Source organism: Hymenobacter endophyticus (assembly GCF_032464715.1).
Taxonomy (GTDB): Bacteria; Bacteroidota; Bacteroidia; order Cytophagales; family Hymenobacteraceae; genus Hymenobacter; species Hymenobacter endophyticus.
Genome location: NZ_JAWDJT010000015.1, coordinates 1 through 205,731, shown reverse-complemented (window position 1 = coordinate 205,731; position 205,731 = coordinate 1). Strand labels below are relative to the sequence as shown.

Annotated in this window: 191 protein-coding genes, 1 tRNA gene, 1 rRNA gene and 2 pseudogenes; 83 read left to right on the top strand and 112 right to left on the bottom strand. The window is 59.7% G+C overall.

The window, feature by feature from the left end; translation table 11 throughout:
- Window positions 1–136: 136 nt before the first annotated feature.
- From ROI90_RS19175 to ROI90_RS19145, 7 genes are all read left to right on the top strand, one after another.
- Window positions 137–3,047, top strand: a 23S ribosomal RNA gene (locus ROI90_RS19175).
- 690 nt (window positions 3,048–3,737) lie between these two features.
- A complete protein-coding gene (locus ROI90_RS19170; protein ID WP_315999897.1) occupies window positions 3,738–5,792 on the top strand; it encodes a BatA domain-containing protein in 2,055 nt (684 codons plus the stop codon).
- 55 nt (window positions 5,793–5,847) lie between these two features.
- Complete coding sequence (locus ROI90_RS19165) at window positions 5,848–6,420, top strand: DUF4199 domain-containing protein (protein WP_315999896.1); 573 nt, start codon at window positions 5,848–5,850, stop codon at window positions 6,418–6,420.
- 42 nt (window positions 6,421–6,462) lie between these two features.
- Window positions 6,463–6,999: a DUF4199 domain-containing protein gene (locus tag ROI90_RS19160; RefSeq protein WP_315999895.1), complete on the top strand. Its 537-nt coding sequence runs from the start codon at window positions 6,463–6,465 to the stop codon at window positions 6,997–6,999.
- Window positions 6,992–7,981 carry a glycosyltransferase family 2 protein gene (locus ROI90_RS19155; RefSeq protein ID WP_315999894.1) on the top strand — a complete coding sequence of 330 codons (990 nt, stop codon included), beginning with the start codon at window positions 6,992–6,994 and terminating at the stop codon, window positions 7,979–7,981. Before ROI90_RS19160 ends, ROI90_RS19155 begins: the two co-directional genes overlap by 8 nt.
- 134 nt (window positions 7,982–8,115) lie before the next feature.
- Complete coding sequence (locus tag ROI90_RS19150) at window positions 8,116–9,240, top strand: glycosyltransferase (RefSeq protein ID WP_315999893.1); 1,125 nt, start codon at window positions 8,116–8,118, stop codon at window positions 9,238–9,240.
- A gap of 93 nt (window positions 9,241–9,333) precedes the next feature.
- The gene (locus tag ROI90_RS19145) at window positions 9,334–9,618 is read left to right on the top strand and encodes a GIY-YIG nuclease family protein (RefSeq protein WP_315999892.1); all 285 of its coding nucleotides are present in this window, start codon (window positions 9,334–9,336) and stop codon (window positions 9,616–9,618) included.
- Window positions 9,619–9,721: 103 nt separating this feature from the next.
- Here the strand turns inward: ROI90_RS19145 and ROI90_RS19140 are convergent, their stop codons facing one another.
- Complete coding sequence (locus ROI90_RS19140; RefSeq protein ID WP_315999891.1) at window positions 9,722–10,828, bottom strand: glycosyltransferase family 9 protein; 1,107 nt, start codon at window positions 10,826–10,828, stop codon at window positions 9,722–9,724.
- A 232-nt stretch (window positions 10,829–11,060) separates the two neighbouring features.
- Complete coding sequence (gene purB / locus ROI90_RS19135) at window positions 11,061–12,425, bottom strand: adenylosuccinate lyase (RefSeq protein ID WP_315999890.1); 1,365 nt, start codon at window positions 12,423–12,425, stop codon at window positions 11,061–11,063.
- 162 nt (window positions 12,426–12,587) lie between these two features.
- Here purB and ROI90_RS19130 point away from each other — a divergent pair, with 162 nt between their 5' ends.
- Window positions 12,588–14,741 (top strand): biosynthetic peptidoglycan transglycosylase, encoded by a 2,154-nt coding sequence (locus ROI90_RS19130; RefSeq protein WP_315999889.1) that lies wholly within the window; start codon window positions 12,588–12,590, stop codon window positions 14,739–14,741.
- Between the two features lie 161 nt (window positions 14,742–14,902).
- Here ROI90_RS19130 and ROI90_RS19125 read toward each other — a convergent pair whose 3' ends face one another.
- From ROI90_RS19125 to hemG, 3 genes are all read right to left on the bottom strand, one after another.
- On the bottom strand, window positions 14,903–15,847 hold the full coding sequence (locus tag ROI90_RS19125) for a TerC family protein (protein WP_315999888.1): 945 nt from the start codon (window positions 15,845–15,847) through the stop codon (window positions 14,903–14,905).
- Between the two features lie 126 nt (window positions 15,848–15,973).
- Window positions 15,974–16,765, bottom strand: a complete 792-nt coding sequence (locus ROI90_RS19120) for a polyprenol monophosphomannose synthase (RefSeq protein ID WP_315999887.1) — start codon at window positions 16,763–16,765, stop codon at window positions 15,974–15,976.
- A 208-nt stretch (window positions 16,766–16,973) separates the two neighbouring features.
- Window positions 16,974–18,305, bottom strand: a complete 1,332-nt coding sequence (gene hemG, locus ROI90_RS19115) for a protoporphyrinogen oxidase (RefSeq protein WP_315999886.1) — start codon at window positions 18,303–18,305, stop codon at window positions 16,974–16,976.
- A gap of 167 nt (window positions 18,306–18,472) precedes the next feature.
- Here hemG and ROI90_RS19110 point away from each other — a divergent pair, with 167 nt between their 5' ends.
- Window positions 18,473–18,979: a D-glycero-alpha-D-manno-heptose-1,7-bisphosphate 7-phosphatase gene (locus ROI90_RS19110; protein ID WP_315999885.1), complete on the top strand. Its 507-nt coding sequence runs from the start codon at window positions 18,473–18,475 to the stop codon at window positions 18,977–18,979.
- A 79-nt stretch (window positions 18,980–19,058) separates the two neighbouring features.
- Here the strand turns inward: ROI90_RS19110 and ROI90_RS19105 are convergent, their stop codons facing one another.
- From ROI90_RS19105 to ROI90_RS19095, 3 genes are all read right to left on the bottom strand, one after another.
- A complete protein-coding gene (locus ROI90_RS19105; RefSeq protein ID WP_315999884.1) occupies window positions 19,059–19,208 on the bottom strand; it encodes a hypothetical protein in 150 nt (49 codons plus the stop codon).
- Window positions 19,209–19,408: 200 nt separating this feature from the next.
- Entirely contained in the window at window positions 19,409–19,564 is a 156-nt protein-coding gene (locus ROI90_RS19100; protein ID WP_315999883.1) for a hypothetical protein, read from the bottom strand.
- Between the two features lie 153 nt (window positions 19,565–19,717).
- A complete protein-coding gene (locus ROI90_RS19095) occupies window positions 19,718–21,121 on the bottom strand; it encodes a type III PLP-dependent enzyme domain-containing protein (RefSeq protein ID WP_315999882.1) in 1,404 nt (467 codons plus the stop codon).
- Between the two features lie 306 nt (window positions 21,122–21,427).
- On the opposite strand from ROI90_RS19095, the gene ROI90_RS19090 reads away from it, so the two are divergent.
- From ROI90_RS19090 to ROI90_RS19075, 4 genes are all read left to right on the top strand, one after another.
- Window positions 21,428–22,402 (top strand): arginase, encoded by a 975-nt coding sequence (locus tag ROI90_RS19090; protein WP_315999881.1) that lies wholly within the window; start codon window positions 21,428–21,430, stop codon window positions 22,400–22,402.
- Between the two features lie 66 nt (window positions 22,403–22,468).
- Entirely contained in the window at window positions 22,469–22,918 is a 450-nt protein-coding gene (locus ROI90_RS19085) for a YbaY family lipoprotein (protein WP_315999880.1), read from the top strand.
- Between the two features lie 423 nt (window positions 22,919–23,341).
- Window positions 23,342–25,135: an arginine--tRNA ligase gene (gene argS, locus ROI90_RS19080; protein ID WP_315999879.1), complete on the top strand. Its 1,794-nt coding sequence runs from the start codon at window positions 23,342–23,344 to the stop codon at window positions 25,133–25,135.
- A 105-nt stretch (window positions 25,136–25,240) separates the two neighbouring features.
- Entirely contained in the window at window positions 25,241–25,822 is a 582-nt protein-coding gene (locus ROI90_RS19075) for an LOG family protein (protein ID WP_315999878.1), read from the top strand.
- 98 nt (window positions 25,823–25,920) lie between these two features.
- On the opposite strand, the gene ROI90_RS19070 is transcribed toward ROI90_RS19075, so the two are convergent.
- Entirely contained in the window at window positions 25,921–27,000 is a 1,080-nt protein-coding gene (locus tag ROI90_RS19070; protein WP_315999877.1) for a 3-oxoacyl-ACP synthase III family protein, read from the bottom strand.
- A 187-nt stretch (window positions 27,001–27,187) separates the two neighbouring features.
- Here ROI90_RS19070 and ROI90_RS19065 point away from each other — a divergent pair, with 187 nt between their 5' ends.
- The 4 genes from ROI90_RS19065 (at window position 27,188) to ROI90_RS19050 (ending at window position 29,808) form a co-directional block, all read left to right on the top strand.
- Complete coding sequence (locus ROI90_RS19065) at window positions 27,188–27,766, top strand: glutathione peroxidase (protein WP_315999876.1); 579 nt, start codon at window positions 27,188–27,190, stop codon at window positions 27,764–27,766.
- 124 nt (window positions 27,767–27,890) lie between these two features.
- Window positions 27,891–28,559: an HAD family hydrolase gene (locus tag ROI90_RS19060; RefSeq protein WP_315999875.1), complete on the top strand. Its 669-nt coding sequence runs from the start codon at window positions 27,891–27,893 to the stop codon at window positions 28,557–28,559.
- A 68-nt stretch (window positions 28,560–28,627) separates the two neighbouring features.
- Window positions 28,628–29,554, top strand: a complete 927-nt coding sequence (locus tag ROI90_RS19055) for a 1,4-dihydroxy-2-naphthoate polyprenyltransferase (protein ID WP_315999874.1) — start codon at window positions 28,628–28,630, stop codon at window positions 29,552–29,554.
- 11 nt (window positions 29,555–29,565) lie between these two features.
- On the top strand, window positions 29,566–29,808 hold the full coding sequence (locus ROI90_RS19050; protein WP_315999873.1) for a hypothetical protein: 243 nt from the start codon (window positions 29,566–29,568) through the stop codon (window positions 29,806–29,808).
- 82 nt (window positions 29,809–29,890) lie between these two features.
- On the opposite strand, the gene ROI90_RS19045 is transcribed toward ROI90_RS19050, so the two are convergent.
- The gene (locus tag ROI90_RS19045; protein WP_315999898.1) at window positions 29,891–31,534 is read right to left on the bottom strand and encodes a DEAD/DEAH box helicase; all 1,644 of its coding nucleotides are present in this window, start codon (window positions 31,532–31,534) and stop codon (window positions 29,891–29,893) included.
- Between the two features lie 280 nt (window positions 31,535–31,814).
- Window positions 31,815–32,846: a Gfo/Idh/MocA family oxidoreductase gene (locus ROI90_RS19040; RefSeq protein WP_315999872.1), complete on the bottom strand. Its 1,032-nt coding sequence runs from the start codon at window positions 32,844–32,846 to the stop codon at window positions 31,815–31,817.
- Between the two features lie 109 nt (window positions 32,847–32,955).
- Between ROI90_RS19040 and ROI90_RS19035 the strand changes: the two genes are divergently transcribed.
- The 4 genes from ROI90_RS19035 to ROI90_RS19020 all read left to right on the top strand — a co-directional run bounded on the left by ROI90_RS19035 (window position 32,956) and on the right by ROI90_RS19020 (window position 36,784).
- Complete coding sequence (locus ROI90_RS19035; protein ID WP_315999871.1) at window positions 32,956–33,696, top strand: class I SAM-dependent methyltransferase; 741 nt, start codon at window positions 32,956–32,958, stop codon at window positions 33,694–33,696.
- 125 nt (window positions 33,697–33,821) lie between these two features.
- A complete protein-coding gene (locus tag ROI90_RS19030) occupies window positions 33,822–34,493 on the top strand; it encodes a GAF domain-containing protein (RefSeq protein WP_315999870.1) in 672 nt (223 codons plus the stop codon).
- Between the two features lie 89 nt (window positions 34,494–34,582).
- On the top strand, window positions 34,583–35,731 hold the full coding sequence (locus ROI90_RS19025) for a CaiB/BaiF CoA transferase family protein (protein WP_315999869.1): 1,149 nt from the start codon (window positions 34,583–34,585) through the stop codon (window positions 35,729–35,731).
- 186 nt (window positions 35,732–35,917) lie between these two features.
- Window positions 35,918–36,784 (top strand): hypothetical protein, encoded by an 867-nt coding sequence (locus tag ROI90_RS19020; protein WP_315999868.1) that lies wholly within the window; start codon window positions 35,918–35,920, stop codon window positions 36,782–36,784.
- A gap of 131 nt (window positions 36,785–36,915) precedes the next feature.
- Here ROI90_RS19020 and trpS read toward each other — a convergent pair whose 3' ends face one another.
- From trpS to ROI90_RS18975, 9 genes are all read right to left on the bottom strand, one after another.
- Window positions 36,916–37,893: a tryptophan--tRNA ligase gene (gene trpS, locus ROI90_RS19015; RefSeq protein ID WP_315999867.1), complete on the bottom strand. Its 978-nt coding sequence runs from the start codon at window positions 37,891–37,893 to the stop codon at window positions 36,916–36,918.
- A gap of 8 nt (window positions 37,894–37,901) precedes the next feature.
- Window positions 37,902–38,555 (bottom strand): hypothetical protein, encoded by a 654-nt coding sequence (locus ROI90_RS19010; RefSeq protein WP_315999866.1) that lies wholly within the window; start codon window positions 38,553–38,555, stop codon window positions 37,902–37,904.
- Window positions 38,556–38,579: 24 nt separating this feature from the next.
- Window positions 38,580–39,329 (bottom strand): queuosine precursor transporter, encoded by a 750-nt coding sequence (locus tag ROI90_RS19005; protein ID WP_315999865.1) that lies wholly within the window; start codon window positions 39,327–39,329, stop codon window positions 38,580–38,582.
- 110 nt (window positions 39,330–39,439) lie between these two features.
- Window positions 39,440–40,357, bottom strand: coding sequence for a ribonuclease Z (locus ROI90_RS19000; protein ID WP_315999864.1), 918 nt, complete (start codon window positions 40,355–40,357; stop codon window positions 39,440–39,442).
- A gap of 110 nt (window positions 40,358–40,467) precedes the next feature.
- A complete protein-coding gene (locus ROI90_RS18995) occupies window positions 40,468–40,842 on the bottom strand; it encodes an STAS domain-containing protein (protein ID WP_125431147.1) in 375 nt (124 codons plus the stop codon).
- A gap of 102 nt (window positions 40,843–40,944) precedes the next feature.
- Window positions 40,945–41,739 carry a DUF4198 domain-containing protein gene (locus tag ROI90_RS18990; protein WP_315999863.1) on the bottom strand — a complete coding sequence of 265 codons (795 nt, stop codon included), beginning with the start codon at window positions 41,737–41,739 and terminating at the stop codon, window positions 40,945–40,947.
- 43 nt (window positions 41,740–41,782) lie between these two features.
- The gene (locus ROI90_RS18985; RefSeq protein WP_315999862.1) at window positions 41,783–42,289 is read right to left on the bottom strand and encodes a hypothetical protein; all 507 of its coding nucleotides are present in this window, start codon (window positions 42,287–42,289) and stop codon (window positions 41,783–41,785) included.
- Window positions 42,290–42,459: 170 nt separating this feature from the next.
- On the bottom strand, window positions 42,460–44,298 hold the full coding sequence (locus ROI90_RS18980) for a glycosyltransferase (protein WP_315999861.1): 1,839 nt from the start codon (window positions 44,296–44,298) through the stop codon (window positions 42,460–42,462).
- Window positions 44,299–44,443: 145 nt separating this feature from the next.
- On the bottom strand, window positions 44,444–46,264 hold the full coding sequence (locus ROI90_RS18975; protein WP_315999860.1) for an alpha-amylase family glycosyl hydrolase: 1,821 nt from the start codon (window positions 46,262–46,264) through the stop codon (window positions 44,444–44,446).
- Between the two features lie 302 nt (window positions 46,265–46,566).
- On the opposite strand from ROI90_RS18975, the gene ROI90_RS18970 reads away from it, so the two are divergent.
- Window positions 46,567–46,968 carry a DUF6960 family protein gene (locus ROI90_RS18970; RefSeq protein WP_315999859.1) on the top strand — a complete coding sequence of 134 codons (402 nt, stop codon included), beginning with the start codon at window positions 46,567–46,569 and terminating at the stop codon, window positions 46,966–46,968.
- 96 nt (window positions 46,969–47,064) lie between these two features.
- Here ROI90_RS18970 and ROI90_RS18965 read toward each other — a convergent pair whose 3' ends face one another.
- On the bottom strand, window positions 47,065–48,411 hold the full coding sequence (locus ROI90_RS18965) for a YfcC family protein (RefSeq protein WP_315999858.1): 1,347 nt from the start codon (window positions 48,409–48,411) through the stop codon (window positions 47,065–47,067).
- Between the two features lie 102 nt (window positions 48,412–48,513).
- Between ROI90_RS18965 and ROI90_RS18960 the strand changes: the two genes are divergently transcribed.
- Together ROI90_RS18960 and ROI90_RS18955 are read left to right on the top strand one after the other, a co-directional pair.
- The gene (locus ROI90_RS18960) at window positions 48,514–48,759 is read left to right on the top strand and encodes a hypothetical protein (RefSeq protein ID WP_315999857.1); all 246 of its coding nucleotides are present in this window, start codon (window positions 48,514–48,516) and stop codon (window positions 48,757–48,759) included.
- Between the two features lie 33 nt (window positions 48,760–48,792).
- Window positions 48,793–50,331: a glycosyltransferase family 39 protein gene (locus ROI90_RS18955; RefSeq protein WP_315999856.1), complete on the top strand. Its 1,539-nt coding sequence runs from the start codon at window positions 48,793–48,795 to the stop codon at window positions 50,329–50,331.
- Window positions 50,332–50,342: 11 nt separating this feature from the next.
- On the opposite strand, the gene ROI90_RS18950 is transcribed toward ROI90_RS18955, so the two are convergent.
- From ROI90_RS18950 to ROI90_RS18925, 6 genes are all read right to left on the bottom strand, one after another.
- Window positions 50,343–51,065, bottom strand: coding sequence for a hypothetical protein (locus ROI90_RS18950; RefSeq protein WP_315999855.1), 723 nt, complete (start codon window positions 51,063–51,065; stop codon window positions 50,343–50,345).
- Between the two features lie 89 nt (window positions 51,066–51,154).
- Window positions 51,155–52,807 carry a M28 family peptidase gene (locus tag ROI90_RS18945; RefSeq protein ID WP_315999854.1) on the bottom strand — a complete coding sequence of 551 codons (1,653 nt, stop codon included), beginning with the start codon at window positions 52,805–52,807 and terminating at the stop codon, window positions 51,155–51,157.
- Window positions 52,808–52,837: 30 nt separating this feature from the next.
- Window positions 52,838–53,188 (bottom strand): hypothetical protein, encoded by a 351-nt coding sequence (locus ROI90_RS18940; protein WP_315999853.1) that lies wholly within the window; start codon window positions 53,186–53,188, stop codon window positions 52,838–52,840.
- Between the two features lie 48 nt (window positions 53,189–53,236).
- Window positions 53,237–54,535, bottom strand: coding sequence for a PAS domain-containing protein (locus ROI90_RS18935; RefSeq protein ID WP_315999852.1), 1,299 nt, complete (start codon window positions 54,533–54,535; stop codon window positions 53,237–53,239).
- 261 nt (window positions 54,536–54,796) lie between these two features.
- A complete protein-coding gene (locus ROI90_RS18930) occupies window positions 54,797–55,249 on the bottom strand; it encodes a GNAT family N-acetyltransferase (RefSeq protein ID WP_315999851.1) in 453 nt (150 codons plus the stop codon).
- 200 nt (window positions 55,250–55,449) lie between these two features.
- Window positions 55,450–55,839: a hypothetical protein gene (locus ROI90_RS18925; RefSeq protein WP_315999850.1), complete on the bottom strand. Its 390-nt coding sequence runs from the start codon at window positions 55,837–55,839 to the stop codon at window positions 55,450–55,452.
- A gap of 155 nt (window positions 55,840–55,994) precedes the next feature.
- Here ROI90_RS18925 and ROI90_RS18920 point away from each other — a divergent pair, with 155 nt between their 5' ends.
- Together ROI90_RS18920 and ROI90_RS18915 are read left to right on the top strand one after the other, a co-directional pair.
- Complete coding sequence (locus tag ROI90_RS18920) at window positions 55,995–57,986, top strand: ATP-binding protein (protein WP_315999849.1); 1,992 nt, start codon at window positions 55,995–55,997, stop codon at window positions 57,984–57,986.
- 17 nt (window positions 57,987–58,003) lie between these two features.
- Entirely contained in the window at window positions 58,004–58,744 is a 741-nt protein-coding gene (locus ROI90_RS18915; protein WP_315999848.1) for a phosphodiester glycosidase family protein, read from the top strand.
- Between the two features lie 12 nt (window positions 58,745–58,756).
- Here the strand turns inward: ROI90_RS18915 and ROI90_RS18910 are convergent, their stop codons facing one another.
- Entirely contained in the window at window positions 58,757–59,533 is a 777-nt protein-coding gene (locus ROI90_RS18910; RefSeq protein WP_315999847.1) for an HNH endonuclease, read from the bottom strand.
- Window positions 59,534–59,744: 211 nt separating this feature from the next.
- Here ROI90_RS18910 and ROI90_RS18905 point away from each other — a divergent pair, with 211 nt between their 5' ends.
- From ROI90_RS18905 to ROI90_RS18885, 5 genes are all read left to right on the top strand, one after another.
- A complete protein-coding gene (locus ROI90_RS18905) occupies window positions 59,745–61,946 on the top strand; it encodes a TonB-dependent receptor (RefSeq protein ID WP_315999846.1) in 2,202 nt (733 codons plus the stop codon).
- Between the two features lie 508 nt (window positions 61,947–62,454).
- Window positions 62,455–63,150: a hypothetical protein gene (locus tag ROI90_RS18900; protein WP_315999845.1), complete on the top strand. Its 696-nt coding sequence runs from the start codon at window positions 62,455–62,457 to the stop codon at window positions 63,148–63,150.
- A gap of 159 nt (window positions 63,151–63,309) precedes the next feature.
- A complete protein-coding gene (locus ROI90_RS18895; protein ID WP_315999844.1) occupies window positions 63,310–64,392 on the top strand; it encodes a sensor histidine kinase in 1,083 nt (360 codons plus the stop codon).
- Between the two features lie 202 nt (window positions 64,393–64,594).
- Window positions 64,595–65,389, top strand: a complete 795-nt coding sequence (locus ROI90_RS18890) for a LytR/AlgR family response regulator transcription factor (protein ID WP_315999843.1) — start codon at window positions 64,595–64,597, stop codon at window positions 65,387–65,389.
- Window positions 65,390–65,626: 237 nt separating this feature from the next.
- On the top strand, window positions 65,627–67,528 hold the full coding sequence (locus tag ROI90_RS18885; protein ID WP_315999842.1) for an ATP-binding protein: 1,902 nt from the start codon (window positions 65,627–65,629) through the stop codon (window positions 67,526–67,528).
- Here the strand turns inward: ROI90_RS18885 and ROI90_RS18880 are convergent.
- The 7 genes from ROI90_RS18880 to ROI90_RS18850 all read right to left on the bottom strand — a co-directional run bounded on the left by ROI90_RS18880 (window position 67,525) and on the right by ROI90_RS18850 (window position 75,670).
- On the bottom strand, window positions 67,525–68,304 hold the full coding sequence (locus tag ROI90_RS18880; RefSeq protein ID WP_315999841.1) for a LytR/AlgR family response regulator transcription factor: 780 nt from the start codon (window positions 68,302–68,304) through the stop codon (window positions 67,525–67,527). The two genes, ROI90_RS18885 and ROI90_RS18880, sit on opposite strands and share 4 nt — an antisense overlap.
- A gap of 157 nt (window positions 68,305–68,461) precedes the next feature.
- Window positions 68,462–69,514, bottom strand: coding sequence for a sensor histidine kinase (locus ROI90_RS18875; RefSeq protein WP_315999840.1), 1,053 nt, complete (start codon window positions 69,512–69,514; stop codon window positions 68,462–68,464).
- Window positions 69,515–69,520: 6 nt separating this feature from the next.
- Complete coding sequence (locus ROI90_RS18870; RefSeq protein WP_315999839.1) at window positions 69,521–70,468, bottom strand: alpha/beta fold hydrolase; 948 nt, start codon at window positions 70,466–70,468, stop codon at window positions 69,521–69,523.
- A 573-nt stretch (window positions 70,469–71,041) separates the two neighbouring features.
- A complete protein-coding gene (leuB, locus tag ROI90_RS18865; RefSeq protein ID WP_315999838.1) occupies window positions 71,042–72,166 on the bottom strand; it encodes a 3-isopropylmalate dehydrogenase in 1,125 nt (374 codons plus the stop codon).
- Complete coding sequence (gene leuD / locus ROI90_RS18860; RefSeq protein ID WP_315999837.1) at window positions 72,154–72,753, bottom strand: 3-isopropylmalate dehydratase small subunit; 600 nt, start codon at window positions 72,751–72,753, stop codon at window positions 72,154–72,156. The genes leuB and leuD overlap by 13 nt, the downstream gene beginning before the upstream one ends.
- 179 nt (window positions 72,754–72,932) lie before the next feature.
- Complete coding sequence (leuC, locus tag ROI90_RS18855) at window positions 72,933–74,324, bottom strand: 3-isopropylmalate dehydratase large subunit (protein ID WP_315999836.1); 1,392 nt, start codon at window positions 74,322–74,324, stop codon at window positions 72,933–72,935.
- A 179-nt stretch (window positions 74,325–74,503) separates the two neighbouring features.
- Window positions 74,504–75,670 (bottom strand): 2-isopropylmalate synthase, encoded by a 1,167-nt coding sequence (locus tag ROI90_RS18850; RefSeq protein ID WP_315999835.1) that lies wholly within the window; start codon window positions 75,668–75,670, stop codon window positions 74,504–74,506.
- A 345-nt stretch (window positions 75,671–76,015) separates the two neighbouring features.
- Between ROI90_RS18850 and ROI90_RS18845 the strand changes: the two genes are divergently transcribed.
- Window positions 76,016–76,408, top strand: a complete 393-nt coding sequence (locus ROI90_RS18845; RefSeq protein ID WP_315999834.1) for a hypothetical protein — start codon at window positions 76,016–76,018, stop codon at window positions 76,406–76,408.
- A gap of 20 nt (window positions 76,409–76,428) precedes the next feature.
- Here the strand turns inward: ROI90_RS18845 and ilvA are convergent, their stop codons facing one another.
- The 7 genes from ilvA to ROI90_RS18810 all read right to left on the bottom strand — a co-directional run bounded on the left by ilvA (window position 76,429) and on the right by ROI90_RS18810 (window position 84,742).
- Window positions 76,429–77,703: a threonine ammonia-lyase IlvA gene (gene ilvA / locus ROI90_RS18840; RefSeq protein ID WP_315999833.1), complete on the bottom strand. Its 1,275-nt coding sequence runs from the start codon at window positions 77,701–77,703 to the stop codon at window positions 76,429–76,431.
- A 132-nt stretch (window positions 77,704–77,835) separates the two neighbouring features.
- The gene (gene ilvC / locus ROI90_RS18835) at window positions 77,836–78,930 is read right to left on the bottom strand and encodes a ketol-acid reductoisomerase (protein WP_315999832.1); all 1,095 of its coding nucleotides are present in this window, start codon (window positions 78,928–78,930) and stop codon (window positions 77,836–77,838) included.
- Between the two features lie 204 nt (window positions 78,931–79,134).
- Window positions 79,135–79,740 carry an acetolactate synthase small subunit gene (gene ilvN / locus ROI90_RS18830; protein WP_315999831.1) on the bottom strand — a complete coding sequence of 202 codons (606 nt, stop codon included), beginning with the start codon at window positions 79,738–79,740 and terminating at the stop codon, window positions 79,135–79,137.
- 150 nt (window positions 79,741–79,890) lie between these two features.
- The gene (gene ilvB / locus ROI90_RS18825; RefSeq protein ID WP_315999830.1) at window positions 79,891–81,636 is read right to left on the bottom strand and encodes a biosynthetic-type acetolactate synthase large subunit; all 1,746 of its coding nucleotides are present in this window, start codon (window positions 81,634–81,636) and stop codon (window positions 79,891–79,893) included.
- Window positions 81,593–83,320 carry a dihydroxy-acid dehydratase gene (gene ilvD / locus ROI90_RS18820; protein WP_315999829.1) on the bottom strand — a complete coding sequence of 576 codons (1,728 nt, stop codon included), beginning with the start codon at window positions 83,318–83,320 and terminating at the stop codon, window positions 81,593–81,595. The genes ilvB and ilvD overlap by 44 nt, the downstream gene beginning before the upstream one ends.
- Window positions 83,321–83,611: 291 nt before the next feature.
- A complete protein-coding gene (locus ROI90_RS18815) occupies window positions 83,612–84,499 on the bottom strand; it encodes a branched-chain amino acid transaminase (RefSeq protein WP_315999828.1) in 888 nt (295 codons plus the stop codon).
- 45 nt (window positions 84,500–84,544) lie between these two features.
- The gene (locus ROI90_RS18810; RefSeq protein WP_315999827.1) at window positions 84,545–84,742 is read right to left on the bottom strand and encodes a hypothetical protein; all 198 of its coding nucleotides are present in this window, start codon (window positions 84,740–84,742) and stop codon (window positions 84,545–84,547) included.
- Between the two features lie 147 nt (window positions 84,743–84,889).
- On the opposite strand from ROI90_RS18810, the gene ROI90_RS18805 reads away from it, so the two are divergent.
- Complete coding sequence (locus ROI90_RS18805; protein ID WP_315999826.1) at window positions 84,890–86,434, top strand: hypothetical protein; 1,545 nt, start codon at window positions 84,890–84,892, stop codon at window positions 86,432–86,434.
- A gap of 14 nt (window positions 86,435–86,448) precedes the next feature.
- Here the strand turns inward: ROI90_RS18805 and ROI90_RS18800 are convergent, their stop codons facing one another.
- Window positions 86,449–87,282, bottom strand: a complete 834-nt coding sequence (locus ROI90_RS18800; RefSeq protein WP_315999825.1) for a hypothetical protein — start codon at window positions 87,280–87,282, stop codon at window positions 86,449–86,451.
- 11 nt (window positions 87,283–87,293) lie between these two features.
- Window positions 87,294–87,743 (bottom strand): ABA4-like family protein, encoded by a 450-nt coding sequence (locus ROI90_RS18795; protein ID WP_315999824.1) that lies wholly within the window; start codon window positions 87,741–87,743, stop codon window positions 87,294–87,296.
- 152 nt (window positions 87,744–87,895) lie between these two features.
- On the opposite strand from ROI90_RS18795, the gene ROI90_RS18790 reads away from it, so the two are divergent.
- Entirely contained in the window at window positions 87,896–88,603 is a 708-nt protein-coding gene (locus tag ROI90_RS18790; protein ID WP_315999823.1) for a hypothetical protein, read from the top strand.
- Between the two features lie 20 nt (window positions 88,604–88,623).
- Here the strand turns inward: ROI90_RS18790 and ROI90_RS18785 are convergent, their stop codons facing one another.
- The gene (locus tag ROI90_RS18785) at window positions 88,624–89,739 is read right to left on the bottom strand and encodes an AMP-binding protein (protein WP_315999822.1); all 1,116 of its coding nucleotides are present in this window, start codon (window positions 89,737–89,739) and stop codon (window positions 88,624–88,626) included.
- Window positions 89,740–89,890: 151 nt separating this feature from the next.
- On the opposite strand from ROI90_RS18785, the gene ROI90_RS18780 reads away from it, so the two are divergent.
- Entirely contained in the window at window positions 89,891–90,109 is a 219-nt protein-coding gene (locus ROI90_RS18780) for a hypothetical protein (RefSeq protein ID WP_315999821.1), read from the top strand.
- Window positions 90,110–90,148: 39 nt separating this feature from the next.
- Here the strand turns inward: ROI90_RS18780 and ROI90_RS18775 are convergent, their stop codons facing one another.
- From ROI90_RS18775 to ROI90_RS18740, 8 genes are all read right to left on the bottom strand, one after another.
- Window positions 90,149–90,871, bottom strand: a complete 723-nt coding sequence (locus ROI90_RS18775) for a DUF1266 domain-containing protein (RefSeq protein ID WP_315999820.1) — start codon at window positions 90,869–90,871, stop codon at window positions 90,149–90,151.
- Window positions 90,872–91,043: 172 nt separating this feature from the next.
- The gene (locus ROI90_RS18770) at window positions 91,044–91,421 is read right to left on the bottom strand and encodes a DUF6370 family protein (protein WP_315999819.1); all 378 of its coding nucleotides are present in this window, start codon (window positions 91,419–91,421) and stop codon (window positions 91,044–91,046) included.
- A gap of 143 nt (window positions 91,422–91,564) precedes the next feature.
- On the bottom strand, window positions 91,565–92,362 hold the full coding sequence (locus ROI90_RS18765) for an alpha/beta fold hydrolase (protein WP_315999818.1): 798 nt from the start codon (window positions 92,360–92,362) through the stop codon (window positions 91,565–91,567).
- A 301-nt stretch (window positions 92,363–92,663) separates the two neighbouring features.
- Entirely contained in the window at window positions 92,664–93,488 is an 825-nt protein-coding gene (gene menB / locus ROI90_RS18760; RefSeq protein ID WP_315999817.1) for a 1,4-dihydroxy-2-naphthoyl-CoA synthase, read from the bottom strand.
- An 11-nt stretch (window positions 93,489–93,499) separates the two neighbouring features.
- Complete coding sequence (gene menD / locus ROI90_RS18755) at window positions 93,500–95,431, bottom strand: 2-succinyl-5-enolpyruvyl-6-hydroxy-3-cyclohexene-1-carboxylic-acid synthase (protein WP_315999816.1); 1,932 nt, start codon at window positions 95,429–95,431, stop codon at window positions 93,500–93,502.
- 41 nt (window positions 95,432–95,472) lie between these two features.
- Window positions 95,473–95,799 (bottom strand): hypothetical protein, encoded by a 327-nt coding sequence (locus ROI90_RS18750; protein ID WP_315999815.1) that lies wholly within the window; start codon window positions 95,797–95,799, stop codon window positions 95,473–95,475.
- Between the two features lie 33 nt (window positions 95,800–95,832).
- Window positions 95,833–97,074, bottom strand: a complete 1,242-nt coding sequence (locus ROI90_RS18745; protein ID WP_315999814.1) for a chorismate-binding protein — start codon at window positions 97,072–97,074, stop codon at window positions 95,833–95,835.
- Window positions 97,071–97,502 (bottom strand): hotdog fold thioesterase, encoded by a 432-nt coding sequence (locus tag ROI90_RS18740; RefSeq protein WP_315999813.1) that lies wholly within the window; start codon window positions 97,500–97,502, stop codon window positions 97,071–97,073. Before ROI90_RS18740 ends, ROI90_RS18745 begins: the two co-directional genes overlap by 4 nt.
- 206 nt (window positions 97,503–97,708) lie before the next feature.
- Here ROI90_RS18740 and ROI90_RS18735 point away from each other — a divergent pair, with 206 nt between their 5' ends.
- The 7 genes and pseudogenes from ROI90_RS18735 (at window position 97,709) to ROI90_RS18705 (ending at window position 107,947) form a co-directional block, all read left to right on the top strand.
- Window positions 97,709–98,332, top strand: a complete 624-nt coding sequence (locus tag ROI90_RS18735) for a histidine phosphatase family protein (RefSeq protein WP_315999812.1) — start codon at window positions 97,709–97,711, stop codon at window positions 98,330–98,332.
- 107 nt (window positions 98,333–98,439) lie between these two features.
- Complete coding sequence (locus ROI90_RS18730; RefSeq protein WP_315999811.1) at window positions 98,440–100,209, top strand: pyruvate dehydrogenase complex dihydrolipoamide acetyltransferase; 1,770 nt, start codon at window positions 98,440–98,442, stop codon at window positions 100,207–100,209.
- Between the two features lie 202 nt (window positions 100,210–100,411).
- The gene (locus ROI90_RS18725; RefSeq protein ID WP_315999810.1) at window positions 100,412–102,964 is read left to right on the top strand and encodes a TonB-dependent receptor; all 2,553 of its coding nucleotides are present in this window, start codon (window positions 100,412–100,414) and stop codon (window positions 102,962–102,964) included.
- Between the two features lie 355 nt (window positions 102,965–103,319).
- A complete protein-coding gene (locus ROI90_RS18720; protein ID WP_315999809.1) occupies window positions 103,320–105,662 on the top strand; it encodes a S9 family peptidase in 2,343 nt (780 codons plus the stop codon).
- A 156-nt stretch (window positions 105,663–105,818) separates the two neighbouring features.
- A pseudogene (hslV, locus tag ROI90_RS18715) lies at window positions 105,819–106,314 on the top strand (ATP-dependent protease subunit HslV).
- Window positions 106,315–106,328: 14 nt separating this feature from the next.
- Window positions 106,329–106,826 (top strand): STM3941 family protein, encoded by a 498-nt coding sequence (locus tag ROI90_RS18710; protein ID WP_315999808.1) that lies wholly within the window; start codon window positions 106,329–106,331, stop codon window positions 106,824–106,826.
- 149 nt (window positions 106,827–106,975) lie between these two features.
- The gene (locus ROI90_RS18705) at window positions 106,976–107,947 is read left to right on the top strand and encodes a deoxyhypusine synthase family protein (RefSeq protein ID WP_315999807.1); all 972 of its coding nucleotides are present in this window, start codon (window positions 106,976–106,978) and stop codon (window positions 107,945–107,947) included.
- Window positions 107,948–108,023: 76 nt separating this feature from the next.
- On the opposite strand, the gene ROI90_RS18700 is transcribed toward ROI90_RS18705, so the two are convergent.
- The 4 genes and pseudogenes from ROI90_RS18700 to ROI90_RS18690 form a co-directional block, all read right to left on the bottom strand.
- Window positions 108,024–108,575, bottom strand: coding sequence for a hypothetical protein (locus tag ROI90_RS18700; protein ID WP_315999806.1), 552 nt, complete (start codon window positions 108,573–108,575; stop codon window positions 108,024–108,026).
- Between the two features lie 27 nt (window positions 108,576–108,602).
- Window positions 108,603–108,758 (bottom strand): annotated as a pseudogene (locus ROI90_RS21220) (DUF3667 domain-containing protein); the annotation flags it as partial.
- 348 nt (window positions 108,759–109,106) lie between these two features.
- Complete coding sequence (locus ROI90_RS18695) at window positions 109,107–109,457, bottom strand: hypothetical protein (RefSeq protein ID WP_315999805.1); 351 nt, start codon at window positions 109,455–109,457, stop codon at window positions 109,107–109,109.
- 55 nt (window positions 109,458–109,512) lie between these two features.
- The gene (locus tag ROI90_RS18690) at window positions 109,513–110,823 is read right to left on the bottom strand and encodes a cystathionine gamma-synthase family protein (RefSeq protein ID WP_315999804.1); all 1,311 of its coding nucleotides are present in this window, start codon (window positions 110,821–110,823) and stop codon (window positions 109,513–109,515) included.
- A gap of 121 nt (window positions 110,824–110,944) precedes the next feature.
- On the opposite strand from ROI90_RS18690, the gene ROI90_RS18685 reads away from it, so the two are divergent.
- Both ROI90_RS18685 and ROI90_RS18680 read left to right on the top strand, forming a co-directional pair.
- Window positions 110,945–111,274 (top strand): hypothetical protein, encoded by a 330-nt coding sequence (locus ROI90_RS18685; RefSeq protein WP_315999803.1) that lies wholly within the window; start codon window positions 110,945–110,947, stop codon window positions 111,272–111,274.
- A 234-nt stretch (window positions 111,275–111,508) separates the two neighbouring features.
- The gene (locus tag ROI90_RS18680) at window positions 111,509–112,819 is read left to right on the top strand and encodes a cryptochrome/photolyase family protein (protein WP_315999802.1); all 1,311 of its coding nucleotides are present in this window, start codon (window positions 111,509–111,511) and stop codon (window positions 112,817–112,819) included.
- Window positions 112,820–113,030: 211 nt separating this feature from the next.
- Here the strand turns inward: ROI90_RS18680 and ROI90_RS18675 are convergent, their stop codons facing one another.
- From ROI90_RS18675 to ROI90_RS18665, 3 genes are all read right to left on the bottom strand, one after another.
- Window positions 113,031–114,089, bottom strand: a complete 1,059-nt coding sequence (locus ROI90_RS18675; protein ID WP_315999801.1) for an N-acetylmuramoyl-L-alanine amidase family protein — start codon at window positions 114,087–114,089, stop codon at window positions 113,031–113,033.
- Between the two features lie 197 nt (window positions 114,090–114,286).
- Window positions 114,287–115,135, bottom strand: coding sequence for an SDR family oxidoreductase (locus ROI90_RS18670; RefSeq protein ID WP_315999800.1), 849 nt, complete (start codon window positions 115,133–115,135; stop codon window positions 114,287–114,289).
- Between the two features lie 383 nt (window positions 115,136–115,518).
- Entirely contained in the window at window positions 115,519–116,421 is a 903-nt protein-coding gene (locus tag ROI90_RS18665) for a helix-turn-helix domain-containing protein (protein ID WP_315999799.1), read from the bottom strand.
- 189 nt (window positions 116,422–116,610) lie between these two features.
- Here ROI90_RS18665 and ROI90_RS18660 point away from each other — a divergent pair, with 189 nt between their 5' ends.
- From ROI90_RS18660 to ROI90_RS18650, 3 genes are all read left to right on the top strand, one after another.
- On the top strand, window positions 116,611–117,009 hold the full coding sequence (locus tag ROI90_RS18660; protein WP_315999798.1) for a hypothetical protein: 399 nt from the start codon (window positions 116,611–116,613) through the stop codon (window positions 117,007–117,009).
- 17 nt (window positions 117,010–117,026) lie between these two features.
- Window positions 117,027–117,443 (top strand): helix-turn-helix domain-containing protein, encoded by a 417-nt coding sequence (locus ROI90_RS18655; RefSeq protein WP_315999797.1) that lies wholly within the window; start codon window positions 117,027–117,029, stop codon window positions 117,441–117,443.
- 70 nt (window positions 117,444–117,513) lie between these two features.
- A complete protein-coding gene (locus tag ROI90_RS18650; RefSeq protein WP_315999796.1) occupies window positions 117,514–118,275 on the top strand; it encodes an SDR family NAD(P)-dependent oxidoreductase in 762 nt (253 codons plus the stop codon).
- A 79-nt stretch (window positions 118,276–118,354) separates the two neighbouring features.
- Here ROI90_RS18650 and ROI90_RS18645 read toward each other — a convergent pair whose 3' ends face one another.
- The 3 genes from ROI90_RS18645 to ROI90_RS18635 all read right to left on the bottom strand — a co-directional run bounded on the left by ROI90_RS18645 (window position 118,355) and on the right by ROI90_RS18635 (window position 120,135).
- Window positions 118,355–118,822, bottom strand: a complete 468-nt coding sequence (locus ROI90_RS18645) for a hypothetical protein (RefSeq protein WP_315999795.1) — start codon at window positions 118,820–118,822, stop codon at window positions 118,355–118,357.
- A 143-nt stretch (window positions 118,823–118,965) separates the two neighbouring features.
- Window positions 118,966–119,427: a hypothetical protein gene (locus ROI90_RS18640; RefSeq protein ID WP_315999794.1), complete on the bottom strand. Its 462-nt coding sequence runs from the start codon at window positions 119,425–119,427 to the stop codon at window positions 118,966–118,968.
- 108 nt (window positions 119,428–119,535) lie between these two features.
- Complete coding sequence (locus ROI90_RS18635; RefSeq protein ID WP_315999793.1) at window positions 119,536–120,135, bottom strand: 2'-5' RNA ligase family protein; 600 nt, start codon at window positions 120,133–120,135, stop codon at window positions 119,536–119,538.
- A 331-nt stretch (window positions 120,136–120,466) separates the two neighbouring features.
- Between ROI90_RS18635 and ROI90_RS18630 the strand changes: the two genes are divergently transcribed.
- Window positions 120,467–122,617: a DUF748 domain-containing protein gene (locus ROI90_RS18630; RefSeq protein WP_315999792.1), complete on the top strand. Its 2,151-nt coding sequence runs from the start codon at window positions 120,467–120,469 to the stop codon at window positions 122,615–122,617.
- A gap of 88 nt (window positions 122,618–122,705) precedes the next feature.
- Here ROI90_RS18630 and ROI90_RS18625 read toward each other — a convergent pair whose 3' ends face one another.
- Together ROI90_RS18625 and ROI90_RS18620 are read right to left on the bottom strand one after the other, a co-directional pair.
- Window positions 122,706–123,713 carry a gluconolaconase gene (locus ROI90_RS18625; RefSeq protein ID WP_315999791.1) on the bottom strand — a complete coding sequence of 336 codons (1,008 nt, stop codon included), beginning with the start codon at window positions 123,711–123,713 and terminating at the stop codon, window positions 122,706–122,708.
- A gap of 83 nt (window positions 123,714–123,796) precedes the next feature.
- A complete protein-coding gene (locus tag ROI90_RS18620) occupies window positions 123,797–124,210 on the bottom strand; it encodes a hypothetical protein (RefSeq protein WP_315999790.1) in 414 nt (137 codons plus the stop codon).
- 231 nt (window positions 124,211–124,441) lie between these two features.
- Between ROI90_RS18620 and ROI90_RS18615 the strand changes: the two genes are divergently transcribed.
- Complete coding sequence (locus ROI90_RS18615; protein WP_315999789.1) at window positions 124,442–126,079, top strand: amidase; 1,638 nt, start codon at window positions 124,442–124,444, stop codon at window positions 126,077–126,079.
- 143 nt (window positions 126,080–126,222) lie between these two features.
- Here the strand turns inward: ROI90_RS18615 and ROI90_RS18610 are convergent, their stop codons facing one another.
- The 3 genes from ROI90_RS18610 to ROI90_RS18600 form a co-directional block, all read right to left on the bottom strand.
- On the bottom strand, window positions 126,223–126,456 hold the full coding sequence (locus tag ROI90_RS18610; RefSeq protein WP_315999788.1) for a hypothetical protein: 234 nt from the start codon (window positions 126,454–126,456) through the stop codon (window positions 126,223–126,225).
- 100 nt (window positions 126,457–126,556) lie between these two features.
- On the bottom strand, window positions 126,557–127,099 hold the full coding sequence (locus tag ROI90_RS18605; RefSeq protein WP_315999787.1) for a hypothetical protein: 543 nt from the start codon (window positions 127,097–127,099) through the stop codon (window positions 126,557–126,559).
- Window positions 127,100–127,262: 163 nt separating this feature from the next.
- On the bottom strand, window positions 127,263–127,673 hold the full coding sequence (locus ROI90_RS18600; protein WP_315999786.1) for a hypothetical protein: 411 nt from the start codon (window positions 127,671–127,673) through the stop codon (window positions 127,263–127,265).
- An 85-nt stretch (window positions 127,674–127,758) separates the two neighbouring features.
- Here ROI90_RS18600 and abc-f point away from each other — a divergent pair, with 85 nt between their 5' ends.
- Entirely contained in the window at window positions 127,759–129,669 is a 1,911-nt protein-coding gene (gene abc-f, locus ROI90_RS18595; protein WP_315999785.1) for a ribosomal protection-like ABC-F family protein, read from the top strand.
- Between the two features lie 206 nt (window positions 129,670–129,875).
- Here the strand turns inward: abc-f and ROI90_RS18590 are convergent, their stop codons facing one another.
- The gene (locus ROI90_RS18590; RefSeq protein ID WP_315999784.1) at window positions 129,876–130,538 is read right to left on the bottom strand and encodes a hypothetical protein; all 663 of its coding nucleotides are present in this window, start codon (window positions 130,536–130,538) and stop codon (window positions 129,876–129,878) included.
- Between the two features lie 297 nt (window positions 130,539–130,835).
- Between ROI90_RS18590 and ROI90_RS18585 the strand changes: the two genes are divergently transcribed.
- On the top strand, window positions 130,836–132,185 hold the full coding sequence (locus ROI90_RS18585; protein ID WP_315999783.1) for a type IX secretion system plug protein: 1,350 nt from the start codon (window positions 130,836–130,838) through the stop codon (window positions 132,183–132,185).
- Window positions 132,186–132,254: 69 nt separating this feature from the next.
- Here the strand turns inward: ROI90_RS18585 and ROI90_RS18580 are convergent, their stop codons facing one another.
- Window positions 132,255–133,205, bottom strand: coding sequence for a hypothetical protein (locus ROI90_RS18580; RefSeq protein WP_315999782.1), 951 nt, complete (start codon window positions 133,203–133,205; stop codon window positions 132,255–132,257).
- 203 nt (window positions 133,206–133,408) lie between these two features.
- Between ROI90_RS18580 and ROI90_RS18575 the strand changes: the two genes are divergently transcribed.
- Both ROI90_RS18575 and ROI90_RS18570 read left to right on the top strand, forming a co-directional pair.
- Complete coding sequence (locus ROI90_RS18575; protein WP_315999781.1) at window positions 133,409–134,716, top strand: cation:proton antiporter; 1,308 nt, start codon at window positions 133,409–133,411, stop codon at window positions 134,714–134,716.
- Between the two features lie 109 nt (window positions 134,717–134,825).
- Entirely contained in the window at window positions 134,826–136,271 is a 1,446-nt protein-coding gene (locus ROI90_RS18570) for a M48 family metalloprotease (RefSeq protein WP_315999780.1), read from the top strand.
- Window positions 136,272–136,314: 43 nt separating this feature from the next.
- On the opposite strand, the gene ROI90_RS18565 is transcribed toward ROI90_RS18570, so the two are convergent.
- From ROI90_RS18565 to ROI90_RS18550, 4 genes are all read right to left on the bottom strand, one after another.
- Window positions 136,315–136,875, bottom strand: a complete 561-nt coding sequence (locus tag ROI90_RS18565) for a hypothetical protein (protein ID WP_315999779.1) — start codon at window positions 136,873–136,875, stop codon at window positions 136,315–136,317.
- 81 nt (window positions 136,876–136,956) lie between these two features.
- Entirely contained in the window at window positions 136,957–137,166 is a 210-nt protein-coding gene (locus ROI90_RS18560; protein ID WP_315999778.1) for an alkylphosphonate utilization protein, read from the bottom strand.
- Between the two features lie 140 nt (window positions 137,167–137,306).
- A complete protein-coding gene (ychF, locus tag ROI90_RS18555; protein ID WP_315999777.1) occupies window positions 137,307–138,404 on the bottom strand; it encodes a redox-regulated ATPase YchF in 1,098 nt (365 codons plus the stop codon).
- A gap of 382 nt (window positions 138,405–138,786) precedes the next feature.
- A complete protein-coding gene (locus ROI90_RS18550; RefSeq protein ID WP_315999776.1) occupies window positions 138,787–139,131 on the bottom strand; it encodes a DUF3276 family protein in 345 nt (114 codons plus the stop codon).
- A 338-nt stretch (window positions 139,132–139,469) separates the two neighbouring features.
- On the opposite strand from ROI90_RS18550, the gene ROI90_RS18545 reads away from it, so the two are divergent.
- The 3 genes from ROI90_RS18545 (at window position 139,470) to ROI90_RS18535 (ending at window position 141,059) form a co-directional block, all read left to right on the top strand.
- Window positions 139,470–140,393 (top strand): DUF58 domain-containing protein, encoded by a 924-nt coding sequence (locus tag ROI90_RS18545; RefSeq protein WP_315999775.1) that lies wholly within the window; start codon window positions 139,470–139,472, stop codon window positions 140,391–140,393.
- Between the two features lie 186 nt (window positions 140,394–140,579).
- Window positions 140,580–140,837, top strand: a complete 258-nt coding sequence (locus tag ROI90_RS18540; protein ID WP_315999774.1) for a hypothetical protein — start codon at window positions 140,580–140,582, stop codon at window positions 140,835–140,837.
- A 12-nt stretch (window positions 140,838–140,849) separates the two neighbouring features.
- A complete protein-coding gene (locus ROI90_RS18535) occupies window positions 140,850–141,059 on the top strand; it encodes a hypothetical protein (RefSeq protein ID WP_315999773.1) in 210 nt (69 codons plus the stop codon).
- A 65-nt stretch (window positions 141,060–141,124) separates the two neighbouring features.
- Here ROI90_RS18535 and ROI90_RS18530 read toward each other — a convergent pair whose 3' ends face one another.
- The 3 genes from ROI90_RS18530 to ROI90_RS18520 all read right to left on the bottom strand — a co-directional run bounded on the left by ROI90_RS18530 (window position 141,125) and on the right by ROI90_RS18520 (window position 143,600).
- On the bottom strand, window positions 141,125–141,787 hold the full coding sequence (locus tag ROI90_RS18530) for a DNA-3-methyladenine glycosylase family protein (RefSeq protein ID WP_315999772.1): 663 nt from the start codon (window positions 141,785–141,787) through the stop codon (window positions 141,125–141,127).
- 28 nt (window positions 141,788–141,815) lie between these two features.
- A complete protein-coding gene (locus ROI90_RS18525; RefSeq protein ID WP_315999771.1) occupies window positions 141,816–142,475 on the bottom strand; it encodes a metallophosphoesterase in 660 nt (219 codons plus the stop codon).
- A gap of 99 nt (window positions 142,476–142,574) precedes the next feature.
- On the bottom strand, window positions 142,575–143,600 hold the full coding sequence (locus ROI90_RS18520) for a threonine aldolase family protein (RefSeq protein ID WP_315999770.1): 1,026 nt from the start codon (window positions 143,598–143,600) through the stop codon (window positions 142,575–142,577).
- A 99-nt stretch (window positions 143,601–143,699) separates the two neighbouring features.
- Between ROI90_RS18520 and ROI90_RS18515 the strand changes: the two genes are divergently transcribed.
- A complete protein-coding gene (locus tag ROI90_RS18515) occupies window positions 143,700–143,870 on the top strand; it encodes a hypothetical protein (RefSeq protein WP_315999769.1) in 171 nt (56 codons plus the stop codon).
- Between the two features lie 148 nt (window positions 143,871–144,018).
- On the opposite strand, the gene ROI90_RS18510 is transcribed toward ROI90_RS18515, so the two are convergent.
- Complete coding sequence (locus ROI90_RS18510) at window positions 144,019–144,513, bottom strand: metallophosphoesterase family protein (RefSeq protein ID WP_315999768.1); 495 nt, start codon at window positions 144,511–144,513, stop codon at window positions 144,019–144,021.
- 254 nt (window positions 144,514–144,767) lie between these two features.
- Here ROI90_RS18510 and ROI90_RS18505 point away from each other — a divergent pair, with 254 nt between their 5' ends.
- Together ROI90_RS18505 and ROI90_RS18500 are read left to right on the top strand one after the other, a co-directional pair.
- Entirely contained in the window at window positions 144,768–145,460 is a 693-nt protein-coding gene (locus ROI90_RS18505; RefSeq protein ID WP_315999767.1) for an NUDIX hydrolase, read from the top strand.
- 33 nt (window positions 145,461–145,493) lie between these two features.
- Window positions 145,494–145,976: a hypothetical protein gene (locus tag ROI90_RS18500; RefSeq protein WP_315999766.1), complete on the top strand. Its 483-nt coding sequence runs from the start codon at window positions 145,494–145,496 to the stop codon at window positions 145,974–145,976.
- An 89-nt stretch (window positions 145,977–146,065) separates the two neighbouring features.
- On the opposite strand, the gene coaD is transcribed toward ROI90_RS18500, so the two are convergent.
- The 4 genes from coaD to ROI90_RS18480 all read right to left on the bottom strand — a co-directional run bounded on the left by coaD (window position 146,066) and on the right by ROI90_RS18480 (window position 148,770).
- Window positions 146,066–146,533 (bottom strand): pantetheine-phosphate adenylyltransferase, encoded by a 468-nt coding sequence (coaD, locus tag ROI90_RS18495; RefSeq protein ID WP_315999765.1) that lies wholly within the window; start codon window positions 146,531–146,533, stop codon window positions 146,066–146,068.
- A 98-nt stretch (window positions 146,534–146,631) separates the two neighbouring features.
- Window positions 146,632–147,513 carry a DUF3822 family protein gene (locus ROI90_RS18490; protein ID WP_315999764.1) on the bottom strand — a complete coding sequence of 294 codons (882 nt, stop codon included), beginning with the start codon at window positions 147,511–147,513 and terminating at the stop codon, window positions 146,632–146,634.
- 84 nt (window positions 147,514–147,597) lie between these two features.
- Window positions 147,598–148,104: an NUDIX hydrolase gene (locus tag ROI90_RS18485; protein ID WP_315999763.1), complete on the bottom strand. Its 507-nt coding sequence runs from the start codon at window positions 148,102–148,104 to the stop codon at window positions 147,598–147,600.
- Between the two features lie 51 nt (window positions 148,105–148,155).
- A complete protein-coding gene (locus ROI90_RS18480; protein ID WP_315999762.1) occupies window positions 148,156–148,770 on the bottom strand; it encodes a DUF4126 domain-containing protein in 615 nt (204 codons plus the stop codon).
- Window positions 148,771–148,922: 152 nt separating this feature from the next.
- Here ROI90_RS18480 and ROI90_RS18475 point away from each other — a divergent pair, with 152 nt between their 5' ends.
- The 5 genes from ROI90_RS18475 (at window position 148,923) to ROI90_RS18455 (ending at window position 154,424) form a co-directional block, all read left to right on the top strand.
- Window positions 148,923–149,339 carry a PaaI family thioesterase gene (locus ROI90_RS18475; protein ID WP_315999761.1) on the top strand — a complete coding sequence of 139 codons (417 nt, stop codon included), beginning with the start codon at window positions 148,923–148,925 and terminating at the stop codon, window positions 149,337–149,339.
- Between the two features lie 86 nt (window positions 149,340–149,425).
- Entirely contained in the window at window positions 149,426–151,645 is a 2,220-nt protein-coding gene (locus ROI90_RS18470) for an ATP-binding protein (RefSeq protein ID WP_315999760.1), read from the top strand.
- Window positions 151,646–152,197, top strand: a complete 552-nt coding sequence (locus ROI90_RS18465) for a hypothetical protein (RefSeq protein ID WP_315999759.1) — start codon at window positions 151,646–151,648, stop codon at window positions 152,195–152,197.
- Between the two features lie 35 nt (window positions 152,198–152,232).
- Window positions 152,233–153,657: an ATP-dependent DNA helicase gene (locus ROI90_RS18460; protein WP_315999758.1), complete on the top strand. Its 1,425-nt coding sequence runs from the start codon at window positions 152,233–152,235 to the stop codon at window positions 153,655–153,657.
- Between the two features lie 227 nt (window positions 153,658–153,884).
- Window positions 153,885–154,424: a DUF1573 domain-containing protein gene (locus tag ROI90_RS18455; protein ID WP_315999757.1), complete on the top strand. Its 540-nt coding sequence runs from the start codon at window positions 153,885–153,887 to the stop codon at window positions 154,422–154,424.
- 87 nt (window positions 154,425–154,511) lie between these two features.
- On the opposite strand, the gene ROI90_RS18450 is transcribed toward ROI90_RS18455, so the two are convergent.
- The 5 genes from ROI90_RS18450 to ROI90_RS18430 all read right to left on the bottom strand — a co-directional run bounded on the left by ROI90_RS18450 (window position 154,512) and on the right by ROI90_RS18430 (window position 158,711).
- Window positions 154,512–154,889, bottom strand: a complete 378-nt coding sequence (locus tag ROI90_RS18450; protein WP_315999756.1) for a DUF423 domain-containing protein — start codon at window positions 154,887–154,889, stop codon at window positions 154,512–154,514.
- 104 nt (window positions 154,890–154,993) lie between these two features.
- On the bottom strand, window positions 154,994–155,656 hold the full coding sequence (locus ROI90_RS18445) for a YggS family pyridoxal phosphate-dependent enzyme (RefSeq protein ID WP_315999755.1): 663 nt from the start codon (window positions 155,654–155,656) through the stop codon (window positions 154,994–154,996).
- Window positions 155,657–155,660: 4 nt separating this feature from the next.
- Window positions 155,661–156,704 carry a vWA domain-containing protein gene (locus ROI90_RS18440; protein ID WP_315999754.1) on the bottom strand — a complete coding sequence of 348 codons (1,044 nt, stop codon included), beginning with the start codon at window positions 156,702–156,704 and terminating at the stop codon, window positions 155,661–155,663.
- Between the two features lie 185 nt (window positions 156,705–156,889).
- Complete coding sequence (locus ROI90_RS18435; protein WP_315999753.1) at window positions 156,890–157,819, bottom strand: hypothetical protein; 930 nt, start codon at window positions 157,817–157,819, stop codon at window positions 156,890–156,892.
- Window positions 157,812–158,711 carry a DUF58 domain-containing protein gene (locus ROI90_RS18430; protein WP_315999752.1) on the bottom strand — a complete coding sequence of 300 codons (900 nt, stop codon included), beginning with the start codon at window positions 158,709–158,711 and terminating at the stop codon, window positions 157,812–157,814. Before ROI90_RS18430 ends, ROI90_RS18435 begins: the two co-directional genes overlap by 8 nt.
- A gap of 37 nt (window positions 158,712–158,748) precedes the next feature.
- Here ROI90_RS18430 and ROI90_RS18425 point away from each other — a divergent pair, with 37 nt between their 5' ends.
- A complete protein-coding gene (locus ROI90_RS18425) occupies window positions 158,749–159,135 on the top strand; it encodes a DUF4296 domain-containing protein (protein WP_315999751.1) in 387 nt (128 codons plus the stop codon).
- Window positions 159,136–159,220: 85 nt separating this feature from the next.
- Here the strand turns inward: ROI90_RS18425 and ROI90_RS18420 are convergent, their stop codons facing one another.
- The 6 genes from ROI90_RS18420 to egtB all read right to left on the bottom strand — a co-directional run bounded on the left by ROI90_RS18420 (window position 159,221) and on the right by egtB (window position 165,377).
- On the bottom strand, window positions 159,221–159,553 hold the full coding sequence (locus tag ROI90_RS18420) for a tRNA-binding protein (protein WP_315999750.1): 333 nt from the start codon (window positions 159,551–159,553) through the stop codon (window positions 159,221–159,223).
- Between the two features lie 168 nt (window positions 159,554–159,721).
- Entirely contained in the window at window positions 159,722–160,285 is a 564-nt protein-coding gene (locus ROI90_RS18415; RefSeq protein WP_315999749.1) for a DUF922 domain-containing protein, read from the bottom strand.
- A gap of 84 nt (window positions 160,286–160,369) precedes the next feature.
- The gene (locus ROI90_RS18410; protein WP_315999748.1) at window positions 160,370–161,743 is read right to left on the bottom strand and encodes an MATE family efflux transporter; all 1,374 of its coding nucleotides are present in this window, start codon (window positions 161,741–161,743) and stop codon (window positions 160,370–160,372) included.
- A gap of 69 nt (window positions 161,744–161,812) precedes the next feature.
- Window positions 161,813–162,928, bottom strand: a complete 1,116-nt coding sequence (locus tag ROI90_RS18405) for a pyridoxal phosphate-dependent aminotransferase (RefSeq protein WP_315999747.1) — start codon at window positions 162,926–162,928, stop codon at window positions 161,813–161,815.
- Between the two features lie 79 nt (window positions 162,929–163,007).
- Window positions 163,008–164,027, bottom strand: a complete 1,020-nt coding sequence (gene egtD / locus ROI90_RS18400) for an L-histidine N(alpha)-methyltransferase (RefSeq protein WP_315999746.1) — start codon at window positions 164,025–164,027, stop codon at window positions 163,008–163,010.
- A 48-nt stretch (window positions 164,028–164,075) separates the two neighbouring features.
- Entirely contained in the window at window positions 164,076–165,377 is a 1,302-nt protein-coding gene (gene egtB / locus ROI90_RS18395; protein ID WP_315999745.1) for an ergothioneine biosynthesis protein EgtB, read from the bottom strand.
- 261 nt (window positions 165,378–165,638) lie between these two features.
- Here egtB and ROI90_RS18390 point away from each other — a divergent pair, with 261 nt between their 5' ends.
- The 8 genes from ROI90_RS18390 (at window position 165,639) to ROI90_RS18355 (ending at window position 174,656) form a co-directional block, all read left to right on the top strand.
- Window positions 165,639–165,872, top strand: coding sequence for a KGG domain-containing protein (locus ROI90_RS18390; RefSeq protein WP_315999744.1), 234 nt, complete (start codon window positions 165,639–165,641; stop codon window positions 165,870–165,872).
- Between the two features lie 152 nt (window positions 165,873–166,024).
- Entirely contained in the window at window positions 166,025–167,095 is a 1,071-nt protein-coding gene (locus ROI90_RS18385) for an o-succinylbenzoate synthase (RefSeq protein ID WP_315999743.1), read from the top strand.
- 111 nt (window positions 167,096–167,206) lie between these two features.
- Entirely contained in the window at window positions 167,207–168,487 is a 1,281-nt protein-coding gene (locus ROI90_RS18380) for an aspartyl protease family protein (RefSeq protein WP_315999742.1), read from the top strand.
- A gap of 107 nt (window positions 168,488–168,594) precedes the next feature.
- Window positions 168,595–169,752: a lysophospholipid acyltransferase family protein gene (locus ROI90_RS18375; protein ID WP_315999741.1), complete on the top strand. Its 1,158-nt coding sequence runs from the start codon at window positions 168,595–168,597 to the stop codon at window positions 169,750–169,752.
- Between the two features lie 84 nt (window positions 169,753–169,836).
- Window positions 169,837–170,772 carry an alpha/beta hydrolase gene (locus ROI90_RS18370; RefSeq protein ID WP_315999740.1) on the top strand — a complete coding sequence of 312 codons (936 nt, stop codon included), beginning with the start codon at window positions 169,837–169,839 and terminating at the stop codon, window positions 170,770–170,772.
- Between the two features lie 201 nt (window positions 170,773–170,973).
- Window positions 170,974–171,480 (top strand): phasin family protein, encoded by a 507-nt coding sequence (locus tag ROI90_RS18365; RefSeq protein WP_315999739.1) that lies wholly within the window; start codon window positions 170,974–170,976, stop codon window positions 171,478–171,480.
- A gap of 186 nt (window positions 171,481–171,666) precedes the next feature.
- Entirely contained in the window at window positions 171,667–173,355 is a 1,689-nt protein-coding gene (locus ROI90_RS18360; RefSeq protein WP_315999738.1) for an ABC1 kinase family protein, read from the top strand.
- A 221-nt stretch (window positions 173,356–173,576) separates the two neighbouring features.
- A complete protein-coding gene (locus tag ROI90_RS18355; protein WP_315999737.1) occupies window positions 173,577–174,656 on the top strand; it encodes a hypothetical protein in 1,080 nt (359 codons plus the stop codon).
- A 110-nt stretch (window positions 174,657–174,766) separates the two neighbouring features.
- Here ROI90_RS18355 and ROI90_RS18350 read toward each other — a convergent pair whose 3' ends face one another.
- Window positions 174,767–176,503, bottom strand: coding sequence for a phospho-sugar mutase (locus tag ROI90_RS18350; RefSeq protein ID WP_315999736.1), 1,737 nt, complete (start codon window positions 176,501–176,503; stop codon window positions 174,767–174,769).
- A 254-nt stretch (window positions 176,504–176,757) separates the two neighbouring features.
- Entirely contained in the window at window positions 176,758–177,891 is a 1,134-nt protein-coding gene (hppD, locus tag ROI90_RS18345) for a 4-hydroxyphenylpyruvate dioxygenase (RefSeq protein ID WP_315999735.1), read from the bottom strand.
- Window positions 177,892–178,091: 200 nt separating this feature from the next.
- Here hppD and ROI90_RS18340 point away from each other — a divergent pair, with 200 nt between their 5' ends.
- The 3 genes from ROI90_RS18340 (at window position 178,092) to ROI90_RS18330 (ending at window position 179,832) form a co-directional block, all read left to right on the top strand.
- Complete coding sequence (locus ROI90_RS18340; protein ID WP_315999734.1) at window positions 178,092–178,478, top strand: hypothetical protein; 387 nt, start codon at window positions 178,092–178,094, stop codon at window positions 178,476–178,478.
- An 89-nt stretch (window positions 178,479–178,567) separates the two neighbouring features.
- On the top strand, window positions 178,568–178,915 hold the full coding sequence (locus tag ROI90_RS18335) for a DUF952 domain-containing protein (protein WP_315999733.1): 348 nt from the start codon (window positions 178,568–178,570) through the stop codon (window positions 178,913–178,915).
- 98 nt (window positions 178,916–179,013) lie between these two features.
- Entirely contained in the window at window positions 179,014–179,832 is an 819-nt protein-coding gene (locus tag ROI90_RS18330) for an ATP synthase subunit B family protein (protein WP_315999732.1), read from the top strand.
- Between the two features lie 56 nt (window positions 179,833–179,888).
- Here the strand turns inward: ROI90_RS18330 and ROI90_RS18325 are convergent, their stop codons facing one another.
- From ROI90_RS18325 to ROI90_RS18270, 12 genes are all read right to left on the bottom strand, one after another.
- A complete protein-coding gene (locus tag ROI90_RS18325) occupies window positions 179,889–180,413 on the bottom strand; it encodes a DUF2911 domain-containing protein (protein WP_315999731.1) in 525 nt (174 codons plus the stop codon).
- Between the two features lie 103 nt (window positions 180,414–180,516).
- A complete protein-coding gene (locus ROI90_RS18320) occupies window positions 180,517–182,433 on the bottom strand; it encodes an ABC-F family ATP-binding cassette domain-containing protein (RefSeq protein ID WP_315999730.1) in 1,917 nt (638 codons plus the stop codon).
- 123 nt (window positions 182,434–182,556) lie between these two features.
- Window positions 182,557–182,790, bottom strand: a complete 234-nt coding sequence (locus tag ROI90_RS18315; protein ID WP_315999729.1) for a hypothetical protein — start codon at window positions 182,788–182,790, stop codon at window positions 182,557–182,559.
- Window positions 182,791–183,095: 305 nt separating this feature from the next.
- Complete coding sequence (locus ROI90_RS18310; protein ID WP_315999728.1) at window positions 183,096–183,776, bottom strand: type 1 glutamine amidotransferase domain-containing protein; 681 nt, start codon at window positions 183,774–183,776, stop codon at window positions 183,096–183,098.
- 46 nt (window positions 183,777–183,822) lie between these two features.
- On the bottom strand, window positions 183,823–184,131 hold the full coding sequence (locus ROI90_RS18305) for a putative quinol monooxygenase (protein ID WP_315999727.1): 309 nt from the start codon (window positions 184,129–184,131) through the stop codon (window positions 183,823–183,825).
- A 16-nt stretch (window positions 184,132–184,147) separates the two neighbouring features.
- Window positions 184,148–185,143, bottom strand: coding sequence for an NADP-dependent oxidoreductase (locus ROI90_RS18300; protein ID WP_315999726.1), 996 nt, complete (start codon window positions 185,141–185,143; stop codon window positions 184,148–184,150).
- A gap of 167 nt (window positions 185,144–185,310) precedes the next feature.
- Window positions 185,311–185,748 carry an organic hydroperoxide resistance protein gene (locus ROI90_RS18295; protein ID WP_315999725.1) on the bottom strand — a complete coding sequence of 146 codons (438 nt, stop codon included), beginning with the start codon at window positions 185,746–185,748 and terminating at the stop codon, window positions 185,311–185,313.
- Between the two features lie 43 nt (window positions 185,749–185,791).
- A complete protein-coding gene (locus ROI90_RS18290; RefSeq protein WP_315999724.1) occupies window positions 185,792–186,157 on the bottom strand; it encodes a MarR family winged helix-turn-helix transcriptional regulator in 366 nt (121 codons plus the stop codon).
- Window positions 186,158–186,409: 252 nt separating this feature from the next.
- On the bottom strand, window positions 186,410–186,709 hold the full coding sequence (locus ROI90_RS18285) for a rhodanese-like domain-containing protein (RefSeq protein ID WP_315999723.1): 300 nt from the start codon (window positions 186,707–186,709) through the stop codon (window positions 186,410–186,412).
- A gap of 86 nt (window positions 186,710–186,795) precedes the next feature.
- Entirely contained in the window at window positions 186,796–188,667 is a 1,872-nt protein-coding gene (locus tag ROI90_RS18280) for a T9SS type A sorting domain-containing protein (RefSeq protein ID WP_315999722.1), read from the bottom strand.
- Between the two features lie 120 nt (window positions 188,668–188,787).
- A complete protein-coding gene (locus tag ROI90_RS18275) occupies window positions 188,788–189,573 on the bottom strand; it encodes a PASTA domain-containing protein (RefSeq protein ID WP_315999721.1) in 786 nt (261 codons plus the stop codon).
- A 198-nt stretch (window positions 189,574–189,771) separates the two neighbouring features.
- On the bottom strand, window positions 189,772–192,537 hold the full coding sequence (locus tag ROI90_RS18270) for a D-alanine--D-alanine ligase family protein (protein WP_315999720.1): 2,766 nt from the start codon (window positions 192,535–192,537) through the stop codon (window positions 189,772–189,774).
- Window positions 192,538–192,856: 319 nt separating this feature from the next.
- On the opposite strand from ROI90_RS18270, the gene ROI90_RS18265 reads away from it, so the two are divergent.
- Window positions 192,857–194,041, top strand: coding sequence for a phosphoglycerate kinase (locus tag ROI90_RS18265; RefSeq protein WP_315999719.1), 1,185 nt, complete (start codon window positions 192,857–192,859; stop codon window positions 194,039–194,041).
- A gap of 434 nt (window positions 194,042–194,475) precedes the next feature.
- Here ROI90_RS18265 and ROI90_RS18260 read toward each other — a convergent pair whose 3' ends face one another.
- The 3 genes from ROI90_RS18260 to ROI90_RS18250 are packed head-to-tail and all read right to left on the bottom strand — an operon-like array spanning window position 194,476 to window position 197,045.
- A complete protein-coding gene (locus ROI90_RS18260; RefSeq protein WP_315999718.1) occupies window positions 194,476–195,117 on the bottom strand; it encodes a hypothetical protein in 642 nt (213 codons plus the stop codon).
- A gap of 46 nt (window positions 195,118–195,163) precedes the next feature.
- Window positions 195,164–196,387 carry a site-2 protease family protein gene (locus ROI90_RS18255; protein WP_315999717.1) on the bottom strand — a complete coding sequence of 408 codons (1,224 nt, stop codon included), beginning with the start codon at window positions 196,385–196,387 and terminating at the stop codon, window positions 195,164–195,166.
- Window positions 196,380–197,045: an HAD family hydrolase gene (locus ROI90_RS18250; RefSeq protein ID WP_315999716.1), complete on the bottom strand. Its 666-nt coding sequence runs from the start codon at window positions 197,043–197,045 to the stop codon at window positions 196,380–196,382. The genes ROI90_RS18255 and ROI90_RS18250 overlap by 8 nt, the downstream gene beginning before the upstream one ends.
- A gap of 125 nt (window positions 197,046–197,170) precedes the next feature.
- Between ROI90_RS18250 and ROI90_RS18245 the strand changes: the two genes are divergently transcribed.
- From ROI90_RS18245 to ROI90_RS18220, 6 genes are all read left to right on the top strand, one after another.
- A tRNA-Ile gene (locus ROI90_RS18245) sits at window positions 197,171–197,244 on the top strand.
- Between the two features lie 220 nt (window positions 197,245–197,464).
- Window positions 197,465–197,740 (top strand): hypothetical protein, encoded by a 276-nt coding sequence (locus ROI90_RS18240; RefSeq protein WP_315999715.1) that lies wholly within the window; start codon window positions 197,465–197,467, stop codon window positions 197,738–197,740.
- Window positions 197,741–197,758: 18 nt separating this feature from the next.
- Window positions 197,759–198,109 carry a hypothetical protein gene (locus ROI90_RS18235; protein ID WP_315999714.1) on the top strand — a complete coding sequence of 117 codons (351 nt, stop codon included), beginning with the start codon at window positions 197,759–197,761 and terminating at the stop codon, window positions 198,107–198,109.
- Window positions 198,110–198,181: 72 nt separating this feature from the next.
- The gene (locus tag ROI90_RS18230; protein WP_315999713.1) at window positions 198,182–199,771 is read left to right on the top strand and encodes a type I restriction-modification system subunit M; all 1,590 of its coding nucleotides are present in this window, start codon (window positions 198,182–198,184) and stop codon (window positions 199,769–199,771) included.
- Window positions 199,772–199,775: 4 nt separating this feature from the next.
- Complete coding sequence (locus tag ROI90_RS18225; protein WP_315999712.1) at window positions 199,776–201,068, top strand: restriction endonuclease subunit S; 1,293 nt, start codon at window positions 199,776–199,778, stop codon at window positions 201,066–201,068.
- A gap of 36 nt (window positions 201,069–201,104) precedes the next feature.
- Window positions 201,105–204,374 carry a type I restriction endonuclease subunit R gene (locus ROI90_RS18220; protein ID WP_315999711.1) on the top strand — a complete coding sequence of 1,090 codons (3,270 nt, stop codon included), beginning with the start codon at window positions 201,105–201,107 and terminating at the stop codon, window positions 204,372–204,374.
- Window positions 204,375–204,507: 133 nt separating this feature from the next.
- On the opposite strand, the gene ROI90_RS18215 is transcribed toward ROI90_RS18220, so the two are convergent.
- The gene (locus ROI90_RS18215) at window positions 204,508–205,578 is read right to left on the bottom strand and encodes a hypothetical protein (protein ID WP_315999710.1); all 1,071 of its coding nucleotides are present in this window, start codon (window positions 205,576–205,578) and stop codon (window positions 204,508–204,510) included.
- Between the two features lie 45 nt (window positions 205,579–205,623).
- On the bottom strand, window positions 205,624–205,728 hold the full coding sequence (locus tag ROI90_RS21215) for a hypothetical protein (RefSeq protein WP_380230173.1): 105 nt from the start codon (window positions 205,726–205,728) through the stop codon (window positions 205,624–205,626).
- Between the last annotated feature and the right edge of the window lie 3 nt (window positions 205,729–205,731).

Here is a 205,731-nt window from a genome sequence, read left to right as displayed (position 1 = left end):
CTGCACTACTCAAAAGGGGTAGTACACGTTCTTTGACATACAGGGTTAACAAAGAGAAACAAACGAGTAACAAAACGAGACGCTATGCCTTTGTGCGTAGCCCTTGTTGCCGGCTTTGTCTACGGGCAAAGCCTCTACAGAAGTAGAAAAGGGCACACGGGGGATGCCTAGGCTCTCAGAGGCGATGAAGGACGTGATAAGCTGCGAAAAGGCGAGGGGATGGGCACATACCAGGTGATCCTCGCATATCCGAATGGGGCAACCCCCTATCTTGAAGAGATAGGATCTTTTATCTATAGGATGAAAGAGGCAAACCCGGGGAACTGAAACATCTAAGTACCCGGAGGAACAGAAAATAACATATGATTCCCCCAGTAGTGGCGAGCGAACGGGGAGGAGCCCAAACCGGGTTGGTTACGGCCAGCGCGGGGTTGTAGGACCTCAGCATCTGATTATTCTACTTTAGCCGAACGACGTGGGAAAGTCGATCAAAGAGGGTGAGAATCCCGTAGGCGAGCTGGTAGAGTACGGTAGAGGATTCCTGAGTAGGGCGGGGCCGGAGAAACCCCGTCTGAATCCAGCGGCACCATCCGCTAAGGCTACATACTCCTGAGAGACCGATAGTGAACTAGTACCGTGAGGGAAAGGTGAAAAGAACCGGGAATACCGGAGTGAAAAGAACCTGAAACCGTGTGCTTACAAGCAGTTAGAGCCCTTTTGTGGGGTGATAGCGTGCCTTTTGCATAATGAGCCTACGAGTTACTCCTCTCTGGCAAGGTTAAAGGTGTGAACACCTGGAGCCGCAGCGAAAGCGAGTCTGAATAGGGCGCAGAGTCAGAGGGGGTAGACGCGAAACTTTGTGATCTACCCATGAGCAGGTTGAAGGTTGGGTAACACCAACTGGAGGACCGAACCAGTTTCCGTTGAAAAGGATTTGGATGACTTGTGGGTAGGGGTGAAAGGCCAATCAAACTGAGAAATAGCTCGTACTCCCCGAAATGTATTTAGGTACAGCGTCGAGGTGGAGTCAGCGGGAGGTAGAGCTACCGATAGGACTAGGGGGTGTCACAGCCTACCGAATCCTGACGAACTCCGAATGCCCGTTGATATACTCGGCAGTGAGGCTTGGGGTGCTAAGGTCCCAGGCCGAGAGGGAAAGAACCCAGACCATCCGCTAAGGTCCCTAAATTCGGACTAAGTTGAACAAAGGAGGTCCACTTGCTTTGACAGCCAGGAGGTTGGCTTGGAAGCAGCCATTCCTTTAAAGAGTGCGTAACAGCTCACTGGTCGAGCGAGAGGGCATCGATAATACACGGGCATCAAGTCCGGTACCGAAGCGATGGATTTAGCTTTAAGTAGCTAAGTGGTAGGGGAGCATTCTGGTCAGCGGTGAAGGTGCGTCGTCAGGCGAGCTGGAGCGGCCAGAAAAGCAAATGTAGGCATGAGTAACGATAAGGCGGGTGAGAAACCCGCCCCCCGATAGACTAAGGTTTCCTGCTCAACGCTAATCGGAGCAGGGTTAGTCGGGACCTAAGGCTACGCCGAGAGGCTACGTCGATGGACAGCTGGTTGATATTCCAGCACCTAGGATGTGGAGTGATGCAGTGACGCAGAAGTGAAAGCACCGCGGGCGGACGGAAGTGCCCGTTAAAGTGTGTAGGTATAAGGAGGGTAGTCAAGTACGCCCATCTTGCTGAAACATGATAGTACCTAGCGGCCTCGGCCAATGGGATAGTGTGCCTAATCAGACTGCCAAGAAAACCTGCTAAGCGTTTACTACATTCTAGCCCGTACCGCAAACCGACACAGGTAGTCAAGGAGAGTATCCTGAGGGGCTCGAGTGAATCATGGCCAAGGAACTCGGCAAAATGGTCCTGTAACTTCGGGAGAAGGGACGCTTCCTTGCAGCAATGTAAGAAGCCGCAGTGAAAAGGCCCAGGCGACTGTTTAACAAAAACACATGGCTTTGCGAACGCGTAAGCGGAAGTATAAGGCCTGACACCTGCCCGGTGCCGGAAGGTTAAGAGGGGAACTTAGTCGCAAGGCGAAGGTTTGAATCGAAGCCCCGGTAAACGGCGGCCGTAACTATAACGGTCCTAAGGTAGCGAAATTCCTTGTCGGGTAAGTTCCGACCTGCACGAATGGTGTAACGATCTGGGCGCTGTCTCAGCCATGAGCTCGGTGAAATTGTAGTCTCGGTGAAGATGCCGAGTACCCGCCACGGGACGGAAAGACCCCGTGCACCTTTACTATAGGTTGACATTGCTGCTGGACAACACATGTGTAGGATAGGTGGGAGACTGTGAACCCGGGCCGCTAGGTCTGGGGGAGTCAACGTTGAAATACCACCCTTGTGTTGTTTGGCACCTAATCTGGCAACGGAAACAGTGTCTGCTGGGTAGTTTGACTGGGGTGGTCGCCTCCAAAAAAGTATCGGAGGCTTTCAAAGGTCTGCTCAATCCGCTTGGTAACCGGATGTAGAGCGCAATAGCAGAAGCAGGCTTGACTGTGAGGCCTACAAGCCGAGCAGGGTCGAAAGACGGATATAGTGATCCGGTGGTTCCGCATGGAAGGGCCATCGCTCAAAGGATAAAAGGTACGCCGGGGATAACAGGCTGATCTCCCCCAAGAGCTCATATCGACGGGGAGGTTTGGCACCTCGATGTCGGCTCGTCACGTCCTGGGGCTGGAGAAGGTCCCAAGGGTTCGGCTGTTCGCCGATTAAAGTGGCACGCGAGCTGGGTTCAGAACGTCGTGAGACAGTTCGGTCCCTATCTGTGGTGGGCGTGGGATATTTGACAGGACCTGACTTTAGTACGAGAGGACCGAGTTGGACCAGCCGCTCGTGCACCGGTTGTGACGCCAGTTGCAGCGCCGGGTAGCGACGCTGGGATGAGATAAGCGCTGAAAGCATCTAAGTGCGAAACTCACCTGAAGATGAGATATCCGATTGAAGAGTCGTGGGAGACGACCACGTTGATAGGCGGTAGGTGTAGAGCGCGAAATCGCACAGCCGAGCCGTACTAAGGACTCGAACACTTCTGTTGGAAATAGGCACTACTGCTCGCTTGTTTTTCTTTGCCCTGTATGTCGGATACGACAGCCGCCCGGTGCGTGAGCACGCCCCGGATCCTCGGCTGACTTGATAATGGTGGCTTTAGCCCGGGTGTACTGCCTTCACCGGTGGGAGAGTCGGTCGCCGCCAACCTTATCAATCCACCAGCCCCGCTGCGTTCCTTGTGTCCCTGGTGACCGGAATGCGCGGGGCTGTTGTGCGTTTACCGGCCCCCGTGGGCCCCCGCCGATGGGCCGGGCCGCGCCCCGGGCCGGCTCTTTCCAGTGCTCACCGTTGATTGCTGCTGCTCCCGGGCCCCACCTTGCGTCTGTGCTGTGGCTCCTCCCCGCTGGGGGTGGGGCGGGGCACTACTGTATATCTGTGGGGTGCGTCGTTCCCTGCCTCTGCTGGGTAGCTTGAATAATTACTTCGTTAAATGAGATGCAAGTAAGTGCTTGTACTTCTGACTGAGGGGCGCTTTAGCTTCGATAGGTACTGTTTCTAAAGTCTTGAGAAATACTGCGTAATTCTCTAACTGCAAGCCAAGCTCTATTTCAGAGCTTGGCTTTTGTATTGTAATCTGATGAAGATATTGCTGCCAATTCTACTAAGAGGCTTCTACCTGACTTGCGCAACCTGTTAACTCCAATTTGTGTTTATCTTGACTTACTAAACAATTGGCATGGCATTCACGCATCCTGGGTTTCTAATTGGATTACTTGGCATAGGAATTCCTATCATTATTCATCTGTTTGAACTGCGCCGTCCGCAACGGGTATTATTTTCCAATGTGGAGTTCATTAAGCAGGTGCAGTTAGTAACGGCCCGGCAGCGTAAGCTGAAGCATCTTCTGATTCTGATTTGTCGGGTTTTTTTGGTTAGCTGCTTGGTGCTGGTTTTCGCACAGCCTTACATACCGGCACCGGAGTCAAGTGCAATGATGACTTCTTCTGTGCAGGTAGTAGTAGATGCTTCACCGAGTATGCAGCAGCAAGGTGAGAATGATCAGATCCTGCTGGAGCAAGCGGTTCTACAAGCTACTGAGCTTCCCTTAGCTTTTCCTCCTGCGGCCCGCTTCTGGTTATGGCCAGGTAACAAGGAACCGCTCAGCGGAGCAGCTTACCGGGAAGCAGTTGAGCAAGTGCAGATAGATGGACAATCAGAGCCAGTAGGGGTACTTTTACGGCAGGCACAAGCACAGCGGGGCGGGCAGTCAGGTCCTTTATTCGTGTTTTCCGATTTTCAGAAAAGTAATTTTTCGTCTAGCTCATTTGCCGCTTTGGACTCGGCGCAACGGATATTTCTAGTGCCATTAGCTGCCAAGTATCAAGCCAATGTGTTTGTGGATAGTGTATGGGTGGATGATGCATTTATCCGTCAGGGAGCAGATGTGACGTTGTATATCCGGTTGAAAAACGGAGGCCAGGAACCAGCTGTTACCTGCGGAGTTAAACTTCTACTTGGGAGTCAGCAGGCCGCGGCTTTTCAAGCAACAGTTCCGGCTGGACAAACTACGGTAACACAGGTGCGCATTCGACTGCAAAGTGCTGAAGCCCAATTGGCGCAGATACAGCTTGACGATTACCCGGTTGATTTTGACAATACCTATTATTTCACGCTGCAACCAGCGGCGCAAATCAGGGTAGTGGAGTTGAGCGAAACGGCCGTATTGGACCGTTTATATGCCAACGAGCCGCTATTTGCGTATCAGCACTTTACCAGCCGGCAAGTCAATTATCAGGATATAAATTCTGCTAACCTGCTGATAATGCGTGAGCTGACAAGCCTAAGTGCCGGCTTGCGTGATAATTTGCGAAGAGCAGTGCAGCAAGGTGCTACACTTGTAATAGTACCCCCGGCAGCAACAAACGAGCGAGAAGCGTATACGCAGTTCTTCCGGGCTTTGGGAGTAGGGCCTATGCAATGGCAGCCGGCGGTGCAGCAGGCACCAGTGCTGCAACAAGTAGCAGCACCAGATGCTCAAAATACTTTCTTTAAGGATGTGTTTGCTGGCATAAACGTACGGGCGGGTATGCCGAAAGCGGCGCCTGTGTTGCGGTGGTCCCGCTCGGGGACTGATGTGCTGCGCATGCGGGACGGGGATAACTACCTGTCAGGTTTTCCGAGTGGGGCGGGTAGCGTGTATGTTTTTGCAGCGCCATTTAGCGAGCAGTATTCCGATTTTGCCCGGCACCCCCTGTTTGTGCCAGTAATGTATCGGTTAGGGATGTTGAGTTACCAGCAAGAGCATCAGCCGGCCTACCGGCTTACCCAAGCAAGCATACGGTTGAAGTTGCCTAAGAGTACGAGCCGGCGTAGCACAGAAACCGTGTACCAGTTGGTGCAGGACAGCATACGGGTTATTCCGGGGCAGCAAGAGCAAGGCGGTAGCCTGCGGTTGGATGTGCCAGCAGCACTGCGGCTACCTGGTTTTTACCGGTTGGAGCGAGGGGGGGAAGTTGTGACTACTCTAGCTTTCAATGTCGACAAGCGCGAATCGGATTTGCGTAGCTACACGGCGGCAGAGTTGCGGCAGATGCTTGGAAATAAGTATCCTAATGTGCAGGTATACGAGGCCAATGCAGGACAAACAATAGCGGGTCGGTACAAGGCTACCCAAGTGGGTACGCCATTATGGCGCTACTTTGTGTGGGGTGCCTTGGCCTGTTTACTACTAGAAGGAATGCTGTTACGCTGGCCCCGGCGGCAGACTGTGCCGGCCGCAGCTGCGGCATAGGTTTGCTGCTCAGGTAAGTCTGGTAGCGCACCCGGAGCTAGGTTAGGCCCGTGGAATGAGCGGGGCGCGGCGTATCTTGTGGGCTCATTTGCTGCTTACCGTGGAATCAACTCTCTCTCATCCCAGACCTCTATTGCGCACCGCTGTCTTGTGCGGAACAGTGGCCGGCTTTATGTGCATCTGTTGGGTGCTATTCCTTTATCTGACGGATAACAACCCGTACGGACCAAAGCGTACTCTGGCAGACTTTTTTACGCCTATTGCGGCCGTAAGCGCCCAACTACTTCTGCGTAGGTATTATGTACCGGAGGGGCCGGGGCTATGGCGCTCTGTTGCAGCGGGAGTGCTCACAGCAGTGGTAACGGCGGCCGTAGCAGCGGCGGGCATGTATGTGTTTTCGCGCCTGACTGGTTCAGCATTAATTGCAGAGCACCTGGTAGAAGCCAAAAAAATGTTGGAGGCTTCTAAAGCCCTCTACACTAAAGAGGCCAATGGGCTGCAGCAGTATCAAGCCACGCTGCGCAACCTGGCTACCACGGCTGCTGAGTTTGCGCAGGATGAATTTGTTAAAAAACTGCTGCTGGGCGTTGTATTGAGCATTCCTGGGGGCGTGTTTCTGCGGAAATAGCATACCTTCCCGTATCCGTTCATCTAACCTCACTTCTGCGCTATGCAACCTACCGCTACCACTTCACCCGTCACTCCTGTATCAGCTGGTCTGCGTTATGGACTGCTAGTAGGCATTGTTACTAGTATTTACTCCTTTCTACTGAAGGTGGCAGACTTGGAGCAGAAGCCTATGATGGGCTTGCTCACGTTTGCTATCCTGATTGTTGGTATTATCCTAGCGCATAAATTCTACAAACAGCACAATGCGGGTTTCATGAGCTACGCCCAAGGTTTGGGTATTGCCACTATTGCTGGTGCGGTTATTGGCGCATTAAGTGGTGTCTTTAACTACCTCTACGTCAATTTTATTGACACTGAATACGTGCAGCGTACCCTGGATGCCAGCCGCGCTAAGTTAGAAGCCGATGGCAACATGAGTGAGGAGCAAATAGAGCAAGCAATACAATGGACGGAAAAGTTAATGCCTACGGGGCCACTCAGCATTGTGTGGGCCATTATTGCCACCGCTTTTTTTGGTTTCTTACTGTCGCTGGTTATTTCTGCCTTCACTAAACATACCCGTCCTGAGTTTGAGTAAGCGTCTTTCGCAGCATTTTCCGGTTGAGCTGTCCATTGTCATTCCCCTGCTCAACGAAGCCGAGTCGTTGCCGGAACTCACCCGTTGGATCAACCGCGTGCTGGCCCAGCATGGGCTGACGTATGAGGTTCTGTTGATTGACGATGGCTCGACGGATGACTCCTGGGAGGTAATTGAGCAGTTGGCCGCTGCCGATACGCATCTGCGCGGTATCCGCTTCAACCGTAACTACGGCAAGTCGGCGGCCCTGAACGTGGGGTTTAAGGAAACCACGGGCCGGGTGGTGTGCACCATGGATGCCGACTTGCAGGACTCGCCGGAGGAACTGCCAGAACTCTACCGCATGATCACCCACGACGGCCTCGACCTGGTAAGCGGCTGGAAGAAGAAGCGCTACGATCCGCTCAGTAAAACCATTCCTACCAAGTTATTCAACGGCGTTACGCGCTGGATTTCGGGCATTCACCTGCATGATTTCAACTGTGGCCTGAAAGCCTACGACAGCCGGGTGGTGAAAAGCATCGAGGTGTACGGGGAAATGCACCGCTACATCCCCGTTATTGCCAAGTGGGCCGGGTTCCGGCGCATCGGTGAGAAGGTGGTGCAGCATCAGGAGCGTAAGTATGGTACCACCAAGTTTGGGCTGGAGCGGTTCGTGTACGGCTTTCTGGATTTGATGAGCATTACGTTCGTGAGCCGGTTCCGGCGGCGGCCCATGCACTTCTTCGGGGCCTTGGGCTCGGTGTCGTTTCTGATTGGAATGCTGATTACGCTGTGGTTGGTGGGAGAGAAGGTGTGGCACTCCTGGATTATGAACCTCGCCACCCGCGACGTTACGGCTCAACCCCTGTTCTTCCTGGCTTTGGTGGCCGTGGTGGTAGGCGTGCAGCTGTTCCTGGCGGGTTTTCTGGCCGAAATGGTGCAGCTCAACGGTGCCCACCGCAACGACTACCTCGTGAAGGAGCGGCTGAACTTGAAGTAACCAATCAACGACAACAGAACGTCATGCTGAGCTTGCCGAAGCATCTCTACCAAGGCTAATCAAACAGTTAGCATTGCGGTAGAGATGCTTCGGCAAGCTCAGCATGACGTTCTTCTTTTGTAAGTTTCCACCCTATGAAAGTAGTTATCATCGGGCCGGCGTACCCGTTGCGGGGCGGGTTGGCCACCTATAACGAGCGGCTGGCCCGGGCTTTCCGCGAGGCCGGCGACGAGGTGCGCCTCGTCACGTTTTCCCTGCAATATCCCGATTTCCTATTTCCGGGGCAGACGCAGTTCAGCACCGAGCCGGGCCCCGATGATTTGAGCATTGAAGTTAGCCTGAATTCGGTGAACCCCCTGAACTGGTACCGGGTGGGGAACCGCCTGCGCCGGGAACGGCCCGATTTAGTGATTTTTCGGTTCTGGCTGCCGTTTATGGGGCCGGCTTTAGGCACGGTGGCCCGCTTGGTCCGGCGCAACCGCCATACCCGCGTGGTAGCCATTACCGATAACGTAATTCCGCACGAGAAACGACCTGGCGACCGGCCACTCACGCGCTACTTCCTGAGCGCCTGCCATGGCTTCGTGACCATGAGCCGCGCAGTGCTGGCCGATTTGCGTCGCCTGCACTTCCGGCAGCCAGCCCTCTACCGGCCGCACCCGCTCTACGATAATTTCGGTCCGCTTAAACCCAAAGCCGAGGCGCTGGCGGCCCTGGGCATCGACCCCGCGTTTGGTTACCTGCTGTTCTTCGGGTTCATTCGGGCTTACAAGGGGCTGGATATTCTGCTGGAAGCCTTTGCCGATCCCCGGCTGGCCCGGCTGTCGCTCAAGCTTATCATAGCCGGCGAGTATTACGAGGACGCCGCGCCCTATGAGGCCCTTATCAAGCAGCACAACCTGGAAAGCCGCCTAGTACGCGCCACTGACTTCATTCCCAACGAGCGGGTGGTGGACTACTTCTGCGCCGCCGATATGGTGGTGCAGCCCTACAAAAACGCCACCCAAAGCGGCGTTTCGCAGATTGCCTACCACTTCAGCCGCCCCATGCTGGTAACAGACGTAGGCGGCCTGGCCGAGCTGATTCCGAACGGCGAAGTCGGCTACGTGGTGCCGCCCACGCCTCAGGCCATTGCCGACGCGCTGGTCGATTTCTATGCGCACCAACGGGAGCAGGAGTTCACGGCCGGCGTGTGGGCCAGGAAAAAGGAGTTTTCCTGGGACGTGATGGTGAAGGCGTTGAAGGAAGTGGCCGGCTGACCGTCATTGCGAGCGGAGCGAAGCAATCCTTCCTTATCAGGGCGCAAAACGCAGACCTATTTAAAGCCTATTTAGTCTGTCAAGCCGCGCTTTATGAAAGCCTTCTACGTCTATCTGCTGACCAATCAGAACAGAACGGTCCTGTATGTCGGCGTAACGAATGACCTGAAACGACGGGTGGCGGAGCATAAAGCGGGCCTGCATCGGGGCTTCACCCGGAAATACAACGTGCACCAGTTGGTGTACTTTGAGACGTATCCGGATGCCAACGCCGCCATTGCCCGCGAGAAGCAGTTGAAAGCGGGCTCCCGGCAGAAAAAGCTGGAGTTGATCAACGCGGCGAACCGGGAATGGCGGGATTTAGCGGAGGATTTGTAGGTGCGCCAAATGATAAAGCCCCACCAGAACGCGTTGATGCGCTTTCTGGTAGGGCTTTGTGCCTTGAAAGGAAGGATTGCTTCGCTCCGCTCGCAATGACGGCCTAAATGGGCACACTCGCCCGCACGGCCTCGAACACCTTCTGCGCCGATAAATCTTCCATGCAGCTGCTGGGGCCCAGCTTACAGGAGCCCCGGTAGAAGCAGACGCACGGCTTATCCGGCTGCACGAGTTGGCCACGGCCGTAAAGGTCGAATTCGTAGGGGTTGAAGATGTTGTTCATCAGAATAGTAGGCTTGCGCAGGGCAATACTGATGTGCATGGCCATAGTCACCTGCGTCACAATGCCGTCCATCTGGTGCAGGAGGTTGATAAACTGGGGCAGGGGGAAGGTGCCTAAGTAGGCCGCGCCGGTAGCGGCATGCAGACGCCGGTTGCGTTCATCCTCCGCCTCGCCACCCAGTAGCACGGGCGCGTAACCGGCCTGTTGCAGCTGTCCAATAAGCGTAATCCACTTCTCATCCGACCACAGGCGCGTCGTCCACCGGTCGCCGCAGCCGGTGTTGAGGCCGATGCGGGGGCGGCCCTGGGGTAGCTGGCTCCAGTTGTAGCCCTTGTCCTCGTGGGTGTCGAACACGTACTCTTCACCCTGAAACTCGTAGCTGCAGAGCTCGAAAATCTCCTGCACGTAGGGCTTCTGGTTCTGCTGGCTTAGCTCGTCGAACACGCCGGTTAGGTACTTGTGGTTGGCCAGCTCGCCCACGGGCCAAGCTACGCCATACTGCGGGTGTAACTGGTAGCCAAACTTCTGCGTGGCTCGGATGCTGCCCAGCAGCGCGCAGGCTTCCTTGTCTTTATCGAGGTTGAACAGCACGTCGAACTCCCGCTGTTGCAGATGCAGCACGCTGGTGAGCTCCAGCTTCAGCACCTCGTCAATCCAGCCACCGCTTTGGGGTAGAATGGCGGGCGTGAGCGTAAGCCAGGTGATGCGGGCATCCGGGTACTCCTGGCGCAGCCGCCGTAACAGGGGCGTAGTACGGATAACATCCCCGATGGCCCCAAGCTTAATAATGAGAATACGCTGCTGGGTGGGCGCGTACACCGGGCAGTCCTGGCACTGGTAGCCGTGCTCTTTGTTGGGGCGGCAGGGAATATCACCACGGAAGTGGCGGCAGTCGGGGTGAACGGTTACGCCGTTGAGGTGGGGCATTGGGGGAAATCTTGACACAAGAAGAAAAGACCGTCATGCTGAGCGCAGCCGGAGGCGAAGTCGAAGCATCTCTACCGCTGGCTAGTGCAATCATTGCAACGCTGACCGCTCCATAGCCCAGGGTTTAAACCTTGGGCTAATAAGGCTGACTAAACGAAGCGGTAGAGATGCTTCGATTACGGCTGCGCCTTCACTCAGCATAACGTTCTATTGTACTATTGGAAATACAAATCTACACGCCCACGTAGCTGCTGGGCGTGATGGCGCGCAACTCCTGCTTCACCGAGTCGCTCACGTTCAGGCTATCCACAAACTCGCTGATGGTAGCTTGGCTGATGGCGGTGCCGGTGCGGGTGAGGGCTTTGAGGGCGTTGTAGGGGTCGGGGTAGTTCTCGCGGCGCAGGATGGTTTGCAGGGCCTCGGCCACCACTGCCCAGTTGTCGTCCAGGTCGCGGCGGAGGGCGGCTTCGTTGAGGGCTAGCTTGTCGAGGCCGCGCTGCAAAGCGGTGAGGGCAATGAGGGTGTGGCCCAGCGGCACGCCCAGGTTGCGCAGCACCGTAGAGTCGGTGAGGTCGCGCTGGAGGCGGCTGATGGGCAGCTTGGCCGAGAGGTGTTCCAGCACGGCGTTGGCCAGGCCCAGGTTGCCCTCGGCGTTTTCAAAATCAATGGGGTTCACCTTGTGGGGCATGGCCGAGGAGCCTACTTCGCCGGCCTTCACCGTCTGGCGGAAGTAGCCCAGGGAAATGTACTGCCACACGTCCCGCGCCAGGTCAATGAGGATGGTGTTCAGACGCTTCATCCCGTCGCAGAGGGCCGCCAGGTGGTCGTAGTGCTCAATTTGGGTGGTAGGGTGGCTGCGCTTGAGGCCCAAGCGGCCCTCCACAAACTGCTGGGCAAACTGGTGCCAGTCGGTGCCGGGATAGGCTACGTGGTGGGCGTTGAAGTTGCCAGTGGCTCCGCCAAATTTCGCCCCGAACGGCACCTGGCCCAGTAGCTCCACTTGGGCGTCGAGGCGGGCCACGAATACTTCTACTTCCTTACCCAAACGGGTGGGGGAGGCCGGCTGGCCGTGGGTGCGGGCCAGCATGGGCACGGCGGCCCAGCTCTGGGCGCGGGTGGCCAGCTGGTTGCGCACCTGCGCATAGGCGGGCAGCAGCGTATGAATGAGGGCGTGCTGGAGGCTGAGCGGAATGGCGGTGTTGTTGATGTCCTGCGACGTCAGGCCGAAGTGAATAAATTCCAGGTACTGCCCCAGGCCCAGGGCCGTAAACTGGTCACGCAGAAAATATTCCACGGCCTTCACGTCGTGGTTGGTCACCCGCTCATGGGCTTTCACGGCGTCGGCATCGGCGGTGCTGAAGCCGGTGTAGAGGGCGCGTAGCTGGCCGAAAACCTCCGGATTCACGCCCTGCAGTTGGGGTAGGGGCAGCTCGCAGAGGGCAATAAAGTACTCCACTTCCACCAGCACGCGGTACCGAATCAGGGCCAGCTCCGAGAAGTAGGCGGCCAGCGGAGTAACCTGGCGGCGGTAACGACCATCGAGGGGCGACACGGCGGTGAGGGGCGTAAGCACGGTATAGTCGAGAGCAGCGGACATGCGTAGAAGGAAAAAATGGCCTGGAACGGGCCAAAGGTAGCGGAAGCCGGGCCGCAAGCCAATCGGGGCGCGGGCCTTTTTCGTTACCTTTGCCCGCAGAGCGGCGGCAGGTTCGGCACGAACTTCGCTCGGTCCGGCCGCCCCTTCTTTCTCTCCCGAACTGTGCGCGTGACTCCAGCTACCAAGAAAAAAATCGGCATCGGCCTGGGCATCCTGGCGGTGCTTCTACTTACTGGCCTCGGCATCTTCCTCGCAAAGCGGCAGGAGTTGCTGGATTTAGCCCTGCGCAAGGTAAAAACCAAGGTGGAGGGCAAGTACCCCGTGGTGCTCACCCTGGGCCCGGCCCGCTTCACGGACCTGAATACCGTGCAGCTGGAGGGTGTGAGCCTGGTCCCAACTACGCTCAACGATACCCTGTTCACGGCCCGACAGGTGCGGGCATCCCTGAGTGTGCGCAGTCTGTTTGCCGGCCGACCGGTGTTCAGCAACCTCGAAATCGACAACGCCCGCCTCACCGCCCGCCAAACCCGCAGCGGTCAGGATAACTACTCCTTCCTCTACAAAAAGAAGAAAAACCAGCCCGTAGCGCCGGTTGACACTTCCAAGGGCACTAACTACGGCTTGCTGGCCAACCAGCTGCTGGAAGCCACCTTCGATAACATTCCCGACGAGGCCGATTTCCAGAACTTTCTCGTGACCTACCAGAGCCCCCGCCACCGGGCGCGCCTGGTAATGCCGCGTTTGGCTATTGAGGACGGCGACATTACCGGCCAGCTCACGGCCAACATCGACTCGGTGGAGAACCGCGTGGGGGTGCAGGGCCACATTGACGCGGGCGACTACGAGGTGGACGCCAACATCTTCGGGCTGGACAAGCGGCCCGTGGTGCTGCCCTACGTGCAGCGCCGCTACGGGGCCCGGGTGCAGTTTGATACGGTGCGCGTGAGCCTCTCCGAGAAAGATATGAGCGGGGACGATGAGCTGACCGTGAAGGGCACCGCTTCGGCTGCTAACTTCATCGTGAACCACCCCAAGCTCTCCGACAGTGACGTGCGCTTCCCGCGCGGGGGCATTGACTTCGTGATGAAGCTGGGCCAGGCTTCGTTTGCTCTGGAAAAAGGCACGCGGGTGCTGCTCAACAAAATGGAGCTATTTCCGGAGTTGAGTGTGCGCCGCCTACCCGTGCCAGAGCGCGTGATTGGCAAGGACATCAACGGCCTCACCAGCCGCAGCCAGCTGCTGGCCGGCGTGCAGGTGAAGCTGAACGTAGAATCGGCCGAAACCAAGGCCAACGACTTCTTTGCCTCCTTACCAGAAGGCATGTTTGAGACCCTGGAAGGCACTCAAGCCGAGGGCACGGTGCAGTACCACCTCATGGCCGACCTGGACATGAATAAGCTCGACAGCCTCAAGTTCGATTCGGGCTTGCGGGCTACCAAGTTCCGCATCACCCGCTTCGGGCGCGAGAACCTGAATCAGCTTAACGAGGAGTTTCTGCATACGGCGTACAACGACAAGGGCGACACGGTGAAAACCTTCCTGGTAGGCCCCTCCAACCCCGAATACACGCCCTATAACCAAGTGTCGGACTACCTGAAATACGCCATCATGACGGCCGAAGACCCGCGCTTTATGACGCACCGGGGCTTTATGGAAAAGGCTTTTGTGAAGTCGGCTATTCAGAACCTGAAGGAGCGGCGCTTTGCCCGGGGCGGTAGCACCATCAGCATGCAGCTGGTGAAAAACGTGTTCCTGACCCGCAAGAAAACCCTGGTGCGCAAGGCCGAGGAAGCCCTGATTGTGTGGATTATCGAAAACACCCGCCTGGCCACCAAGGAGCGGATGCTGGAGGTGTATCTGAACATTATTGAGTGGGGCCCGAAGATTTACGGCGTGCACGAGGCCGCCGAATTCTACTTCGATAAGCGCCCGGCCAACCTCAACCTCTCGGAAAGCCTGTTTCTGGCCAGCATCATTCCGCGGCCCAAATACTACCGCAACGGCTTCAACCAGTACGGCGAAATGCGCGTGAGCGGGCGCTACTTCCACCGGCTCATTGCCCAGCTAATGGCCCGCAAAGGCTACATTTCGCAGAGCGAGTACGAAAACGTGGGTACCTCCGTAAACTTCCAGGGCCCGGCCCGGCAGTTTATCGTGCGGGCCACTCGCGACACGGTGCGCACCGTAGTAGCCGCCGACTCCTCCCAATACGAGCCCCTGAACCTGATTGACCTGCTCGGCGGCGACACCGCCCCTGATGCCGGCGTGAACACCAACCAGCCCGCCCCGCCCGCTACCCCACCAGCGGGGAATTAGGGCCGGGAAGGCAGAGGTAAAAAGTAGAAAGTCAAAGCCCCTCCGTCATCCTGAGCGCAGCGAAGTACCTTATTACGGCAGAGCAAGTCGTTGTTACGACAAACGTTCTGCTGCTATAAGGTACTTCGCTGCGCTCAGGATGACGGAGGGGCTTTGACTTTCTACTTTTTCTCTTGGACTTCCTCTTCTTCCTCCTTCTTCGGAAACAGCAACGACAGCCCGATGGAACCGGCCAGAATCAGCCCGACGACACCCAGAGAAATACCCATCGGAATGTGCACAAACTCAGTAGCCAGCAGCTTGCCCCCAATAAAGACGAGGATGAGCGAGAGGCCGTAGTGCAGGTAGTGAAACAGGCGCATCAGGCTTTCCAAAGCGAAATACAGGGCCCGCAGACCCAGCAAAGCAAACACGTTGCTGGTGTATACGATGAACGTGTCGCGCGAAACGGCCAGGATGGCGGGAATAGAGTCGGCGGCGAATACTACGTCGGTGGTTTCCACCATTACCAGCACCACCAGCAAGGGCGTGGCGAACAGGGTGCCGTTCTGGCGCACAAAAAAGCGGCCCTCGTGCAAGCGGTTGGTGATGGGCAGATGGCGGCTCAGGAACTTGACTACCGGGTTGTTATCGGGGTCGATTTCCGGCTCCCCGCCGCTGGTGGCCATCTTCACGCCGGTGTACACCAGGAACGCGCCCAGCACATACAGCAGGAAGTGGAATTTGGCCAGCAGCGCCGCCCCGGCCAGAATAAACGCCGCCCGCAGCACCAACGCCCCAATGATACCCCAGAACAGGATTTTGTGCTGGTACTGCGGCGGAACTTTGAAGTAGGTGAAGATGAGCAGGAACACGAACAGATTGTCCACGCTCAGTGACTTCTCGATGAGGTAGCCGGTGAGAAACTCCAGGGCCGCCTGCTTGCCCATCCAGTGGTACACGCCATAGTTAAAGCTCAGCGACAGAGCCACCCAGAATGCACTCCAGCCCAGGGCTTCCCGCATGCGCACTACGTGGGCCTTGCGGTTGAATACCAGCAAATCGAGCAGCAGCAGGGCCAGCACGCCCACGTTAAAGCTAACCCAGAACAGCGGGGATATTTCCATCGGGGTAAGATACGCGCCTAACCCGATATGCCGCTACTGGAAATGAGCCGCCGCTAAAAGCAACCACCCACCATAGCTGAAGTGTAGCAGCTGGAGTGGGTAGTAGTTGGTTAAGATGCTGGTTGGCTAACGGGCCTCAGGAGCAGCTGGTAGGGCCGCTACGGCCGCGTCGGGGGAAGTTGCCGGAGTACGATCAAAACGGCGGAACCAGCTGGCAATCTTCATTTGCAGAACTCCAAAGAAAGCTTCCTGCACAATGCCCTTGCTCATTTTAGATGCTCCCCGCGTGCGGTCAGTGAAAATGATGGGCACTTCTTTAATGCGGAAGCCGTACTTGTGGGCCAGCCACTTCATTTCAATCTGGAAGGCATACCCCACAAACCGGATGCGGTTCTGCAGAATAGTACGCAGCACCTGCGCCGAGTAGCACTTAAAGCCGGCCGTAGCATCCCGGATGGGCATACCCGTTACAATACGCACGTAAGCTGAGGCAAAGTAGGACATCAGCACGCGGTCCATAGGCCAGTTCACCACATTCACACCCTGAATGTAGCGGGAGCCGATGGCTAAATCGTAGTTCTGGTGGGCGCAGGCATCGTAGAGGCGCACCAAATCATCGGGGTTATGGGAGAAGTCGGCGTCCATTTCGAACACATACTCGTAACCCCGCGCCAGAGCCCAGTGGAATCCGTGAATGTAGGCTGTGCCCAGGCCTAGCTTGCCGGTGCGCTCCTCCAGAAACAGCCGCTCCGGAAACTCCGGCATCAGCCCGCGCACAATAGCCGCCGTGCCGTCCGGCGAGCCATCATCAATGATGAGCACATCGAACGGTTGGGGCAAGGAGAAGACCTTGCGGATAATAAGCTCCGCATTTTCCTTCTCGTTGTAGGTCGGTATCAGGACGAGCCCGTTTATCATTGCCGCAAAGGTAGAAGTTTGTTCGGTGTGCCGCCGCATTGGGTAGTAGTGCCCCGCTGCAACTTGCCGCATCCCCAAACAGATGCCAAAAAAGGGCGAAAGTTGCCGCGGCCCCCACGGCGGCCATCTTATAACACGTGCCGGAGTATTTTGAGTTTAGCAGAACCCGCCTAAATAGCTGCCGAAGCCCGGCCGGCCGGTGGGCCAGCTACCGCGCGGCCAGCGTAGCGGCCAGCTGCCGGGCCTGGCGCACGCAGTCGGGCACGCCCACGCCAGAGCGCCAGTTGGCCGCCACATGCAGGCCCTGCGCCGCCAGCGCATCCGCGGCGGCGTGGGCCGGCCCAATGTGAGCGTCAAACTGCGGAATGGCCTTGTCCCAGTAGTAACGGTACTGCCACACCGGCTCGGCCCCGGCCCGTACCGCGTACAAGCGGCTCAACTCCTCGTGCACGGCGGCTTTCTGCGCGGCTTCGGGCTGGCGGGCCTGCTCCTCATACTGGCTGCCGCCCACAAAGGTGGTAAACAGCACCTGCCCGGCCGGGGCCCGACCGGGGAAGATGGAGCTGGTCCAGATGCTACCGGCCGCGTAGGGCTGCTCGGCTTTGGGATTGAGCGCCCCGAAACCATCCAACGGGTGCCCCACGTCGGCGCGGTGGTAGGCCGTATAAATGGCCGTCATGGGCGGGTGCTGCACCTGGTTGAGGGCTGCCGCCACCGCCGGAAACTGCTCCTGTAGCAGCGGAGCCGCCGCGTAAGCCGGCAGAGCCAGCACTACGTGGTGGTAGAGGCGAGGGGCGGGGCCGGCAGTGGTTTCTACCTCCCAGCGGCCATCATCGGCGCGGCGGTGCAGGTGCGTGGCCGCCTGCCCGAAGTGGGCCCGCCGCAGCTTACTGCCCAGCGTAGCCGTGAGAGTTTGCAGGCCCCCGGCCAGGGAAATAATGCGGCGGCGGCCGGCGGGGTTTTTCGTTTTCATCAGGCCCTTGACTACCGAGCCGTACTGCTGCTCCAGAGCAGCCAGCTGGGGAAAGGTTTTGTGCAGCAGTAAGCGGGCCGGGTCGCCGGCGTAAATACCCGAGATGAACGGATTAAGCGCATACTCCACCACCTCCGGCCCAAACCGCCGGCTGAAGAAGTGGGCCAGGGTTTCCTGCGGATCAATGGGCTGAGCTGGCCGGAACATTTCCCGCACAAAGTTCAAGCGCGTTTTCACACTGAAGAAGGAGCTGGTAAGCAGAGCCGGGGGCGAAGCGGGCAGCTTCTGGTAGCGGCCCTGGCGCAGCACGTAGCGGTTTTGGCTGACGGCCGCCGCCTCCTGCACCTGCCCGCTCAGGCCCAAGGCGTTGATCAGCTCCGCCAGTTCCTCGGAAAGCTGCAGGGAGTTGGGGCCGGTTTCTACCAGGTATCCGTCGCGCTGCTCTGAGCGGAGGTTGCCGCCGGGTCGGGCGCTGGCTTCAAACAAGTCGTAGTCGAGGCCGGCGCGCTGCAAGTACCAAGCCAGCGTAAGGCCCGAAATGCCGCCACCCAGAATTGCAATTGCCATTGGGGAGGAAAGATGATAGGAACAGGCAAAGGTACGGCCATTCGGGGCTTCTGAAGGTGCTGGGCTGATTTCCTGGCTCCGCAACGGGCGCCTGGCACCTGGGCGGGCTGGTAGCGCACCTATACTCCGCTACCTTTGCCCACCCACTGCTTCAACCCGCAACGCACATGAATAAAGCCGTATTTCTGGACCGCGACGGAGTACTCAACAAGGAAATAGGAGAATATGTATGGGAGCTAGAAAAATTTGTGGTGCTGGACGGCGTGCCCGAAAGCCTGGCCCGGCTGAAGGCAGCAGGTTTTTACCTGGTGGTAGTAACCAACCAGGCCGGCATTGCCAAGGGACTCTACACGGCGGCCCACGTGCAGGCCTGCCACCACAAGCTGCAGGCCGCAGTGGGGGGCTTGATTGATGCGTTCTACTTCGCACCCGGCCACCCCGACGTTTCGGAGTCTTTATCGCGCAAGCCTGGCTCCCTGATGCTGGAAAAAGCTATGGCTCGTTTCCGGCTGGATGCCAGCCACTGCTGGATGGTGGGCGACCGGCTGCGCGATATGGAAGCCGGGCACCGCGTGGGCGTGCGGGGCATACTGGTGGGCCCGGAGGCGCAAGCTGGCTACCAACCCCACGTTGCCGACTTACGCGCCGCCACCAACCTCATGCTGGCCGGGTAGCGCACCGGTACCAAACGCCACCGGCGCGGCCCCAAGTACTGGAGCCGCGCCGGGCGGGTGTGTGCAAACGGAAACCAAACTACTGGTGCTCTGCCACTGGGGCCGTGCTGGCCATAATCGGCGCCGCTACCCGATTAACTGGTTTCGTGGCGGAGTAGGCGGGGCATTGATTGCGGCAGGAGGAGGCACCTATCAGCAGGAAACCACCCCAGAGAAAAAGTTTTTTCATGGTAAAAGACAAAAAGTGTGGTTGGCATTCTAACACAAGTCCTTCAGAAGCAACCCTGTTTGCGTCTTAACGATTCCTTCGCCGCAAAATTGTTTTATTGACGAGTTAATTCGTTATTGAATAAATGCAAATGGCCTCTTCCTGTTAGAGGAAAAGGCCATTTGTGGCTAACCTGGTGTATACCAGCTTGTACTGTGTACTTATTGCCGCTCGGTGGCGGTAGTGTGCTGAGCAACGATGGTAGAGGAAACCCGCACGGCATCCTTGGTGCTGGAGTAAGCGGGGCACTGAGACTTTTTGTTGCAGGAGCTCAGCCCAAGGCCGGCCACACACGCCAGGAGTAGTACTTTTTTCATGCGGAGTAAAATGTGAGCGGGCCGGGCCCGGCTGTTTGGGTGTACGTGGGTAAAGGTACGGGAACTCCCGCCCGTGTGCAACCCGCTTCTAAAAGAACAAACTCCCCGAAGCACTGCTCCGGGGAGTTTGTTCTGGCTGAGTAGGAGCACGAACTAGGACTGGTAGCCCAGAATGCGCATCATGGAATCGGCGGTCTGCTCCTCGGCAAACACCCGGTCGGTGAGGTTGCCGTCGGCGTCCCGGTCCAGAATAACCATTTTGGGAGCCGGGATGAGGCAGTGCTTCACGCCACCGTAACCCGAGAGGCTTTCCTGGTAAGCGCCGGTGTGGAAGAAGCCCACATATAGCGGCTTGGCATCGGTGGCGGGCTTACGCTCTGGCAGAAACACCTGATAAATGTGCTTCTCGGCGTTGTAGTAGTCCTGGGAGTCGCAGGTGAGGCCGCCCAGCTGGATTTTCTTGTAGCTGCGGTTCCAGTTGTTGAGGGCCAGCATAATGAAGCGCTGGTTCAGGGCCCAGGTATCCGGCAGGTTGGTGATAAACGAGCCGTCAATCATATACCACAACTCCTTATCATTCTGCAACTTCTCATCCAGAATACTGTAGATGGTGGCGCCCGATTCGCCCACCGTGAAGATGCCAAACTCGGTGAAAATATCCGGCTCCGGCACGCCTTCTTCCTCGCAGATGCGCTTGATGGTGCGCAGTACCTCGGCAATCATGTAGGGGTAGTCGTACTCCTTCTGAATGCTGGTCTGGATGGGCAGGCCGCCGCCAATATCAATGGTAGTGAGGGTGGGGCACACCTTGCGCAGCTCGCAGTACTTGTGCACAAACCGGCTCAGCTCCGACCAGTAGTAGCTGGTATCCTTGATTCCGGTGTTGATGAAGTAATGCAGCATCGTCAGCTCGAAGCGCGGGTCATGCTTGATTTTCTGCTCGTAGAGCGGAATAGCGTCGGCGTAGCGGATGCCCAGGCGGGAGGTGTAGAACTGGAAGCGGGGCTCCTCATCGGAGGCCAAGCGCATGCCCACATTGCACTTCTCGCGCACGTTGTCGTGGTAGTAGTCCACTTCGTTGGGCGAGTCGAGGATGGGCATGCAGTTCACGAACCCGTCGTTGATGAGGCGCGTGATTTCGTACTTGTATTCCTCGGTTTTGAAGCCGTTGCAGATAATGAACGTATCCTTCTGTACCCGGCCCTTGGCATGCATGGCCCGGATGATGTTGGTATCAAACCAGGAGGAAGTTTCGATGTGGACGCCGTTTTTCAGGGCCTCTTCCACCACAAAGCTGAAGTGCGAGGCCTTGGTGCAGTAGGCGTAGGAGTATTTGCCCTGGTAGCCAGTTTGCTCGATGCCTGTCCGGAACCACTCCTGGGCCCGCTGAATCTGGGTGCTGATTTTAGGCAGGTAGGCGATGCGTAGCGGGGTGCCGTGCTTTTCCACCAGGGCCATCAGGTCGATGTCGTGGAAGCGCAGCTCGTCGTTCTCCACGTGAAACTCGTCCGTGGGGAAGTCAAACGTCTGGGAAATCAGGGAGTGGTAAGTATCCATGCGGGGAAGGGTAGAGGAAGAGTCAAAAGAACTGTCATCCTGAGCTTGCGAAGAACCTTATCACGCTTGAACAAGTGGGGCTCTAGCGTGATAAGGTCCTTCGCATGCTCAGGATGACAGGATATTTTCAACTGGTCGAGCTTTTGTCGAACTTAGTGCCCGCAAAGATACCCCGTACGCGGGGTTTTGGTTGTGCTTTGTTCGTTGGTTGCGCCGGAAGGACCGCGCGCGTCAAGCCTGAGAGGAACCCCACCCGCTCAATCGGCAAGCATCTAAACCACCTAACCCTTTTTCTGCCAATGTAATATGCGACGCATTAAGCTTCTGGAGGTCCGCTCCGAACTCGGAGCCGGCACCCGTGGCGCCAGCCTGGGCATTGATGCCCTCAAAGTAGCCTGCCTCAACAAAGGCTCCGACTACTTCCGCCGGTTCAACTCCGTGGCCATTCCGGACCAGAACCACGTGCTTTTCGAGAAAAACCACTTCCCGAAGGCTAAGCACATCGATTCTATTTATACGGTGCAGAAGGGCATTGCCAGCACCGTGGAGCAAACCCTGCGCTTCGGGGAGTTTCCGCTGGTATTGGCCGGCGACCATAGCAACGCCTCGGCCACCATTGCGGGCATTAAGGCGGCCTACCCGCACAAAACGTTGGGCGTAGTGTGGGTAGATGCTCACGCCGATATTCACTCGCCCTACACCACGCCCTCGGGCAACATGCACGGCATGCCGCTGGCCATCAGTCTGGGCGACGATAACCGCCCTTGCCAGCGCAACCACCCGGAGCCCGAAACCGAGTTTTTCTGGCAGAAGCTGAAAAACCTGGGTGAGCCCGGCCCGAAAATAGCCCCCGAGCACCTGGTGTACATTGTGGTGCGCGACACTGAGCACGAGGAAGATGCCATTATTGAGCGCCTGGGCATCAAAAACTACAAGCTGGACGAGGTAAAGGCCAAAGGCACCCGCCAGGTGGCCCGCGAGGTGTACGAGCGGCTTCGCTTCTGCGACCTGGTGTACGTGAGCTTCGATGTGGACTCCCTGGATTCGCGCTTTAGCAAGGGCACCGGTACGCCCGTGGTGGACGGCCTGAACGTGGAGGAAGCCATCAGCCTGTGCCGCGCCCTGCTGGATAACGACCGAGTGGTGTGCTTTGAGATGGTGGAAATCAACCCCACCCTCGACAACATGAATACCATGGCCACCAACGCCTTCGACATTCTGGAAGCTGCCACCGATGCCATCCAGAACCGGCTGCGGCTGGAAGAAGTGGTAAGCCGGTAGCCACCGCCCGAGCAAGGATGAATGCGCTATAGCCGTTTATTGCGCATTCATCCTTGATATTTCGCTATGAAAACGCTGCGCTACCTGGCCCTGAGCCTGCCTGCCTTGCTGGTTGCCTGCTCCACCGCTCCGTCTACCCCGGCGGTGCCGGACGCTTCGTCGGGTCCAGTTTCCGGGCCAGCCGCCACCGATTCTGTGACGGGTACCATCACCTACCGCAACCGCATGGCCTTGCCGCCCACAGCCCTGGTGCGCGTGGTGCTCCAGGATGTGGCCTTGCAGGATGTGGCCGCTACGGTTATTGACTCCATAACCATCCGGCCCAACGGGCGGCAGGTACCATTCGGCTTTGCGCTGCACTACGACCCCGCCCGAATTGCGGCGGGCAGCCGCTACACCGTGCAGGCTCGCATTACCGACGGCGGCCGGCTGCTCTACCTGCATGATGAGGCCTACCCCGTAGTGACGGACAAGCAGCCCAAGCGGGTTGACATTGTGGTGCGGCCGGTACAGTAGTCGGGAGAAAAGGCTAAGCCCAATCATCTTGCTGGATTGCAGCCTCACTAACGGTCGTTGGTGGGGCTGCCGCGTTTCGGGCCGGGCCAGTGGGGGAGGATATGGGCAACGCTCAGGTTGGAGGCTTGGCACTACCGGTTTGGGGGCCGCAACACTTTTTCGGGCGGCTTCCGGCGCAGGTTTTTACCTTTGCAAGAGTAGCCCGCCTTTCTAATGGCGGCGCAAGTGTTTATGGTATTGAGGTATTGGCTTCGGCAACGACGACTCCCGGCGTAACCATCGGCCGGAACTGGGCACTGGCACCTGGGTAACGGGTGCTACTGCCTGCCCTGGCCGCTGCTTACGCCCTGTTCGTCTGGCTACCCCACTATTTCCTTCTGAAGCCGCTGCCGTGGCTTCCCTTTTAAGCGTTTCGCTTTTCTCGTGCAACAACTCGAACAAACCCTCAAAGCGGCCCTTGGCGCCGCTATTCAGCAAGTATTCGGCGCGGAGGTGCCCGCCACCCAACTCGGCCTGCAGCCAACCCGCAAGGAGTTTGCCGGCCAGTTTACGCTCGTTACGTTCCCGTTCACCAAAACCCTGGGCAAAGGCCCCGAGCAGATTGGGCAGGCCCTGGGAGAGTGGCTGGTGGCTAACTCCCCCCTGGTGAGTGGCTACAACGTGGTAAAAGGCTTCCTGAACCTGGAAATTGCCGATGCCGAGTGGGTGAAGGCCTTCGAGCAGCTGGGCCAGACGCCGGCCGGCACGCCCGTGCCCACGGGCGGCCCCCAGAACGTGGTGGTGGAGTATTCCTCGCCCAACACCAATAAGCCCCTGCACCTGGGCCACCTGCGCAACAACTTCCTCGGCTACTCAGTGGCCGAAATTCTAAAAGCCACCGGCGCCACCGTCACCAAGGCTAACCTGGTTAATGACCGGGGCATCCACATCTGCAAATCCATGCTGGCCTACCAGCAGTACGGGCAGGGCGAAACCCCGCAGAGCGCTGGCATCAAAGGCGACCACCTGGCCGGCAAGTATTACGTGCTCTTCGAGAAGCACTACCGCGAGCAGGTGCGCCAGCTGGAAGCCGAAGGCGTGCTGCCCGACGTAGCCAAGCGCCAGGCCCCCATGATGCTGGAGGCTCAGGACATGCTGCGTGCCTGGGAAGCCGGCGACGAGGAAGTGGTAAGCCTCTGGAAGCAGATGAACGGCTGGGTGTACGAGGGCTTCGACGCTACCTACCAGAACATCGGCGTCGATTTCGACCAGTATTACCACGAATCGGGTACCTACCTGCTGGGCAAGGAGCGGGTAGAGGAAGGCCTGCAGAAGGGCGTGTTCTTCAAGAAGGAAGACGGCTCGGTGTGGGTGGACCTCAAGGAAGAAGGTCTCGACGAAAAGCTGTTGCTCCGCGCCGACGGTACCTCCGTGTACATCACCCAGGACCTGGGTACGGCCGAGCTGAAGTACCAGGATTTTGGCTACGACCTGAGCGTATACGTTATTGCCGACGAGCAAAACTACCATATGCAGGTGCTGCGGGCGGTGCTCCAGAAGCTGGGCAAGCCCTACGCCGACGCCATCTACCACCTCAGCTACGGCATGGTGGACCTGCCCTCGGGCAAGATGAAAAGCCGCGAAGGCACCGTGGTAGATGCCGACGAGCTAGTGCGTGAAGTGGTGGAAGCCGCCAAAGCCGCCACCCTCGAAAAAGGCAAAACCGAAGGCCTGAGCGAGGATGAGCTGGCCCAGCTCTACCACATGTTGGGCCTGGGCGCGCTCAAGTACTACCTGCTGAAGGTAGACCCCAAAAAGCGCATGCTCTTCAACCCCGAAGAGTCGGTGAAGCTGGAAGGCGACACGGGGCCGTTCATTCAGTACAGCCACGCCCGCATTGCCGCCATCCTGCGCAAGGCCGCCGAAATGAGCATCAGCCCGGACGCCGACCTGAGCACGTTGCCGGCCCTGCCCGCCGCCGCCCGCGAAATGGTGCAGGAGCTAGGCCGCTACGCCGCCGTGGTGCAGGAAGCCGCCCGCACGTTCTCGCCCGCCGTGGTGGCCCAGTACGCCTACGACGTGGCCCGCGCCTACAACCGTTTCTACACCGACATCAAAATCTTCACGGAGTCCAACGAAACCAGCCGCTCGTTCTACGTGGCGCTGTCGGCCCAAACCGGCCGCACCATCAAGGCTAGCCTGGGCCTGCTGGGTATTCAGGTGCCCGAGCGGATGTAACCCCGCGGCGCGAACTGCTTGTTTTGCGCCACTGCTCCCACATGCAGCAGCAACGCCAGCCGTGGTGTTGCTGCTGTTTTTCTTTTGCCAACAACTTACTTACCAATGAAAAGCGTAGCCGTGTATTGTGGTTCCAGCGCCGGAACCAACCCGTTGTATACCGAAATGGCGCAGGAAATGGGCCGCGTACTCGCCGAACAAAGCATGACCCTGGTGTATGGCGGGGGGCGCGTAGGGTTGATGGGTGCCGTGGCCGACAGCGTGCTAGCTCACGGGGGCCAGGTTATCGGCGTGATTCCCGATTTTCTGGTAGCCAAGGAAGTGGAGCACCGCGGCGTAACGGAGCTGCACATTGTGAAAAGTATGCACGAGCGGAAGCTGCTGATGGCCGACCTGGCCGACGGCTTCGTGGCTATGCCCGGCGGCTTTGGCACGCTGGAAGAGCTGTTCGAAGTGCTGACCTGGGGCCAGCTGGGCCTGCACAAAAAGCCTGTGGCCCTGCTCAACGTGGCTGGTTTCTACGACCATCTGCTTCGCGCCCTCGACCACATGGCCGACGAAGGCCTGTTGCGCCGCGAAAACCGCCACCAGCTGCTCAGCAACCCCGACCCCAGCAACCTGCTTACCGAAATGCTGGCCTATCAGCCCATAGCGCTGGAAAAATGGCTCACGCCCCGCACTACGTAAGCGGCGAATTTGTGAAGTGGTGAAATGGTGAAGGGCCGTTCTACATACGCACATAGTGCAAGTAGGACGGCCCTTCACCATTTCACTAACTGACTAAATCACATCTGGTACACCACGGCGTTGCAGTTCATGCCGGCGCCCACGGAGGCAAATACGATAATGTTGCCGGGTTGCAGGTCATTGTCAGGCAGCTGGCCTTTGAGCAGTAGGTCCAGCAGGGTAGGGAGGGTGGCTACCGAGGAGTTGCCCAGCCAGGAAATCGTCATGGGCATGACGCCGGCCGGAATGGGGGCGTCATTGTAAAGGGCGTAAAGGCGCTTTAGAATGGCCTCATCCATTTTGCCGTTGGCCTGGTGAATGAGCAGCTTGCGCATGGTCGTAATGGGCAGGCCCGCTTTATCAAGCGTGTCCTTGATGGCCTGGGGCACGGTTTTCAGCGCGTACTCGTACAGCTTGCGGCCTTCCATTTTCAGGAACAGCTCCGAGCCCTCATACGCTGGGTTGAACGACTTATCCATGCGCAGCAGGTGGGCTGCCTGCACAGTATCGGAGCGGGTGCCGTGGGCCAGAATACCCGTGGGCGCATCGGTTTCCCGGGCTTCCAGAATGATGGCCCCGGCTCCGTCGGCGTAGATCATGCTGTCCCGGTCGTGGGGGTCGCACACGCGGGAGAGGGTTTCGGCCCCAATAACCAGCACCCGTTTAGCATCCCCGGAGCGCAGGTAATAATCGGCCTGAATGACGCCCTGCAGCCAGCCGGGGCAGCCAAAGGGCAGGTCGTAGGCTACGCAGTTGGGGTTCTCGATGCCCAGTTTGTGCTTGACGCGGGCCGCCAGCGTGGGTACAAAGTCGGAGCGGCGGTTGTCCAGGGCTACGTCGCCGAAGTTGTGGGCTACCAGAATGTAGTCCAGCGTTTCGGGGTCGGTGTGGCTGGAGTGCAGGGCATCCTGGGCGGCCAGGAAAGCCAGGTCGGAAGCTACCTGATTGTCGGCGGCGTAGCGCCGCTCCTGAATATCGGTGATGTTGGAAAACTGCTGTACTATCTCACTGCCGGCCTTCACGAGTGGGGCACCGGCCGCGTCATAAAACGAGGAATTGATGAATACTTCGTTTTTAATGATTTGCGAGGGGAGGTAGCTGCCTGTTCCGGTAATGACCGAATGAAGAGTCTTACGCATGGGCAGATCAGCCGCGGAATGAGGACGCGGTAGGGGCAAATGTACAGATTTTTGGCATTGCCGAATTTAGCAGCGGTGCAGAAGCCCCTAGCGGACGTACCTTGTTGGACCGAAAGCCGCTGGCCCGAACATTGCGTATGTCTGTCGGTTTTCCACTGAAATTTCCCCTCTTTTTACGCTGACCTCCATGAAAGCTTTTGTGCTATTGGGCGCTCTGGTTGCCACCGGCTACGCCAATCTTCCCACCCACCCCTCCACTCCGGCCATGACCTCCGAAACTGCCGCCGCTACCGGCACCGTGTACGACTACACTGTGCAAACCATTGACGGTAAGAACGTGAAGCTGAGCCAGTACAAAGGCAAAAAGCTGCTCATCGTGAACACGGCCTCCGAGTGCGGCTATACCCCGCAGTACAAGGAGCTGGAAGAGCTCTACAAAAAGCACGGCGACAAGGTGACGGTGCTGGGCTTTCCTGCCAACAACTTCGGGGGCCAGGAGCCCGGTACCAACGAGCAGATTTCCTTGTTCTGCGAGAAAAACTACGGCGTTACGTTCCCGCTATTCAGCAAAGTGTCGGTAAAAGGCGACGACGCCGCCCCGCTGTACAAATTCTTGGCCGACAAGACCAAGAACGGAGCCGTGGGCGACGCCCCTTCTTGGAATTTCTGCAAATACCTGGTGGATGAGAAAGGTCAAGTAGTGGCCTTTTACCCTTCCAAGGTGAAGCCCATGAGCGAGGAGCTGGTGGCCGCTATTCTCAAGTAAGAAACAGATAGCCACCGCGTAGTTGCCAGTACCCAGTGCAGTAAGGTAAGTAGCGCGCAGCCCCGGTTGCGCGCTACTTGTGTGTAGGGCACTACCTTCGCACCCGAAATCAACTTCTGCCCGCATGGTTCGCACCGTAATATTTGACATGGATGGCGTTATCGTCGATACGGAGCCCGTGCACCGCTACGCCTACTACCGACATTTTGAGGAGCTGGGCATTGAAGTGCCGGCTGACGAGTACGCTACCTTCACGGGCCGCTCGACCAAAAATGTGTACCAGTTCCTCAAGGATAAGCATGGTCTGGGGCCGGAAGTGGAAGAGTTGGTGTTGGCCAAGCGGGACTTCTTCAACCGCGCCTTTGACGAGCAGCCCGACCTGGATTTGCTGGCCGGCGTGCGCACCCTCATCGAGGACTTGCACCAGCACCAGATGCAGCTGATTCTGGCTTCCTCCGCGTCCAAATCCACTATTGACCGGGTGATGCGGCGGTTTGCCCTGGGTCCCTACTTCTCGCACTTGGTAAGCGGAGAGGATTTCCCCCGCTCCAAGCCTGATCCGGCTATTTTCGAGCATGCCGCCAGCCTGTCGGAGGCTCCTAAGCAGCAGTGCGTGGTGATTGAAGACTCCAGCAACGGCGTTACGGCCGCCAAGGCCGCTGGCATTTTCTGCATCGGCTACAGCAGTGAGCATTCTCCGCTGCAGGATTTGAGCCACGCCGATTTGGTAGTGGCGCATTTCCGGGAGTTGACGGCGGCGCGCATTGCCACTTTGGAGCCATCGGTTGGCTAAGCAACAGATACTACACCATTCGTAATCGGTAGCGCGGGTAGGCGTTGCCACCGTTTTATAGTCCTCTCATGTCGTCTTCCGTTTCTGCCCCCGCTGGTCCCGCCAAAGCCTGGATTTCGGCCTTCCGGCCTCGCACGCTACCGTTGGCTTTGGCCAGCATCATGGCCGGGGGCTTTTTGGCGGCCAGCAATGGGCAGTTTCGGGGCAGTGTAGTAGGGTTGGCAGCCCTCACCACCGTTCTGCTGCAAATCCTGAGCAACCTGGCCAACGACTACGGTGACTCCCAGAACGGCGCCGACAGTGTGCACCGGGAGGGCCCCCAGCGGGCCGTGCAAAGCGGAGCTATCAGCCCCGAGCAGATGAAGCGGGGCATGGGCCTGTTCGGAGCGTTGTCGCTCGTGAGTGGGGTGGCCCTGCTGTGGGTAGCGCTGGGCGCGGTGGCCGTGTGGGTGACGGCCGCGTTTTTCGTGCTGGGGCTGTCAGCCATCTGGGCGGCAGTGAACTACACGGCCGGCTCCAAACCCTACGGCTACGCCGGCCTCGGCGACCTGTCGGTGTTTATTTTCTTTGGGATGGTGGGTGTGTGCGGCACCTATTTCCTGCAGGCCGGCAACCTGCCGCTGCCCGTGCTGCTGCCCGCTGCCGCGCTGGGCTGCTTTGCCACGGCCGTGCTGAACGTGAACAACATCCGCGACATCCGCTCCGATGAATTGGCCGGCAAAATCACCATTCCGGTGCGGCTGGGTCCTCGGCGGGCCCGCGTGTATCACGTGGTGCTGCTTACGGCCGGGCTGGTGTGCGCCGTGCTCTACGTGGTACTTACTTATCACTCGTTCTGGCAGTGGCTGTTCCTGCTCTCCGTCCCGCTGCTGGCCCGCAATGCCGCCGCCGTGTGGCAGCGCCAGAACAGTATGCAACTGGACCCGCTACTGAAGCAAATGGCCCTCACCACGCTGGTGTTTACGCTGCTGTTCGGATTGGGGCAGGTGCTGTAATCAAGAAGGTCATGTCAGGATTATCCGCTGCCAGTAATGTTCTTGCCCCAGCTTTCTATGTGCTGCAGGAAAAAGGATATCAGGTTTACTTTGATAAGAAGCAGGATTGGTGGGTTGCTATGAAGGGTGATGTACAGTTGATAGGTTATTCTACAATAGAATTGTGCGGACTCGCTTACATCCATGAAGCGAAAGGAGAGGAGTGGAGAGTGTCAGACGAACAGATTGATGCATACATGCAGCTAGAACAGTAAGTAATCAGCACAATACCATCTAATCAAGGAATAAAAAAGCCCCCGATACACCATGTAACGGGGGCTTTTCTATGCTTGAAACCTACTCCGCGCTGGGAGCGGCGGGGGCGGCAGTGGCTGCTGCTTCCAATGCGCTGCCTTCGGGGCGGGGGCCACGGCCGGAGCGGTTGCGGCCGCCCCGCTTGCGGCGGCGCTGACCTTCCGGCTGGTCGCCTTCGGCCCGGGGAGCAGCAGCTTCACCCTCGGGGCGTGGAGCACGGGGCTCCCGGGGCGGGCGGGCTTCGCCCTCGGGGCGCGGGGCGCGGGGTTCACGCGGCTCGCGGCGGGGGCGGCTTTCGCTGCCTTCGGGTCGGTCTTCGCGGGGTGGGCGCTGGTAGGGCTGGGCAGGGGCCTGGCCAGCATCCAGGGCCGCCAGGGCGGCGGCGGCGCGGGCAATACGGGCCTGCTGGTCGGCGTCGGGTTTGCCGTCGCCGCGGTTGGGGCGGGCTCCGTCGCGGCCACCGCCGCTGCGGCTGCCACCTTCGGGGCGGGGGCCCCGGTCACGGCCGCCACCGCCGCCGGAGCCACCGCTACGGCCGCCGCGCTCGGGCCGGCCGCCAATTTTGCCGCGCAGGCCGCTGAAGCGTTTGGGGTCAAACTCCGGGGCTTCGCCCAGGCCCATGGCCTCGGTGATGCTCTGCTTGTCAACTTCCCGCTCAATCAGCTTCTCAATCTTGAGTACCCGGTCCTGGTCCTGGTCACTGATGAAGGTAATGGCTGTGCCTTTGGTAGCGGCGCGGGCCGTGCGGCCGATGCGGTGCACGTAATCCTCGGCGGCGCGGGGAATATCGTAGTTCACCACGTGGCTGAGGCTGTCAATGTCGATGCCGCGGCTGAGTACGTCGGTGGCTACCAGAATGGGGAACTGCTTGTTTTTGAAGGCCCGCATGATTTCCTCCCGCTCCTCCTGGGTACGGTCGGATGAGATGCCCCGGGCTTCAATGCCGAGCTTGTTGATGGCCCGTACAATGCCGCCCACGGCCGCTTTCTGGCTGGTGAACAGTACCATGCTCTGCACATCCTGGGTTTTGATGATGTGCTCCAGCAGATAAATCTTCTGGCGGTCGAAGGCCATGTAGAACTGCTGGTCGATGCCGGCGGCGGGCTTGGACACGGCCAAGCGGATTTCCTCGGGGCTCTTGAGCAGCTGCTGGGAAAAGTCGCGGATTTTGCTGGGCATGGTGGCCGAGAACAGCAGCGTCTGACGCTCCTTGGGCAGCTGGCGCACAATGTTGAGGATGTCATCGGAGAAACCCATGTCCATCATCTTGTCGGCCTCGTCGAGCACCAGGTATTTCAGGTCCTCAAACTTCACGTAGCCCATTTGCATGTGGGCAATGAGGCGGCCGGGCGTGGCAATGATGATGTCGGCGCCGGAGGTGAGGGCACGCTTCTGCTGCTCCCAACCCTCCGATTTGCCCCCGCCGTAGATGGCAATGGAGCTGGCTTCTACGAAGTAGCCGAAACCAGTCACCTGCTCGTCAATTTGGGTGGCCAGCTCGCGGGTGGGCACCAGAATGAGGGTGGAAGTGGTGCCGTGCTTGGCGTGAGAAATTTTGTCGATGAGGGGCAGCAGGTAGGCGGCCGTTTTGCCGGTGCCGGTTTGGGCGCAGGCAATCAAATCTTTGCCTTCCAGAATACGGGGAATGGCTTGCTCCTGAATGGGGGTGGCATTCAGGTAATTCATGGCATCGATGCCCGCTAGCAGGTCATCGTGCAGGTTAAACTCGTGAAACGTCAAGGTGCAGCTGTGTTTTTAGATTGATTGATGGCTGACCTTGCTTTTCGGTCAGCAAACCGCTGTGTGAATAGCAACAAAGATAGAGGGATTTGCGTGCCGTGGAGGTTGGGAGAGTGAAACCAGAACGTCATTCCGAGCGGAGCGAGGAATCTCGCGTGCTGACGTTGTAATCCTGATTCAACATCAGCACGCGAGATTCCTCGCTCCGCTCGGAATGACGTTCTTTTTAGCCTCTATCTTCCAGAATCTCCAACTGCCAGCGCAACTCCTCCGCCCGGATAGGGTAGGGCTGCCCGTTGCGCAGCGTCTGGAACACGGCCTCAAACAGGCCCAGGTAATTGCCAGTGGGTGCGGGCCGGCTGGTTATCAGCGTCTGACCAGGGGCGGGCACCACGGTAAGCGTGCCGGCGGCGGCAGCCGTTTCCAAGCCATATTCGGGCGCCGTGGGCGGCAGGCCTTGGTCGAGCTGGGTTTCCTGCACGTCGGCGCGGCTTTTCTGGAAGGAGCCGAGGGTGCCGTGCAGCACATAGGCCGGCCCCGGGGCGGCCGTGAGCAGGCTGCCCGTTACAAATACGTTCAGGCCCCGGGGATACTGCAGATGGATATGGAAATAGTCATCGACGCGGGAGTTGGGCCGGTGACTGGCCCGGGTAAGGTGCGCCCGTTCCGGGCGGCCAAACAGGCTCAAGGCCTGATCCAATACATGTGGTCCCAAGTCGAAGCTGAGGCCGCTGCCGGGCACGGCCGGGTCTTCCTTGAAGGTTTTGACGTTAAGGGCCGCTTTGTACCTGTCGAAGCGGAAATGTACCTCCGTTAAGTTGCCTAGTTGCCCGCTTTCCACTACCTGCCGCACCAGCTGAAAGTCGGAGTCCCAGCGGCGGTTTTGGTAAGCCAGCACGTGCCGGTTTTGGGCGGCCGCCAGCTCCAGCAACTCATTCAGCTCGGTTACGGTGGTGGCTACCGGCTTTTCAATGAGGACGTGCTTGCCAGCCTGCAAGGCTTGTTTGGCCAGGGCAAAATGGGTGTCGTTGGGCGTATTGATGATGACCAGCTCTAGCTCCGCGTCAGCCAATAGCTCGGTCACGCTGTCGTAGCTGATGAGAGTGGGATAGTGCTGCTGGGCCTGTTTGCGGCTGCGTTCCACCACGGCCCGCAACTGGAAGCCGGCATGCGCCGCTAGAAACGGCGCGTGAAAAATGCGGCCCGACATGCCGAAGGCCAGCAAACCAGTTTGAACAGGGGCAGAAACGGAAGGCATAGGCAAAGGAAAAACAGTGAGTTCTAGCGGGCAGAAAGCTACTGCAACTCAGCCGAAACAACCCGCACCGCCAGTTTCACGAACAACAGACCACACTACGCAGGATATTATGGCCACTCTCGACCGATTTTCCACTCAGGCGGATTTGTACGCCCGCTACCGCATCGACTACCCCGCCGAGCTTTACCAGTGGCTGCTGCCTCAGGTAGCCGCCCGCGCCCGCGCCTGGGACTGCGCCACTGGCAACGGCCAGGTGGCCGCCGTGCTGGCCGAGCATTTCGCTCAAGTAGAAGCCACCGACATCAGCACCGCCCAACTAGCCCAGGCTCCGCAGCTGCCCAACATCCACTACCAGGTAGCCAGCGCCGAGCGTACCCCGTTTGCGGCGGCCAGCTTCGACCTCATAACCGTGGCTCAGGCCGTGCACTGGTTTGATATGGCAGCCTTCAACGCCGAGGTGCGCCGCGTGCTGCGGCCGGACGGCGTACTGGCCGAATGGGGCTACAACCTGCTCACCATCAACCCCGAAATTGACCCGCTGGTGCGGTACTTTCACGATGAAACCATGCGCCCTTACTGGGATGATAACCGCTGGCACATTGTGGATGAATATGCCCGCCTGCCGTTCCCGTTTGCCGGGGTGCAAACCGGCCGCTTTGCGGTGCGGCGGCAGTGGTCGGCGGAGTGGATGCTCAACTACCTGCGCACCTGGTCGAGTGTGGCCAGCTACCAGAAGCAGCACCAGCAGGACCCCGTGTTACTCATTGCCGACGAGTTGACGCAACTCTGGGGCCCGGGGGAGCGAGAGGTAATCTTTCCGGTATTTGCGCGAACCGGCCACCTGCAGTAGCAAGTGGCCCACGCCCGAGCCTGCCAGTGGCAGCGGGGTCCACTGCCGGGGGCTTGCCCCAGCCGTGCCGGCGTGTTATCTTCGCTGAGTGAGTGCCCGCCCGGGGCCTGCCCGCCCAACAGAATATGCTAGACACTACCGCTATATCAGCTAAAGAGCGTCAGCTGGCGCTGCAATCCTATGACATTCTTCATTCTGCCCAGGAGAAATTATTTGATGACCTGGCGGAGTTAGCCGCGTACATTTTTAGCGTGCCCGTAGCCCGAATTGCGTTTGTGGGCACGGTTGAGGTGTGGCACAAAGCCGGCGTGGGCATGCCCGCGCAGGAGCGCATGGCCCCCGAGCAAACTCTGTGCTCCCAGGCCGTACTGGCAGAGGCGCCCGTGTTGGTGTTTGAGGAGTTGAACACCATGCCGGCTACCGCTGCCACGCAGGAGCGAGCGGTTCGATTTTATGCCGGGGCGCCGGTACGCACGGCCCAGGGCCTGGCCATCGGTACGGTATGCCTGGCTGGCTACGAGCCCCGACAGTTTAGCGCGGCTGAACAGCAGGTGCTTACCCAGCTGGCCACCTTGGTAATGCGGGCCCTGGAGGCCCGGCAGCGGCTGCGCAAGGCGGGCGAAGCGGCCTGGGAGCAACTGCGCGAAACTGCCGAAGCCACGTTGCACAACCAAATGGCCGTAGTACGCTACCTCAAAGCCCGCAGTGAAGGGGAGGTACCTGTGCCCGCCGAACTGCTGGAGCCCATTGCTAAGCGCCTGGAGGAAGTAGCCGACGTGCTCCGCCAGGCAGAGTAGGAAGGAGCGTAGGCCCTCGCCCCCCAGGCTTAGCAGTAGAAAGCGCTTCAGGAAGGCTGGATTTCCGAAGCCTGCCTACCTTCGGCCGCATGAATGCTACTGCTGATCCTCGTCCTGAGCTGCCCCTTACCGGCCTGCGCGTGCTGGAGCTGGCTTCCGTGCTGGCTGGACCCCAGGTAGGACAATTTCTGGCGGAGCTGGGGGCCGAGGTGCTTAAGCTGGAACCGCCTTCCGGCGACGTAACCCGTACCTGGCGCACTGCCGCCGAGGACCCGGCTACCACCGTCACGGCCTATTTCAGCAGTGCCAACTGGGGCAAGCGCAGCCAGGTGCTCGACCTAACTACCGCTGCCGGCCGCGCCACGCTGCACCAGCTGGCCGCCACCGCCGACATCGTGCTGACTTCCTACAAGCCCGGCGACGCCGAGAAGCTGCAGGCCGATTACGCCACCCTCTCGGCCCTGAACTCCCGCCTGATTTACGGTCATATCACTGGCTACGGCCCCACTGCCAGCCGTGCCGGGTATGATGCCGTACTCCAGGCCGAAACCGGGTTTATGCACCTCAACGCAGCAGGCCCCGGCCAGGAGCCCCAGAAAATGCCCGTGGCCCTCATTGACCTGCTCACAGCCCACCAACTCAAGGAAGGGCTGCTAACGGCCCTGTTTCGGCGGGAGCGAACCGGCCAAGGTGCGCTTATTGAAGTGAGCCTGCTGGATAGTGCCTTGGCGTCTCTGGCCAACCAGGCGGCTACCTGCCTGGTTACGGGCCACAGTCCCCAACCCCTGGGCTCCGGCCACCCCAGCATTGTACCCTACGGCACGGTGTACCCCGCCCAGGATGGGACACAACTGCTCCTGGCCGTGGGTTCCGACCGGCAGTTTGAGCAACTATGCGCAGTGCTGGAGCGGCCCCAGTGGGCGGAAGACGCTCGTTTCCGTCACAACCCCAACCGGGTTGCGCACCGCACCCAGCTGGAGGAATTGCTGCGCCAGCGCATTGCGGAACTGCCCGCCTCCAGCCTGCTAGCGGCGCTGGAGCAGCGGGCCGTGCCGGCTGGGGCAGTGCGCACAGTGGGGGAGGCGCTGGCGCAACCTACGGCCCAGGCCATGTTGCTGCCTGCCACCGCTTCCGTTGCGTGGCCGGGACTGCGCACGGTGGCTTTTCGGAGTACTGCCTGGCCGGTTGCCGCGCACCTGCTAGCCCCACCAGAACTTCCAGCCCAGCCGGCAAACTAGCGCAGCTGAGCGCAACGAAGAGGCAAGCTGATGGCGTGTTGGGGTGGGTAGATGAGGGCAGGCCGAAACTATGGAACCGCTAGTTTGCGTAGGTACAGGATTCCGGAACTGTGCTACGGCATGGTATTTTGTTGAATCTGGGCTTGGTTCTGCACTCCAGATCAGGCCCACTTACTCCCATTGATAATGCCGCACACCTCGCCCGCTACTCTACCCCAAACCGACGACGGTACGCCCGGGGCTCCTTTGGCTGCCACTACTCCTGCCGCCAGCCCTGCTACGCCTGCCGCTACTACCGCCAGTTCCCCCAATACCGATAATCTGCCCCCCAACGCGCCCGGTGAGCCCGCCCCTTCCCCCGCCGACCGGCTGGACCTGATATTTGAGGGGCTGAAGCAGAAATCATCCGCCAAGCAGGCTATTTACCGTAACACGCTGGCCACTTTCGACCTGTTGCGCAAAGTGTCGCAGGAGTTGGTGGTGGAGCTGAGCCGCCGCATTACGCCCGTCGATTCCACGGTGGTGATTGAGTACCGGCCGATAAACGACATGGAGTTTCACATCCGCTTCAGTGGCGACCTGCTGGTGTTTGTGCTGCACTCCAACATCGTCACCTTCCCCGACGACTATGGCCCCATGGATACGAAATACGTGGAGAATGACTTTCGGCGGCGCTTTTTCGGGCACATCATGGCCTACAACTTCATGGCCGACAGCATCAAGTACCAGCGCATGAATGACCCCGGCTACCTAGTGGGCCGCCTGCTTATCAATATTGACAACCACTACTTCCTGGAAGGCGTGCAGCAACTGGAACTACCCGATAACGACATGTCGGACAACCCCGTGACGGAGGACAGCCTCAAGCTCTTTGTGGAAAGCGCCATGATTGCCGCCGTCAACAACGACCTGATTGCTCCCCCGCTTACCGATATTCAGAAGATTTCGGTGAAGCAGAAACTGGAAAATCAGCAAGTCAGCCGGGGCAGTAAAGTGGGCTTCAGCTTCTACCACGAGCAGCGCCACCAGTCCATCGACGGGCTACCGTATTGAGCAGTGAAATTGTGAGGTAGTACGGTCGTCCTGAGCAGAGCGAAAGACCTTATCACGTAGGCATGACAACCGTCGCAACGGCTTGCTCTTACGTAATAAGGTCCTTCGCTCTGCTCAGGATGACCGGTGTTTTACCGCTTCTGGTAACCTACTTTTTCCCGCACTTTGTTGAGTACGGTGCTACCGTAGGCCTGAGCTTTAGCGGCACCTTCGGCCAGCTTGCGGTCCACTTCGGGCAGGTTGTTCATGTAGAAGTTGAACTGCTCCCGCTCCTGGGCGAAGCGGCTACGGATAACTTCAAAGAGCGCCTGCTTGGCGTGGCCGTAGCCGTAGCCGCCATTCAGGTAGTTCTGGCGCATTTCGGCAGTTTGCTCGGGCGTGGCCAGCAGCGAGAACAGCTTGAAGGTGGTGTCGGTATCGGGGTTTTTGGGAGCTTCCAGCGGGGTGCTGTCCGATACAATGAGCTTGATATTTTTGAGCAACGCCTTATCGTCGAGGAAGATGTCGATGATGTTGCCGTAGCTCTTGCTCATCTTCTGCCCATCAAGGCCGGGAATGGTCTGGATTTGCTCGTCCACCCGCGACTGGGGCAGCACGAAGGTGTCGCCGTAGCGGTTATTGAAGGCCGAGGCAATGTCGCGGGCAATTTCCAGGTGCTGCACCTGGTCTTTGCCCACGGGCACGATTTCCGCGTCGTAGAGCAGAATATCGGCCGCCATCAGCACCGGATACGTGAACAGGCCCGCATTCACGTCGGCAAGCCGGTCGCTCTTGTCCTTGAACGAGTGGGCGTTGGCCAGCATGGGGAAGGGCGTGAAGCAGCTCAGGTACCAGGCTAGCTCGGTCACCTGTGGCACATCCGACTGCCGGTAGAACAGGTTCTTCTCCGTATCGAAGCCGCAGGCCAGCCAGGAGGCGGCCACGGCGTAGGTGTTCTGGCGCAGCAGCTCGGCGTCGCGCACGGTGGTAAGGGAGTGCAAATCGGCAATGAACAGCAGGCTTTCGTTAGCGCTGCTTTTAGAGAGTTCAATGGCCGGAAGGATGGCGCCGAGCAGGTTACCCAAGTGGGGGCGGCCGGTACTCTGAATGCCGGTAAGAATGCGGGACATGGAAGAAGCTAGTTGCGGGAAGAAGTTGACAGGCCGTATGCCTGTCCAGTATTAATGGCTTTTACAAGGGTTGGCAGATCACGCACAGTAATGGTACCGCTCTCAATCAGGTTAACCAAATCAGGACGTTGGTTAACGTACGGTAGTAATGCTTCTCGGAAACGGGTGCCGCCACCCGTCAGCCAACTGGCTTGGATGGCAGAAACCGAAGTGCCACGGCCCCAGCGTAACAGATACACGTCATTCTCCGATTGCCCTCCCGTCATCATACCTCCAGCTCTCATTGTAGCCGGTGAGCCGATGGTATAGGCATAACGCATGAGCACCACTTGGCCGCTGTCGAGTTGCTCAACAAAAGCCTGTTCGATCAAGGCATCAATGAGCCCCTGCCGAACCTCAAAATCGTAGGCTACGGTGTACTTGTTGCCTTCTATCTGAAAGGATTGTACATCTTCCGGGGTTAATTTTATTGTTTTGCTTGCCTCATCTTTCACTAGCAACAAAGTGCTGCTTCGTAGCTTCATTTGCCCGTTCAACCGCTTATTACGGTCGGAACGCAATACATAAGAGCCCGGTCTGAAAGAATTTAACAAGGAGGTTTGAGCCCTACCCGGTAGCTGGAAAAGTAACCCAATAAACGTTACTAGTAATAAAAAACGCATCAGAGTGCAAGAATGAGAAGGTAACTATACAGCCTCATCAGCCACAGCTTCCTGCTGCAGCTCGCGGGTAGCTTCGTCGCCCAGGTAACGGTCGATGAGGAAGTGGGCGAGGTAGAGCACGGGCGTGAGCAGGATGGCAGCGGCAAATTTATACCAGTAATTGGCATTGGCCACGCTCAACACTTGCCCCAGCGTCCAGTTGCCGAACACGTAAAACGCCACGAACAGCACCACAAATGAATCGACGAGTTGGGAAACCAGCGTGGAGCCCGTAGCGCGCAGCCACACGTAGCGGCCCCCGGTAGCCCGGCGTAGCAGCTGAAACACGGTAGCATCCAGCAGCTGCCCGATACCAAACGCCGTGATGGAGCCCATGATGATGCCCAGTCCCTGGCGGAAAATGCTGCGGTAGGCAAAATCCACGTCAAAGGGGCGGCCCTGGGCGTCGGTGTTATTAGCCTCCAGCCAGAAGGCGGCCGGGGGCAGCAGGGTAGTGGCATAAATCACGAGGAAGGCGAACAGAATCAGACCGACCGTGAGGTAGCTCACCCGCAACACGCCTTCCTTGCCGAAATACTCATTGATAATGTCGGTGGTGACGAACACCACCGGCCAGATAAGTACGCCCGCCGTCAGGTTGCCAGGCAGACCCATTAGCGCATCCACTGAGAAAATCTTCACCCCGATAATTTCGGCCAGCAGCGCATTCACGATGAAAATGCCGCTGAGCACCAGGTACAACTGCTGCTTTTTGTGGGATAAAGGTTGGGGCATAAACAGAGAGGGGAAGAGAACTATCCTTCCGAGCAGGGGGAAGGAGTGTGGAATTACCGCCCGAAGATTTACTCGAATTCCGGGTGCTGCTGGAAAGGAAAGTGGTATGATTACTCGGCCAGTGAAACCGTGAGGCCTTCCACCGCTAGCTCCGTCCACTCAAACTGGGTTTTGGCCTCAGCCAGTAGGGGCTGCAAGTCGCGGTAGCGGCTACTGAAGTGCCCAATGAGCAGGCGGTGCACCTCCGCCCGCCGGGCCAGCAAGGCCGCCTGCCGGGCCGTGGAGTGATGAGTAACGGCGGCCCGCTCCCGCATATCATCCAGGAAGGTGGCTTCGTGGTAGAGTAAATCCACGCCGCGTACCAAATCGGCCAGACTTTCGGTGTATAAGGTATCGGAGCAGAAGGCATAGCTACGGGCCCGCTTAGGCTCCGTGGTTACATCGGTATTGCGCACCAACGTTTGCCCATAATCATCAAGCAGGTCGTTGCCGAGGGTAAGGGCCGAGAGCTGAGCCGGGGTAAGGCCATCGGGCAGGCGCTCAGCCAGCAGGCGGCGGCGCTTGGGCTTCTCCCGGAACAGGTAGCCGCAGCACGGAATGCGGTGGCGCATGGGCAGCGTGTGCACGGTCAGGTTCTTGTCCTCAAAAATCTGGCGGTGCTGGGTAGTGTCTACCGGGGTGAAGTCCAGCTCGAAGCTGAGCTGGGTATGGGAGTGCCGAAACTGCATGGTGAGCACCTCATCCAGGCCGGGCGGGCCAAACAAGCGCAACGGCTCCGTGCGGCCATTCAGGTGCATGGTGCCCAGTAAGCCAAACAGGCCAAAAAAATGGTCACCGTGCAGGTGGCTGATGAAGATGGTATGGATGCGCTGATGCCGGATTTTGTGCTCCATCAGCCGGCGCTGAGTGCCTTCGCCGCAATCAATAAGGTATTGGGCGCCGCCTGCCGTGAGGACCTGCGCCGTGTGGTGGCGGTCCAGGAACGGGGTGGCCGAAGCACTGCCTAAAATTTTCAGCTCAAACTCCATAGGTAGAAAAGCCTACAAGCTATAAGCTGCAAGCTGCAAGCCTTTGTTCTGAGGCACCAACCAGCAGAACGAAAAACTTGCAGCTTGCAGCTTATAGCTTGTAGCGAAGATTACTCCTTGCTGGTCAGGTCCCGCTCGATGGCGTGCAGGAAAATCCGGTCAATACCTTCTTCTACCGTGGGCAGGATGTGCAACACCGATTCCAGCTTGCTGATGGTCACCAGTTTCATCACGTGGTCCTGGAGGCCCGTTAGCACCAGCAAGCCACCCGTGGAGTTGCAGAGACGGTTGGCAATCAGGATGGAGCTCAACCCCGATGAGTCGGTATACTTAACGTTGCTCAGGTCCAGAATCAGGTTATTGATGCCTTCAGCATTCAGCTTCACAAATTCCGATTTCAGATCCGGCGCGACAGTTGTGTCGAGCTTTTTCTCGTCAATCGTGATAATCGTGTAGGTTTCTTTTTTATCGATGGAGTACTTCATACCGCAGGTTATTCGGTGGTTACGGGAGTTGCGAAGGTAACAAAAAAACGATTGAGACGTGAGGCTTTGGTGAACGGCACAAAAGCAGCCAAAAACAGCTAACTACCGCTGTTTTTTGTCTGCCAGACCGAAACTTAACGTACTCCAGGTGCTTTGCCAGTCGGCGGGAATACCCTTGGGGGCGGGCTCCATGCGCACAGTGCCGGCAAGGTACTCACCCGCCCCCGATAAACGAAACAGAATTCGGCCGTTTTGGTTACTGCGCAGTCGGCCAACAACGGAAATTACCCCATTGCCGCGCTGCCAGAGTACCACCTGTTGCCCGGCCACCGGCTGGCCGGCCCGCAGCACCCGCACCGTAAAAGCTGCCCCTGGCAGCAGGGTATACGGGTTTTGCTCGGGCACCAGCTCCAGAGGCAGCCTCAGCACCCGCCCCCAGGCCCGGGCCGTATCACGTGGTAACGCCGGGCCGGCCTGTACCAGGGTTTTGGCGCAGCGGCGGTAGGCCTCCCGCACCGGCTGCACCGTGTCGCCGGCCAGGGCGCGGCGGGCCGCCACATAGTCAAGCCCCTCTTGTTGCAGGTAGGCCGCAAAATTGAAAGCAGAGAAGGTAACAAAGAGGTTGTCGGTAGCTAAAGCCAGCAGATGCGTGCCAGGCTGAGCCAGCTGAATGGTGGTTTGTAGTGTATCGGCGGCCGTAACGGCAGGCAGCAAATTGGCTACCGGTTGGCCCGGCGCGCAGTGCCAGAAACCCGTAACGCGGCGGCTGGTGCCCGACCAGACAGTACCCTGCAAATGTTCGCCCGTGAGCCGCCGGATATGTACGCTTTGGCCCGGCTGCACCCAAAACCGGGCTGGTTTCAGCCAGAATTGTCCAGCCAAGGCTGAAATGGCCACGGCAGACAGCGGTATGAGCAGCGCGTATCGGCGGAGCATCACGCTAACGTTTACGCCTGAGCTCAATAAGACTCACCAACTGGCGCTGCTTGTTGATGAACAGCAGCCCGATGATGATTTTAGCAACCGACAGTACCAGCGGCGTGATATCGGGGTCGGTGATATCGGCGCGGCGCTCCTGCGACAACCGCAGCAGCAACAGGCCAAGGTAGGGCACCTCGTGCATCAGCAGTAGGCCGCCCACCACTATAATGGCAATACTGAGCACGGTGGAGCGGTGCATGTTCAGCGGCATCATGTTTTGGTCAATATCTTCTGCCAGCCGGAGCTTGTCCACGAGCCAAGCAGCCCGAAACAGGCAGAAATAGGGCACCACCGCAAACAGTCCCACGGCTACCGAGGCCAGCAGCAGAACCAGCACTATTTCAGCCCCGCCCGACAAGTAAGAGAGGGAAGTAGAAACCAACTGGGCAAGGGCGACCAGTATTTCCTTGAGCGTGAGCAGGCCAATAACCTTGATAATAATGATGAACAGATTACGGGACGTCATAACAGCGGGTAACTGGCAACTTAGATGGATAACTGAATGATTTACACAATACTTTGGTGCTCTGCTGCGGTAATAGGAATGCGTGGCTCTGCGGCGCAGTATCAAAATCCTGCCGCAGAGCCACGCATTTTTATTATCAAGGGCTTGCCTCTATGTGGCGGGAACCAGTGTTAGTGCCGTTCCAGCGCCAGCTGGTAGGCCCGGTCGTAGTACACGCGCAGGTTTTTCCAGTCGTATATCTCGGCGGAACTTTCCACGTTGTTGCGCTGCATAATTCGCTCCCGGCGGTTCATCTGCACAAAGTCCCAGAGCATGTCGGTGAGTTCATCAGCGGCTTCGTCAAAGCTTTTTTCCTGGCGCTGTACCACAAAAATGCCTTTTTCCTCGTGATTGGGCACGTTTTGCATCACGTAGTCGCCAAAACCGGAAAGGTCGCTGGTGACGGCCGGCACGCCCCGGGCCACGCACTCCAGCGGGGTGTAGCCCCAGGGCTCATAGTAGCTCGGGAAAATGCCCAGATGGCAGCCGCGCACAAACTGCCCGTACTCCATGCCGAATAGGGGGGAGGTGGGAGCTACGAAATCGGGGTGGTAGACGATTTTTACCCGGTCGTGCTGGTTGTTGACGAGGTTGGAGCGGCGCAGGAAGTTGAGGATATCATCCTGGGCATCATCCACCAGGTTGTGGGTGATGACGGGGGGCAGGCTGGTGGTTTTCCAGGTCTGGAGCAGGCGGCGGTAGCGCAGCTTCCAGTAGTCGTCCACCATGCTGCTCAGGTCGGGCAGGCGGTGGTCGGTGCTGGCGGCGGCGGCATAGAACAGCCGCTCACCTACCTGCTGCTCAATGGCCTCGCAGGTGGCCTGCACTTCCTCCAGCACAGCCCGGCTTTGCAGCACCTGGGGGTTAATGCTGTGGAAGGGCCGCTTGGTGATAAAAAACATGACCACGTTGCCCTCCAGCCCACTTTGCTGCAGGCGGTAGTTGAGGCGGGCCAGGGCTTCCAAGGTAAGGTCGAAGCCTTTGTTGTGGTACTCGTAGCGGCCGGAGGTGAACAGGTAGAGCGTCTTATCCAGGTCGAAGGAATACGACTGGAAAAAGTGCGCCATTACAAACTCATGAATCTTGCTCTTGTACTGCTGGTGCAGGTTCTGGAACTCGTGCAGGGCCACAAACCGCTCAATGTTGAGGCCGTTGGGCAGCACCGCGTCCGGAATCCGGTCGAGCAGGTAAATGCACTCCCGCACCGTTAGCTCACTCACGGTAGTAAACACGTGGGAGCCGTGGGCCGCAGCGCGCTCCATGGTTACGGCCGGCTCAATGTTGAAGTGCCGGGCCTCCGTTTGCCAGTCCACCTGCATGAGGTGGTCGTAGAAGTTGGGGTCGTTCATGGCCAGGTAGCGGCCCAGCAGGGTGGCGTGGGTGGTAAACACCACGTGCACGGGCACCTGCTCACGGCGCAGGGCCGGAATGGCCACGCCCGTCATCCACTCGTGGAAGTGAGCAATAAGTTGCTGAGGTGGCGCTACTTCGGCGGCCAGAATCTGCAGAAATACCTTGGCCAGCTCCCCAAACGCCACTACCTGGTGCAGCAGGTCGTCGTTGTCGGGGGTAGGAATGTGGTGGTGCTGCCAGAGGTCGGTCTTAATCTGACCCAGGCGGGGGTAGGCCTGGTAAGGATTAATAAGCACCACCCGGGGCCGGCCCGTTACCAGCCAAATGCCCATGCACACGTCGTAGCCCTGGCGGCGCATTTGGCGCACGGCCCCAGCAAACGGGTCCGAGAGGTTGGCCAGCTGGTAATCGTCATAAGGCTCAAACTCGCCCTGGGCCTGGTGGGCGAAGTAGGGCCCCAGCAGGCAGTACCGCTCATCCCAGACCTGCACGGTGGCGGGCACTTTGCTGCGGATAACGGTGTAAATGCCGCCTACCTGGTTGCAGACTTCCCAGGCAGCTTCAACCAGTAGGGCATCAGGAGCCATGGGCTCGGGCGTGGGTAAGGGAACTTGCATGAGAAATGGGGTACGGATGGGAGTATCGGCAAGATATACGGCCTCCCGCAGTTTCCGACAGCGAAGGGCAAGAAAAAGCGGCGTTTCGCGGACGGCTCGAAGCTCCTCCGTGAAACGCCGCCAGATGCAGCCGAACGCTCGGTAGTTACTGCGGGTCCTGGGAAATAATGAGGACCGAATACGGCGCCAGGCCGAAGGTGCCGTGGAAAGGCTGGTCGTCGTACACGCCATCCTCCGCCTCCGAGTCCACGCTTTCAAAGTTGCCAAACTCATGGTCGTAGCCTTCCCAGTCGGAGTTGAAGCGCACGCGCCAGTTACCGCTGCGGGGCAGGCCAATGGTGTAGTTGGGGTGGGCCCGGTCGGCGAAGTTGCAGAGTACCACGGTGGTGTCGCCGGGGCCGCCCTGGTCGCGGCGGATGTAGGCCAGGATTTTGTCCTCGTTGTTGAGGTGGTGCACCTCCACGTACTGGCCCAGCAGCCCGCGCGTATTGCCATTAAGGTTGCGCCGCAGCCGGATCAAATCCTGGTACAAGCGGCCCAGACCAGCGTGTTCCTCGGCGCGGTTCCAGTCCAGGGGCTGGTCATCGGAGAAGGAGCCATCGGCCAGCATGGTCTGGCCCTGAAAAATCATGGGGATGCCGGGCACGGTGAATACCAGCGCCGCGCCCAGGGTGGAGCGTTTCTTGGGAAACCAGGAGGCCGCGTTGCCGGGCATAATTTCCTCGGTTACGCGGGCCTTGCCGTTGGCTACCTCATCGTGGCTTTCGGTGTACACCACGCGCTGGAAGGCGTCGCCGTTGTAGCGGGCCTCCACGGCGGCGGCCACGGCGTGCATGTTGCGGTCAGCATCTTCAGGCGTTACCAGGGCGTCGCGCACTGGGTACACAAAGCAGGCATCCCACTGGGTGGAGAAGCCCTGGCCGTCTTCCTCAGGGCTGCGGGTGATGTACTCATTGCCCATCAGGTCCTCGGCAATGGTAATTTTCCAGGGCATCCGCTCCCGGATTTCCTCGTTGATCCACTTCATCAGGCTCCAGCCGTCGGGCAGGTCGTGGTCGGCGGAGGTGGTGCCGTACACGTTGCGGATATGGGCAATGGCGTCGCAGCGCAGGCCATCAAGGCGGAAATCCTCCAGCCACATCAGGGCATTGTCGCGGATGTAGCGGCGCACGGCCTCGCGGCCGTAATCGGGGCGGTTGTGGCCCCAGGGCGTTTCGGCCCGCCAGTCGTTGTAGAAGTAGATGCCGCCGCCGTCGTTTTCCTGCCAGCCGTCAAACTGCCACAGGTCCAGGTCGCCGGGCCCGAAGTGGTTGTAGACCACATCCAGAATAACGGCAATACCGCGTTGGTGAGCCGCTTTGATGAACTCCTTGAAAGCAGTAGGCCCGCCGTAGTCGATTTCGATGGCGAAGGGATGAGCCGGGTTATAGCCCCAGCTCAGGCTGCCCGGAAACTCGGTAGCGGGCATGATTTCCACGGCGTTGATGCCCAGCTCCACCAAGTGGTCCAGCTTCTCAATGGCATCGTAAAAAGTGCCGGGGCGCTGCGGGTCGGGGGCGTGAAAAGTGCCAATATGCAGCTCGTACACCACCAGCTCATTCCAGGCCGGCATCTGAAACGGCTCCGCTTCCCAGTCGAAGTGCGGTTCGTGCACCACCGAGTTGCCGGCCGAGTGCGTCACCTCCCGGGCGTAAGGGTCGTTCTTGGTCAGCTCGCCGGTGGGCGTAGTCAGGTGAAATTTATATTCGGTACCGGGGCCGAGGTCAGCGAAGTCGGCCGCCCAGTAGCCATCAGCTTCGTGGGTAAGCGGGTGGGCAGTGGGGTTCCACTCGTTGAAGGGGCCTACCAGGGCCACTGCCGTGGCGGCCGGGGCCCACACCCGGAAAGTAGTGCCGTGCTCGTGCGGAATAGCACCCATTCCGCTGTGGAGCACTGCAGGCGCGGAAGTAGTCGTAATTTCAGGCATTCGTTGTGGAAGAAAGACAGTGCGAAAGGTCAACAGTCAGGGCTCTTTACTGTATCTAAATCAGTAAAGTTGTGCCCTGCTGCTTACCGTTAGCTCAGACGGCGGAAACGACTACCGCTACCTGGGCCGGAGCAGAGTCTCCATTTCCGGCCGCCGCGCCGTCGCATCAGTATCTTTCCATATTTCAATAATTCTGCACCTTCGGGGCGCTCAACTACGCTTGCAGGGTCCCGCGAAGGTGCGGAACCCTCCCCGGCCCCAGCCTGTTACTTTTCAACACAACCCGCTTACTTTTCTGCCGAGTGCCACGTCCCAAACCTGTTGTTTACGGCCTGTATTCCTGGACGCCCGAGTACGGGCTGCGCTACATTCACCCTGCCAACCGCCGCACCTTTGAGTGGCTGGAGCCCTTGGGCAAGGTGTTCGAGAAGATTGATGAAACCGACGACTGGATACTGCTTCGCTACGATGAGCAGCAGTTTAAAGTAAGCCGGGAGCTGTTCAAGGAGCTGTACGTAAAACCGCCCTTCAGCTTCGGCGACCTGGTGGTGGAAACGCACCCCGCCACTGCCCATCCCGCCCACGAAGGCCTGATTTCCGACGTGTACTACAACGAAGCTGCCGATACCTTTCAGTTTCAGCTGGTGGAGAAAAAACGCAAGATCAAGCGCGTATTTGAGGCCAACGAGCTGGGGTTTCAGTAAGGAGTAAACAAAGTCAAAGACAAAAAAGAAGAAGTCAACACTGCTCAGCATGACAGAGCAGTGTTGACTTCTTCTTTTTTGTCTTTAGGCGTACGCCTAAATTCCCACTGCAATACCTACTACCACGGCTGCGGCGCCCAGGGCCATCAGCAGCAGGTACAGGGGCAGCACAAACTTCCACCACTCATCAAAGCGCACTCCGCAGGCCGCCACAATGGCCATGAGGGCCCCGTTGGTGGGCGTTATCAGCTCGCAGAGGCCGGCTCCGTACTGGTAGGCCAGCACCGTAACCTGGCGGGAAAGGCCGATGAGGTCGGAGAGGGGCACCAGTAGGGGCATAGTCAGCACGGCCTGCCCGCTCACGCTGGGCACCGGCAGGTGCAGGGCGGTGTGCACGCCCATCATGCCCAAAGCAGCCGTCCAGGCGGGCAGCCCGGCCAGCGGCGCCGAGAGGCTGTTGACGATGGTATCCACAATCTGACCCTGCTCCAGCACCACGAAAATGGCGCGGGCAAACCCAATCAGCAGAGCAGAAAAGGCAATATCCCGGAAGCCGGCAATAAAGCCCTCGGCCGTACCGCTGAGGCCCAGCCCGCCCACGAGGCCGGCTACCACGCCCAAGCCGAAGAACAGCGCCGCCATCTGCTCAAACTCCCAGCCGAGCTTCAGCACTCCGTAGGCGAAAAAGGCAAACCCGCTGAATAGCAGCAGGAGCACCAGGCCGTGGTTGCGGCCCGGAGCCGCTGCGTCCGGGTCAGCGGCTTCGGCGGTTTCGGGTTGCACGCGGTGGCGCAGGGCGTAGCGCACAGTGCCCCCAATCCAGATGGTGAGAGCCAGCAGCAGGAACACCAGTCGGAAACCGCCGCCCGAAAGCAGCGGCAGCTGGGCCAGCTTTTGGGCAATGCCCACCTGAAACGGGTTAAGAGGACTGAACGCCGCGCCCACTGCCGCCGACCCAATGCTGACGGCCGCCGCCGTGAGGGTAGGGTAGCCGATGCGCCGCATCAAAATAAGTAATACAGGCACTAGCGGCACAATTTCCTCCTGCATGTTTTCAAGGGCCCCCATAGTGGCAAACAGCACCGAAATAATGGGAATAACCACGGCCTCTCGGCCCCGGAACTTGGCCAGCAGCCAGTCTACACCCTGGCGCAGGGCCCCGGTGAGGTCGACCACCGTAAATGCGCCACCGGCCAGAAACACCAGGAAAATCACGGAAGCAGCATCAATGAGTCCGCGCGGAATATCGACCAGGGCTTGCAGAGGGCTAACGGGCGTGGCAGCTACCCGGTGGTAGGAACCAGCCACCACCACGTCGCGGCCAGTAGCAGCATCGGGGTGGCGCTCAAACACCCCGGCCGGCAGCAGGTAGCTCAGCAGGCAGGCCAGCAGAATAAACCCTACCATGAGCACCAGCGGGTGCGGAAAGCGTATCGTTTTCATCCTGCGAAGGTAAGCGCCGGGCCAACGTGGCGCTTCATACCCCCGCCATACCTGTTCTGGGAAACCCGGCGGCGTATCTTGGGGTTGTGGGGAACCAGGAAGATGAAATACGCGGAGTTTAAGCAGCTACATATGCACCGGCAGGCCCGGCACCTACACCAGCACGGCCACCTACTGGCCGAGCGGCGGCAGGATAGTTTCCGGCTGCGGCTATTTGCCCTGGGCGACTTCTACGCCGAAGAATGGCGGGAATGGGAGCAAGAATCCATCCTGTTCATTCACTTGTTTCAGCACCCCGATGGGTTGCATGAGTACCTGAGCGCCATTCGGCTACCCGAAAAGCTGTAGGCGGTATATCAGGCAGCGGCTATATTGGGGGCTATGAAGCCGTCCCGCCTCCTGCCCCTGGTGCTGGCCTTGCTGAAGTTTAGCAGTAGCCTGCTGCTGGCCAGCTCCAGCTATGAGCTCCACCGCGACGAGTACCTCTACCTCGACTACGGCCGCCATCTGGCCTGGGGCTACCTGGAGGTGCCGCCGCTCACGGCCCTGCAAAGTTGGGTTACCCTGGCGCTGGGCGGCGGTTGGTTCTGGGTGAAATTCTGGCCTGTACTCTGGGGCAGCCTCACCATATACCTGGTGGGGCGCACCACCCAGCGCCTGGGAGGCGGCGCGTGGGCCGTGGCGCTGGCGGGCGCGTGCTATCTGGTGGGGGCCTATGCCCGGCTCAACTTCCTGTTTCAGCCCAATTCCTTTGAGGTTTTCGCCTTCACGCTGGTGTGCTACCTGCTCATCCGCTGCCAGCAGGATAACCGCCCGCGCTGGTGGGTTATTATGGGCGGGGTGCTGGGACTGGCGCTGCTCAACAAATACTCGGCGCTATTTTTTATTGCGGCTGTGGGCGTAGCCGTGCTGCTTACCCCCCTGCGGCGGGCCTTGGCTACCAAGGGCCTTTGGCTGGGCGCCGGGCTGGCGCTATTGCTGTGGCTGCCCAACCTGCTGTGGCAACTGTGGCACGGCCTCCCGTTTCTGCACCACATGGAGCTGCTTCGGGAAACCCAGCTGGTCAATGTATCGGTGGCCGATTTCTGGAAGGATCAGCTGGTGATGAACTTCCCCGGGGCCTGGGTGTGGCTGGCTGGGCTGCTGGCGTTGCTAGTGGGGCCGTTGCGCCCGTATCGGGTGGTGGGGCTGGTGTACTGTGGGGGGCTGCTGCTGCTCACGGTGCTGCACGGCAAAAGCTACTACGCATTGGGCTACTATCCCGTGCTGCTGGCGGCCGGGGCCGTGTGGTGGGAAGCTGCGCTGCGCAGCACCCGGCCCTGGGCGGGCCGGGTGCTGCGGCCAGTTTTGCTGCTGGCTACCCTCGCGCTGTGCCTGTCCGTGCTGCCGCTGCTGTTTACCCTGGAGCCCCCGGCCCGCATGCAGGTACTGAGAGGGCGCTACCAGAGTACGGGGGCATTCCGGTGGGAAGATGGCCGCGACCATGCCCTGCCCCAGGATTTTGCCGATATGCTGGGCTGGCAGGAACTGGCCGATAAAACCTGGACTGCCTACCAGGCCCTGCCGGCCGCCACCCGCGCCCGCACGCTTATTCTAGCTGCCAACTACGGGCAGGCCGGGGCACTCAACTACTACAACCGCCACCGGCCCATACCCGCCGCCCACAGCTTCAATGGCAGCTATCTGTTCTGGCAGAGCCAGATGCCCCCGCCGCCCTGGCACTACGTGCTGCTGATTGATGACGAGCCCGACAACCTGACGGCGCACTTTCGTTCCTTCTGCCGCGTAGGCGAGGTGCGCAACCCTTACGCCCGGGAGCGGGGCACGGCCATTCTGCTCGGTACCGCCCCCGACAGCGCCCTTGTACAGCGGATTCGGCGGGAACGGCAGGCAGGGTTGGCTGAGTGGGGTGATTTTTAGGCAGACGGTTTCTACCGCTTGACCACCGCGCCTGGTTCGGGGCGCTCTACGTCCACTATCTCCTGTTTCTCCAGCATGATTTTCAAATCATAGCGGGTAAGCTCTAAGGGGTCGGCGGCAAAATTCTCGGGCCGGTTCAGCTCCTGTACCTTGGTTTCGTTGTCGATTTCGTAGTTGTTGGCCAGTAGCCGCACGGCGTTGCCGGTCACGTCCTGCACCTTCCATAGGGAGTAGTGGCCGTTATCGGTGCGCACGTGGTACAGGTCGCCCCGGTGCGGCGTGCTCACAAATGCCTGGTTATCGCGCTGGTTGTTGCTGTTGTGTACCAGCAGCCAGCCAGCCAGCACCACCAATGCGCCCAGGCCGGCGAAGTGCCAGAGTGGGGCTTGCGCGCGGGCTTTCAGCTGCTGAAATGCCTGACGCAGGGAAGCACTCATTTCCTTGGGCTGAAGCACCTGCCGGCAATGCCCACATTCCGAGGCTCCCACTTTGCCAATGGCCATCAGCGGAATCCAGTACAGGTGGGCGTAGCGTCCGAATACACTCATGCGCAACGCGTTGGGCGCGGAGCAGGCGCTGCACTCGCCGGCTACGGGCTCAGTTAGCAGGTGGGAGGAACGGTAGCCGTAGATGATCATAGCAAAGCGGACCGGAAAATAAGGGCGCAAACGCGGCGCTGCCCAGGTAGGTAAGCACCACCGGCCGCTTTCGAGCGGCCGGTGGTGTTCAGGCATAATATTCGGGAAATTTGCGGGAAAACCGGCTATTAAAAATCGTATTTTCACTATTCATTCCTTTTTAGTGCAGGAATGGCAGTTTGGGGCTAGGGCTTAGCAAACCGCTGCCCAAAAAAGTCGCCGGGATTCCAGGTAGGGCGCTGGGGGTTCTGGGCCACCAGGTAGCCAATAAGGAAGTTGAGCCGCACGTACTGGCTGCCGGCTTCAAAATCGAAGATACCGTTGCTATCATCCTGGGGCTTGTGGTAGGTTGCGGCCCGCCACTTCTGCACCTGCTCAGCCAGGTTGTTTTTGCCGTCGGGGGTGCGGTTGCCGTACTTGATGTGCAGGGCCGGTATTCCCTGGGCCACGAAGCTGTACTGATCGGAGCGGATAAAGCGGTTTTGCTCGGGCTCGGGGTCTTCCTCCACGGTCAGGTTGAGGTAGCGGGCCGCTTCGGCCACGGGCTGGGCCAGGCTGGAGTGCTGGGCCCCCAGCGGCACCACCGACAGCAGCGGGGCAATAATGGTGGGCATGTCGGTGTTGATGTCGGCTACGAGGCTGGTTTTGGGCACCGGGGGCCGGGCCGCGAAATAGGCTGAGCCCAGCAGACCCAGCTCCTCGCCGGTTTGCAGCACCAGCAGAATGCTGCGCTTGGGTTTCTGCTTCAGGCGCGAGTACAGCCGGGCAATTTCCAGCACCGAAGCCACTCCCGACGCATTATCGTGGGCCCCGTTGTAAATAGAGTCGCCTTTTACCGGCGCGCCTACGCCCAAGTGGTCGAGGTGGGCGGAGTGCACCACGTACTCATTACGCAAAGTGGCATCGGAGCCTGTGATTTTGCCCACCACGTTGTAGGAGTCTATGTCCTGATACCCCGACTGCCAGCTAGCTGCCAGCGTGCCGCGCAGGGTGGTAGCAGCCGGCTGGCCCTGGCGCAGGCGGCTGAGTACGGCGGCCGTATCGGAGGCGGAGTTGAGCAACAGGGCCTGGAGTCCGGCGGCGGAAAGGGTGCCCGTGAGTTGCACCCCGGAGCCGCTGATAAAGCCCCGGGCCGCCGCCACGCGGCCATCGGGGCCCAGCACGCTGGTAGTGGACAGCGGCCGTGCCGCCGCACCTGAGGCCGAGGCCGGGGCTGGGCGCGGACTGGCAAACAATACGCCCACGGCCCCGTGCTGGGCGGCGGTTTGCACCAGCAGGGTCTGGTCTTGGCTGGCGGCGGCTACGGTGCTGGGAAACCGGCGGGGGGCGCCGCGCACAATCACCACTACTTTGCCCCGCACATCCAGGTTCTGGTAGTCGTCGTAGCCCTGGTCGGGAGCCGATATGCCGTAGCCGGCAAAAGCCAGGCCGCTGGGAGCCAGCTGCATCCGGGGTTGCTCGGGGTGGGGATATAAGTGCACTTCAGCGGGGGGCAGTACCAGGCTACCGCCGGCTGGCTGGTAGGTAACCGTAGCGCCCGGCTGCACGGTAGCGCGCCGCAGCCGTACCAACTGCGTAAACCCGCCGTTGTCGCCGGCCGGCTGCACCCCAAAGGCTCTTAGCTGAGTGGTTACGTAGTCGACGGCCAGTTGGTAGCCGGGGGTGCCGGGCTTGCGGCCCAGCAGCCGGTCATCGGCCAGGTATTGAATATGAGTCTTCAGGTCATCGGGGCGAACCTGGCGCAGGGCTCTGGTGACTTTCGTGGAAATTGTCTGGGCCGGAGCAGCCAGCGGCGCCAGCCCCAGGCTAAGGGCCAGCAGTAGGAAGGAGAGTTTCATGGCTCCAAAGTACAACGCCGTGCCCGAGCCCTATACCAGTTGTTCCAGATCCTGCAGTAAATTCTCAATGCGGGCGGCGTGGGCGTCCAGCCGCTCCAGGCCCGCCCTCGATTCTTCCAGATGCCCTTTCTGGTACTGCTGCACCAAGCCCTGCCCGGTGGTGAGCATGCGTTGCAACTCCTGCTCCAGCCGCTGATACGGAAGCGTGGTGCCGTAGTGGGGCTTCACCGTAGCCTTCAACCACACGCCCAGCGGGTTATCGGCCATGGAAAACAGGCTGGGGTCGGGCTCCCGCACACCGTACAGCACGGAGCGCAGCCGCGACTTGAACAGCACCTGCTTGATGCGGGCCTGCTGAAAATCAAGGCTGTTCAACTCCATGCCAAACGGGGTAAGGCCCGAAAGCCGGCTGTGGGAAAAGGGATAGGGCTACTGTGCATCCGGGCCAGGGGTTTCGAGCTTCTGCCGCGCTTGTAACAGGTCCGTGACGTCGTAAGCAAACACGTAAATACCGGGCGTTTGCCCACTTTCCTCGATCCGCTGATAGGTGAAATTGAAATACCGGGCTTGCAGCTGCCCAGCTTGGTTGTGCAAGTCGACGCGTATTTCTTCCCCAATGAAAGGCTGACCCGTGGAGTACACGTTGTCCAGCAAGTCCAGAATGCCCTGGTTCGCCAGTTCCGGCAAAGCATCCGCTACGGTGTGTCCCAGCAGCTGCCGGCCCGGAAACAGGCGTTGGTACTCGGGGTTGACGAACTCGTAGTGGTGCTCCGGCCCGCGCAGCATGCAAATCATGGCCGGCGTGTGCATGAACAGGCTGTAGAACGTTTCGCGCTGTTGCTGCACCCGCTGGAAGGCCTCGTAGGCCTGGTCGGAGAGGAGGGCCTGCTGCTCGTTCTGCTCCAGCAGCTCCTGCACCATCTGTTTCTGGTCGTGAATATCGGTGCCGCAGCCTACCCACATCAGCAAGTCGCCAGCGGCCGAGAGGCGGGGCAGGGCCCGCACCAGCACCCAGCGGTACTGCCCATCGTGGCGGCGCAGGCGGTACTCTACCTGGTAGGACTGGGCAGTATCCACGCTGGCTTGCCAGGTGGTGCGTACGCGCTGCTGGTCGTCGGGGTGCAGGTTGCTAAGCCAGTCCCAGCCCGTTTGCTCCTCCTGGGGGCGGCCCGTAAACTGCAGCCAGCGCGAGTTGAAAAAGTCCCGCTCACCGCTGGGGGTAGCCGTCCAAATCATCACCGGCAACGACTCCAGGATAAAACGGGTCCGCTCGTTCTGCTCATCCAGGGCCTGCTGCATTTGCTGGCTGCGCAGTTCGGCCAGGTGCCGCTCCGTTACATCCTGGGTGCGCTGCAGAATGAATTCTAGCTCCCCGCTCTCACTAAGAATAGGGTAGTGCGTAGCTTCCCAATACAGCTCCTGCAAACCGCCCTCAGCAGCCGGGTCCGGCAGGTCGTAGCGAATCAGGGGCATGGTGTGAGCCTCCCGGTGGCGGCGCACATGCTCGTGCGATTCGCGGATAATGCGGGCCGACTCCTCATCGGTAGCCGGAAATGCTTCAAAGAAAGGTTTCCCCACCGCTGCCTCCCGGCTCTTGAGCGATACTGTTACGTGGCTGTCCGTGTTGTCAACAATGGTGGCATCCGCGTCGGGAGCAATCAGCAGGAAATTATCCGGTAGCGCCCGAAACAGCCGTTGATAATCAACTGGGAAAGCGGAAAAGGACATAGCAACAGGGGGTAAACGTAAAAAGGAGTAAGGGGCCGGGCCGGAGCAGAGCGGCAAAAGTACGTATTGCCACGAGTACGCAAGCCTGCCAGTTGACGGTCAGCGGCGGTAATGCTTAGCCAGAAGCTGCGGTTCGGGTTGCAAACCTTGCCTATACGTGGCAAGCCCAGATAGGTTTTCATCCCGCCGGGTACCGCTAATGGTACACTTTCTGCCCGCGTCGAAAACCGCACAAAGCCGAACCAACGAGCCTGCAGGGCACTAGGGGCGCAGCATATGAATATGGGGAATTCCATCTTCCAGATAGCCAGGGCCCTCTTGCACAAACCCGAAGCTTTCGTAGAAGGTCTGCAAGTAGTGCTGAGCCCCAATCTGGATGGGCTGCGGGCCGAATAGCCGCTCCAGGGCCGCAATGGACTCGTGCAGCAGGGCCCGGCCAGCCCCACCCCGGCGGTGGCGGGGGCTGGTAACCACGCGCCCGATGCTGGCCTGGGGGTAGGTAACGCCCGCCCCAAACAACCGGGAATAGGCCGCCAGCTCCCCATTGGGAGAGTAACCCAGCAAGTGATACGCGGCCTGGTCCTGGCCGTCCATATCCTGAAACGGACAGGTTTGCTCCACCACAAACACTTCGGAGCGCAGCTGCAGCAGCGCGTACAGTTCCGTGGTGGTGAGGTCGGTGAAGGCCTTGAGGTGCCAGGTGAGAGTCGTCATAGTTAAGTGCGGAGGTAGCCATGGCCACCAGCTGACGGCCGCTGCAAAGCTACCGGAAGCCCGCCGGATTGTCGCCTTCCAGGTAGAAGTTAGGCCCGCAGCCAGCGGTGCATGTGCGGGAAGTCGGGGGTAGTGGTCAGGCCCATCCAAACCAGTAGCGGGAGGCCCAGGTAGTGGCCGGTTTCATACTGCTCAATCAGCTACTGGCTTTGGCTTTTGTAGCCATCCGGGTGAAACACCACGGCCGCTGGCAAGCCCAGGTGGCGGCAGGCGGCATAGGTGCAGGCCAACACGGCCAGCTCCTCGCCTTCCTTCTCCGGATGGTTTTCGGTGCTGTTGCCCCCTACCGTGGGGCGCTCAGCCGCGGCCGTAACGGCCAGGTGGCCCGCTTCGTGCAGAATGTCGCCGGGGTAAAGCAGCTGGTGGCGGTCTACCACCAGCTGGCCCTGGCGCAGGAGCAGCCCCGGCAGAAAGCAGGCTTGCTCAATAGGCTCCTCCTGCACCACGAGGCCGCTTTTCTCTACGAAATCAAGGAGGACAGTAGCCAGCGCGGCCGGTATTGGCGGAGAAGCCAGAGGGGAGGGACGCATGCGGGCAAACAAGGTGAGAGAGAGGCGAAACAACGGGGTAACCGGCCAGGCCGAAGCCCGCAGACAGGGCCATAAAGATTCAGGTTTTTTGATGGATATTTGTAGACTGCTCCGCTGCCGATTCCTACGAAGCGGGCATACCGAACACCCGCCCTGTGCCCTACACACCGCCTGCTACTTCCCGTCTGGTTTTCCACAAAAGCTGCCTGCTCCTGCTGCTGGTGTTGCTGCCGCTGCTGGCCTCGGCCCAGGCGCGCAAGCCGCAGTGGCACTCCACCCTCGACAGCCTTCAGGCCCTGGAGCAGCAGCCCCAGACCGACAGCAGCCGCATTCAGCTGCTGTGCCGCATCAGCGACCAACTGTGGGCCTCCGACACGGAAGCCGCGGCGCGCTACTCCCGCCGCGCCCTGGCCCTGGCCCGCCGCACCCACAACCGCCGGGGCGAAGGAGCCGCTTTGAACCGCCTGGGTGCGGCACTGCGGGAAAGCAATTTGGCCCGGGCTCTGGAGCTGTTTCAGACTTCCCTGCACCTGGCCGAGCAAGTGGGCGACACCGCCCTGCAGGCCCAGAATATGCGCAGCATCGGCATCATTTACGTGTACCTGCGTGACCGGCAACTGGGCTTGTCCTACTATTTTCGGGGCCTGCGGCTGGATAGTCTGCTCCAGGATGAGCGGCGCATCGTGGTGGATTTGAGCAATATCGGGCTGGCCTACGACTTGTATAATCAGGTAGATTCGGCGGCGTACTACCAGGAGCAGGCCTACGCCCTGGCCCAGCGCCTGCACGCTTCTACCAACTACATTCTGTACGGGCTGGGCAACGTGGCCCGCAAGCGGGCCCGCTTCCCGGAGGCCCTCAGCTACTACCGCCGCAGCGTGGCCGAGTCGAAGCGGCGGCGGCATTTGCGCAGCCTCAACTTCTCCTACTTGGGCATGGCCGCTTTGTACCAGCAGCTCCACCAACCCGATTCCAGCATTTACTACGCCCGCCTGGGTGAGCAGGCCGCCCGCGCCAATGGGTTTCTGCGGGGGGTGCTCAACGCCAGCGTGGTGCTTACTCAGGAGTTTGAGCAGCGCGGGCAGCTGGACAGCGCCTTCCGCTACCAGAAAATGCTGGTGGCCATGAAAGACACGCTGTTTGGGCAGGAAAAAGTAATGCGCCTGCAAAATGTGGACTACCAGCAGCGCCAGCGCGACCAGCAGGCCAACGCTGCTCAGCAAGCCCTGCGCAACCGCTACCAAACCTACGGCCTGCTGGCCGGGGTAGGGGGCTTGCTGCTGCTGCTGGGCCTGCTGGTGCGCCACGACCGGCAGCAGCAGCACACCAACGCCGCCCTGCAAACTTCCCTGGCCGAGTTGAAAGAAGCCCAGCTAATGTTGGTGCAGCGCGAGAAAATGGCGTTTCTGGGGGAACTGACGGCCGGCGTGGCCCACGAGCTGCAAAATCCCCTGAGCTTTGTAAAGCGCTTTGCCGAAGTGAGCACCACGCTGGTAGATGAAATCAACGGGGCCCAGCAACTGGCCCGCGACGGGCGGCTGGAGCGGGAAATCCTGGATGGCCTCAAGCAGAATCTGCAGAACATCAGTCAGCACGGGCAGCGAGCCACGGCTATTATCAAGGGCATGCTGGAGCACGCCCGCACCGGCCAGCAGCCCCGCCAGCTCACCAACCTCAACCAGTTAGCCCAGGAAAACCTGCATCTAGCCTACGGGGCCGTACAGCAGCAGTTCCCGGGGTTTGAGGCCGAGCTGCGTACCACTTTCGAGGCCAACTTGCCCGAGGTAGCAGTAGTAGCGGCCGACCTGAGCCGGGTGCTGCTCAACCTGTGCACCAACGCCCTGCACGCGGTGCGCCAGCGCCAGCTCACGGCCGCCGCCGATTACGTGCCTACGGTGAAAACCGGGAGCCGCCGCTTGCCTGGCGGGCAGCTCCAGCTCTGGGTGCAGGACAACGGCGCTGGCATGAGTGCCGAGGTGCAGCAGCGCATCTTCGAGCCCTTCTTCACCACCAAGCCCGTGGGCGAAGGCACCGGCCTGGGCCTCTCCCTGGCCCACGATATCGTGGTGAACGGCCACCAGGGCACGCTGCAAGTGGAGTCGAAACCAGGCGAGGGTACCGAGTTCCGGCTGACGCTGCCGGGGTAGAAACACCGGGAAGAAGTATGCTGAACAGGAAAGTCAGAACGGGTTGCGCCTGGGCAGTGCAAATGGTATTGGGAGGCCTGGGGGCTTGTGAGCCGGCAACTTCCACTGAATCGGCCGTTGCGGCCAGTTTCCTGACTTACACTGCCGACCCCGGTTGCCAAACCGTGGCCCTATACTGGCAGGATGAGGCCGGGCAGCCCTTGCGCAGCCTGGGCCGCCTGCGCGACTGGCTACAGCAGCGGGGGCAGGAACTGGAGTTTGCCTGCAACGGCGGTATGTTTCATGCCGGCAACGTGCCCGTGGGCCTGTTCATCGAGAACGGGCAGGTGCGCACGCCATTGGATACCAGCCGCGGCCGGGGCAACTTCTACCTCCGGCCCAACGGCGTGTTCTACCTCACCCGGCAGCGCCGCGCCGGCGTGTGCCCCACCGACTCATTCGCCCGCGTGCGGCAGGTGCAGTACGCCACGCAGTCGGGGCCGATGCTGATAACGAACGGGCATATGCATCCGGCATTTCAGCAGCGGTCCGGCAACCGCCACATCCGCAATGGGGTGGGCGTGCTGCCCGATGGCCGGGTGGTGTGGGTGATGTCGCGGCAGAAGGTCACGTTTTACGAGCTGGCGCAGCAGTTCCGGCAGCTGGGGTGCCGCAACGCGCTGTACCTGGATGGGTACGTGTCGCGCACCTACCTGCCGGCCCAGAACTGGCGGCAGACCGACGGGGATTTTGGGGTGATGATAGGTGTGACGGAATAAGACTTGGCGCAATCAATGAAGGGCCACGCTATAAGCTTGGTCATTGATAGTAATACGAATAAACCCGTTACCATCTTCCCGCTGAATCTGAGTTTTACCCAAATCGAATTCTTTATGGTGATTAGGGCACAGGATAAGAATATTATCAAGAGTAGCTCTACCACGAATATGATGCGGCTCGATGTGTGCGGCCTCTATGTAATAGCTGCCATCTGCTTTCAGAATCTGATGTCCACATATTTGACATTTATATTCTCTGTATTTTTTAATCAAAGCTACAACTACATTATTTCTTTTATAGGATGTGTGGGTGATTGTAATTTTTTCTGCGGTACTCGTTGCGTACGCTAAAATAGCGAGCTTAATGTCAGTTATTTGCGCTAATGCTTTTATTGCGTCGTGTTCCTCCTGTTCGTCAGACTGAGCTGTGGATATATGTGTCGGTAAATTGTTGTTGAAATCATTGTAAATGCGCTTCATTGCTGCTTGACTGACCGGCCGTCTTCCTGTAATAGCGTTGCCTTCTTCTCTGTAGAATATATGCTTATTTAACGCGCCCAAGGCTTTCTGTAAAGAAAGTATTCCATAGTCTCTTTGCACGCCAGCGATAAAGTGACGCATAGCGTACTCACTTAAAGCTCTCTTAAAAACAGAGCCCTCTAACAGATGGTGAAATACGCGTATGAAATCATTGGCGGTACCTTGATTGATGCCATATGTCTGATGAAGTTCTATAGCTACTTGACGTTTTGCTTTTTGTCTAGGATGATCATAAATAAACTTAGCCATATCGTATGCTATATGAACTTGCTCGTGAGTAACATTCTGCCTTGGCCGTATCATGATGTTGGTGAAATCAATGTGTTGGAATTAGAGTAAATATGATGGGAAGATACATGATATCTTACGCTTCATCCGGGTAATCCGACGCTTCGGTAACGGCGAGTTTCAGCAGCGGCGGCGGCGGCCCACTTTCGGGCATCACTTCGCTGCCGCTGCTATGAAACGCCTGCTCTACCTGTTCCTCTTTCTGCTGATCAGCCTCCCCGCGCAGGCCCAGACCACCACTACCACCACCCTCAGCGGTACCGTGCGCGACGCGGCGGGCCAGCCGCTGCCGGGCGTGAACGTATTCCTCAAAACCACCTTCGACGGGGCCAGCACCGATTCGGTGGGCCGGTTCCGGTTTGAAACCCCGGTGCGCGGCAGCTACGTGGTGCAGGCTAGTTTGCTGGGGTTTATTGCTGCGGAGCGGGCCGTGGAGCTGAGCGGGCTGCCGCTGCCGCTCACGCTCGTGCTCAAGAGTGAGCCCCACGCCCTGGGCTCGGTGGTCATTACGGCCGGGGCTTTCGAGGCCAGTGACGAGCACCGCAGCGCCGCCCTCAACACCCGCGACGTGCAAACCACCGCTGGGGCGCTGGCCGACGTGGCGGCGGCCTTCAACACCCTGCCTGGCACCACCCGCGTGGGGGAGGATGGCATGCTGTTCGTGCGGGGCGGGGCGGCTTCGGAAACTAAAACCTACTTGGATGGGCTACCCGTTCAGAACCCCTATAACGCCACCGTGGCGGCGGTGCCGGCCCGGGGGCGGTTTGCGCCCACGCTGTTCAAGGGCACCGTATTCAGCACCGGTGGCTACTCGGCGCTGTACGGGCAGGCGCTGTCGGGGGTGCTACTGCTGAACTCCACCGACCTCGCCCCCGAAACCCAGACCGGCCTTTCGGCTACCTCGGTGTTCCTGGGCGCCTCGCGCACCAAACGCTGGGAGCGGACCTCGCTGGCCGTTACGGCCGACTACACCAACCTGACACCCTACACCGGCCTGCTGCCCCAGAATGTGCGCTGGGACCAGGCCCCGCGCGGGCTGGCAACTTCCGTGGCCCTGCACCACCGCACCGGCCAGGCCGGTATGCTGAAAGTGTACGGCACCTGGACCAGCCAAAAATTCCAAATCGGGCAGCCCAGCCCCGAGCCGGCCGGCACCCAGACGGTGGGGTTGCGCAACGGTAACGGCTACCTCAACACCACCTTCCGGAGCCCATTGCGCCGGGGCTGGAGCCTGCAGACCGGCCTGGCCCTGAGCCGCGACAACCAGCAGCTGCGGCCCGATTCGGTGCGGCTGCGCACGCTGGAGCAGGCGGTGGTGGGCCGGGTGGTGCTCATTAATGATTCGGCGGCAACCCGCTGGAACATGAAGGTGGGGGCCGAGGTGCTGGCCCAGCAGGTGCGCCAGCAGGTGCAGCCCAACGTGGCCGAGGCCACCATGTACCGGCCGGCCTTCAGCGAAAAGCGGGCGGCGGGCTTCGCGGAATCGGATTTTCAGCTGACGGACCGGCTGGCGGGGCGGGTAGGCGCGCGCACCGAGTACTCGGCGGTGCTGCGCCGCTGGAACGCCGCGCCCCGGGTGGCCCTGGCGTATCAGACCTCCGAAAATAGCTCGGTATCGGGAGCCTACGGGCGGTTTTATCAGACCCCCGACAATGCCCTGCTGCTGGTGCAGCCCCGGCTGCGCTTCGAGCAGGCCACCCACGCGGTGCTCACCTACCAGTACACCCACGACCGGCAGCTGCTGCAAGTAGAAGCCTACCATAAAACCTACCGCCACCTCACCCGCTTCGACGGCCGCGCCCCGCGCAATCCGCTGGGCTACGACAACGGTGGCCGCGGCTACGCCCAGGGCCTGGACGTGCTGTGGCGCGACCGGAAAACGGTGAAAAACCTGGAGTACTACATCAGCTACGGCTTCCTAGATACCCGCCGCCAGTACCGCCAGGACCCGGTGGCGGCTGTGCCCACCTTCGCGGCCCGGCACAATGTGTCGGTGGTGGGCAAGTACTGGGTGGGCGGGCTGCATACGCTGCTGGGAGCCACGGCCAGCTACGGCAGCCCCCGCCGCTACCACGACCTCAACCACCCCGAGGCCGGCTATAACCAGGGCCGCCTGCCCAGCTACCAGGAGCTGAGCCTGAACGCCAGCTACATCACGCGCTTATTCGGGCAGTACACGGTGGTGCACGCGGCCGTGAACAACGTGCTGGGCCGCCCAAACGTGTTCGGCTACCGCTACGCCACCCAGCCCGCCGCCGACGGCCAGTTCAACCGCGTGGCCATCGGCCCCACCGCGCCGCGCATGGTGTTTCTGGGCGTGTTCATCTCCATCAATAAAAAGCAGCCGGGGGATGTGAACGAGCGGCCGGAATGAGTTGCCGGTTTTTGGTTGGCAGGTTCCGGTCCGGCAGCTGTAAGCTGTCGGGCCGGTTGTCGTATGATTCGTCGGCACGAGGCCAGTGCAACATCAGCTTGCGTCAACCGGCCCGAGCCGGTCCGGCGGCTGCAAGCCGTCGGGCCGGTTGTCGTGTGGTTCTTCGGCACGAGGCCGGCACAACATCAGCTTGCGTCAACCGGCCCGAGCCGGTCCGGCGGCTGCAAGCCGTCGGGCCGGTTGTCGTGTGGTTCGTTGGTACGAGGCCGGTGCAACATCAGCTTACGTCAACCGGCCCGACAGCTTGCAGCTGCCGGACCGGTGGTTCCGCCCGGTCACATGTGCGACAACCTCTGTCACTTGTGCAGGAGCCTTTGTCACCTGTGCGACAGATTCCCAACAACCGACGCTTCATCCGGGTAATCTGACGCTTCGGTAACGGCGAATTTCAGGGGCGGGGTGCAGGGTGCACCTTTGAAGCATCAACCACCACAAACCCCTTACCGCCATGAAAACTGCCTTCCTGACCCTCGCCCTGGTAGCCGCCGCCTGCACCGCCCAGGCCCAGACTCCGGCCACTGCCCCCGCGCCGGCCGCCGCTGTTTCCGCCGCCTACACCACCCAGCTGGCCGCCACCGTGCAGGAGCTCATGAGCACCGGCGAGCCAGCCCAGCTGAAACAGGCCGATGCCAAGCTGGAGCGCGCTGCCCTGGTGGCTCCCAAAGACTGGCTGCCTCGCTATTACCAGGCCTACGCCCGCGTTATCACCTGCTTCGTGAGCAAAGAAGACGGCGACGTGAAGGACAAGTACCTCGACCAGGCCGAAACCGCCCTAACCCAGGCCCGCCAGCTGGGCGGCGACGAATCGGAGCTGCTGGTGTTGCAGGCATACCTTTACCAGGCCCGGCTGGGCGTGTCACCCATGCTGCGCTCCATGAAGTACTCGGGTATGGTTACCGAAACCCTTGTCCAGGCTAAAAAGCTGAACCCCGCCAACCCCCGCATCTACCTGGTGCAGGCCAACAACGTGTACTATACGCCCGCCATGTTTGGGGGTGGGGCCGAGGTAGCCAAGCCGCTGTACCAGGAAGCTAAAGCCCGTTACGCGGCCTTCAAGCCCGCCTCGGTTGTGGCCCCTAACTGGGGTGAGCGGCAGCTGCTGGGCCGCCTGAAAGCCTACGAAACTGCCACGGCCGCCAAGTAACGGCTGCCCCGGTCCGGCAGCTGCAAGACTGTCGGGCCGGTTGTCGATAGCGCCGTTCGGATGCTGTTCAGGTGGCGCAGGCATACCCCGGCCCGACAGCTTGCAGCTGCCGGACCGGGGTACGGTCCAACGGCCACTGCGTATCTTTTCGCCTTCTCCATGTCCCTGCTCATGCCAGTTAATCAGTATTCCGCCGTTTTGGGCAAGCACTACTCCAAGCAGAACCACTGGGTGAAAATGCTGGCTATGATGCTGGCCTTGTCGGTGGGCCTGAGCTTTCTGTTCTGCCCCGGCTGCCCCATAGCCAGTGAGCAGTTTATGGTCACCTTTGGCTACAATTTCTGCTACACCACGGGCCTGTGGCTGGCCAACGGCCTGCCTTCAGATTTGCTTAACCGCTACGTTGACTGGACGCAGAATCCGCTGCGCCGCTTTCTGGTGACGGTGAGTACTTCGCTGCTGGCCTCCACGCTGGTTATTTTGGTGGTTACCACAGTCTTTCGGGTCGGGTATTTTCACAAGTCGTTCTGGAGTGTTAGTTGGCAGGCGTTTGTGGTGCCCCTGGGTATTACGCTCATCGTGTCGTTGTTTATGCACAGCCGCTCGTTTCTGCTGAGCTGGCGCGAAGTATCGGTGCAGGCCCAGCGCCTGGAGAAGGAAAACGCCCAGGCCCAGGCCGACAGCCTCCGCCGCCAGCTCGACCCGCACTTCCTGTTCAACTCCCTCAACGCCCTCACCTCCCTGGTAGAGGAAAACGACCCGGACCGGGCCACCCGCTTTATCCGCCAGCTCAGCCAGGTGTACCGCTATGTGCTCGAGTCCCAGGACCAGGAAGTAGTGCCTCTGGCGGAGGAAATCCGGTTCAGCGACGCCTACCTGTTTTTGCAGCGCACCCGCCTGGGCGAGGGCGTGCAGGTGGAGCGCCACCTGCCAGCCACGGCCCCGCTAGACCATTGGCAGGTGCCCCCGCTGGCTTTGCAGCTGCTGCTGGAAAATGCCCTCAAGCACAACGCCACTTCCCAGCGCAACCCCTTGCGCATCCGTATTACCCTGGACGAGGCAGCCGGTACGCTTACCGTGCGTAACACCCGCCACGCCCGCCGCCTCCCGGAGGGCGAATCGACGGGGTTGGGCCTGAAAAACCTCCAGGCCCGCTACGCTTTCCTCACCACCCGCCCAGTGCTCGTTGAGGCCTCGGAGGCGGAATTTGCGGTGGTGCTGCCGCTGCTGGAGCTGCAGTAGCGCCCCGGTCCGGCGGCTGCAAGCCGTCGGGCCGGTTGCCGCGTGCTGATGTTGTTCCGTCCTCGTGTGGGTATCAGCTGACGGCAACCGGCCCGACGGCTGAAAGCCTAACAGCCCGTCATGCTTCGACTTCGCTCAGCATGACGTTCCTATCTTGCTCCCCCTCTTCCAGAAAGCCCTTCCTGCGCCCTACATTCACCCCATGACCTTTACCGCTCCGCTCCGCGCCGTACTGATTGAAGATGAACCCTTGGCCGCTACCCGCCTGGCCGGGCTGCTGCAGAAGCAACCCCAGCCGGTGGAGGTAGTGGGCCAGGCCGAGTCGGTGGCGGAGGCCGTGGAGCTGCTCCAGCGCCTGCAGCATCACCCGCCCGATGTGCTGTTTCTGGATATTCACCTGGCCGACGGGCTGAGCTTTGAGCTATTTGAGCGGCTTACCATCACCAGCCCGGTCATCTTCACCACCGCCTACGACAAGTACGCCCTGCGCGCCTTCAAGGTGAACAGCGTAGATTATCTGCTCAAGCCCATCGACCCCGAGGAGCTGACGGCCGCCCTGGCCAAGCTGCGCCGCCAGCAGCAGCAGGCCGCGCCTCAGTTTGATGCCGCTTTACTCACGCGCATGTTGCAGCAGGCCCAACCGGCCAAGGAGTATAAAACCCGGTTTGTGGTGCGGGTGGGGGAGCACCTGAAGGCCGTGCCGGTGGAGCAGATTGCCTACTTCGCCAGTCTGGAGAAAGTAACCCTGCTGCACACCCGGGAAGGCCGCCGCTTCGTGGTCGACTACACCCTGGAGCAGCTGGAAAGCCTGCTCGATCCGCTGGAGTTCTTCCGCCTCAACCGCGCCTACCTGGCCCATGCCGAGGCCATCCACGACATCATTCACTACACCAACTCCCGCCTGCAAACCATCCTCAAGCCCACCGCCCCCGACAACGACACCGTGCTGGTGAGCCGGGAAAAGGTGGCGGCCTTCAAAGCGTGGCTGGATAGGTAGGGCCGGCGGTAAGCTGGGGGGAGCGGACCGGGGCAAGCGGGTACTGCCAGACCGGAGCAGCCGCCGGCCGGGACGGGCATTGTCTGTGCCCCCGATAGGTTGATTGGAAGGCAGTTGCGCGTAGGATATTGCGGTGAGTATTGGTATTTACTCGGGCGGGCGTATGATCTTTGCAGATGCGCTGAGCTTTTGGGGCCAGCGCACTACCCCGCCCGCTCCAGCAGAATACCTTTCCTTATGCCTACCGAATTGCCCACCACCTTAGCCGAAGCGCATGCCCGTATCCGTCACCTGGAGCAAACTCTGGTGGAGGAGAAGATGCTACTCCGGATGCCGGCCCAGAACCCCAACCCGGTGTATTGCCTGGCCCCCGATGGTGGGTTGCTGTACGCCAACCCGGCGGCCCTGCGCCTGCGCCAGGAGCTGGGCCCTGAGGCTATGGACGAACTGCGCCACCAAGCCGTGGGCTGGGTGCAGGAAGCGCTGGCTGTCGGGAGCGAGCAGCAACACGAAGTAAGTAGCCAGAACCGGTATTTTACGCTGTGCGCCGTGCCCGGGCCCGATAAGCTGTCGGCCACGCTCTACATTGTAGAGGTGACCGAGCGGGTGAAAGCCGAGCGGGAGCGGGCTGCCCAGCAGGCCTTTACCGAGCAGGTGCTCAACTCCCTGCCTAGCATGGTGTACGTGCGTGACCCGGCCGGTCGCTATGTGTATGCCAACCAGGCCACGCACGATGCCCTGGCCAAGCTCTCGGCCACCAAGCCCGTGCCGGCCGTCGCCGAGCAACAGGCGCTGAACATGGCCAGCTACGCCGCCACCGATGCTCAGGTGCTGAGCACGGGGCAGGAACTGGCGTTGGAACAGCAACTAATGCTGCCCTCGGGCGAAGAGCGGTGGGTGCACACGGTGAAGCGGCCCCTGACCTGGGCCAACGGCGTCCCCCACGTGCTGGGCGTCAGCACCGATATAACCGAGCTGAAACAGGCCCGCGAGCAAGCGGAAGCCGCCGCCCAGGCCCGGGCCAACTTTCTGGCCAACATGAGCCACGAAATTCGGACGCCCCTGAATGGGGTGTTGGGCATTGCCGGGCAGCTGGCCAAAACTGCCCTCAACCCCCGGCAGCAGGAGCTGGTGGGCATCATTCGTAGCTCGGGCAAGCACCTGCTGGAGATTATCAATGATGTGCTGGACATGGCCAAAATCACCTCCGGTAAGCTGGAAATGGCTCCTGAGCCATTTGATTTGTGCGAGTCCATGTTCCAGGCCTCACAGCCGCTGGCGCTGCAGGCTATTGAGAAGGGCTTGCACGTGGGCGGCAACCGCCTGCGCGAAACCTGCGCGCATCCGCAGGTTATCGGCGACTCGTTCCGCATCAACCAGATTATGCTGAACCTGATCAGCAACGCCATCAAATTTACGCCCGTGGGAGGCAGTATTCACGCCGGTGCCTACCAGGTGGCGGAAACCGACGACTACCTCACCATTGAGTTTCGGGTGAGTGATACCGGCGTGGGCATTGCCCCCGATAAGCAGGAACGCATTTTCGAGTCGTTCACCCAGGCCTACGCCGATACCACGCGGCAGTTTGGGGGCACCGGCCTCGGCCTGACCATCAGCCGCGCCCTGGTAGAGCAGATGGGCGGGCAACTGCAGCTGCAAAGTGAGCTGGGCAAGGGCAGCACTTTTTCCTTCCAGCTTACCCTGCCCCGCGCCGGCCACCTGCTGCCGGTTCCGGAGGAGCACGCGTTGGCGGCTACCCAGCAGCTGCAAGGCAAACGGGTGCTGCTGGTAGAAGACAACGACATTAACCGGCTGGTAGCCCGCATGCTGCTGGAGGAATGGGGCGTAGAGCTGGACGAAGCCGAAGATGGCCCGGCAGGAGTGGCCGCCGCCAGCCAGCACCGCTACGATGCCGTGCTCATGGACATTCAGCTGCCAGGCATGAACGGGGTGGAGGCCACCGCCGTCATCCGGGCTCTGCCCAACCCACAGCTGGCCCAGGTGCCCATTGTGGCCCTCACCGCCAATGCCTTTGAGGAGGACGCCCAGCAGTATCTGGCCGCCGGCATGAATGCGTGCATCTCAAAACCCTTCGAGGAGGAAGTTCTTTTCCGGACACTGATTTCTCTACTAGCCTAGCCTTCCAGCCAGCTTTTCACGGCCCCGGCTTTTTCCCGACTCACCAGTACTTCCTCGCTGGGGGCGGGTTGCAGGTCTACCAGCAGCTTGCCGTTGAAGTGGGGATGCAGGCGTTGCACAGCGGGCAGTTGAGCAATGAGCTGACGGTTGAGGCGGAAAAACTGCGCCGGGTCCAGCAGGCTTTCCAGCTGCTCCAGGGTGTACTCCACCACATGGCGGCGGCCGTCAAGGGTGCAGAGGGTGGTGGTTTCGTGGCGGCTCTGGAACCAGGCGGCCTGGGTGGCGGCTATGGGTAGCAGCTGCTCCCCACTGCGCACCAGAAACCGGGTTTTATACTGCCGCTCCGTCCGAGGCAATGCATCCAGCAGGCGTTCCAGGCGCTGGGCTGTGGCATCGGGCTGAGCGGCTGGGGCAGCCGGGGTGCGCCACTCCTGCAGCTTGGTGAGGGCGGTGGTCAGCTCGGCCAATTTCACCGGTTTCAGCAGATAATCCACGCTGTTGGCCTTGAAGGCGCGCAGGGCGTAGGCGTCGTAGGCGGTGGTAAAGATGACCGGGCTGCGCACCACCGTCTGCTCAAATACCTCCAAACTCAACCCATCCGCCAGTTGAATATCCGACAGAATCAGGTCGGGAGCGGAGTGAGTATCCAGCCACTGCAGCGCCCCGGCCACGCTATCCAGCACCGCCAGCACCTGGGCTTCGGGCGCGGCCTGGCGCAGCAGGCGCTGGAGCCGCTCGGCGGCCGGGTATTCATCTTCGAGCAGCAGTACAGTCATGGGAGCAGTTAGGCGCATGAAGTTATCAGGAACGTCATTCTGAGCGAAGCCGAAGAATCTCGCGTGCTGAGGTTGTGCCAGTAAACTTACAATGACAACCGAATGGAGTGGTAAGGATTCTTCGGCTCAACCTCCGGCTCCGCTCAGAATGACATACTTACTCACTACTGAGCAGCGGCAACTGCACCTGAAACCAACCCGCTTCCTGCGCCACCGCTACGGGCTGCTGGGCTTGCAGCAGCTCGTAGCGGTGGCGCACATTGCGCAGGCCGGTGCCGGTACCGGGCGCGAGGCCGGCGGTGCGGGGGCGCAGGGTGTTGCGCACGGTGAAGTAGCCAGTAGCCGGGTCGGCGGTGAGGTGCAGCTCCAGCGGGTACTCCCGGGAAGCTACGTTGTGCTTAAGGGCGTTTTCCACCAGCAGCTGCACGCTGAGCGGGGCTACGCGAGTTGCCAAAGCTACGGGAGGCACCTGCCACTGCACTTGCAGGTTGTCGCGGAAACGGGCTTTGTGCAGGGCCAGGTAGGTTTCCACGAAGGCTAGCTCCTCGCTCAGCGGCACGGTGGTTTGGTCGCGGGCCAGCAGCACGTAGCGGTACACATCGGAGAGTTGCTCCACGAAGTCCTGGGCCGCCTCGTTCTCGGGCTCAACGAGGGCCGACAGGGTGTTGAGCGAGTTGAACAGGAAGTGCGGGTCGAGCTGGTTTTGCAGGGCTTCCAGCTGACTACGGGTGCTGGCGCTCTGGAGCTGCTCGGTGCGGCGCAGGTTTTCGGCCCACTGCCGAAAGAAATTCCAGCTCTCATAAATCAGCTGAATCACCACCGTCGGCACCATGTTCAGCCCGAACTCAAACCAGTATCCGGGCCAGGTAAGGTGCCCATTTTGCATCCGGGCAGCCACCTGCCCGATGCCCAGGGTAGTAAGCGCCGCAATGCTGGTGTTACTGAAAGCCAGCCACCAGAGCCGCTGCCGGGTTTGCTCTACTCGTGGAAACCGCCGGAACAGGTAGCGCCACAACGAACGGCCCAGCAGCCAGAAAATGGCGGTAATCAACGTGGAGCAGGCCCAGGCTACCAGCAGGGCCTGCCAGGAGCGCACGTGCAGCACGCCACGGGGCAGCAATACCAGCGCGCCCAGCACTGGAATACCCAGCAACAGGAACCACTTGTCGTTGAGGTAAATCGGGGTCGGGCGCTGGGAGGTAACTGACATACGAAACTAGCGGGGAAGCTGCTGCACGAAGCTAACCACTGCCTGCCGGAACTGCGCGGGTTGCTCCAGAAACGAGTTGTGCTTGCCCGGCAGCGTAACCACCTGCTTGCGCGGAAACCGGTAGGTAGCGGCCGTGGCACCGGTGGTGCGGTCGTCCTGTCCCACAATCACCAGCGTGGGCATAGTGAGCTTGGCCGTGGCGGGGGCATAGTCCTGGCCGTAGTCAACCAACCGGCCGCTGAATACCTGCTGGGCAAACTCCGGGTTGCCGGGAACGGCGCGGCTGGCCCGCATGGCACGGACGGCCAAGGAATCATGGGAGAACTGCAGTTGACCGGCTAATTTCTGCTGCTGCAACGCGCCCATCACCATACCAAACCGCTGCATCTGGGGCAGGCTGGGCGTGGGGCGGGCGGTGGCTGGCAGCAGGCTGGTGCCATAGGTCAACATGCTGTCGAGGGAGGCCACCGGATTCAGTACAGCGTTGGTAAGAACCAGGGCCTGCACCCGCTGGGGGTACTTTTGGGCGTAGGCCGTGGCAATAGTGCCCCCGAAGGAGTGGGCCATTACCACCCATTTCTGCAGGCCCAATTGCTGGCGCAGTTCTTCCATATCCTGCACCATGCGGGCCATGGAGTAGTTGTTGGTGCGGGAACTGCCCGAGCGTCCACTGCCGCGCTGGTCCAGGTACACCATCTGCAGCTTGTCTTCCAGCCGGCTGCCGCCCAGCTTCTCGAAAGAGTAGCTACCTGCCCCAGGGCCTCCGTGCACAAACAAACAGGGCGTACCCTGGCCCGCCACCTGCACAAACAGTTTCACCGAGTCGGAAGTGAGGATGGTGCGGGAGCCAGCCGCCAGCATTGGTTGCTGCTGGGCGCGGGCGGTGCCGGCCAGCAGCAACAGCAGCAGGGCTAAAAGGTGGGCGCGGAAGGCGGAGGTGGAAAAGCGGAGCATGGGAGTAGCGGTGAAGAATGGGAGAATCAGGCGTTAGGCCGTTAACTGATTCAAACATCCGCCTCCGGCGGCATATTTCCGGGCGCAATCGGGGCGAAGCGGCCCGGGCAGCGGGGTGAAGCGTACCCGCCGCCCGGGTGAACCGGGAGACGAAGCCAACAAAAAAGGCCCGGATAGTCGGCTCCCTGAGCCGACTATCCGGGCCTTTCGCACCCCTCTCCGGTGCAGGCTAAACAGGTGATGCGGGAGGCTTCACGGGGCCTAAAACGGTTGCCGGCGGCCACTGCACCCAGCCCGGCGACTGTTGCGGCAGCCTTTGCCCGGTCAAGTAGCCAACCATTCCAAGCCCCGGAAGTGTGCCGGCCGGCCCTAACCAAAAGGCCGCCCAACATTCCCCCTCTCACCTGGGAATATGTAGTAGTGCGTGTTTGTAAACGGTAACCCGGTCAGGCGGCTGGAAGCCGTCGGGCCGGTTGATGTAAGCTGACACCCAAACGACAACGTAGCAACAGCAGCACGCGGCAACCGGCCCGACGGCTTCCAGCCGCCGGACCGGAACGGCAGCCCACCCATTCAAATAATCGTGCTCATGCCCAAGCGGATGTTGTTGCGGTGCATCTCGCAGTCGGCAATGTCCAGCACGGCGTAGGCAATGAAGCTGCCCACCTGCTCGGTGGTGTAGCGCGTGGCGGGGTTCAACTCGGGCGTTACCACTTGCTGGTCGAGGGCGTGCTCCACGGCGTCGCGCACGGTGCCGGCTTCCTCCGTGAGGCCGAAGTGGTCCAGTAGCATGGCCGCCGACAAAATGGTGGCAATGGGGTTGGCAATGCCTTTGCCCTTGGCCTGCGGATAGGAGCCGTGGATGGGCTCGAACAGCGCCGCCGTATCACCCACTGAGGCCGAGGGCAGCAGGCCCAAAGAGCCGGCAATAACCGAGGCTTCGTCGGAAATGATGTCTCCGAACATGTTCTCGGTCAGAATTACGTCGAACTGCTTGGGGTTGAGAATAATCTGCATGGCGGCGTTATCCACGAACAGAAAATCCAGGGCTACGCTTGGGTACTCGGGGGCAATGCTCTGCACGGTTTCGCGCCAGAGGCGGGAGGTTTCCAGCACGTTGGCCTTATCCACCAGCGTGAGCTTATGGCGGCGGGTTTCGGCGGCTTGAAAGGCGCGGTGCGCAATGCGCAGGATTTCTTCCCGGGAGTAGGTGCAGTTGTCGTAGGCCGAGTTGCCGTCGTTGAAGCGGCCCTTCTCCCCGAAATACACCCCGCCCGTCAGCTCCCGAAAAATCAGGATGTCGGCCCCCTGAATTCGCTCGGCTTTCAGTGGCGAATGTTCCAGCAGCTGGTCGTAGGCCGTTATGGGGCGAATGTTGGCGTACAGGCCCAGCTCCTTGCGCAGGCGCAGCAGACCCTGTTCGGGGCGCACCGGGGCGGTGGGGTCGTTGTCGTACTTCGGGTCGCCGATGGCGCCCAGCAGCACGGCGTCGGCCTGGTGGCAGGCGTCCAGGGTAAGCACGGGCAGGGGTGAGCCGGTGGCCTCAATGGCGCAGGCCCCCATCAGGTGGTAGTCGAACTGAAACTCGTGACCGAACCGGTCGGCCACGGCCCGCAGCACCCGCACGGCTTCCCCACATACCTCCGGCCCGATTCCGTCGCCCGGCAATACCACAATGCGTTTGTTTAGAATACCCATGTCCGTTGTTGTTCAAAAGCGGTAATTGCGTCCTCCTGGCTCAGCAGGAAATCAATGTCGTCGTAGCCGTTAATGAGGCATTCCTTTTTGTAAGCGTCCAGCTCGAAGCGAATCGGCTCCCGGCGGCCCGGCACCTGCAGCGTCTGGCTGGGCAGGTCCACTATCAGCTCGGCCTGCGCGTCTTGTTCTACCAGGACAAACAGCTCCTGCAGTTCTTCGGGCGTTACCTGCAGCGGCAGCAGACCGGTATTAAGGGCGTTACCTCGAAAAATATCGGCGAAATAGCTGCTGATAACCACCCGAAAACCGGCGTCGTACAGGGCCCAGGCGGCGTGTTCCCGGCTGGAGCCGCACCCGAAATTCTTCCCCGCCAACAGCACCTTATGACCCTGGTAACGCGCATCATTCAGCACGAAATCCGGCTTGGGCTGCCCGCCGGCAGTGTAGCGCCAGTCGGCAAACAGGTTTTGCCCAAATCCTTCGCGGGTAGTGGCTTTCAGAAAGCGCGCCGGGATAATTTGGTCCGTGTCCACGTTTTCGATGGGCAACGGAACCACACCGGAGCGCAGGGTAGTGAATTTTTCCATGTGGGTGGGGTGAGAGAGGGGTTGGTAAGCTGGTTTAGAACTAGCTCCCCTCCTTGGAAAGGAGGGGCTGGGGGTGGTTGATTTTTTAGAGCTAAGAAGTAGAAGTAGTTGTCGTTTAAGCGTGGGTCAACCACCCCCAACCCTTCCTTTCCAAGGAGGGGAGCTAGCTCTAGCTTGGTTCACACATACTCCGCCACATCTACCAACCGGCCTTCCACGGCGGTAATGGCGGCAACCAGCGGGGAGGCCAGCAGGGTGCGGGCCCCGGGGCCCTGGCGGCCTTCGAAGTTGCGGTTGGAGGTGGACACACAGTAGGCGCCGGCCGGAATCTTGTCCTCGTTCATGGCCAGGCAGGCGCTGCAGCCCGGTTCGCGCAGCTCGAAGCCGGCGGCGGCCAGCACTTGGTCGAGGCCCTCGGCAATGGCCTGCCGGGCCACCTGCTGGGAGCCGGGCACGATGATGGCCTCCACGTGGGGCGCTTTGCGCTTGCCCCGCACGTAGGCGGCCACCGTGCGCAAATCCTCAATGCGGGAGTTGGTGCAGCTGCCAATAAATACGTGGCTGATTTCCTTGCCCAGCAGCGTCTCACCCGCCTCAAATCCCATGTACCGCAGCGACTTTTCAAAGCTCGGCGCTTCGGCCGCGGCAGCCGGGGCCGGAATGCTGGCCGCCAGCGGCATACCCATGCCGGGGTTGGTGCCGAAGGTTATCATGGGCCGGATGGCCGAAGCCTCGAAGCGGTGCTCGGCATCAAACGGCGCGTCCTCGTCCGAAAACAGGGTTTGCCAGTAGGCCACCGCCCGGTCCCATGCCTCGCCCTGGGGCGCGAAGGGGCGGCCGTGCAGGTACGCGAAGGTGGTGGCATCGGGGGCAATGAGGCCGCCGCGGGCCCCCATTTCGATGCTCATGTTGCACACCGTCATGCGGCCTTCCATGCTCAGGCTCCGGATGGCGCTGCCGGCGTACTCCACGAAATAGCCCGTGGCCCCGCCCGTGCCCAGCTGGGCAATAACGTGCAGAATCACATCCTTGGCCGATACACCCGGCTGCAACTCGCCATCCACGGTAATGCGCATGCGCCGGGGCTTATCCAGCAACAAACACTGCGAGGCCATTACCTGCGCCACCTGGCTGGTGCCGATGCCAAACGCAATGGCCCCAAATGCGCCGTGGGTGGAAGTATGGGAGTCGCCGCACACGATGGTAAGGCCCGGCTGCGTCACGCCCAACTCCGGACCGATAACGTGCACAATGCCTTGGTATGGGTGGCCCAGCCCGTACAGTTCCACGCCGTGGCGGGCGCAGTTTTCGGTGAGCTTATCCACCTGAGAGCGGCTGAGTGGGTCCTGAATCGGCTGGTCCTGATGCCGGGTGGGCACGTTGTGGTCGGCGGTGGCCAGAATCTGCTGGGGGCGGCGTAGCGTCAGGCCCCGGGCCGTCAGCTCGTCGAAGGCTTGGGGGCTGGTCACCTCGTGAATCAGGTGCTTGTCAATGTAAAACACCGACAGCCCGCCGGCCACCGCGCGCACCACATGCGCATCCCAGATTTTATCGAATAAGGTGTGAGGCATGAGAGAAGGGTGGGGGTGGTTAGGATAGGAGAGTGTGAGGGTAGGAGGGTGAGTAATAAAAAGAACGTCATGCTGAGCGCAGCCGAAGCATCTCTACCTCTGACTAACTAATAGCATTTCAACGAAGCGGTAGAGATGCTTCGGCTGCGCTCAGCATGACGTTCTACTGCGCTGGCGAATCACCCCGCCGTTACCAGTTGTTGCTGCTCCACCATCACGCGCAAATCCTCGTCCACGACCTCCTTTTGACGGTCGGCCAGGACGAGGAAATGGGTGTAGGCTTTGTTGAGGGCCACGCGGTCAAAATCGTAGCCGATTTTCTGGAGGCGGTAGGCCAAAGCGGCGCGGCCCGAGCGGGCGGTGAGCACAATGCTGGAATCGGGCATGCCCACCTCGCGCGGGTCGATGATTTCGTAGGTTTCGCGGTGCTTAATCACGCCGTCCTGGTGAATGCCGCTGGAGTGAGCAAAGGCGTTGGCGCCCACAATGGCCTTGTTCGGCTGCACCGGCATGCTCATCAGGTGCGACACCATAGCCGAAGTTTCGGCCAGCAGCTTGGTGTTGATGCCGGTGCTGAAGTTGAGGTAGGGGTGCTGGCGGAGTACCATCACGGCTTCTTCGAGGGCCGTGTTGCCGGCCCGCTCGCCCACGCCGTTGATGGTGCATTCCACCTGCCGGGCTCCGCCGAGTACGCCCGCAATGGAGTTGGCGGTGGCCATGCCCAAATCGTTGTGGCAGTGGGTGGAGAGGCGCACCCGCTCAATGCCGCGCACGTTATCCACGAGGTACTTGATTTTGGCCCCGTACTCGGCCGGGAGGCAATAGCCGGTGGTGTCGGGGATGTTGAGCACGGTGGCCCCGGCCCGGATGGCGGCCTCGCACACGCGGGCCAGAAACTCGTTGTCGGTGCGGCCGGCGTCCTCGGCGTAAAACTCCACGTCCTCCACAAACGACTTAGCCAGCTTCACGGCCGCCACCGCCCGCTCCAGCACCTGCTCGGGCGTGCTCAGCAGCTTGTACCGAATGTGCGACTCCGAAGTGCCAATACCCGTGTGAATGCGCGGGTATCGGGCCGCTTTCAGGGCCTCGGCCGCCGTGCGAATGTCGTTTTCCACGGCCCGGGAAAGGCCGCAGACGGTAGCCTCGCGGGTTTGGGCCGCAATGGCCGCCACGGCCGCAAAGTCGCCGGGACTGGAAACCGGAAAACCGGCCTCAATCACGTCCACGCCGAGTAGCTCCAACTGCCGGGCAATGAGCAGTTTCTCGTCCCGGTTCAGTTTGCAGCCGGGCACTTGCTCCCCGTCGCGCAGGGTAGTATCGAAGATGTGGACTTTCTCGGTAGACATGGGCAATGACTTCGTGGCAGAAGGAAAGCCCCAAGTACACCCCCAGCCCCGGCCCCCCGAAACCGTTTTTCGGCACGCCTACTATTTCAAAAAGTTGATGATGTGGCTGTAAGTAGCTGATTGATAGTGTGTAGTTGCTAAGTGGCTTACAAAGGCCAACTGCCGTAGAGACGCGATACTTCGCGTCTCGGCGTTGAACGGGCGGCATTGCATAGACAAAGCAACGTCAGCAACGGGGAGACGCGAAGTGTCGCGTCTCTTCTCTATAATTGGATATTATTAAAACTGGTAGTAATATGGTGTTACGGGTAAGATGTGTGGCTTTCGATTAACACTTGTGCAATTATGAAAATGGATGAAAACCGCAGAGGGCCATTTATTTTATCAATTGGTATATTGATTGGGGTGGTAAGTGTTATTGCTTACACAAAATTTGTTAGTACGCCTCGCGTAGATAAGTATTTACAGTCCGAAATAGATGGTAATGTTCAGAAAATTGATAGCTATAATCGTAATTCTGTACGGGTAACTATCCGTAGCAAAAGTCACTATCTAGAATTGCCAGGTGATTCGTATTCTTATTTGCGAGTAGGTGACTCCATTATCAAGAGAAGAGGCACATCAGACTTAATTGTATACCGAAAATCAGGTGTTTTAGTTAAAGTCGTAGAGTGGAAATATGTTGATGGTGATGGAGCCAGACGGATTCAAAAAAAACAAACAGAATATAGACAATAACACATCAATTATATTCTACCTCACACCAGCAAACTCAGAAAATCCTGCTTCCCATTTAAATACTCGTACGAAAACCCCTCGGCCACCATGCGCTGCTGGATTTCGGCTATGTCGTGGGGGCGCTGCACTTCCAGGCCGACGAAAACGGGGCCTTTTTCCTTGTTGTTCTTCTTGATGTACTGAAACTGGATGATGTCGTCGTCCTCGCGCAGTACGTGGTTCACAAAGCGGCGCAGGGCCCCGGGCTTCTGGTTGAAGGTGACCAGGAAATAGTGCTTGCGGCCCTGGTGGCGCAGAGCCCGCTCCTTGATGTCCTCCATGCGGGTGATGTCGTTGTTGGAGCCGCTGAGGATGCACACCACCGTTTTGCCCCGGATTTGGGCGGCGTACTGGTGCAGCACCGAGAGACTGAGCGTGCCGGCCGGCTCCAGCACAATACCTTCCTCGTTGTACATGCGCAACAGGTCCTCGCACACCTGGCCCTCGGGCACCAGCGCCACTTCATCCAGCAGCTCCCGGCAGATGGCAAACGTCAGCTCACCCGGGCACTTCACCGCCGCCCCATCCACGAAGCTCTCGATGTGCTCCAGCGGCTGCCGCTGCCCCGTCTGGATGGCGCGGTGCATGGAGGGCGCGCCCAGGGGCTGCACGCCCACCAGCCGGGTGGCGGGGCTGAGCTGCCGGAACACGCTGCTCACGCCCGCTGCCAATCCGCCGCCCCCGATGGGCATAAACACGAAGTCGATGGGCGCGGAGGCGTCGCGGAGGATTTCCAGGCCCACGGTGGCCTGCCCGGCCACCACGGCCGCATCGTCAAACGGGTGCACGTACACGCCCTGGCGCTGCTGGCAAAACTCCTGCGCCGCCCTCGACGAATCATCGAACGTGGCCCCGGTCAGCACAATCTCCACCTGGTCGCGCCCGAACAGGCGCACTTTGTCCACCTTCTGGGCGGGGGTGGCGGCGGGCATGAAGATGTAACCCTGCCGCCCCAGCAGCTGGCAGGCGTAGGCCACGCCCTGGGCGTGGTTGCCGGCCGAGGCGCACACCACCGGCCGGGTGGCCTCATCAGCCGGCAGCCCCGCCATCTTGTTGTACGCCCCCCGGATCTTGTAGGAGCGCACCACCTGCAAATCCTCCCGCTTCAAATAAATAGTGGCCCCGTAGGCCGCCGAAAGTCCCAGATTGTGCTGCAACAGCGTGGGACTGATGACGCCCTGCAGCGTGCGGGCTGCCTGCTCCACGAGGGGCAGCGGTAGGGCAGGGGTGAGGGTGGCGGGTTGGGCAGAATTCATGCAGAGGGTGAAAACGTAGCGCGCAGCTCCGCTTCGCGCACGAGCCGCAGGCGAGTTCCCCGCGGAAGGAGCGGTACCGGGATACTCGCTTCGCTCGTGCGCGAAGCGGAGCTGCGCGCTACTGGGTTGTGCTTAGTTGCCGTTGGCGGTGAGGGCGTATGGTTCTTCCTGTTCTACTTTTTCGGTGGCTCTGGAGCGCAGCTCGCGCACGGTGGCACCGGTTTGCCAAAGCTCCGAGTCGCGCACTTCTTTTAGTTCGGCTTCCAGCTCCTGACGGTAGCCGGGCGTGGAGCCGCGCTGGATGGTGCGGGCGGCTTCCTGACCCGAGGCTACGCTGTCGTACAGCTCGTTGAGTACGGGCAGGGTAGCTTCGCGGAAGCGGCCTTTCCAGTCGAGGGCGCCGCGCTGGGCCGTGACGGAGCAGTTGCTGAACATCCAGTCCATGCCGTTTTCGCCCACCAGCGGCACTAGGCTCTGGGTGAGTTCTTCCACGGTTTCGTTGAAGGCCTCGGAGGGCGAGTGGCCGCGCTGGCGCAGCACCTGGTACTGGGCCTCGATGATGCCGGCCAAAGCCCCCATCAGCACGCCTCGCTCGCCGGTAAGGTCGGAGTACACTTCCTTGCGGAAATCGGTTTCGAACAGGTAGCCCGAGCCTACGCCGATGCCCAGGGCCACGGCCTTCTCGTAGGCGTGGCCGGTGGCATCCTGGTACACGGCAAACGACGAGTTCAATCCGCCCCCGGCCACAAACAGCCGGCGCAGACTGGTGCCGCTGCCCTTGGGCGCTACCAGCACCACGTCCACGTCGGCGGGCGGGATGATGCCCGTCTGGTCGTTGAAGGTGATGCCGAAGCCGTGGGAGAAGTACAGGGTTTTGCCGGCCGTGAGGTGGGGTTTGAGCGTGGGCCACACGGCAATCTGGCCGGCATCGGAGAGGAGGTTGGCCAGGATGGTACCCCGCTTGGCGGCTTCTTCCAGCCCGAACAGCGTTTCGCCGGCCACCCAGCCATCAGCCTCGGCCTTGCGCCACGAAGCCGAATCGGGCCGCTGCCCCACAATCACGCGGAAGCCGTTGTCGCGCAGGTTCAGGGCCTGGCCGGGACCCTGCACGCCGTAGCCCAGCACGGCAATCGTCTCGCTTTGCAGAATGGTGCGGGCCTTTTCCAGCGGAAATTCCTCGCGGGTTACAACGTGTTCTTCTACGCCGCCAAAGTTGATGGTTGCCATGATGGTTGGGGGTTATTAGTTGGTAGTTGTTCGTTGTTTGTTGTCAGTTCTGAAAGGACTGTCATGCTGAGCGAAGCCGAAGCATCTTTCCCGCTTCGTTCGGGTGATTCACTAGCCCAGGATTTAAACCCTGGGCTACGGAGCGGCTTTGCAACGTCAGCACGCGAGATTCCTCGCGTTGCTCGGAATGACGTTCTGGTGGGGTCACATCGAAAACACCTTGTCGCGGCGGTCGAGGAACTCGTTTTCGCTCACTTCCTCGCCGGGCTGCTGGCGCTCGAACTCGCGGAGCTTGTGGTGAAAGCCCTGGCTGTCCTTGATGATGGCAATGCGGGCCGAGCGCACAAATTCGATGAGGCCGTAGGGGTGCAGCACCTCCAGCAGCTTGTCGGTTTCCTCGCGGTGGCCGGTGGTTTCGAACACCGTGTAGTCCTTGCGAATTACTACCACGCGGGCCCCGTGCTCCCGCAGCAGCCGCTCCACCACGGCCCGCTCGGCAATGACGTCGGTGGGCACCTTGTAGAGGGCCATTTCCTGCCAGATGACTTCCTCGTTGGGGTTGAAGTACACTTTCAGCACCTCCACCTGCTTTTCCATCTGGCGGGCAATCTTGCGCACCACCTCCTCCGACTCGTGCACCACGATGTTGAAGCGGTGAATCCCCTCAATCTCCGAGGGCGAGGTGTTCAGGCTCTCGATGTTGATTTTGCGCCGGGAGAAGATGATGGCCAGCCGGTTGAGCAGTCCCACCTGGTTCTCGGTGTACGCCGTGATGTTGTATTCTTGTCGGTTGGAGGGTTGCTGATGCATGGCCGTCGTGTGGTGTAGAGACGCAATATTTTGCGTCTCCTCGTTGCTGATGTTGAGTGTCTAACCCGACCTCCGGCTGACGTTGTGTGTCCAAACTGCCCTCCGGTCGTTCAACGACGAGACGCAAAATGTTGCGTCTCTACAGCCGTTCTATTTCAGCCGGATTTCGCCCACGCCGCAGCCCTGGGGGACCATCGGGAAGATGTTGTTTTCGCGGGTCACGCGCACTTCCAGCAGGAAAGAGCCGGGATGTTCCAGCAGCTGGCGGAGGGCGGGTTGGAGGTCGGGGCGGTGCTCTACGCGGCGGGCGGCAATACCGTAGCCGTTGGCTACCGTCACGTAATCGGGGCTGGCAATTTCTACGGCGGAGTAGCGCCGCTCGTGGAACATCTCCTGCCACTGGCGCACCATGCCCAGAAACTGGTTGTTGAGCAGCAGAATCTTCACCTCGATGCCGGTTTGCATGATGGTGCCCAGCTCCTGAATCGTCATCTGAATGCCCCCGTCGCCGATGACGGCCACCACCGTGCGGTGCGGCGCACCGTACTTGGCCCCGATGGCGGCCGGCAAGGCAAAGCCCATGGTGCCTAGGCCGCCGCTGGTAATGCTCAGGCGCGGGTGGTTGAGGCGGGCGTAGCGGCAGGCCACCATCTGGTGCTGGCCCACGTCCGTCACAATGATGGCCTCGCCCTGGGTCAGCTCATTGAGTTGGTGAATCACCTCGCCCATGGTCAGCTCGTCCTGAGTCGGGAACAGCTCGTCCTGAATCACAGCGGCCACTTCCTCGGCGTCATGGTCGCGGAAGCGTTGGTGCCACTCTGGGTGCTGACGGGCTTCTATTAGCTGCGTGAGCAGGGGCAGGGTTTCCTTGCAGTCGCCCCACACCGGCACGGTGGCCGTCACGTTTTTGTCGATTTCAGTGGGGTCGATGTCGAGGTGAATCACCTGGGCCTGGCGGGCGTATTTGTCGAGGCGGCCCGTTACCCGGTCGTCGAAGCGCATGCCGATGGCCACGAGCACGTCGCATTCGTTGGTGAGGACGTTGGGGCCGTAGTTGCCGTGCATGCCCAGCATGCCCACGTTCAGCGGGTGGCCGGTGGGCAGCGCCCCGGCCCCCAGAATCGTCCAGGCCGCCGGAATGCCGCTTTTCTCGATGAATTCCCGGAACTCGGCTTCGGCCTGGCCCAGCAGTACACCCTGGCCCCAGAGTACCAACGGGCGCTGGGCCTGGTTGATAAGCTCGGCGGCGCGCTGCACGTACTCGGGGCGCACCACGGGCCGGGGCCGGTAGCTTCGGATGTGGGTGCAGGGCGCGTAGCCGGCGTGCTCGAACAGCTGCAGCTGAGCGTTTTTGGTGATGTCGAGCAGGACCGGGCCGGGCCGGCCGCTGCGGGCAATGTAGAAGGCTTTGGCCAGCGCGGCCGGAATATCCCGGGCGTCCGTTATCTGGTGGTTCCACTTGGTAACGGGCGTGGTGATGTTCAGAATGTCGGTTTCCTGGAAGGCATCGGTGCCCAGCAGATGCGCGAATACCTGCCCCGTGATGCACACCAGCGGGGTGGAGTCAATCTGGGCATCGGCCAGACCGGTGACTAGGTTGGTGGCCCCGGGGCCGCTGGTGGCAAACACCACGCCCACCCGCCCCGAGGCCCGGGCGTAGCCCTGGGCGGCGTGAATCCCCCCCTGCTCGTGGCGCACCAGCACGTGGTTGAGCTGCTCCTGAAAATCGTACAGGGCATCGTAAATGGGGATGATGGCCCCGCCGGGGTAGCCGAAAATCGTGTCCACGCCCTCGGCCACCAGGCCCTGCAACAGGGCCACGGCCCCGGATACCTGTGGGGCGGCCAGGGCCTCAGGCGAGGCTGGCGCGGACTGAAGCTGCGGATTCGGGAACATGGCGGTGGTCGGCTAAGTCGGTGATGCAGCCGTGGCTGGCGTCGCTCACGGTGCGGATGTATTTCAGCAGCACGCCCTGGCTAACCGGGGGCGCGGGTTGCTGCCACTGCTGGCGGCGCAGGGCCAGCTGCTCGTCGCTCAGGGCCACGTCCATGGTGTTGGCGGCGGCGTCCAGCGTAATCCAGTCGTCGTTTTCCACCAGGGCCAGCGGGCCGCCGTCGTAGGCCTCGGGGCTCACGTGGCCGATAACGAAGCCGTGAGTACCGCCCGAAAAGCGGCCGTCGGTGAGCAGGGCCACCTTGTCGCCCAGCCCGGCCCCGATGATGGCCGAGGTGGGCTTGAGCATCTCGGGCATGCCCGGCCCGCCCTTGGGCCCCACGTACCGGATGACGACGACGTGGCCCGGCTGAATCAGGCCCTGCACAATGCCCTCGTTCAGCTCCTCTTCCGAGTCGAACACAATGGCCGGGCCGGCGAAGCGGGTGCCTTCCTTACCGGTAATCTTGGCCACCGCGCCCCGGGGAGCCAGGTTGCCGTACAGAATCTGAATGTGGCCGTCGGGCTTGATGGGGTTATTGGCGGGGCGCAGAATGTCCTGCTCGGGGCCCAGCGGGGCTACGTCGGCCAGGTTTTCGGCCAGGGTGCGGCCCGTCACGGTCAGCAAATCCCCGTGGAGCAGGCCGGCGTTGAGCAGGGTTTTGAGCACGGCCGGCACCCCGCCCCGCTGTGAGAGGTCTTCCATCAGGTATTTGCCGCTGGGCTTGAGGTCGGCCAGCACCGGCGTCCGGTCGCTCACGGCCTGGAAGTCTTCGAGCGTGAGCCGGACGCCGGCGGCGTGGGCAATGGCCATGAGGTGGAGCACGGCGTTGGTGGAGCCGCCCAGCACGGTGGTCACCACCATGGCGTTTTCGAAGGCCTCGCGCACCAGAATGTCGCGGGGTTTGAGGTCCAGTTCCAGCAGGCGGCGCAGGTAGGCGCCGGTGCTGCGACATTCCTGCTGCTTCTCGGCACTTTCGGCAGGAGCTGATGAGGAGTAGGGCACGCTCAGACCCAGCGTTTCGATGGCGGCGGCCAGGGTGTTGGCCGTGTACATGCCCCCGCAGGCTCCCGGGCCCGGGCAGGCGTTGCGGATGATGCCGCGGTAGTCCTCGTCCGAAATCCGGCCCTGCAGTTTCTGCCCGTAGGCCTCAAAGCACGACACAATGTTGAGCTGCTGCCCCTTGAACGTGCCGCCCCGGATGGTGCCGCCGTACACCATCAGGCTGGGGCGGTTGAGGCGGGCCATGGCAATGAGGGCCCCAGGCATGTTTTTGTCGCAGCCCACCACGCAGGCCAGGGCGTCGTAGTTGTGGGCCCCGGCCATGGCCTCAATGGAATCGGCAATGATTTCCCGGGACACCAGCGAGTAGCGCATGCCCGGCGTGCCGTTGGTGATGCCGTCGGAGATGCCAATGGTGTTGAAGCGCAGCCCCACCAAATCCTGCTCCTGCACGCCCTGCTTCACCGCGTCGGCCAGCTGGTTGAGGTGCATGTTGCAGGTATTGCCCTCGAAGCCTGTGGAGCAAATGCCCACGAATGGCTTGCGCAAATCGGCCTCCGCAATGCCGGAGCCAATCAGCATGGCCTGCGAGGCCGGCAGACTGTCATCCTGGGTGTAAATGCGGCTGTATTTGTTGAGGACCATGTGTGGGAATGTGCGGAATGTGCTGATGTGGAAAATGTGCTAAATGTTTACAGCACGTCATACTGAGCCCCGCGAAGCATCTCTACCGCTTCGTTCAGGCGGGGTGCCTCACCCCCCGGCCCCCTCTCCTTCAGAGAGGGGGAGCCTGATAATTAGCGGGGTAGGCCGCCGGGGGTGGCGGTTGTAGAGACGCGACATTTCGCGTTTCGTCGTTGCTGACGTTGAGGGTGTTGGCTGTGGATATCGTGCAGCAGTGGTTGTTCTGACGCCGAGACGCGAAGTGTCGTGTCTCTACAGTGCAACGCCTACTGACTGTCCCGTGACCAGCGCCTGGTAGTGCTGGGCCAGCATCCCGCCGATGGTTTGCTGGAAGGGCCGCTCAAACGTCACCTCATCCACGGAGGCAATGCCGATAACTTCGGCGGCGGTGCCCGTCATGAAGGCAGCTTCGGCGGTACGCAGTTCCTCGGGGCCGAAAAACCGCTCCGTGACGGTGATGCCGGCTTCGCGGGCCAGGTCGATGATGGTGTTGCGGGTGATGCCGCGCAGGATGCTGCCGGCCGGGGGCGTGACCAGCTCGCCCTGGCGCTCAAAAAAGAAGTTGGCCCCCGGCCCCTCCGCCACGTTGCCGTGCATGTCCAGCAGCAGGGCCTCGTCGTAGCCCCGGCTTTTGGCCTCAGTGCTGGCAATGATGGAGTTGACGTAGTGCCCCGCCACCTTGGCCTCGATGGGCACGGCTTTGGGGTTGGGCCGCTCGTAGGGCGACACGGTGAGGCGCAGGCTTTGGTCGCCGAGGTACTTGCCCCATTCCCACACGGCCACCAGCACGTTGCTGGTGCTGGCCGCCTTCAGGCTCATGTTAGGCGCGCCGGCAAACACCAGCGGCCGGATGTATGCGTCCGTCAGGCCGTTGCGCTCCAGCACCTCGTAGCTGATGCGGGTGAGCTCCTCCACCGAGTACGCCAGCGGCAGGCCAATAACCCGGCAGGAATAATGTAGCCGTTCGAAGTGCTCCTCGGCCTTGAAAATGCGGGTGCCGGCGGGCGTGCTGTACGCCCGGATGCCTTCAAACACGGCGTAGCCATAGTGCAGCGACTGGGCATACACGCCGCAGGTAGCCTGGGCGGCCGGAACAAATTCGCCATCCAGGAAGGCAACGGTATCGGGGGAGTAGTACATGAGCGGAAGGCGGCACGCAACCGGGCAGATTGGGGCCGCGGCGGTTTAGCGGAGCAGAAAGGGAAAAGCCGGTGAGCTGGGCCGTGCAACCTGCGGGCCTTGGTTTGATTCTATTCGGAGCAGGGCGTAGGAGCCCACTACGGCCGGGCCGGCCGGAGCCGCCGTGAGCAGGGTGGCCCGCCAGCCGGCCCCGACAAATGCAGAAAATAGTGTGGCCAGGGAAGTGGAGAAGTGCGCTGACATAGCATCTTTGGGCTGAAATACAGTTGCGAAGTACTAGCCCAGGTATAGCCGCCTAAAACTTCTTTCTATGCGTCTTACTATTTCTAAAAAATGATATTTTGTTAGTAAGTATCATATTGTCAAGTAGTTGATTTTTGAAAACGTACAATGCCCAACGAAAGCACCGACCCGGTTTTTCAGCTGATAAAATCCCTGACCCGCACCGAAAAGCGGCACTTCCGCCTGTTCGCCAATCGCCAGGGCTCTACTGATGGGCTAAAGTTTCTGCAGCTTTTCGACGCTCTTGATGGGCAGGAACGCTACGACGAGGAGCGGGTGCTGGCGCAGGTGCCAGCCATCAAAAAAGTGCAAATGGCCAACCTCAAGGCTAACTTGTACAAGCAGCTGCTGGCTAGTTTGCGCATGTACCACGCCGGCCACAACCTCGATATTCAACTGCACGAGCAGCTTGATTACGCGCGGGTGCTCTACAACCGGGGCCTCTATCAGCACAGTCTGCGGATGCTGGAGAAAGTGAAGGCCGTGGCGCTCCAGGCGGAGCTGCGCCATATTGTGCTACTAGCCCTGGATTTCGAGAAGCTGATTGAAGGCCAGTACATCACGCGCAGCATTCGGGGGCGGGCCCGGCAGCTTTCCGACGAGGCTACCGATACGGTGCAGCACATTGGGCGGGAGCATGAGCTGTCGAACCTGGCGTTGCGCATGTACGGGCGCTACCTGAACATCGGGCACACCCGCAACCAGCAGGACTACGAGAAGATAACCGCCTATTTCCGCCAGGATTTACCGGAGCTGGACCCGCGCCAGGCCAGCTTTTTTGAGCAGCTGTACTTCTACCAGGCGCACGTGTGGTACTACACCATCACCCAAAACTTCCGGCAGTGCTACCGCTACGCCCAAAAGTGGGTGGATTTGTTTGCGCATAACGACTTGATGTGTGAGCAGCAGCCCATGCTCTACATAAAAGGGGTGCATAATGTGCTGGTAACCACCTACAACATGCTGTATTACAGTCGATTTGAGGAGGTGTTGGGCCAGTTGGAAGCCTATGCCGCCGACCCCGACCGGCGCAGCAACCCCAACATCGACGCCCTACTATTTCTCTACATCTACACCAACCGGCTCAACGGCTACTTCATGCGCGGCGAGTTTACGGCCGGCCTACAGTTGATTCCCGAGCTGCTGGAAAACCTGGAGCGGTTCCGCATGCAGCTGGATTCGCACCGCCGCCTGGTGTTCTACTACAAAATTGCCAGCCTGTATTTCGGCAGCGGGCAGCCTAACAAGGCCATTGAATACCTGGAAAAAGTCATCTACTTCAAAGAAGCTACCCTGCGCGAGGATATTCAGTGCTTTGCCCGTATCCTCAACCTGATTGCCCACTACGAGGCCGGCCGCGACGAAGCCCTGGAATATCAGATCCGCTCCGTATATCGGTTTTTGGGCAAAATGAACGACCAGCAGCAGATGCAGGAAGCCATTTTCCGGTTTCTGCGCAACCTGGGCAACGTGGCTCCCTCCCAGCTCAAGGAGGCCTTTATCAAGCTGAAAAACGAGCTGACTACCATTGCCGAAGACCCCTACGAGCGGCGGCCCTTCCTCTACCTTGACATCATTTCCTGGCTGGAAAGTAAGATTGAGAACGTGCCCGTGCAGGAGGTCATCAGGCGCAAGTTTGCCCACCTGAAGTAACCGGCAGCCGGTATTTAGCGCGCCAACAGCGGCTGGCCCTGCATGGCTCCGATGAAAAGCAGCGCTACCGCACCAGCGTAGAGGGTGGCCCCCAGCCAGGTGAGCAGGGTGGCCCTTGACGGAATGCGGCGGCTTAGCCACCAGCCCAGTAGCGGCAAGGCTTGCAAGGCGTGCATACCCAGGAAATGGGCAATGCGCAGGTCGCCGGCGCGGGTGCTCCAGCCCAGGCCCGGCAGGCCGGGGCCACCATCGGGGGCGCCCACGGTGTGGCGGTTCAGGCCAATCATGACGCCGCCCAGCACTGAGCCTACCAGAAACACCAGCAGTCCCAGCCGGATGCCCCATACGTAGCCGGCCGGGCCCTGGGGCCGATGCCGCCACACCAAGTACAGGGCCGCCAGGGTAAGCACGGTATTCGCCGCAATAAATACGCCCATCAACTGAAACACCACGATGTCGAAGACGGAGGCCACATTGTAGTGGGAGGTGGTGCCCCGGGCCGCCTGCAGAAAAACACAGCCAATTTCGACCACCATACTCGCGGCCACGCCCCAACTGATGCGGCGCACGGCCCGTTGGGCTACGGGAGGTAGAGCGGCCAGCAGCCAGCCCAGCGTCCAGGCGTAAGCTAACACGGACAAGGAGAATTTGAGCGGCTTCAGCCACACGGGTGTGCCCGTTACCACGCGCACATCCAGAGGCAACAGCACCAGGGCCACGCCAAACAGCAGAACATGCAGCCAGCCGGCAACGCTCAATACCGGGTTTGCACGGTGCAGCGTCCGTAGCCAGGTGCTAATTGGGTGCAGGGCCAGCGAATTGGTAGGCAGAGGTAGGGCAGTAGACATAACCAGCGAGATTAAGCGTGAGAAATCAACTCCGAACGACCCCAAAAGCGCCGTGCCACCGCGTACAGCAGCAGGCCCACCGGCCCCAGCAGAAATGTAAAAACCAGGCAGGGCACCAGCAGCAAGTGGGGCACCCCACGGCGGCGGGCATCCAGGCTTTCCCAAATGCCCAGGCACAGATCAAAGCACAGATAATGCACCCAACCCGCCAGTAGGGCCCAGGGGTTGCGGAATAGCGCGTCTACTTCGGCCAGAGAGCTAAACCCACCTTCCTGGGCGTGAGGCCCCAGATAATGGCTCCCAATGAGCAGCGCGTAGCTACCGGCCAGCACCAGCGGCAGAGCCCCACTGAGCACCAGCTTTTGGGTGAAGCGCCAGCGCGGAGCCAGCACCAACAGGGCCCAGCCTAGCATAGCCAGCGGGTTAGCCAGGGAAAACAGAAAATCGGGAGTGAAAGCCATGCGCCGCGTGGTTGGTTTGATGCTGTAAACATGCAGCAAAGCTTCCGTATCATCCCCCTGATTCTGGGTGAACTGCGCGTGGCTGGGGGTGAACCGGAATAGGGCTGGGGCGAACCGGTAACTCCTGCGGCGCTCCGTCGTACCTTTGCGCTGTGGAAGATGCTTGTTTGCGTAGCGTATTACTCGGGGCTGCCTTGGCTCTGGCTGGCGGTTCAGCCTGGGCCCGGCCCCTGGTTGGTGGTTCCGCCCCGGGGGCAGATGACAGTACGTTCGTGCGCCAGTCGCACCGCCGGGCCGTATTTCAGTTCGACCAGCGCTTTTCCATTCTGAACGGGAAAGTGGTGGGCATTAACGGGGTGAAGGGCGGAATTGAGTGGCGCGGGCGCTGGCGAGCGGGCCTGGGTATATACCGCCTCTCGGGTGGCGTGCCCACCCGCGTGCCCCAGCCGGTAGGCACCCCCGCCGGTACCCGCGACGAAGTGCGCTTCCGCTACGTGGCAGGCTACGGGGAGTACGTTTTCATTGGCAACCCGCGCTGGGAGCTGAGCCTGCCGCTGCAGGTGGGCGTTGGCAACTACTACACCAAATACACCTTTCCCGATGGGGGAGTGGAGCGCACTAACAACCAGATTCTGTATCTGGTGGAGCCCTCCGTGGCTGCGCACTACCGCATTTTCCGGTGGGTGGGGCTGGGGGCCGGTACCGGCTACCGGCAGGTGTTTGCCTCGGGCTCACTACCCGAAGACCAAATCAGCGGCTACATCTTTTTCGGCCGGGTCAAGCTTTTCCTCGGCGACTTCATCAAAGTAGTACGCGGGCACGAGCCCTTATTCACCCAAAAAGGGCTGAAAAGAGGATAGAGGTAGCTGCGTGCGCGCGTCTACTTTACTGTGCGGAGTGTGCTCAGGCGGTCTAGTTTGCCTGAGGCAGTGGTACGAAACTCGGGTACCGCCACCAGCTCCCGCGGTACTTCATACTTGTCAAGGCGTTGGCGGAGCAGCTGCAACAGGTGCTCCTGCTGAGCTGCTGCCAGCTTCGGGCCTTCCAGGAAAGCGGTTACCTGCTCACCCAGGCGCTTATCGGGCCGGCCGGCCACAAAGGCACGTCGGCCCAGGTTCAGCTCCGTCAGGGCCACTTCCAGCACCTGCTCCACCTTCTCGGCCTGCACTTTCACTCCCCCGGTATTGATGACGAAGTCGGCGCGGCCCAGCCACTCGAAGCTGCGGCCATCCGGAGCCAGGGCAATCCGGTCGTTGGTGGTAACCAAGTGGTTTTCGGTTACATCGGCGCGTACCGTGAGGCAGCCGCGCGTATCCTGGCTCACCTCAATGCCCGGCAGCACGCGGTAGCTGGGCTGCACATCGGGGCCGTTGAGGCGGCGCAAAGCTATGTGGGAGGCCGTTTCCGTCATACCATAGGTAACATATACCGGCACCCGCAACTGTTGAATTTCTTTCTCTAGACTTTTCTCCACGGCCGCGCCGCCTACCAGAATGCCCTTAAGGCGGTTGAGGCGCGAGGCCTGCCCGGCCGCCAGCACGGCCCGCAGCTGCAGAGGCACGAAGGAAGTAAAATCAAACTCAGCCGCCGCCGGCACCAAGGCAAACGGGTCGGCGTGGGGCTCTACAATGGTCAGGTGCATGCGCCGTTCCAGGCCGCGCACCAGCATCATCAGCCCGCCCACAAACTCGCAGTTTAAGCACACCAGCATCCGGTCGCCGGGGCCCAGGTCAAAGTAGTCGCCGGTGCGGCGGGCCGAGGCTTCCAGCTGCCGCCGCTTCATTTGAATCAGTTGGGGCTGGCCCGTGGAGCCCGAGGTGCGCAGCCCAAACTCCTGGGCTCCGTTCAGCCACTGCCGCACAAAATCCAGTACCCGCGCCTCGTACCCGTTTAGCTCCTGGGGGGCGCGGGCCGGGTATTGCTGAATATCCTGGTAGCGAAATTCGCGGCCATTAAGCAACAGGGAGTCGGGGAGTAGTGCGGTATCGGAAGTCATACGGGAAGTTGGTAAAGGCGCGGCAAGATAGATGCCGCTAGAACCACTTGTGCGTACGAAAATCCTGCCTCGGAGTAAACATATCAGCCTGCGCCTTGACTTTGAGGTAGTTAAAATGGTATATTACCTACGTCACCAACCGTCAGCCGCCATGCATACCACCGTATCCAGTCCGTTTGTTCTGGTCAGAACGTTTGTGTTCCGGCGCTACCTCACGCTCAAGAGCGAGGTATCCGCTCCGGTTCAGGACTCTGTCACTGCCGCGGCCCGGCGCGCCCGAAAACAGCTGAAGAAACAAGCCAAAAGTGAGCGGCTGCGTAACTTCTTCGGGTGGTGCGCCGGCTGCGAGGCCTACGGCTCCATATTCTAGTATCCAGGGTGCCCGGCGTCCCTATCGGCAACGGCTGGCTTACGGAGTGGCCGGGGCCGGATAATCGTGCCAGGCCACGTACTGCCACGGGCTGTCCGGCGACTTCACCAGGTACGCCACTATTTCGGCCAGCTCCGCGTGCGAGTCGCTTTCGGGTGACCACATAAGACGGCCCGCCAGAAAGCTTGCGGCAAAGCTTTCCCAGGAGGTAAAGTCGCGCAGGGCCCGGCGGGTGGCCACGTCAATGAAGGGCCACACTTGCTCCCACGAGAGGTACCCGTAATCGTGGCACCAGCGGGCCACGCATGCGGAGCGCACGTAATCCCAAGCAGCAATATTTTCAACACTCCGGACTGCCGGCAGCGGGTGCGCCGCAAACTGCCGGCGCCAGTGCAAGGACTGGTGTTTGAGCTGGGCTTTGAATTTCTGGCGGTGGCCTTCCCGTTGCAGCCAGTTCAGAATATCCAGTGCCTGCTCCGCGTTGGCAATACCCCACCATTCCTCCATCGACTCTTTGCGCTCCGCAAGCTCACCGGGCTTGAGCTGGGCCAGCAGGGCAATGGGCACATCGGACCAGTAAAACAGCGGCAGCCCCCCGGCCATTCCTCTGATTTGCACCGCGCTCAGGACCTTGGTAGGCTTGGTGAGGTCATAGAAATCCAGGCTGCGGGCCCCATATATCCGCAAGTTTGCTTTTTCGAGGGCTGCTGCCTGGCGCCGGGCTGGGGTCAGGTCCAGGAGAAACCCGATAACGCGCTTCATACGAGGGATTGGCTAGAGGATAAGGAAAGGAAATACGAATGCCCGGCCAGGATGCTGCCACCAGGTCAGGCCGATAGGTAGGCGTTGATTCTACGCTAAAAAGTAAAAAGAGTAGCCCAGGGAGGCCACTCTTTCTGCGGCAGAACTGTCTGCCAGAAGAACAACAAGGCCGCTACTTAGCCGGATCCGGCTTGGGTAGCACCCGGAAATAGGTGGCTACAAAACGGTTATTCACCACTTCGCCCTGCACCTCCGCCTGGCGAATGGCCTGGCAGAAGCCGTCCTTGGCATGGGCGTCGCCGTGGGAGTCGATGTTGGTGCCATCCACGAAGTAGGCTTGGCCATTGATGCGTACGGCTAGGTCGCAGCTTTTGCCGGGCAGGCCCAGGCGGCACTGCCCACAGGAAGCCTCAACTACCTGAACCGACTGCCCAGGGTTAGGAGTAGAGGGGCTGCCCGTTTGTTTAGCAGCGGCGGCAGGCGTAGTCTGGGCGTGAGCAGCAGCTCCCAAGAGCAGAGTTAGTAGCAGGGGCACGTAAGTAAGCTTCATCGGAGGCAATGGTGCAGGCATGGTTGGTAGCGGTAGGTGCAAGGTACATTACCAGAACATGCACGGCAACTGCGCCGAGTGCAGCAAGTGAGGCAAAAGCCTTCAATGGCCGGCCACCGGGAGCTCAACTGCTGGCCCTTCTCTCAAGCCGTACGCAAATAATGGTCTAGAGCGGCAATGGTTGCTACGGGAGCATTCAGGTGCGGGTAATGGCCCTCGGTATTCAGAATTTTCAGCGTGCTGCCGGCTAGGTTGGAATGCAGGTATTCTCCCACCACCGCCGGGGCCACGGTATCCTGGGCGCACTGCACAATGAGGGTGGGTACCTGCATAGAAGGCAGGGCCGAGCGGTAATCGGAGAGAAAGGTGGCGTAGGCAAACTGCCGGGCAATGGCGGGGTCAACCTGCATAAAGCTGGTGAGCAGCTCATCCAGCAACTCCGGCCGCATGTCCCCGCCAATCAGGGAGGGCACAATGGCCCGCGTCCAGGCGCGGTAGTCCCGGTCCAGAAAGCCCAGCAGCTCCTCTAAATCACTTGGGTCAAACCCACCGGCATACTCTCCATCATTTATGTAGCAGGGCGAGGCGGCCAGCAGCACCAGGCGCTCAAACAGCTCCGGCTCCCGAATAGCGGCCAGAATACCAATCATGCCGCTCACGGAGTGACCCACATACACCACCTTAGGTAGGTTCAGAGCCCGCAACAAGGCTATCAAATCAGTTACGTGGCCATCCAGTGTGCCATAGCGGGCAAAATCGTAGGCCGAGGAATCGGAGTTGCCGGCCCCCATCAGGTCGAAAAGCACTATCTGGTATTTCGAGGCGAAGGCCGGGGCCACGTAATTCCAGCTGTGTTGATCAGTGCCGAATCCGTGCGCGAATACCAGCGGCTGCGTTCCATGCCCGTACGTGGAAACGCAATGGCGTTGTAGGATATCCATAGTAAAAAACAGCAAATCAAAGGTACTGAACCCCGTAAAGGCCTGCTAAGCGAGAAGCCCCAGCACATCCATACGCCATAACCTCTGAAAATTGCCGCGTTCAGGCAAGCGTTTCCCGATATAGTTCTTTTTTTCAATGTGGGAAATGGTTTCATGGATAAGTCAAGGCATTTATAATACTGTTAGCCAACGTGATAGTACAATACATGGGCTGATCTATACACAGTGTATTCCCAGAATAGAATCAACGCAAAAAGGCCCGTGCAGGTAGCACGGGCCTTTTTTGCGGCTATTGGGGTGGTTACGGGAACTTGGGGTACTTCGAGAAATCGGGCTTGCGCTTCTCAATGAAGGCGTTTTTACCTTCTTTGGCTTCCTCGGAGAGGTAGTAGAGCAGGGTAGCGTTGCCGGCCAGCTCCTGAATACCGGCCTGGCCGTCCAGCTCGGCGTTGAAGCTGGATTTGAGCATGCGCAGAGCCAGGGGGCTTTTCTCCAGGATTTTGTGGCACCAGGCCACCGTGGTTTCCTCCAGCTTATCCAAGGGAGCTACCTTGTTTACCAGGCCCATGTCGAGGGCCTCCTGGGCGTCGTACTGGTCGCAGAGGAACCAGATTTCGCGGGCCTTCTTCTGGCCTACCACGCGGGCCAGGTAAGAAGCGCCAAACCCACCATCAAACGAGCCCACGTTGGGCCCGGTCTGCCCGAAGCGGGCGTTATCGGCGGCAATGCTCAGGTCGCAGACTACGTGCAGCACGTGGCCGCCCCCAATGGCCCAGCCGGCCACCATGGCTACCACGGGCTTGGGAATGGAGCGGATCATCTTTTGCAGGTCCAGCACGTTCAGGCGAGGCACGGTGTCTTCGCCCACGTAGCCGCCGTGGCCCCGCACGCTCTGGTCGCCGCCCGAGCAGAAGGCTTTGCCACCCTCGCCGGTGAGGATGATAACGCCGATATCGGTGCGGTTGCGGCAGATATCCATGGCCTCAATCATCTCCTGCACCGTGAGGGGCGTGAAGGCGTTGTGCACTTGCGGGCGGTTGATGCTGATTTTGGCGATACCGCCAGCCTGCGTGAAAAGAATTTCGCGGAACTCCTTGATGGGAGTCCAGGTAAGTTGTTCGGCCATGAGAGGGGCAGTTACCTTGGTGAATTAGAAAATGATGAACGTACCGCCGCGCGGTAGTGCTCAAAGAACTCGGCGTTGGTGGGGCTGTCGGTGGTTATTTCGAGCAGGGCCGCGCCGGATTCCGCTGCAAAGAAAACCGGTAGCGCCGACTCTAGTTCAGCAAATGTGGAAACGGGCAGGTAGCGCAGCTTAAAATCCCGGGCGGTATTCTCGGCCGTGAGGGGCTGGCGGGTTTCAAAAAACTCCTCCAGCTCCGGCTGCTGCCGGGGCCCGTCAATAAGCCGGAAAATGCCGCCCGCGTGATTATTCAGCAGAAGTACCTTCAGATTAGGCGTGGGGTAATTATGCCAGAACGCGTTTCGGTCGTAAAAAAACGCCACATCACCAGTGAGCAGCACTACGGGCCTATTAGGCTGGGCCAGAGCCGCGCCCACCGCTGTGCTGGTGCAACCATCAATACCACTGGTGCCCCGGTTGGCAAATACCTCTACCGAGCGGCCCGCAGGTAGGCCCAAGATATTGGCATAGCGCACGGCCATGCTATTGGCCAAGTGCAGGGCCGCCCCGTCGGGAAGCTGTTGCAGGGCCCGGTAAATGGCCGTAAACTCGTTGAATAACTGATTCGGCTGCTGCATAAAATTCCGCAGAAAACCAGTGGCCCAGTTCTCGGCCGCCTGCCAGGGCCGGAGGTAGGCGGCTTTGGTGGTAGCCTCCGCATCGGTAGCCGCCCACGTCAGACGCACCGGCTCCCCAATCGGCTGGGGGCGGGATGCTACGCGGGTGGCGTCCTGCGCTATGGCGTGGCCCCGATTGGGTTCGAATCCCTGCGGCTCCACAGAATCTGTGGGACCAGCTGGAACCGAACCAACAACTTGTTGTGGAGCAGACATAAGCTGGCCAGCGTTTAGCTCCGCAAAGAAGTCAGCCGGCTCCATCCGCACAATTTTGGTGAGCGACTGGAAGGTGTCGGCTACGGCTCCGGCGGGCTGGATGTGCCAGTGCTGAGCGGGTTTGGCGTTGCGCAGGTACAGCTTGAGGGCCTTGGAAATCAACGACTGACCGAAGGTGATGAGCAGCTCTGGTTTCAGGGCCTCTTTCAGACCTGCCTCCGGTACAGCCATAAACACGTCCTGCCGGCCCAGGGGGGCGTTGCGCTGGTCGTAACTAGCCGCAGCGGGCAGGTGCAAATTAGCAATCAAATCACCCACCACCGGCACCTGGTGAGCAGCCGCAAACTGCCGCACGGCCTGCAGCAAATCGGCGTCGTAGCGGTGCTGGCCGGCTACCACCAGCACGCGGCGGGAGTTTCGAATAGTCTCCCGCAGCTCCTGCAATTGGGCAGCCGGAAGTACCGGCCGACCGGGCAGCTCCCGGGTTATGCGCACCGGCCCAAACTGCAGCTCCTCGCCCTGCTTAGGGTAAAATGGCTCCCGCAATGGCACGTTTACCTGCACCGGGCCAGCCGGAAACTGTTCGGCCAGGCCAATGGCTTCCGACACTATGCGGGTGGCGTGCCAGAGGGCATCGGGGTGGGTAGTATCGGTGGGAAAAGTGAGGCAGCCCTTGGCGTGGGCCCCGTACAAATCAGCTTGGCGAATGGTCTGGCCGTCGAGTTGGTCAATCCATTCCGGCGGGCGGTCAGCGGTAAACACTATCAGTGGAATCTGCTGGAAATAAGCTTCTGCCACGGCCGGAGCGTAGTTCAGCCCCGCCGTGCCGGAGGTGCACACCAAGGCCACGGCCCGCCGCTGCGCCTGGGCCAGCCCCAGCCCAATGAAAGCAGCAGCCCGCTCATCGGGCACCGTGCGCACCTTGATATCCGGGTGGCGGGCAAAGGCAATAGTCAGGGGCGCGCACCGGCTGCCCGGCGACAACACCACATCGGTAACACCCAGCCGGGCGCAGATTTCGGGGATGTTATGAACGGCTTGCAGAGGAGACATAGAGCAAAAAGTAGCGGAACGCGGAAGCCACAACAGAGAGGTTAGAGTTGAATATGCTCAGGATTTATTCTCGCTTCGCGCATGATGTCGCAGGCCACATCATACAAGAATTCACGTTCCTCAGTATCAAACTCAACTATATCCCACTCGTCTAGAAATGACTGCACGGAGACTGTCAATTCCGGGCTGCCTGGCTCGGCCGTGGATATAGCCGCCTGCAGATGCCGCACAAAACCGGTAATAGCGCCCTGCATACCCTGTTGCACCTTATCAGGTGACGGATACAGGCCCCGCGCATCCCAGCGCTCCTCCGGGAAGTTGTTGTGGGTGACGTACATTTCGAGCTTCTGGTGAAGGGTAGTATCCATACGGGAAAGGCAGTAGGTTGATAGCACGTAATATCAAGCGGAAGCCGGGGCAGGTGTTGCCAAAATAGCCCCAATGGTGCGCAGCTTCAGCTCCGTTTCCTGCCACTCCCGGGCTGGCTCGGAGTCAATGGTCAGGCCGGTGCCCGCGTACAGAATGGCTTCCTGGGGCCGCAACTGCAGGCAGCGGAGGTTTACGTAGAGGCGGGCTACTCCGGCATCGGGCAGGTTCACGGGGCCGAGAAAACCGGCGTAGTAGGCCCGGTCATAGCCCTCGTGCTGGCGCAGGAAATCAAGGGCGGGCTGCTTGGGCACCCCGGCTACGGCCGGGGTGGGGTGCAGTAGCCGAAGCATATCGGTGCCGAGGGTGGGGAACGGAACCTCATTGAGCTGCACGGCAAAATCGGTGCGCAGGTGCAGGAGCTGGCCGGCCGTTACGGTGCGGGGGCCTTGTTCATCATACTCGCGCAGGCGCAGCTGCTTGAAGCAGTTCACGATGTAGCGGGCCACCATAGCGTGTTCCTCCAGGTCTTTGCCGGCCCAGCGGGCCGTGGCGGGCTTCATGCCTGGCAATAGGGGCTGGGTGCCAGCCAGTGCCATCGTCCGGAATACGTGGGTTTCATCTACCTCCGCCAGCACTTCGGGCGTAGCTCCCAGCCAAGTGCCCACGCCCGGCGCACTCACCAGCGAGATAAACGCATTGGGGTAGCGCGTCTGCAGGTCTTCAAACGCGGCCAGAGCATCAAACCCAGCTGGTAATGGCTGCCGCACGGCCCGGCTGGATACCACCTTGCGCACCGTGCCGGCCTCAATGGCGGTCACACCGGCGGCCACCAGCGCCTCATACTCCGGGCGCGAGGCGGTGGCGGGCACCGGCTGCCGGCTCACGTGCCAGGGCAGCTCGGCCGTATCGGAAAGGGCAGCAAACCGCTGGCGCAGCTCCGGTAACCGGGATGCGGCAGCGGGGCTTACCTGAATTTCCTCGGGCTTGGCTAGGTCAAAAAACAGGTCGGCGGGCAGAAACAGCGGCGGGTTATGGTCGGAGTCCCGGAAAGGAAAAAAAGCAAAACCGGCCGGGGCAGTGGGCTCCAGGGCCGGCGGCAAACCCGCGTAGGCCGAATCAACCTTCAGACACAGGCACAACCGGGCGTGCTGGGTGTTGGGCAGCCGCCACAGCGCCACCGGCCGGCCGCTGGTGAGGGCCAGGGCCACCAGCCGCCGCAGCCGGTCGGCTACGGGTAGCTCCGGCTGCCAGGAAATCCGCTGCAAAGAACTCATGCCTGGGGCTTGGCTTGCGGCAGGTCAATAACGGCCATGGTAATGCGGCTGATGCATACCAGCGCCCCGGTTTCCTCGTGCGTAATCCGGATTTCCCACACCTGCGTGCTGCGGCCTACGTGCAAAGCCGTGGCCCGGCCAATCACGTGGCCGTCGCGCACTCCTTTCAGGTGATTGGCGTTAATTTCCAGGCCCACGCAGGCTTGCTTGGTGGGGTCTATTTTGGTGGCGGCGCCCACGCTGCCCAGCGTTTCGGCCAGGGCCACTGAGGCTCCGCCATGCAGCAGGCCCATGGGCTGGTGGGTGCGCCCATCCACGGGCATGCGGCCCTCCAGGTACTCGTCGGTGAGGGCGGTGAGTTCAATGCCGAGGGCGTCGGCCAGGGTAGGGCGCTTACTTACCCAATTGTTAAGTTGCTCCAGCGTCATAGCGGGCGAAGAGTACGGGGGCACCGGCCGGTTGAGAGAAGTCGGTGACCTGATAAAAGGTCAGAAATGCAACAGGTATACAACCAAATCGAGGCGAAAAGGTACGGTGCCGGCCGCAGGTTGTTGGTGGCAGGAGGCATAACCGGAGCATCCGGATAGGAGAAAAGGCCGTACTTTAACCAACACAACAGCAAAAGCAGCGGGAAATGAGCGTCAAAAAAATCTACCTCATTCGCCACGGACAGACGGATTTCAACGTGCGCGGCATTGTGCAGGGCAGCGGCGTCGATTCTTCGCTGAACGAGGCCGGCCACCGGCAGGCGGCCCGCTTTTTTGCGGCCTACCGCCACGTGCCCTTCGATAAGGTGTACACCTCCACGCTGCAGCGTACCCACCAGTCGGTGCGGGGCTTCCTGGAGCTGGGCCTGCCGCATGAGCAGCACGCCGGCCTCAACGAGATTAGCTGGGGCACCCGGGAAGGCACCCGCATTACGCCCGAAGAAGACGAGGAATACCATACCGTGCTGCAGGATTGGCGCGCCGGCCGCACCACTTCCCGCCTGCAGGGTGGGGAAAGCCCCGAGGAAGTGGCCGCCCGCCAGCGCCCGGTAGTTGATCTGATTACCAGCCGGCCCCACGAAGAAACCGTGCTGGTGTGCATGCACGGCCGGGCCATGCGGGTGTTGCTCTGTCAGCTGCTGGGCTATCCGCTCAGCCAGATGGACAGCTTCGAGCACCACAACCTTTGCCTTTACCAACTCGACTACACCGGCTCCCTGTTCACAGTGCGCAGCTTCCTGGATGTGCGGCACTTGCAGGAAGTGGTATAAATAGGCGAAAATTCGCTGCGGGCGGCTGATTTTACCAACTACAGGTTTCGTTTGCAGCCCCGATTTTTCGGGCTAATTTTGACCCACTCAACCCAACGACGATACCGATGGCCGAACTCATAAAAATGCCCAAGATGAGCGACACAATGACCGAAGGGGTCATTGCTGCGTGGCTCAAAAAAGTAGGCGACAAAGTAAAATCCGGGGACATTCTGGCGGAGGTGGAAACCGACAAAGCCACGATGGAGCTCGAAAACTACGAGGACGGCACGCTTCTTCATATCGGCCCGAAAGAGGGCGACGCAGTACCCGTTGATGGCCTGCTGGCCATTGTGGGCAAGGAAGGCGAGGATATTTCGGCTCTGCTCAGCGGTGGCGCAGCCCCCGCGGCAGCTCCGGCTGAGGCTCCGGCTGAGGCGCCCAAAGCCGAAGCGGCAGCCGCCCCGGCTCCGGCTGCCCCAGCGCCCGCGCCGGCCGCTGCTCCAGCGCCGGCCCCGGCAGCACCTGCGGCTGCGGCACCTGCCGCCCCGGCTGGCAATGGCAAGAAAGCCACCATCATCCGGATGCCGAAAATGAGCGACACGATGACGGAAGGCACTATTGCTGCCTGGCTCAAGAAAGTCGGCGACAAAGTGAAATCCGGCGACATCCTGGCGGAAGTGGAAACCGATAAAGCCACCATGGAGCTGGATAACTACGAGGATGGCACCCTGCTCTACGTAGGCCCGAAAGAAGGCGAAGCTATTCCCGTGGATGGCATTCTGGCCATCATTGGGGAAGAAGGCGCCGACGTACAGGCCCTGCTCGGCGGTCAATCGGGCGGTAGCGCAGCCCCGGCCCCGGCCGCCGCTGAAGCTGCTCCGGCCGCTGCTACTACCTCGGCCCCCGCACCTGCCGAAGCTACCCCCGAGGCTGCTCCCGCCCAAAACGGCGGCCGCATCTTCGCCTCGCCGCTGGCCAAAAACATTGCCAAAGACAAGGGCATCGACCTGAGCACCATTAAAGGCTCCGGCGAAAACGGCCGCATCGTGTCCCGCGACCTGGAAGCCGCTCCGGCCGCCGCGGCACCAGCCCCAGCGGCCCCGGCTTCGCAGCCGACTCAACCGGCCAATGTGCAGTCGGAGTATATTCAGGCAGCCCTGCCGGAACAGCCGAAAGCCGCTCCTGCCGCCGCTCCCGCGGCTCAGCCCGCCGAGGGCACGTACACCGATACGCCGGTGTCGCAGATGCGCAAGGTTATTGCCCGCCGCCTCTCCGAAAGCCTGTTCACGGCCCCGCACTTCTACCTGACCATGGAAATCCTGATGGACCGGGCCATGGAAGTGCGCACCCAGCTCAACACCCTGTCGCCGGTGAAGCTCAGCTTCAACGATATGGTTATCAAAGCTGCCGCCGTTGCCCTGAAGCAGCACCCCGCCGTCAACTCCTCCTGGCTCGGTGACAAAATTCGTCAGAACAAGGTGGTGAATATAGGGGTAGCCGTAGCCGTGGACGAAGGCCTGCTAGTACCGGTGGTGCGCAATGCCGACGGCAAAGGCCTCAGCAGTATTGCTACCGAGGTGAAAGAGCTAGCTGGTAAAGCCAAGAGCAAGAAGCTGCAGCCCGCCGAGTGGGAGGGCAGCACCTTCACCATCTCGAACCTGGGCATGTTCGGCATTGAGGAATTCACGGCCATCATCAACCCCCCGGATGCCTGCATCCTGGCCGTGGGCGGTATCAAGCAAACGGCCGTGGTGAAGGACGGGCAGCTGGCCATCGGCAACGTGATGAAGGTAACCCTGAGCTGTGACCACCGCGTGGTGGACGGTGCCACCGGTGCCGCCTTCCTCCAGACGCTGAAAGCCCTGCTGGAAGACCCCATGCGCATGCTCATCTGAGCTGTGTAACACGGTAAATAGAGAAGCCAGCCCTTTGCCGGGGCTGGCTTTTTTATTGGGACGGCTCCAAAGTAAAGGATAACAGTAAGCGCTTCAGGCCCGGCAGATGCTGAAGTGTATCGTAAATGATCTATACTTACCGGCAGCGGAGCTTGCGCCGGCGACTCTGCGGTTTGTGTACGTTCACCAATCAGCAGATACTATGAAGCAGCCTCTATTGGCTCTGACGCTCGGCGTCGCAAGTGTAACCACCGCCTTTGGGCAGGGCCAGACTTTGACCGGGCAGGTGCTGGACAGCGCCGGTAAACCCGTTATCGGGGCCACAGTGGTGGAAAAAGGCACCAACAACGGTACCGCCACCGATAACGCGGGCCGCTTCACCCTGAAAACCCGCACGGCCAGCCCCCGCCTGCAGATCAGCTCCATTGGCTACGGCTCCCAGGAAGTGGCCGCTACCGGCGGGGAGGTGAGCGTGCGCCTCGCAGATTCCTCCACCAGCCTCGGCGACGTGCAGGTGGTGGGCTCGCGCAGCCAGAACCGCTCCGTCACCGATTCGCCTTCCCCGGTGGATATCATTGACCTGCGGGAGGTGACTACCAAAACCGGCCAGCTCGACGTGAACCAGTTGCTGCAGTTTGTGGCGCCCTCGTTCAACTCCAACCGCCAGACCGGCTCCGACGGTGCCGACCACGTAGACCCGGCCTCGTTGCGCGGCCTCGGCCCCGACCAGACCCTGGTGCTGGTGAACGGCAAGCGCCAGCATCAGTCGGCCCTGGTGAACCTGTTTGGCTCCCGGGGGCGCGGTAACACCGGCACCGACCTGAACGTGATACCCGCCGCCAGCATCGAGCGAATTGAGATTCTGCGCGACGGCGCGGCGGCCCAGTACGGCTCCGACGCCATTGCCGGCGTGATTAACATTGTGCTGAAAAGCTCCGTGAACGAGCTGACCGCCAGCGCCAATTACGGAGCCTACGAGGCCAAGTACCGCTTCGATGACCAGCTGTTCGACGGTGGCAACCTCAACGCCAACGTGAACTACGGCCTGGGGCTGGGCGAGCGGGGCAGCTTCGTGAATGCCACCCTCGACTTCAACCAGCGCCAGCATACCCAGCGGGCCAACGTGCCCAACCCCGACGGCTTGGCCCGCCGCGAGTACGGCGACCCGAAGGTGCAGAACCTCTCGGCCTACCTCAACTCCAAATTCGCTCTTTCGGAGCGCAGCCACATCTACGTGTTTGGCGGGGCCAACAAGCGCACCGGCGACGCCTACGCCTGGACGCGCTTCGCCGACGACGACCGGAACGTGCCCACCATCTACCCCAACGGCTTCGACCCCATCATCAGCAGCGACATTTGGGATGCCTCAGCAGTAGTGGGCCTGCGCACCAAGCTGGGCGAGTGGGACCTGGACCTGAGCAACAACTTTGGCTCCAACCGCTTCGAGTATGGGGTGAAGAACTCCCTGAACGCCTCGCTGGGCGCAGCTTCGCCCACGTCATTTAACGCCGGGGGATTCCAGCTGCAGCAGGATGTGGTGAGCCTGGGCCTCACGCGCAACTATACAACTGTGCTCAACGGCCTGAACCTGGCTGCCGGGGCCGAGTTCCGGCGGGAGTGGTACTCACTGTTTGCCGGCGAGGAAGCCTCCTACCGCAACTACGACCCCAGCAAGTCGGGGGGCTCGCAGGGCTTCCCGGGCTACCAGCCCAGCGACGCTATCAAGGCCGACCGGGACAACGTGGGGGCCTACGTAGATGCTGAACTGAGCGTGACGCCGCAGTGGTTGCTGGCCGCCGCTTTGCGCTACGAGCACTACACCGACTTCGGCAGCACGCTCAACTACAAGGCCTCCACGCGCTACAACCTCACGGAGTTTCTGACGCTGCGCGGTACCTACAGCACCGGGTTTCGGGCGCCCTCGCTGGCCCAGATCAACTTCAACTCCACCTTCACCAACTTCATCGGCGGCGACCCGGTGGAAGTACTGCTGGCCCGCAATAACAGCGCCGTTACCCAGAAGCTGGGTGTGCCCGCTCTCAAGCAGGAAACCTCCAACAGCGCCAACCTGGGCCTCACCAGCCGCATCGGCTCCTCGCTGAGTTTGACAGTGGACGGCTACTACATTAAGGTGAAGGACCGGGTGGTGCTCACCAGCCAGTTCTCGGCCGATGACCCGGTGATTGGCCCCGACCTGACGGCGCTGAATGTGGACCAGGCCCAGTTCTTTGCCAATGCCGTGGATACCCGCTCGCTGGGTCTGGATGTGGTGCTGAACCACACAGCTACGCTGGGGGAGGGGCGGCTGAACTCGTCGGTGGCGGCCAACATCAACCAGCTCAAAATCGACCGGGTGCAGACGTCCGGGCGGCTGGCGGGCCGGGAGGATGACTTCTTCGGGCCCCGGGAGCAGGCCTTCGTAAAAGCTTCAGCCCCGCCCTCCAAAATCAACCTGACTTTCGATTACGAGCTGGGCCGCTTCAGCACGCTGCTGCGGTTCGTGCGCTTCGATAAGGTGCGGCTGGTGGACTTCGACGGCAACGACATGAACTACGCGGCCCGCGTGACCACCGACCTCACCCTGAGCTACGCCCTGACGGACCACCTGCAGTTCTCGGTGGGCAGCACCAACCTGTTCAACCGCTACCCCACGTTCTTCAATCCCAACAACACCGAAACCGGCGGGGCCTGGGACCCCGTGCAGATGGGCTCGAACGGCCGTTTCTACTTCGCCAAGCTCCAGGCCCGGTTCTGATAGGTCGCAGAATGCTTTTCTAAATTGAGTTGGGTCTGAAAAGTTGTTCCAACCCACTGAACGTCATGCAGAGCCGGAGGCGAAGCATCTCGCGTGCTGATGTTGGATTACTATTGCAACATCAGCACGCGAGATGCTTCGCCTCCGGCTCTGCATGACGCTTTATCGACTTACTGTCCACCCTATTCAGCCCGTCATGCCGACCAAAGTCGAAGCCTGACGGGCTGAATGGTTATAGGGGCTGACCTGGATGCAGCCTTGCGCGCACAAACCCGACCCCTAGGCAGTGCGCGGAATGTGTGTTACCTTCCGCCTCCGCCGGAAATAGGCGGTTTTATCACCTTCTCTAAACCCTATGCACAAGTATCTACTGGCCCTTTCGGCCGCGGCAGTGCTGGCTCCGGCCGCAGCCTCGGCCCAGCAGCGGCCCGTTCTCACAGCCCAGGATTATGCCCGGGCCGAGCGTTTTCTCGGCTATAACACCTCGTCCCTGATTGACGGCAGCGCCGGCCAACCCAACTGGCTCGGTAATGACCGGTTCTGGTACCGGGTGCTCACGCCCAAGGGTAGCGAGTACGTGCTGGTGGATCCCGCCCGCAAAACCCGCTCCGCCGCTTTCGACCAAACCAAGCTAGCAGCCGCTTTATCTTCGGCCAGCGGCAAAACCTATGAGGCCAGTCGCCTGCCCATCCGCGGCCTGACGTACTCACCCGACGAAAAGAATATTGCCTTCTCTGCTGCTGGCAAGGCCTGGAAGTACGACGTGTTGAGCGGACAGCTGACGCCGGATGCAGCGCCGACAGCCCCGGCAGCTCCCGCCGCCAATGGGGGCAGGGAGGTGGAGTCGCCGGACGGAAAGTTGGCTGCTTTCATCAAGGACGACAACCTGTGGGTGCGCGATACTAAAACCAACCAGCTCACCCAGCTCACCACCGACGGCACCAAGGACTACGGCTACGCCACCGACAACGCCGGCTGGACCCACAGCGACGCCCCGGTGCTGCGCTGGTCGCCCGACTCGCGTAAGATTGCCACCTTCCGCCAGGACCAGCGCAACGTGGGCAGCATGTACCTGGTGAGCACCAATATCGGCCATCCGAAGCTGGAAAGCTGGAAATACCCCCTGCCCGGCGATAAGGATATTGCCATGATTGAGCGGGTGGTTATCGAAGTAAACACCCCGAAAGTGGTGCGTTTCCAGATGGCTCCCGACCCGCATCGGGGCACCCTCTCCGACGACATTTCCAGCAGCGGCACCTTCGACGACGTGGACTGGAGCCCCGACACCCGAGAGCTGGCCTTTGTTTCGACTTCCCGCGACCATAAGGAGGAGAAATTTCGCATTGCCGATGCCTCCACCGGCACCGTGCGCGAGGTGTTCACCGAAACCGTGGCCACGCAGTATGAGTCGGGCCAGGGCGCTATCAACTGGCGCTACCTGCCCAAGAGCAAGGAAATTATCTGGTACTCGGAGCGCGACAACTGGGGCCACCTCTACCTCTACGATGCCGGCACCGGCAAGGTGAAGCGCCAGATTACCAAGGGTAACTGGTTGGTGACGAAGCTGCTGCGCGTGGATGAGCAGAAGAGAGAGCTGTACTTCCTGGCCGACGGGCGGGAGCCGGGCAACCCCTACTTTACCCACCTCTACCGCATCGGGCTGGATGGCAAAAACCTGAAGCTGCTCACCCCCGAGCCCGGTAACCACCAGGTGACCCTCTCGCCCTCGGGCCAGTACTTCATCGACACCTACTCCCAGCCCGACAAGCCCGGCCAGACGGTGCTGCGCGCCGCCGACGGCAAGCTGGTTTCCACCCTAGAGAAAACCGATATTTCCCGCCTTACGGCCACCGGCTGGAAGGCTCCCACGCCCATCACCGTGAAAGCCGCCGATGGCCAGACCGACCTCTACGGGCTGATGTTCACGCCCACCACGCTGGACGCGGGCAAGAAATATCCGGTTATCGACTACATCTACCCCGGCCCGCAGGGTGGGGGCGTGGGCAGCTGGGCCTTCAGCGCCGCCCGCAACGACAACCAGGCATTGGCCGAACTGGGCTTTGTGGTGGTAGTAATTGAGGGCAGCTGCAACCCGCTGCGCTCCAAGAGCTACCACGATGCCTGCTACGGCAACATGGCCGAAAACACCCTGTCGGACCAGATTTCCGGCATTAAGCAGCTGGCCCGGCAGCACCCGTACATGGATGTGAACCGGGTGGGCATCTGGGGGCACTCGGGTGGGGGCTACGCCACGGCCGCCGCTATGTTCCGCTACCCCGAGTTCTTCAAAGTGGGCATCTCCGAATCTGGCAACCACGAGAACCGCAACTACGAGGACGATTGGGCGGAGCGCTATATCGGTCTGCTCAAAACCAACCCCGACGGCACCACCAACTACGATAACCAGGCCAATGCTCCTTACGCCAAAAACCTGCAGGGCAAGCTCATGCTGGCCCACGGCCTGATGGACGACAACGTGCCGCCCTACAACACCTGGCTGGTAGTAGATGCCCTCACCAAAGCCAACAAAAGCTACGACCTGGTCGTCTTCCCCCAGGCCCGCCACGGCTTCGGTGCGGCCTCGTCCTACATGATGCGCCGCCGCTGGGACTATTTCGTGCAAAACCTGGCCGGCGCCGAACCCCCGCAGAACTACGAGATGAAGCCCGTACCCGACCCTCGCAACGCAGTACAGTAAACAATTCAAAAGCTAGTTCCCCTCCTCATCTGAGGAGGGGAACTAGTTTTTAGCTTTACTAGCTACGGTGCTTGCTCCGGCTGGGCGTTGCGGCCGGATTCCCGTAGCTTTGCGCCTTCCTGTTGACAAACCACCCGTATCCTTTCTGATTTCGCCATGAGAATCCGTTCCACTACCGTGCTGGGCGTGCGCCACAACGGCCAGATTGCCCTCGGCGCCGACGGCCAGGCCACCATGGACAAGCACGTGGCCAAAAGCAACGTGCGCAAGGTGCGCAAGCTGCATGAGGGCCATGCTGCTCGATAAGTTTGAGGAGAAGCTGGGCGGCTACGGCGGACAGCTGCGCCGCGCGGCCATTGAGCTGGCCAAGGAGTGGCGCAAAGATCAGTACCTGCGCAAGCTGGAAGCCATGATGGTAGTGGCCGATAAGGACGAGCTGCTCATCATTGCCGGCACCGGCGACGTGCTGGAGCCCGACTCCGACGTGGCCGCCATTGGCTCGGGGGCCATGTACGCCCAGGCTGCCGCCTTGGCCCTCAAGAAGCACGCGCCCCATCTCACCGCCCGCCAGATGGTGGAAGAAGCCCTGCACATTGCCGCCGACATCTGCATCTATACCAACCACAACCTCATGATTGAGGAACCCAGCTAAGGCCGTTCAGCCTCATGACCGAAAACCTCATCTACCATAACTCGCGCTGGCGTTACGCCCTGCTCACGTTGGGCGGATTGGCGTTTGTGGCCATGGGCGTTTTCATGATTGTAACGGAAGGCAAGTGGGGCCTGGGACTGGTATCTATTGCCTTTTTCGGTACCGGCGTGCTGGTCGGAATCCGGCAGCTGCTGGATAGCCGCCCCCGCCTGCAAATCACCGATGAAGGTATTCTGGACCGCACTCTGGGCGTCGGCCTCATTCCCTGGGCAGACATTGCCGACGCCTACGTGCGCTCCATCAACCAGGAGAACTTCATCTGCCTGGCACTGCACAACGAGGATGAGTACGTGCAGCGTCTGTCGCCGCTGAAGCGCAAGCTGGCCGGCGCCAACTCTGCGCTGGGCTTCACCATGCTATCTGTGAATCTGAGCGGCGTGGACCTAAACCCCGAGCAGCTGCTGGAATACATCCTGAAGCAGAGCGCCGCCACGCAGATGCCCCGATCCTAGCTCAACCACCCGCCCAAACCCTGCTATGGTGAGCAACCCAGCCCCGATAGCACACTATTCAGAATCTTCGATATACTCTTTTCGTATTGAACGATTCCGGGGCTTTTTTTGATAGAACACCGACACCCATTTACTGAACCTACGATCTGATGAACGTAACCAACTTCCTCAAGCACCACTACCGCCACTTCAACGCCGCTGCCCTGATTGATGCCGCCGAAGGCTACAACAAGCACCTGGCCGAAGGCGGCAAGATGATGATTACCCTGGCCGGGGCCATGAGCACCGCCGAAATGGGCATCCAGCTGGCCGAGCTCATCCGGCAGGACAAAGTGCAGATCATTAGCTGCACCGGCGCCAACCTGGAAGAGGATATCTTCAACCTGGTAGCCCACGACTTCTACGAGCGGGTACCCAACTACCGCGACCTGACGCCCGCCGACGAGCAGGCCCTGCTGGAGCGCCACATGAACCGCGTAACCGATACCTGCATCCCTGAAGAGGAAGCCATGCGCCGCTTGGAACACTCGGTGCTGAAGTTCTGGGAGAAAGCCGACAAAGCCGGTGAGCAATATTTCCCCCACGAGTTCTTCTACCAGATTCTGAAGTCGGGCGAGCTGGAGCAGTACTACCAGATTGACCCCAAGGACAGCTGGATGCTGGCCGCCGCCGAGAAAAACCTGCCCATCATCTGCCCCGGTTGGGAAGACAGCACGCTGGGTAACATCTTCGCCGGCCACGTTATTTCGGGCGACATTAAGAACGTACACACCGTACGCACCGGCATTGAGTACATGATTTACTTGGCCGACTGGTATACCCAGCAGGCTACTGAGGAAAGCAAAGTAGGTTTCTTCCAGATTGGTGGCGGCATTGCCGGCGACTTCCCCATCTGCGTGGTGCCCATGCTGCACCAGGACCTGGGCCGCACCTCAGTGCCGCTGTGGGGCTACTTCTGCCAGATTTCGGACTCAACCACCTCGTATGGCTCGTATTCCGGCGCCGTGCCGAACGAGAAAATCACCTGGGGCAAGCTGGGCCAGGACACGCCCAAGTTCATCATCGAGTCGGACGCTACCATTGTAGCCCCGCTGGTGTTTGCCATGGTGCTGGGGCAGTAGTTTGGCCTACATCCAGCTAGTAAAAAGCCCGCCGCTGAACGTCAGCGGCGGGCTTTTGCGTTATAGAAGCAGTCAGCTAGTGTTGGCTTGGAACCGGTGTAAGCTCTTGTGCCGATTGCGCCTGTTGCGTATGCTGTTGATCCTGAATACTTCCTTTGAGAGTATCCCACTGCAGGGCCGCTACGAGCACCCCTATTAAGATGCTTGGCATCAAGATGCCTAATACGAAAGGGAAAAAGCCACGGATTAACCGCCCGACTAGGCCAAGACCGGTATGAGCCAGCAACGTGCTGTATGCCCACGTAGCGTACCCAAATGTTAGCAGGCTAACCCAGAGGCTTACTTGCTGAATTTGGGTGGTGCCGGAATAGAAATACATCAATGGCAGAGAGAGCAACGAGAGGGCGTTGCATGCGGCCGTGATGAAGGCCGTAATAACCAAGCACTCGGCGTAATTGTAACCGCCCCGGCGGAGGAAAAGGCGGGCAAACCCGGCAATAACTGGTATCATCGCCACGTACACCCAGTTGATGTATTTAGCCATAAACTCAGCCCCCGATTTCTGAACCTGGTACATCGCCTCAGGCACCGCTGGATCACGGGGTGGCACTATGTCGATATGAAGCATAGAAATAGTGAAGGCATACAACCCCGTTACCAGTAGCAGCAGCGACAGTGGGCGGAAGTGACTGGCGCGCTGGCCGGCCAAATAGGCACGAATGGTACTGCCAGGGCGAGTGGTGACTGTGCGCAACGAGTATAGTATGCCCTTATCCACGTGCCATACGGAGTGCGGAATATCATGGAGCATGTGCGCCATATTAAGCCGTTGGGTGTGGTGGGCATCCTGGCCGCAGCGCCCACAGAAACGGTCGGGCACAGAATAGCCGCAGTTGAGGCACTCTACCTCATGATGGGCCGCCTCCGCAGTAGTAGAGGCCGAAGTGGGAGCGAGAGTTGAGTTCATTGCAAGGTAGCAGGCAGTGACGGGCAGTTGAAACTAGCAAAAAAATCAAAAGCATAGAGTGTTGCGCAGAGCTTGGCTGGCTTCATGTCCATCGGCTTGTCAGCCTGCTATTCTCAAGCTGTGCAGGTGAATGGAGTATAAGAAAAAGCCCGCCGCTGACGTTCAGCGGCGGGCTTTCTTGTTTCAGAAATTTTACGGTTTCTCCTGCTGGTAATGTTCTCGCAGGAAGAAATGCGCCAGAGGGAGCAGTGCTAGGAATACGAAGGTGGGAGCGAAAACACTACCGTATTCATTCAACAACAAACTGTTGTCGTGGTCTGCCTCATACGAAGCATACCATAGCAGCGCAGCCAATGGAGCGACTAGCAGCAGGTATACGATGAAGACAACTACAGTGCCTGTATTGTGCTTCAGTGCGCTTCGAAGGAAAAACAAGACCAGCAGCCCCCATACTAGCTGCGGCGACCAGATAAGTACAGCAAAGAATATGGTCCAGGCCTGTGCGGAATCAGCACCATCTAAAAGCAGGATAAATTCAAGCATATCAGCTAGGTAAACAGCGTATGGCAGCGAGACGCTACTGGTAGTTTTTCCTCACTTACACCTCCGCTGCCTCCCGCACCGCCTGCCCCACGCCCACGGCCTCGAACGCCTGGCTCAAATCCAGCATCAAATCCTGCGGGTCTTCTACGCCGATGCTGAGGCGGATCATCTGGGGGGAGATGCCCATTTCGTGCTGCTCGGCGGGGGTGATGTCGGAGTGCGTCATGGTGGCGGGGTGCTCGGCCAGGCTTTCGGTGCCGCCCAGGCTCACGGCCAGCTTGATGAGGCGCAGCGCGTTGAGGAAGCGGAAGGCCTCGGCCTCGCCGCCCCGGATGTCGAACGAAATCATGGAGCCCGGCGCCAGGCAGTGGCGCTGGTAGATATCCTGCTGCACAGGGCAGTGCTCCAGGTGGGTGAGGTAGTAGGTGCGGGCCACCAGCGGGTGCTGCCGCAGCCAGTCCGCAATGAGCTGGGCCGAGGTAGCGGCACGCTCCATGCGCAGCTTCAGGGTTTCGAGGCTGCGCATGAGCATCCAGCCGGTGTTGGGGTCGCACATGGTACCCATGAAGGTGCGCATAGCCTTGATTTCCTTCATTAGGGCGTGGCTGCTGAGAGCGGCCCCGGCAATGAGGTCGGAGTGGCCGCCCAGGAACTTAGTGGCCGAGTACAGCACCACGTCGGCACCGTGCCGGAGCGGGTGCTGGAACACCGGGCCCAGGAAGGTATTATCCACCACCAGGCGCACGGGCTTCTCGGGGGTGCTGTGGCGGCGGGCCAGGGCGGCGCAGGCTTCCAGGTCCACAAGGTGGTTGGTGGGGTTGGCGGGCGTTTCCACGAATACCATAGCCAGGCGGCCGGGCGCCAGGCTGGCGGCCAACGCCTCCATTTCCTGGGGCGTGGCGGTGGGGCGGAAGCCCACGGCTTCAATACCAAACTTGCGCAGCACGTTTTTCAGGAAGAAATCGGAGCCTCCGTACACCGGCTCGGAGTGCAGCACCACGTCGCCGGGCTGCAGCAGGGCCAGCAGGGTGGTGCTGATGGCGGCCATGCCCGAGGCGAAAGAGGCAGCTTCCTCGGCTCCATCCCAAAGGCAGAGACGGTTTTCCAGGATTTCGAGGCTGGGGTTGTTAAGCCGGGAATAAATCAGGCCCATTTCCTCCTCGGGGCCCTGCTGGCGCAGACCGTAAGCCAGTTCGAAGAAGGCCTTGCCCTCTTCGGCGTTCTTGAACACGAAGGTGGAGGTCTGGAAAATGGGGGGCTTGATGGCGCCTTCGCTCCAGGCCGGCGTGTAGCCGTAGCTCATCATGAGGCTTTCGGGGCGCAGCGGCTGCCCGCCGATGTGGGCGTGGTCTTGCTGGTTCAGCATAACAGGGTGGGAGTGGGGTGGGTGGGAAAAATGGGTTCTGCGAAGGTAACTTTTCTGCCAGACCTGCGCCCGGCCCCCATGATGCCGTACCTTCGTCCCGTTCCACCCTCAGCCCCCCGCCATGCCCCTCGACCTCGCCAGCTTCCTGCACCATACCCCCGAGAGTGAGAAAACCACCGTGTATGTACATCTTGATGAGGATGAAATAGCTTCCTACGAAGCCCTGTTGGTGGCCCAAACGCGCTGGCGCAAGCTCTACATTACCCTGGAGCCCAAGCGCCGCTACCTCACCCACACCCAACAGCCCGACGGCGAAGAAGTGGAAATCGACTTTCTGCAGGACTATGAGGAGGTAGAAGCCATTATGGAAGATGCCGGCCTCGACGGTATCCACGACGGCGAACAGGGCATCCTCTACCACAACCTGCTGTATTTGCTGATGAATCCGTAGGTGAGTTGTTGGTTGCTGGTTGCTTGGAAATCGGACTGCTGAATAATCCCCTGTCATCCTGAGCGCAGCGAAGGACCTTATTACGTCAGCGCAAATCGGTGCAACGTGGTAAGGTCCTTCGCTGCGCTCAGGATGACAGGAGGCGAATGGCGCGCGGGCTAACTCTACCGTAGCCTCCACCGTTAGCAGTACCCAGCGGCCCGCCAACCGGCCCGTTTCACTGCTAGCGTATTTATGAAAATTAGTCTTTTCTGGCACCGCCGCGACCTGCGTTTCGAGGATAACGCGGGCCTGGCGGCGGCTTTGCAGGCCGAAGAGCCCGTGCTGCCCCTGTTCATCTACGATAAAACTATCCTCGATAAGCTGGAGCCCGAGGATGCCCGTCTCACCTTCATCTTCGACCAGGTGGAGCGGCTGGCTGATGAAGCCCACGCGGCCGATGGCGGTTTCGTGGCCCGTCACGGCAAGGTGCTGGATGTGTTTCGGCAGCTGCTGAAGGACTACGACGTGGCCGCCGTGTACACCAACGAGGACTACGAGCCCTACGCCACGGAGCGGGACGCCGCCGTAGCCGAGCTGCTGCAGAAGCACGGCGCGGAGCTGCGCAGCTTTAAAGACCAGGTCATTTTCGCCAAGGATGAGGTGCTGACCAAAAACGGCAAGCCGCACAAGGTGTTCGGGGCCTACTCCAAAACCTGGCAGGCCCAGATGAAGCCCGAAGACTTCAAGCCTCACCCGTCGGCCCGGCTGCTGAAAAAGGAAAACCTGGCCCAACCCATTGCCGCTGATAAAACCCGGCCCACGCTGCAAAAGATGGGCTTCAAGCGCCACGAGCAGTACACGGTGCCCGCCAAGCTGCCCCCGCCCGGGGTAGTAAAGGACTACGATAAAACCCGCGACACGCCCGCCCTGGAGCGGGGCACCACCCGCATGTCGGTGCATCTGCGCTTTGGCACCGTCAGCATCCGCAGCCTCATGCAGCAGGCCGATAAGCTCAACGAGAAGCTGCTGAACGAAATGATCTGGCGCGACTTCTTCATGATGCTGCTCTGGCACTTCCCCAACACCGCCACCGAGGCCTACGACCCCAAGATGCGCCACTTACCCTACCGCGACGCGCCCAAGGAATACAAAGCCTGGTGCGAGGGCCGCACCGGCCAGCCTTTCGTGGATGCGGGCATGCGCCAGCTCAACCAAACCGGCTACATCCACAACCGGGCCCGCATTGTGGCGGCCGGCTACCTGGTGAAGCACCTATTCATCGACTGGACGCTGGGGGAACATTATTTCTCCGAGAAGCTGCTCGACTACGACATGAGTAATAACGTGGGCAACTGGCAATGGATGGCCGGCACCGGGGCCGTAGCCGCGCCCTGGTTTCGGGTCTACAACCCTGAAACCCAGCAAAAGCAGTACGACCCCGACCTGGCCTATATTAAAGAGTGGGTGCCCGAGTACGGCACCGACAAATACCCCAAGCCGCTGGTGGATCTGAAAGAAGGACGGGACCGGGCCATCGAAGCCATTCGCAAGGGCCGGAAGTAGGAGACTGTTTAGTTGCTGGTTGTTAGTTGCTGGTTATCAGAGTTCGTCATGCTGAGCTTGCCGAAGCATCTCTACCGCTTCGTTGCAATAGCATCAGTTAGCCAGCGGTAGAGATGCTTCGACTAGGGCTGCGCACCCTGGCTTGATGCGCCACATACTCAGCATGACGATTTTTTCTGACAACTGACAACCAGCAACTAACAACTAAAAATCACCGCTTGGTATAGTCGGCCAGCAGACCCTCGTAAATCCAGTTGGCCAGAGCCTGGCGGTTATCGGGCACCACGAAGCGGCGCTGGTCTTTGGCGTTACGGATGTTGCCTAGCTCCATGAACACAGCCGGGGCGTGGCTGGTGCGTACCTCGTACAAGCTACCCCGCTCCGATACGTTGCCGGAATACGGCCGGTTGGGCTGGGCACGCTTGTAACGGTTGGTGAACACCTTATGGATGTTCTTGGCTAACCGCAGCCCTGCCTGGCTGTTGGCGTGGTGGTAGAAGAATACGTCGATGTTCTGGCCTTCGCTGCGGCTGTCCACGTGTAGGCTCAGCAGCCGCTGATAGGCCCCTTTGTGGTGAGCGTACAGCTTGTTTACCTGCGAAATGCGCTGGCGCAGGCGGCCCAGCTGGCTCAGCGGAATGGTTTGGCGCGGGTAAGTAACCTCATCGTAATCAATAGGTAGTACGTTCTGGTCCCGGATACCGTCGTTGGGGTCCTGCACCATTACGTACACCGTGGCCCCATGCTCCATCAGCACCCGAGCCAGGCGCACGGTCACATCGTAGGCGTACTCATCCTCGGCCAGCTTAAAGGAACCATACTTGCCAATGGCGCCGGGGTCGGGGCCGCCGTGGCCCGGCGAGAGGTAATATACTGCCCCGCGCAGGGCCCGGTCGCGCACTGGTACTGGGCTGTAATTGGGCCCGAACAGGTTAGCCGTGAGCATGGGCTGGGTGCTTTTGCCGCGGGAGGTAGGGTTGGTAGCGCGAAGATTGGCCGCTGCTTTCCGCTTGGGCGCGGTGGTTTTCGGCGTGGGAGCGGCTGCCGGCAGCACGTAGCTGCGGCCCACCACCAAGCCCCCGGCCGGAGTCAGGCGGCCCTTATTAAGCTGCCTGAATCGTTGCTGCTGCTGGCGGGTATTGAGGCCGTAGCGCTGCAGTAGCACCTGCACTCCGTCGCCGCGCCGGGCTACTGCTTTGCGGGCTTTAATCTGGCCGAAAGCGCCACCGGAAATCAGAAAGAGCAGAACGAGAAGGGCAGCGGTGCGCAATGACAGGAGGCGTAAATGAGTAAGCGAAACCCGAATTTGAGCCGGTTGGCCCGGTACTCAACGGCTGTAGGCCGGTAGGTTGGCTCACGCAGGAGGTGGTACCAGAATGCAAAAAAGGCAGTAAATCTTCGGATTACGAACAAAAAAGGCCCGCAGCTATGCCGCGGGCCTTTTTATATCCTGAAAATTCGATGTTACTAAGCTTCCCCGAAACCCGTAGCAGTGGCCAGATGCTGCCATTGCTGCAGTTGCTGCTGCACCAGCGCCGTTTTCTGCCCGGCCATCTGGTAAGCATCTGCCCCCAGAAAGAAATGAAGGGGCTGGCGCTCGGTTTCGCTGAGTTGAATGAGGGCGGCGGCGGCTTTTTCCGGGTCGCCGGGCTGGTTACCGTTGATTTGCTGCTCGTGGGCCGTTTGAGAGTCACGCACGGCTTGGTAGGCGGCCAAGGGCTGCTGGGGCGTGCCCAGGGAGCCGCTCGTCAGGAAGTCGGTGCGGAAATAACCGGGATACACCACACTGGCCTGCACTCCAAACTCCTGCACTTCCGCCGCGTACGATTCTGTGAGGCCGGCCACGGCAAACTTGGTGGCGCAGTAGATGCCCCAGCCCGGAAAGTTGCCCGTGAAGCCGCCCACCGAGGAAATGTTGAACACCCGCCCCGCGCCCTGCTGGCGCAGGTGGGGCGTGGCATGCCGCAGCACATGCAGTAGCCCAAACACATTCACGTCAAAATTGCGGCGCGCTTCCTCATCAGATAGTTCTTCCAGCGCGCCAACCTGGCCGAAGCCAGCATTATTTACCACTACGTGCAGGCCGCCCAGGGTACTGATGGTGGTGGCAATGGCCTGCCGCACGCTGTTCTCGTTGCCGAGGTCCATGTGCAGGGGCAGGAATCGGCCGCTACTAGGCGGCACGGCTTGTTGCAGCTCGGTCAGGTTGCGGGAGGTGGCCGCCACCGTGTAGCCGAGGGCCAGCAACTGCTTCACCAGCGTCAGGCCCAGGCCCTTCGAGGCTCCGGTCACAAACCAAATGTTGTTGGTAGTCATGTAATTGGTTGTTTTCGTGATAAGACAGCGAATCGCTCAGGGCGAGGCTTGCGAATTGATACAGCATAGGAAAAGCGGTTAAAGGCGAGGTAGCTACATGGGCAGACGCGCAAGCGCCCGTTTTATTGCAGCCGGCTACGAAATCGTACTATGTAAGTCCTTTTAACCGCCGCTTTCGGCCGCCGTTACTGCGCTAAGCGGCAAGGTGGCCAGGCAGCGGTTTTCGGGTGAAAAACTGGGTGCTGGAGGCCAGGCAGGGCCACGGACGGTGCGACACAAGCCAGCGTGGGTAGATGCTCATAGGTTGCGTGGTTAGTACACTGCAAAACTAGAGCGGGAGCAAGGCCGCCTGCTTGCCCATTTCAAACCAATACTTGCGAAAATCAAACAGCGCGTACGGCGGTGGGCGTGGTGCCCGCCCGCTTGCGGAAGAAATTGGTGAAGTGGGCCGGTTCCTCAAAGCCCAGGCAGTAGCTGATTTCCGCCACGTTCCAGGCCGTGTGCTTGAGCAGGGCGTGGGCTTCCTGCACCAGCCGGTCGGCAATAAGCTGGGTGGTAGTTTTGCCGGTCACTTCCTTCAGGGCGCGGTTGAGGTGGTTAACGTGTACCGCCAGCTGCCCGGCAAAAGCATGCGCGTTACGCAGACGCACCTGCTGGCCCGGCGTTTCGATGGGGAACTGGCGCTCCAATAGCTCCGTGAACAGGGAGGCAATGCGGGTGGCGGCGTTGCTTTCCTGGTAGAGCGTGGTGGCCGGCTGCAGCTTCAGGGCACTGTGCACCAGCTCAAACACGTAGTTGCGCAGCAAATCATACTTGAAGGCATAGTCCGAGTCCAGTTCGGCACTCATCTTCTCAAACAACTGGGTAGTGCTGGCCAGCTGGGCATCGGTGAGAGAATACAATGGCTGCCCACCCGGCCTGAACATGGGTAGTTCCAGCGCCCCAGCAGCTAAATAGCGTTGCAGAAAGGCCTCCGTGAAGATGCAGAAGTAACCCGATTGGTCGTCATCCAACGGCTCCCAATCGTAGGGAACCAGTGGGTTGGCAAACAGCAAGGCGTTGCCGCGGATTTCCACCGTTTTGTCGGCGAAGTGGTAATTGCTGCGGCCCCGTACCAGCGTAATTTTGTAGAAATCCTTGCGGCTATAGGGAAGGTGGCAGGCATTGGGCCCCACAAAATCATCGAGCCGAAATACGTTGAAGTGGCCGATATCCTGCTGCAGATTGTCGGGCAGCCAATGAATCTTCTGCCGGTAAAATTCTTCGAGCGTAGTGAGTTGGGCCATGGCGTGCAGTTACGAGAATCAAACCATTCGGTCCAGTATATGTTTCATGGCTAAATACTGGAAAAGCGCGTCTATGCCAAACAGGTATTACTTGTCTATTCTATCTTTCATATAATGTCCCATTTCAGAAACCTATGGCATCGGCTCTTCTGCCAGCCAGTGTACAAGCAGGATGAGAAATTTGGGCAAATGCGCTGGATTTCCACTGACCGGAAAGGCGGCGGATATTTTGAATGCAGAAGCCGGTTTCAGCCGACCGGGCACATGCTTGATATTGCGGTAGATGCACCCGCAGACGGACCAACAGTTGCTCAGCGAAACTTTTATAAGGATATAGAAACCAATTATTCATGGCTTGTCGGTGTAATGCAGCCCTTGATTGAGGCAGAGTTTCGTAACTGGCAACCTGGTTTTGCCATTCAGGATTTTTCGGCGGAATTATGGCCAGTTGGGTTAGATATACCGCAGCTTATTGACAACAAGCCAGTGAAATGGGAATTGTCATTTGAAACGGCCCACGACCTAAACCACATGGTTACGGTACTATACCAGAACTTCCAGCCGTATGCAGTCCGCGTCGACGGATAATTTCTTTTCCCGGTCCCATGCCTACTCCGCTACCCAAGAAAATACTGGCCCGCCAGCACGAAATAACGGCCGACTTCACTCGCCTCGTGCACGCCCACGTGGACGACCTAGCGGCCGGCCGGTCTACGGAGGCGTTGGAAATTCGGGATTTTGCCGGTCAGCTCTGCATTCATCCCACCCACCTCAGCAACACGCTCAAGCTTACCACCGGCGAGGCCCCCTGCGCCATATATGAGCGCAAACTGGTGGCCGTGTCCAAGGAGTTGCTGAGTAACCGGCAGCAGTCGGTGGCGGAAGTGGCGGCCCGGCTCACCTATGACCCCTCCAACTTCACCAAGTTCTTCAAGCGCTTCGTGGGCATCACGCCCCGGCAGTACCGGGAGCAACTTTGGGAGCAGCAGCGGGCCGAAACTTCGGAAACTGTTACCAGTTAATCTGAACTACTCACCAGAGCGGAGGGGATGCTAAGCGCCACCTTTGCCGTATCATTTAACCCTGATTGATATGAGGACTAGCAAAATAGCCCTGGTAACGGGCGGCAGCCGCGGCCTCGGCAAAAACATGGCCCAGAATCTGGCCCTAAAAGGCATCGACGTGCTGCTGACCTACCACAGCAAAAAAGAAGAGGCGGAAGCTGTAGTGGCCGAAATTCAAGCTCAGGGCCGTAAAGCCGCCGCCCTGCAGCTTGATGCCTCCGATAGTGCGTCGTTTGATGGGTTCTTTGGGCAGGTGCAAACCACCCTCCGCGACACCTTCGGCACCGACCGGTTCGATTACCTCATCAACAACGCCGGTACGGGGCTGTATGCGCCGTTTGCTGAAACCACCGAGCAACAGTTCGACGACATTCTGAACATCCACCTGAAAGGGCCGTTCTTCCTGACCCAAAAGGCGCTGCCCCTGCTCAACGACGGGGGCGGTATCGTCAATATTTCGTCGGGGCTGACGCGGATTGTTCTGCCAGGACCGTCCATTTACGCCAGTGCCAAAACCGCCGTTGAAACCCTAACGAAGTACCAAGCCAAGGAACTGGCCAGCCGCCGTATTCGCGTGAACGTGGTGGCGCCCGGTGCCATCGAAACCGACTTCGGCGGTGGCCGCACCCGCGACAACAAGGAAGTGAATACGCACATTGCCAGCCTGACGGCCCTGGGCCGCGTGGGCCTGCCCACTGATATCGGCCCTGTGGTAGCCTTCCTCTGCACCGAGGAGGCCGGCTGGATCAATGCCCAACGCATAGAGGTATCGGGCGGGCAGAGCATCTGATTGGCATACCTCGAAAGCCACAACGGCCGCTTCCCTACCCAGAGAAGCGGCCGTTGTGGTTGCCGGGCATATCTTGAGCTTAGTACACCTGCACCCTGAAGTGCAGGCCTCCATACTGGCCCATGTTCCGGTCGATGGCATACGCACCGTGCAGAATCTTGATGGCGCTGGCTCCGAGGGCATCCGTTTCGGGCTGATCAATGAAAAACTCCTCGGTTGGACGGATGGTAACGGCGCGCACGCTCGGATCGAAGGGCGTGAGGAATTGCACATCGAGGCGCTGCTGGCGCAGGGTGAGCCGCACGCGGGGAGTACGCAGGGAAGGCCCCTCAGTGCGGGCGGTCATGTCGGCTGAAGCGCCAACCGCGCAGGTTCCGTTGCCCCAGAGGCACTGGTCCATTTTAGAGTACCCCCGCATATAGGAGTCAGTGGAAGTCTCCTGCGCATACTGGTTGGCAGTGGTAGCCCGCGCCGCCGGAGTGCGGGCTGGCACTGCGGCCTGCTCGCAGCCGGCCAGCAGCAAGATAAGGGGTAAGAAGTGTTTCATGGTGAGCTGGTTGGGGTGGGAGGTAGAGAAGCAATATAGCTATTTGTTGATAAGCGCATCCCGGAAAAACAAAAAGGAGGAAACCAGTCGGCTCCCTCCTTTTTTTGGTTGGCTAAGCAGTCAGGAACAACTACCAGCAAACATTACACGTGAAAAAGCGGGCGGGCTGGATTCCAGATACCCCAGGGAATCATGATGAGCACCAGGATGAGTGCAATTAAAAACCAGGTAAAGGCCTTCTTGTGCTTCAGGACAGGGTCGGAGGCTTTTTTAGACAGCGTCCGGCCTACTTGTGCCGCAATTACGGCCAGCAGCATGCCTACCAAGTGCTCCACGGCAAAGAAACGGCTGCCGGCGTCCTTCATAACAGCGCTGCCGGCCGTTTCAAAGGCCTTTATGCCCACGGGGCTGATGAAATACAGGATAATACCCAGTAGCAGCTGCAGGTGCATGGAGCCTACAAAGGAGGCGCCCATGCCGTTATCGGCACCTACGTAGGGCTTGCGGCCCTGCCAGCCCGCAAAGGCCCGGAAAATGGCAATCAGGCCAAAAATAAGAACGAGCCAGCGCGTCCAGGAGTGCAGCAACAGTACGGTTTGGTACATGAACAGAAACGGTCAGAAGGTGAAACGGAGACGGTAAAGGTATTGGTTGGCGGCTGATTGTGCTGCACCATACCCCTACGGCAAGAGTGAGCCGGCGCTAACCTGCACTTAGCCAGCAGTTTCAAACAGAGAGGGAATAGCCTCGTGCTTATGGCCCTCAAAAGTGAAAATCTTCTCCGGAATAAACCGCTCCTCTTCCTGCCGCAGAATAGCCAGATTGGTTACGGCCAGCTTCAGATTGAACGTTTGCTGATTGAGGTACTGCATTACGGGACCCAGCAGCTCCGGAGTGGTATCATGCAGGGCCAGGGAAATATGCGGCAGCCAGCAGTCGGGCCCGCTGAATTTATCGGTGCGCAGGCACAATGGCGCCGTGGCCCGCAAAATGCGTTTGTGCAGGTGGTTAAGGGCATCGGAGCGCAGCACCGGAATGTAAATGACGGGGTTGGGCCCCGGAAATACGCCCAGGCCGGTGGTGTGCGCCACAAACGGCTGGGTATGCCGGGCTACATCGCGCAGTACCTGTTTCAGGGCCGAGAGCTTGCGCACCCCCGCCAGCTGATAGGTAATGTGGGGGTCGGGAGTGGCCTGCACATCATCCAGGCCAAACTCGGTTTCCAGACTCTTGATCAGCCGATTGATCCGGTCGGCGTTCTGGGTGTTCAGAAGAGAAGTTATAGCCAGCATCGGACGGTAAACGGGCAGCATGGCTTATTGGTTGGTAGCAGCCAGTACCGGCTCCCGGAAAACCGCCACCAGAGGTCAAGTACTGTTGAGCTTCAGGCCCACGAACTCACGCATTTCCGTGGGCAATGGCCGCAGTGCCACCAGGTAGCAGGTCCGTTGCGGTGCTTGTTGCTGCGTACTGAATAACAGGCAGCCAGGAAAAAAGCATGCAGGCATAGCGGGGTGGTAGGCAGGTGGGGCGGGGCGAAGGTAGATGGTTCCGGCTGCAAGGTGGTGGCATTGATGTATGCTGGAGGCCTGGGCAGGCCGAATCCGTATAACCCCGGCGGGCGGCTCTTGCGTAAGTCTCGCCGTGCCTGCTTTCGTTGCCTCATCCGTATCTGCTACACCTGTCCGGCGCCACCATTGGGGGCGGTGGCTAATTGGCCTGCTGGCTTTTGGGGCGCTCAGTCTGTGGGGGCTGCTCACCTTCTGGCTCGACCCCTGGCTGCAGCGCCAGGCCGAGCAGCGGGTGTATACAGCCAGCCAGGGCCGGTACCGGCTGCATATTGGCAAGCTGCGCACCCGTTTATGGCCGCTCGGGGCCGAAGCTCATGCCCTACACCTGCGTACCGTAGCTTCCACCCCCGACTCGGGCCGGCTGCCGCGCCTGGAGCTGGCCCTGGGCCGGGTGGCGGTAAGGGGGGTAAGCTGGGGCGCTTTGCTGCGCCGGGCGGAAGTACCGGTGGATAGTATCGTGCTCGACTCAGTTGCCGTGGGGCTACAGCATCTTCCTGCCGCCCGCAGTTCTTCGCCCCTGTATGCGCAGCTGCCGGTAGCCGGCCTCCGGGTGGGGCGGCTGGCGGTACGGCACCTGCATGGCAGCTTGGGCCCGGCCCACCGCCCCACCCTGCAAGCCGGTGAAACCAGCCTGATAGTGGCAGATGTGCGCCTCAGCGCCGCTGCCGCCGCTGATTCGGGCCGCATAGGGTACGCGGCGGCAGTAACCGGCCAAACGCGGGGCCTGGCGGTGCAGGTGCCGGGCCACACGGTGCGGGTAGGGCGGCTGCAGCTTTCTTCGGTACTTGGCCACTTGCTCCTGGATTCCCTGCTGCTGCACCCAGCCCAGCCCATCAACCATCGGCGCAGCCAGACCATGCGGGTTAGCCTGGTAGTGCCGCGCCTGCAGCTCATTGGCCTGGATGGACCCCGCTTAGCCCGGCAAGACTTTCGGGCCGATACCTTGCTGGTAAAAAGCCCCCGACTGGCCCTGACCCTGCCCGCCCAGAAGCCACCTAGTCTGCACACGGTGCTGGCAGCTTACCTGCGCAGTTGCCGGCTGGGGGCTTTGGTAGTCACGAACGGGCGCGTGCAGGTAGCGGGTACTGAGCTGGCTCCGGCGGTGGCGGGGGTGGAGCTGGTTGGGTCCGGCTTCCAGGTACTACCCCGGCTGGGGCCGCCCACCGACATGTACTACGCCCGCCGCTGGCATCTGCAAACGGGCAAGGCTACGGCCACGCTTGATGCGCCCTACTACCATATGTCCTGGCAGAACATGCAGGCGGATACCCGCGCTGGCTCCCTGCGCCTACATGCTGTGTCGGTACTGCCCACGTTGTCGGTGGAGGGCTTGGCCCGCCGCAAGGGCCACCAGGCGGCGCACGTAAGCGCCCGGTTCCCGGCTGTGTGGCTGAGCGGCTTCAGCTTCCCGGCTGCCGTAAACCAGGGGGAGCTGCGGGCCGCTGTGCTGGGCGTACAGGGTGCCCACATAACCACCCGCTCCGATGGGCGCTTTCCCGGTAACCCCCGGATTTCCAGCGTAACCCCCGAGGCGCTGGGGCGCTTGCCGTTCCGGTTTGCGGTAAACCAGCTACGCCTAAGGCAGGCCAGTCTGACCATGCTCTACCGGGCACCCCGGCACGCAGCCCCCGGTATTCTGCAGATTACCCGGTTTGCCAGCACACTGCGCAACCTCAGCAACGACCCCGCCCGCATGAGTGCTGCCCGTCCGCTCACGGGTGAGGCCAGCGGTTGGCTCCAGGGCCAGGGCAGAGCCCAACTCACTTTGCAGGCCAATCTGCTTGACCCGGCCGGCCGCCACGCGCTACGAGGTACCTTCTACAGCACGCCGCTGGCCATGCTCAACTCCATGACGGTTCCCACCCTGGGGCTGGACGTACGGAGTGGGCAAGTGCACCAAATCGACTTCCGGATGACGCTGGACCAGCAGGCGGCGCGGGGTACCATGTGGGGCCGCTACACCAACCTCAAGATGCAGCGCCTTAACCGCCAAAACCGCCCCGGTGTATTGCACCGGCTGCAAACTTCCGTCATAAACGGTGTGTTTATCCGCGACAATAACCCCCGCCGGCCGGGAGCGGAGCTGGAACCGGGCACCATCCTATCCAATAGGCAACGGCGGTTCTCGGTGTTTTCCCTGTGGCGGCAGGGCCTGGTGAGCGGCCTGCTCAATAGCGCCGGAGTGCCCAAAGGCCTCTCCAAGAAGCTCAGCGAAGGCCAATAGGTAATGTCAGCGGCTCCAACGGCCAAGCGCCGGGTACCTTGCTTCTGTAAGCAAAGTGTCCGGCGCTTGGCGGCTAATCCTTGTGCTGCTAAAACGTTACCCGCGCAATGGTAAACACCGAAACAGGCGGATTTTGGTTGGCCTGCAAGGCGTTGAGGTTGGAGTACAGTACGTAGCTGTCGGCTCCCTGGCGGCGGGCCAGGGTAGTGGGGTACTGGGGCGGTGTGCTGAAGGTGCCCGAAATGGTGGCCGTAGCCCAGTTATCAGTGGAAGCCAGGCGGTATACCTTGGCCTGGGCGTTGGTTACCACTTGCAGCGTGGTATTATCCTGGAGCAGCAGTCCGTCGGCTCCGGTGAGGGCCTGGGGCAGGGTTACTCGGGTGAGAGAGGCCGGGGCCGCCAGCGGTACTTTAAACAGCGCGCCTTCGTTGGATTTGGCTACCAACAGAAAGCCGCCGGGGTGATACGCAAGGCCGTTGAGCCCAAACGCCCCGGCCGGGGCCCCCAGCTGCGCATCTTCCAGAAACACCGTGGCCGTACCCTGCGCGTCTACCTTGTAAATGATGGGTGCAAAGCTGTCGGTGATGTAGGCGTTGCCCTGATCATCCACGGCAATATCGTTGGCGAAGTGGTTTTGGGTGGGCCGCAGGCCGCCCAGGTTTACGTAGGCGGTGCGCTGGCCGGAGGTAAGGTTGAAAATAGCCAGTCCGGCCAGCTTGCGCTGGGTGGCCGCCGAAGTGCGGGCGGGATTGTAGCCGGGGTCCGATACGGCCACCAGCAGGCGGTTCCGGCTTTCATCAACGCGCATGCCAATCGTAGAAACCAGCACGGCATCATCGGCAAACTGGGTGTACGTGCCATCGTCCTTCACCTGGCCCACTGCCCCCCGGGTTTGGGAGCTTACCAGAAAACGGTTGCCGGTAGCGTCGTACTGCACGCCCTCGGGGTAGAGGCCGGCCTGGGTGAAGGCCACTGTGCTGGGCAGCGCCGGCGAGGAGTCCTCCGCATCATCATCGGAGCAGGCAGTAAGTAGCAGGGCAGCGCCGAATACGGCGGCTAAGCGGCCGAAAAAAGCGCGGGAGTGAAGTTGAAGCATACACCAGGGGAATAAGTGAGGACGCTTCAGTTACGAGGCCGCTGCCTACTAAGGTTGGTACATAATTCGGTAGTGTTGAGCTGCTACTGGCGGGGTACCGTGCTGCTTTGTCGGCGCAGCCAGTTAAAAGCCGTGGCCACATCATCAAACGAGGCTACGGTCGGGCGTTCCAGGTACTGCACAATGGCTTCCGTGGAGTTTCGGCCGGGAAACACCGGCGCATAAATCCAGGCCAGGTAGCGCAGCCCCGCCTCATACATGTCCTGCAGCCAGCTCAGGCTCCATTCGGTGAGTTTGACGGTAGTGGAGGTAATATTGGAGTTGTCGTTCAGAATCTTGGCCGTCGGCCGCCGGCGCATCACCTCGAGCATGGCCAGGCAGCACTGCCGCGACGAAACCGGGTCATGGGCACCTTGCCAGTTCACGTATAGCCATTCATTATCATGGTCGTAGCTGATAGTCAGGCCCGGCTGATCCAGAATAAGTTCAAGTTGCATACCAGCGGATAGGGTGGGAGAAGGGTAGTAAAGCAGGCAGAATAGAGCAGAAAGCAAGAAAAAAGACGCGTAGTCGTCAGCGTGCGTTGCCTGGCTCAGCGGGAAAATATCTAAGAACGTAAAGTACTAAAGTAGCAATACAAGTGGCAAGGCTTTGCGGGGGGTAAATACGATGAACAGTCCTCGTTAGATTTATTTCCGCAGTATCTTGAGGGCATAAACCGCCACTCCATGAACCGCCGAATTTTCCTGCGTAACGGCTCCCTTGCCGGCCTTGCCCTCTCCACCGTTTCGCTGGCCGCCTGCTCCTCCGGCCCCGACAAAACCACCGCCCCGGCGGGCTCCGGCCCCGATGCCTCCGGTTTCGATACGGACTTTGAACTGGCCGAGACGACCGTGGCGGACCTTCAGGAGAAAATGAAAAACGGGCAGCTTACGGCCAGGCGCATCACGGAACTGTACCTAAAGCGCATCGAGACAATTGACAAAGCCGGCCCCAAGCTGAATGCCGTGCTCCTCACCAACCCCGATGCCCTCAAGCTAGCCGACCAACTGGATGCGGAGCGCAAGAGTGGCAAGCTGCGCGGCCCTCTGCACGGCATTCCGGTGCTCGTCAAGGATAATATTGATACCGCCGACCAGCAGCCAACCACCGCCGGCTCCCTGGCTCTGGCCGGCCACAAGGCCCAGCAAGACGCTTTTATTGTGCAGAAGCTGCGGGCCGCCGGGGCTATTGTGCTCGGCAAAACCAACTTAAGTGAATGGGCCAACTTCCGCTCCACCCGCAGCACCAGCGGCTGGAGCAGCCAGGGTGGCCAAACCAAAAACCCCTACATCCTCGACCGTACCCCCAGTGGCTCCAGCTCCGGCTCGGGGGCGGCCGCGGCGGCTAACCTCTGCGCCCTGGCCATTGGCACCGAAACCGACGGCTCCATTGTGTCGCCGGCCTCGTGCTGCGGCTTGGTGGGCCTGAAGCCGACGGTGGGCCTGTGGAGCCGCGCCGGCATCATACCCATATCGGCCACCCAGGACACGGCCGGCCCCATGACCCGCACCGTCCGCGACGCGGCTATTCTGCTGGGCGCGCTGGCTGGTGAGGATGCCCGGGATGCCGTGACCAAGGAAAGCGCCGGCAAAATCCAGCCTGATTATACCACGTTTCTGGATGCCAATGGCCTGAAGGGCAAACGGCTGGGCGTGGAAAAAAACCACCTCAAAGGCTCCTCGGATGCCGTTGCGCTGCTCCAGCAGGCCCTGGAAGTGCTACGGGTCCAGGGCGCTACCATTGTGGAGGTGGAAGTAGAAAAGCAGACAGATCCGCTGGGGGAGGACGAGTATAACGTGCTGCTCTACGAGTTCAAGGATGGGGTGAACAACTACCTGGCTGCGGCCGGGGCCGGTGTCAAAACCCTTACCGATGTTATTCGCTTCAACACCGAGAACAAGGCCAAGGCCATGCCCTTCTTCCAGCAGGAAATTCTGGAAAGTTCCGACAAGCTGGATGGCCTCAGCAGCCCCAAATACCAGGCCGCCCTACGCAAGTCGCAGCAAGGGGCCCGCGCCGCCCTGAATGCCGCATTGCGCAGCAATAAGCTTGATGGTATTGTGGCCGTAACCAACGCCCCCGCCCGCTGCATCGACCTAATCAACGGTGACGGGGGCGGCGGCCCTGGTTTCTCCTCCCCAGCGGCTATGGCGGGCTACCCCCATATTACGGTACCCATGGGCCAGGCACATGGCCTGCCAGTGGGCCTCTCTTTTGTGGGCGGCGCCTACCAGGAAGGAACGTTGCTGACGCTGGCATACGCCTACGAGCAGGCCTCCAAAAAGCGCCAGGCTCCGGAGTTTAAGGCCCCGTTTGTAGGCTAAATTCCCCGGGCCTGAAAAGCCCATTGCGGCCAGCAAAACGAACCACCCGGCACCCTGGAGAAACTAATCAGCTCCAGGGTGCCGGGTGGTTCGTTTTGCTGGCCGCAGCCGTAGGGTAATGCAGGGCCTGGCGGCGTTGCTTGCTATTCTTCGTCGTTAGCGGCTGTGCTGCTGGTTCTCTCGTTGGATGATGAAGCGCTGCCGGAGCCGCCTTCCGCGCCATCTTCGGCGTCCAGATTCAGCTCGTAGCCGCCGCTGCCGTAGGTGGGGCGGCCGGCGGTTTGGCCTACGGCGCTACCGGCTTGGGTGCCTTGGGCTGCCTCAGCAGACCGGTCGTTGGTTTCGTCGGGAGTTACGGAGGGAGGGGTGGTTGCCATAGCTAGGAAAAGTAAGTTTGTACAACAGATGCTTCCCTATACGGCCCATCTGCGCCCGGCAGCTAGTTTTGGCGGCAAAATACGCCCGTGGCTGCGTGGCCTAGGGTACGTACTGCTCCGTGAGACTCACAATTTCACCCTGTTGGGTAACCACCACAAATGGCGCGTACTTAAGCGCGGCGGGCGGAGTAGCCGCTACCTGTGCCGCCGACTGGGGCCGCTGCGCTAGCCCATTTCCGCCGTTCTGCCAGAACCGGAAGGTGGCTCCGGCCCGCAGGGGTAGAGTCCGCTCCTTGGTGTTCTCGTTTACGATATAGTAGTCGTTAGGCACGGAGTACACCGTGTCACCGTTTTGTACTTCCGTCATGGCGTCGCCCCGGCGCTGGGCGGCGGCCACGGCATCGGGGCCTTTCAAGAATTGTACAAAGTCCACCACGGCGTAGTAGCGGCCTTTCTGCTCGTACACGCGCCGCACGTACGCGTGGCCCCGGCCCGTATTGCCCACTTTCTCGGTGGTCGACTGCTCGCCCTCCAGTTCCGTCGGTACCACGTCCCGGGATTCGGCCACGGCACCCTCTTGCTCAGTGGAGCGGCAGGCGGCAACAGTCAAGAGCAAGGCAACGGGGAGCAGGCGGCGGTTCATGCGGCAGGAGTAAAATAGAGAAGTTCAGGCCGCAAGATACAGGCTGAATCGGCCGCTACCAGTTGCGCGGCGAGTACTACACGCCTGGCCTGGTACCGGTAGCTACCCTGCCGGAGCTGCAGATTGAATGGGCAGAGGTGTTTGAGGGGGGTAGAATGCGGCACTACATACATTGAATGTTCCAGCTCTCTGCTACACACTCGAATGTCATATCTCTCAGGAAAAAGATAAAGTGGTGAAGCTGAGTAGAGCCAGCGGCTCGTTCAAGGATAAAGGCCCCTTGCGGAAAATCAACTTCCCAATCAGTAAGTAACTCATAAAAGTATCCCCAAGGCAATTGATGGTTTTTATAGCGGTGCTGACCGTTATAATATCCCTCGTCATTTAGGGAAGTAAAGGAATATTTGTGGCAATTTCGAAACGCCAAACAAGCTTTATCTCCTTCCTGAAATTGCTCAAACTGGAAGGCATTCAGATAAAATTCAAGCTGCACAATTTGTCCTGAAACGGTCAGGTGGGGGCTTGGTGCATTTGGGTCAGCGTTCCAGTTGTGGTTGAGTTGTTGGTAGCGCATAGAATATAGAGCATCTTGTTGTGGAGTAGTCGAAATTGCATCGTCTCAAACCCGTACCTTTGCGGCTTCAAGCCCCGCAAAGTAGATGATTTCCATTACTGACCTCGATTTCCATTTCGGCTCGCGTACCCTCTACGATAAGGCCAGCCTGCACATCAAACCCAAGGATAAAATCGGCCTGATTGGGCTGAACGGCCGGGGTAAATCCACGCTGCTCCGCATTCTGGTGGGGGAGTATAAGCCCGATGGCGGCAGCATCTCCATGAGCAAGGACGTGAGCCTGGGCTTCCTAAACCAGGACTTGCTGAGCTACGATTCCCACGAGTCTATCCTGGTGGTGGCCATGCAGGCGTTTGGGGAGGCCCTGGACATCCAGAAGAAGATTGATGAGGTGCTGCTGGAGTTCGAAAACAACTACACCGACGACTTGGTGGAGAAGCTGGCCGATTTGCAGGAACGCTTCGAGGCCCTGGGCGGCTACACCATGCAGGCCCGCACCGAGGAAATTCTGGAAGGGTTGGGCTTCACCACCGAGGAGCTGCAGCGCCCCCTGAAGCTGTTTTCGGGCGGCTGGCGCATGCGCGTAATGCTGGCCAAAATCCTGCTGCAACAGCCTTCTTTGCTGCTCCTTGACGAACCCACCAACCACTTGGACTTGCCCTCCATCAAGTGGATTGAAAACTACCTGGCCGGCTACGAAGGCGCCGTTATCATCGTGAGTCACGACCGGGAGTTCCTGGACCGTACCACCAACACCACCGTGGAGGTAACCGGCGGCAAGCTGGTGCCCTACGCCGGCAACTACTCCTTCTACCTCGAAGAAAAAGAGGAGCGCAACGCCATTCAGAAGGGCGCGTTTGAAAACCAGCAGGCCCAGATTCGGCAGGCTGAGCGCTTTATTGAGCGGTTTAAGGCCAAGGCCAGCAAAGCCAAGCAGGCTCAGAGCCGCGTGAAGGCCCTGGATAAGCTGGAGCGCATTGAAGATGTAGCCGCCGACGATGCCCGCGTGAACATCAAGTTCAACTTCACCGTCACGCCCGGCCGCCACATCCTGCGTATGGAGCACGTGGGCAAGAAGTACGGCGAGAAAATCATCTTCCGCGACACGCACGTGCACATTGAGCGGGGCGACAAAATCGCCCTCATCGGGGCCAACGGCAAGGGTAAATCCACGCTGATGCGCCTGGTGGCGGGGCAGGAGGCCCCCACCAATGGTAACCACCAGTTGGGCCACAACGTCATCATGTCGTTCTACGCCCAGCATCAGCTGGAAAGCCTGCGCATCGAAAACGAGATTTTGCAGGAGATGGTGGAGGCCGGCTCCAAGCGCACCGAAATGGAGCTGCGCTCCGTGCTGGGTTCCTTCCTGTTCACCGGCGACGAGGTGTACAAGAAAATTAAGGTACTGAGCGGGGGCGAGAAAAGCCGGGTAGCCCTGGCCAAAACCCTGATTTCGGAGGCCAACTTCCTGCTGCTCGACGAACCGACCAACCACTTGGACATGCAGTCGGTGAACATCCTGATTCAGGCCCTCGACCAGTACCAGGGTACCTACATCGTAATTAGCCACGACCGGTTCTTCGTGGAGAATGTGGCCAACAAAATATGGTACATTGAGGACTACCAGCTGAAGGAGTACCCCGGCACCTACGCTGAGTACGAGCAGTGGCAGGAAGACCGGGAAAAGGCCGCCAAGAAGGCCGGCCTTCCTTCCCCCTCGGCCCCTAAGCCCCTGCCCAAGGAGGAGAAGAAAGTAGACGCCTCCCCCGCCAAAACGCCTTCGCCCGATCAGAAGAAGGCTCTGAAAGAGCTGGCCGAGGTAGAGAAGAAGATTGACGAGCGGGAAAAGGAGCTGGCCCAGTACGAAGCCCAGCTAGCCGACCCCCAGATCTACCAGAACGCCGCCCAACTCAAAGATGCTACCCTCAAATTCGAGCAGGTGAAAAAGGAGCTGGCCCAGCTGAATGACCGGTGGGAAATGCTGGCCGAGATGTAAACCGCCTGGTTTCCTGAATTGCAAAGGCCCCCGGAAGTTGCTTCCGGCGGGCCTTTTTTATTATGCGCGACGTTCGTAAGGGGGGCGTTGCGGGGAAAGTGTAGGTAAAATCCGGTATTGCCACCAAAGCCGAGTAATAGTGAGCTATTATACTCTGTGTCTTATTTTATATGGTGTGAAAATATTGTGATGCACTGTACGTGTATTTAGTTACGTGGAATAAGTTGATGCAAATTAATATTGCCGCAGGTAATTTCCTTATCGTTGATTTTGTAAAACAGCTGTTGCTCTTTTATGCGTAGTCCGGTGCGCAAGGTGCCATTTACTCCGTGGGTAGCAAGTGTGACAACGTAAAAGCCACTTGCTTCTTTAGGATTGATAGTTCTTCTCAACGAAGAGGATTTATGAATACCAGCGTCTAAAAAAGGTTTTACGGCTAAACCGTAATTAAACAAGGGCACCTTGGCAAGTGTCAAAGTATCGGCGGGAAGGAGTAGCTCAGTATAGTTACCTGATGAAGGTGGAAGCTCAAATGAGTCGGAGGGGAAGTCAATTGCTAATTCAAAGGGCTTAGCTGTTTCATTGAGTATGCGGGTCCAGAACACCGCATAGATGTATCTTTTTCCAGTAGAGTCAATATAATTGAGTCCGCCTTTTGGAAGGCTGTTTTGTATAGTAATTCTTGCGCCCATTGAATCAACATACTCGTATTCAGTATGAATATACCTTTTCAGTGTGTTAGTGCTTTCGGTGTTTTTGATTGAAGCAGAATTTTTCATGCCAGCAGCCCCTGGCGTTGGTTTGCTGTTCTGCTCACAGGAAAAAAGCCCTGCTGCCGCTATAAGCAGTGTTATGGTGGAGTTTTTCATCTTGTGCATATTATTTCTGTTGCCGGAAACGGCAGTGGTTGTTTTTCTGCTGGCAAATGCCGGCTAGAAGCACTGTAAATGCAAGTCAAAGTCTTGGGCTGTGCGGAGGCCAGCCGGTTGCGTCAGGCAAAATGCGGACTGGATTCCGGTAGCCTTAGTGTTACAGAGGCGGAACAGACGTTTACCGCTGCCACCATCGGTATCCACTTTCCGCAGCCTGCCTGATGACCTACTGTCTGCTTCAATGAAATGGCCCTGGTGCTGGGGAAGATAAGCGGCCGCCCGTACCTTCGCAATATGCGCCTCTCCACCGTTACCCTGCTGCTAGCCGTAGTCGCCGCGCCGGCCTGTGTGCCCCTCGGCACGCCCATCACCGACCCGAATGCCGCCCGCCGACCCGCCACGCCCGGCCAGCGCCCCACCGAGTACTACGCCGATAAAACCCTGCGCTACGAGGATGCCATCTATGACCCCAACGTGCAGACGGTGCAATGCTACGTGCCCACCGGCCAGGCCAACGAGGTATTCAGCCCGCCCGTGGTTGCACTAAGCCAGGGCCAGCAGCCGGTACTGGAGTTTGACGTGCTGGGCGGGCAGGGGCAGCGCCTCACGGCCAAGCTGGTGCACTGCGACCTGAACTGGCAGCCCTCGGTGCTCACGGACATGCAGTTTTTGTCGGAAATCAACGAGCAGAACATTACCACCTACCGGGCCTCTATCAACACCAAAGTGCCCTATTTTCATTACCAGCTGCAAATGCCGCGGGTGAAGATTTCGGGCAATTACCTGTGGCTGGTGCAGGGACCGGGCGGTACGCCGCTGCTCAGCCGCCGCGTGCTGGTGTACGAAGAAGGCGGCGTGCAGATTGCCATGAAGCAGGGTATTCCGGTGGCCGGGCAGGAGCGCTACACCTTGCAACAGGTGGATTTCGGCATCCGCTACAATATGAACGTGGTGAATCCGGCCCAGGAAATAAAAGTGGTGCTGCGCCAGAACTTCCGCTGGGACAATGCCCGCTACAACCTGCGCCCCACCTTCGTGCGCGACGCCGACCGGCAGCTGGATTACCAGTACTTCAACTTCGAAAACGCCTTCCCGGCCCTGAGCGAGTTCCGCTTCTTTGATTTGCGCACGTTCCGCTCCCTGGGCATCGGGGTGGCCAAGCTGGATGCCGAGGCCTCGCCCCGCGCCGCGCTGCTGCAGCCCGAAACCACCCGCAACGGCCAGCGTTACTCCCAGTACGACGACATCAACGGCCAGCGCGTGATTGAGAGCCGGGAGTACGGTAACGGCGACACCTACGGTGAGTACCTGGATGTGACCTTCCAGCTTCGGGCCGAGCAGCCCGCGCCCGGCCCCGTGTATGTACTGGGTGCCCTCACCGACTGGCAGCTCAAGGACGAGTTCAAGCTTACCTACGACGCCCAGAACCAGGTATATCTGGGCCACGCCCTGCTCAAGCAAGGCTACTACAATTACATCTTCGCCACCCAAACGGCCCAGGGCCCCAACAGCGTGTATTGGGAAGGCAGCCACCAGGAAACCGAAAACCAGTATGACCTGCTGGTGTACTACCGCCCACCCGGTACCCGCACCGATTTGCTGGTGGGCTACCAGCGCCTGAATGTAAATCAGCGGCAACCGTAACAAGCAGTACCAACAAAAACGCCGCTTACAAGCGGCGTTTTTGTTGGTACTGCTGCCAGAAGCAGAGTACTACGGATGATTCTGGTGTACAACTGTAAGGTTTTCGCGCCCGTTCTGCACCACGGTACTTGATTCATTGGAGGCTCCTTGGTAGGTAGCGGCCTTGTTCAGGATGCCGGTTTGTTGTTGAATAGCTAGGCCTTGGTTGTTGTCCTGGTCGATGTAGGCTTTATTCTCGTAGGTTGATGCCCCACTCTGGGTCTGGTACGCCTTGTTATCGTTGCCGCTTTGCTCAATGGTGGCTTCTCCCAATGAGCCACTCTGCTGCTGCTCGACGGTGTTGCGGTTGCCGGTTTGGGTAGCTATGGCGGTATTGTCGCTGAAACTCTGTTGCTGACGCAAGCGGTTACCATTGCCGATTTGCGTGCCAGCTGCCTGTTGATTGATGTCGTTCTGCGCCTGGTAGGAAGTATTTCGGTTACCTATGGAGGTCAGGGTAGCCGTACTACCCGGGCCTTGCTGCTGCTGCTCGGCTTTGTTGTTGTTGCCCACCTGCAGAATAGTTGCCTGGGATACCCGGCTGACTTGCTGTTGAAGAGCCTCGTTGCTGTTGCCTACCTGCGTGGCCGTTACCTGGCCGCCTCCCCGCTGCTGTTGCCGGATAGCATTGAGAATACCAGTTTGCGTTGCCGAAGCCCGGTTGCCGGAGAAGTTTCCAGAAAAAGTTTGCACTTGTTCAATCGAGTTCTGAACGCCCAGCTGCGTGGCTGTGGCCCGCCCAATCCGGTCGTTTTGATTTTGCGCAATACTGTTTTGTATGCCCACCTGCGTGGCCGTAGCGGTATTGAGGTACCCCGCCTGGGTTACGGTAATAGCATTGCGGCTGCCCGTTTGCTGGTCAGTAGCCTGGTTGCTGTCACCCACCTGCTGCACGGTGGTGAGGTTGTTTTGTGCGGACGCGGCCATGGGAGTGAAGCCAGCCACTAGCGCGCTCAGCATGGGGAGAAGGAGTTTTTTCATAGCGGAATACATTGGAGCGTGATGATAAGCGTAGTTACTAAATTGTATTTAATATAAAAATATTTATAACAAATAATACATGAACATGGATAGAGCAATCTGTACTGAAGGCTGGCGGGTTTGCAAATAGTGTGGCCAGCGTTAATAGCCGGGGGCATCAGATATGCGTACGTATACGCTCCGCACTATCCAATGCACCCTGCATGTCGCACTATAACCTGATTCTGGTAGTGCTGGGCGTGGCTATTCTGGCCGTAGCTTGGCTGCCCTCACTGCTCAAAAAGTATCCGCTGTCTTATCCTATTCTGTTTGTGGGATTGGGTATGCTGGTGTTCGGGTTGCCACTGGGCCTGCCCAACCCCGACCCGGTAGAGCACTCCTCGTTTACTATGCACCTCACCGAAATCTGCGTGACGGTAGCCCTGACGGGTACGGGCCTTAAGATTGACCGCAAGTTTTCTCTTTGGCGCTGGCGGGCCCCCTTGCAGCTGGTGCTGGTGCTCATGGTAATTACCATTGCCATTTTTGCGGTGGTGGCCTGGAAGCTGGGCGGTATGGCGGCCTCCTCCGCTGTGCTGCTGGCCGCCACTCTGGCCCCCACCGACCCAGTACTGGCTGGCGACGTGCAAGTGGGCAAGCCGGGTGAAGGCAACGAAGATACCGTGCGTTTCTCCCTCACCGGGGAGGCCGGCCTGAATGATGGCCTGGCCTTTCCGTTTGTGCATCTGGCACTGGTGCTGCTGGCTGCTACCTCTTTGCACCTGGGGCAGGAGTTATGGCACTGGGCCTGGATGGATGTGCTCTACCGCACGGGCATGGGCGTACTGGCCGGGTGGCTGGCCGGTAAAGGGCTGTCTTTCCTGATTTTTGACCTTCCCCGCCGCGTTAAAATAAACCCTGAAGCCTACGGGTTTGTGGCCCTGGCCGTCACGCTCACGGCCTACGGGGTTACAGAATTGCTGCACGGCTACGGGTTCCTGGCCGTATTTGTGGCCGCCGTTACGCTGCGCACCCACGAGCGAAGCCATGAGTATCACACCGAGATGCACGAGTTTACCGACCAGTTGGAGCGCCTGCTGATTGTAGTTATTCTGATTCTGTTTGGCGGGGCCATTGTGCGGGGGCTGCTGGAGCCGCTCACCTGGGCGGGGGCCGCGCTAGGGCTGTTTCTGCTATGTATTCTGCGGCCGTTGGGTGGTATTCTTACGTTGGGCCGGAGCCGCGTTACCTGGCCCGAGCGCATCGTTATTTCCTTTTTTGGTATTCGGGGCATTGGCTCGTTTTTTTATCTGGCCTTTGCCATGCACGAAGCCCACTTTGCCGATGGCCGCCAGCTGTGGGCTATTACCGGCTTCACGGTGCTTACCTCCATTGTGGTGCACGGGGCACTGGCAACCCCCGTTATGGACTGGCTGGACCGGCGGCACGGCCGGCCTACGGCGGTGGAGCTGGAAGAGCAGGAACAAGAACAGCAGAAGCAGGAGCGCCGACCCGACGAATCAGTTTCCTGAAAGCGGCACAGATTTGGCGTTGTTGGTGGAAGCCGCTGTAACCTTCATACGGTTCTGGTGCGTTGCAGGCATATCTCCGCCTACTGTATTCTCCTAACCTCTCCTGCCCATGCACTTCATTCACACGTCTATTCTGGGAGCTGGCACCACGCTGGCCCTTTTGTTGCCTCTCCGCCCTGCCCAGCCTGCCACAACCACGGCCGCCCGGCCTGTGCTGCCCGTACAGGGGGCGCAACCTGATCCGCAAGTGGTTGCGCAGTTCGGCCTGTTGGACAACGCCAAACTGCAAACCTATATCGACCAGAAAGGAATGCAGATGGGCCGCATTTCCGACCGCCCTGCCGATGTGAAAGGCTTTACCATCGTCGATTCGCCCATTATCAATGCCTTCGCCACCCCCGATGGGCACGTGTACTTTACGCGGGGCATCATGGCGCACTTCAACAATGAGGCGCAGTTTAGTGGGGTGCTTGGCCACGAAATAGGGCACATTACCGCCCGCCACGGCCAGAAGCAGCAAACCCGCTCCACTATTGCCAACGGGGCCCTCATTCTGGGTTCTATTCTGTCGAAGCGGGTGGCTTCCATTGCGCAGCCGGCCTCACAGGTAGTAGGCCTGGGCCTGCTCAAGTATGGTCGCGACGATGAAAACGAATCAGACAAGCTAGGAGTGAAGTACTCCAGCAAAATCGGCTACGACCCGGCCTCCATGGCCGACTTCTTTCTCACCCTGCAGCGCACCGAGCAAAGCAGCGGCGCGGCCACTGTGCCCACGTTCCTGTCCTCGCACCCCAACTCCGCCGACCGGTACACCAACGTGAAAAAGCTGGCCGCCCAGGCCGAGCAGCAGGCCGGCCGCCAGCTGGCCGTCAACCGCGACCAGTACCTGCGCATGATTGAGGGCCTGCCCTACGGCGACAATCCCCGCGAGGGCTACGTGGAAAACAGCGTGTTCTACCACCCCGATCTGAAGTTTCAGTTCCCGATTCCGCAGGGCTGGAAGTCGCAGAACTCGCCCAGCCAGTTCCAGATGGCCGAGCCCAGTGGCAAGGCCGTGCAGATCCTGTTGCCCGCCGGCAACAAAAGCCTCGATGAAACCGCCCAAGCCTTGGCCCAGCAGCTTAAGCTGCAAAATGCCCAGGCCCAGAAAACCACCGTCAACAACTTCCCGGCCGTAGTTATCCAAGGCGACCAGGTGGGGCAGGACCAGTCGGGGCAGCAGGGCATTACGGCCAGTACTCTCACCTACCTTATCCAAGATGGCCAGACAATTTACGCCCTGGTAGGACTCTGTGGCCCCGGCACCCTCGGCACCTACGGCAGCACTTTTCAGCGCACCGCCGAAGGCTTCCGCCGCCTCACCGATGCCAGCAAAATCAACCGCCAGCCTGAGCGTATTCGCATCAAAACCGCCAAAGCCGGCCAGACGCTGGCCTCAGCCCTCGCCGCCAACGGCGTATCCAGCAAGCGTTATGAGGAAATGGCCATCCTCAACGGTATGAAAACCACCGATAAAATGACCAGCGGGCAGTTGTTTAAAGTGGTGGGGAAATAAAAATATGATTATGTCGAAAAACCGAAGCGCCGAGTGGTTTGAATCATTCGACGCTTCGGTTTTTTATATTGATTTTTAACGACTGTCCATCAGCAGTATAAAGTAAAGTCTGAATTGAAGCTTCGTGTGTGATGGAAAGCACTCCACCATATACCGTAGATATTTCTGTTCGGTGCATTGATTTTCTGATAGGAAAGTGTTCATATAGATCCACGGGTAGCAAATCATAGACCTTCGCAAATTCTAACCATTCATTGAACCTGCTAATATTTACCTGTAACGATTCTGTATCACCTATCGTCCCTCGAAAATCGTCTTGTGTGAAATCATTGAAAGAATTAATGACGCGGTTTATTCTTATAATGAGATATGGCCAATTAGTTTGTTGATAACAAAAGGACTTATTCCAAATAGCATCTAATTCAATAACTAATACTATAGAATTGTCGCCAGGTGAGATTGTATGATGCCAGTAAGAGTCATGAAGTGTGATACTATCCAATAGCTCAGGAAAAGACGTGCTTACGGAATTCTCCCAGTTGAAAGAATAGTTAGCTAGATGTTCGGTCAGCCAAGCAGGGTACAGATCGTCGTGTACGGACATGTTATTATCAAACAAAAAGCGCCCCGGCCGAACCATTCGACCGGGGTGCTTAAGGTACTGGTTGCTGCTGAAGAAACGGCGCTAGGCTTTCTTCACAAACTCGGTTTTGATGACGAGCATGCTGCCACCGGCCCGGCCTTCGATTTCGGCGGGCGAGTTGGTGAGGCGAATGTTCTTCACCACGGTGCCGCGCTTCAGGGCCTGGGCCATGCCCTTCACCTTCAGGTCTTTGGTGATGGTAACCGCGTCGCCTTCCGCGAGCAGGTTGCCGTTGCTGTCTTTTACGTCCATGAGGTGGGAGAGGAGAGAGGCAGAAAGAACGTCATGCTGAGCTTGCCGAAGCATCTCTACCGCAGTGCTAACTAATCGGCACCAAACGAAGTGGTAGAGATGCTTCGACTCCGCTCAGCATGACGGGTAGGTATGTTCTGCTACACGTTGAAGCGGAAGTGCATGATGTCGCCGTCCTGCACCACGTATTCCTTGCCTTCCACGGCCATTTTGCCGGCTTCCTTGATTTTTACCTCGGTTTTGTACTCCTGGTAATCGGCCAGCTTAATCACCTCGGCCCGGATGAAACCCTTCTCGAAGTCGGAGTGGATGACACCGGCGGCGGCGGGGGCTTTGTCGCCCTTGTGGATGGTCCAGGCGCGTACTTCCTGCACCCCGGCCGTGAAGTAGGTAATCAGGTTGAGCAGGGAGTAGGAGGCGCGGATCAGGCGGTTCAGGCCCGACTCGGTAAGGCCGTACTCGCCCAGGAACATCTCCTTTTCCTCGGGGTCTTCCATCTCGGCAATCTGCGACTCAATGGCGGCCGATACCAGTACTACTTCGGCACCTTCCTGGGCTACGTGGGCCTGCAGCGCGGCAGTGTGAGCATTGCCGGTGGTGGCGCTGGCCTCATCCACGTTGGCCACGTAAATCACGGGCTTGATGGTGAGCAGCTGCAAATCGGCTACTGCCTCCAGCTCCTCGGGCGTAGCCTGCACGGCGCGGGCGTTCTGCCCGTCTTCCAGCGCGGCCTTGAATTTCTGCAGGGCGGCTACTTCCTTCTTGGCCACGGCGTCGCCGCCCTTGGCCGAGCGCTCCGACTTCACCAGCTTCTTGTCCACACTCTCCAGATCCTTGATCTGCAGCTCGGTGTCAATTACATCCTTGTCAAACACGGGGTCCACGCCGCCGGCTACGTGCACGATGTTGGGGTCATCGAAGCAGCGGATTACGTGGATAATGGCGTCTACCTCGCGGATGTTGGCCAGGAACTTGTTGCCCAACCCTTCACCCTTGGATGCTCCCTTTACCAAGCCGGCAATATCCACGAACTCAATGATGGTGGGCAGCACGCGCTTGGGGTTCACCAGGGCTTCCAGAATCTGGAGGCGCTCATCGGGCACGGTAATTACGCCCACGTTCGGCTCAATGGTGCAGAAGGGGTAGTTGGCCGATTCGGCCTTGGCGTTGGAAAGGGCGTTGAAAAGCGTGGATTTGCCGACGTTTGGCAGGCCGACGATACCGCAGCGGAGACCCATATGGTGAAATGGTGAGATGGTGAAATGGTGAGTTGAGCCTGTGGCTCACTTCGTGGCGCAAAGGTACGGGGCTTTTTCAAGGAAAGCACGGCCTCCCACAGGTACTGGCGCAGGTGGAACCCGAAGGGCTGAACCGAACCCGCCCCGACGGCTGTTAAGCTGGCATGTGTAATCACCATTCCCCAACCCGTAAGCTGCAGCGCCTAGGGCTGTACCTGGCAGCCGGCATGCTGCTGCTGAGTCAGTACTACTCGTGGTAGCGCCCAGGCCCATAACCACGACGGCGCGCCGAGGCCGAAGCCGGGCGCGCCGTGCGGTGGGAAGTAGTTGAAAACCAAAGTACGTAAAACGTGTTTCGCTAGACTTCCGGGGTTTAGGGGGGTTAGAAATTGTCTTCGGTGGTGCGGGTATAGCCGCCTTCCCGCTCCTCGTAGGCTGGGCGTGGGCGGTCCAGCTCGGCTACTTCCTCGGGCGTCAGCAGCTCCTCACGTACGTAGTCCACGGCGTCCTGCAGGGCATCCACGAACTTGAGGAAATCTTCCTTGTACAGGAAAATCTTGTGCTTCTCATATGAGAAGGTATCGTCGTCGCGCAATCGACGCTTGCTTTCCGTGATGGTCAGATAGTAGTCCTGGCCGCGGGTAGCTTTCACGTCGAAAAAGTACGTGCGCTTGCCGGCTTTAATGCGCTGGGAGTAAATTTCTTCCTGGTCGTGACGGTCTTCCACAGTTCCTTCTAGTAAAGTTTTGTTATTCCAAGATGATTAAAGTTCAGCGCAAAATAGGTAGTTTTCAGTAGATAGTAAAATTTTAAGGGCCGTAATTTCCTATTCCGGGATGAACATGGCAAAAGCGTGTTTGCAGCCGCAGATAAGCCAAAAGTTTGTAATCTACACCAATAAGAAGCTATGGTATTCCGGCAAGATTATATAGGTGAACAAATAGATATAAAAACCTGAATAAACGGTGAACCGCCTGCTCCTACAGGTTTCGTGAAGCCCGCAAACGCAGGGTGGAGCCCGCAATTCCGTTGTATCTTGTGATACTGTTTCAGCCCACTCGTTTTATGCCGCAACCCCTCGATCTGGCCGCCGTTCGTTCCTTCGAAAACCTGGAATTTTTGGCCCGGCAGCTGGTCGAAGGGTTTATCACAGGCCTGCACCAGTCGCCCTACCACGGGTTTTCGGTGGAATTCTCAGAGCACCGTCTCTACAATCCTGGCGAAAGTACCCGCCACCTCGACTGGAAGGTGTTTGCCCGCACCGATAAGCTGTTTGTGAAGCGCTACGAGGAGGAAACCAATCTGCGCTGCCACTTGCTGCTCGATGTGAGCCCGAGCATGTACTACCCCGCGCCCAGCCACGATAAGCTGCGGTTTTCGGTGCTGTGCGCGGCGGCCCTCACTACGCTGTTGCAAAAGCAGCGCGACGCGGTGGGCCTGGTCACGTTTGCCGAGCAGGTGGAGCTGCAAACGCCGGTACGCTCCACCAGCACCCACCGCCACACGCTACTCCTCACCCTGCAACAACTGCTGGAGCGGCCCGCGCCTCCGCAGGCCGCCCGCACCAACGTGGCCGGCGTCATCCACACCATCGCCCAGCAAATCCCGAAACGCTCGTTGGTGGTGCTGTTTTCCGATATGCTGGGCCGCAGCCCCGAGGAGCAGACCGAAGCCCTGGCCGCCCTGCAACACCTGCGTCATCAACACCACGAGGTGCTGCTGCTGCACGTAATGGACCGTGCCACTGAAGCCAATTTTGAGTTTCAGGATCGGCCCTACCTGTTTGAGGACCTGGAAACCGGCCAGACGGTGAAGCTGCAGCCCAGCCAGGTGCGGGAGCAATATCAGACCACCATGCGGCAGTATGAGCAGGAATTGGCCCTGCGTTGCGGGCAGTACAAAATCGACTTTGTGCCGGTAGATATCCGGGAGCCGTTTGATAAGGTGCTATACGCCTACCTGGTAAAGCGCGGCAAGGTGCGGGGCTGAGTAGACCGTGTGGCAAGAAAGCCAATAGCCCGTCATGCAGAGCCGGAGGCGAAGCATCTCGCGTGCTGACGTTGCAATGGTAACTCAACGTCAGCACGCGAGATGCTTCGCCTCCGGCTCTGCATGACGACCTAGAGCGGTTTCATAAACCCGACTGTTCGCGCAATCTGATTGATTTTCTGAATGATGATGCTTTGGTTTTGCCGCGTGTGCGGCCTGGATTACGACGAGTCGCCCTGGGGGCCGGATGGCCGGCAGCCGGATTTCAGCAGCTGCGGCTGTTGCGGTGTTACCTTTGGCTTCGACGACGCGACGCCTGCGGCGGCCCGGCAGTTCCGGGCGCAGTGGCTGGCGGCCGGGGCCGCCTGGTTTTACCCGCGCCAGCGGCCGGCCGGCTGGGAGCCCGCCCCGCAGCTGGCCCAGCTCGACCCGCTTTACCGCTAACCTTTTGCCCGAATGGAGTTTTCCGACCTGCTGTTTTTGTTGATCATGATCTGCCCGTTGTCGGCGGTTATTACCGTGTACATTGCCCATATGTACGGGCGGCGGTTCTGGCCCTGGCTGCTGTTCGGGTTCTGCGTGCCGCTGGTGTCTACTTTCGTGGCTATTGGGCTGGGCATCCGGGAAGCCCGGCGGCGCGAGGCCAACGGCGAAACCAACGACTAGCGTAGGCAAGCGGCAAAGTACCAATAAACGTCATGCTGCGGCTGCGCCTCTGCATGACGTTCTTCTTACCCTTGCGGTGGCACTGCCTGGCCAGTTTCGGAGGCCGGTGTATTATCCAAGGATTGCCAGAGGTATTTGCTGGCCAGGGTGCGGTAAGGCCGCCAGGGTTCGGCCAGCTCCGTCATGCGCTTGAGTAAAGCCCGTCCCGTTTCCTCCAGGCCATAGTGGCGGCGCATGGCGTTCTGAATGCCCAAATCACCTTCCGGAAATACATCGGGCTGGTCGAGGGCAAACATTTGCAGCATCTGGGCCGTCCAGCGGCCCACGCCTTTAATCTGGGTAAGGTGGCGGGTGAATTCGTCGGCGGAAAGCTGGCTGAGGTGGGCGTGGTCCAGTTGGTCGCGCTGGGCAAAATCGGCAATGGCGCGCAGGTAACCCGCTTTCTGCCGGGAAATACCCGCCGCGCGCAAGTCCTCATCCGTCAACAGGAGCAGAGCCGCTGGCTCGGGGTACCCATCGGGCGGAAACAGAGCCTGCACTTTGCGCCAGATGGCGGCGGCGGCCTTGGTGGAAATCTGCTGGCTGACAATGGCCCGCAGCAACGCTAGGTACAAATCCTCGTGGGCCGCCGGCTGAATGGGGCGGCCCTGAGCAACCAAGCGGGCCAGCACCGGGTCGGAGGCGGAAAGGTGCTGCAAGGCCGCAGCTGAATCATGAGCAGAAGTCATAGAGGGTGGGGGGAATAACGGAACCTGGTTACAATGGCGCAATATCCAGGCGCGAGGTAGGCACCGGAAACTCGGCTAGTAGTTCGCCGGTCGGGGAGAGGCGCACGCCCGTCAGGTACATGCCCATGTAGGCGCCGGTATCAAGGTACAGTGTGTTGGATACGGCATCAAACGAGGTGCGCCCATCGGCTGTGGGGGTATGGCCTACCACCTGGCGCCGGCCCAGGTTGCGCAGGGGGCCGCGCCGCCACAGTACGCCTTGGGGGTTCTCGGGGTCAAGCGGGGTGGCAGTATCGGCAAACCCGGCGTGGCTGACCGTTACGTGCTCATTCTCCCACACCAGCGGCCGCTGCTGCAGCCACGCCACATGCTCCCGCCGTGTATCTGGCCGGCCTTTATACTGCTGCACCGTGGCCCGGCCGCCCCACTCCAGCCACGGCGGGTTAGGGCCTTCGGGTCCGTAGTGCTTGAGCATTTCCAGTTCGTGGTTGCCCCGCAAAAATACCGTGTGGCCCGGATGAGCCAGCTCCAGGTCCCGAGCCAGTTGCACGCACTCCGGGGCAAAACGGCCCCGGTCTACCAGGTCGCCCACCTGAATCAGCAACTCATTGGCCGGCTCCCACGCGTGCAGCAACTCCCGGAAAGTGTGGTAGCAGCCGTGCACATCCCCAATGATAAAAAGGTTCATACAGAATTTATGGGGTGTCAACTGAGAAACCGCCCGCCCCATTCCTTGCGAGCTTGCCAGTTACAACGTGCGGCAAGGAATGGGGAGGAAACGGCTTATTTATATAGCAGTTAATGCCGCCTCAACGCGGGCTAGCATGGTATCGTCCACGTCCAGGTGGGTTACGAAACGAATCATCTGGGGGCCAAAAGATGACGCCTTGATACCGTGTTGCTCCAGATGAGCCAAAAATTGCTCGGCTGGCGTAGTAGCCTGCAGACGGAAAATAACCAGGTTGGTTTCCACGGGCAGTACTTCAGCCACGTAGGGCTGAGCCGCCAGCGTGGCTTCCAACTGCCGGGCGCGGCGGTGGTCGTCGGCCAGCCGCTCTACATTATGGTGCAGGGCATACAGACCCGCAGCCGCGAGGTAACCGGCCTGGCGCATTCCGCCGCCCATTACTTTCCGGATGCGCTTGGTTTTCTGAATGAACGCCCGGCTGCCTAACAGCACCGAGCCCACCGGTGCCCCCAACCCCTTGCTCAAACACACCGAAATCGTATCAAACAGGCGGCCGTACTCGCGGGCATCCTGGCCAGTGGCCACCAGGGCATTGAACACGCGGGCCCCATCCAAGTGCAGCGGAATCTGGTGGCGCTGGGCTACTTCGGCAATGGCCGCAAGTTCAGCCAGCCCGTAGCAGCTGCCCCCACCCCGGTTGTGCGTGTTTTCCAGGGAAATGAGGCTGGTGGTGGGGTAGTGGATATTAACGGGCCGGATGGCGGCCTCTACCTGCGTTGCCGTGAGGCGGCCCTGGTTGCCAGGCAGCAATGCCACCGAAGCCCCCGAGTGGAACGCAATACCGCCCACTTCCCAGAGGTAAATGTGGGAGGTCTGCTCGCAGATAACTTCACTCAGCGGCTCGGTGTGGGCCTTGATGGCAATCTGGTTGGTCATGGTGCCGCTGGGGCAAAACAGGCCGGCTTCCAGGCCAAACCGGTCGGCGGCTTCTTGCTCCAGCGCCTGCACTGTGGGATCTTCCTCGTATACGTCGTCGCCCACGCGGGCCTGAAACATGGCTTCCAGCATGGCCGGAGTGGGGCGCGTTACAGTGTCGGAGCGCAGGTCGATTATGGAATTGGTCATAGGAGTTGGCAAGGGAAAAGTGGGAAAGGTTTCCCGGTGTCAAATTTAGTCGTTACTTTTGCCCCTCATTTACAGAAAGACTTTAACCGACCCGGAAAAATGAGCACTACCCGTCTGAAGCGGAAGCACCGCAAGAACATTGCCCGCGCTAACAACAAGCAGCGCATCATTAAGCAACTGCTCCTCACCCCCGTTCTGAAGAACGTGGACCTCGACGAGCTGAAGTCACGCTTCACCAAAAGCGAAGCCACTACCGAAGCCGCCGCCTAAGCGCGTTTCCTGCTGACTTGCCCGTCCCGGAGTCGGTGGGTTGTAAGTCAGAATTTTCGAGAGAGCCTTCCCGCCCCCGGGAAGGCTCTTTTTGTTTGGTTGATTGGGTTGCTCTTGCTTTGGCGTGCTTCTCCCCAAGGACAGATACCTATTTCGGGCCTAACTCCACAGCTTGCAGGTTCTGCACTTTGCCAACGGCTACCTCAAAGCGCAGCAGGGTGCGCACTTTGTGAAAGCCGTGGCGGCCGGCGGCACCGGGGTTGAGGTGGAGCAGGCCCAGGCGCGGGTCGGGCATTACTTTCAGGATGTGGGAGTGGCCGCTGATGAACAGGCCCGGCCGATGCTCCTGCACCAGGGCCCGGCCAGCGGGGCTGTAGTGGCCCGGGTAGCCCCCAATGTGCGTCATGAGCACCCGCAGCCCCTCCAACTCAAAGTTCTGAACCAGTGGTTGCGTCAGGCGCACGTCACGGCCGTCGATGTTGCCGTACACGCCCCGCAGCGGAGCCACAGCCTGCAGCTGCTCAATCACCTCGGCCGTTCCGAAGTCGCCGGCGTGCCAGATTTCGTCGCAGCCGCTTAGGTGGTGCAGAATCCGGTCGTCGAGGTAGCTATGGGTGTCGGAGAGCAGGCCGATTTTTTTCATACGGCAAAAGTAGCAGGCTGCCCCGAGCTGGTAGTCGTCAGGCTGAACCAATTACCCGCCTGGTGCCGACCCGCAAGGAACGGATACCTGACCCCGCAAATGCATCAGCGCCAACTCATCGGGGGCCGCGTACAACTCAACCGGCTACAACCCGTATCTTGCCCGGCCCCCGGCCCTTTCGATTCCGGGGAAATATGCTGTGTTTTGCAGCAACCCGCCCGAATCACCTTTTTGCTCCCCCAGATTACCCCGCGATGAACGTCTTCATCAACGATATTCCGCTGATTATCAAAAAAAACAGCGAGAAAGTATACAAGCACAAGTACGACCTGATTCTGAACCCGGAAGATGAATTCATCTCCAAGGATCTGATTGGGGATGTGCTGGTGCGTGACGTGACCGACGTGTTCGTGGACCGCCTGCTGCGGCTGATGGAGGTGAAGAAGCTCAAAAAGCTGAAGTCGCTGACCCTGCTGGCTCGCAAGAAAAAGCGGCTGATTCTGCACCTGAAAGACCAATTCAAGATTGTGAAGGCCGCCGGTGGCCTGGTCGTGAAGGATGGGCAGGTGCTGATGATCTTCCGCCTCGGCAAGTGGGACCTGCCCAAAGGCAAGCTCAAGAAGGAGGAAGACCCCGCCCTGGGTGCATTGCGCGAAGTGGAGGAGGAGTGCAACGTTCAGATTGAGTTGGGAGAGGAATTGCCCAGCACCTGGCACTCCTACGCCTACAACGGCAACAAAATCCTGAAAAAAACGAACTGGTACATCATGCGCTGCCTCGATGACACGCTCATGAAGCCCCAGGCCGAAGAATACATCGAGGAAGTTCGCTGGATGTCACCCCAAGAGGCGCTGAAGGTGCTCGATGAGTCGTACGCCAGCATTGCCCTGGTGGTACGGCACTACCTACGGGAGGCTGCGGGGCAGGCTCCCGCCAACCAAGACTAGCTTTTTCCTTCACTCAACTTCTCCCTGCTTACCATGCGTCAGCTTCGCTACCTCCCCGTGTTCATATTGTCAGCGGGCCTGGCCGCATGTAGCGGCTCACAGTCGGTATCCGAGTCTGGAATGCCGGCTACGGGTAGCTCAGAGGCTGCTCGCACGGCTGCCGTAGATGTGCCCGTGTTGGTAGGCCGTAACATTGACCAGGTGCGGCGGGCACTGGGGCCACCCCAGGAAACGAAGGAGCAGAAAATAGGCCTGGAACCCACCGCTGAGCAAATGAAGGCGACTCGGGGAGAGGACTGGATTAACACGTTTGAGCGCAAGGGGGTAACCGTAGTGGCCACTTTCAATGCCCGTACCCGCAAAGTGCGCGACTTAGTAGTGGTAGGTTCGGATGAGGATGAACTGCTGCGGAACGCTAACCTGAGCCTCACGGCGCCCGGCTACATGGTGCTGCCCGTGGCCAACCCCAGCAACAACCGGGAAATCATCGGGATGCGGGTAGTAGCCCGCAAATAACACCACCAGAATACAAGCAAAGCAGACGCGCGGACGTAGGCCATAGACAGCCTGCATCCGTGCGTCTGCTTTGGTGCGGATGCTTTAGCCTACAGTTGCGGGGGAGCAGGAAGGGAGAAAGGCACAAAATCATCCACGTTGCCGCCGAAGCGGTGAATTTCACGGATGATGGTGCTACTGATGGCGGCCAGCACCGGAGAGGTGATGAGAAACACGGTTTCCAGCTCGGGATTTACGTGCCGGTTGGCCTGCGCAATGGTGTTTTCGTATTCAAAGTCGGTGGTGTTGCGCAAGCCCCGCAGCAAGAACTTAGCGCCTACTTCCCGGGCATAATCGGCCGTAAGTCCCTTGTACGACCGCACGATTACCCGGGGCTCATCCTGGAAGACGTGCTCAATCAGGGGTATCATCTGCTCCACAGGCAAGTAGCGCTGCTTGCTGCTGTTGTTACCGATGGCAATGATAACCTGATCGAACAGGGCCGCTCCGCGCCGTACCACATCCAGGTGGCCATTGGTGAAGGGGTCAAAGGAGCCCGGAAACAAAGCAACACGCATGGGAGCAGAGGGTAAATGGATAAATGGGCGCATGGCGAAGTGTGGGAACTAGCTGAAAGTTTGCCGGTTCAGCTACTTCCTTGCTCCGCTAGTACAACTTACTCGCACAGGTGCAGGGCATACAGCTCGAAATACCGGTACTCAAACAGGTCGTTGAGACGGTAGCTGTAGCCAACATCGAAAGGCCGGTTGCCGAAGCGCAGGTTGCGAATGTACTTGCGCAGAATAGTGAACAATTCAGAGTCGTGCATCAGGTCGCCCCACACCATTACCAAATCCTGGTCGGGGTTGAGCTGCAGCTCCTGCATAACCAGAATAGTGTAGTAAATGAGGTCCTCGGGGGTACCGAAGGGAAACACGTTCAGAAATTCCGGCTGCTTGCCGCGCAAAGCCAGCACGGTAACCTCTTGGTGCCCGATACTCAGGTACACCCGCCGCGCGCCGCCTGGCTCGCTTTGGTGCGTAACGCCCTGCAGCAGCGCGCTGGTTTGATGCACAAGGCGGCCGGTAGGGTACTGCTGCGCAAACCAAGAAGTTAGCTGGGCATCGGCGGCAAACACGCTGCTGATATCCAGCCCGGCGTGGGTGTAGTGGTGCACCGACTCCTGCGCGGGGCTGAAGGCGTGGTGCAGGCGCAAGTAGGCGGCCTCGTCGCCGGCGCGGAACAGCGGGGCCGGCAGGAGGGTGAAGGCGCGGTTCTGTACCGCCAGCCGGACCCGGTTCCAGCCCGACATGTTCAGCAAATCGTGCTCTGGGGTCAGGGCGTGTATCTGCGCCGCTAGTGAGGTGTCGGCTTCAGGGGCGGCATACTCATCAAGCGCCACAAATTTATTGCGGCGCGCGTCGGCTACCCCCAGGCGCAGGCCAGCCGGACCGGCCGTTAGGTAGAGGTTGTACGCCGCCGGATTCTGGAGGTCCAGCGTTTCGTCGCGCAGGCGGTGCAGGGCAACCGGAGGCATCGGGGCAAGAGCGGTGGACATAGGCAGCGGAAATCAGGCAAGCAGAAAAAACGGCCGAAGCGGTACTAAACCGCTTTTTTGGCTTCTAAAGGTACGAAAGCACGCCTACTGAAACCGTATTTGGGGAATGAATACGTCGTCGGTGCTGATAATGTCGCGCAGCACGGGGTGCACTTGGGTGGGCAGCAGTTGGCCTAGCTGGCGGGGCGTAACGAACTCCAGGTGGGTCAGCAGTTGGGCATCCGGCGTATGCTCAGGGTCCTGACCCAGCTGAGGAGACTGGTTGGGCTGCTGGGGCTGCACTTCGAAAAATAGCTCCAGCGCCTGCAAACCCGGGCTGTTGAACTCGTGCAGATGCAGGAACCGGCCCGTATGTACAGCCAGCCCGGTTTCTTCCCGGAATTCCCTTTCCAGGCACTGGCGTAGGGTTTCCCCAAACTGCCACCCCCCGCCAGGCGGCGACCAGAACGGCAGGTTGTTGGGGAGGAGGCCACGGTGGGCGGTGAGCAGCAGCGCGCCCTTTTGCACCAGCAGGCCGCACACCCGCACCCGAGCCACGCCGGCGTAGGCCTGTAATAGGGAGTCGGGGGCGGAGGCGTTGGAAAAATGCATGGAAGAAAGTTGTCCGGGGGCTAAAACTACAAGCTTCCTTCCAAACGCAGCCTAGCCGGGTGTAGTACGCAGGCCCGCCAGGTGGGCCTTCCGCCGGGCCACCCGCCGTTGCCGCCAGCGCCGTAGCCGGCTCAGCACCCACAGCACCATGCCCACGGCCAGGACCGCTACCAACACGGGAACCAGCAGCCCCAGCACCGAGCCCACAATGGCCAGCAGGTTTTCCAGGGTAGCCAGCACGGGGTTGCCCAGGCCAGCCGTGGTGGCCGTGGAGCCGGCGCGCAGCAGGGAGGTGCCAGTTTGGATGATACCCGCCGTGCTGCCGCCTACCAGAATGCCCAGTCCCCAGCGCACCATCGGCGGCATATCGGGCAGGGCAGAGGTCATGAGTACTGCCCCCGCAATGAAGGAAGCCGGGCCGGTAATGGCATCCAGCACGTTATCCACCACCGGAATGTAATAGCCCAGAATTTCGGCTACAGTGGCCGTGCCCAGCGCCGCTACGGCGGGCCAGCTGCCCATCCAGGCAAAGCCGGGTGCGGGCGTGAGGTAGCCGGTGCGGTAGGCCAGAGAAGCCGCCAGTAGCGGCACAAACACCCGGAAGCCGCAGCACGCGGCCAGCGCCAGGCCAAGGGCACCAGCCAGTAGATAATCAAGGTAAGGCATGGGCGAGAGGAGCTAGGGAGGAAGAAGCTGGGATGCAGGAGGCCGGTCAGAAGGTAAGAAATTATCCGCAACCTCTTTTGCCTCCCGGCTCCCGCATTCCTTTCCGGCTGGGGCCTGACTTCTAGCTGCTCACTAGCTAACTTTACTGCCATATGACTGCTGAATCCCTGGAAACCCGCATCCGCCGCAAGCTTACTCGCCAACACTTCATGCACCATATCGGGGCCGACCTCACCCGAATTGAGGAGGGGCGTGTGGAGGCTGAGTTGCAGTTGCAGCAGCAGCACCTGCAGCACGTGGGTTTTGCCCACGGCGGGTTGGTAGCTACCATGGCCGATTTGGCAGCTGGTTTCGCGGCCGTTACGCTGGTACCCGAGGGCACGGGCGTAGTTACGGTTGAGCTAAAAACCAGTTACCTTCACCCCGGAGTGGGGCAGCGTCTGCGGGCTGTAGGGTGGGTACTGAAAGCCGGCCGACGCCTCCACTTCTGCGAGGCCGAAGTGTGGTGTGACGCGCTGTTGATTGCCAAAGCCACGGCTACTATGGCCGTAGTCGAACCGCCCGTTTAACCCATTTATATGTAGGTACTGAAATCTGCTATTTTCTTCTCACCTTGGAACTATACGTGTGGCTTTTTAGGCCATGATAAGTAGGTATGAAATGGATTAGCGTGTTATTACTAGTACTGGTGTTCGGTAGCCCGGTGCTGGCACAGCGCCAGTACTGGAACGCCGATTATGACTCCCTCTATCACGCAGTAAAGCTACAAACGGCCGATACGGCCCGGGTACCCCGGCTGGCTCATCTGCTCCGCATTACGGAGTTCTCCGAGCCGGTGCGCCGGCAGCAGGCTACCCAAATGCTGGCCGAGCTGCTGCGCCTGAATGACCGCACCCAGCAGCTCCCCACCGCCGCCCCTTACCGGGAAATGCAGGCTGGCCTGCGCTTGTGGCAGCGCGAGCAGTACGCGGAGGCGCTGGCCGCCATGCAACAAGCTATTGAACTCGTCGATGAGTCGGGGCAGGCAGCGCCTTTTCTGCTGATGGATTTGGCACCCATCTACAACAAGCTGCACGAGTCCGATAAACGCTTTACTTACTTCAAGCGCAAGCTGCTGCAGTATCAGGTACGCGGGCTGCGTGAGAACGAAGCGGCTTGTTATGTGGTGCTGGGAGGTACCTACCGCCACCGCGGCGACTACAACCAGGCCATCAGCCACTACCTGCACGCGGCCGATTTGCTGCAGAAGTTCAACCGCCGCATGTACAGCAACGAGCTGATGGTGGCCGGCAATACCTACGCCGAGTGGGGCAACCCGCAGAAGGCCCTGTACTATCTGCGTCAGGCTGCTCGCTGGAACGATAAATCCAAGATTGCCGGCCTGCAGCGCTTTTACTCGGAGCACGCGGTAGCTAACCTGTACCTGCAATTGCACGACCTGCCCGCCGCCGCGCAGTACATCAACAAAGCCCTGCGTACAGCCCGGGCCGACTCCCTGAATTCCGGCATCTATACGGCCTATGCCCTGGTGCTGCAGAGCCAGCTGCTGGTGGCGCAGGGCCAGAGCCCGGCCGCCCTTCCTTTGCTCACCCGGGCTCAACAGCTTGCCGACTCACTGCGGATGGATATTACCGGCCGCCCTGGCGAGTTTGCCCTGGATGCCACGTGGGCCCGCTATTATACCGCTCGGCAGAACTACGCCCTAGCTGCTCAGCACTTACGCAAAGGCTACGCCTTGGCCACCGCCGCCAACTTTCAGATGCTGCGCCCCAAATACCTACGGGAGCTGGTGCGCTTTGAGGGTGCCCACGGTTCAGCTGCTGAGGCCCAGGGCTACAGCTTAGCTTACCTGGCGCTCCAGGACACGCTGAACCGTATGCAGGGCAGCAACTTACTGGCGCAGTACGAGGGCGAACGAATAGAACAAGCTCAACAAGCCCAGATTGCCCAGTTGCGGCACGAAAAGACCATGCAGGCCCTGCGCCTGAGCCAGCGTAACCAACTCCTGCTGCTGAGCGTGGTGGCCTTGGTATTAATTTCGGGCCTGGGCATATTGGTGTACCGCCAGCTGCAAACCAACCGCCAGACCCTGGCCCAGCTGCGGCTAACCCAGAACCAGCTGGTGCAGTCGGAGAAATGGGCCTTTGTAGGCGAGGTATCAGCCGGTATTGCCCACGAACTGCAGAACCCACTTAATTTCATGAAGCGGTTTGCCGAGGTGAGTACCTCTCTGGTAGACAATATGGACCACCAGTCCGATTCGCCGGCCCTGGAACATGAGATTCTACTGGGCCTGCGGCAAAACCTGCAGGAAATCAGCCAGCACGGTATGCGGGCTTCGGGCATCATCAAGGATATGCTGGAACACGCCCGCACGGGCACCACCCAACGCACCTCCACCGACCTGAACGCCCTGGTACTGGAGTACCTGCAGCTGGCCCGCCAGCACCAGGAACTCCAAACCTCCGCCGCCGAGGTAGGCGTGGAAACCGACCTGGCCCCCGGCCTGCCGCCCGTGCCCGTAGTGCCGCCCGATATGGGCCGGGTGCTGCTCAATCTGTTTACCAACGCCTTTTATGCCGTAGCGCAGCGCCAGCAGGCCGGCGAAACCAACTACCAGCCCCAAGTGCGCATTGACAGCCGCCTGCTGCCCGGCGCGGTGCAGGTGCGCGTGCACGACAACGGCTCCGGTATGCCCGAGGAGGTGCGCCGCAAGGTGTTCGAGGCTTTCTTCACTACCAAACCCCTTGGCGAAGGCACCGGCCTGGGCCTGTCCTTGTCCCGTGATATTGTACACAGCCACGGCGGCACCATCAGCGTGGCCTCGAAGCCGGGACAAGGCACGGAATTCATCATCACGCTGCCAACAGAATAAATGCCTCCACCTGACGCCAAGTATTACATAAGCTGGTGCCGTTGGCAGGGGCAGGATTGGTATTCGTTGTGGTGGACTGCTGAGGAAGATGACGGGCTGTGGGCTGACGAATCTGGTCGGGTGCCCCGGTTTGCTTCAACGGCCGGAGTGCGGCAGCTAGCCGATGGTTTGGGCGTGCAGCTGGTGCCGGAAGAGCCATTACTGCAGAAAATGGATGATGTCTTCAACTGGCTAAGCCACCCGGCAAAGAATCCGCCAAAGGAGACTCTCACGGTGTGGAATATGTTCGATGATTTGAGCAGCGGCATTGGCAAGCCGTTTCTGGGTAACCAGAAAGGCACCATCCGGAACCGAGTGTTCGATAAGCTGTATCTGAACGACGGAATAATTCAGCTCAATCAGCAGGGTAGAATGGAGTTCCGTGGTCCGCACACCCACCCCTGGAAACCCGGATGGCGCCGGCAGGAACTGAAGGTATTAAGGCGTATTCTGCAGCAGGGGTTTCGGCTGTGGCTAAAGTACACGTACCCAGTTGCACCCTCGGGAGCCTAAAGCGGCGTAGCTTTGTTCTTGCTGAATACCCTACTATGCTTTCCCTCCGAACTCCTTCCGTCCGCGACTATTTTCTCTACGAGCCCACCCAGGACCAGGCCACGCTGTTTCGGCAGATGGATGGTTTTTTGGGCGATGCGCTGCCGGGACGTAAAGCCTTTGTGCTGCGCGGCTACGCGGGCACCGGCAAAACTACCGTGGTAAGTGCCCTGGTGCAGTGGTTGCACCAAATGGGCCGCAAATACGTGCTGATGGCCCCCACCGGCCGGGCAGCCAAGGTAATGAGCACCTACTCGGGGGTGGCGGCCAGCACCATTCACAAGAAAATCTACCGCCAAACCAGCGGCTCGCCGGCCCAGGGTCTCTCGTTTCAGCGCCAGCCTAACCGCGCCCAGGATACGCTGTTCATTGTGGATGAGGCTTCCATGATTTCCGACGAAAAGGCTTTCGGAGAAAATGGCTTGCTCGACGACCTGATGAACTACGTGTTCGAAAAGCCCTCCAACCGCCTGCTGCTCATCGGCGACACGGCCCAGCTGCCGCCCGTGGGCCAGCTGCTCAGCCCCGCCCTCGATGCCGAGCTGCTGCGCCACCGCTTCCGGGCCGAGGTGTACTCCGTGGAGCTGCGCCAGGTAATGCGCCAGGCCGAGTCGTCGGGGATACTGATGAACGCCACGGTGCTGCGGGAGGAGCTGCGGGAGGAAAAGCCGGTTATTCAGTTTTTCACCAAAGGCTACCCCGATATTTTCTCCATGGGCGGCGACAAGCTCGAGGATGGGCTGCGCTGGGCCTACAAGAACTTCGGCCACGAGAACAGCACCATTATCTGCCGCTCCAACAAAAACGCCAACCAGTACAACCAGTACATCCGGCGCGTGCTGTTTGAGGCCGAGGACGAAATTGAATCGGGCGACTACCTGATGGTGGTGCGCAACAACTACTACTGGCTGCCCAAGGATTCAGAAATCGGGTTTCTGGCCAATGGCGACTTTGTGCAGGTGGTCAAGATCCTGCGGACTACGGAGGAATTTGGCTTCCGCTTCGCCGATGCCCGCGTGCGGCTGGTGGACTACCCCGACGAGCCCGACATGGAGATAAAGCTGCTGCTGGATACGCTGCACACCGAAAGCCCCGCCCTGCCCGCCGACCGGAATAAAGCCCTCTACGAAGCCATCAGCGCGGATTACGCCCACCTCGAAACCAAAAAGGAGCGCACCGCCGCTTTGCGCAAAGACCCGTTTCTGAACGCCCTGCAGGTGAAATTTGCCTACGCCCTTACCTGCCACAAGGCCCAGGGCGGACAGTGGCAGGCCGTATTCGTTGACCACGGCTTTTTAAAGGAGGACATGGTGAACTCCGAGTTTGCCCGTTGGCTCTACACCGCCGTTACCCGCTCCTCGGAAAGGCTGTTCCTGCTCAACTTCAACAAAAACCTTATCGGCGACGCAGCGGAGGAGTAGCCGGTATTCCGGACGGAGCGAAGAATCTGCATCAGTGGTGTAGCGCAATGCCGGACTTCTTGCTTTGTACAGATTAGCAAGGTTTTAGCGGTAACACAGAACCCAAACTGGCCGCTTGTGCGTTACGCTTCACGTGGCCTTCACGCACTAAAGTGAAAACTGGCACGTAACTTGGCCGGGCGGCCCAAACTCGTATTTTTGCTACCTTCCTTAACGCACGTAATATCATGAAAAAAGCACTTTTGCTGGCCCTGTCGCTGTCGGTGATGGGCCTCGCGGCTCAGGCCCAGACGGTTGCCGTACAACCCGCCAACGCCCAAACCAAAGTGGCCGGTCCGCAAATTCAGTTTGAGGAAATGAAGTACGACTTCGGTTCCATCAAAACCGGCGACGTGGTGGAGCACACCTTCAAGTTCAAGAACGTGGGCACCCAGCCGCTTATCATTTCCAACATTGGCGTAAGCTGCGGCTGCACCACGCCCGAGTGGACGCGGGAGCCGGTGATGCCCGGCAAATCGGGCACCATCACGGCCAAATTCAATTCGTCGGGTAAGTTTGGCATGCAGAACAAGGTGTTGACCGTGGAATCCAACTCGGCCAGCGGCAACGCCATGGTAGCCCTGGTGGGTGATGTGAAGGAAGCTGGCGCTACCGTTTCGGCGGCCCCCGCCGCCACCGATGTGGATGCGCCCGCCAACGTACGCGACGCCAAGCAGAAAGTGAAAGTGGGCGACAACAAAATCAAAGCCAAGAAGAAAGCTTCCTAGTAGTTGCTGATTCTATTATCACTAGATAAAAAAGCGGCTTACCAACACTGGTAAGCCGCTTTTTTATCTGTTTTGAGGGCTGCGCTTTTACAATTGGCGGGCCGCCAGCAGCAGTACTATCCAGCCGGCAATGAACAGCACGCCGCCAATGGGCGTAACGGCCCCCAGCTTGGTGACACCCGTGAGGCACAGTACGTACAGAGAACCGCTAAAAACGAGGATGCCGCCCAGCCACAGCCAGGCCACGGTGCCCAGACTACGCAACTCCGGCTTCAGGTACCAGAGTATGCCCACGGCCAGCAGCGCCAGCGCATGGTAAAACTGGTAGCGCACGGCCGTTTCAAAGGTTTCGAAGCGGCCGGAAGCCGTCAGCATCTTGCGCAAACCGTGCGCGGCGAAGGCCCCGATGCCCACGCTGAGGGCACCTAGCAGGGCGGCGAGTTGAAGAACGAGGCGTGCGGTCATGTAGGTGGTTGCTGGTTTTTAGTTGTTGGCTGTTAGTTGGTTAACCTGGGGTTGTCTGGAATAGCCAACTGACAACTGACAACCAGCAACTAACAACTAGTAATTCATCGAGCCCCAAAAATAGCGCTGCCCACCCGAATTAGCGTGCTGCCCTCCCGCAGGGCCAGGGCGTAGTCGGAGCTCATACCCATGGAGACTTCCCGGAACGCTTCGTCCTCAGCGAAGTACAGGGCTTTGAGCTTATCGAAGTAGCCGCGCAGCGCCCGAAATTCCCGGCGCAGCTGGTCTTCATCGGGGGTAAAGGTGGCCACGGCCATTACGCCGGTGAGGCGCACGTGGCGCAGCGCGCGGAACTCTTCGGAGCCGAGTATTTCCTCGGCTTCGGGCAGGGTGAGGCCGGTTTTGGTTTCCTCGTCGGCAATATGAAACTGGAGCAGCCCCTCAATTACCCGGTTGTGCCTGGCCGCCTGCCGCTCAATTTCCAGCAGCAGCTTCAGGCTGTCGATGCTTTGGATGGTGTGCACAAAGGGGGCAATGTATTTGACCTTATTGGTTTGCAGGTGCCCGATAAGGTGCCACTCTACATCGGCGGGTAGCTCGGGGTGCTTGGCCGCCATTTCCTGCACCCGGTTTTCGCCAAAAATGCGGGCTCCGGCTTCGTAGGCTTCCTGAAGGCGCTCCACGGAGTGGGTTTTGGTAACCACTACCAGCCGGGCGGCAGTGCCGGCAAGCTGCTGCTGAATGCGTTGTATGTTTTCCTGAATCACAAGGTTAATCTTCCAGAGCGTTGGTAAGAAAGGTGTTTTTGAGTCCTAGCCACAGCAGCCACAGCCCTATGCACCACACCAGGTACACGCGGTAGTAATCCTGGGTGTTGCGGTAGCGGTTCTGCTTGATTTCCGACTTCTCGTAGCGGTTAATCTGAGTGAACACCTGGCGGAGCCCGGCGTTGTCGGTGGCCCGGAAAAAGCGGCCTTCGCCGGCCTGGGCAATCTGGCGCATGGTGGTTTCGTCGAGGCGGGTCTCCACGTAGCGCGGGCGGCCGGCCTCATCCGTGCCGTAGGGCACAGTACCATCCTGGCCCAGCCCAATGGTGTAAATCTTCAGGCCGTAGGCGTGGGCTAGCTGGGCTGAGGTCAGCGGATCAAGGGAGCCGGCCGTGTTTTCGCCATCCGAAATCAGAATGCAGACTTTGGTACGGGAGCGGGAGTCGCGGAGGCGGTTGGTGGCCACGCCCAAAGCCGTACCAATGGCCGTGCCATCATTCGGAATCATGCCCAGGCGCAGGCCCTGCAAATCGTCGCGCAGCAGGTCGTAGTCGGTAGTGAGCGGGGCCAGGGAATAAGCGTCGCCGGCAAATACTACCAGCCCGATTCGGTCGCCCCGGCGGCCATCCACAAACTCCCGGGCCACGCGTTTGGCTGCCTCCAGCCGGTTGGGGCGCAAATCCTGCAGCTCCATGGAGCCCGATACGTCCAGCACCAGCAGAATATCAATGCCCTGGCCGGTTTGTACCACTCGCTCGTCGGTGCGCTGGGGGCGGGCCAGGGCCACAATCCCGAAACCCAGACTCAGGGCCAGCACCACATCCGGCACGAAGCGCAGCACCGTGCTCCAGTCGCGGGGGAGCTGCCCAGCCACGAAGGCCACCCCCAGCCGGGAGCGGCGGCGGCGGGCCAGCACCCAGCGCAGCACAAACAGCAATGGCACCAGCGGCAGCAGCAGCAGCAGGCGCGGCTGCTCCCAACTGTAGCCGGCCAGGGTGCTGTAACGCACACTATCCAGGAAAGAAGTGAGGGCAGTAGGCCAGAGCATGCAGCTAGGGAAGAGAAGAAGTCAAAAGTAAGCAGTTTCCGGAGGAGCGCCCAGTTGCTGACCACCAGATAATAGCAGTCAGCCGCAGTTGCTCATTGGTAGTTTCCGGCGAAAAGCGGAATCCGGACTTCCACCACTATGCCCGCTTGCCTCATCTGGAATAGCCTGTCATTCAACAGGCCATTTCAACTAGCCGCGTACACCTTCTGAAACTGCCGCTCGGCAAAGGTGCGCAGCAGCACAAAGGCCAGGTCAGTTTCCGATTCATCTTCCGAAACCTGGTTGCCGTAGATAACCCGGTCGGCCAGGCGCAGGGCTAGGCTTACATCGGCGTCGTCCTGGTAATGGGCCACAATTTCGCGGGTGGTCAGGCTGCTGATGTTGTTGTCTTCGAGAGCGGAGAGGTAGTTTTTCCAGAGCGTAATGGCCCGCTCCATGTTGGTAAGGGAACGGGATAGGGTAAAACGCTCTATGTGGCGGGCATACTGGGCCAGGAAGTACGCGTGGTTTTTGCGCAGGCGGTAGTGGCGGTACCGGCCCCGCAGGCTGCGCCGGAACCCCAGCACCAGCCCGCCTGCCAGCAGGAGCAACCCCGCCAGAGCTGCCAGCCAATACGGGTAGTTAAACCGAGCCTCTACGGGCAGCAGCCGCACGTTTTGGCGCAGTTGGGGCGCGCTGCCCACTACGGTAGTAGGTGCTACCGTGCGCAGCAGCCGTACCCGTGTTGGGGCAGTAGGCAGCAGCAGCGTGTCGCGGCCGCGCAGTAGGGTTACGGGCAAGCTGAGCACCTGCACCGAGTCGAGGCTGAACGTGCGCAGACGGTATACGGCCCTGTCCAGGCTGCGGCCCTGGCGGGTGCGGGTGGGCGAGTAGCGGCGGTCCACGTACTCAAAGGGTGCGAAGTTGGCCGCCGAATCGGGAAAGATGACGGCCAGCTCCGGCGCGTGCTCATACGTCAGCTCATACTCCAGCACCTCGCCCACGCGCACGCCGGCCCGCTGAAAACGGCCCCGGGGCAGACTGTCGGCTGAAGTTTGGGCGGCGGCGGTTAGGCTGGTAAGAGCCAGTACCACCGCTGCCAGCGCCGGGCGTAAGCTACTGCGCAGGTCAGCCACGGCCCCCGCGCTGGTTACGCCGCCGAAACAGGTTTACCAACTGCGGAACGAAGTCAGTATCAGTGGCAATGGACAGGTATTCGGTGCGGTGGCGGCGGCAGATTTGGCCAATCTGCTCCCGGTTCTGCTCGTAGGTGGCCCGGTACCGGTCCCGGAAAGCGGCCGAGGAGGTGTTTACCCACACCGTACGGCCCGATTCCTGGTCGTGCAGCGGAATAATGCCCAGGGGCGGAAACTCCTGCTCCCGCTTATCCAACAGCTGCAGCACCACCAAATCGTGCTTGCGGGCCAGCATCGTCAGCTCCCGCTCGTAGTCGGTGTCGATAAAATCAGAAATCAGCAGCACAATGGTGCGGCGCTTAAGCAGGCCCAGGGCCTGCTTGATACCCGCCGCCACGGCCGTGTGGCGGCTGCGCGGCTCCAGGGCAAACAGCCGCTTAATGAGGGCGTAGGCGTGGCGGGTGCCTTTGCCGGGCGCCAGATAGAACTCTTTCTGGTCGGAAAAGGCCAGCAGGCCGAGCTGGGCATCCTGGCGGGCGGCGGCCAGGGCCAGCACCCCGCAAATTTCGCGGCCCACATCCAGCTTGCGGCGGCCTTCAGCGCCTACTTGCTGGGAAGCACTTACATCGAGCAATAACACTACCTGCTGCTCTCGTTCTTCCTTGTAGGTTTTTACGAAGGTGCCGTGGCCCTTGCTGGATACGGCCCAGTCGATGGCCCGCACCTCGTCGCCGTACTGGTACAGGCGCACATCGTCGAACTCCAGGCCGGTGCCTTTGAATACGGAATGAAAATCACCCTGCAACTGTGCATCCACGGCCTTGAGGATGCGAATTTCCATCTGGCGGAGCTTGCGTACAAGTTGCTGGAAGGGCGAATCGGCAGGTTTCATTACGCCTAAACTACGGCTTCCTCCTAACTTTGCTACCGTGAAACGATATTCCCGCCGCGTACTAACCTGCCTAACGGCGCTGACTCTGGTAGTTACGGCCTGCCAGAAACCCGAGGAAGTGCCGGTGCCACCCCGCCTGCTGCCCCGGGAGAAAATGGTGAGCCTGCTCATTGAGCTGCACCTGCTGGAGGCCCGCACCGAAGCCGCCGCCCTGCCCCAGGACTCGGCCCGGGCCCTGTTTCGTCAGGCCCAGAAGGATTTGTACTGGCGCCACGAAATCGACGACTCCACCTTCGTGCAGAGTTACCGCTACTACGCCATCCACGACAAAGACCTGGACGATATCTACTCTACCGTGGTCGACAGCCTGTCCCTGCGCGAAGTGAAACTCACCACCTCCAGCACCCCGCCCCCGCACCCGTAAGGTGAAATGGCTGGTGAGTTTGCTGTTCTGCTAGCGCCATTCACACAGCCTGCAGCCTGAACAGTAAACTCACCATTTCACCACTTCATATCAGGCGGCTGCCATTGGGTACGGGGCCGGCCAGGGCGGTTAGTACGATGTGGCCCTCCGCATCGGGCAGGCCGGTAACCAGCACTTCCGACATGAACGGGCCAATTTGCTTGGGGGGAAAGTTGACGACGCACAGCACTTGCCGGCCCACCAGTTCGGCGGGCGTGTAGTGGTGGGTTATCTGGGCGCTGGACTTCTTGAGCCCGATTTCCGGGCCTAAATCCAGGAGCAGCTGGTAGGCCGGCCGCCGGGCTTTGGGGAATTCCCGAGCCTCCAGAATGGTGCCGGCCCGGATGTCTACTTGTTCAAATTCAGCCCAGGTAAGCATTCGTAAGTGAGTAAAGGAGCGAATGAGGGAAGCCGCTATGCCAGTGACGCGGACACGGCAATATGCATCACCCGAGCAACAACCCCAAGTTGCGAAGCCGGCTGCTGCCTGGCTTCAGACCCTAAACTGAATAAGAAAACTCACTCATTCGCTCCTTTACTCACTTACCTACTGCAGCGCAAAGGCCTGGGTTTGTACCAGGCGTTGCTGCACCTGCTGCTCCCAGGCCTGCTGGCGGGCCGTGTTGAGGCCGTGGTTAGATTCCTGGTCGTAGCGGGCTTCCTCGCGCTGCCAAGCCAGAAAGGCCGCCTTGGTAATATTGCCGAAGGCCGGCTGCAGGTGCTCACAATCCAGCTTCAGGAGGCTGAATTTCTGCCGCAGCAAGCGGGCGTGCAGCTCCGTCAGGTCGAAGTGTAGCTGCTCGTGGCGCAGCAAAGCCGGCGTTGCCCGGGCCGCGTTGCGCACCCACGACTCGGAGGGCGTGAAAACGGCCTTCACCTGCGCCGAAAACTGGTAATCAACGCAACCCACCTTGGCATCAATAGTGGAGGAGGTAAGGGCCTCCAGGCGGTCGGTATTGGGCCGGGCCTTAAAGTCGTCCCAGGTGAGGGGGCGGTTGGCGCTCCAGGCCAAAGGCGGCAGTTTGGCCGGAGCCTGGGCCGGTGCAGTAACTGGGGTAGCGGAGGCAGATAACAGGCTAAACAGCCAGAGCGGGGCGAGAGAAAACAGCATGCGGCGCTACAAGTGAGCAGGTAGAAGGCAAGGTCAGACGTAGAAGCTACGGAGCAACAACCAGACCAGCGGCCCGGTAGGCGCTTAACGTGCAGCCAGGGCGGGTTCGTTCACTGAGGCCGGCAGCCCTATGCGGCGGTTGCGGAAGCGCACCAGCAGCACGCCCGCCACCAGCGTAAGGCCAGTGAGTAAGCCTATCCACACGCCGGTAGCGCCCCAGCCCAGCCGGAAACCCAGCACGTAGCCCAGCGGCAAAGCCACAACCCAGTAGGCCAGCAGGGCTACCACCGAGGGCACTTTTACGTCTTCCAGCCCGCGCAGGGCGCCCAGCCCCACCACCTGCACGCCGTCCGAAATCTGAAAGGCTGCCGCAATAAGCAGCAGCCCCGCCGCCTGTTTTACCACGGCCGGGTCGTGGTTATAATACTGCGGAATATGGTGGCGGGCCAGAATCAGTACCAGCCCCATCAGGCTCATAAAGGCAAAGGTGATGAGGTAGGCCATAAAGCCCGCTTGCCGGGCCCCAACTCCGTCCTGTGCGCCCATGTACTTACCCACCCGAATGGTAGCGGCGGCAGCAATGCCGCTGGCCGCCATGTAGGTAACGGAAGCCACGTTAATGGCAATTTGATGGGCGGCTTGTTGGGTGATACCCAGCCAGCCCATCATCAGGCCGGCAAAGCTGAAGGCCCCCATTTCAAAGGTCATTTGTACGCCGATGGGCGCGCCCAGGCCCAGCAGCCGGCGCAGGCCCGCCGCATCGGGCAGCAGGTTGAGGGCGGCGGCCTGGCGGTAAGGGCGCAGGCGCACAGCCAGCAGTACGTAGGCGGCCATCAGTATGGCCATGAGTACGCGGGCAATAAAAGTAGCCCAGGCGGCCCCCATCATGCCCATTTCCGGCATACCCAATTTTCCGAATACCAGCCCGTAGCACAGCACCGCGTTGAGCACGTTAGCCTGCACCGACAGCAGCATAGCCTGGCGGGTAAGGCCCAGCCCTTCGGCAAACTGCTTGAAGCCCTGGAATACCATGAGCGGCAGAAAGGAGAGGAACATCACGCGCACCCAGGGCGTGGCCAGCTCCACCACCGGAGCGGGCTGGTTGAGGTGGGGCAGGATGAAGGGAACCAACAGGCCAAACAGGGCCAGGACTATTCCCGCCAGCACGCTCAGCCACACGCCGTTTACCAGCAACCGGCCCAGCAGGGGTACGTCGCGGCGGCCGTCGGCGGCGGCTACCAGCGGCGTGATGCCCATGGTCGTGCCCAGGCCCAGCATCATCACCACCGTACTCACGTTCACGCTCAACGATACGGCCGCCAGCGGAATCTTACCGGTTTGGCCTACCACCATACTGTCGCACACGTTCACTAGCACATGGCCCAGCTGGCTTAGCATAACGGGGTACGCCAGGCTGAGCGTAGGAATCAGATGAGCACGGAAGGCGGAACGGGACATAGCAACGCGGGAAAAACCGCCGCAAAGGTACGAGGAAGTACGCCTCTTATGGGGCCCCGCAGCACTGCTTCACCCAACCAAGTTTGGCTCCAGCTGCCGCAATGCTGTGCTCAAGCGGTTCAGTGCCTCGTGCAGCACCGGCTCGGGCACCGCGTACGAGAGCCGCACAAAGCCGGGCGCACCGCAGTGGCTGCCATCCACTACCTCCAGCCCCGCCTGCCGCAGGTGCTGCACCAGTTGCTCAGCTGCCGCTTGGGGCGTGGGGGCCGGTGGTAGGTAAGCCCGCAAATCAGGGAAGACGTAGTAGGTGGCTTCCGGCACTACCAACGGCACGCCGGGTAAAGTGGCTAGGTGAGCCAGCATGAGGGCCCGGTTGGTGTGTAGCTGACTAACCAACCCACTGGCTACACTGGCGGCAGCCTGCGTAACGGCCAAGGCCGCGTGCTGAGCTGGCACAGCTACGGCCCCGCCGGTAGCATGCAGCCGGGCGGCGCACTGCCGGGCCAGCGGCTCGGGGGCTACCAGGTAACCTACACCCCAGCCAATGAGAGCCAGGGACTTGCTGAAGCCATTGACCACCAAATGCCGGCCCCGAAGGTCCGGAAATTCCAGCAGGGAAGGCGTGGGCTTACTGGCAAAACTGATCAGGTCGTATATCTCGTCGCTGAGCAGGTAGAGGTCCGGAAAATCCTGGGTGACGGTTAGCAGAGCCGCCAGTTCCTCTGGCTGGTATACGCGGCCGGTGGGGTTGCTGGGGTTGGAAAACAGCAGGAGCCGAGTACGTGGCGTGAGGGCGGCCCGCACCTGCTCGGGGTGCAAAGTGTAGCCATCAATGGAGGAAAGCGGCAATTCCCGCACTACGCCCCCGGCCCGGGTAATTAGTTCCCAGAACCCAAACCAGTTAGGCGTGGGCAGCAGTACCTCATCACCGGGCCGCAGCACGGTAGCTAGCAGCAGCGACAGAGCAGCTTTGGCACCGGGTGTTATCACCACCTGTTCGGGTGTTACGCTAGTGCCTTCCAACTGCTGATACCGGCCGGCAATGGCCTCCTGCAACAGGGGCAGCCCCGCTGCCGGAACCACCGGTAGCTGCCCGGCCTGAATACTCCGAATAGCCGCTTCGGCAGCTACTGCCGGGGTAAGGAATGTGCCGTAGCCGGAGGCAAGGCTAAGAATTTCGGGCATATCTGAGAAGCCGACAAAGGCAGCCACTAGGCTTCTTTGTATTGTACACCGTTAAGATTGAATAAGCAGGAACCCCGTATCAGGCAGGTTGCAGCAGCACGTCGGCGAAGAAATCCTGCTCATCCGTGAAAATCTGCTGCACGTGCAGGCCCGCTTCCCGCGCCAGGGCTGTAATGGCAGGGCGGGTGAACTTGTAGGAATTTTCGGTGTGAATCATTTCCCAGGCGGCAAACTCCACCTGCCAGTCCAGGGCGGTAAACTGTACCGTTTGGGCCCGGGTGCTCACCAGGAATGAGCGTACTGCTCCGCTCATCGGGTCATAATCGGTATAGTGCTGCCAGTGGCCCAGGTCGAAGTCGGCACCCAGCTCCCGGTTGAGGCGGTGCAGCAGGTTAAAGTTGAACGCCGCCGTGACGCCCTGCTCATCATCGTAGGCCGCCCTGATCCGGCGCGGGTCCTTCTGCAAATCAAAGCCCACCAGCAGCCGGTCGTCGGGGGTGAGGGGGCGGGCCAGGTTACTGAGAAAAGCGTGGCGGTCTTCGGGGAAGAAGTTGCCGATGTTGGAGCCCAGAAACAATACGGCTTTGCGGCCGGGCCGGCTGGCCATCAGGCGTAGCGCGTCGGCATAATCAGCTACCACCGGCTCCACGCGCAACGCGGGCAGCTCGGCCCGCAGGCTGGCCGCCAGCCCATCCAGAGCCGCCTCCGAAATGTCAACCGGCACGTAGGTAAACCGGGCGTTGCTCTCCAGCAGCTGGCGCAGCAGAATCTTGGTTTTCAACCCGTCGCCGGCTCCCAGCTCCAGCAGAAAGAAATGCTCATCGGGGTTTTGGGGACGCAGGACCTGACCAATGGCGGCCTGGTGGCGGGTAAGCAGGGCAAACTCGGTGCGGGTGGGGTAGTACTCGGGCAAGGCCATAATCTGCTGAAACAGCCGGCTACCTTCATCATCGTAGAAATACATGGACGAAAGTGCCTTGAACGGCTTGCTCAGGCCGGCGCGTACATGCTGAGCCAGGTCGGGGCTGAAGGTGGGCGTAGGGGGCGGGGTAGTTTCGGTGGACATGGAAGGGTGGGGCGCGAACGGAAAGGCAGACATGAAGGGAGCGTGACGGGAAGACAAGCGGTGAGTAAGCGGAGCGCCAGCTCAGCGGGCCAGACGGATACCCGTGAACTGCCAGCGCTTGTCGGCCTGGAAAAAATTGCGGTAGGTGATGCGAATATGGCTTTCCGGAGTAGCACAGGAGCCACCCCGCAGCACCAGCTGGTTGATCATGAACTTGCCGTTGTACTCACCCAAAGCACCGGCGGCCCGCTGGTAGCCGGGGTAGGGGTGATAGGCCGAGTAGGTCCATTCCCAGGCTTCGCCCAGCAGTTGGTGGCACTGGTCGGCGGGGGCGTTAGGGGCCAGCGGCTGCGGGTCGAGCCGGTTGCTTTCCAGGAAGGTGCCCCCGGTGGTGGTGGGCTGAAACTGCCGGGCGGCAATTTCCCACTCCTGCTCAGTGAGCAAACGGTGGCCGCGCCAATGGGCGTAGGCGTCGGCCTCGTAAAAGCTGACGTGGGTAACCGGGGCCGCCAGGTTCACGGGTTGCAGGCCGCTGTGCGTGAAGCGGTGCCAGCGGCCCTCCTGCAACGTCCAGTACAAAGGTGCTTCCCAACCCTGCTGCTGCACCAAGTCCCAGCCCTCACCCAGCCAGTACCGGAAGTCCCGGTAGCCGCCGGCTTCCATAAACTCCAGGTACTCGGCGTTAGTTATTAGGCGGTTCTGCAGCTCGAAGTCGGCCACGTAAGTATCGTGCGGGGCCTGCTCATTGTCAAAGCAGAAACCTTCTTCCTGAAACCCGATGCGGTGCACCCCGCCCGCTACCGGCAGCCAGCTAGCCGGCGGTACGGTTGCCGCCGGCTCCGGGGCCGGGGCGGGCTGGTAAGCCGGGGCCAGGGGGCTGGTGCTCAGGATGTATTTTATATCGGTGGCCAGTAGCTCCTGGTGTTGCTGCTCGTGCTGCAGGCCCAGCTCAAACACCTCCCGCGCCGCTGCCGGCAAGCCGCCACCCTGCGCGAGCAGGCGTTGCATGTGCTCATCCACGTAAGCCCGGTACTGGTACACCTCGTGCAGGGCCGGCCGCGAAAGGGTGCCCCGGTCGGCGCGGTTCACACGGGAGCCCAGCGAGTTGTAGTAGGAGTTAAACAGAAAGGCGTAGTCTGGGTGGAAAACGGTGTAGCCCGACAGATACTCCCGCAGCAGAAATGTTTCCCAAAACCAGGTAGTATGCGCCAGGTGCCACTTGGGCGGACTTACATAAATGACCGGCTGCACCACAGTGTCTTCGGGGAGCAGGGGGCGGCACAGGGCTTCTGTTCGGTGCCGGATGGTGGTGTAGCGGCCCGCCTCGGGAGCCGCAACGGCAGAAACAGGTGAGGCAAAGGCAGGCGCTGGAGAAGCGGACATGGGCAGGGAATGTATCAGGAGCTATACTGCATAACGCGAAACCGGAGCAGTAGTTTTTGGCGCTTACCTTAACAAGAAGCAGGGCGCCGAAGGAAACCGTACTGCTCAGTACATATACGGACTAGCTCATCAGTACAAAGTGGTATTTTAAACAAATAAGCCGGTATTCAGGGCCCAAAGTCGGGATAAAGAGCAACATTCCACCGTACCAGGACGACATTGCCAGCAGTTGACCTTTCCATTCCAATCAACCAACCCGCTATGAACGCCAAGCAAACCACTCGGGCTACTCCCGAAACGCCCGTAACCAAGCGCCCCCGTGGCTTCGCTGCCATGGACGCCGCCACCCAGCGCCGCATTGCCAGTGAAGGCGGCCGCGCCTCCCACCTGAGCGGCCGCGGACACCGTTTTACCTCAGAGGAAGCCCGTGCAGCCGGCCGTAAGGGGGGCCAGGCTAGCCGCGGACGTGGCACTCAGGGCACCGCCGCAGAATAACGCCTCCTCTGAGTACGACGACGGGCCTGGTTTTGCCGGTTCTGTCGCTTAGTGCAGCGCCGCTGCCAGCCGGGTTCTTCCGGCCGGCAGCGGCGTCTGCGTTTTCCGGTGGCGCGTATATTGCCATCTGCCCACCTTCCTGCCCTTATCTTATGCTGCAGCTGCGCTACTCCCGGCGTGATTTACGCTTTACCTTCCCGGCCCGCACCTCCCGAGGAGCCCTCACCCAGCACTCGGCCCATTACCTGCACCTGCAGCACACCCAGCAGCCCCACGTGATAGGCTTGGGCGAAGCCGCCCCCCTGGCTGGCCTCAGTCCTGACCACCGCCCCGATTTTGAGGCTACCCTGGATGGCTTTGTGCGGGAGTTTAACCGGCGGCAGCTCCGGGAGTTGCTGCCCCAGGAGGCCCTGGAGTTGGTTGGCCCTGAGTGGCCGGCCCTGCGCTTTGCCCTCGAAACGGCCGCCCTCGACTGGCAGCACGGCGGCCGGCGCCAGCTCTATGACACGGCCTTCAGCCGGGGCGAGGCCGGTATTCCCATCAACGGATTGGTATGGATGGGCGACGCGGCTTTTATGCGCCAGCAAATAGAGAAGAAGCTGGCCGAAGGCTACACGTGTTTGAAGCTGAAGATTGGCGGACTCGATTTTGCCACCGAACTAGCCATTCTGGCCGAAATACGGGCTGTAGCCGGGCCCGAGCACCTCACCCTGCGCGTAGATGCCAATGGTGCTTTCGGGCCCGAGGAGGCCCTGGGCAAACTGGAGCAGCTGGCCCGCTTTGAGCTGCACTCCATTGAGCAGCCCATTCAGGCGGGGCAGTGGCCCCAGTTGGCCGAGGTTTGCCGCCAGTCGCCGGTGCCGGTAGCCCTGGATGAGGAGTTGATTGGCCTGACGGAGCCCGCCCGCCAGGAGGAGCTGCTGGCACTAACCAAACCGGCCTATATCATTCTGAAGCCTACCCTGCTGGGCGGGTTGCAGGCCAGCCGGCACTGGATGCGCCTGGCCGAAACCCATAGCATCAGCTGGTGGCTCACTTCCGCCCTGGAGTCCAATGTGGGGCTGAACGCCATCAGCCAGTTGGCGGGCCTGTGCGCTACTCCTGGTTTTCCGCAGGGGCTGGGCACCGGGCAGCTCTACCACAACAACGTAGCGTCGCCGCTGCATATCCAGGGTGGGCAGCTGTTCTATGATGGCCACAGCCAGTGGGAGAAGCTGGAGTAAGCTCGGAAATAAACAGCTGCAACTTTCTTTAAAAACAGGAATATTTCTTGTTTGGAGAAGCGTAAATAGGGAGCATTTTCAGTAAATTACCAGGGTACTTCTACGCTGGTTATGGTGCTGAAAATGCGCGTTCTGCTGCTGTTTGCGGGCTGGGGCCGGGTGGCCGGGTGCCTGCTGCTGGCAGTTGGGCTGTGCGTAGGCTCGGCGCAGGCGCAGCCGGAAGCGTTTCGGTTTGCCAAAGCCGGTGCCCGGCAGGTAAAGCTGCCCTTCCTGCTGCAGCGCAACCTGATTGTGGTAGAAGCCTGGCTGAACAACAAGGGGCCGTATAACTTTCTGCTGGATACGGGTATTGGCACTTCCCTCATCACCGACCCCTACGTGGGGCAGGAGTTGAATGTAGCCTTGCAAGGCCGGTTTTTGGTGGCCGGGGCCGGGGAGGAGCGGCCCCTGGAGGCATTTAGGATACCCTCGGTGGCCGTGCGCGTTTCCAACGCTATTGAAGCGCCTAATCTGCCCTTTCTTATCTTATCGGAGGATGTGCTGAACCTGTCGGGCTACGTGGGTATGCCTATTCACGGCCTGTTGGGCGCCGATGTATTTCGCAGCTTTGTGGTAGAAATTGACCCGGCTGAGCAGCAGCTTACCTTTCGCAGCCCAACCCGCTACGCTGCGCCGCGCGGTAAACGATGGGCCCGCATTCCGCTGGATATGGAAGGCCGCAAGTCGTACGTAACCTTGCCGGTACAGCTGAGTGCCTCGCTCACGCTGCCCCTCCGGCTGGTGCTGGATACCGGGGCCGGCCACGCCCTTTCCCTGGAAACCACTTCTGATGAACGGCTGGCCCTGCCCGAAACCCGCCTGCGCACGCCCCTGGGCCGGGGTCTGAATGGCAACATCAACGGCTATCTGGGCCGCGTAGCGGCCCTGCAGCTGGGTCGCTACCGCATGCCGGCCCTGCTTACCTCCTTCCCCGATGCCGCCGATGTAGCCCACCGCGCCGATGCACCCCGCAACGGTAACCTGGGCTTTGAGCTGCTCAAACGCTTCAATGTCATCATCGACTACACGCATAATGTGCTGCTGCTCCGGCCCAACGTGATGTTCAAGGAGCCCTTCGAGCATGATATGTGCGGCTTTGATGTGCTGGCTCTGGGGCCTAGTTACCGACGCTACAAAGTGCTGCGCATTGAGCCAGAGGGCCCGGCAGCTCAGGCTGGCATTAAAGCCGGAGACGAAATCATGTCGGTAAACTTAATTCCGGCCGAGTTCCTTTCATTGAACCAGCTCAACCGGATGCTGCACTCCGAGGATGGCCGGGCCTTGCTCTTCGTGCTCCGCCGCCCCGATGGGGAGCTGTTTAACACCACTGTGCGCCTGAAGCGGCAGATTTAGACGCATAGCGTGCTGGTGGCGCAACCCCGGAGTAAACAAAAGCAGTACATTAGAAGCGCCGCCATTCAGCGGGTTTCGTCCCATCTGCCGTTCTGCCTGCCCCACTCATGGCTCACCCACCCGCTGCCTTGCCCCAGCCGCCCCCCGCCATTCTGGCCAATCAGCACATCTACTCCGACCATTTCGATGAGCAGTTTGTGGAAACCCTGGACCGGAATATTCTGCAGCTCCTGGATCGGGTGTGGTTTCGCTCAAAGCTGGTGGGTTTCGAAGAGTATCCGCAGCGCAATAACCCCGAGCGCCCCTTGATTTTCGCCTCCAACCACTCGGGTATGGCCTTCCCCTGGGATGCTATGGTGGCCCTCTCGCATTTGTGGCGCGTGCTGCCCGACCTGCGCGACCTGCCCCGGCCGCTGTCGGCGCCCATGCTCTCCCAGTCGGCCCTGATGAACCCGTTTCAGGTGCAGGACTTTTGGAAGCGCTGCGGCTGCGTGGATGCCACCACGCTCAACTTCGAGACGATGATGTACTACAACGACCACAACCTGATGCTGTACCCCGAGGGGGTGCCCGGCATTGGGAAGGGGTTCAACAATAAGTACCGGCTGCAGCGCCTGGCCACCAGCACGGTGCGCATGGGCATCCTGCACCGCACCGATATCATCCCGTTTTACACCATCAATGGCGAGTACCTCAACCCCTACACCTACAGCTGGGAATGGGTGAACCGGCTAAGCAAGAAAGTGGGTATCCCATTTATTCCGATGGGGCCCGTAATTCTGTTGGTGCTGTTGCAGCCGTGGTTTTTTTACATGGCTTTCCCGGCCAAGCTCACCTTTGTGTTGGGCTCCCGCATCAAGCCCTACGAGCTAACCAGCAAAACCACCGACGAGCTGACCCGCCCCGAATACGAGGACCTCTCCAACCAGGTGCGTGCCCGCATGCAAACGGAAATGGACGCCGCCGTGCGCCAGTACGGGCAGCACCCTTATCAGTGGAAGGAGCTGTGGCAGCGCATCAAGGAAAACTGGCGGTACTTCCCGTTTTTCCTGCCCTGGGCCTGGCCCGCGCTGTTCCGGGAGTTTGAGCGCCAGTACATGCGCAACGGCCGCCGCGACTTCGACCTGGATTTGCGCAGCCCCGGTACGTACTGGCGCATGTTGTGGCGCAACCCGTTCACCCTTACCTTCTTTATCCCCGTATTAGGCTGGATTCCCATTGCTATTCGGGGCTACAAAGGCCACCGGCTTGGCCAGAATAAATAGGTTTCCGGCTGCTTCTGCTGCCGCGGCCCTAGTACCAGCAGTACCCGTCGCTCTGTTTGCCTCCTCCCGTCTACCATTCCCACCATGCCTTCTACCCAACATCTGCTCCTAAAGCAGCTCCTGACGGCCGGTACCGGCCCGCTGGCCCGCCACCGACCCCGGCTGCCGGCCATGCGGCTAGCCTTTGAGTTGATGTCCTTCGGGCAGCTGATGCCCTGGAACGTCTTTCTGGAAGATGCTGATATTGAGGGGATGCCTGCCGAGTGGGTACGGCCAGCCGGGGCCGATGCCAGCCGGGTAGTGCTGTACCTGCACGGCGGGGGCTACGTGCTGGGCTCCCTGAATACGCACCGGGCTTTGGTGGGTACGCTGGCCCAGCGCTGCGGCGTTACGGCGCTGGCTATCAACTACCGCAAAGCACCTGAGTACCCATTTCCGGCCGCCCTCGATGATGCTCGTTTGGCTTATCACTGGTTGCTCAGGCAGGGCTATGCCCCGGCCAATATTATGGTGGCCGGCGACTCGGCCGGCGGTGGCCTGGCGCTGGCATTGCTCCTGACGCTCCGCGATGCTGCTGAGCCGCTGCCGGCCGCCGCCATCGGCCTCTCTCCCTGGACGGATCTGCTCTTGCCGGTTGGCAAGGTGCGGCGGGTAGCACAGGAGGAAAGCCAGGTACTGGAAGCCTTGGAAATCAGAGGCTGGGGCCCGCTATACGCGGCCGAAACCCCGCTGGCACACCCGCTCCTCTCGCCCGTGCAGGCCGATCTGGGGGGGCTGCCTCCACTGCTTATCCAGATTTCTGATGCCGAGGTGCTCGGCGACGATGTGCAGCGCTTTGCCGCCAAAGCTCGGGCCGCTGGTACCCCCATTACCCTGCAGGTGTTTGAAGGACTGGTACACTGGTGGCACTTGTTCTGGCGCTTTCTGCCCGAAGCCCGCACCGCCCTCGATCAGGTGGCCGCGTTTACGCGACAGGTATGGGCTGAGGCGGCGCTACCCGCTTCCCGGCAAGCGGCCTGAACGGCGAAAGTAGATCAAGCAAAGCTCTTTACTCGCTAAAAAGCGGACTGGAAAAGAAAAATATATACTCAGGCTCAACTATATAATAGGGTTTTCGTAGGTTTGCTGAAAGTAGTATGCTTGCATACTACTTTGCTGGTTTGCTGTTTTTACGCTTTCGTTGTACTTCATTCTCACCCTTACTTCTAACTACCCAGTTTCATGGAAGATCTGTTTAAAAAGTTCATAAACGCCGGCGTCGGCTTCGTGTCGCTCACCAACGAGCGGGTACAGAAAAGCATTGATACCCTGGTGCAGGAAAGCAAGTTGTCGGAGCAGGAGGGTGCCAAAATCATGGACGACCTGAAGAAGAATACCGATGCCAAGCGCAAGGAACTGGAAAAGCAGGCCCAGGGCCTAGCTGCCCGGCTGCTGAAAACGGTAGGGGTTGCCCCTAATGCTGATGTGGAGGAGTTGAAGCGCACCGTGAAAGGCTCGAAGGCATCGGGCGCGGCGGCTACTCCTACCAAGAAGGCCTCCGCCGCCAAAACGGCCGCTCCGGCCAAAAGTGCTACTGCTAGCACCGCCAGCAAAGCGGCCGGCACCGTGAAAAAAGCCGCTACGGCTACTGGCACGGCCGCTGCCAAAACCCAGAAGGCTGCTGCCGGCAAAGCTGGCGCTGCCAAGTCGGAAAGTGCTGGTGCCGGATCGGCAGAAAGCAAGTCCTAAGGAATATCTGCTCGTTTTTTTAAAAAGCTCCGTCCGTGGCACAGCGGGTGGAGCTTTTTTATGCGCTTATTTCGCAGATTGAGGCGTGTATTCTGTAGCCTAACTATTAGTTAGTGCCTGAGTAGCCCGGAGCAGGTTGCCCATCTGTACCACGGAATTCGCCTCCCTTGCTTAAACTCGTGCTTCATGTTCAAAAATACCATCTCCAACCTCACGCGCATCCGGCAGGTAGCCGAGGTACTGATCCGGTACGGATTTGAGGATGTGGTGACGAGTACGGCCCTGCGGCGCCTGGTGCCCAACAGCCGGCGGCGCTCCTGGCAGGAGGGGGAGCAGGCGGTGTTTGAAACCACCCGCTGGCAGCGCATCCGCATGATTATTGAGGAGTTGGGACCCACTTTCATTAAGTTGGCCCAAGCCCTGAGCAACCGCGCCGACCTGCTGCCCGAGGCCCTGATAGATGAGTTTGAGAAGCTGCAGAGCAACGTGCCGCCGTTTCCGGTGGCTCAGGCCCGGCGCATTATCGAGCAGGAGCTGGGCCGGCCGCTGGAGGAGGTGTTCAGCGAGTTTGAGGAAGTACCGCTGGGCTCGGCCAGCATTGGGCAGGTGCACGGCGCGCGCCTGCTCACGGGCGAGAAAGTGGTAGTGAAAGTGCAGCGCCCCGATGTGCAGGAAAAAGTGCGCACTGACCTGAGCCTGCTGCACGAGTTGGTGCGCCTGACGGCCCCCTTCCTGCGCCGCCAAGGCCTGAGTAACCCCCAGGATATTGTGGATGCCTTCGAGCGGAGCATGACCAAGGAGCTGGACTACACCTCGGAGGCCCGCAGTATGGAGCAGTTTCGCAAGCTCTACGAAGACTACGACTCGTTTTACATTCCGCGGCCGTACCGGGAGCTGAGCACCAACCGCATCCTGGTAATTGAGTTTGTGAGCGGCTGCAAAATCACGGATAAGTCCCAACTGCTGGAATGGGGACTAAGCCCGGAAAAAGTAGCCGAAACTGGCATGGACATCTACCTGACCCAGATATTTGAGTTCGGGGCCTTCCACGCCGACCCCCACCCCGGCAACGTGCTGGTGCGCCCCGATGGTACCCTGGTGCTCATTGATTTTGGGATGGTGGGCCGCCTCACGCGCCAGCAGAAATACGCGTTTGCCGGCGTGTTTATCGGTATGGCCCGGCAGGATGCCCGCAGTATGGCCCTCAACTTCCGCCGTCTGGCCATTACCTCCGAGATACCCGATATGCGCGCCTTCGAGGCCGACCTCAGCCAGCTGATTGAGGATTTTGCCTTGCTGGACGTGAAGGAGATGAGTATGTCGGACCTGGCCGACGCCTTGCAGGGCATCATCTACCGCTACAAGCTGCAGGTGCCCGGGGCGGTATTTCTTATTCTGCGGGCCCTGGTGATTCTGGAAGGCATTGGCAAGGTGCTACACCCGCGCTTCAACACGTTTGAGTTTGTGCGGCCGTATGGGGCCCGCATTGTGGGCGAGCAGTACTCCATGGAAAATATCCAGAGTGAAGCGCTGTATACGGGCACCCAGCTGCTGGCCTTGCTGCAAACCCTGCCCACCGACGTGCGCCAGATCATGCGCAAAATTTCCCGCGGCGACCTGCGGGTGCGGGTGGAGCTGAGCGGCTACCAACTGCTGCTACGTAAAGCCGACCAGCTGGTGAGCCGCAGCATACTGGCCGCCATTACGGTGGCCGTTATCCTGTTTGCGGGGCTGAGTTTGCTGGGGCACTACTCGCCGGCTATGCCCTACTACAACGGGCTGCCGGGCATCACCTGGTGGAGCATTTCGGTAGCGGTGTTTCTGGTGCTGCTGCTGCTGCTGCTGGATGGCCGCCGCGAAAAGCGGCGGGAGTAGCGCAACTGGCGCAAATCCGCAGGAATGGGTGCCGTTTTATTCAAACTGGAAAGTCTGATGGAAGTTGCCTTGATAGGTGCTTAACGGTGTTTGGGGCGGGGTTTTCGGTGGTAACTACCGGGCTGTTGAAAGTCGGATAACGCGGAGTTCAGGTCGGCAATGCATGCCGGATCAGCGCAACTTGCCGACGCTTACACCACAACCCGTAGGCGTACTTTCACATGGCACTTCGTCTAACTCTTGCCGCATGCAGCTCCATCCACCGGTTTGTGCTGAGTGCTTTCCTGGTCGGCTCAGTTCTGGTTGCTCAGGCCCAAACCACCGACGACCAGGAATCCTACGAAACCCAGAAGCGTCTGAGTGTGGGCGTCACAAAATACGCCGAGGCGCGGGCGACCCTCACCGGCTTCATTCGGAGCCGGGCGACGCGGGTGCAGAAGCAGGAGGAAACCCCCGAGCAGCTCACCGCCGAGTTCAGCCTGCCCACCCGCGAGCTGTCCCGCCTGGACTCCCTGACGGCAACGCTGGGCTATGTGCTGGAAAACAACCTTAACGCCCGCAACCTCGCCCCGCGTTTGCAGGAGTTGCGCACTCTGGAGCAAGCTGAGGCCACTCAGCTTGCCCGCGCCGAAACCCGTCTGCGTGACCCCAAGCTTACCAAGCAAGAGCGGGAAGACGAGCAGGAAAGTGTGGCCCGCCATGAAACCCGCTTGCAGCAGCTCCGGCAGCAGCAGCAGCAATTGATCAGCCACCAGGGGCAAGCCCATGTGACGCTCCGGCTGTTTGATGAAATCAGCTTCCCGACCGGGAACCGGCGCGTGAGCTTCGTGAACATGCCGGGAGTGGAGTACGCCTACCTGCGCCTCGATAACCCCAAACTGGGCCTGACCAGCCCGGCCTACCAGGGTTACGCCATCAAATACCTGTTTACCCGGGGCAAGAGCTACTTCAACCTGGGCGTGTACAAACCCACCACGACCAACAAGACGGATTCGGCCTTCGTGAATGAGCTGTTCGTCATCAACTTCGGGCAGGATTTTTACCCGCGGAACTTTGGGCGGGGCCGCCGCCGCTACCTCAACCTGTATACCAGCTACCAGGTGGGCGGCTTCATCCTCAACCGCAACGACGACCAAAAGAATGACTTCATCCCCAACCTCAACCTGGGCCTGGGGGTGGAGCTGATCAAAACCCGCCACATTCTGCTCGATACCAAGGCCAGCTACTTCGTGCCCCTTAACAGCCGCAGCCGCGACCTGCGCGGGTTGCTAGGTCAGGCCTCGTTCAATTTTGTGTTTTAGTCACGAATGTTGATAGAGGATGCGCAGTAGCTTAAGTTGGGGTAGTTATAAAACAATAAGAGCCGCCACACTCAGTGTAGCGGCTCTTATTATCCTGTCAACTCAGAAAACTATTTCAGCTGCATGTCGTCGATGATGCGCTGGATTTTTTCGCCGGCCAGCTTGTCGGCCAGGTCGAAATCAACGGCGGATTTCAAGGGTTGCCGTACGCTGAAGTAGAACTTGATTTTGGGCTCGGTGCCGCTGGGACGGGCGGAAATCTTGCTGCCGTCTTCCAGAATGAACTGGAGCACGTTGGAGCTTTCCAGGCCGGTTTCGGTTTCCAGGTTAGTGCGCAGGTCGCGGATGCGGCCGGTTTTGTAGTCGCGCAGCTCCGTTACGGGCAGGCCGGCAATAATGCGGGGCGGGTTGGCCCGCAGCTCCGCCATCATTTCCTGAATTTCCTCGGCCCCGCGCTGGCCTTTTTTGGTGAGCGAAATCAGGTGCTCTTTGTAGAAGCCGTAGGTGCAATACATCTGCACCATTTCCTGGTACAGAGTGCGGCCGTGGTCCTTGGCTACGGCGGCCATTTCCGCTAGCAGGGCGCAGGCCGAAATAGCGTCTTTGTCGCGCACGAAGTCGCCAATCATGTAGCCGTAGCTTTCCTCGCCGCCCCCGATATAGTTCTGCTGGCCTTCCAGGTCGCGGATAATGCCGGCAATGTACTTGAAGCCGGTGAGCGTCTGGTAGGCCTTTACGCCCTGCTGGCGGGCAATATCGCCCAGCACGTCGCTGGTGACAATGGTGTAGACAATGAAGTCCTGGTCGGTGGTTTTGCCGGCCTGGCTGCGGGCCGAGAGCAGGTAGTGCGTGAGCAGGGCGGCCGTTTGGTTGCCGTTTACCAGTACCCACTCGCCGTGGTTGTTTTTCACGGCAATACCCACGCGGTCCGAGTCGGGGTCGGTGGCTAGTACCAAGTCGGCGTCGAGGGTTTTGGCCTGGTCTAGGGCCATCTGCATGGCTACTTTCTCCTCCGGGTTCGGCGACTGCACGGTGGGGAAATTACCATCGGGCGTGGCCTGGGCCTCTACGATGTGTACGTTGGTGAAGCCCAGCTGGGCCAGGGCCGGGGGCACCATGGTAATGCCGGTACCGTGTAGTGGCGTAAACACAATTTTAAGATCGTGCTGGCGCTCAATAGCGGCGGGGTTGATGCTCAGGGCTTTTACCTGGGCCAGGTAAGCCGCGTCCAGCTCCTGCCCAATCAGGTGAATGCGCGAATTATCGGCCTCGAAGCGGACATCGGCAACGGACTGAATGGCCTCTACCTCCCGGATGATGTTCTTATCGTGGGGCGCTACTACCTGAGCCCCGTCGTTCCAGTATACTTTGAAGCCGTTGTACTCCTTGGGGTTGTGGGAGGCCGTAACTACGCAGCCGCTCTGGCAGCCCAGGTGGCGGATGGCAAACGACAGCTCGGGCGTGGGCCGCAGGGCTTCAAACAAGTACACCGTAATGCCGTTGGCCGAGAAGATGCCAGCTACCAGCTCGGCAAACAGCCGGCTGTTGTTGCGCGAGTCGTGGGCCACGGCCACTTTAATTTCCTGGCCCGGAAACGACTGCACCAGGTAATTGCTCAGGCCCTGGGCCGCCATTCCCAGCGTGTAGCGGTTCATGCGGTTGGAGCCCGCGCCCATGATGCCGCGCAGCCCACCGGTGCCAAACTCCAGGTTACGATAAAACGCATCCGAGAGAAAATCTTCCTGGTTTTGAGCCTGCAGGTTCCGGATTTCGGCGTGGGTGTCGGGGTCGTAGCTGTCGGTGAGCCAGGAGCTGATCTTGGCTTGAATGTCGGGCGTGAGGGCCATGGGATGGTGCTTTGGGGGATAAACTGAGTTCAGAGAACGGGAGTAAAGAAAAGAGGTTTTCCCGTCATTGCGGGTAGGCAACGAGTAGTTAGGTTAAAGCTAAAAGCTAGTTCCCCTCCTTGAAAAGGAGGGGCTAGGGGTGGTTGATTGTTGCTGAACGATGATTAGAACTAGCTCTAAAACTTGTTCTGCCGTTCATCAACCACCCCTGGCCCCTCCTTTCTAAGGAGGGGAACTAGACTTTAAAATCCTGCTTATAGGTTGCCGCGCAGGGCCTGCTCCCGTTCAATGGCTTCGAACAGGGCTTTGAAGTTGCCTTTGCCGAAGCTCTTGGCGCCTTTGCGCTGGATGATTTCGTAGAACACGGTGGGGCGGTCCTCTACGGGCTTGGTGAAGATTTGCAGCAGGTAGCCTTCCTCGTCCCGGTCTACCAGCAGGTTCAGGTCACGGATGCTATCCAGGTCCTCGTCGATGTGGCCCACGCGCTCCAGCAGGTCGTCGTAGTAGGTGTTGGGCACCTGCAGGAACTCCACGCCCCGGCGGCGCAGCTCCGTTACCGTCTGGCGGATATCGTGGGTGAGCAGGGCCATGTGCTGCACGCCGGCGCCGTGGTAGAAGTCGAGGTATTCCTCAATCTGGCTCTTTTTCTTGCCTTCGGCGGGCTCGTTGATGGGGAATTTCACGTAGCCGTTGCCGTTGGAAACTACCTTGCTCATCAGGGCGGAATACTCGGTGCTGATGTCGTCGTCGTCGAAGGTGATGAGCAGCTTGAAGCCCATTACGTCCTCGTAAAACTTCACCCACTCGTTCATCTGGCCCCAGCCCACGTTGCCCACGCAATGGTCCACAAATTGCAAGCCCACGGGCGCACCCTGTGGCACGTTGCTGGTTTTGGCCACGAAGCCGGGCAGGAAAGGACCCGAGTATTTGCTGCGCTCCACGAAGGTGTGGATGGTTTCGCCGTAGGTGTAAATGCCGGCCATGGTCACCTCCCCGTGCTCATCCGATACGGTGTAGGGCTCGAAGGCGGGCTTGGCGCCGCGCTTGGTGGTTTCCTCGAAGGATTTGCGGGCGTCGTCCACCCACAGGGCCATTACCTTCACGCCGTCGCCGTGCTGGGCTACGTGGCGGGTAATGTCGGAGTCGGGCAGCAGGGAGGTGGTGAGCACCAGCCGGATTTTGTTCTGCTGCAGCATGTAGCTGGCCCGGTCGCGCTGGCCGGTTTCGGGGCCGGCGTAGGCTACCAGCTCAAAGCCAAAGGCCGCCTGATAAAAGTAGGCCGACTGCTTGGCGTTGCCCACGTAAAACTCCAGGTAATCAGTGCCGTTGAGGGGCAGAAAATCGTGGGCGGGATGGGCCTGTACGGCCGGCGAGGTCATGGTTTCCATATGGGAATGGCTTGGGTGGCGGGTGGATAGTTGACTGGGGTAAAAATACTGGTTTGGGCCAAATGATTCCCGCTGAAGGTCAACGATTCAAGAAAGGCAAGCCAAAACCGGCGCGGAAACGTATGTAGAGCAAACCCGGAGGCGCGGGAAACTGCCAATTCCTCCCCACCTTTGCACCTTAACCTACTACTTCAACTAGTATGAATTCGGAAGAGCTGAACCGCGCCCTGGTGGCCCTCATCGAGAAGAAAGCCGAGCTGCACAAGCTCACCTATGACGATGCCCGCTACGACGATGTAGAGGAAGAGCTACACGACCTCGAAGACGATTTCAACGACGAATACGGCGCTTTCTTGGAAGCCGCCCTGGAAAAAGTACACTCCGACCTGGGCTCCGACACCGACGTGCTGCTGCCCACGGCCTACCTGCCGGTAAACACCAGCGGTACGCCCACACCCAAAGAGGGCGTCTGGATTGACTCCGAAAAATACTCCGGCAAAGAGGCCCGCCTCACGCTGGTGCCTAACCCCATCCGCCTGGTGCTCACGGTAGGCAAAGCCGTGCAGCAGGAAGTGTGGAAAGCCTAAATCAGCGCTAAAAAATAAAAGGTGACACGTCAGGAGTGTATGCTTCATAAGGAGCTTCTACTTTTGACGTGTCACCTTTTTCTTTTTGTATGCTCTACCGCATTGCACAGCCCGCCGACTGGTACCAAGCGCAGGAAACTGGCTTTTTTGAAAGTGCCGATTTAGCCGCCGAGGGGTTTATTCATGCTTCCGAACTGGTTCAGGTGTTGGAAACAGCCCGGCTATACTACCGGGCCAGCCCCGGAGCGGTGCTGCTGGAAGTGGACGAAGCTGCTTTGGAAACTGCCGGAATCCGGGTGGAGCGGGAATGGGCCGAGCGTCGCCAGGCGTACTTTCCGCACGTATTCGGGCGCATTCCGCTGGCGGCAGTGCGGCGTTTCTGGGCATTTCCGGTGGCCGATGATGGCGCCGCCCAACTGCCTGTTGAAATAAATTGAGCAAAATTGGAACTATTCTTGCAACGGCACAATCAGCGGCCGGACCATCGGTTGGTCCGGCTGTTTCTGTTACCATCTATTCCTCTTATTCAACGCTCATGATTACCTCTACACGTCTGTTTTCTATGCTATTAACCGGAATGCTGGCCCTGCTCTTATCCGCCTGCGGGGCCAGCACCTTCCTGGCCGTGGAGCCAGCCCAATCCAACGGCCCCTGGGTAAACGGGCATCCCACCAGCGTAGTCAGCCACCCCGATAGTGTGTACGTGCGCGCCGGCTTCATTCAGGCTGATGACAACGAGCTGGTGTTCGAAGTGGCCTACCTGAACTATTCCGACAAGCCGATTCTCATTGCTCCCAAGACCTTCTATTACATGGCTGTTCCCGATACGCTGGCCGACAGTACCCGCGTGCCGACTCAGTTCTTCGAAGCCCGCCGCCTGGCCGCCGACCCGGAGGTGCGCCTGGGCCAATTGCAGGCCAAACTGAAGGAGCATGAGCGCAAGGCCGATAACGTGAGTTGGTTTGAAATCCTGACCAGCGCAGTGAACATTGCTGAAGACGTATCCAGCATCAAGAAAAAGGAAACCGACCAGCAGATAGCGGAGCGGGAAGCCCGCCACCAGGACAGTCAAGCCTTTTTCGACAACCAGCGTCTCGACCACGCCGAGCAGGCAGATCATCTGTACTCCCAAACTACGGCGCTAGAAGTGGTGGTGCTGCGCAAGAACACGCTGGAGCCCGGCCAGGGGCTGCGTGGTCAGGTGTTTTTCCCGCGCATGGATGTGGCGCGCAAGCTGCGACTAGTGGTATTCTTTGATGAACGGCCGGTGCAGTTCACCTTTAACCAAACGCTGCGGGGCACCCGGCAATACCAACCCGCCCCCGCCGCCGTAGCTCAAACGCAACCGCACTAACGTAAAAAAGGCCAGCAGATGTATCTGCTGGCCTTTTTTATGCTCTTGCTGGCGGGCTATTTCAGCCCAACCAATACTTCCTGGTTTTCCCAGCGCAGAATCAAACCTTGGGGCGTTACCTCGTACACCAGCCGCTCGGCCATGCTGGGGGCTTTGCGCGGGGTGGCCATTACGCGCAGGGCATCTTGCTTTTCATCATATTTGAAAGCGCCCCACTGCTTGGCCGTTTTGTTGAAAATGATGGTCCACTGCTTCTCCGTGGGAAGTACGAACAGCGCGTAGGTGCCGGCAGGTAAGGATTTGCCTTCTACAGTCAAAGGTTGGTCGGTGGTGAAGGTGGTGGCCTCGTTGGCGCCGGCTCGCCATACCTGGCCGTAAGGCACCAATCCGCCCCAGATGGTGCGGCCCTTCACGGCGGGGCTGCTGTAGGCTACCGTAACGGTGGCTTTGCCAATTTTGCCGGTAGCCGTAGCCGCCGGGCTGGGTTTTTCCTTGGCAGCGTCCTGAGCCTGGCTGTGGCCGGCCCAGAGGATACCGACGAACAATAGCACCAGCACGCGGAAAAGACGGAGGTTTTTCATAATGTGGGAAGGAGAGTGGTGAAAAAAATACCCAGCCCCCGAGTAGGAGGCTGGGTAAATTACAAAGTCGGGACCAATTGGTTTCGGCGTCGGCTTAGAGAGCTTATACAAAGTCGGCCAGTTCCAGCCAACGCATGCCTTTATCGTCGAGGGCTGACTCGGTGCGTTTCAGCTCGGCGGCCCAGTCGGCCAGCTCCTGGTGGGAACCGCTGCCGGAGTTGAGCTTCTCAATCAGCTCTTCTTTCCGGGCTTCCAGCTTTTCGATTTCCTTTTCCAGGGTTTCGTACTCCTTTTTCTCGGCGAAGGTAGCCTTGCGCTTGGGCGGTGCGGGTGGGGAAGGAGCGGGTACTGGGGCAGCGGCTACGGCCTTAGCAGTGGCGCGGGCGGCTTTGGCTTCCTTCTCGGCGGCTTCCAAAGCGGCTTCGGTTTCGCGCTCCGCCAAGTATTCGCGGTAGTCAGTATAGTTGCCGGGGAAGTTGAGCACGGCCCCACCGGGCTCCAGCACAAACAGGTGCTCGGCCAGCTGATCAAGGAAGTACCGGTCGTGGCTGACGATGAGCAGGCAGCCGGAGAAGTGCAGCAGGAAGTCTTCCAGAATATTCAGTGTCCCGATGTCCAGGTCGTTGGTCGGTTCGTCGAGAATCAGGAAGTTGGGGTTCTTGATAAGCACGCGCAGTAGCTGCAGCCGGCGCTTCTCGCCCCCGCTCAGCTTGCTGACCAGCGTGTACTGCTGGGCCGGCGGAAACAGGAACAAACTCAGGAACTGGCTGGCCGTCAGCACGTCGCCGTTGGCCAACTCCACCACCTCAGCCACTTCTTTCACAATGTCAATTACCCGCTGCGAAGGGTCGAATTCCAGTTCCGTCTGGGTGTAGTAGCCAAACACGGTGGTCTGGCCCACGTCTACGGTGCCGGAATCGGGCTTGAGCTTGCCGGTGAGCATGTTGAGTAGCGTGCTTTTGCCCGCGCCGTTGGGGCCCACCAGGCCAATGCGGTCCTTTTTCTTGAATACGTAGCTGAAATCATCCAGCACTACGTTCTCCCCGAAGGCCTTGTTGAGGTGGCTGGCTTCGATGATCTTGCCGCCCTGACGGGTGGTTTTCACGCTCAGCTCCACCTGCTGCTTGCTCAGGTTGGTACTGGCCTTCTCCTTGGTTACGTAGAAGGCGTCGATGCGGGCTTTCTGCTTGGTACCGCGGGCCTGGGGCATGCGGCGCATCCATTCCAGTTCCTTCTTGAATAGCTGGCGGGCCTTCTCCACTTCGGTGGCCTGGCGCATTTCCCGGTCGGCCTTTTTCTCCACGAAATAGGCGTAGTTGCCTTGGTAGCGGTACATCTGGCCTTTGTCCAGTTCCACAATTTCGTTGGCGACTTTATCCAGGAAGTACCGGTCGTGGGTCACCATCAGCAGCGTCAGGTTTGGCGACGACAACCGGTTTTCCAGCCACTCAATGGTGGCCAGGTCCAGGTGGTTGGTTGGTTCGTCGAGCAGCAGCACGTCGGGCTCCTCGATGAGCACGCGGGCCAGGGCCACGCGCTTGCGCTGCCCGCCCGACAGCATGCTGATGTTGCGGGTCAGGAGCTCACCCAAAATGCCCAGGCGGCTCAGAATCTGCTGCACCTGCGCCTCGTAGTCCCAGGCGTTGAGGGCGTCCATGCGCTCCATCACCCGCTGCAGGTCGTCGGGGTTGTGGTTGGGGTCGTTTACTACGTGCTCGTACTCCTTGATGGCCTTGAGCGTGTCGTTCTGGCTGGCGAAGATGGTTTCTTCCACCGTCAGCGTTTCGTCGAAGTTGGGGTTTTGGCCCAGGTAGGTTACCCGAATGCCCTTGCGCACGCTCACCTCACCGGTATCGGGCGGCTCGATGCCGGCCAGCACCTTCATCAGGGTAGTTTTACCAGTACCGTTGATGCCCACAAAGGCCACGCGCTGGCCCTGCTGCAGACCAAAGTTCAGCTCCTTAAACAGCCAACGGTCGGCGTAATTTTTTCCGAGGTTCTCGGCAGATAGCAAATTCATGCTACAAAGGTACACTGTGGTGAAATGGTGAGTTGGTGAAATGGTGAGTTTTATGTTCAATCTGCGTCAGCCACGCTAGCAAAACATCAAACTCACCATTTCACCAACTCACTATTTCACCAACTAAATCACCCGCACCCGGTCCCGGTTGGCGTCGTCGCGCAGGATTTCGAGGCCACGGTAGGCCAGGGGGCGGCCGGTGTTATGCGTCAGAGAGCCGCCGTCGGCGTGCAGGTGGGCCACGTCTAGGATCAACTGCGTGTATTTTCGCTCACCTAACTCAATGGCAACGGGGCGGCCGTGGCTGGAGTCGAAGGTGGCCAGGGCCTGGTCAATTTCTTCCAGAATCTTACTCATAACGCGGGAGGTAGAACGGGGTCAGTGCAGAAATATAAAAAATTGCCGGGATTCAGCGTGTTTTTCAAACCAGATGCCGGTCCGGCGGCGGCACGCCGTCGGGCCGGTTGTTGCGTGCGGCCGTTGTGTCGTCATCGTTCGGAGGTCAGCGGGCTTCAACCGGCCCGACGGCGTGCCGCCGCCAGACCGGAACAACTACTACAGCCGCTTTCCACCGCCGATTTTTCCCCCAAACCGGGCATAGAAAAGCCCCGGCAACTCCTGTTTTGGAGCCACCGGGGCCTTTCGGTTCAGTGAGCTGAAAACTACTTTTTCAGCATTTTCAGCAGGGCTTCGGCAGCCGGCTCCGAGGAAGCCGGGTTCTGGCCCGTAATCAGGTTGCCGGTCTGGGTGATGTAGGGGGCCCAGTCGGCGCCTTTGGAGTAGTCGCCGCCGTTTTCTTGCAGCATATCTTCCACCAGGAAGGGCACCACGTTGGTCAGCTGCACGGCTTCTTCCTCGGTGTTGGTAAAGCCGGTTACCGACTTGCCTTTTACCAGCGGCTCGCCGTTGGCGGCTTTCACGTGGCGCAGCACGCCGGGGGCGTGGCACACGGCCGCTACGGGCTTACCGGCGGCGTACAGGGTTTCAATCAGCTCAATCGACTTTTTATCCTCGGCCAAATCCCATAGTGGGCCGTGGCCGCCGGGGTAGAACACGGCATCGTAGTCGGCCGCCGATACGGAGTCGAGGGTTACGGTGCTGGTCAGGGCCTGCTGAGCAGCGGGGTCGGCTTTGTAGCGCTTGGTGGCATCGGTCTGGGCACTGGGGTCGTCGCTCTTGGGGTCGAGGGGAGGCTGGCCGCCTTTGGGCGAGGCCAGGGTCAGCTCGGCACCGGCATCCTTGAACACGTAGTAGGGCGCGGCAAATTCTTCCAGCCAGAAACCGGTTTTGTGGCCGGTATTGCCCAATTGGTCGTGCGAGGTAAGCACCATCAGAATTTTCATCGGAAAGAAAGTTTGGAGGGGAAAAAGAAAAGAAAGCTGCGGCCGGTTAAGCCAACAACCGGTAAAGCGAGACGTTGCGCTCCGTGAGCAGCGGCACAATCTGGGTAGCTACCAGGTTCTTATAGTGGGCCGAGGCCACGTGGGCATCCAGCGCGGCCTGGTTGGCATACTGCTCATAGAACAGGAAATGCGTCGGGTCCTTGGGGTCCTGATGGGCCACATACAGCAGATTGCCCGGCTCATGGGCGCGTACGGCGGCAGCGGCTTCCTGCATGAGGCGGCGCACGGTGTCGGCGTGTTCGGGGCGGGTGCGCCACTCGGCGGCCACACAGATAATATCAGCGTTGGTTGACATAGGTCAGACGGTTACGCTAGGCGACTTTCACAATGGCTTTGCCGGTGTTATCACCCTTGAACAGACCCAGGAAGGCGGCCGGAATCTGCTCGAAACCTTCCGTAATGGTTTCCTCAAACTGCAGCTTACCTTGGCCGTACCACTCCGTCAGCTGCTTCACGCCCTCGGGCCACCGGGGCAGGTAGTCGCCCACGATGAAGCCCTGGAGCTTGGTGCTGGTTTTGAGCAGCTTGCTCTCGGGGCGCGGGCCCACGGGCGCTTCGGTGTTGTTGTAGGTCGAAATCTGGCCGCAGAGGGCAATGCGGGCGTGCTTGTTGAGCAGGTCGTACACGGCATCGGTAATGGCCCCGCCCACGTTGTCGAAGTAGCAATCCACGCCGTTGGGCGCGGCAGCGGCCAGGGCGGCCGGAATGTCGGCGGTTTTGTAGTTGAAGGCCTCATCGAAGCCCAGTTGCTTGAGGTAAGCCACTTTCTCGTCGGAGCCGGCCGTGCCAATCACGCGGGCTCCCTTGATTTTGGCCAGTTGGCCTACTATCATGCCCACCGCACCGGCCGCGCCCGATATTACTACCGTTTCGCCCGGCTTGGGCTGGCAGATATCAAGCAGCCCGAAGTAGGCCGTGAGGCCGGGCATACCCAATAGCCCCAGGAAGTAGCTGATGGGGGCCTGGTTGGCGGGCACGCGGTTGAGGCTGGCGGCCGGGGCTACGCTGTACTCCTGCCAGGGCAGGTTGCCCACTACAATGCTGCCCACCGGCAGGTTTTCGGCCTGGCTTTCTACCACCTCGGCCACTACGCCGCCGGCAATAGGCTGGCCTACTTCAAACGGAGCCACGTACGATTTGGCGGCGCTCATGCGGCCCCGCATGTAGGGGTCCACGCTCACATAGCGGGTTTTGAGTAGTACTTCGCCGGCTTTGGGTGCGGGCAGCTCGCGGGTTTCAAACTGAAACTGGGCCGCCGTAGGCTCGCCCTGGGGCCGGCTGGCCAGCAGAATGGTGTTGGTTTGCATAGGAAGGAGGAAAAGGAAAAATGAGCGGATTCCGGTCACGGGCAGGGTGCTCGCCGCGGCCGAATGAGGTGTAACAGCTCAGCCGTAAAAAGGATTGAGGGCTGAATACGGACAGCGCGGTACCCCGCAACAGCCCATATTCAGCCCTCAACTAAAGGTTTTACCAATTAGGCGGCGTTGGTAGTGGTGGTCAAGTTCACCTCAATGTTGCCTTTGGTAGCGCGCGAGTAGGGGCAGATGCCGTGGGCGGCTTCCACCAGCTGTTCCGCCTGGCCCTGCTCGAAGCCGGGCAGGTTCACGTGCAGGTCGGCCGAAATGCCGTAGCCGCCATCTTCCGCTTTACCGAAGCCGATGAGAGCTTCTACGGTTACGTCCTGCAGCTTCACGCCAGCCTGGCGGGCCGCAACGCCCAGCGCGCCTTCAAAGCAGGCAGCGTAGCCAGCGGCAAACAGCTGCTCGGGGTTGGTAGCGCCGGCTTTGCCAGGGCCGCCCATTTCCTTGGGGGTGCTCAGCGTGAGGTTCAGCACGTCGTTGCTGGTGCTGATAGCACCGTCGCGGCCACCTTTGGCTTTGGCCTGAGCCGTAAATACTTTCTCGATTTTCATGTGAAGGGAGAAAAAAGAATGAAACTGAAACAGAAAGGCTGAACTACCTCAGCCGGGTAAGCAAGTTATTTAGCTGGTCGCGCAGGGCTTCAAACTCCGTCAGGGGAAAACCCATTTTCTCAAACAACTGCTCGGGAATGCGGCAGGTTGGCTGCCGTAAAGCTTCCCCGGCCGGCAGCAGCCCGATAATAACAGACCGCTCGTCGCGCGGGTCGCGGCGGCGACTGATAAGTTGGCGCTGCTCCATGCGCTTGAGCAAGGGCGTGAGCGTGCCGGAATCCAGCAGCAGATGCTCGCCCAATTCCTTCACCGTACGCTCCTGGTGCTCCCACAGCAACAGCAGCACGAGGTACTGAGGGTACGTGAGGTCAAATTCCTGTAGCAAGGGCTGGTATGCTTTGGTAAGCATGCGCGAAGCCGCGTACAGGGGAAAGCATAGCTGATTCTCCAGTTGCTGGATTGGATTCACAGATGATACAGAAGCAGAAGATGCGTTCATGGATGCAAAGGAAACAAGTTTGATTGAATAAAATTTAATTGTGTACAATTAAATTTTATTTCTTGTAGTCATTGCACGCTATACGTACTGTTACAGAACCCGTTAGAAATCAAAAAGCCGTGCCGCTACTAGCGGCACGGCTTTTTTGGGGCGGTAAGGTGCCTAGGCTTGCTGGTAGCCCTGCATGCCGCCAATCAGGTTCCGGACGTGGTCGAAACCATGCTGGGTCAGGAAGGCCTTAGCGGAAGCGGAGCGGCCTCCGCCCTTACAATGCACTACTACTTCCTGGTGCTTGAGGTCTTCCAACTCGTCCAGCTTACCAGGCAGCTCGCCCAGCGGAATGTTGCGGCTGCCATCAATGCGGCTTTCCTCGTTTTCCCAGGTTTCGCGCACGTCGATGATGATGGGGGCAGAGCCATTGGCCTGGCGCTCTTTCAACTCGGCGGAGGTGATGTCGTTCATACGGGCAAGTTCAGGTTGAGGGGTAGCAAAATGGCCGACTAAGGCCCAGGGTGCAAGGTTAGCAAGAAACCAACAAACTGCCGTGGCTAAGGTTGAGCCAGGGCTAGCCGCTTGGTCACTGTTTGCCCATTGGCCAGGGTCAGGCGCACAAAATACAGCCCGGCGGACAAGGGCAAGTGTAGCGTAGCCTCGCCCGCTTGGTCGGTAGGCTGTTCCCATACCACGCGGCCCAGGGCATCCAGTACGGCAGCGCGGGCGTAACGGCCCTGCACCTGCACTTGCCCGTTGGTAGTCGGATTGGGATAGAGCTGATACTGCGTGGCTACCTCGGCGGGCGCTACGGCAGCGGTGATGACGCCAGTAGTAACCGGCCGCAGCAGTAGGGAGCCGGCCGGAATGTAGCCACCCGTGGTAGCAGTAGACGCCGGGCTCCAGGCTCCAAACTCATTGCGGAAGAAGGTGTTAGCCGGCGGTGCGTTGTTCAGGTCTACCTGAAACTGAACAAACTGCGGGGTAGAAGCCTGCCCGTACCCCGCATAAAAACGGGTAGTTACGGGCACCGGACTATCAAACGGAATTGTAATGAAGGTTTGGCCGGTGGGCAGCGTGGTTGGAATAGTAAAGCTCTTGCTGGCCTTGGGAGTAGCCGCCGGCTGCCCGTTGCCGTTGTCGTCCCAGATGTTGATGGTAATTGTCCGGCCACCAGCCGTCAGCAGCAACGGTGCCAACTGGATGGCTCGAATCTGGTCGGGGCGGTTGAGGTCGAAGCGGAGGGCGTGGTAGCTGGCGGGCCCGGTGGAGGCGGGCGGCAGGCTTATGGTAGCTTCGGCCGTACCATCATCGTAGGCGTAGTAATCGGCCAAATCGGTTATGCGGCTGATAGTATCATTGGACAGCGTGAGTGGGCTGGTTTCGTTGCTGATCAGGTACACGCGCTGCCGTAGCTGCTTAGCCGCCGGAGTAGTAGGCACCGTGGCCCGGCGCGGGTTGCCGATGATAGGCTGCTGGCGCAGGCCTGCATCCAAGGAGCGGTTACCCTCCGCTATTAAACTGCTACCGCCGCCGAGTACGTCCAAGTAGCCTTCCCAGGAAATAGGCGTGGGAGCAGGCCCGGCGTCCAGATTATTCATGCTGGTGGCCGTGCGGTCAGCGAGTTCCTGAGTTGGGTTTTGGTTGAACTGCGTGATGGGCATGGCCGTAAACCGCTTTAGAGCGCTGGGCAGGGGCTTGCTGAGTGCAATATCACGGTAGGCCGAGTCGGTGGCCGTGCGGTTGCGGTCCAGGCGCACGTAATCCACGCTCCAGGCGTCGCGGGCGTTGTACAGGTAGCCGCTTACCCGGATGCGGAACTGGAAGTTGGCGTGCAGGAAATCGGCCTGGTTGATGGGCAGCGCTTTGAAGCGGAAGTTGGTGGTGTCGCCGGGGCTGCGCAACTGCCACACCTGTTGCCACTGGTCGGCGGCGTCCTTGAAGTCAACGTATAGAGCAATAGGCCGCGTGTTGTTGGTGGCAGGTGGCCCCCCAACGGTGCCCGCCTGCCAAAAAAAGCTCAGAAACAGATTGTTGGCCACCGTCTGCCCACTCAGGTCAATAGGCAGAGATGTCAGGGCATCGGCGTCGCCAAGCTGGGAAATGCCGCCCCGCGGGTTGCCTTGCGCATCCAACCCATCCAGCGTAGCCACACCCCGGCTGATGGGCCGGCGCGGAAACCGGTTGTTTACCAGCGCCCCGCCAGTTGTTTCCCAACGCAAGCCATCGGGGGCACCCTCTTTCTGCCGGGAGAAATCATCAAAAAACGGCAGGGTCAGGGCTGTTGGCCGTTGAGCAGCGTTGGGCCGATGGATAATAGCGTGGGGCGGCTCGGCCCCCAGCGGCTGCACTACCTGGGCCTGGGCTTCCACCACAGCCAAGCTGAGCAATGCTGCCGAACTAAAGAAAGAGCGTAAGGAAAAGGTCATATATACAACGTAAAAAAATGCTGAGGGAGGCAGGCTGAGCGGTTATACTCCACGCCCGAAAACCACAAAAGGTTCGTTGTACGTCAACGAACCTTCTGCTGCTTCTATTTTGCCCGGAAATTAGTTGACGGCTTTTACCGGCTCCCGGCCTGCCACCCACAAATCCACCAGCTGACCCATGCGAATGGTGGTGCCCGGGGCAGAGGCGGGGCGTTGCTTTACCACGGTGCCTTCCGTCTGCCCATCTTCGGGCTCCTGATAGAAAATTTCGCCCACCTGCAGGCCCTGGCCCACCAGCAGGGTAGTGGCCTCATCGGCGGGCATGTTCACGAGGTTGGGCACCGGAAACTCCTGGTTGCCCAGGCCGTCTCCCACTTCCAGATCTACGCGGGTGCCTTTGGTGATGGAGGCGCCGGCGGCTATTTCCTTGCCGTTCACCAGCTGCTTGAGCACCGCGTCCTTCTGAATGTTAGGCACGAATTTCAGCTGACCCACCACCAGGTCATAGCTTTTCAGAATCATCTGGGCATTTTTTACCGAGCCGTCCGTGAGCTTGGGCATCTTGATAACGGGCGGGTTTTTCATCGAAACCGACACGTAAATCTTGCGGCCTTCCTTCACCCGCTCCCCGGCTTTAGGCTCCTGGGTAAGCACCGTGCCCGCCGGAATTCGAGCATTGTAGGTACTGTCGTCCACGAAATAGGCTAGGTCCCGCTCATCCAGGTAGTCTTCCAGCGCCGCCTGGTTCATGCCCGTAACCTTCGGTACCACAATGGTTTCGCCGTGGTTGGTGGTGATAGGCAGGTACACATAAAAAAAACCGAACACCAGCGCGGCCGTGGCCACCACAATGATGAGCACGTGCTTGAGCAGGTCGGCCGGCGTATCGGAACGAAAAAAGGACATTAGGGAGAAGCTAGGAGGTAAAAGCTACAAGTAGCCGACAAAGCTAGAAATTAGAAAGGGAGAAGCTAGTCCCCCTCCTCAGATGAGGAGGGGCTAGGGGTGGTTGATGAAAGTTGAACGGTACTGGTTCTATCATCTAGCTCTAGTTGTCAACCACCCCTAGCCCCTCCTCATCTGAGGAGGGGGACTAGCTTCTAGTTACGCTTGAGCCTGCTCTGTACGCTGCTTGCCGAACTCCAGAATCCGGTCAATGAAGTCGTAGGGCGTGTAGCCGGCCAGGGCCGTTTGGTGGAAGATGCAGGTAGCGGGCGTCATACCCGGCAAAGAGTTTACCTCAATGATAATGACCTCCACGGCCCCGTTCTGGCGCACCCGCACAAAGGCGTCGATGCGGGCATAGCCCTGAATGTTCAGGATTTCGGCCACCCGGCGCAGTTCCCGCTTCACCTCCTCCGACACGCGCTGCCGCTCCGTGAGGTCGGCGGCGTAGCGGGCCGGGGTGATGTTCTGGCCTTCGCCGGCCAGGAATTTCTCCTCCAGACTCAGCACCTCACCGGTGGCCAAAGCTTCGGAGGCCTCAAATACCTCGATTTTCAGCTGCCCGTTGTCATCCCAGTGGGTGAGCAGGCCGCCGGTTACTTCCAGGAAATGAGCTGCGCCGTCCCGGTCAATCAGGGTTTCTACCAGGAAGGCTTCCTTCTGCGGGAATTCCTCCTTGAAACCCAGACTGAGCGTGGTAGCGTCGGCGGGCATCAGGTCTTTCTGACTACGGAAGATGAGGCGGGTGAAGGCCTCCAGCTCCGCCCGGTTCTTGATTTTCTTCACGGCCGAGGAGCAGCCGTCGTCGGCGGGCTTGGCAATGAAGGGGTAGGGGAACTGGGTTTCCAGGCTGCGGTAGAAGCCTTCCGCGTCGGCGTCCCACTCCAGGCGGTTAGCCATGCGGTGCTCAGCCACACGCAAACCCGCTTCGCGCAGGCGTTTGTTGGTTTCGAACTTGTTGATGGTGATGCTGGAGCTTTCCACGCCCGAGCCGTTGTAGGGCAGCCCAAATTTCTCCAGCTCCCGCTGCAGGGCACCATCCTCGCCGGGGCGGCCGTGCAGGGCAATAAACACCTCATCTACCATACTCGCCAGCTCCTCAAACGACACGCGGCGCGGCTGAGCCGTGGGCTGACCGGCGTAGGTGCTGGTGATGCCCTGGGCCTCGCGGCGGATGCGCTCCAGAATGGGGTGCAGGTCGTGGCCGGCTTCCATGTATTCCACTTTCTCCCGGATGTCGTCGGCGTTGTCCTTGAGCATCACATTGATGGGCAGCACGTACAGGCGGAACTCCTGGCTGTTGCCGGTCAGGAACACAGGTACTGGCTCATACTTCACCGAGGAGCTGAGCTTCTCGAAGATGTTCCGGCCACTTTCCACCGAAATATGCCGCTCCGAGGAGTAGCCACCCATAATTACGGCCACCTTGGTGCGGGTGCGCTCCTCCGAAGCCCGGGCCGCCACGGCCGCGTCCAGCTGGGCCAGCAGGCCCGCCAGCTTCACCGGCCGCAGCCCGCCGCGCCGCCGCGCCGCCAACGAGGTGCGGATCAGGAACGTGAGGAACTGGCTGGGGTTGAGCCCGATTTCAGCCGCCTGGTGGAAGAAGAATGAAGCCGGCAGCATGCCCGAGGTGGTATTCGGGTCGTTGAGGAACAGCTTGCCATCGGCCCCAATGAAGCCATCCAAGCGAGCGTACACCTGGAAACCAAAGGTGCGGAACATTTCCTCGCAGGCCTCGCGGATGCGCTGGATGTCGGCTTCGGGCAGGTCGATAGGCGTGATTTTGCGGGAGAGGCCGGGCAGGTATTTCGAGCGGTAGTCGAACATTTCCTCGCCCTTCACAATCTCCGTGGGCGGCAGGGCCAAGGGCTGGCCGTCGGCGTCCTCCACCACGATGCAGGAAAACTCGCGGCCCTGCACGAAGCTCTCCACCAGCACCTGAGTTTCGCCCTCCACGCTGGTCAGGCGCACCGCTTCGGCCGTGGCCAGATGCGCATCCAGGGCGCGCAACAGCTCCTCGGGCTGATAAATCAGTTGCGAGTTGCCTGTTGTCCGTTGCCCGTTGGGGACAGTGGCTGGCTCGTTTGAAACCGATAACTCAGAACCGGCAACTGGCAACTCCAATACCACCGGCAAGCCAATTCCGTCGCGGATGTCCACCAGCTGCTGCAGCCACACGGTTTTCTGCTGCTGCGACAGTGCCTGCCACTCCGTTTGGGTTACGGTTTTGCGGAACAGGCTGCGCTCCACGGCGGTGGCGAATTTAGTTACATCGGCTTCGCGCAGGATGCTGATGCCGATGCTGCTGCCTTGGCGCGGGGCCTTGAACACCAGCGGCAGGCCCAGCTCGCGCACCAGGTAATCTAGGGTAGCTTGCGCGTCGGCGGCGTCCCATTCTTCGGCCGTGATGAGGCGGAAGTCGGGCGTAGGGCGGTTCAGGGCTTTGAGCAGCTTTTTCTGGGCAATCTTATCGATGCCGAAGGCCGAGGGCAGAATGCCGGAGCCGGAGTACGGAATGCCGTACCACTCCAGCAGGCCCTGAATAGCCCCGTCCTCGCCGGCCGGGCCGTGCAAAGCCAGGAAGGCGAAGTCGATGAGGCCGGCCAGCTCCCGGGGCTCCACGCGGCGGCCCACTTCCGCGATGATGCGGTCCTGCTCCTCTAGGGGCAGCTCGCCCAGGCTTTCGAAATACATCTGCACCGGCAGCACCGCGGGCGGCAGCGCCGACACGGGCGGGTAAAAGTCGCGGATGGTGCCTTTGTAGATGTATTCCCAGTTCAACAGGATGAAGTTGCCGCGGCTGTCCACGAACACGGGCACGGCCTCAAACAGGGACTTATCCAGATTATCGTACACGGTGCGGCCGCCCGCGAAGCTGATTTCCCGCTCGCGCGACGGGCCACCGAAGAAGATGCCAATTTTCATATCGGGGGCAAAGGTAAAACATCTGTCATTGCGAGGCGGCACGCCGAAGCAATCCTTCCTTATCAAAGCAAAAAGCCCTGACCTATTCGCAAACCTTACGCTGAACGGTTGTAGAGACGCGACACTTCGCGTCTCCCGCCAGAACAACTCCCGACGCTAACATTCAACGCCGAGACGCGAAGGGGCGCGTCTCTACAAGCAACCGGGGCTTGTCATTTTCCGATGAGACATGCCCTGAAAAGGAAGGATTGCTTCGGCGTGCCGCCTCGCAATGACAGATGTTTTTACCTTCGCCCCAGCCAAACCCATTTCCTGTTCCATGAAAACGCTCGATCAGTACAACTTCGCCGGCAAGCGCGCCGTGGTGCGCGTAGATTTCAACGTGCCGCTCGATAAAAGCTTCGCCATTACCGACGATACCCGCATCCGGGCCGCCACGCCCACTATCAAGAAAATTCTGAAGGATGGCGGCTCGGTGGTGCTGCTCTCCCACCTGGGCCGGCCCAAAGGTGGCCCCGAGGATAAGTTTTCGCTCAAGCACCTAGTAGCCCGCCTGGGCCAGGAGTACGGCCAGGAAGTACAGTTTGCCGATGACGCGCTGCAAGCCGAGGACAAAGCCAAGGCATTGCAGCCCGGCCAGATTCTGCTGGTGGAAAACGTGCGCTTCTACGCCGAAGAAGAAAAAGGCAACGCCGAATTCGCGGCCAAACTGGCCAAACTCGGCGACGTGTACGTGAACGATGCCTTCGGCGCGGCCCACCGCAAACACGCCTCCACCGCTGTTATTGCCGACTCGTTTGCCGCCGAGGACCGCGTAGGCGGCTACCTGCTGCAGGGCGAACTGGACAACGCCAAAAAGGTGTTGGAGCAGGCTGAGCGCCCTTTCACCGCCATCATGGGCGGGGCCAAGATTTCCGACAAAATCCTCATCATCGAGAAGCTGCTCGATAAAGTAGACAACCTGCTCATCGGCGGCGGTATGGCCTACACGTTTGCCAAAGCCCAGGGCGGCCAGATCGGCAACTCTTTGCTGGAAGCCGACAAAATGGACCTGGCCCTGGAGCTCATTGAGAAGGCCAAAGCCAAAGGCGTAAACCTGGTACTGCCCACCGACAGCCTCATTGCCGATAAATTCGCCAACGACGCCGAAACCAAAGTGGCCCCGAACGGTCAGATTCCCGACGGCTGGATGGGCCTCGACCTAGGCCCCGAGTCCATCAAGGCGTTCAGCGAAGTGGTGCGCAACTCCAAAACCATCCTCTGGAACGGCCCCATGGGCGTGTTCGAGATGAGCAACTTCGCCAAAGGCACCGAAACCGTAGCCCAGGCCATTGCCGACGCTACCCAGCAGGGTGCCTTCAGCCTCATCGGCGGCGGCGACTCAGCGGCGGCGGTTAACCAGCTCGGCTTCTCGGAGCAGGTCAGCTACATCAGCACCGGCGGCGGCGCTTTGCTGGAGTACATGGAAGGCAAAGAGCTGCCCGGCGTAGCGGCGTTGGGTTAGAGCTGAGAAGTTAAAACCAAGAGCTTAGAGCCAAGAAGCAGTTTCCTAAACGGTGTATACGTGTCGTAGAGACGCGACACTTCGCGTCTCCGTGTTGAACGGCATCGTTGCATCTGCCCGACGAGAAGACGCGAAGTGTCGCGTCTCTATAATACTTGTGCAACCGCTTCCAAGAAAAGAGAGGGGAGATTATCGTTCAGTGGCGCGTTGCCAGCACGATAATCTCCCCTTTCTTTTTTTGACTCTAAGATCTAAACTCTAGGCTGTTTGGACAGTAAGTAAGCCTAAATAAAGCCATGTCATGCAGAGCCGGAGGTGAAGCATCCTGCGTGCTGGCGTTGTACTACCATTCAGACCTCAGCACGTGAGATGCTTCGCCTCCGGCTCTGCATGACGTTCCGCTTGGTAGTAAGAAGCGTTATTGTCCACTCAGCCTAGTTCAGATAAGGCGTTTCCAGATCCTGGCCCATTAGCTTGATAGAATCTTGGGAAAGGCGGCCGGTAAGGCGGGTGCTGAGGGTGCGGTACTCCTGCTCCGACAATACCTTCAGCTGCCGGAGCCAATGCAGGCGGTGCAGCTGCAGCTCAATGTGCCCGAGCGGGTTTACGGCGGCGTATTCCTCGCGCAAATAAGCGTGGGCCCGTAGCTGCATGGCATCCACGAAAGTGCTGAGGGCGGCGCGGTGACGAGAAGAATCGTGGAAAGCGAGGTGGATGCGGTTGGTGGTAAGCAGCACGCGGCGGCCCCGGTAGCGGCGTACCAGCACCACGGCCGCTAAGCCCAGCAGAAAGCTCAGACCACCTACCAATATGGCTGCTGCATCATCAGAATTCTTCGTTAAATGAAGTGCAGCTTGTGCAATGAGCCAAGCTGGTATTACGAAAGGCCGAACCCGCACCGGCTTGGGCTCTTGGTACTCCAGGGTTATGGGAAGCAATTCTTCGTAAGGAATTTCGGTTTCCAGCCGGGCTGCCCCGCGGCGCGGCCCTTGGCTGACGTATAGCCCGTTCGGGCCAAGCACCAGCCGCGTAGAACCCCGCAAAAAGTGATGTTGAGTGAATTGAGGAACCGTCATGCAAAAATGCCAGCAGTGGAGTAGCTCCACAAACCAGCGGAAATCATCAGGAAAGTAAAATAGGGGAGGGCGTGAAGCAGAGTGCAAAAATAAGCAGCATCAGCCAGCCCAGCAGGCGGCGGCCCCTGGATAGCGGCTGCTCCCGGGGCGCTACCGGATGAAAAATGCCGGTAACCCGGGCCAGCAGCAGCCCAAACAACAGCCAGCCCGGCATACCTAGTAACCCCGGCACCGCCGAGGCCAGCGCTATCTGCCCCAACCACACCGCGCCCGCCAGCAACACGGCCCGGCGCGCCGTGGGAACCGCCCGCCGGAACACCAGCCACAGGTAGAGCCCATAAGGAACGGCCCCGTACAACCACATATCAGCGTCCGATTGCAGTGTGAACAGGCCCAGGCCCGCGTAGAAAATGAAGGCTATAAATAATACCACCGATACCCGCGCCGCCCGGCGCGGCCCTAGTAGCCCGTATACAATGTGGCCGCCATCTAACTGCCCAATCGGGAGCAGGTTCAGGGCCGTGAAAAACAAAGCCAGCACCCCCGCTACCAGCACCGGATAATGCACCAGCTCATTCGGGTGCGGCATCCGGGCCGGGTCGGCCAGCCACGCCGCCATGCCTTTAAACAGCAGCGGCTGGGCCAGTACTAAGCTACTGCCCTCCGGCAAAGCCTGGTACACGTGCTGGGCATACTCAGCACCAAAGGGGCGGTACTCGGGGTGGAAACCGTACAGATACTCCACCGACGGCAGATGAGTCAGGCCATACGCCAGCACACCAACCGCCACCACAAATCCGGCCAGCGGACCGGCCAGGCCCACATCAAAAAACTCCTGCCGGGAGAAAATCCGGTCCTTAATGCGGATGACCGCCCCAAAGGTGCCAATGCCAATAGGCAGCGGAATGAAGAGCGGCAGCGTGGCCCGGATGCGGTAGTAGCGGGCCGTGAAGTAGTGGCCAAACTCATGCACCGTGAGTACCCCCAGAAATGGCACGGAGTACCACAGCCCAACTTTCAACGCAGACCATATCTGCTCCCAGGGCTGCAACAGAACTTCAAACGGTAACCAATCGGCCGCAATAAACTGGTTGCGCATCAGCTGCACCCCAGCCAGTGTCGTCGTCAGGGCCGTAAGCAGAAACAACGCTAGGTGTAGGGTGTAGCGCAGGGGGCGGGGCCAGGGCAGCCGCTCATAGCGCCGGAAGGCTGCTTGAGCATCCTGGGCGGCGGCAGCCGGGGTTAAATTGGGGCCCGCGGCTTCAGGCAATGGAAGGAGTAGTGGATTCTCGGTTGGGGAAGGCACGGAGGGCGGCGGGCAAAGCGTCTTGCAGCGTGAGCGGCGGAGTCAGAAAAAGCGTGTGCAGCCCTAGGCGCTGGGCCGTGGCAATATGTTGGGGGCTGTCTTCGATGAACAACGTTTCTTCGGCCTTCCAGTTCATCTCCCGCAGCGCGTGGCGGAAAATTTCCTCCCCTGGTTTGCGCAGCCCCACTTGCTGAGAGTAAAACACCCGGTCCAGACAGTCGGCAATGCCGTGTTCCAAGCCATACTGGTCCTGCAGCCGTCGGTTTATTTCCTCAATATGAATCTGGTTGGTGTTCGATAACAAGGCCGTCTGGTAGCCCTGCGCCCGCAACTCGGCAATGAGGGCTAGGCGCTCAGCTGGCACATCCAGCAGCATAGCGTTCCAGGCCGCGTCTAGTTCCGCATCAGTAGCCGTGAGGCCATAATGCTGCCGCAGCCCCACCCGAAACTGCTCCGGGCTAAGCTGGCCGGTTTCCATCTGGTCAAACAGATCGGCTTGGGCTGCCTGGGTAAACTCAATGGCAGAGCCGTGCCGGCGCATGGCTTCCACAGTCAGGCTGTAATCAATGTTGATGATAACACCTCCAAAGTCGAAGAGGAGGTTAGGCAGGCGATGCGACATAAGTGCGGTGGCTAGGCCCAGACAGGGAAAGCAGTGCTTTTCCTACTCGGTGTAATTGCAAATTCGCCCGTAAAAGTCGAAGTTTGCACAGCTGAAACCAACTGCTGTGTGGTTGGTAAAGCCAAGGGCCTATAGCTCAATCGGTTAGAGCAACTGACTCATAATCAGTAGGTCGCTGGTTCGATTCCAGCTGGGCCCACTTTTAGGCTGCATAAATCATTGTTTTTCAGTGATTTATGCAGCCTAAATTTTTTCACGGGACAACTAGCGGGACATTTTGGGGCGTTATCTACAATAGCTCGTATCTACGCTGGCGATTAGTACGGTTTATTCTATTTTCAAGCCTCACTTATACAAAGTAGGTGTGAGGCCAGAGTTAGAGGCTTCTTTTTTGCAATTCAACCATTTCCAAATACTATATGAGCCAAGTGCTTGAAATACAGATAATGCCCACTAGCGGTTCATTGTATCAGCGAGGTTTCGACATTGATACGATGGACGTTGATGCGGGAGATACATTCAAAATAGAGAAGGGTTTCCAAGGGAGTGTCAGCTGCGATGATGAACAGTACATCTTGAAGCAGAAGGATGCTTTCAGCGGATACATTGAAATTCTTGAAGGAGAAGATACCTTGTTCTTGGAACCCGGCCGCTACCGGTTCCATACCGACGGTATAACTATCGAGCAACTCTAGACTGTATCATTTCCTGCTATGATTCATGTATTGGTAGTACCTGAAACGGACGAGTTCAAAGAATCCGTTTCGCACGAAGACACTATCCTAATTAATCTAAGCTTGGGCAACCCTAAACTCAAGCATTGGAGCGCCCGGTACGTGACCCCCTGCTGGATATATGGCAAAGAGCCTGGTGCCCGCCGTATCTATCATATCTTGGCAGTGGGTAACGATGGAGAAAGCACTGTGCTGACGCTAGGCAATTCGTTTTTACTGCCCGAGGTATGGAACGGGATGGGCCAGTCGCGCCGGTTTGAATACCACCCGCTCCGCAACTTCGGCTTTGTGGAAGTGCAGGAAGGCTTCCTGATGAAATTTAAGGTCTGACGTTCCCGTAATGGCGTCTGGTTCCGTGCAGCTGTGCGGTCCGTTTTTGCAATACCCCTAGTATCCCGCCCCGTGGCCAAGAAGAAAAAAGAAGTTGCGGAGGAGCCGCTGGAAAAGCAGCTCTGGAAAACCGCCGATAAGCTCCGCAAAAACATTGATGCCGCCGAGTACAAGCACATCGTGCTGGGCCTCATCTTCCTCAAATACATTTCCGACTCCTTCGAGGAGCACTATGCCAAACTGGTGGCCGGCGAGGGCGAATACGCAGGGGCCGACCCCGAAGACCGGGACGAGTACAAGGCCGAAAACGTGTTCTTCGTGCCGGAGTATGCCCGCTGGCAGTTTCTGCAGAACCACGCCAAAGTAGCTCAGATTCCGGTGTACGACCCCGAAGGCAAGGGCATCATTGTGGGCATTGGCGGAGCCGTGGACAACGCTATGGACTGGCTGGAAAAAGAAAACCCGCCGCTGAAGGGCGTGCTGCCCAAAGTATTTGCCCGCCAGAACCTGGACCCCGCCAGCCTGGGTGAGCTGATTGACCTAGTAGGCAACATTGCGCTGGGCGACGTGAAATCCCGCAGCGCCGACGTGTTGGGCCGTGTGTTTGAGTATTTCCTGGGTGAGTTTGCGCTGGCCGAGGGCAAGAAGGGCGGACAGTTCTACACCCCGCGTAGCGTGGTAGAGTTGCTGGTAGAAATGCTGGAGCCCTACGAAGGTCGCGTGTACGACCCCTGCTGCGGCTCGGGGGGCATGTTTGTGCACTCCGAGAAGTTTGTAACTCAGCATCAAGGCCGCCTCGACGATATTGCCATTTACGGACAGGAAAGCAACCAGACCACCTGGCGGCTGGCCAAGATGAACCTAGCCATCCGGGGCATCGACAGCTCGCAGGTGAAGTGGAACAGTGAGGGCTCCTTCCTCAACGATGCTCACCCCGACCTGAAGGCCGACTACATCATTGCCAACCCACCCTTCAACGTGAGCGACTGGGGCGGTGAGCTGCTGCGCACCGACGGCCGCTGGAAGTATGGCGTGCCGCCCACCGGCAACGCCAACTTCGGCTGGATGCAGCACTTCATTCACCACCTGGCCCCCACGGGGCAGGCAGGCGTGGTGCTGGCCAAAGGGGCGCTTACTTCCAAAAGCTCGGGCGAGGGCGACATCCGGCGGGCGCTGGTGGAAGCGGGCCTCATCGACTGCATTGTGAACCTGCCAGCCAAGCTGTTCCTGAACACCCAGATTCCGGCTGGTTTGTGGTTTATGAACCGCAACCGGCAGGGCGGGGACAAGTTCCGCGACCGGCGCGGAGAAATCCTGTTCATTGACGCCCGCAACCTGGGCTTCCTGGTAAACCGCCGCACCCGCGAGTTGAGCGAGGCCGACATCCAGCGCATTGCCGACACTTACCACCAATGGCGCACCGAGGGCGGCAGCTACGAGGATGTGCCCGGCTTCTGCATGGCCGCCCCCCTGGCGCGGGTGCAGGAGCTGGACTACGTGCTGACCCCCGGCCGCTACGTAGGTCTGCCCGACGACGAGGACGAGTTTGACTTCACCGAGCGGTTCACCACGCTACGAGCGGAGCTCGAGGCGCAGCTACGCGAGGAAAGCGTGCTAAACGAGCGGATTGCGGAAAATTTGGCGAAGATTTTTACGGCGTAGGAAGATGAGTGGGCAAACGGCAATTTTGTGGGAGGGGGAAACATTGGTTAGCACACTCGTTACTAGTGAGTTAGTTAATGAGTGGCCAGAATACTCCTTGGGAGAATTGGGAAAAGTTATTACCGGCAATACTCCATCAAAGGACAATCCCGGTGATTGGGGAGAAGCAATGCCTTTTATAACTCCCTCAGACTACAAAAACTATCGGAAGAAGGCGGCTCAAAGTATCAGGAGCCTTTCAGACGAAGGAGTCAGACGATTAGCAAAAAGGGTCTTGCCTGCGAATTCCGTTCTGGTAACCTGTATAGGTTCAGACATGGGAAAAGTAGTCATGAATGCTACTGAGGCTGTAACCAATCAGCAGATTAACGCCTTAGTGCCCAATAATGACGTTGTTGACGCTAACTTCTTATACTATAGTTTGGTTAGCCTGCATGAAACATTAGTAACTCATGGCAGTGATGGCACAGCAGTGCCCATCTTAAACAAAGGCGACTTTGAGAAACTCACTGTTCAAATTCCTCCGCTTGCCGGACAACGCGCCATTGCTAGCGTCCTCAGCAGTTTAGATGAAAAAATAGACCTGCTACACCGGCAAAATGCCACCTTGGAAGCCTTGGCGGAAACGCTGTTCCGGCAGTGGTTTGTAGAAGCAACTAATAACCTTAAACCCGGCAAATTTGGTGATTGGGTAGAGGGGACAATTGGAGGGGAATGGGGTAAAGAAGTGTCCGAAGGAGAATTTATCCAGCCAGCTTACTGCATTAGAGGGACTGACATAGCTGATTTGCAAATCGGTCTAGCATACAAGACGCCCTTGCGGTTCGTGAAGCCAAAGAAATTCGAAAGCATTCAGCCGAAAACCGGCGACATTATCATTGAAATTTCAGGTGGTACCGAAAATCAATCTACTGGCCGGGCTTTGTACATAAACGACGACATAAAGTCTTTTTACAGTCAGCCATTGATATTCTCAAACTTCTGCCGGATGATTCGGCCAATCAATGAGCAATATTCCTTTTTCATCTACTTGTACATTCAGTACTTGTATAAGCAAGACGAATTCTTTGGTCTTGAAAACGGGAGTTCTGGTATAAAAAACCTGGACTACAAGGCGCTGCTTTTCGAAATAGAATACCTTATGCCTACAGAAGACCGAGTACTGGAATTTGATAAGCAGGTTAGTCCATATTACTCAAAGATTAATCAGAACAAGCGTCAAGTTCAGACGCTCGAAAAGTTGCGCGACACGCTGCTCCCCAAGCTGATGAGCGGCGACGTGCGCGTGGCCTACTAACCTTTCCACTATCCAATAGCTCTATCCCCGTGCCTTATGACCAAGCTGACGGAAAACGCCATTGAAGAGTACGCCATTGAACTGTTGCAGGAGCTGGGCTACGGCTACTGCTTCGGGCCCGACCTTGCGCCCGACGGGGCCCACCCCGAGCGGGTCTCCTTTGCTGAGGTGCTGCTACTGGAACGGCTGCGCAAGGCCATTGCCGCCCTCAACCCCACCGTGCCCGCCGAGGCCCGCGAAGATGCCCTGCGGCAGGTGCGCAACGTGGCCGCCCCCGAGCTGTTGGCCGGAAACGAGGCCTTCCACCGCCTGCTCACAGAGGGTGTTCCGGTGCAATACCAGAAAGATGGTAACACCCGCGGCGACGTGGTGTGGTTGGCCGATTTCGGTTCACAGCCGGAGCGCAACGAGTTTCTGGTCGTCAACCAGTTCACCATTGTCGAAAACGGCCACCACAAACGCCCCGATCTAGTGCTGTTCGTGAACGGCCTACCGCTGGTGGTTCTGGAACTGAAAAACGCCGCCGACGAGAAAGCCACGCTTCAAACGGCCTTCAAGCAGCTGGAAACATACAAAGCTCTTATTCCAGGCCTGTTCACCTACAATGGCCTGTTGGTGATTTCCGATGGCCTGGAGGCGCGGGCTGGCTCGCTGTCGGCGGGCCTGAGCCGGTTTATGGCCTGGAAGTCGGCCGATGGCCTGGCCGAGGCTTCGCCGCTGGTGGGCCAGCTCGAAACCCTGATTCGGGGTATGCTGGCCCCAGCCACGCTGCTGGATGTGTTGCGGCACTTCGTGGTGTTCGAGAAATCGAAAAAGGAAGACCCCAAAACGGGCGTTATTGCCATTTCGACGGTGAAGAAGGTAGCCGCTTACCACCAGTATTACGCCGTAAATGCTGCCGTGCAATCCACGCTGCGGGCAGCTGGTCATGCCGGGTATAAGGCGACTCCCAAACACGTTTCCACTGGTTACAAGCTAGATGATTCTGACCCCACGCTAGCCGAGGAAGCACCTGAAGTGTACGGCCTGCCTAGCGTGAAGGCCCAGCCGTTCGGCGACCAGAAAGCCGGCGTGGTGTGGCACACCCAGGGCAGCGGCAAAAGCCTGAGTATGGTGTTTTACACCGGCAAAATCGTACTGGCCCTCGACAACCCTACCGTGCTGGTCATCACCGACCGCAACGACCTCGACGACCAGCTGTTCGACACCTTTGCCGGCTCCACCCAGCTGCTGCGCCAAGAGCCCCGGCAGGTAGAGAGCCGGGAGGATTTGAAGGATAAGCTGCGGGTCGCCTCGGGCGGAGTAGTGTTCAGCACCATCCAGATGTTTCAGCCCGAAGAAGGCAACGTGTACGAGGAGCTGTCGACGCGGCGCAACATCATCGTCATTGCCGATGAGGCCCACCGCACCCAGTACGGCTTCAAGGCCAAAACCGTGGACGTAAAAAACGAGGCCGGCGACGTGGTGGGCAAGAAGGTGGTGTACGGTTTTGCCAAGTACCTGCGCGACGCGTTGCCCAATGCCACCTACCTGGGCTTCACGGGCACGCCGGTTGAGAAAACCGACGTAAACACCCCTGCTGTATTCGGCAACTACATCGACATCTACGACATTGCCCAGGCCGTGGAAGACGGGGCCACGGTGCGCATTTTCTACGAGAGCCGCCTGGCCAAAGTCAGCCTCAGCACCGAGGGCAAAAAGCTGGTGGATGACCTCGACAAAACCCTGGACCAGGAAGGCCTCAGCGACCCGCAGAAAGCCAAAGCAAAGTGGACGCAGCTGGAAGCCCTGATTGGCAGCAAGCAGCGCATCGAGAAGATTGCGGCCGATGTGGTGGCCCACTTCGAGCAGCGGCAGGAAGTGTTTGAGGGCAAGGGCATGATAGTAGCCATGTCGCGGCGCATTGCCGCCGAGCTGTACGCGGCCATTGCGGCCCTGCGGCCCCACTGGCACACCGACGACCTAACCACCGGCCGTATGAAGGTGGTGATGACCTCCGCCTCATCGGACGGGCCCGCCATTGCCAAGCACCACACCACCAAGGAACAGCGCCGCCTGCTGGCCGAGCGCATGAAAAACCCTGCTGATGAGTTGCAACTGGTGATAGTGCGCGACATGTGGCTCACCGGTTTCGATGCCCCGAGCATGCACACGCTCTACATCGACAAGCCCATGCAGGGCCACAACCTGATGCAGGCTATTGCCCGCGTCAACCGCGTGTACAAGGACAAGCCCGGCGGGCTGGTAGTTGATTACCTCGGCATTGCCTCCGACCTGAAAAAAGCCCTGGCGTTCTACTCCGATGCGGGCGGTAAGGGCGACCCGGCCGAAACCCAGTACCAAGCCGTGGCCCTGATGGTGGAGAAGCTGGAAGTGGTGCAGGCCATGTACCACGGCTTCGCCTACGACACCTACTACGACGCTGGCACCGCCCAGAAGCTGTCGATGATACTGGCGGCCGAAGAACATATTCTGGGGCTACCGGATGGCAAGAAACGCTACATCAACGAAGTAACTGCCTTGTCGCAGGCGTTTGCCATTGCCATTCCGCACGAGCTGGCTATGGCCGTGAAGGATGAAATAGGCTTTTTCCAGGCAGTGAAGGCCCGCCTGGCAAAGTTTACCACGGGTAGCTCGGGCCGCAGCGACGAGGACATCGAAACCACCATCCGGCAGGTGATTGATAAGGCGCTGGTATCGGAGCAGGTGATAGATGTGTTCGATGCGGCCGGTATCAAGAAGCCCGACATTTCTATTCTCTCCGAGGAGTTCTTGTTGGAGCTGAAAGGAATGCAGCACAAGAATGTAGCCCTGGAAGTTCTGCAAAAGCTGTTGCGCGACGAGATAAAAGCCCGTTCCAAATTCAACTTGGTAAAAAGTAAGTCGTTGATGGAAATGCTGGAAAGCGCCATTAAGCGGTATCACGCCAAAATCATCACCGCCGCCGAGGTCATCGACTACCTCATCAAGCTGGGCAAAGAGGAGGTAGCCGGTATGGATAGCGAGGCTGCTGCCATGGGCCTTACCGAGTACGAGTACGCCTTCTATTCGGCTGTAGCCAACAACGCCAGTGCCCAGGAGTTGATGCAGAAAGATAAGCTGCGCGAGCTGGCCGTAGTGCTCACTGAGCGGGTGCGCAGTAACGCCTCCATCGACTGGACCATCAAGGAAAGCGTAAAGGCCAAGCTTAAGGTAATTGTGAAGCGCACGCTGCGGCAGTTCGGCTACCCACCCGATATGGAACTGCTGGCTACTGAAACGGTACTCAAGCAGGCTGAATTGATTGCGACGGAACTGACGAAGTAATCAAATACAATTACTTGGGACACATAAGCGCAAAGCCGGCACTATCAACGGATAGTGCCGGCTTTGCGCTTATTGAGCAGCTTTAAGTGGCAAAAATTGGTTTTAAACTCCGGTCAACTGGTCTTTAAGCCGGTCAATAGATTTTATATTCTGTACCTATCCGGCCCTGTTCGGCTGTAGCAAATCGGTTCTTCTGGATGGTGGCAACGCCCTCATGGCACCGAATGATAATATCCACCTCATGGCCCCAACTACCGTCTCCCCGATACTCTTTGCCATCTTTGTGGGCGTGGCTGATAAAAATGTGGCTGATATGCTGGCTGAAAGCTGGTAGCTGGCAATCGTTAGCGGTGGCTTTTACGTGGAATGGGTGAATTCCAAGCATCGTAATGGAGTCATACACAATGGTTCGGTATTCAGGCGTACCACCGGTTGGCTGACCGGTTGGCCAACCGGTGCGCTGACCGGTAGGCGAAAGTGCGTTTCCAGCCAATTGACCGGACATTTGACCGGTGGTACCGGTAAGCAGAATCTGCCGCCATTCCAGCTTAGAATTGGGTAACCGGTTGGCGAATAAAAATCGGTCGTGGCGGGTGATGGTACGAGCCTGTTTTTGCCGGAGGGTAGTGCTATTCAGCCCTTCCTCCCCGGAAATGTAGAGCACCTTACGGAAAGCTGCCATTTCATTGGCCATTATCATGCTCATGGTTGATTTGCCACTGCCTGGCAAGCCCCAAATCAACATCTGGAACGGGTGGGTAAGCTCACCCAGGAACTGGCGGAGGGTAGGGGGCAGGGCTGGGCGGTATTGTCCCGGCTGCCGGCCAGCGCGTATTTCACCTGTGAGGGTAGCAGTTAGCAGTGGAGCTTGACCCACTAGGCCAGCAATACCGCCCGGCTTGGGCTCTGTTGAAGCCGATATAAGCTGGCTTTCGGCCATTTTGCCGGCAAAGTCAATCAGGCGCTTAGCAGCGTAGTCACCAATGGAATAGGCTGATTTCCGCTTTTCTCCGGATTTTTCTGTTCTGTTCAACCGGTTGTCCGGCAAACCAGAGTGTCCGGTATTACCGTGTGCTTTGTAGTATTTGCGGCAAGCATCCGTGCAAAACCGGCGATTGATGTTGCCAATGATTGTAGTGCCGCAAGATTGACAATTTTTAGTGTGTGCCATTATAGTGAGGAAATATGCAGTGTGAAAATCCATATCGGAATAAGCATACCACTACACACCAACACTGAGGTGGTCTAGCTAAGCCGGACAGAGTTGGGACGTTGTTTGGAGTTGGGTTTCGAAGTGGTTGGGCGATTGATAGCCGAGTGCCGAATGCCGTCGCTCGGCGTTGTAATAGGCGATGTG

Bases quoted from the DNA above. Each gene is read 5' to 3' on its own strand.
- ROI90_RS18290 (WP_315999724.1), bottom strand. From the start codon at position 186,157: ATGCTTACCAAAGCATACCAGCCCTTGCTACAGGAATTTGACCTCACG.
- ROI90_RS18660 (WP_315999798.1), top strand. From the start codon at position 116,611: ATGCGCTGGATTTCCACTGACCGGAAAGGCGGCGGATATTTTGAATGC.
- ROI90_RS18765 (WP_315999818.1), bottom strand. From the start codon at position 92,362: ATGGATATCCTACAACGCCATTGCGTTTCCACGTACGGGCATGGAACG.
- ROI90_RS18500 (WP_315999766.1), top strand. From the start codon at position 145,494: ATGCGTCAGCTTCGCTACCTCCCCGTGTTCATATTGTCAGCGGGCCTG.
- ROI90_RS18525 (WP_315999771.1), bottom strand. From the start codon at position 142,475: ATGAACCTTTTTATCATTGGGGATGTGCACGGCTGCTACCACACTTTC.
- ROI90_RS19120 (WP_315999887.1), bottom strand. From the start codon at position 16,765: ATGATAAACGGGCTCGTCCTGATACCGACCTACAACGAGAAGGAAAAT.
- ROI90_RS19025 (WP_315999869.1), top strand. From the start codon at position 34,583: ATGAATGCTACTGCTGATCCTCGTCCTGAGCTGCCCCTTACCGGCCTG.
- ROI90_RS18540 (WP_315999774.1), top strand. From the start codon at position 140,580: ATGATGCTTTGGTTTTGCCGCGTGTGCGGCCTGGATTACGACGAGTCG.
- ROI90_RS18350 (WP_315999736.1), bottom strand. From the start codon at position 176,503: ATGGCCCTCACGCCCGACATTCAAGCCAAGATCAGCTCCTGGCTCACC.
- ROI90_RS18520 (WP_315999770.1), bottom strand. From the start codon at position 143,600: ATGACCAATTCCATAATCGACCTGCGCTCCGACACTGTAACGCGCCCC.
- ROI90_RS18315 (WP_315999729.1), bottom strand. From the start codon at position 182,790: ATGAGTAAGATTCTGGAAGAAATTGACCAGGCCCTGGCCACCTTCGAC.
- ROI90_RS18325 (WP_315999731.1), bottom strand. From the start codon at position 180,413: ATGAAAAACCTCCGTCTTTTCCGCGTGCTGGTGCTATTGTTCGTCGGT.
- ROI90_RS18950 (WP_315999855.1), bottom strand. From the start codon at position 51,065: ATGCCTGAACACCACCGGCCGCTCGAAAGCGGCCGGTGGTGCTTACCT.
- ROI90_RS18905 (WP_315999846.1), top strand. From the start codon at position 59,745: ATGAAACGCCTGCTCTACCTGTTCCTCTTTCTGCTGATCAGCCTCCCC.
- ROI90_RS18475 (WP_315999761.1), top strand. From the start codon at position 148,923: ATGACTGCTGAATCCCTGGAAACCCGCATCCGCCGCAAGCTTACTCGC.
- ROI90_RS18225 (WP_315999712.1), top strand. From the start codon at position 199,776: ATGAGTGGGCAAACGGCAATTTTGTGGGAGGGGGAAACATTGGTTAGC.
- ilvB (WP_315999830.1), bottom strand. From the start codon at position 81,636: ATGTTCCCGAATCCGCAGCTTCAGTCCGCGCCAGCCTCGCCTGAGGCC.
- ROI90_RS18890 (WP_315999843.1), top strand. From the start codon at position 64,595: ATGACCTTTACCGCTCCGCTCCGCGCCGTACTGATTGAAGATGAACCC.
- ROI90_RS19045 (WP_315999898.1), bottom strand. From the start codon at position 31,534: ATGAATTACCTGAATGCCACCCCCATTCAGGAGCAAGCCATTCCCCGT.
- ROI90_RS18845 (WP_315999834.1), top strand. From the start codon at position 76,016: ATGAAAATGGATGAAAACCGCAGAGGGCCATTTATTTTATCAATTGGT.
- ROI90_RS18510 (WP_315999768.1), bottom strand. From the start codon at position 144,513: ATGAAAAAAATCGGCCTGCTCTCCGACACCCATAGCTACCTCGACGAC.
- ROI90_RS18600 (WP_315999786.1), bottom strand. From the start codon at position 127,673: ATGCGCTACCAACAACTCAACCACAACTGGAACGCTGACCCAAATGCA.
- ROI90_RS18745 (WP_315999814.1), bottom strand. From the start codon at position 97,074: ATGAGTTCTTTGCAGCGGATTTCCTGGCAGCCGGAGCTACCCGTAGCC.
- ROI90_RS18545 (WP_315999775.1), top strand. From the start codon at position 139,470: ATGCCGCAACCCCTCGATCTGGCCGCCGTTCGTTCCTTCGAAAACCTG.
- ROI90_RS19105 (WP_315999884.1), bottom strand. From the start codon at position 19,208: ATGAAAAAACTTTTTCTCTGGGGTGGTTTCCTGCTGATAGGTGCCTCC.
- ROI90_RS18285 (WP_315999723.1), bottom strand. From the start codon at position 186,709: ATGAACGACATCACCTCCGCCGAGTTGAAAGAGCGCCAGGCCAATGGC.
- ROI90_RS18670 (WP_315999800.1), bottom strand. From the start codon at position 115,135: ATGACTACCAACAACATTTGGTTTGTGACCGGAGCCTCGAAGGGCCTG.
- ROI90_RS18485 (WP_315999763.1), bottom strand. From the start codon at position 148,104: ATGCATTTTTCCAACGCCTCCGCCCCCGACTCCCTATTACAGGCCTAC.
- ROI90_RS18655 (WP_315999797.1), top strand. From the start codon at position 117,027: ATGCCTACTCCGCTACCCAAGAAAATACTGGCCCGCCAGCACGAAATA.
- ROI90_RS18940 (WP_315999853.1), bottom strand. From the start codon at position 53,188: ATGGAGTTGAACAGCCTTGATTTTCAGCAGGCCCGCATCAAGCAGGTG.
- ROI90_RS19060 (WP_315999875.1), top strand. From the start codon at position 27,891: ATGGTTCGCACCGTAATATTTGACATGGATGGCGTTATCGTCGATACG.
- ROI90_RS18850 (WP_315999835.1), bottom strand. From the start codon at position 75,670: ATGTCTACCGAGAAAGTCCACATCTTCGATACTACCCTGCGCGACGGG.
- ROI90_RS18800 (WP_315999825.1), bottom strand. From the start codon at position 87,282: ATGTCTACTGCCCTACCTCTGCCTACCAATTCGCTGGCCCTGCACCCA.
- ROI90_RS18310 (WP_315999728.1), bottom strand. From the start codon at position 183,776: ATGAAAATTCTGATGGTGCTTACCTCGCACGACCAATTGGGCAATACC.
- ROI90_RS19050 (WP_315999873.1), top strand. From the start codon at position 29,566: ATGTCAGGATTATCCGCTGCCAGTAATGTTCTTGCCCCAGCTTTCTAT.
- ROI90_RS18270 (WP_315999720.1), bottom strand. From the start codon at position 192,537: ATGAAAATTGGCATCTTCTTCGGTGGCCCGTCGCGCGAGCGGGAAATC.
- ROI90_RS18335 (WP_315999733.1), top strand. From the start codon at position 178,568: ATGCTCTACCGCATTGCACAGCCCGCCGACTGGTACCAAGCGCAGGAA.
- ROI90_RS18360 (WP_315999738.1), top strand. From the start codon at position 171,667: ATGTTCAAAAATACCATCTCCAACCTCACGCGCATCCGGCAGGTAGCC.
- hppD (WP_315999735.1), bottom strand. From the start codon at position 177,891: ATGGAAACCATGACCTCGCCGGCCGTACAGGCCCATCCCGCCCACGAT.
- ROI90_RS18930 (WP_315999851.1), bottom strand. From the start codon at position 55,249: ATGACGACTCTCACCTGGCACCTCAAGGCCTTCACCGACCTCACCACC.
- ROI90_RS18965 (WP_315999858.1), bottom strand. From the start codon at position 48,411: ATGAAAACGATACGCTTTCCGCACCCGCTGGTGCTCATGGTAGGGTTT.
- ROI90_RS19010 (WP_315999866.1), bottom strand. From the start codon at position 38,555: ATGCGTTTTTTATTACTAGTAACGTTTATTGGGTTACTTTTCCAGCTA.
- menB (WP_315999817.1), bottom strand. From the start codon at position 93,488: ATGGCCGAACAACTTACCTGGACTCCCATCAAGGAGTTCCGCGAAATT.
- ROI90_RS19055 (WP_315999874.1), top strand. From the start codon at position 28,628: ATGTCGTCTTCCGTTTCTGCCCCCGCTGGTCCCGCCAAAGCCTGGATT.
- ROI90_RS18645 (WP_315999795.1), bottom strand. From the start codon at position 118,822: ATGAAACACTTCTTACCCCTTATCTTGCTGCTGGCCGGCTGCGAGCAG.
- ROI90_RS19100 (WP_315999883.1), bottom strand. From the start codon at position 19,564: ATGAAAAAAGTACTACTCCTGGCGTGTGTGGCCGGCCTTGGGCTGAGC.
- ROI90_RS18380 (WP_315999742.1), top strand. From the start codon at position 167,207: ATGGTGCTGAAAATGCGCGTTCTGCTGCTGTTTGCGGGCTGGGGCCGG.
- ROI90_RS18610 (WP_315999788.1), bottom strand. From the start codon at position 126,456: ATGGCAACCACCCCTCCCTCCGTAACTCCCGACGAAACCAACGACCGG.
- ROI90_RS18985 (WP_315999862.1), bottom strand. From the start codon at position 42,289: ATGACGTCCCGTAATCTGTTCATCATTATTATCAAGGTTATTGGCCTG.
- ROI90_RS19020 (WP_315999868.1), top strand. From the start codon at position 35,918: ATGCCGCACACCTCGCCCGCTACTCTACCCCAAACCGACGACGGTACG.
- ROI90_RS18565 (WP_315999779.1), bottom strand. From the start codon at position 136,875: ATGTCCGTACACGACGATCTGTACCCTGCTTGGCTGACCGAACATCTA.
- ROI90_RS18785 (WP_315999822.1), bottom strand. From the start codon at position 89,739: ATGACTTCCGATACCGCACTACTCCCCGACTCCCTGTTGCTTAATGGC.
- ROI90_RS18935 (WP_315999852.1), bottom strand. From the start codon at position 54,535: ATGTCCTTTTCCGCTTTCCCAGTTGATTATCAACGGCTGTTTCGGGCG.
- leuD (WP_315999837.1), bottom strand. From the start codon at position 72,753: ATGGAAAAATTCACTACCCTGCGCTCCGGTGTGGTTCCGTTGCCCATC.
- ROI90_RS18480 (WP_315999762.1), bottom strand. From the start codon at position 148,770: ATGCCTTACCTTGATTATCTACTGGCTGGTGCCCTTGGCCTGGCGCTG.
- leuC (WP_315999836.1), bottom strand. From the start codon at position 74,324: ATGCCTCACACCTTATTCGATAAAATCTGGGATGCGCATGTGGTGCGC.
- ROI90_RS18560 (WP_315999778.1), bottom strand. From the start codon at position 137,166: ATGGACGTAAAAGACAGCAACGGCAACCTGCTCGCGGAAGGCGACGCG.
- ROI90_RS19150 (WP_315999893.1), top strand. From the start codon at position 8,116: ATGAAAGTAGTTATCATCGGGCCGGCGTACCCGTTGCGGGGCGGGTTG.
- ROI90_RS18280 (WP_315999722.1), bottom strand. From the start codon at position 188,667: ATGACCTTTTCCTTACGCTCTTTCTTTAGTTCGGCAGCATTGCTCAGC.
- ROI90_RS19040 (WP_315999872.1), bottom strand. From the start codon at position 32,846: ATGCCTTCCGTTTCTGCCCCTGTTCAAACTGGTTTGCTGGCCTTCGGC.
- ROI90_RS18460 (WP_315999758.1), top strand. From the start codon at position 152,233: ATGCTTTCCCTCCGAACTCCTTCCGTCCGCGACTATTTTCTCTACGAG.
- ROI90_RS18650 (WP_315999796.1), top strand. From the start codon at position 117,514: ATGAGGACTAGCAAAATAGCCCTGGTAACGGGCGGCAGCCGCGGCCTC.
- ROI90_RS18805 (WP_315999826.1), top strand. From the start codon at position 84,890: ATGCCCAACGAAAGCACCGACCCGGTTTTTCAGCTGATAAAATCCCTG.
- ROI90_RS19065 (WP_315999876.1), top strand. From the start codon at position 27,188: ATGAAAGCTTTTGTGCTATTGGGCGCTCTGGTTGCCACCGGCTACGCC.
- ROI90_RS18235 (WP_315999714.1), top strand. From the start codon at position 197,759: ATGATTCATGTATTGGTAGTACCTGAAACGGACGAGTTCAAAGAATCC.
- ROI90_RS18625 (WP_315999791.1), bottom strand. From the start codon at position 123,713: ATGCTTCAACTTCACTCCCGCGCTTTTTTCGGCCGCTTAGCCGCCGTA.
- ROI90_RS18570 (WP_315999780.1), top strand. From the start codon at position 134,826: ATGCACTTCATTCACACGTCTATTCTGGGAGCTGGCACCACGCTGGCC.
- ROI90_RS19170 (WP_315999897.1), top strand. From the start codon at position 3,738: ATGGCATTCACGCATCCTGGGTTTCTAATTGGATTACTTGGCATAGGA.
- ROI90_RS18590 (WP_315999784.1), bottom strand. From the start codon at position 130,538: ATGAAAAACTCCACCATAACACTGCTTATAGCGGCAGCAGGGCTTTTT.
- ROI90_RS18795 (WP_315999824.1), bottom strand. From the start codon at position 87,743: ATGGCTTTCACTCCCGATTTTCTGTTTTCCCTGGCTAACCCGCTGGCT.
- ROI90_RS18580 (WP_315999782.1), bottom strand. From the start codon at position 133,205: ATGAAAAAACTCCTTCTCCCCATGCTGAGCGCGCTAGTGGCTGGCTTC.
- ROI90_RS19000 (WP_315999864.1), bottom strand. From the start codon at position 40,357: ATGGAGTTTGAGCTGAAAATTTTAGGCAGTGCTTCGGCCACCCCGTTC.
- ROI90_RS19035 (WP_315999871.1), top strand. From the start codon at position 32,956: ATGGCCACTCTCGACCGATTTTCCACTCAGGCGGATTTGTACGCCCGC.
- ROI90_RS18220 (WP_315999711.1), top strand. From the start codon at position 201,105: ATGACCAAGCTGACGGAAAACGCCATTGAAGAGTACGCCATTGAACTG.
- ROI90_RS18515 (WP_315999769.1), top strand. From the start codon at position 143,700: ATGAGCACTACCCGTCTGAAGCGGAAGCACCGCAAGAACATTGCCCGC.
- ROI90_RS18815 (WP_315999828.1), bottom strand. From the start codon at position 84,499: ATGTACTACTCCCCCGATACCGTTGCCTTCCTGGATGGCGAATTTGTT.
- ROI90_RS18810 (WP_315999827.1), bottom strand. From the start codon at position 84,742: ATGTCAGCGCACTTCTCCACTTCCCTGGCCACACTATTTTCTGCATTT.
- ROI90_RS19140 (WP_315999891.1), bottom strand. From the start codon at position 10,828: ATGCCCCACCTCAACGGCGTAACCGTTCACCCCGACTGCCGCCACTTC.
- ROI90_RS18615 (WP_315999789.1), top strand. From the start codon at position 124,442: ATGAACCGCCGAATTTTCCTGCGTAACGGCTCCCTTGCCGGCCTTGCC.
- ROI90_RS18750 (WP_315999815.1), bottom strand. From the start codon at position 95,799: ATGGATACTACCCTTCACCAGAAGCTCGAAATGTACGTCACCCACAAC.
- ROI90_RS18925 (WP_315999850.1), bottom strand. From the start codon at position 55,839: ATGCGTCCCTCCCCTCTGGCTTCTCCGCCAATACCGGCCGCGCTGGCT.
- ROI90_RS18375 (WP_315999741.1), top strand. From the start codon at position 168,595: ATGGCTCACCCACCCGCTGCCTTGCCCCAGCCGCCCCCCGCCATTCTG.
- ROI90_RS18405 (WP_315999747.1), bottom strand. From the start codon at position 162,928: ATGCCCGAAATTCTTAGCCTTGCCTCCGGCTACGGCACATTCCTTACC.
- ROI90_RS19085 (WP_315999880.1), top strand. From the start codon at position 22,469: ATGAAAACGCTGCGCTACCTGGCCCTGAGCCTGCCTGCCTTGCTGGTT.
- ROI90_RS18780 (WP_315999821.1), top strand. From the start codon at position 89,891: ATGCATACCACCGTATCCAGTCCGTTTGTTCTGGTCAGAACGTTTGTG.
- egtB (WP_315999745.1), bottom strand. From the start codon at position 165,377: ATGTCCGCTTCTCCAGCGCCTGCCTTTGCCTCACCTGTTTCTGCCGTT.
- ROI90_RS18690 (WP_315999804.1), bottom strand. From the start codon at position 110,823: ATGCTGAACCAGCAAGACCACGCCCACATCGGCGGGCAGCCGCTGCGC.
- ROI90_RS18720 (WP_315999809.1), top strand. From the start codon at position 103,320: ATGCACAAGTATCTACTGGCCCTTTCGGCCGCGGCAGTGCTGGCTCCG.
- ROI90_RS18695 (WP_315999805.1), bottom strand. From the start codon at position 109,457: ATGCTTGAATTTATCCTGCTTTTAGATGGTGCTGATTCCGCACAGGCC.
- ROI90_RS18665 (WP_315999799.1), bottom strand. From the start codon at position 116,421: ATGGCCCAACTCACTACGCTCGAAGAATTTTACCGGCAGAAGATTCAT.
- ROI90_RS19125 (WP_315999888.1), bottom strand. From the start codon at position 15,847: ATGGAAATATCCCCGCTGTTCTGGGTTAGCTTTAACGTGGGCGTGCTG.
- ROI90_RS18260 (WP_315999718.1), bottom strand. From the start codon at position 195,117: ATGACGGTTCCTCAATTCACTCAACATCACTTTTTGCGGGGTTCTACG.
- ROI90_RS18430 (WP_315999752.1), bottom strand. From the start codon at position 158,711: ATGAAACCTGCCGATTCGCCCTTCCAGCAACTTGTACGCAAGCTCCGC.
- ROI90_RS18945 (WP_315999854.1), bottom strand. From the start codon at position 52,807: ATGAAACTCTCCTTCCTACTGCTGGCCCTTAGCCTGGGGCTGGCGCCG.
- ROI90_RS18340 (WP_315999734.1), top strand. From the start codon at position 178,092: ATGAATTCGGAAGAGCTGAACCGCGCCCTGGTGGCCCTCATCGAGAAG.
- ROI90_RS18885 (WP_315999842.1), top strand. From the start codon at position 65,627: ATGCCTACCGAATTGCCCACCACCTTAGCCGAAGCGCATGCCCGTATC.
- ROI90_RS18980 (WP_315999861.1), bottom strand. From the start codon at position 44,298: ATGCAAGTTCCCTTACCCACGCCCGAGCCCATGGCTCCTGATGCCCTA.
- ROI90_RS18470 (WP_315999760.1), top strand. From the start codon at position 149,426: ATGAAATGGATTAGCGTGTTATTACTAGTACTGGTGTTCGGTAGCCCG.
- ROI90_RS18705 (WP_315999807.1), top strand. From the start codon at position 106,976: ATGAACGTAACCAACTTCCTCAAGCACCACTACCGCCACTTCAACGCC.
- ROI90_RS18880 (WP_315999841.1), bottom strand. From the start codon at position 68,304: ATGACTGTACTGCTGCTCGAAGATGAATACCCGGCCGCCGAGCGGCTC.
- ROI90_RS18240 (WP_315999715.1), top strand. From the start codon at position 197,465: ATGAGCCAAGTGCTTGAAATACAGATAATGCCCACTAGCGGTTCATTG.
- ROI90_RS18330 (WP_315999732.1), top strand. From the start codon at position 179,014: ATGATTACCTCTACACGTCTGTTTTCTATGCTATTAACCGGAATGCTG.
- ROI90_RS18535 (WP_315999773.1), top strand. From the start codon at position 140,850: ATGGAGTTTTCCGACCTGCTGTTTTTGTTGATCATGATCTGCCCGTTG.
- ychF (WP_315999777.1), bottom strand. From the start codon at position 138,404: ATGGGTCTCCGCTGCGGTATCGTCGGCCTGCCAAACGTCGGCAAATCC.
- ROI90_RS19095 (WP_315999882.1), bottom strand. From the start codon at position 21,121: ATGGATACTTACCACTCCCTGATTTCCCAGACGTTTGACTTCCCCACG.
- ROI90_RS18390 (WP_315999744.1), top strand. From the start codon at position 165,639: ATGAACGCCAAGCAAACCACTCGGGCTACTCCCGAAACGCCCGTAACC.
- ROI90_RS18910 (WP_315999847.1), bottom strand. From the start codon at position 59,533: ATGGCTAAGTTTATTTATGATCATCCTAGACAAAAAGCAAAACGTCAA.
- hemG (WP_315999886.1), bottom strand. From the start codon at position 18,305: ATGGCAATTGCAATTCTGGGTGGCGGCATTTCGGGCCTTACGCTGGCT.
- purB (WP_315999890.1), bottom strand. From the start codon at position 12,425: ATGTCCGCTGCTCTCGACTATACCGTGCTTACGCCCCTCACCGCCGTG.
- ROI90_RS19030 (WP_315999870.1), top strand. From the start codon at position 33,822: ATGCTAGACACTACCGCTATATCAGCTAAAGAGCGTCAGCTGGCGCTG.
- ROI90_RS18385 (WP_315999743.1), top strand. From the start codon at position 166,025: ATGCTGCAGCTGCGCTACTCCCGGCGTGATTTACGCTTTACCTTCCCG.
- ROI90_RS18275 (WP_315999721.1), bottom strand. From the start codon at position 189,573: ATGTCCTTTTTTCGTTCCGATACGCCGGCCGACCTGCTCAAGCACGTG.
- ROI90_RS18735 (WP_315999812.1), top strand. From the start codon at position 97,709: ATGAGCGTCAAAAAAATCTACCTCATTCGCCACGGACAGACGGATTTC.
- ROI90_RS19145 (WP_315999892.1), top strand. From the start codon at position 9,334: ATGAAAGCCTTCTACGTCTATCTGCTGACCAATCAGAACAGAACGGTC.
- ROI90_RS18730 (WP_315999811.1), top strand. From the start codon at position 98,440: ATGGCCGAACTCATAAAAATGCCCAAGATGAGCGACACAATGACCGAA.
- ROI90_RS18635 (WP_315999793.1), bottom strand. From the start codon at position 120,135: ATGCTGCCCGTTTACCGTCCGATGCTGGCTATAACTTCTCTTCTGAAC.
- menD (WP_315999816.1), bottom strand. From the start codon at position 95,431: ATGTCTCCTCTGCAAGCCGTTCATAACATCCCCGAAATCTGCGCCCGG.
- ROI90_RS18320 (WP_315999730.1), bottom strand. From the start codon at position 182,433: ATGAATTTGCTATCTGCCGAGAACCTCGGAAAAAATTACGCCGACCGT.
- ROI90_RS18725 (WP_315999810.1), top strand. From the start codon at position 100,412: ATGAAGCAGCCTCTATTGGCTCTGACGCTCGGCGTCGCAAGTGTAACC.
- ROI90_RS18875 (WP_315999840.1), bottom strand. From the start codon at position 69,514: ATGTCAGTTACCTCCCAGCGCCCGACCCCGATTTACCTCAACGACAAG.
- ROI90_RS18265 (WP_315999719.1), top strand. From the start codon at position 192,857: ATGAAAACGCTCGATCAGTACAACTTCGCCGGCAAGCGCGCCGTGGTG.
- ROI90_RS18975 (WP_315999860.1), bottom strand. From the start codon at position 46,264: ATGCCTGAAATTACGACTACTTCCGCGCCTGCAGTGCTCCACAGCGGA.
- ROI90_RS18355 (WP_315999737.1), top strand. From the start codon at position 173,577: ATGGCACTTCGTCTAACTCTTGCCGCATGCAGCTCCATCCACCGGTTT.
- ROI90_RS18895 (WP_315999844.1), top strand. From the start codon at position 63,310: ATGTCCCTGCTCATGCCAGTTAATCAGTATTCCGCCGTTTTGGGCAAG.
- ROI90_RS18900 (WP_315999845.1), top strand. From the start codon at position 62,455: ATGAAAACTGCCTTCCTGACCCTCGCCCTGGTAGCCGCCGCCTGCACC.
- ROI90_RS18300 (WP_315999726.1), bottom strand. From the start codon at position 185,143: ATGCAAACCAACACCATTCTGCTGGCCAGCCGGCCCCAGGGCGAGCCT.
- ROI90_RS18870 (WP_315999839.1), bottom strand. From the start codon at position 70,468: ATGCTCCGCTTTTCCACCTCCGCCTTCCGCGCCCACCTTTTAGCCCTG.
- trpS (WP_315999867.1), bottom strand. From the start codon at position 37,893: ATGTCCCGCATTCTTACCGGCATTCAGAGTACCGGCCGCCCCCACTTG.
- ROI90_RS18295 (WP_315999725.1), bottom strand. From the start codon at position 185,748: ATGAAAATCGAGAAAGTATTTACGGCTCAGGCCAAAGCCAAAGGTGGC.
- ilvA (WP_315999833.1), bottom strand. From the start codon at position 77,703: ATGAATTCTGCCCAACCCGCCACCCTCACCCCTGCCCTACCGCTGCCC.
- ROI90_RS18740 (WP_315999813.1), bottom strand. From the start codon at position 97,502: ATGACGCTGGAGCAACTTAACAATTGGGTAAGTAAGCGCCCTACCCTG.
- coaD (WP_315999765.1), bottom strand. From the start codon at position 146,533: ATGCGTGTTGCTTTGTTTCCGGGCTCCTTTGACCCCTTCACCAATGGC.
- ROI90_RS18960 (WP_315999857.1), top strand. From the start codon at position 48,514: ATGAAATACGCGGAGTTTAAGCAGCTACATATGCACCGGCAGGCCCGG.
- ROI90_RS18490 (WP_315999764.1), bottom strand. From the start codon at position 147,513: ATGTCCACCGCTCTTGCCCCGATGCCTCCGGTTGCCCTGCACCGCCTG.
- ROI90_RS18215 (WP_315999710.1), bottom strand. From the start codon at position 205,578: ATGGATTTTCACACTGCATATTTCCTCACTATAATGGCACACACTAAA.
- ilvN (WP_315999831.1), bottom strand. From the start codon at position 79,740: ATGCATCAGCAACCCTCCAACCGACAAGAATACAACATCACGGCGTAC.
- egtD (WP_315999746.1), bottom strand. From the start codon at position 164,027: ATGTCTGCCTTTCCGTTCGCGCCCCACCCTTCCATGTCCACCGAAACT.
- ROI90_RS18575 (WP_315999781.1), top strand. From the start codon at position 133,409: ATGTCGCACTATAACCTGATTCTGGTAGTGCTGGGCGTGGCTATTCTG.
- ROI90_RS18770 (WP_315999819.1), bottom strand. From the start codon at position 91,421: ATGAAGCTTACTTACGTGCCCCTGCTACTAACTCTGCTCTTGGGAGCT.
- ROI90_RS18710 (WP_315999808.1), top strand. From the start codon at position 106,329: ATGACCGAAAACCTCATCTACCATAACTCGCGCTGGCGTTACGCCCTG.
- ROI90_RS18250 (WP_315999716.1), bottom strand. From the start codon at position 197,045: ATGTCGCATCGCCTGCCTAACCTCCTCTTCGACTTTGGAGGTGTTATC.
- ROI90_RS18915 (WP_315999848.1), top strand. From the start codon at position 58,004: ATGCTGAACAGGAAAGTCAGAACGGGTTGCGCCTGGGCAGTGCAAATG.
- ROI90_RS18680 (WP_315999802.1), top strand. From the start codon at position 111,509: ATGAAAATTAGTCTTTTCTGGCACCGCCGCGACCTGCGTTTCGAGGAT.
- ROI90_RS18505 (WP_315999767.1), top strand. From the start codon at position 144,768: ATGAACGTCTTCATCAACGATATTCCGCTGATTATCAAAAAAAACAGC.
- ROI90_RS18370 (WP_315999740.1), top strand. From the start codon at position 169,837: ATGCCTTCTACCCAACATCTGCTCCTAAAGCAGCTCCTGACGGCCGGT.
- ROI90_RS18640 (WP_315999794.1), bottom strand. From the start codon at position 119,427: ATGTACCAAACCGTACTGTTGCTGCACTCCTGGACGCGCTGGCTCGTT.
- ROI90_RS18455 (WP_315999757.1), top strand. From the start codon at position 153,885: ATGAAAAAAGCACTTTTGCTGGCCCTGTCGCTGTCGGTGATGGGCCTC.
- ROI90_RS18775 (WP_315999820.1), bottom strand. From the start codon at position 90,871: ATGAAGCGCGTTATCGGGTTTCTCCTGGACCTGACCCCAGCCCGGCGC.
- ROI90_RS18465 (WP_315999759.1), top strand. From the start codon at position 151,646: ATGCCTCCACCTGACGCCAAGTATTACATAAGCTGGTGCCGTTGGCAG.
- ROI90_RS19075 (WP_315999878.1), top strand. From the start codon at position 25,241: ATGAAAAGCGTAGCCGTGTATTGTGGTTCCAGCGCCGGAACCAACCCG.
- ROI90_RS18530 (WP_315999772.1), bottom strand. From the start codon at position 141,787: ATGACTTCTGCTCATGATTCAGCTGCGGCCTTGCAGCACCTTTCCGCC.
- ROI90_RS18415 (WP_315999749.1), bottom strand. From the start codon at position 160,285: ATGCTGTTTTCTCTCGCCCCGCTCTGGCTGTTTAGCCTGTTATCTGCC.
- ROI90_RS19110 (WP_315999885.1), top strand. From the start codon at position 18,473: ATGAATAAAGCCGTATTTCTGGACCGCGACGGAGTACTCAACAAGGAA.
- ROI90_RS18365 (WP_315999739.1), top strand. From the start codon at position 170,974: ATGGAAGATCTGTTTAAAAAGTTCATAAACGCCGGCGTCGGCTTCGTG.
- ilvC (WP_315999832.1), bottom strand. From the start codon at position 78,930: ATGGCAACCATCAACTTTGGCGGCGTAGAAGAACACGTTGTAACCCGC.
- ROI90_RS18410 (WP_315999748.1), bottom strand. From the start codon at position 161,743: ATGTCCCGTTCCGCCTTCCGTGCTCATCTGATTCCTACGCTCAGCCTG.
- ROI90_RS19160 (WP_315999895.1), top strand. From the start codon at position 6,463: ATGCAACCTACCGCTACCACTTCACCCGTCACTCCTGTATCAGCTGGT.
- ROI90_RS19090 (WP_315999881.1), top strand. From the start codon at position 21,428: ATGCGACGCATTAAGCTTCTGGAGGTCCGCTCCGAACTCGGAGCCGGC.
- ROI90_RS18305 (WP_315999727.1), bottom strand. From the start codon at position 184,131: ATGTCAACCAACGCTGATATTATCTGTGTGGCCGCCGAGTGGCGCACC.
- ROI90_RS18995 (WP_125431147.1), bottom strand. From the start codon at position 40,842: ATGAAGTACTCCATCGATAAAAAAGAAACCTACACGATTATCACGATT.
- ROI90_RS18955 (WP_315999856.1), top strand. From the start codon at position 48,793: ATGAAGCCGTCCCGCCTCCTGCCCCTGGTGCTGGCCTTGCTGAAGTTT.
- ROI90_RS18685 (WP_315999803.1), top strand. From the start codon at position 110,945: ATGCCCCTCGACCTCGCCAGCTTCCTGCACCATACCCCCGAGAGTGAG.
- ROI90_RS18605 (WP_315999787.1), bottom strand. From the start codon at position 127,099: ATGAACCGCCGCCTGCTCCCCGTTGCCTTGCTCTTGACTGTTGCCGCC.
- ROI90_RS18585 (WP_315999783.1), top strand. From the start codon at position 130,836: ATGCGCCTCTCCACCGTTACCCTGCTGCTAGCCGTAGTCGCCGCGCCG.
- ROI90_RS18620 (WP_315999790.1), bottom strand. From the start codon at position 124,210: ATGCAACTTGAACTTATTCTGGATCAGCCGGGCCTGACTATCAGCTAC.
- ROI90_RS18450 (WP_315999756.1), bottom strand. From the start codon at position 154,889: ATGACCGCACGCCTCGTTCTTCAACTCGCCGCCCTGCTAGGTGCCCTC.
- leuB (WP_315999838.1), bottom strand. From the start codon at position 72,166: ATGGGTATTCTAAACAAACGCATTGTGGTATTGCCGGGCGACGGAATC.
- ROI90_RS18440 (WP_315999754.1), bottom strand. From the start codon at position 156,704: ATGCTCTGGCCTACTGCCCTCACTTCTTTCCTGGATAGTGTGCGTTAC.
- ROI90_RS19005 (WP_315999865.1), bottom strand. From the start codon at position 39,329: ATGCCCCAACCTTTATCCCACAAAAAGCAGCAGTTGTACCTGGTGCTC.
- ROI90_RS18420 (WP_315999750.1), bottom strand. From the start codon at position 159,553: ATGCTTACCTGGGCTGAATTTGAACAAGTAGACATCCGGGCCGGCACC.
- ilvD (WP_315999829.1), bottom strand. From the start codon at position 83,320: ATGGTCCTCAACAAATACAGCCGCATTTACACCCAGGATGACAGTCTG.
- ROI90_RS19070 (WP_315999877.1), bottom strand. From the start codon at position 27,000: ATGCGTAAGACTCTTCATTCGGTCATTACCGGAACAGGCAGCTACCTC.
- abc-f (WP_315999785.1), top strand. From the start codon at position 127,759: ATGATTTCCATTACTGACCTCGATTTCCATTTCGGCTCGCGTACCCTC.
- ROI90_RS18700 (WP_315999806.1), bottom strand. From the start codon at position 108,575: ATGCTTCATATCGACATAGTGCCACCCCGTGATCCAGCGGTGCCTGAG.
- ROI90_RS19165 (WP_315999896.1), top strand. From the start codon at position 5,848: ATGAGCGGGGCGCGGCGTATCTTGTGGGCTCATTTGCTGCTTACCGTG.